General features: G+C 73.0%; 213 protein-coding genes, 2 tRNA genes, 1 pseudogene and 2 riboswitches (1 of these 218 cut by a window edge). Of the genes and pseudogenes, 106 read left to right on the top strand and 110 right to left on the bottom strand.

Annotation, left to right across the window (positions count from 1 at the left end; translation table 11 throughout):
* The 3 genes in view from uca to AC6CH6_RS09465 are tightly spaced (at most 55 nt apart) and all read right to left on the bottom strand, a layout consistent with a single transcriptional unit that may run on beyond the window.
* Positions 1–1,157 carry the 5' end (the start) of an urea carboxylase gene (uca, locus tag AC6CH6_RS09475; protein ID WP_498254940.1) on the bottom strand. 2,488 nt of this gene lie to the left of the window's left edge, so 1,157 of the gene's 3,645 nt are visible here — the first part of the coding sequence; the start codon lies at positions 1,155–1,157; its stop codon lies off the left edge, out of view.
* Entirely contained in the window at positions 1,154–1,855 is a 702-nt protein-coding gene (locus tag AC6CH6_RS09470) for an urea amidolyase associated protein UAAP2 (RefSeq protein ID WP_133409537.1), read from the bottom strand. The genes uca and AC6CH6_RS09470 overlap by 4 nt, the downstream gene beginning before the upstream one ends.
* 55 nt (positions 1,856–1,910) lie before the next feature.
* Complete coding sequence (locus AC6CH6_RS09465) at positions 1,911–2,762, bottom strand: urea amidolyase associated protein UAAP1 (RefSeq protein WP_498254939.1); 852 nt, start codon at positions 2,760–2,762, stop codon at positions 1,911–1,913.
* A gap of 144 nt (positions 2,763–2,906) precedes the next feature.
* On the opposite strand from AC6CH6_RS09465, the gene AC6CH6_RS09460 reads away from it, so the two are divergent.
* Both AC6CH6_RS09460 and AC6CH6_RS09455 read left to right on the top strand, forming a co-directional pair.
* On the top strand, positions 2,907–3,572 hold the full coding sequence (locus tag AC6CH6_RS09460) for a TetR/AcrR family transcriptional regulator (protein WP_498254938.1): 666 nt from the start codon (positions 2,907–2,909) through the stop codon (positions 3,570–3,572).
* Between the two features lie 135 nt (positions 3,573–3,707).
* The gene (locus tag AC6CH6_RS09455; RefSeq protein ID WP_498254937.1) at positions 3,708–5,492 is read left to right on the top strand and encodes an N-acetylglutaminylglutamine amidotransferase; all 1,785 of its coding nucleotides are present in this window, start codon (positions 3,708–3,710) and stop codon (positions 5,490–5,492) included.
* An 84-nt stretch (positions 5,493–5,576) separates the two neighbouring features.
* Here the strand turns inward: AC6CH6_RS09455 and AC6CH6_RS09450 are convergent, their stop codons facing one another.
* Complete coding sequence (locus tag AC6CH6_RS09450) at positions 5,577–8,135, bottom strand: MMPL family transporter (RefSeq protein WP_498254936.1); 2,559 nt, start codon at positions 8,133–8,135, stop codon at positions 5,577–5,579.
* Positions 8,136–8,198: 63 nt separating this feature from the next.
* Positions 8,199–8,873 (bottom strand): TetR/AcrR family transcriptional regulator, encoded by a 675-nt coding sequence (locus AC6CH6_RS09445; RefSeq protein ID WP_498254935.1) that lies wholly within the window; start codon positions 8,871–8,873, stop codon positions 8,199–8,201.
* A 244-nt stretch (positions 8,874–9,117) separates the two neighbouring features.
* Here AC6CH6_RS09445 and AC6CH6_RS09440 point away from each other — a divergent pair, with 244 nt between their 5' ends.
* From AC6CH6_RS09440 to AC6CH6_RS09430, 3 genes are all read left to right on the top strand, one after another.
* The gene (locus AC6CH6_RS09440) at positions 9,118–9,531 is read left to right on the top strand and encodes a hypothetical protein (RefSeq protein WP_176337131.1); all 414 of its coding nucleotides are present in this window, start codon (positions 9,118–9,120) and stop codon (positions 9,529–9,531) included.
* 115 nt (positions 9,532–9,646) lie between these two features.
* Positions 9,647–10,378, top strand: a complete 732-nt coding sequence (locus tag AC6CH6_RS09435) for a hypothetical protein (protein WP_498254934.1) — start codon at positions 9,647–9,649, stop codon at positions 10,376–10,378.
* A gap of 71 nt (positions 10,379–10,449) precedes the next feature.
* Entirely contained in the window at positions 10,450–11,625 is a 1,176-nt protein-coding gene (locus AC6CH6_RS09430; RefSeq protein ID WP_498254933.1) for a zinc-dependent alcohol dehydrogenase, read from the top strand.
* Positions 11,626–11,715: 90 nt separating this feature from the next.
* Here AC6CH6_RS09430 and AC6CH6_RS09425 read toward each other — a convergent pair whose 3' ends face one another.
* Positions 11,716–12,999 carry a saccharopine dehydrogenase NADP-binding domain-containing protein gene (locus AC6CH6_RS09425; RefSeq protein ID WP_498254932.1) on the bottom strand — a complete coding sequence of 428 codons (1,284 nt, stop codon included), beginning with the start codon at positions 12,997–12,999 and terminating at the stop codon, positions 11,716–11,718.
* Between the two features lie 204 nt (positions 13,000–13,203).
* Between AC6CH6_RS09425 and AC6CH6_RS09420 the strand changes: the two genes are divergently transcribed.
* Entirely contained in the window at positions 13,204–14,130 is a 927-nt protein-coding gene (locus AC6CH6_RS09420; protein WP_498254931.1) for a TspO-related membrane protein, read from the top strand.
* A gap of 43 nt (positions 14,131–14,173) precedes the next feature.
* Here the strand turns inward: AC6CH6_RS09420 and AC6CH6_RS09415 are convergent, their stop codons facing one another.
* Together AC6CH6_RS09415 and AC6CH6_RS09410 are read right to left on the bottom strand one after the other, a co-directional pair.
* Positions 14,174–15,067 carry a fructosamine kinase family protein gene (locus AC6CH6_RS09415; protein ID WP_133409546.1) on the bottom strand — a complete coding sequence of 298 codons (894 nt, stop codon included), beginning with the start codon at positions 15,065–15,067 and terminating at the stop codon, positions 14,174–14,176.
* A gap of 47 nt (positions 15,068–15,114) precedes the next feature.
* Entirely contained in the window at positions 15,115–17,058 is a 1,944-nt protein-coding gene (locus AC6CH6_RS09410; protein ID WP_498254930.1) for a glycoside hydrolase family 15 protein, read from the bottom strand.
* Positions 17,059–17,152: 94 nt separating this feature from the next.
* On the opposite strand from AC6CH6_RS09410, the gene AC6CH6_RS09405 reads away from it, so the two are divergent.
* On the top strand, positions 17,153–18,508 hold the full coding sequence (locus AC6CH6_RS09405; protein ID WP_498254929.1) for a glucose-6-phosphate dehydrogenase: 1,356 nt from the start codon (positions 17,153–17,155) through the stop codon (positions 18,506–18,508).
* Between the two features lie 85 nt (positions 18,509–18,593).
* On the opposite strand, the gene AC6CH6_RS09400 is transcribed toward AC6CH6_RS09405, so the two are convergent.
* Complete coding sequence (locus AC6CH6_RS09400; protein WP_017831778.1) at positions 18,594–19,502, bottom strand: PIG-L deacetylase family protein; 909 nt, start codon at positions 19,500–19,502, stop codon at positions 18,594–18,596.
* 362 nt (positions 19,503–19,864) lie between these two features.
* Between AC6CH6_RS09400 and AC6CH6_RS09395 the strand changes: the two genes are divergently transcribed.
* Positions 19,865–20,086: a hypothetical protein gene (locus AC6CH6_RS09395; RefSeq protein WP_017831777.1), complete on the top strand. Its 222-nt coding sequence runs from the start codon at positions 19,865–19,867 to the stop codon at positions 20,084–20,086.
* 83 nt (positions 20,087–20,169) lie between these two features.
* Here the strand turns inward: AC6CH6_RS09395 and AC6CH6_RS09390 are convergent, their stop codons facing one another.
* Positions 20,170–21,669, bottom strand: coding sequence for an FAD-dependent oxidoreductase (locus AC6CH6_RS09390; protein ID WP_498254928.1), 1,500 nt, complete (start codon positions 21,667–21,669; stop codon positions 20,170–20,172).
* A 170-nt stretch (positions 21,670–21,839) separates the two neighbouring features.
* On the opposite strand from AC6CH6_RS09390, the gene AC6CH6_RS09385 reads away from it, so the two are divergent.
* Positions 21,840–22,889, top strand: a complete 1,050-nt coding sequence (locus AC6CH6_RS09385; RefSeq protein ID WP_498254927.1) for a spore photoproduct lyase family protein — start codon at positions 21,840–21,842, stop codon at positions 22,887–22,889.
* Between the two features lie 15 nt (positions 22,890–22,904).
* On the opposite strand, the gene AC6CH6_RS09380 is transcribed toward AC6CH6_RS09385, so the two are convergent.
* The 6 genes from AC6CH6_RS09380 to AC6CH6_RS09355 all read right to left on the bottom strand — a co-directional run bounded on the left by AC6CH6_RS09380 (position 22,905) and on the right by AC6CH6_RS09355 (position 27,740).
* A complete protein-coding gene (locus AC6CH6_RS09380; RefSeq protein ID WP_017831774.1) occupies positions 22,905–23,255 on the bottom strand; it encodes a cupin domain-containing protein in 351 nt (116 codons plus the stop codon).
* 33 nt (positions 23,256–23,288) lie between these two features.
* Positions 23,289–23,804, bottom strand: coding sequence for a methylated-DNA--[protein]-cysteine S-methyltransferase (locus tag AC6CH6_RS09375; RefSeq protein ID WP_498254926.1), 516 nt, complete (start codon positions 23,802–23,804; stop codon positions 23,289–23,291).
* Between the two features lie 9 nt (positions 23,805–23,813).
* A complete protein-coding gene (locus AC6CH6_RS09370; RefSeq protein WP_498254925.1) occupies positions 23,814–24,542 on the bottom strand; it encodes a hypothetical protein in 729 nt (242 codons plus the stop codon).
* A gap of 33 nt (positions 24,543–24,575) precedes the next feature.
* Positions 24,576–24,827, bottom strand: a complete 252-nt coding sequence (locus AC6CH6_RS09365; RefSeq protein WP_498254924.1) for a DUF3253 domain-containing protein — start codon at positions 24,825–24,827, stop codon at positions 24,576–24,578.
* A 48-nt stretch (positions 24,828–24,875) separates the two neighbouring features.
* Entirely contained in the window at positions 24,876–26,534 is a 1,659-nt protein-coding gene (locus AC6CH6_RS09360; protein ID WP_498254923.1) for an HNH endonuclease signature motif containing protein, read from the bottom strand.
* A gap of 105 nt (positions 26,535–26,639) precedes the next feature.
* Positions 26,640–27,740: an alkene reductase gene (locus AC6CH6_RS09355; RefSeq protein ID WP_498254922.1), complete on the bottom strand. Its 1,101-nt coding sequence runs from the start codon at positions 27,738–27,740 to the stop codon at positions 26,640–26,642.
* A 170-nt stretch (positions 27,741–27,910) separates the two neighbouring features.
* On the opposite strand from AC6CH6_RS09355, the gene AC6CH6_RS09350 reads away from it, so the two are divergent.
* The gene (locus AC6CH6_RS09350) at positions 27,911–28,336 is read left to right on the top strand and encodes a rhodanese-like domain-containing protein (RefSeq protein WP_498254921.1); all 426 of its coding nucleotides are present in this window, start codon (positions 27,911–27,913) and stop codon (positions 28,334–28,336) included.
* Here the strand turns inward: AC6CH6_RS09350 and AC6CH6_RS09345 are convergent.
* Entirely contained in the window at positions 28,300–29,220 is a 921-nt protein-coding gene (locus tag AC6CH6_RS09345) for a helix-turn-helix domain-containing protein (RefSeq protein ID WP_498254920.1), read from the bottom strand. The two genes, AC6CH6_RS09350 and AC6CH6_RS09345, sit on opposite strands and share 37 nt — an antisense overlap.
* 73 nt (positions 29,221–29,293) lie before the next feature.
* Here AC6CH6_RS09345 and AC6CH6_RS09340 point away from each other — a divergent pair, with 73 nt between their 5' ends.
* Positions 29,294–29,818: a VOC family protein gene (locus AC6CH6_RS09340; RefSeq protein WP_498254919.1), complete on the top strand. Its 525-nt coding sequence runs from the start codon at positions 29,294–29,296 to the stop codon at positions 29,816–29,818.
* Between the two features lie 13 nt (positions 29,819–29,831).
* Here AC6CH6_RS09340 and AC6CH6_RS09335 read toward each other — a convergent pair whose 3' ends face one another.
* The 7 genes from AC6CH6_RS09335 to AC6CH6_RS09305 form a co-directional block, all read right to left on the bottom strand.
* Complete coding sequence (locus AC6CH6_RS09335) at positions 29,832–30,272, bottom strand: VOC family protein (RefSeq protein ID WP_498254918.1); 441 nt, start codon at positions 30,270–30,272, stop codon at positions 29,832–29,834.
* A 355-nt stretch (positions 30,273–30,627) separates the two neighbouring features.
* Positions 30,628–32,337 (bottom strand): aryl-sulfate sulfotransferase, encoded by a 1,710-nt coding sequence (locus tag AC6CH6_RS09330; protein WP_498254917.1) that lies wholly within the window; start codon positions 32,335–32,337, stop codon positions 30,628–30,630.
* Positions 32,338–32,539: 202 nt separating this feature from the next.
* The gene (locus AC6CH6_RS09325) at positions 32,540–32,872 is read right to left on the bottom strand and encodes a protealysin inhibitor emfourin (RefSeq protein ID WP_498254916.1); all 333 of its coding nucleotides are present in this window, start codon (positions 32,870–32,872) and stop codon (positions 32,540–32,542) included.
* 76 nt (positions 32,873–32,948) lie between these two features.
* On the bottom strand, positions 32,949–34,325 hold the full coding sequence (locus AC6CH6_RS09320; RefSeq protein WP_498254915.1) for a M4 family metallopeptidase: 1,377 nt from the start codon (positions 34,323–34,325) through the stop codon (positions 32,949–32,951).
* Between the two features lie 20 nt (positions 34,326–34,345).
* Entirely contained in the window at positions 34,346–34,765 is a 420-nt protein-coding gene (locus AC6CH6_RS09315) for a hypothetical protein (protein ID WP_498254914.1), read from the bottom strand.
* 129 nt (positions 34,766–34,894) lie between these two features.
* Positions 34,895–35,719 (bottom strand): PKD domain-containing protein, encoded by an 825-nt coding sequence (locus tag AC6CH6_RS09310; protein ID WP_498254913.1) that lies wholly within the window; start codon positions 35,717–35,719, stop codon positions 34,895–34,897.
* Between the two features lie 271 nt (positions 35,720–35,990).
* Positions 35,991–36,641, bottom strand: a complete 651-nt coding sequence (locus AC6CH6_RS09305; RefSeq protein WP_498254912.1) for a DUF6318 family protein — start codon at positions 36,639–36,641, stop codon at positions 35,991–35,993.
* A 224-nt stretch (positions 36,642–36,865) separates the two neighbouring features.
* Here AC6CH6_RS09305 and AC6CH6_RS09300 point away from each other — a divergent pair, with 224 nt between their 5' ends.
* From AC6CH6_RS09300 to AC6CH6_RS09280, 5 genes are read left to right on the top strand one after another with little or no spacing between them, the layout of a single operon-like run.
* A complete protein-coding gene (locus tag AC6CH6_RS09300; RefSeq protein ID WP_498254911.1) occupies positions 36,866–37,570 on the top strand; it encodes an NUDIX hydrolase in 705 nt (234 codons plus the stop codon).
* Positions 37,567–38,862 carry a quinolinate synthase NadA gene (gene nadA, locus AC6CH6_RS09295; RefSeq protein WP_498254910.1) on the top strand — a complete coding sequence of 432 codons (1,296 nt, stop codon included), beginning with the start codon at positions 37,567–37,569 and terminating at the stop codon, positions 38,860–38,862. The genes AC6CH6_RS09300 and nadA overlap by 4 nt, the downstream gene beginning before the upstream one ends.
* The gene (locus tag AC6CH6_RS09290) at positions 38,859–40,751 is read left to right on the top strand and encodes an L-aspartate oxidase (protein WP_498254909.1); all 1,893 of its coding nucleotides are present in this window, start codon (positions 38,859–38,861) and stop codon (positions 40,749–40,751) included. Before nadA ends, AC6CH6_RS09290 begins: the two co-directional genes overlap by 4 nt.
* Positions 40,745–41,668 carry a carboxylating nicotinate-nucleotide diphosphorylase gene (nadC, locus tag AC6CH6_RS09285; protein ID WP_035924268.1) on the top strand — a complete coding sequence of 308 codons (924 nt, stop codon included), beginning with the start codon at positions 40,745–40,747 and terminating at the stop codon, positions 41,666–41,668. The genes AC6CH6_RS09290 and nadC overlap by 7 nt, the downstream gene beginning before the upstream one ends.
* A 2-nt stretch (positions 41,669–41,670) precedes the next feature.
* The gene (locus AC6CH6_RS09280; RefSeq protein ID WP_498254967.1) at positions 41,671–42,840 is read left to right on the top strand and encodes a cysteine desulfurase family protein; all 1,170 of its coding nucleotides are present in this window, start codon (positions 41,671–41,673) and stop codon (positions 42,838–42,840) included.
* Between the two features lie 6 nt (positions 42,841–42,846).
* Here AC6CH6_RS09280 and AC6CH6_RS09275 read toward each other — a convergent pair whose 3' ends face one another.
* The 3 genes from AC6CH6_RS09275 to AC6CH6_RS09265 all read right to left on the bottom strand — a co-directional run bounded on the left by AC6CH6_RS09275 (position 42,847) and on the right by AC6CH6_RS09265 (position 45,773).
* Positions 42,847–43,404, bottom strand: coding sequence for a hypothetical protein (locus AC6CH6_RS09275; RefSeq protein WP_498254908.1), 558 nt, complete (start codon positions 43,402–43,404; stop codon positions 42,847–42,849).
* A gap of 147 nt (positions 43,405–43,551) precedes the next feature.
* Positions 43,552–44,118, bottom strand: coding sequence for a hypothetical protein (locus AC6CH6_RS09270; protein ID WP_498254907.1), 567 nt, complete (start codon positions 44,116–44,118; stop codon positions 43,552–43,554).
* 122 nt (positions 44,119–44,240) lie between these two features.
* Positions 44,241–45,773 carry an acyl-CoA synthetase gene (locus tag AC6CH6_RS09265; RefSeq protein WP_498254906.1) on the bottom strand — a complete coding sequence of 511 codons (1,533 nt, stop codon included), beginning with the start codon at positions 45,771–45,773 and terminating at the stop codon, positions 44,241–44,243.
* A 307-nt stretch (positions 45,774–46,080) separates the two neighbouring features.
* Here AC6CH6_RS09265 and AC6CH6_RS09260 point away from each other — a divergent pair, with 307 nt between their 5' ends.
* On the top strand, positions 46,081–47,418 hold the full coding sequence (locus AC6CH6_RS09260) for an MFS transporter (protein ID WP_498254905.1): 1,338 nt from the start codon (positions 46,081–46,083) through the stop codon (positions 47,416–47,418).
* 131 nt (positions 47,419–47,549) lie between these two features.
* Here AC6CH6_RS09260 and AC6CH6_RS09255 read toward each other — a convergent pair whose 3' ends face one another.
* Positions 47,550–48,008, bottom strand: a complete 459-nt coding sequence (locus tag AC6CH6_RS09255) for a MarR family winged helix-turn-helix transcriptional regulator (RefSeq protein ID WP_133409572.1) — start codon at positions 48,006–48,008, stop codon at positions 47,550–47,552.
* Positions 48,009–48,205: 197 nt separating this feature from the next.
* Here AC6CH6_RS09255 and AC6CH6_RS09250 point away from each other — a divergent pair, with 197 nt between their 5' ends.
* The 4 genes from AC6CH6_RS09250 (at position 48,206) to AC6CH6_RS09235 (ending at position 51,827) form a co-directional block, all read left to right on the top strand.
* Complete coding sequence (locus AC6CH6_RS09250; protein ID WP_498254904.1) at positions 48,206–49,177, top strand: SDR family NAD(P)-dependent oxidoreductase; 972 nt, start codon at positions 48,206–48,208, stop codon at positions 49,175–49,177.
* Positions 49,178–49,187: 10 nt separating this feature from the next.
* Positions 49,188–50,081: an amidohydrolase family protein gene (locus AC6CH6_RS09245; protein ID WP_498254903.1), complete on the top strand. Its 894-nt coding sequence runs from the start codon at positions 49,188–49,190 to the stop codon at positions 50,079–50,081.
* Positions 50,078–51,268, top strand: a complete 1,191-nt coding sequence (locus AC6CH6_RS09240) for an acyl-CoA dehydrogenase family protein (protein ID WP_498254902.1) — start codon at positions 50,078–50,080, stop codon at positions 51,266–51,268. The genes AC6CH6_RS09245 and AC6CH6_RS09240 overlap by 4 nt, the downstream gene beginning before the upstream one ends.
* 82 nt (positions 51,269–51,350) lie before the next feature.
* Positions 51,351–51,827: a MaoC family dehydratase gene (locus AC6CH6_RS09235; RefSeq protein WP_017831747.1), complete on the top strand. Its 477-nt coding sequence runs from the start codon at positions 51,351–51,353 to the stop codon at positions 51,825–51,827.
* An 89-nt stretch (positions 51,828–51,916) separates the two neighbouring features.
* Here the strand turns inward: AC6CH6_RS09235 and AC6CH6_RS09230 are convergent, their stop codons facing one another.
* The 11 genes from AC6CH6_RS09230 to AC6CH6_RS09180 form a co-directional block, all read right to left on the bottom strand.
* The gene (locus tag AC6CH6_RS09230) at positions 51,917–53,098 is read right to left on the bottom strand and encodes an NAD(P)-dependent malic enzyme (RefSeq protein WP_498254901.1); all 1,182 of its coding nucleotides are present in this window, start codon (positions 53,096–53,098) and stop codon (positions 51,917–51,919) included.
* A 206-nt stretch (positions 53,099–53,304) separates the two neighbouring features.
* Positions 53,305–53,925, bottom strand: a complete 621-nt coding sequence (locus tag AC6CH6_RS09225; RefSeq protein WP_272026394.1) for a superoxide dismutase — start codon at positions 53,923–53,925, stop codon at positions 53,305–53,307.
* Positions 53,926–54,042: 117 nt separating this feature from the next.
* Positions 54,043–54,573, bottom strand: a complete 531-nt coding sequence (locus AC6CH6_RS09220) for an SRPBCC family protein (protein ID WP_498254900.1) — start codon at positions 54,571–54,573, stop codon at positions 54,043–54,045.
* Between the two features lie 457 nt (positions 54,574–55,030).
* Positions 55,031–56,272 carry an MFS transporter gene (locus tag AC6CH6_RS09215; RefSeq protein WP_498254899.1) on the bottom strand — a complete coding sequence of 414 codons (1,242 nt, stop codon included), beginning with the start codon at positions 56,270–56,272 and terminating at the stop codon, positions 55,031–55,033.
* The gene (locus tag AC6CH6_RS09210; protein WP_133409581.1) at positions 56,269–56,655 is read right to left on the bottom strand and encodes a DMT family transporter; all 387 of its coding nucleotides are present in this window, start codon (positions 56,653–56,655) and stop codon (positions 56,269–56,271) included. Before AC6CH6_RS09210 ends, AC6CH6_RS09215 begins: the two co-directional genes overlap by 4 nt.
* Positions 56,645–56,962: a DMT family transporter gene (locus AC6CH6_RS09205; protein WP_133409582.1), complete on the bottom strand. Its 318-nt coding sequence runs from the start codon at positions 56,960–56,962 to the stop codon at positions 56,645–56,647. The genes AC6CH6_RS09210 and AC6CH6_RS09205 overlap by 11 nt, the downstream gene beginning before the upstream one ends.
* A gap of 3 nt (positions 56,963–56,965) precedes the next feature.
* Complete coding sequence (locus AC6CH6_RS09200) at positions 56,966–58,921, bottom strand: amylosucrase (protein ID WP_498254898.1); 1,956 nt, start codon at positions 58,919–58,921, stop codon at positions 56,966–56,968.
* Between the two features lie 386 nt (positions 58,922–59,307).
* Positions 59,308–60,243, bottom strand: a complete 936-nt coding sequence (locus AC6CH6_RS09195) for an ABC transporter substrate-binding protein (protein WP_133409583.1) — start codon at positions 60,241–60,243, stop codon at positions 59,308–59,310.
* Between the two features lie 75 nt (positions 60,244–60,318).
* Positions 60,319–60,990, bottom strand: coding sequence for an ABC transporter permease (locus AC6CH6_RS09190; protein ID WP_133409584.1), 672 nt, complete (start codon positions 60,988–60,990; stop codon positions 60,319–60,321).
* Positions 60,987–61,661 (bottom strand): ABC transporter permease, encoded by a 675-nt coding sequence (locus AC6CH6_RS09185; protein WP_498254897.1) that lies wholly within the window; start codon positions 61,659–61,661, stop codon positions 60,987–60,989. The genes AC6CH6_RS09190 and AC6CH6_RS09185 overlap by 4 nt, the downstream gene beginning before the upstream one ends.
* Positions 61,658–62,767 (bottom strand): ABC transporter ATP-binding protein, encoded by a 1,110-nt coding sequence (locus AC6CH6_RS09180; RefSeq protein WP_498254896.1) that lies wholly within the window; start codon positions 62,765–62,767, stop codon positions 61,658–61,660. Before AC6CH6_RS09180 ends, AC6CH6_RS09185 begins: the two co-directional genes overlap by 4 nt.
* 119 nt (positions 62,768–62,886) lie before the next feature.
* On the opposite strand from AC6CH6_RS09180, the gene AC6CH6_RS09175 reads away from it, so the two are divergent.
* The 7 genes from AC6CH6_RS09175 to AC6CH6_RS09145 all read left to right on the top strand — a co-directional run bounded on the left by AC6CH6_RS09175 (position 62,887) and on the right by AC6CH6_RS09145 (position 71,308).
* Positions 62,887–63,414: a 2'-5' RNA ligase family protein gene (locus AC6CH6_RS09175; protein WP_165979641.1), complete on the top strand. Its 528-nt coding sequence runs from the start codon at positions 62,887–62,889 to the stop codon at positions 63,412–63,414.
* 49 nt (positions 63,415–63,463) lie between these two features.
* On the top strand, positions 63,464–63,700 hold the full coding sequence (locus AC6CH6_RS09170; protein WP_498254895.1) for a DUF6953 family protein: 237 nt from the start codon (positions 63,464–63,466) through the stop codon (positions 63,698–63,700).
* Between the two features lie 95 nt (positions 63,701–63,795).
* A riboswitch (glycine riboswitch) is annotated at positions 63,796–63,898 on the top strand.
* A riboswitch (glycine riboswitch) is annotated at positions 63,899–63,999 on the top strand. It begins immediately after the preceding riboswitch.
* Positions 64,000–64,049: 50 nt separating this feature from the next.
* The gene (gene gcvP / locus AC6CH6_RS09165) at positions 64,050–66,920 is read left to right on the top strand and encodes an aminomethyl-transferring glycine dehydrogenase (protein ID WP_498254894.1); all 2,871 of its coding nucleotides are present in this window, start codon (positions 64,050–64,052) and stop codon (positions 66,918–66,920) included.
* Between the two features lie 31 nt (positions 66,921–66,951).
* Positions 66,952–68,073 carry a glycine cleavage system aminomethyltransferase GcvT gene (gene gcvT, locus AC6CH6_RS09160; protein WP_498254893.1) on the top strand — a complete coding sequence of 374 codons (1,122 nt, stop codon included), beginning with the start codon at positions 66,952–66,954 and terminating at the stop codon, positions 68,071–68,073.
* 67 nt (positions 68,074–68,140) lie between these two features.
* Positions 68,141–68,518, top strand: coding sequence for a glycine cleavage system protein GcvH (gene gcvH, locus AC6CH6_RS09155; protein ID WP_498254892.1), 378 nt, complete (start codon positions 68,141–68,143; stop codon positions 68,516–68,518).
* Positions 68,519–68,691: 173 nt separating this feature from the next.
* Entirely contained in the window at positions 68,692–70,122 is a 1,431-nt protein-coding gene (locus AC6CH6_RS09150; RefSeq protein WP_498254891.1) for an L-serine ammonia-lyase, read from the top strand.
* Positions 70,123–70,213: 91 nt separating this feature from the next.
* Entirely contained in the window at positions 70,214–71,308 is a 1,095-nt protein-coding gene (locus tag AC6CH6_RS09145) for an SDR family oxidoreductase (RefSeq protein ID WP_498254890.1), read from the top strand.
* A gap of 22 nt (positions 71,309–71,330) precedes the next feature.
* On the opposite strand, the gene AC6CH6_RS09140 is transcribed toward AC6CH6_RS09145, so the two are convergent.
* The 3 genes from AC6CH6_RS09140 to AC6CH6_RS09130 form a co-directional block, all read right to left on the bottom strand.
* The gene (locus AC6CH6_RS09140) at positions 71,331–72,557 is read right to left on the bottom strand and encodes an amidohydrolase (protein WP_498254889.1); all 1,227 of its coding nucleotides are present in this window, start codon (positions 72,555–72,557) and stop codon (positions 71,331–71,333) included.
* Positions 72,558–72,585: 28 nt separating this feature from the next.
* Positions 72,586–73,338, bottom strand: coding sequence for a hypothetical protein (locus AC6CH6_RS09135; protein ID WP_368811788.1), 753 nt, complete (start codon positions 73,336–73,338; stop codon positions 72,586–72,588).
* A gap of 74 nt (positions 73,339–73,412) precedes the next feature.
* The gene (locus tag AC6CH6_RS09130; protein WP_498254888.1) at positions 73,413–74,168 is read right to left on the bottom strand and encodes a DUF5058 family protein; all 756 of its coding nucleotides are present in this window, start codon (positions 74,166–74,168) and stop codon (positions 73,413–73,415) included.
* Positions 74,169–74,329: 161 nt separating this feature from the next.
* On the opposite strand from AC6CH6_RS09130, the gene AC6CH6_RS09125 reads away from it, so the two are divergent.
* The gene (locus tag AC6CH6_RS09125; protein ID WP_133409596.1) at positions 74,330–75,337 is read left to right on the top strand and encodes an Lrp/AsnC family transcriptional regulator; all 1,008 of its coding nucleotides are present in this window, start codon (positions 74,330–74,332) and stop codon (positions 75,335–75,337) included.
* A 59-nt stretch (positions 75,338–75,396) separates the two neighbouring features.
* Here AC6CH6_RS09125 and AC6CH6_RS09120 read toward each other — a convergent pair whose 3' ends face one another.
* From AC6CH6_RS09120 to AC6CH6_RS09105, 4 genes are all read right to left on the bottom strand, one after another.
* Positions 75,397–75,966 carry a DUF421 domain-containing protein gene (locus tag AC6CH6_RS09120; RefSeq protein ID WP_017831724.1) on the bottom strand — a complete coding sequence of 190 codons (570 nt, stop codon included), beginning with the start codon at positions 75,964–75,966 and terminating at the stop codon, positions 75,397–75,399.
* A 3-nt stretch (positions 75,967–75,969) separates the two neighbouring features.
* Positions 75,970–77,817 (bottom strand): ABC transporter ATP-binding protein, encoded by a 1,848-nt coding sequence (locus tag AC6CH6_RS09115; RefSeq protein WP_051063693.1) that lies wholly within the window; start codon positions 77,815–77,817, stop codon positions 75,970–75,972.
* Positions 77,818–77,973: 156 nt separating this feature from the next.
* Complete coding sequence (locus AC6CH6_RS09110) at positions 77,974–78,465, bottom strand: DoxX family protein (RefSeq protein WP_498254887.1); 492 nt, start codon at positions 78,463–78,465, stop codon at positions 77,974–77,976.
* 61 nt (positions 78,466–78,526) lie between these two features.
* Positions 78,527–79,015, bottom strand: a complete 489-nt coding sequence (locus AC6CH6_RS09105) for a MarR family winged helix-turn-helix transcriptional regulator (RefSeq protein WP_017831721.1) — start codon at positions 79,013–79,015, stop codon at positions 78,527–78,529.
* A gap of 73 nt (positions 79,016–79,088) precedes the next feature.
* Between AC6CH6_RS09105 and AC6CH6_RS09100 the strand changes: the two genes are divergently transcribed.
* A complete protein-coding gene (locus AC6CH6_RS09100) occupies positions 79,089–79,769 on the top strand; it encodes a hypothetical protein (protein ID WP_498254886.1) in 681 nt (226 codons plus the stop codon).
* Here the strand turns inward: AC6CH6_RS09100 and AC6CH6_RS09095 are convergent.
* The 9 genes from AC6CH6_RS09095 to AC6CH6_RS09055 all read right to left on the bottom strand — a co-directional run bounded on the left by AC6CH6_RS09095 (position 79,762) and on the right by AC6CH6_RS09055 (position 87,126).
* A complete protein-coding gene (locus AC6CH6_RS09095) occupies positions 79,762–80,460 on the bottom strand; it encodes an MOSC domain-containing protein (RefSeq protein WP_498254885.1) in 699 nt (232 codons plus the stop codon). The genes AC6CH6_RS09100 and AC6CH6_RS09095 overlap by 8 nt on opposite strands.
* Positions 80,457–80,858, bottom strand: a complete 402-nt coding sequence (locus AC6CH6_RS09090) for a cation:proton antiporter (RefSeq protein ID WP_498254884.1) — start codon at positions 80,856–80,858, stop codon at positions 80,457–80,459. The genes AC6CH6_RS09095 and AC6CH6_RS09090 overlap by 4 nt, the downstream gene beginning before the upstream one ends.
* Positions 80,855–81,112 (bottom strand): monovalent cation/H+ antiporter complex subunit F, encoded by a 258-nt coding sequence (locus AC6CH6_RS09085; RefSeq protein WP_133409601.1) that lies wholly within the window; start codon positions 81,110–81,112, stop codon positions 80,855–80,857. The genes AC6CH6_RS09090 and AC6CH6_RS09085 overlap by 4 nt, the downstream gene beginning before the upstream one ends.
* Positions 81,109–81,528 carry a Na+/H+ antiporter subunit E gene (locus AC6CH6_RS09080; protein WP_498254883.1) on the bottom strand — a complete coding sequence of 140 codons (420 nt, stop codon included), beginning with the start codon at positions 81,526–81,528 and terminating at the stop codon, positions 81,109–81,111. The genes AC6CH6_RS09085 and AC6CH6_RS09080 overlap by 4 nt, the downstream gene beginning before the upstream one ends.
* Positions 81,525–83,030 (bottom strand): monovalent cation/H+ antiporter subunit D family protein, encoded by a 1,506-nt coding sequence (locus AC6CH6_RS09075; protein WP_498254882.1) that lies wholly within the window; start codon positions 83,028–83,030, stop codon positions 81,525–81,527. The genes AC6CH6_RS09080 and AC6CH6_RS09075 overlap by 4 nt, the downstream gene beginning before the upstream one ends.
* On the bottom strand, positions 83,027–83,473 hold the full coding sequence (locus AC6CH6_RS09070) for a sodium:proton antiporter (protein ID WP_498254881.1): 447 nt from the start codon (positions 83,471–83,473) through the stop codon (positions 83,027–83,029). The genes AC6CH6_RS09075 and AC6CH6_RS09070 overlap by 4 nt, the downstream gene beginning before the upstream one ends.
* Positions 83,473–86,400, bottom strand: coding sequence for a DUF4040 family protein (locus tag AC6CH6_RS09065; RefSeq protein WP_498254880.1), 2,928 nt, complete (start codon positions 86,398–86,400; stop codon positions 83,473–83,475). Before AC6CH6_RS09065 ends, AC6CH6_RS09070 begins: the two co-directional genes overlap by 1 nt.
* A gap of 91 nt (positions 86,401–86,491) precedes the next feature.
* Positions 86,492–86,644: a hypothetical protein gene (locus tag AC6CH6_RS09060; RefSeq protein WP_160291625.1), complete on the bottom strand. Its 153-nt coding sequence runs from the start codon at positions 86,642–86,644 to the stop codon at positions 86,492–86,494.
* A gap of 104 nt (positions 86,645–86,748) precedes the next feature.
* Positions 86,749–87,126: a hypothetical protein gene (locus AC6CH6_RS09055; protein ID WP_498254879.1), complete on the bottom strand. Its 378-nt coding sequence runs from the start codon at positions 87,124–87,126 to the stop codon at positions 86,749–86,751.
* A 111-nt stretch (positions 87,127–87,237) separates the two neighbouring features.
* On the opposite strand from AC6CH6_RS09055, the gene AC6CH6_RS09050 reads away from it, so the two are divergent.
* The 3 genes from AC6CH6_RS09050 to AC6CH6_RS09040 all read left to right on the top strand — a co-directional run bounded on the left by AC6CH6_RS09050 (position 87,238) and on the right by AC6CH6_RS09040 (position 90,881).
* On the top strand, positions 87,238–88,077 hold the full coding sequence (locus tag AC6CH6_RS09050; RefSeq protein ID WP_498254878.1) for an SIR2 family NAD-dependent protein deacylase: 840 nt from the start codon (positions 87,238–87,240) through the stop codon (positions 88,075–88,077).
* Between the two features lie 265 nt (positions 88,078–88,342).
* Positions 88,343–89,182, top strand: coding sequence for an aldo/keto reductase (locus AC6CH6_RS09045; protein ID WP_017835099.1), 840 nt, complete (start codon positions 88,343–88,345; stop codon positions 89,180–89,182).
* A 172-nt stretch (positions 89,183–89,354) separates the two neighbouring features.
* Complete coding sequence (locus AC6CH6_RS09040; protein WP_498254877.1) at positions 89,355–90,881, top strand: peptide MFS transporter; 1,527 nt, start codon at positions 89,355–89,357, stop codon at positions 90,879–90,881.
* 22 nt (positions 90,882–90,903) lie between these two features.
* Here AC6CH6_RS09040 and AC6CH6_RS09035 read toward each other — a convergent pair whose 3' ends face one another.
* Positions 90,904–91,983 carry a nitronate monooxygenase gene (locus AC6CH6_RS09035; RefSeq protein ID WP_498254876.1) on the bottom strand — a complete coding sequence of 360 codons (1,080 nt, stop codon included), beginning with the start codon at positions 91,981–91,983 and terminating at the stop codon, positions 90,904–90,906.
* A gap of 129 nt (positions 91,984–92,112) precedes the next feature.
* On the opposite strand from AC6CH6_RS09035, the gene AC6CH6_RS09030 reads away from it, so the two are divergent.
* The 3 genes from AC6CH6_RS09030 to AC6CH6_RS09020 all read left to right on the top strand — a co-directional run bounded on the left by AC6CH6_RS09030 (position 92,113) and on the right by AC6CH6_RS09020 (position 96,373).
* Positions 92,113–93,576, top strand: coding sequence for an APC family permease (locus AC6CH6_RS09030; RefSeq protein WP_498254875.1), 1,464 nt, complete (start codon positions 92,113–92,115; stop codon positions 93,574–93,576).
* Positions 93,577–93,615: 39 nt separating this feature from the next.
* A complete protein-coding gene (locus AC6CH6_RS09025) occupies positions 93,616–94,005 on the top strand; it encodes a universal stress protein (protein ID WP_133409610.1) in 390 nt (129 codons plus the stop codon).
* A 127-nt stretch (positions 94,006–94,132) separates the two neighbouring features.
* A complete protein-coding gene (locus tag AC6CH6_RS09020; RefSeq protein WP_498254874.1) occupies positions 94,133–96,373 on the top strand; it encodes an MMPL family transporter in 2,241 nt (746 codons plus the stop codon).
* Between the two features lie 170 nt (positions 96,374–96,543).
* Here the strand turns inward: AC6CH6_RS09020 and AC6CH6_RS09015 are convergent, their stop codons facing one another.
* Positions 96,544–97,377: a phosphatase PAP2 family protein gene (locus AC6CH6_RS09015; protein WP_498254873.1), complete on the bottom strand. Its 834-nt coding sequence runs from the start codon at positions 97,375–97,377 to the stop codon at positions 96,544–96,546.
* 426 nt (positions 97,378–97,803) lie between these two features.
* Between AC6CH6_RS09015 and AC6CH6_RS09010 the strand changes: the two genes are divergently transcribed.
* The 4 genes from AC6CH6_RS09010 to AC6CH6_RS08995 all read left to right on the top strand — a co-directional run bounded on the left by AC6CH6_RS09010 (position 97,804) and on the right by AC6CH6_RS08995 (position 102,980).
* The gene (locus AC6CH6_RS09010; protein ID WP_206064005.1) at positions 97,804–98,136 is read left to right on the top strand and encodes a glutaredoxin domain-containing protein; all 333 of its coding nucleotides are present in this window, start codon (positions 97,804–97,806) and stop codon (positions 98,134–98,136) included.
* A gap of 104 nt (positions 98,137–98,240) precedes the next feature.
* Complete coding sequence (locus AC6CH6_RS09005) at positions 98,241–99,434, top strand: ROK family transcriptional regulator (protein WP_498254872.1); 1,194 nt, start codon at positions 98,241–98,243, stop codon at positions 99,432–99,434.
* Between the two features lie 188 nt (positions 99,435–99,622).
* The gene (locus tag AC6CH6_RS09000; RefSeq protein ID WP_133409613.1) at positions 99,623–101,038 is read left to right on the top strand and encodes a sugar porter family MFS transporter; all 1,416 of its coding nucleotides are present in this window, start codon (positions 99,623–99,625) and stop codon (positions 101,036–101,038) included.
* 265 nt (positions 101,039–101,303) lie between these two features.
* A complete protein-coding gene (locus AC6CH6_RS08995) occupies positions 101,304–102,980 on the top strand; it encodes a thiamine pyrophosphate-dependent enzyme (RefSeq protein WP_498254871.1) in 1,677 nt (558 codons plus the stop codon).
* Between the two features lie 210 nt (positions 102,981–103,190).
* On the opposite strand, the gene AC6CH6_RS08990 is transcribed toward AC6CH6_RS08995, so the two are convergent.
* Positions 103,191–104,528, bottom strand: a complete 1,338-nt coding sequence (locus AC6CH6_RS08990; protein WP_498254870.1) for an MFS transporter — start codon at positions 104,526–104,528, stop codon at positions 103,191–103,193.
* 82 nt (positions 104,529–104,610) lie between these two features.
* Here AC6CH6_RS08990 and AC6CH6_RS08985 point away from each other — a divergent pair, with 82 nt between their 5' ends.
* From AC6CH6_RS08985 to AC6CH6_RS08975, 3 genes are all read left to right on the top strand, one after another.
* The gene (locus tag AC6CH6_RS08985; protein WP_498254869.1) at positions 104,611–105,456 is read left to right on the top strand and encodes an MSMEG_6728 family protein; all 846 of its coding nucleotides are present in this window, start codon (positions 104,611–104,613) and stop codon (positions 105,454–105,456) included.
* 86 nt (positions 105,457–105,542) lie between these two features.
* Positions 105,543–106,544, top strand: a complete 1,002-nt coding sequence (locus AC6CH6_RS08980) for a zinc-binding dehydrogenase (protein WP_498254868.1) — start codon at positions 105,543–105,545, stop codon at positions 106,542–106,544.
* On the top strand, positions 106,541–107,341 hold the full coding sequence (locus AC6CH6_RS08975; RefSeq protein ID WP_498254867.1) for a GntR family transcriptional regulator: 801 nt from the start codon (positions 106,541–106,543) through the stop codon (positions 107,339–107,341). Before AC6CH6_RS08980 ends, AC6CH6_RS08975 begins: the two co-directional genes overlap by 4 nt.
* 229 nt (positions 107,342–107,570) lie before the next feature.
* Here the strand turns inward: AC6CH6_RS08975 and AC6CH6_RS08970 are convergent, their stop codons facing one another.
* From AC6CH6_RS08970 to AC6CH6_RS08955, 4 genes are all read right to left on the bottom strand, one after another.
* Positions 107,571–109,019 carry a sensor histidine kinase gene (locus AC6CH6_RS08970; protein ID WP_498254866.1) on the bottom strand — a complete coding sequence of 483 codons (1,449 nt, stop codon included), beginning with the start codon at positions 109,017–109,019 and terminating at the stop codon, positions 107,571–107,573.
* Positions 109,016–109,708 carry a response regulator transcription factor gene (locus AC6CH6_RS08965; protein WP_498254865.1) on the bottom strand — a complete coding sequence of 231 codons (693 nt, stop codon included), beginning with the start codon at positions 109,706–109,708 and terminating at the stop codon, positions 109,016–109,018. Before AC6CH6_RS08965 ends, AC6CH6_RS08970 begins: the two co-directional genes overlap by 4 nt.
* A 341-nt stretch (positions 109,709–110,049) precedes the next feature.
* Complete coding sequence (locus tag AC6CH6_RS08960; RefSeq protein ID WP_498254864.1) at positions 110,050–110,850, bottom strand: rhomboid family intramembrane serine protease; 801 nt, start codon at positions 110,848–110,850, stop codon at positions 110,050–110,052.
* A 162-nt stretch (positions 110,851–111,012) separates the two neighbouring features.
* Positions 111,013–111,558 (bottom strand): peptidylprolyl isomerase, encoded by a 546-nt coding sequence (locus tag AC6CH6_RS08955; RefSeq protein WP_498254863.1) that lies wholly within the window; start codon positions 111,556–111,558, stop codon positions 111,013–111,015.
* Between the two features lie 159 nt (positions 111,559–111,717).
* On the opposite strand from AC6CH6_RS08955, the gene AC6CH6_RS08950 reads away from it, so the two are divergent.
* Positions 111,718–112,590 (top strand): hypothetical protein, encoded by an 873-nt coding sequence (locus AC6CH6_RS08950; RefSeq protein ID WP_035924352.1) that lies wholly within the window; start codon positions 111,718–111,720, stop codon positions 112,588–112,590.
* A gap of 131 nt (positions 112,591–112,721) precedes the next feature.
* Here the strand turns inward: AC6CH6_RS08950 and AC6CH6_RS08945 are convergent.
* The 10 genes from AC6CH6_RS08945 to dnaA all read right to left on the bottom strand — a co-directional run bounded on the left by AC6CH6_RS08945 (position 112,722) and on the right by dnaA (position 124,239).
* Positions 112,722–112,797 (bottom strand) — tRNA-Ala (locus tag AC6CH6_RS08945).
* Between the two features lie 12 nt (positions 112,798–112,809).
* Positions 112,810–112,932 (bottom strand): hypothetical protein, encoded by a 123-nt coding sequence (locus tag AC6CH6_RS08940; protein ID WP_255219369.1) that lies wholly within the window; start codon positions 112,930–112,932, stop codon positions 112,810–112,812.
* Between the two features lie 33 nt (positions 112,933–112,965).
* A tRNA-Ile gene (locus AC6CH6_RS08935) sits at positions 112,966–113,039 on the bottom strand.
* Between the two features lie 97 nt (positions 113,040–113,136).
* Positions 113,137–113,751 carry a DUF3566 domain-containing protein gene (locus AC6CH6_RS08930; protein ID WP_498254862.1) on the bottom strand — a complete coding sequence of 205 codons (615 nt, stop codon included), beginning with the start codon at positions 113,749–113,751 and terminating at the stop codon, positions 113,137–113,139.
* The gene (gene gyrA / locus AC6CH6_RS08925) at positions 113,748–116,453 is read right to left on the bottom strand and encodes a DNA gyrase subunit A (protein WP_017835077.1); all 2,706 of its coding nucleotides are present in this window, start codon (positions 116,451–116,453) and stop codon (positions 113,748–113,750) included. Before gyrA ends, AC6CH6_RS08930 begins: the two co-directional genes overlap by 4 nt.
* Before the next feature lie 90 nt (positions 116,454–116,543).
* Positions 116,544–118,631: a DNA topoisomerase (ATP-hydrolyzing) subunit B gene (gene gyrB, locus AC6CH6_RS08920; protein WP_017835076.1), complete on the bottom strand. Its 2,088-nt coding sequence runs from the start codon at positions 118,629–118,631 to the stop codon at positions 116,544–116,546.
* Positions 118,632–118,982: 351 nt separating this feature from the next.
* Entirely contained in the window at positions 118,983–119,648 is a 666-nt protein-coding gene (locus tag AC6CH6_RS08915; protein ID WP_206064006.1) for a DciA family protein, read from the bottom strand.
* A complete protein-coding gene (gene recF, locus AC6CH6_RS08910) occupies positions 119,645–120,865 on the bottom strand; it encodes a DNA replication/repair protein RecF (protein ID WP_368811751.1) in 1,221 nt (406 codons plus the stop codon). The genes AC6CH6_RS08915 and recF overlap by 4 nt, the downstream gene beginning before the upstream one ends.
* 36 nt (positions 120,866–120,901) lie before the next feature.
* Positions 120,902–122,026: a DNA polymerase III subunit beta gene (gene dnaN, locus AC6CH6_RS08905; protein ID WP_498254861.1), complete on the bottom strand. Its 1,125-nt coding sequence runs from the start codon at positions 122,024–122,026 to the stop codon at positions 120,902–120,904.
* 629 nt (positions 122,027–122,655) lie between these two features.
* The gene (dnaA, locus tag AC6CH6_RS08900; protein WP_419967785.1) at positions 122,656–124,239 is read right to left on the bottom strand and encodes a chromosomal replication initiator protein DnaA; all 1,584 of its coding nucleotides are present in this window, start codon (positions 124,237–124,239) and stop codon (positions 122,656–122,658) included.
* Positions 124,240–124,908: 669 nt separating this feature from the next.
* Between dnaA and rpmH the strand changes: the two genes are divergently transcribed.
* The 8 genes from rpmH (at position 124,909) to AC6CH6_RS08860 (ending at position 131,608) form a co-directional block, all read left to right on the top strand.
* A complete protein-coding gene (gene rpmH / locus AC6CH6_RS08895; RefSeq protein WP_019181680.1) occupies positions 124,909–125,046 on the top strand; it encodes a 50S ribosomal protein L34 in 138 nt (45 codons plus the stop codon).
* Between the two features lie 102 nt (positions 125,047–125,148).
* Positions 125,149–125,562, top strand: a complete 414-nt coding sequence (gene rnpA / locus AC6CH6_RS08890; protein WP_133409626.1) for a ribonuclease P protein component — start codon at positions 125,149–125,151, stop codon at positions 125,560–125,562.
* Positions 125,559–125,999 carry a membrane protein insertion efficiency factor YidD gene (gene yidD / locus AC6CH6_RS08885; protein ID WP_133409627.1) on the top strand — a complete coding sequence of 147 codons (441 nt, stop codon included), beginning with the start codon at positions 125,559–125,561 and terminating at the stop codon, positions 125,997–125,999. Before rnpA ends, yidD begins: the two co-directional genes overlap by 4 nt.
* The gene (gene yidC / locus AC6CH6_RS08880) at positions 125,996–126,982 is read left to right on the top strand and encodes a membrane protein insertase YidC (RefSeq protein WP_498254860.1); all 987 of its coding nucleotides are present in this window, start codon (positions 125,996–125,998) and stop codon (positions 126,980–126,982) included. Before yidD ends, yidC begins: the two co-directional genes overlap by 4 nt.
* Positions 126,983–127,106: 124 nt before the next feature.
* The gene (locus tag AC6CH6_RS08875) at positions 127,107–127,820 is read left to right on the top strand and encodes a Jag family protein (RefSeq protein ID WP_498254966.1); all 714 of its coding nucleotides are present in this window, start codon (positions 127,107–127,109) and stop codon (positions 127,818–127,820) included.
* Entirely contained in the window at positions 127,820–128,491 is a 672-nt protein-coding gene (gene rsmG / locus AC6CH6_RS08870; protein WP_498254859.1) for a 16S rRNA (guanine(527)-N(7))-methyltransferase RsmG, read from the top strand. Before AC6CH6_RS08875 ends, rsmG begins: the two co-directional genes overlap by 1 nt.
* Before the next feature lie 323 nt (positions 128,492–128,814).
* The gene (locus AC6CH6_RS08865; RefSeq protein ID WP_109268899.1) at positions 128,815–129,711 is read left to right on the top strand and encodes a ParA family protein; all 897 of its coding nucleotides are present in this window, start codon (positions 128,815–128,817) and stop codon (positions 129,709–129,711) included.
* A 622-nt stretch (positions 129,712–130,333) separates the two neighbouring features.
* The gene (locus AC6CH6_RS08860; RefSeq protein ID WP_498254858.1) at positions 130,334–131,608 is read left to right on the top strand and encodes a ParB/RepB/Spo0J family partition protein; all 1,275 of its coding nucleotides are present in this window, start codon (positions 130,334–130,336) and stop codon (positions 131,606–131,608) included.
* 84 nt (positions 131,609–131,692) lie between these two features.
* Here AC6CH6_RS08860 and AC6CH6_RS08855 read toward each other — a convergent pair whose 3' ends face one another.
* The 6 genes from AC6CH6_RS08855 to AC6CH6_RS08830 form a co-directional block, all read right to left on the bottom strand.
* Positions 131,693–132,901, bottom strand: coding sequence for a peptidoglycan-binding protein (locus AC6CH6_RS08855; protein WP_498254857.1), 1,209 nt, complete (start codon positions 132,899–132,901; stop codon positions 131,693–131,695).
* 113 nt (positions 132,902–133,014) lie between these two features.
* Positions 133,015–133,350, bottom strand: coding sequence for a thioredoxin (gene trxA / locus AC6CH6_RS08850; RefSeq protein ID WP_058873284.1), 336 nt, complete (start codon positions 133,348–133,350; stop codon positions 133,015–133,017).
* 135 nt (positions 133,351–133,485) lie between these two features.
* Positions 133,486–134,517, bottom strand: coding sequence for a thioredoxin-disulfide reductase (gene trxB / locus AC6CH6_RS08845; RefSeq protein WP_017835062.1), 1,032 nt, complete (start codon positions 134,515–134,517; stop codon positions 133,486–133,488).
* 133 nt (positions 134,518–134,650) lie between these two features.
* Entirely contained in the window at positions 134,651–136,093 is a 1,443-nt protein-coding gene (locus AC6CH6_RS08840; RefSeq protein WP_498254856.1) for a hypothetical protein, read from the bottom strand.
* A gap of 202 nt (positions 136,094–136,295) precedes the next feature.
* Positions 136,296–137,918 (bottom strand): murein biosynthesis integral membrane protein MurJ, encoded by a 1,623-nt coding sequence (gene murJ, locus AC6CH6_RS08835; protein ID WP_498254965.1) that lies wholly within the window; start codon positions 137,916–137,918, stop codon positions 136,296–136,298.
* 82 nt (positions 137,919–138,000) lie between these two features.
* On the bottom strand, positions 138,001–138,501 hold the full coding sequence (locus AC6CH6_RS08830; RefSeq protein WP_017835060.1) for an NUDIX domain-containing protein: 501 nt from the start codon (positions 138,499–138,501) through the stop codon (positions 138,001–138,003).
* A gap of 124 nt (positions 138,502–138,625) precedes the next feature.
* Between AC6CH6_RS08830 and AC6CH6_RS08825 the strand changes: the two genes are divergently transcribed.
* From AC6CH6_RS08825 to AC6CH6_RS08805, 5 genes are all read left to right on the top strand, one after another.
* Positions 138,626–140,038 carry a CCA tRNA nucleotidyltransferase gene (locus tag AC6CH6_RS08825; protein WP_498254855.1) on the top strand — a complete coding sequence of 471 codons (1,413 nt, stop codon included), beginning with the start codon at positions 138,626–138,628 and terminating at the stop codon, positions 140,036–140,038.
* A 145-nt stretch (positions 140,039–140,183) separates the two neighbouring features.
* Positions 140,184–141,419 (top strand): glycosyltransferase 87 family protein, encoded by a 1,236-nt coding sequence (locus tag AC6CH6_RS08820; RefSeq protein WP_498254854.1) that lies wholly within the window; start codon positions 140,184–140,186, stop codon positions 141,417–141,419.
* Positions 141,420–141,559: 140 nt separating this feature from the next.
* Positions 141,560–142,525 carry an ABC transporter ATP-binding protein gene (locus tag AC6CH6_RS08815; protein WP_498254853.1) on the top strand — a complete coding sequence of 322 codons (966 nt, stop codon included), beginning with the start codon at positions 141,560–141,562 and terminating at the stop codon, positions 142,523–142,525.
* Positions 142,522–143,538, top strand: coding sequence for a hypothetical protein (locus AC6CH6_RS08810; RefSeq protein ID WP_498254852.1), 1,017 nt, complete (start codon positions 142,522–142,524; stop codon positions 143,536–143,538). Before AC6CH6_RS08815 ends, AC6CH6_RS08810 begins: the two co-directional genes overlap by 4 nt.
* Before the next feature lie 115 nt (positions 143,539–143,653).
* Positions 143,654–144,775 carry a hypothetical protein gene (locus AC6CH6_RS08805; RefSeq protein WP_498254851.1) on the top strand — a complete coding sequence of 374 codons (1,122 nt, stop codon included), beginning with the start codon at positions 143,654–143,656 and terminating at the stop codon, positions 144,773–144,775.
* Here the strand turns inward: AC6CH6_RS08805 and AC6CH6_RS08800 are convergent.
* From AC6CH6_RS08800 to AC6CH6_RS08785, 4 genes are all read right to left on the bottom strand, one after another.
* Positions 144,756–147,299, bottom strand: coding sequence for an AMP-binding protein (locus AC6CH6_RS08800; RefSeq protein WP_498254850.1), 2,544 nt, complete (start codon positions 147,297–147,299; stop codon positions 144,756–144,758). The genes AC6CH6_RS08805 and AC6CH6_RS08800 overlap by 20 nt on opposite strands.
* A 23-nt stretch (positions 147,300–147,322) precedes the next feature.
* Positions 147,323–148,507: an ABC transporter ATP-binding protein gene (locus AC6CH6_RS08795; RefSeq protein ID WP_498254849.1), complete on the bottom strand. Its 1,185-nt coding sequence runs from the start codon at positions 148,505–148,507 to the stop codon at positions 147,323–147,325.
* Positions 148,504–150,102 (bottom strand): ABC transporter permease, encoded by a 1,599-nt coding sequence (locus AC6CH6_RS08790; protein ID WP_498254848.1) that lies wholly within the window; start codon positions 150,100–150,102, stop codon positions 148,504–148,506. The genes AC6CH6_RS08795 and AC6CH6_RS08790 overlap by 4 nt, the downstream gene beginning before the upstream one ends.
* Positions 150,103–150,191: 89 nt before the next feature.
* A complete protein-coding gene (locus tag AC6CH6_RS08785; protein WP_498254847.1) occupies positions 150,192–151,220 on the bottom strand; it encodes an extracellular solute-binding protein in 1,029 nt (342 codons plus the stop codon).
* Between the two features lie 257 nt (positions 151,221–151,477).
* Here AC6CH6_RS08785 and AC6CH6_RS08780 point away from each other — a divergent pair, with 257 nt between their 5' ends.
* The 5 genes from AC6CH6_RS08780 to rplI all read left to right on the top strand — a co-directional run bounded on the left by AC6CH6_RS08780 (position 151,478) and on the right by rplI (position 153,937).
* Positions 151,478–151,900 carry a TM2 domain-containing protein gene (locus AC6CH6_RS08780; protein ID WP_035924387.1) on the top strand — a complete coding sequence of 141 codons (423 nt, stop codon included), beginning with the start codon at positions 151,478–151,480 and terminating at the stop codon, positions 151,898–151,900.
* A 185-nt stretch (positions 151,901–152,085) separates the two neighbouring features.
* Positions 152,086–152,391 (top strand): 30S ribosomal protein S6, encoded by a 306-nt coding sequence (gene rpsF / locus AC6CH6_RS08775; RefSeq protein ID WP_035924389.1) that lies wholly within the window; start codon positions 152,086–152,088, stop codon positions 152,389–152,391.
* Between the two features lie 111 nt (positions 152,392–152,502).
* Positions 152,503–153,153, top strand: coding sequence for a single-stranded DNA-binding protein (locus AC6CH6_RS08770; RefSeq protein WP_133409644.1), 651 nt, complete (start codon positions 152,503–152,505; stop codon positions 153,151–153,153).
* A 78-nt stretch (positions 153,154–153,231) separates the two neighbouring features.
* Complete coding sequence (rpsR, locus tag AC6CH6_RS08765) at positions 153,232–153,468, top strand: 30S ribosomal protein S18 (RefSeq protein ID WP_017835048.1); 237 nt, start codon at positions 153,232–153,234, stop codon at positions 153,466–153,468.
* Positions 153,469–153,487: 19 nt separating this feature from the next.
* Positions 153,488–153,937 (top strand): 50S ribosomal protein L9, encoded by a 450-nt coding sequence (rplI, locus tag AC6CH6_RS08760; protein WP_095650056.1) that lies wholly within the window; start codon positions 153,488–153,490, stop codon positions 153,935–153,937.
* A 105-nt stretch (positions 153,938–154,042) separates the two neighbouring features.
* On the opposite strand, the gene AC6CH6_RS08755 is transcribed toward rplI, so the two are convergent.
* Positions 154,043–154,660, bottom strand: a complete 618-nt coding sequence (locus AC6CH6_RS08755) for a class I SAM-dependent methyltransferase (RefSeq protein ID WP_498254846.1) — start codon at positions 154,658–154,660, stop codon at positions 154,043–154,045.
* A gap of 98 nt (positions 154,661–154,758) precedes the next feature.
* Between AC6CH6_RS08755 and AC6CH6_RS08750 the strand changes: the two genes are divergently transcribed.
* Both AC6CH6_RS08750 and AC6CH6_RS08745 read left to right on the top strand, forming a co-directional pair.
* Positions 154,759–155,067 (top strand): hypothetical protein, encoded by a 309-nt coding sequence (locus AC6CH6_RS08750; protein WP_017835045.1) that lies wholly within the window; start codon positions 154,759–154,761, stop codon positions 155,065–155,067.
* 468 nt (positions 155,068–155,535) lie between these two features.
* Positions 155,536–156,666, top strand: a complete 1,131-nt coding sequence (locus tag AC6CH6_RS08745) for a patatin-like phospholipase family protein (protein ID WP_498254845.1) — start codon at positions 155,536–155,538, stop codon at positions 156,664–156,666.
* On the opposite strand, the gene AC6CH6_RS08740 is transcribed toward AC6CH6_RS08745, so the two are convergent.
* On the bottom strand, positions 156,663–157,637 hold the full coding sequence (locus tag AC6CH6_RS08740) for an ABC transporter substrate-binding protein (RefSeq protein WP_498254844.1): 975 nt from the start codon (positions 157,635–157,637) through the stop codon (positions 156,663–156,665). The two genes, AC6CH6_RS08745 and AC6CH6_RS08740, sit on opposite strands and share 4 nt — an antisense overlap.
* Positions 157,638–157,803: 166 nt before the next feature.
* On the bottom strand, positions 157,804–159,234 hold the full coding sequence (locus AC6CH6_RS08735; RefSeq protein WP_498254843.1) for an amidase family protein: 1,431 nt from the start codon (positions 159,232–159,234) through the stop codon (positions 157,804–157,806).
* A gap of 150 nt (positions 159,235–159,384) precedes the next feature.
* Between AC6CH6_RS08735 and dnaB the strand changes: the two genes are divergently transcribed.
* The 4 genes from dnaB to AC6CH6_RS08715 all read left to right on the top strand — a co-directional run bounded on the left by dnaB (position 159,385) and on the right by AC6CH6_RS08715 (position 164,259).
* Positions 159,385–161,733, top strand: coding sequence for a replicative DNA helicase (gene dnaB / locus AC6CH6_RS08730; protein ID WP_498254964.1), 2,349 nt, complete (start codon positions 159,385–159,387; stop codon positions 161,731–161,733).
* Positions 161,734–161,899: 166 nt separating this feature from the next.
* Entirely contained in the window at positions 161,900–162,364 is a 465-nt protein-coding gene (locus tag AC6CH6_RS08725) for an ester cyclase (RefSeq protein ID WP_498254842.1), read from the top strand.
* Positions 162,365–162,387: 23 nt separating this feature from the next.
* The gene (locus AC6CH6_RS08720; RefSeq protein ID WP_498254841.1) at positions 162,388–163,128 is read left to right on the top strand and encodes an alpha/beta fold hydrolase; all 741 of its coding nucleotides are present in this window, start codon (positions 162,388–162,390) and stop codon (positions 163,126–163,128) included.
* 183 nt (positions 163,129–163,311) lie between these two features.
* Positions 163,312–164,259: a helix-turn-helix transcriptional regulator gene (locus tag AC6CH6_RS08715; RefSeq protein ID WP_498254840.1), complete on the top strand. Its 948-nt coding sequence runs from the start codon at positions 163,312–163,314 to the stop codon at positions 164,257–164,259.
* Positions 164,260–164,436: 177 nt separating this feature from the next.
* On the opposite strand, the gene AC6CH6_RS08710 is transcribed toward AC6CH6_RS08715, so the two are convergent.
* Both AC6CH6_RS08710 and AC6CH6_RS08705 read right to left on the bottom strand, forming a co-directional pair.
* Positions 164,437–164,643, bottom strand: a complete 207-nt coding sequence (locus AC6CH6_RS08710; RefSeq protein ID WP_498254839.1) for a tautomerase family protein — start codon at positions 164,641–164,643, stop codon at positions 164,437–164,439.
* Between the two features lie 66 nt (positions 164,644–164,709).
* Positions 164,710–165,744: a LacI family DNA-binding transcriptional regulator gene (locus AC6CH6_RS08705; protein ID WP_498254838.1), complete on the bottom strand. Its 1,035-nt coding sequence runs from the start codon at positions 165,742–165,744 to the stop codon at positions 164,710–164,712.
* Between the two features lie 188 nt (positions 165,745–165,932).
* Here AC6CH6_RS08705 and AC6CH6_RS08700 point away from each other — a divergent pair, with 188 nt between their 5' ends.
* The 3 genes from AC6CH6_RS08700 (at position 165,933) to AC6CH6_RS08690 (ending at position 169,188) form a co-directional block, all read left to right on the top strand.
* Positions 165,933–166,901, top strand: coding sequence for a dihydrodipicolinate synthase family protein (locus AC6CH6_RS08700; protein WP_133409655.1), 969 nt, complete (start codon positions 165,933–165,935; stop codon positions 166,899–166,901).
* A 38-nt stretch (positions 166,902–166,939) separates the two neighbouring features.
* Entirely contained in the window at positions 166,940–168,244 is a 1,305-nt protein-coding gene (locus tag AC6CH6_RS08695; RefSeq protein WP_240722444.1) for an Nramp family divalent metal transporter, read from the top strand.
* 230 nt (positions 168,245–168,474) lie between these two features.
* Complete coding sequence (locus AC6CH6_RS08690; protein WP_498254837.1) at positions 168,475–169,188, top strand: sulfite exporter TauE/SafE family protein; 714 nt, start codon at positions 168,475–168,477, stop codon at positions 169,186–169,188.
* 149 nt (positions 169,189–169,337) lie between these two features.
* Here AC6CH6_RS08690 and AC6CH6_RS08685 read toward each other — a convergent pair whose 3' ends face one another.
* Positions 169,338–169,796, bottom strand: coding sequence for a hypothetical protein (locus AC6CH6_RS08685; protein ID WP_498254836.1), 459 nt, complete (start codon positions 169,794–169,796; stop codon positions 169,338–169,340).
* A gap of 239 nt (positions 169,797–170,035) precedes the next feature.
* On the opposite strand from AC6CH6_RS08685, the gene AC6CH6_RS08680 reads away from it, so the two are divergent.
* A complete protein-coding gene (locus AC6CH6_RS08680; protein WP_498254835.1) occupies positions 170,036–171,073 on the top strand; it encodes a zinc-dependent alcohol dehydrogenase family protein in 1,038 nt (345 codons plus the stop codon).
* A 486-nt stretch (positions 171,074–171,559) separates the two neighbouring features.
* Positions 171,560–172,306, top strand: a complete 747-nt coding sequence (locus AC6CH6_RS08675; protein ID WP_498254834.1) for a gamma-glutamyl-gamma-aminobutyrate hydrolase family protein — start codon at positions 171,560–171,562, stop codon at positions 172,304–172,306.
* Between the two features lie 117 nt (positions 172,307–172,423).
* Here AC6CH6_RS08675 and AC6CH6_RS08670 read toward each other — a convergent pair whose 3' ends face one another.
* A complete protein-coding gene (locus AC6CH6_RS08670) occupies positions 172,424–173,143 on the bottom strand; it encodes an alpha/beta hydrolase (protein WP_498254833.1) in 720 nt (239 codons plus the stop codon).
* A gap of 269 nt (positions 173,144–173,412) precedes the next feature.
* On the opposite strand from AC6CH6_RS08670, the gene AC6CH6_RS08665 reads away from it, so the two are divergent.
* Positions 173,413–174,513 (top strand): DUF808 domain-containing protein, encoded by a 1,101-nt coding sequence (locus AC6CH6_RS08665; protein WP_498254832.1) that lies wholly within the window; start codon positions 173,413–173,415, stop codon positions 174,511–174,513.
* A 30-nt stretch (positions 174,514–174,543) separates the two neighbouring features.
* Here AC6CH6_RS08665 and AC6CH6_RS08660 read toward each other — a convergent pair whose 3' ends face one another.
* On the bottom strand, positions 174,544–176,532 hold the full coding sequence (locus AC6CH6_RS08660) for a vWA domain-containing protein (protein WP_498254831.1): 1,989 nt from the start codon (positions 176,530–176,532) through the stop codon (positions 174,544–174,546).
* A gap of 70 nt (positions 176,533–176,602) precedes the next feature.
* Complete coding sequence (locus AC6CH6_RS08655; RefSeq protein WP_498254830.1) at positions 176,603–178,018, bottom strand: magnesium chelatase ATPase subunit I; 1,416 nt, start codon at positions 178,016–178,018, stop codon at positions 176,603–176,605.
* A gap of 131 nt (positions 178,019–178,149) precedes the next feature.
* Here AC6CH6_RS08655 and AC6CH6_RS08650 point away from each other — a divergent pair, with 131 nt between their 5' ends.
* Positions 178,150–178,794, top strand: a complete 645-nt coding sequence (locus AC6CH6_RS08650; RefSeq protein ID WP_498254829.1) for an MSMEG_4193 family putative phosphomutase — start codon at positions 178,150–178,152, stop codon at positions 178,792–178,794.
* A gap of 10 nt (positions 178,795–178,804) precedes the next feature.
* A complete protein-coding gene (locus AC6CH6_RS08645; RefSeq protein ID WP_498254828.1) occupies positions 178,805–179,500 on the top strand; it encodes an SCO1664 family protein in 696 nt (231 codons plus the stop codon).
* On the opposite strand, the gene AC6CH6_RS08640 is transcribed toward AC6CH6_RS08645, so the two are convergent.
* Together AC6CH6_RS08640 and AC6CH6_RS08635 are read right to left on the bottom strand one after the other, a co-directional pair.
* Entirely contained in the window at positions 179,497–180,471 is a 975-nt protein-coding gene (locus tag AC6CH6_RS08640; RefSeq protein WP_498254827.1) for a helix-turn-helix transcriptional regulator, read from the bottom strand. The genes AC6CH6_RS08645 and AC6CH6_RS08640 overlap by 4 nt on opposite strands.
* A gap of 5 nt (positions 180,472–180,476) precedes the next feature.
* Positions 180,477–181,436, bottom strand: coding sequence for an AraC family transcriptional regulator (locus AC6CH6_RS08635; RefSeq protein ID WP_498254826.1), 960 nt, complete (start codon positions 181,434–181,436; stop codon positions 180,477–180,479).
* Between the two features lie 237 nt (positions 181,437–181,673).
* On the opposite strand from AC6CH6_RS08635, the gene AC6CH6_RS08630 reads away from it, so the two are divergent.
* Positions 181,674–183,359, top strand: a complete 1,686-nt coding sequence (locus AC6CH6_RS08630; RefSeq protein WP_498254825.1) for an ABC-F family ATP-binding cassette domain-containing protein — start codon at positions 181,674–181,676, stop codon at positions 183,357–183,359.
* A gap of 17 nt (positions 183,360–183,376) precedes the next feature.
* Here the strand turns inward: AC6CH6_RS08630 and AC6CH6_RS08625 are convergent, their stop codons facing one another.
* Complete coding sequence (locus AC6CH6_RS08625) at positions 183,377–184,261, bottom strand: serine hydrolase (RefSeq protein ID WP_498254824.1); 885 nt, start codon at positions 184,259–184,261, stop codon at positions 183,377–183,379.
* A 197-nt stretch (positions 184,262–184,458) separates the two neighbouring features.
* On the opposite strand from AC6CH6_RS08625, the gene AC6CH6_RS08620 reads away from it, so the two are divergent.
* The 7 genes from AC6CH6_RS08620 to AC6CH6_RS08590 all read left to right on the top strand — a co-directional run bounded on the left by AC6CH6_RS08620 (position 184,459) and on the right by AC6CH6_RS08590 (position 190,462).
* Complete coding sequence (locus AC6CH6_RS08620; RefSeq protein ID WP_498254823.1) at positions 184,459–184,722, top strand: hypothetical protein; 264 nt, start codon at positions 184,459–184,461, stop codon at positions 184,720–184,722.
* A gap of 49 nt (positions 184,723–184,771) precedes the next feature.
* Positions 184,772–185,452 (top strand): YqjF family protein, encoded by a 681-nt coding sequence (locus AC6CH6_RS08615; protein WP_498254963.1) that lies wholly within the window; start codon positions 184,772–184,774, stop codon positions 185,450–185,452.
* Positions 185,453–185,708: 256 nt separating this feature from the next.
* Positions 185,709–186,071, top strand: a complete 363-nt coding sequence (locus AC6CH6_RS08610; protein WP_017835018.1) for a hypothetical protein — start codon at positions 185,709–185,711, stop codon at positions 186,069–186,071.
* Between the two features lie 237 nt (positions 186,072–186,308).
* On the top strand, positions 186,309–186,722 hold the full coding sequence (locus AC6CH6_RS08605) for a hypothetical protein (RefSeq protein WP_126349613.1): 414 nt from the start codon (positions 186,309–186,311) through the stop codon (positions 186,720–186,722).
* Between the two features lie 88 nt (positions 186,723–186,810).
* Entirely contained in the window at positions 186,811–187,029 is a 219-nt protein-coding gene (locus tag AC6CH6_RS08600; protein ID WP_165979647.1) for a hypothetical protein, read from the top strand.
* Complete coding sequence (locus tag AC6CH6_RS08595) at positions 187,026–187,856, top strand: FAD:protein FMN transferase (RefSeq protein ID WP_498254822.1); 831 nt, start codon at positions 187,026–187,028, stop codon at positions 187,854–187,856. Before AC6CH6_RS08600 ends, AC6CH6_RS08595 begins: the two co-directional genes overlap by 4 nt.
* A 101-nt stretch (positions 187,857–187,957) precedes the next feature.
* Positions 187,958–190,462, top strand: a complete 2,505-nt coding sequence (locus tag AC6CH6_RS08590) for an ATP-binding cassette domain-containing protein (RefSeq protein ID WP_498254962.1) — start codon at positions 187,958–187,960, stop codon at positions 190,460–190,462.
* 56 nt (positions 190,463–190,518) lie between these two features.
* On the opposite strand, the gene AC6CH6_RS08585 is transcribed toward AC6CH6_RS08590, so the two are convergent.
* From AC6CH6_RS08585 to AC6CH6_RS08570, 4 genes are all read right to left on the bottom strand, one after another.
* A complete protein-coding gene (locus AC6CH6_RS08585) occupies positions 190,519–190,719 on the bottom strand; it encodes an antitoxin (protein WP_133409670.1) in 201 nt (66 codons plus the stop codon).
* Between the two features lie 137 nt (positions 190,720–190,856).
* Positions 190,857–191,366 (bottom strand): nucleoside deaminase, encoded by a 510-nt coding sequence (locus AC6CH6_RS08580; RefSeq protein ID WP_498254821.1) that lies wholly within the window; start codon positions 191,364–191,366, stop codon positions 190,857–190,859.
* A gap of 29 nt (positions 191,367–191,395) precedes the next feature.
* Complete coding sequence (locus AC6CH6_RS08575) at positions 191,396–192,157, bottom strand: YoaK family protein (RefSeq protein WP_133409672.1); 762 nt, start codon at positions 192,155–192,157, stop codon at positions 191,396–191,398.
* Between the two features lie 51 nt (positions 192,158–192,208).
* Positions 192,209–192,919, bottom strand: a complete 711-nt coding sequence (locus AC6CH6_RS08570; protein WP_498254820.1) for a FadR/GntR family transcriptional regulator — start codon at positions 192,917–192,919, stop codon at positions 192,209–192,211.
* Between the two features lie 142 nt (positions 192,920–193,061).
* Here AC6CH6_RS08570 and AC6CH6_RS08565 point away from each other — a divergent pair, with 142 nt between their 5' ends.
* The 6 genes from AC6CH6_RS08565 (at position 193,062) to AC6CH6_RS08540 (ending at position 199,921) form a co-directional block, all read left to right on the top strand.
* Positions 193,062–194,441, top strand: a complete 1,380-nt coding sequence (locus AC6CH6_RS08565) for a GntP family permease (protein WP_498254819.1) — start codon at positions 193,062–193,064, stop codon at positions 194,439–194,441.
* Between the two features lie 8 nt (positions 194,442–194,449).
* Complete coding sequence (locus AC6CH6_RS08560; protein ID WP_498254818.1) at positions 194,450–195,217, top strand: glucose 1-dehydrogenase; 768 nt, start codon at positions 194,450–194,452, stop codon at positions 195,215–195,217.
* Between the two features lie 82 nt (positions 195,218–195,299).
* Positions 195,300–196,322: a zinc-binding dehydrogenase gene (locus AC6CH6_RS08555; RefSeq protein WP_498254817.1), complete on the top strand. Its 1,023-nt coding sequence runs from the start codon at positions 195,300–195,302 to the stop codon at positions 196,320–196,322.
* The gene (locus AC6CH6_RS08550) at positions 196,322–197,869 is read left to right on the top strand and encodes a gluconokinase (protein ID WP_498254816.1); all 1,548 of its coding nucleotides are present in this window, start codon (positions 196,322–196,324) and stop codon (positions 197,867–197,869) included. The genes AC6CH6_RS08555 and AC6CH6_RS08550 overlap by 1 nt, the downstream gene beginning before the upstream one ends.
* 197 nt (positions 197,870–198,066) lie before the next feature.
* Positions 198,067–199,482 (top strand): FAD-binding oxidoreductase, encoded by a 1,416-nt coding sequence (locus AC6CH6_RS08545; protein WP_498254815.1) that lies wholly within the window; start codon positions 198,067–198,069, stop codon positions 199,480–199,482.
* Between the two features lie 61 nt (positions 199,483–199,543).
* Positions 199,544–199,921 (top strand): antitoxin, encoded by a 378-nt coding sequence (locus tag AC6CH6_RS08540; protein WP_498254814.1) that lies wholly within the window; start codon positions 199,544–199,546, stop codon positions 199,919–199,921.
* Between the two features lie 105 nt (positions 199,922–200,026).
* On the opposite strand, the gene AC6CH6_RS08535 is transcribed toward AC6CH6_RS08540, so the two are convergent.
* The 3 genes from AC6CH6_RS08535 to AC6CH6_RS08525 form a co-directional block, all read right to left on the bottom strand.
* A complete protein-coding gene (locus AC6CH6_RS08535) occupies positions 200,027–200,863 on the bottom strand; it encodes an alpha/beta fold hydrolase (RefSeq protein ID WP_498254813.1) in 837 nt (278 codons plus the stop codon).
* 170 nt (positions 200,864–201,033) lie between these two features.
* Entirely contained in the window at positions 201,034–201,738 is a 705-nt protein-coding gene (locus AC6CH6_RS08530) for a class F sortase (RefSeq protein WP_498254812.1), read from the bottom strand.
* A 21-nt stretch (positions 201,739–201,759) separates the two neighbouring features.
* Positions 201,760–202,530 (bottom strand): hypothetical protein, encoded by a 771-nt coding sequence (locus AC6CH6_RS08525; protein ID WP_498254811.1) that lies wholly within the window; start codon positions 202,528–202,530, stop codon positions 201,760–201,762.
* Between the two features lie 293 nt (positions 202,531–202,823).
* On the opposite strand from AC6CH6_RS08525, the gene sigK reads away from it, so the two are divergent.
* The 5 genes from sigK to AC6CH6_RS08500 all read left to right on the top strand — a co-directional run bounded on the left by sigK (position 202,824) and on the right by AC6CH6_RS08500 (position 206,954).
* Positions 202,824–203,432, top strand: a complete 609-nt coding sequence (gene sigK / locus AC6CH6_RS08520; RefSeq protein ID WP_498254810.1) for an ECF RNA polymerase sigma factor SigK — start codon at positions 202,824–202,826, stop codon at positions 203,430–203,432.
* The gene (locus AC6CH6_RS08515; protein ID WP_498254809.1) at positions 203,429–204,199 is read left to right on the top strand and encodes an anti-sigma factor; all 771 of its coding nucleotides are present in this window, start codon (positions 203,429–203,431) and stop codon (positions 204,197–204,199) included. Before sigK ends, AC6CH6_RS08515 begins: the two co-directional genes overlap by 4 nt.
* A gap of 25 nt (positions 204,200–204,224) precedes the next feature.
* A complete protein-coding gene (locus AC6CH6_RS08510; RefSeq protein ID WP_498254808.1) occupies positions 204,225–205,001 on the top strand; it encodes an aldolase/citrate lyase family protein in 777 nt (258 codons plus the stop codon).
* Positions 204,998–205,912 carry a hypothetical protein gene (locus tag AC6CH6_RS08505; protein ID WP_498254807.1) on the top strand — a complete coding sequence of 305 codons (915 nt, stop codon included), beginning with the start codon at positions 204,998–205,000 and terminating at the stop codon, positions 205,910–205,912. The genes AC6CH6_RS08510 and AC6CH6_RS08505 overlap by 4 nt, the downstream gene beginning before the upstream one ends.
* Positions 205,913–206,000: 88 nt before the next feature.
* Positions 206,001–206,954, top strand: coding sequence for a PI-PLC domain-containing protein (locus AC6CH6_RS08500; RefSeq protein WP_017834998.1), 954 nt, complete (start codon positions 206,001–206,003; stop codon positions 206,952–206,954).
* Between the two features lie 55 nt (positions 206,955–207,009).
* On the opposite strand, the gene AC6CH6_RS08495 is transcribed toward AC6CH6_RS08500, so the two are convergent.
* Both AC6CH6_RS08495 and AC6CH6_RS08490 read right to left on the bottom strand, forming a co-directional pair.
* Positions 207,010–207,168, bottom strand: a complete 159-nt coding sequence (locus tag AC6CH6_RS08495; RefSeq protein WP_368795534.1) for a hypothetical protein — start codon at positions 207,166–207,168, stop codon at positions 207,010–207,012.
* Positions 207,169–207,247: 79 nt separating this feature from the next.
* Positions 207,248–207,886 carry a hypothetical protein gene (locus tag AC6CH6_RS08490; RefSeq protein WP_017834996.1) on the bottom strand — a complete coding sequence of 213 codons (639 nt, stop codon included), beginning with the start codon at positions 207,884–207,886 and terminating at the stop codon, positions 207,248–207,250.
* A 162-nt stretch (positions 207,887–208,048) separates the two neighbouring features.
* On the opposite strand from AC6CH6_RS08490, the gene AC6CH6_RS08485 reads away from it, so the two are divergent.
* The 3 genes from AC6CH6_RS08485 (at position 208,049) to AC6CH6_RS08475 (ending at position 209,991) form a co-directional block, all read left to right on the top strand.
* On the top strand, positions 208,049–209,185 hold the full coding sequence (locus AC6CH6_RS08485) for a Gfo/Idh/MocA family protein (protein WP_498254806.1): 1,137 nt from the start codon (positions 208,049–208,051) through the stop codon (positions 209,183–209,185).
* Positions 209,186–209,248: 63 nt separating this feature from the next.
* Positions 209,249–209,593 carry a nuclear transport factor 2 family protein gene (locus AC6CH6_RS08480; protein ID WP_017834994.1) on the top strand — a complete coding sequence of 115 codons (345 nt, stop codon included), beginning with the start codon at positions 209,249–209,251 and terminating at the stop codon, positions 209,591–209,593.
* Between the two features lie 35 nt (positions 209,594–209,628).
* Positions 209,629–209,991 carry a YciI family protein gene (locus AC6CH6_RS08475; RefSeq protein ID WP_017834993.1) on the top strand — a complete coding sequence of 121 codons (363 nt, stop codon included), beginning with the start codon at positions 209,629–209,631 and terminating at the stop codon, positions 209,989–209,991.
* A gap of 22 nt (positions 209,992–210,013) precedes the next feature.
* On the opposite strand, the gene AC6CH6_RS08470 is transcribed toward AC6CH6_RS08475, so the two are convergent.
* Positions 210,014–210,898: a hypothetical protein gene (locus AC6CH6_RS08470; RefSeq protein WP_498254805.1), complete on the bottom strand. Its 885-nt coding sequence runs from the start codon at positions 210,896–210,898 to the stop codon at positions 210,014–210,016.
* A gap of 147 nt (positions 210,899–211,045) precedes the next feature.
* Between AC6CH6_RS08470 and AC6CH6_RS08465 the strand changes: the two genes are divergently transcribed.
* The 5 genes from AC6CH6_RS08465 (at position 211,046) to AC6CH6_RS08445 (ending at position 214,500) form a co-directional block, all read left to right on the top strand.
* Complete coding sequence (locus tag AC6CH6_RS08465; protein ID WP_035924472.1) at positions 211,046–211,594, top strand: CueP family metal-binding protein; 549 nt, start codon at positions 211,046–211,048, stop codon at positions 211,592–211,594.
* A gap of 26 nt (positions 211,595–211,620) precedes the next feature.
* Positions 211,621–212,532 carry an alpha/beta hydrolase gene (locus AC6CH6_RS08460; protein WP_498254804.1) on the top strand — a complete coding sequence of 304 codons (912 nt, stop codon included), beginning with the start codon at positions 211,621–211,623 and terminating at the stop codon, positions 212,530–212,532.
* 58 nt (positions 212,533–212,590) lie between these two features.
* Positions 212,591–213,688, top strand: coding sequence for an FAD-dependent oxidoreductase (locus AC6CH6_RS08455; RefSeq protein WP_498254803.1), 1,098 nt, complete (start codon positions 212,591–212,593; stop codon positions 213,686–213,688).
* Positions 213,689–213,713: 25 nt separating this feature from the next.
* Complete coding sequence (locus AC6CH6_RS08450) at positions 213,714–214,289, top strand: NADPH-dependent FMN reductase (RefSeq protein ID WP_035924477.1); 576 nt, start codon at positions 213,714–213,716, stop codon at positions 214,287–214,289.
* Between the two features lie 70 nt (positions 214,290–214,359).
* On the top strand, positions 214,360–214,500 hold the full coding sequence (locus AC6CH6_RS08445) for a hypothetical protein (protein ID WP_017834987.1): 141 nt from the start codon (positions 214,360–214,362) through the stop codon (positions 214,498–214,500).
* Between the two features lie 16 nt (positions 214,501–214,516).
* Here the strand turns inward: AC6CH6_RS08445 and AC6CH6_RS08440 are convergent, their stop codons facing one another.
* The 3 genes from AC6CH6_RS08440 to AC6CH6_RS08430 all read right to left on the bottom strand — a co-directional run bounded on the left by AC6CH6_RS08440 (position 214,517) and on the right by AC6CH6_RS08430 (position 217,105).
* Positions 214,517–214,822, bottom strand: a complete 306-nt coding sequence (locus tag AC6CH6_RS08440; RefSeq protein WP_498254802.1) for a hypothetical protein — start codon at positions 214,820–214,822, stop codon at positions 214,517–214,519.
* A gap of 125 nt (positions 214,823–214,947) precedes the next feature.
* Positions 214,948–216,459: an amidase gene (locus AC6CH6_RS08435; protein WP_498254801.1), complete on the bottom strand. Its 1,512-nt coding sequence runs from the start codon at positions 216,457–216,459 to the stop codon at positions 214,948–214,950.
* A gap of 148 nt (positions 216,460–216,607) precedes the next feature.
* Positions 216,608–217,105: a DedA family protein gene (locus AC6CH6_RS08430; RefSeq protein WP_498254800.1), complete on the bottom strand. Its 498-nt coding sequence runs from the start codon at positions 217,103–217,105 to the stop codon at positions 216,608–216,610.
* 190 nt (positions 217,106–217,295) lie between these two features.
* Between AC6CH6_RS08430 and AC6CH6_RS08425 the strand changes: the two genes are divergently transcribed.
* Positions 217,296–217,676 (top strand): hypothetical protein, encoded by a 381-nt coding sequence (locus AC6CH6_RS08425; RefSeq protein WP_498254799.1) that lies wholly within the window; start codon positions 217,296–217,298, stop codon positions 217,674–217,676.
* Between the two features lie 10 nt (positions 217,677–217,686).
* On the opposite strand, the gene AC6CH6_RS08420 is transcribed toward AC6CH6_RS08425, so the two are convergent.
* A complete protein-coding gene (locus AC6CH6_RS08420; RefSeq protein ID WP_498254798.1) occupies positions 217,687–218,283 on the bottom strand; it encodes a LysE/ArgO family amino acid transporter in 597 nt (198 codons plus the stop codon).
* Positions 218,284–218,353: 70 nt separating this feature from the next.
* Here AC6CH6_RS08420 and AC6CH6_RS08415 point away from each other — a divergent pair, with 70 nt between their 5' ends.
* Entirely contained in the window at positions 218,354–219,241 is an 888-nt protein-coding gene (locus tag AC6CH6_RS08415; RefSeq protein ID WP_498254797.1) for a LysR family transcriptional regulator ArgP, read from the top strand.
* Positions 219,242–219,260: 19 nt separating this feature from the next.
* Here the strand turns inward: AC6CH6_RS08415 and AC6CH6_RS08410 are convergent.
* Positions 219,261–219,770: pseudogene (locus AC6CH6_RS08410) on the bottom strand (fumarylacetoacetate hydrolase family protein); the annotation flags it as partial.
* Between the two features lie 2 nt (positions 219,771–219,772).
* On the opposite strand from AC6CH6_RS08410, the gene AC6CH6_RS08405 reads away from it, so the two are divergent.
* Positions 219,773–220,150: a hypothetical protein gene (locus AC6CH6_RS08405; RefSeq protein WP_498254796.1), complete on the top strand. Its 378-nt coding sequence runs from the start codon at positions 219,773–219,775 to the stop codon at positions 220,148–220,150.
* 154 nt (positions 220,151–220,304) lie between these two features.
* Here the strand turns inward: AC6CH6_RS08405 and AC6CH6_RS08400 are convergent, their stop codons facing one another.
* A complete protein-coding gene (locus AC6CH6_RS08400; RefSeq protein WP_498254795.1) occupies positions 220,305–223,064 on the bottom strand; it encodes a cation-translocating P-type ATPase in 2,760 nt (919 codons plus the stop codon).
* Positions 223,065–223,124 lie beyond the last annotated feature (60 nt).

Raw genomic sequence — 223,124 nt, 5'->3', positions numbered from 1 at the left:
CTCAGCAGGGGGTCGTAGAAGGCGCTGACCTCGGTGCCGACCTCGATCCAGGAGTCCACCCGGATGCCGTCCGGGACCACGAGGCCGGTGACGGTGCCCGCGCTGGGCAGGTTGTCCAGGTCGGTGTTCTCCGCGTACACCCGGGCCTCCACGGCGGCGCCGCGGGCCGTGGGCTCGGCATCCATCATGGTGCGGTCGCCGCCGGCCAGCCGGAGCATCCACTCGACGAGGTCCACGCCGTAGACGGCCTCGGTGACGGGGTGCTCGACCTGCAGGCGGGTGTTGACCTCGAGAAACGCCGCCTCCTGGCGGACCGGGTCGTAGACGAATTCGACGGTCCCGGCGGAGCGGTAGCCGACGGAGGCGCACAGCCGCCGGGCGGCGTCGTGGATCGCGGCGCGCACGGGACCGGGCAGGTCGGGGGCCGGAGCCTCCTCGACCACCTTCTGGTGGCGGCGCTGGAGGGTGCAGTCGCGGTCGCCGACCACGAGGACGTCGCCGCGGCCGTCGCCGAAGACCTGCACCTCCACGTGCCGGGCCCGCTCCACGAGCCGTTCCAGGAAGACCCCGGCGGAGGAGAAGTTCGCCCCGGCCACGCGCCGGACGCTCTCCCACGCCCCGCGCAGGTCCTCGGCGTCGCGGCACTCCTGCATGCCGATCCCGCCGCCGCCGGCGGTGGCCTTGAGCATCACGGGCCAGCCGATGCCCTCGGCCTGCGCGAGCGCGTCCTCGAGCGAGTCGAGCAGGCCGGTGCCGGCGAGCAGGGGGACCTCGGCGGACACGGCGGCGTCCCGGGCCGTGTGCTTGGACCCGAAGATCCGCAGCTGGTCCCCGGTGGGGCCGACGAAGGCGATCCCGGCCGCCTCGCAGGCCTCGGCGAACCCGGTGTTCTCGGAGAGGAAGCCGTAGCCGGGGTGGATCGCCCCGGCCCCGGTGCGCCGGGCCGCGGCGATGATCTTCCCGATGTCCAGGTAGCTCTCCGCGGCGGGCGAGGCCCCGAGGTGCACGGCCTCGTCGGCCGCACCGACGTGCAGGGCGCCGCGGTCGGCGTCCGAGTACACGGCCACGGCCCGCAGGCCGAGGGCCTGGACGGAGCGGATGATCCGGACGGCGATCTCGCCGCGGTTGGCCACGAGGACGGTGTCGAAGGCGCTCATGCCCGGGCCTCCTGCCCGGCCGTGGCGACGGAGGTGCCGGCGGAGACGATCATCTCGGCACGGGACGGGTCGAAGCCGTTGCACGGGTTGTTGATCTGCGGGCAGTTGGAGACGACGACGAGCACGTCGCGCTCCGCCCGCAGGCTCACCGACAGCCCCGGCGCGGAGATGCCGTCCACGATGCCGAGCGCGCCGTCGGGGTCCACCGGGACGTTCATGAACCAGTTGACGTTGGAGACCTGGTCCCGCTTGCCCAGGCCGTACTTCGAGAGCTCGGTGAGGAAGTTGTCGGCGCACCCGTGCTGGGACCAGGTGTGGTGGCCGTAGCGCAGGGTGTTGGACTCCTTGGAGCAGGCTCCGCCGAGGGTGTCGTGGCGCTCCACGTCCGTGCCGACGACGGTCAGCAGCGGGTCGTGCTCGTTGCTGCGCAGCACCGACCCGGCGGTCAGGTAGACGCTGTCCTGGCCCTGCAGGGTGGCCTGCGCGCTGTAGGCCCGGGCGGTGTCCACGGCGTCGTAGACCAGGAAGTCGACGGCCTGGTTGCCGTCCACGTCCACGATGGTCAGCACCTGGCCGGCGGTCAGGACGGCGGACCAGGGGGCGAGGGGCGCCACGGTCTCGCGGCGGAGCTCGGGGCCGAACCGGGACGCGAGGGCTCCGGCGGCCGGGGTAGTGGTGCGGGTGGTGGTGGCAGTCATGGCGGGGTTCCTCGTTCTCGTCGCTGGTCTCGTCGCGGTTCTCTGTGCGCGGGGCTCAGGCCAGGCCGCGGGCGCGGAGGTACTCGGCGGTGTTCTGGTAGGCGCGGCGGCGCTCGGGGGCCGAGTTCCAGGCGGGGGCCTCGGGCGAGGTGGCCCTGGCGCGCCAGGCGACGACGTCGAGCGGGGTGCTCACGTACTCCTCGCGCGGGTCCAGCGGGTGGGCGGAGTTGGCGATCAGCAGCACGCACGGCATCTCGGTGACGAGGGTCAGGGCCGCGCCCGCCCCGGCGGAGCCCGTGAACACCGGCTGCCCGGAGGGGGCGATCTCGACGCCCTGGAAGAAGGAGACGCAGGGCGGCACGTCCCGCCGGGCGAGCCCGTGCTTGGCGCCCGCCAGGACCAGCAGCTCGCGGCCGGCGGGGCTGGGGCCGTGCGGCTGGCCGTCCCCGTAGCGCTCCTCGTTGCGGGCCCGGGAGCTGGCGCCGTAGAGGGCGTCGTGGCGGCCCGAGCTGTCCTCGACCACCGTGGCCATCGCGCGGCCCTGGTCGGAGAGCAGGACCTGTCCCGCGCCGGAGTAGACCTGCCACTGGATCTTCACGGTGTCGGCCACGTTGAGCCGCTCGAAGGGCTCGAAGGCGTTGTAGAGCAGGACCGAGGCGCAGGCGTCGCCCCGCACGTCGGTGAGCCGCACGGCGGTGCCGCGGTCCAGGACCTTGTGCGTGTAGTTGCCGCCGGCCACGCGCTCGGCCCACACGAGGTCCTGCGGGGCCACCCGGGCCGGGGCCCCGGTGGAGGTGGTGGACGGGACGGTGGGGCGGCACTCGACCGCGGTGCCCTCCTGGGCGCGGGCGTGGGCCCGGGCCCCGGCGGTGGTCCCCGTGGAGGACGTGGTCTGGGTGTCGGTCATGGCCGGCTCCTTCTGCCGAGAGGCTTTTCTGTCGCTTGACAGATATAGAACCAGGGCCGGATTTCCCCCGGGTTCGGCGTCTGTTTCGGCCGTGTAACCGCCGTCCCGGCACCGGGCCCGGCGGGGATTGGTAGGTTCGGTGGCGTGACGAAGAGCCGAGGACGCCCGCGCAAGAGCACCACCTCCCCCACCGGGCGCGGCGCCGAGCAGGACATCCTCCACGCCGCCGGAGAGCTCTTCGTGCGCCACGGCTTCGGCCGCACGAGCACCCGGGCCGTCGCCGAGGCGGCCGGTCTCCAGCAGGCGAGCGTCTACCACTGGTTCCGCTCCAAGGAGGACGTCCTGCTGCGCCTTGTGCTCGGCACCGTGCTGCCCTCGCGCCGGCTGGCCGAGCGGCTGCTCGCGGCGGACGCCCCCGGGCACGTGACGCTCTGGGCCCTGTGCTTCGCGGACACCCGGCTGCTCCTGGAGGACCCCCAGAACCTCGGGGCCCTCTACTTCGCCCCCGAGCTGCGCACGGAGGGCTTCGAGGAGTTCCACGAGAACCGGGACGCGCTGGAGCGGATCTACGGGACGCTGCTGGAGCGGACCAGCGGGCACCCCGCCACGGCCTTCGACGCCGCCGTGGTCATGGGGCTCGTGGAGAACGTGATCCTCCAGCGGCAGCGGACGGACCCGCGGTTGCCCGGGGACGCGGCCGCCCGGATCGCGGACGCGGCGCTGCGGCTGGCGGAGGCGCCCGGCCGGGTCACGGAGGAGACCCGGAGCCGGGCCCGGGACCTGCTGGAGCGCCTCGACCGGGAGGGCTGACGCCCTGCCGGCGGCGGGCGGCCCGCTCTCACCGGGCCGCGGGGTCGGCCCGACCCCGTAGCATGGGGGGATGCTCTCGCGCCACGGATCTCCGGTCTCGACCAGCCCTGCGCCCCGGAGCGGAGGTGAGCGCTGATGTGCGGCATCGCCGGTGAGGTCCGGTTCGACGGCGCCGCCGCGGACCCGGGCACGATCCACCGCATGACGTGCGCCCAGGCCGGCCGCGGCCCGGACGGGCAGGGCGCCTGGGCCCAGGGGCCGGTGGCCATGGGCCACTGCCGGCTGAAGATCGTCGACCTGAGCCCCTCGGGCGGGCAGCCGATGGTCGACTCCCGGCTGGGGCTGTCGATCGTGTTCAACGGGATGATCTACAACTACCGGCAGCTGCGCGAGGAGCTGCGCGGGATGGGCTACGAGTTCTTCTCCACCTCGGACACCGAGGTGGCCCTGAAGGCCTACCACCGCTGGGGCCGGGAGTGCGTCTACCACTTCCACGGCATGTTCGCCTTCGCGATCACCGAGCACACGAGCGGGCGCACCGTCCTGGCCCGCGACCGGCTGGGCATCAAGCCGCTCTACGTCGACCACACGGGGGCGCGGCTGCGGTTCGCGTCCACGGTGCAGGCGCTGCTGGCGGCCGGGGACGTCGACACCTCGATCGACCGCACGGCCCTGTCCTACTACCTCACCTTCCACTCGGTGGTCCCGGCCCCGCGCACGATCCTCAAGGGCGTGCGGAAGATGCCGCCGGCGACCGTGCGCACGGTCGAGCCCGACGGCTCGGCCTCGGACCACGAGTACTGGAACCCCCAGTTCACCCGCGACGAGGACCGCTCGGGCTGGTCCGAGCAGGACTGGCAGGACGGGCTCGTCGAGAAGCTGCGCACCGCGGTGAAGCGGCGCATGGTGGCGGACGTCCCCGTGGGCGTGCTGCTCTCCGGCGGCATCGACTCGAGCCTCGTCGTCGCCCTGCTCGCGGAGAGCGGGCAGGAGGACCTGCAGACGTTCAGCATCGGCTTCGAGTCCCGGGGCGAGGAGTCCGGGGACGAGTTCGAGTTCTCGTCCCTCGTGGCCCGCCGCTTCGGCACCGACCACCACCAGATCGCGATCGACGACGCCCGCCTGGTCCCGGCGATCGACCGGACCGTCGCCGCGATGAGCGAGCCCATGATCAGCCACGACTGCGTGGCCTTCTACCTGCTCAGCGAGGAGGTCTCGAAGCACGTCAAGGTGGTGCAGTCGGGGCAGGGCGCCGACGAGGTGCTCGGCGGCTACCACTGGTACCCGCCGCTGGCCGACGTCGCGCGCGACGACGCCCGGAAGACCTACTCCCAGTCGTTCTTCGACCGGCCGTGGTCCCGGCTCGCCAAGGTCCTCTCCCCCGAGTGGATGGCGACCCACGACGCGCCGACCGCGTTCATCGAGCGCCACTTCGGCCGCCCCGGCGCGGAGACGGCCGTGGACGCCGCCCTGCGCACCGACTCCACGGTGATGCTCGTGGACGACCCCGTGAAGCGCGTGGACAACATGACCATGTCCTGGGGCCTCGAGGCGCGGGTGCCGTTCCTCGACCACGAGCTCGTGGAGTTCGCCGGGCGCATCCCGCCGGAGCTCAAGCTCGCCGACGGCGGCAAGGGCGTGCTCAAGCGCTCGGCGCGCGGCATCGTCCCGGACGAGGTGATCGACCGGAAGAAGGGCTACTTCCCGGTCCCGGCGATCCGCACCCTGGAGGGCGGGACCCTGGACCGGGTCGAGGCCGCCCTGACCGACCCGGCGGCGGTGCGGCGCGGGCTCTACAACTCGGAGGTCGTGGAGACCCTGCTGGCCGACCCGAACCAGCACCACACGCCGCTGCGCTCGAACGTGCTGTGGCAGCTGGGCCTGCTGGAGATGTGGCTGCAGGAGAACGGCATCTCCTGACCGCACGGGACCGGACCGACGACGGCGCGCCCCGTCACCCGCTGCGGGTGACGGGGCGCGCCGTCGTCGCCGGGGACCTCCGCGTCAGTCGCGCCGGCCGGCGCCGACCAGCTCGCGCTCGGCGTCCGGGTCCGGCGCCGCGTCGCCCCAGCCGCTCGGGCCGGCCGCGGCGGCCGGGTCCTCGGGGGCGGGGGTGTGGTCGCGGCGCAGGGAGTCGCCCTCCACGTCCACGTTCGGCAGGATCCGGTCGAGCCAGCGGGGCAGCCACCAGGCCCGGTCGCCGAGCAGGTGCATGACCGCGGGGATCAGCGTCATGCGCACCACGAAGGCGTCGACGAGCACGCCGAAGGCGAGCCCGAAGCCCAGGGGCCGGATCATCGCCATGTGGGAGAACATGAAGCCGGCGAACACCGAGATCATGATGATCGCCGCGGCGGTGACCACGGCCCGGCCGGCCTGGAGCCCCTCCTGCACGGCGGCCCGCGCCGAGCGGCCGTGCACGAACGCCTCCCGCATCCCGGAGACGAGGAACAGCTGGTAGTCCATGGCCAGGCCGAACAGCACGCCCACGAGGATGGTGGGCAGGAAGCTCAGGACCGGGCCCGGCGCGTGCACGCCGAGCAGACCGCCCAGCCAGCCCCACTGGTAGATCGCGACCACCGCGCCGAACGCGGCGAAGAGGGAGAGCATGAACCCGGCGGTCGCCACGACCGGCACGAGGATCGAGCGGAAGACGAGCACCAGCAGCACCAGGGACAGCCCGATCACCACGGTGAGGTACAGCGGCAGCGCGTCGGCCAGCAGCTGGGAGACGTCGATGTTGCCGCCGGTCTGGCCGGTGACGCCGATGGTCACCCCGAGCTCGTCCTCCAGGGCGGGGGACAGGGCGCGCAGGTCGTTGACGAGCTGCTCGGTGGACTCGGCGGCCGGGCCGTCCACGGGCACGACCTGGAACGCGGCGGTCCGGCGGTCCTCCGACAGCCCCGCCGGGACCACCGAGACGACGTCGTCCTCCGCCATGAGCTCCTCGCCCACGGCGAGCTGCAGATCGGCGGCCCCGGACTCGTCCGTGCCCTCCGGCAGGTCGGCGACCACGAGCAGCGGGCCGTTGGCGCCGGCGCCGAACTTCTCGTCGAGGACCTGGTAGGTGCGGTACTGGGTGGAGTCCTCGGGCTCGGAGGAGGCGTCCGGCAGGCCCAGGCGCATCGAGGCCGCGGGCAGCGCGACGACGACGAGCGCGAGCACGCCGGCCACGAGGGTCAGCACCGGGTGGCGGGTGGCCACCCCGGGGCGGGGCTCCCCGAGGTGGGCGGGCCGGCGGGCCGCGCGGGTCCGGGCGCGGGCGGAGAGCAGCCGCTGCCCCACCAGGGACAGCAGCACCGGGGTGAGGGTCACGGCGACCAGCACGGCCACGGCCACGCAGACCGCCGCCGCGGTGCCCATGACGCCCAGGAACGGGATGCCGGTGACGTTGAGCGCGGCCAGGGCGATGATCACGGTCAGCCCGGCGAAGACCACCGCGTTGCCGGAGGTCCCGGTGGCCAGGCCGATGGACTCGTGCAGCTCCGTGCCCGCCAGCAGCTGCTGGCGGTGCCGGTTGAGGATGAACAGCGAGTAGTCGATGCCCACGGCCAGTCCGAGCATGACGCCCAGCATCGGGGTCACCGACATCATGTCCAGCACCCCGGAGAAGGACAGCACGCCGAGGGCGCCGACGGACACGCCGGTGAGCGCCATCAGGATGGGCAGGCCGGCGGCCACGAGGGTGCCGAGCATGACGAGCAGCACGATCCCGGCGATGACCACGCCGATCACCTCGGCGGGGCCGACGAGCTGGGAGATGTCCTGGGCGATCTCCAGGGAGTAGTCGACCTGCACGCCCTCGATCTCCGTGCCGTCCACGGCGGCCTGAAGGGACTCCTTCTCCTCGGCGGTGACCGCCTGCTGCTCGGCGGTGAAGGTCACCACGGCCATCGCGGTGGTCCCGTCCGCGGAGACCGTGCGGGTCTCCTCGGCCAGGGCCATCATCCGCTCGCCGCGGTCGAGCTCGGGCAGACCGTCCGCGAGCTGCTCCCGGTTGCGCTCGAGCTCCGCGCGGCCGTCGTCGAGGGCCTCCTGGCGGTCGTCGAGCTCGTCGAGGACCTGGTCGGGGGCGTCGGCCCGCTCGGCCTGCTCCCGGGCGGCGTCGAGCTTCTCCTGGTTCTCGTCGAGCGTGTCCTCGGCGGCGTCGAGCTGCGCGCGGCCGTCGGCGGCCTGTTCGCGCCCGTCCGCGAGCTGCTGCTCCTGCGCCTCGCGCTCGTCCTGGGCGGCGAACGGGTCCAGGACGCCGTCGACGCCCGGGGACGTCTCCGCGGCGGCGAGCGCCGCGCCGACCTGCTCGCGCTGGTCCGCGGTGAACGGGTCGCCGTTCTCGGTCTGGAACACGATCCGGCCGGTGCCGTGGCCGGCGTCGGGCAGCTCGCTCTGCAGGCGGTCGGCGAGACGCTGGGTCTCGGTGCCGGGAACGGTGATCGCGTTGGTCAGCTGCCCGCCGAAGGCGGCGAAGGCGCCGCCTGCGAGGAGCAGGACCACCCCCCAGGCCGCGACCACGGCCCAGGCGCGGCGGGCGGCGAAGCGCCCGAGTCGGTACAGCAGATGTGCCATGTCTCTTCTCTGTCGGTCGTGTTCTGCGGGTCGTGCTTTGAGAGTCGTGCTCTGTCGGTCGGGTCAGTCCGCGAAGCCGTGGCGCAGGCGCTCCACGGCGGTGCGCAGCAGCCGGCGCCAGGTCTCGCGGCTGTCCGGGGTGTCCACCGCGCCGGTCTCCTCGGCCCACCGCTCGAAGGACACGGCCAGGGCGTGGAGCAGCAGGCTCGCGAGCAGGTCCACGGTGAAGGAGGGCGCGCCGGGGACCCGGTCGGTGATCTCCGCGGCCAGCCGGGCGGTGAGGGTCTGGAACACCTCGTGCGCCCACATCGCGGTGATGGGGCTGTCCCCGCTCGCGCCCATCAGGTGGGCGATGTGGCACATGGCGGGGACGAGCTCGGTCCGCTCGATGACGTCGGCCAGCTGCTCGAGGACGGCGCCGGGGCTGGGGTTCGCGGGCGGCGGGGTGGCCTCCACGACGCGCGCGAAGTTGTCGACGAACACGCCGAGCAGCTCGCTGAAGCGCGCGTAGACGGCGTCGTCCGCGGAGGCGAAGTGGTTGAAGATGGTGCGCCGCGAGACCCCGGCCCGCTCGGCGAGGTCGTTGACGGTGAAGCGTCCCAGTCCGCGCTCCGCGGCCAGGGCCGCGGCGGCGTCGATGATGGCGCGGCGGTTGTGGTACTTCACGGCCTCCCGCCGGTCCTCCGGGGGGTGGTGCCGGGCGGGCTCGGCGGGCAGGTTCGTCACGAGTGCTGACACTAGGTGCAACCATGCACTCCGTGCAACATTGCACTGTGTGCAACGTGCCACACCGGACCCGGCCCGCCCGGAACGCCGCCCGCAGCGAACGGAGGGGAGTGACGGATCACGGCCGGGTCACGATCCGCGGCGAGAACCCTGCGGGAGGGCCCTCAGGGGTGGCCGCACGGTGATCCCCCCGCGTACGGTCGTCCCCGTCCTGCCGGAACGGCACCGAGCACAGCACGACGACGAGGAGACCACCATGCACCGCTTCCCCCGGACCGCGGCCTCCGCGGCGGCCGCGCTCCTCCTGGCCGGCACCGCCGCCGGCTGCGCCGAGGAGACCGAGCTGACCCGCGCCGACCAGTCGGGCGTGCCCACCGAGGAGCTCGTGGGCGAGGCCATGACGCTCACCGGCGAGGTGCAGGAGGTCCTGGCCCACCAGGTGATCGCCATCGGCGCGGAGGACACGCTCGTGCTCGCAGACCAGCTGCCGGAGGGGCTGTCCGTGGGCGACGAGGTCGAGGCCACCGGCACGGTGGAGGAGCGGGACGTCTTCACGGTCGACGACTACGAGGCGCTGCAGGCGGTCGCCGACGAGGAGACGGCGCAGCTCTACGTCGACCGCGGCGAGGAGCTCATCCTCGTCGACGCGACCGTGACGCGAACCGACTGACCCTCCGCACCCTCCCCCGGACGGACGGGCGAGCGCCCGCGCCCCGGGCGGGGTCCGCGGCGCCCGTGCCCTACCGTGGGCCCAGGAGCAGACCGGCGCGACCGAGAGGACAGCAGTGGCGAGGAACGACGGCACCCGGCACGAGCACCGGCGGCCGGTCGACGAGGCCGAGCAGCTGGGCCTCGCGGAGGGGCTCGCGCGCCGGCTCGACCGGCCGATGGGCGTGCTGGGCGTGCTGTTCCTGTTCGTGGTGCTCGGGCAGCTGCTCGCCGAGGACCCCGGGCTCGTGGCCCTCCTCAACGTGGTCGGCTGGCTCTTCTGGGCCGTGTTCGTCGGCGAGTTCCTGCTCCGGGCCTACGTCGCCGGGTTCTCCGCCCGGTTCTGGAAGCGCAACTGGTGGCAGGTGCTGTTCCTGCTCCTGCCCTTCCTGCGCTTCGTCCGCGCGCTGCAGGCCGCCCGGCTGCTCCGGCTCACCCGGCTGACGCGGGCGGGGAGCGTGCTCTCGGCCGGGGTGCGCGGCTCCCGCTCGGCGGGGAAGCTGCTGTCCAGCAGGATCGGCTGGCTCGCGGCGGTCACCGGCGTCGTCGTGCTGGTCTCGAGCCAGCTGCTGTACGTCCTCGGCCACTACGCGGGATACGGCCCGGCGCTGTCCGACGCGGCGATGTCCACCGTCACGGGCCGGGAGCTCGGGGCGCAGGGAGGCTTCCCCCGCGTACTGGAGGTGGTGCTGGCGCTCTACTCGGTGGCCGTCTTCGCGACCCTGGCCGGCTCGGTGGGGGCGTACTTCCTCCGGGGCGAGACCGCGGCCCAGGCCCCGCACTATGCGGGTCCGGACACCGCCGAGTAGGCTGGGGCGGACCGAACAGATCAGCATGCTGTCCTTCCGCACCGGAGGGGCCGTTCTGAGAAGGAGGATCGATGAAGGCTCTGACATGGCAGGGAAAGCGCTCGGTGAGCGTCGAGGAGGTCCCGGATCCGCGGATCCAGGAGCCCACGGACGCGATCGTGCGGATCACGTCGAGCGGGATCTGCGGGTCCGACCTGCACCTGTACGAGGTGCTGGGCCCGTTCATGGACAAGGGCGACATCATCGGCCACGAGCCGATGGGCATCGTCGAGGAGGTCGGCCCGGCCGTCACCCACATCAAGGCCGGGGACCGGGTGGTCATCCCGTTCAACGTCTCCTGCGGGCACTGCTTCATGTGCAACCAGGGGCTGCAGTCGCAGTGCGAGACCACCCAGGTCCGGGAGTACAACAGCGGCGCGGCGTTCCTCGGCTACTCGCGGCTCTACGGCTCCGTGCCGGGCGGGCAGGCCGAGTACCTGCGGGTGCCGCACGCCGACTACGGGCCCATCAAGGTCCCCGAGACCGGTGAGGACGAGCGCTACCTCTACCTGTCCGACGTGGTGCCCACCGCGTGGCAGGCCGTGAAGTACGCCGCTCCCCCGGAGGGCGGCTCCCTGGCCGTGCTGGGGCTGGGCCCGATCGGCCAGATGTCCGCCCGGATCGGCCGGCACCTGGGCTACCGGGTGCTCGCGGTGGACCCGGTCGCCGAGCGCCGGGCCATGGCCGAGCGCCACGGCATCGAGACGCTGGACTCCGCGGGCGACGTGGCGGAGCGGCTGAAGGACCTCACGGACGGCCGCGGCCCGGACTCCGTGGTGGACGCGGTCGGGATGGAGGCGCACGGCTCCCACGTGGCCGGGGTGGCCCACGCGGCGGTGGGACTGTTGCCGTCCCCCCTGGGCCGCAAGGCGATGGAGACCGTCGGGGTGGACAAGCTCGACGCGCTGTACACCGCCATCGACGCCGTCCGGCGCGGCGGCACGATCTCGCTCAGCGGCGTGTACGGCGGCATGAAGGACCCCATACCGATGCTCACGCTGTTCGACAAGCAGGTCCAGATGCGCATGGGCCAGTGCAACGTGAAGTTCTGGATCGACGAGCTCCTGCCGCTCGTGGACGACCCCTCGGACCCGCTGGGCGTCCTCGACCTGGCGACCCACCAGGTGCCGCTGTCGCAGGCGCCGGAGATGTACGAGAAGTTCCAGAAAAAGGAGGACGGCTGCATCAAGGTGGTGCTCAAGCCGTAGTCCCGCCCGCAGCGGTCCTGCCGCCGGCCCCCGTCCCTCGCGAGGGACGGGGGCCGGCGCGCGCCGTCCACGGTGTCCGGTCCGCGGTGCTCAGCCGACCGTGATGCGCACCCGTGCCGGGAGCAGGGCGTCGAGGTCCCCGTCCAGCGCCAGGGCGGGCGTGCTCGAGCCGAGGGCTGCGGCCGGGACGCCGCGCACCGCCATGCGCAGGGCGAGCTCCGTGGTCAGCCACGGGGTGGTGCCGTAGCCGGGGTTGCCCTGCGCCTCCAGCACGGCGGAGAAGCTGCCGCCCTCGTGGGTGGTGAACTCCCCGCGGGTGGTCCAGGACCAGCCGGTGAGCACGTCGCCCGCCGGGCCCGTCCCGACCTGGGGCAGGACCCCCGCCAGGACGTCGGCGAGCCGCGCCCGCACCGGGTGCGGCAGACCGGCGGCGAGGCCGGCGAGCGCCTGGAAGACGGCCACCGCCACGGCCGCGGCGCAGCGCCCGGCCCCGCGGAGCCCGCCCGCCCGGCCGACGTCCATGGCCTCGCGGAAGGCCAGGGGGTGCGCGGCGGCCCCCGGGACGGGGCTCAGGGCCTGAGTGCGGTGCACCACCGGGGGATTGATCGCCGCGAGCGGGCTCATGGCCGCGAGCACCCGGCCGCGGGCGGTCCGGGCACGCAGACGGAGCGGGCTGAAGGCGCGGACGGCGTCGGGGTCCGCGGCGGTCCCGCTGCCCGGCGCGGGGTCCGGGAGACGGGCGGCGACGTCCCCGGTGCGGGCGGGGTCCGGGTCCCGCAGCACCTCGACGAGGCTCTGCACGGTCCCGCCCGAGACCGACTCCGAGAATCCGGTCCCCGGCGGCGTGCGCACGGAGGTGACGAGGTCCGCGGAGCGCAGCGTCTCGCCGCGCTCCGCGGCGTGCCGGCGGGCGGCGTCGACGAGGACGTCGGCGGGCAGGGCCTCGAAGCCCGCCGTGTGCACGATCGCGACCCCGGCGGCCCGCGCGGCCTCGTGCAGGTCCCGGTCGGTGCGGTGGGCGAGCTGCGACTCGCCCGTCAGGTCCAGGTAGTGGGTGCCCTCCGCGACGCACGCGGCGAGCACCGGGGGCGCCAGCCGCGTGTAGGGCCCGGCGAGGTTGACCAGCACGTCGACCCGCCGGACGAACGCGCGCAGCGAGCCGGGCTCCGCGACATCGGCGTGCAGGACCTCGGGGACGGGGAGCTCCCGTTCGGCGCACAGCGCTCGCACGCGCTCGGGGTCCCGGGCGCCGACGACGACGTCCACCCCCGCCTCGGGCGCCCGCGCCAGGAGATGGGCCAGTGCCACGCGCCCGGTGATGCCGGTGGCGCCGAGAAGGCCCACGACGGGCCGGGACGTCTGCTCGGGTTCCATCCGGCCACTCTAGGGGAACGGCCCGGGCGCCGGCCGGGAACGGGTGCCCCGGCCGGCGCCCCGTCCCTGGTGGCAGTCAGGTCCAGGGCCTACCGTGGCGGTCGAGGACCCGTGCACTCCGACCCGCACATTCCATCCCGTGCACCCCGACCCGGGAGCCCGACCCGCGGCTCCCGGTCCGTGCCACCCGAGAAAGGCCCCGCCGTGACCGCCTCCCCCGTCAGCACCGGCCGCACCGACCTCCGGCCGACCCGCGCGGACCGCGTCCGCCAGGTGCTGGTCACCGTCAGCGAGATCGCGTGCCTGTTGGGCACGCTCGTCGGCATCGGCGTCTTCGGCACCCGGGTCGAGGAGTCGTCCGGCGGCAGCCTCTCCGCGGACGCCACCCTGCTCGCCCCGGCCGGCACGGCGTTCTCGATCTGGTCGGTGATCTACCTGGGACTGTTCGCCTACACCGTCTGGCAGTGGCTGCCCTCGCGGACGACGGACCCCCGGGCCCGCGCCACCGGCCGGCTCGCGGCGGCGTCCATGCTCCTCAACGCCGGCTGGCTGCTGGTCACCCAGCAGGGCTGGATCTGGGCCAGCGTCGGGGTGATCGTCGCCCTGGTCCTGGTCCTGGGCCTGCTGGTGGTGCGCCTGACCGAGGTCCCCGGCCGGCGCGGCCCGCTCGACCTGATCGTGGTCGACGGCACCTTCGGGCTGTACCTGGGCTGGGTGTCCGTCGCGACGGCGGCCAACGTGGCGGCCGCCCTCGTGTCCTCGGGCGTGTCGCAGGAGGGCCGGGGCGCCGAGTGGATCGGCGTCGTCGTCGTGCTCGTGCTCGCTGCGGTGGTCGCCGCCATCCAGCGGCGGGTCGGCGGGCGCTGGGCCGTGGCCGCCGCCTCCGCGTGGGGGCTGTCCTGGATCGCGGTCGGCCGGGCCACGGACGAGCCGCGGTCCGTGCTCCTGGCCTGGGGCGCGGCCGCGGCGGCGGTCCTGGTGGTGCTGGCCACGGCGTACTTCCGCCGCCGTGCCGGTGCCGGTGCCGGTGCCGGTGCCGGTGCCGGTGCGGAGCATGCCGAGCAGCGCAGGGCAGAGCAGCGCAGGGCCGGTCGTGCCGTGGACGACCGGGCGGTGGACGAGCAGCGCTGAGGACCCTGCTCCCGCTCCCGCCGCCGCTTCCCCGCGCGGCCGGTCAGCCGCGCAGCTGCCGGAGCGCCCGCACGGCCGCGTCCCCGTATCCGCCGCCGAACCGGACGGCGTGCACCAGCAGCGGCGGCAGCTGGTACCACGGCACCCGCTCCTGCCAACCGGGCGCGAGCGGGTGCTCGGCGTCGTAGGCGGCCAGGCACTCCTCGCCGAAGCCGCCGAACAGCAGCATCATCGCGATGTCGACCTCGCGGTGGCCCCAGTACGCCGACGGGTCGATCAACCAGTTCCGGCCCCGGACGTCCACGAGCCGGTTCCCGGCCCACAGGTCGCCGTGCACCAGGGTGGGGGGCTCCGGCGGCCCCGCGAGCTCCTCGGCCCGCGGGGCGAGCTCCTCGAGCAGGTCCGCGGCGTGCGGGGCGATCCGGCCGGCCCCGAGCGCGTCCCGCAGGAGCGGGCGGATCCGCCGGTCGAGCAGGAACGCCGCCCAGTCCTGGGTCGGGGACAGGTCCACCGCGAAGGACCCGATCCGCCCGGGCAGCTCCGGGTCGAGCCCGCCGAAGGCCTTCCCCCGCACCCGGTGCAGCGCCGCGAGCCCGCGCCCGCACTCCGCCTCGGTCCCGGACGGGCGCCGGCCCGGGGCCTCGTCGATCCACTCGAGGACGATGCCGTCGTCCGTCCACCGCACGACCTCCGGCACCCCGAGGAACTCCGGCACGTGCTCCCGCAGGGCGTGCAGTCCCGCGACCTCCGCCGCCATCATCCCGGCGGGCGGGTCCGCCATGGTCTTCGCGAACAGCGGTCCCCGCGCCGTCTCCAGGCGGAAGGCCGCCGCGGTGTCGCCGCCGCCGAGCGGGGTGGCCCGTTCCACCCCGAGGCCGTCGAGGAGGTCGTCGGTGAGGTCGTGCGGCAGATCGGCCGCCCGGTCGAAGGTGCTCATGTCCGTCCGTCCTGGTCGATGCGTCCTGATTCGTGCCCGCGTCCCGCCTACGCCTGGAGCCGATCCGTGAGGTCCACGCCGGCCCGCGCCCGCACCACGGCGTCGACGGCGCGGATGAACCCGAGGTGGCTGAACGCCTGGGGGAAGTTCCCGGCGAGCCGCCCGCTGACGGGGTCGAACTCCTCCGCGTACAGGCCGAGGTCGTTGGCGTAGCCGGCGAGCTGCTCCAGGAGCTCACCGGCGTCCTCCACCCGGCCGCTGCGCGCGTACTGCTCCACGAGCCAGAACGAGCAGATGAGGAACGGGTACTCGTCCCCCTCCAGACCGTCCAGGCCGGAGGCGGTCCGGTAGCGGTGCACCAGCCCGTGCGCCCCCCGCAGGTCCCGCTCGATCCGGGCAACGGTGCCGAGCATCCGCGGGTCGTCGTAGGCCACGAAGCCCGTGTGGGGCAGCTGCAGCAGCGAGGCGTCCACCTCGGTGTTGTCGTAGGTCTGCGTGAACGTGTTCAGCTCCGTGTCGAAGCCGTGCTCCAGGATCTCGGCGCACAGCCGGTCCCGCAGCTCACGCCACCGATCCACCGGCCCGGAGAACCCGTGCTCCTCGACGGCGCGCACGCCCTGGTCGAAGGCCGCCCACATCATGGCGCGCCCGTGCACGAAGAACGCGGCGGGCCCGCGCATCTCCCAGATCCCGTGGCCGGCCCGGTCGAAGTTGCGCTCGCAGAAGCGCAGCAGGTTCTTCTGCAGTCCCCAGGACCACCGGTCCTCCTCCACGCCGGCGTCCCGGAGGGCGGCGAGCGCGAGCATGACCTCCCCGACGACGTCCGACTGGAACTGGCCCACGGCGCCGTTGCCGATCCGCACGGGAGCCGAGCCCTCGTACCCGCCGAGGTGGCCCAGCTCGCTCTCGGGCAGCCGGCGCTCCCCCGCCAGGCCGTACATGATCTGGACCTGGTCGGGATCCCCGGCCACGGCCCGCAGCAGCCAGTTGCGCCAGTGCAGCGCGCCGTCGGTGAAGTCGTGGGCGACGAGCACCTCGATGGTCAGTGCGGCGTCCCGGAGCCACGTGTAGCGGTAGTCCCAGTTGCGGCTGCCCCCGAACTCCTCGGGCAGCGAGGTGGTGGGGGCCGCGACGATCCCGCCGGTCCCGCGGTGGGTGAGGGCCCGCAGCACGAGCAGCGAGCGCAGGACCGCCTGCTCGTGGCGCTTGTGGGTGCCCACGTGGGAGGACCACTCGGTCCAGAAGGACACCGCGCGGTCGAGGGCGGCGGCGGGGTCCACGGGGGTGGGCAGCACGTGGTGGGACTCGTGCCACGTCAGCACCCAGTCGAGGGACTCCCCCGCCGAGAGCCCGAAGCGCCCGCCGAGCCGGTCGGCCACGGCACCCTCGTCCTCGTCGAGGCCAGCGGGCTCCTCCGCGGCGGCGTCCGGGACGGCGTCCTCGAGCGGCTCGACGCGGGGGAAGTCCTCGGGGTGCAGCATCGGCCCGGTCAGGAGCAGGGCGTCGGGGCCGGCGATCGAGAGCTGCCCGCAGGTGCCGTTGCCGTCGATGTCGACCCGCCGCGTCCAGGGCACGGCGCGCCCGTAGTCGAAGCGGATCCGCAGATCGTGCTCCACCTCGACCGTCCCCGAGACGCACTCGACCCGCCGCACGAGATCGGCGTGGTCCGGGTGGTCGTCGCCGGCGGCCACCGGGGGCAGGAAGTCGGTCACCACGACGGTCCCGGTGGGGGTGCGCCACGTCGTCTCCAGCACGAAGGTGCGGGGCAGGTAGCGGCGCGACGTGACCACGCCGTCGACGGCGGAGAGCTTCCAGCGCCCGTCCTCGGGCGTGCCCAGCAGGGCCGCGAAGACCGACGGGGAGTCGAAGCGGGGGAAGCACAGCCAGTCGACGCTGCCGTCCCGGGACACGAGCGGCCCGGTGTGCAGGTCGGACAGCAGCGCGTAGTCCTCCAGGGGGGTGGACCGGGGCCGGTTCGCGTCGTCGTTCATCCGCCCATTCAACCAGCCGCGGCCGGGCGTCCGGTCGGCGCGGGCCAGGGGGCGCGCGGGGCGTGCGCCCCGGGCCCCGGGGTACCGTGCTGGCATGACAAGCATCAGGACCCTGATCATCTTCGGCGCCACCGGCGACCTCACGTCCCGCCTGCTCCTGCCGGGCCTGGGCACGCTCCTGAGCTCGGCCCCGGAGCTGCGCATCGACGTGGTCGGCTCCTCGCGGGAACCCGCGGAGGGCTGGGAACAGGTCGTGGCCGAGGCCTTCGACTCCGTCGGCGCGAGCGGGCCCGCCGCCGCGCACACCCGGGAGACCGCCCGCTACGTGGCGGGCGACGTCACCGACGCCGGGGACCTCGAGCGGCTGCTCGACGACGTCGAGGGCCCCGTCTGCCTGTACTTCGCCCTGCCTCCCGCGGTCACCGCGCAGGCGTGCGAGGTCATGGCCGGGCTGGACCTGCCGGAGGACCTGGTGCTGGCCCTCGAGAAGCCGATCGGCTCCGACACGCAGACCGCGCGGGAGCTGAACCGGCTCGTGGGCCGGCTCGTCCCCGAGGAGCGGACCTTCCGGGTGGACCACTTCCTGGGCATGCCGGCGGTGCTCAACTTCGTGGGGCTGCGCTTCGCCAACCGGCTGCTGGAGCCGCTCATGAGCCGGGAGCACGTGGAGTCCGTGGAGATCGTCTTCGACGAGACCCTGGGCCTGGAGGGCCGCGCGGGCTTCTACGAGGCCACGGGAGCGCTGCGGGACATGATCCAGTCCCACCTGCTGCAGGTCATGGCCCTCGTCATGATGGAACCGCCCTCCTCCTTCGACCAGGTGGAGATCCCCACGCTGACCAGCCACGTGCTGCGGGCCACGAAGCTCTGGCAGGACGACGCGGCGGGCGCCGCGACCCGGGGCCGCTATACCGCCGGCAGCGTGGAGGGCCGTGAGCTGCCCGACTACACGGCCGAGGACGGCGTGGACCCGGAGCGCGGGACGGAGACGTTCGCGCAGGTGGTCCTCGAGGTCGACACGTGGCGCTGGAACGGCGTGCCCGTCACCCTGCGCTCGGGCAAGGCGATCGGCAACCCCCGCCAGGAGATCGCCATCACGTTCCGCCGCCCGCCGCACGACTACGAGCAGCTGCCCCGCTCGGGGGACGTCGCGCCGGACGTCCTGCGCATGGGCCTCGAGGAGGAGCAGCTGACCCTGGAGCTGAACGTGGGCGGGCCCTTCGACTCCCGGGGCATGACCCGGGTGACGCTCTCGTCCGGGATGGCCCGGCCGGGCCTGACGGCCTACGGCAGCGTGCTGCGGGGCGTCCTCGAGGGCGACCACACCTTCGGCGTCCGCGGGGACGCGGCGGAGCAGGGATGGCGCATCGTCGACGAGGTGCTGGCCGCCTTCGAGGACGGCCGGGTCCCGCTGCTCGAGTACCCGGCCGGCAGCTCCGGCCCCGTCTGAGCGGCGGCGCCGGCCGGACCGTGGCCGGGCGCCGGGGCGTCCGCGGGAACGCCCCGGCCGCCCGGCCCCCTGGCCACCCCGGGGACTAGAGGTCGCCGATCGCGGAGCCGAGCAGGCGGACCGGCTCGAAGGCCTCCGCGTTGGTGTTCTTGGCCTGCGCCCCGCGGAAGGCGGCCATCCCGCGCACCCGCCCGGGGGTCATGTAGGGCTTGCCGGCCTGGTCCCGGTGGGAGAGCACGGCCTCGACCTTGACGTCGACGTAGCCGTCGATGTCCACGAACACGGACGGGTCGAAGTCGCGGGTCACCGACGGGGACTCGAAGCACAGGATCGAGTGGTGGGCCCGGGCGGCGCGCAGGGTGGCCTGGTGCACCGCGTAGTGGTCCTGGTGCTGGTCGTGGGCCGAGTGGGTGAAGATCACGTCCGGCTCGAACTCCCGGATCGCGGCCTCGATGGCCCGGACCATGTCGTTGGTGACCGTCTCCAGCTTCGTGTCCGGGAACTCGTGCACCCGCAGACCCGTCAGCCCCAGGAACGAGGCGCCGCGCTGGGCCTCGGCCGGTCGCAGCCCGGCGTTGCCGCCCACCTCGCCGGAGCTCATCACCAGGCCGCGGACCTCGTGGCCAGTGTCGACCAGCTTGGCCAGGGTCGCCCCGCAGGCGAGCTCGAGGTCGTCCGGGTGCGCCCCCACGGCCAGCACCTTCCGGCGCTCGACCACGGTGGTGGCGGGGATCCGCCGCTCGGCGATGACGAAGCCGAAGACCCCGGTGGCGACCAGGGTGGCCACCGCGATCGCGTCGCAGACCAGGGTGACGGGCATGATCGTGGCGCACCACAGGTTGAGCACCAGCAGCACCGCGTACACGGCGACGATGGCCTGGCGCAGCGACCTGGCCCCGGCGATGAACCGCTTGTGCCGCGTGTAGGCGGCGTTCGACAGGACGTAGACGAGGACGACGGTGCTCAGCAGAGCACCCACGACGGATGGCAGCATTTTTCCCCCCAGGAATGATCGGCCCGGCCCGGAAGCTCCTTCGCTCCGGGTCGATGACGCCACCGGCCCCCCGACCGGTTCGACGTCCACCCCGCCGCGGTGGTCACCACCGGGTCGGGTATGGATCAGTTTGCATGAGGAAACAGTTTTTTGCATCTGTTAATGGCCGTTCGGACGACCCCACATCCGCCCACATCGGCGGCGGACGACCGGACACCGGAGCACGGCGGCCGGCCGGCGACGCATCTGGCGAACTTTATAGTCAGCCTGCTTTCGTATTGCTCCGTTTCGTGTGAGACTGGGCGGACACCGCTCGAGGAGTTCGCCGTTCACGGTGACCACCACAGGAAAGAGGTACGTCCATGATCAGCACGATCCAGAACCTTGGTGTCCGCAGCGAGCACGCCTACGCGGCGGGCTTCGCCTCCATCGGCCTGTCCGTCCTCTCCTGGGCGGCCAGCCTCGGCAAGAGCAAGTCCAAGCCCCAGGCCGACCGCTGGGGTCTGTTCGTGGGCGAGTGGACCCCGACCTTCTTCGCGATCGGCGTCGCGCTGAAGCTCGAGGAGACCTCCTCCAAGAAGTAGGTCCCGGGACAGCGCGTCCCTGGACGCCACGGCGGCCCCCACCCCTCTGCGGGTGGGGGCCGCCGCCGTGTCCGGGACCGGGCTCAGCGCCCGGCCCGAGGCAGGTCCTTCACGGCAGGGCCCTCGAGCAGGGAGCCGTCGGCGGCGAACCGGGAGCCGTGCAGGGGGCAGTCCCACGAGCGCTCGGCGTCGTTCCAGCGCAGCACGCCGCCGAGGTGCGTGCAGACGCCGGAGACCTTGCAGGTGGTGCCGTCGACGGTGGACACGCCCACGGGGCGGCCGTGCTCGCGTCCGACGACGCCCTGCCCCTCCGCGGGCGCCCCCGCCGGCAGCTCCTTGAGCTCGGCCTTGAGCCAGTCCTTGGGCGCGTTGAGGCCCACCCCCGCGTTGACGCGCAGGGCGGTGAGGATGTCCGACGGCGAGGTCATGCGCCGGCCCAGCGTCTCGGCCCACGGCACGCTGCCGCCGAGGATCTCGGCGTTCAGCGCGATCGCGGCGGCCACGGCGTTGCTCATCCCCCACTTGTTGTAGCCGGTGGCGAGGTAGATGCTGCCGCCGCCGCGGGGCAGGGTGCCGATGAAGGGGATGAGGTTGACCGACTCGTAGTCCTGGGCCGCCCACACGTGCGTGCGCTCGGCCCCCGGGAACCAGCGCTGCGTCCAGGACTCGAGGTCGTCCACGGCCGCCTGCGGGGAGGCGGACCGTCCCACCACGTGGTCGTTGCCGCCCACCAGGAGCAGCTCCTCCCCGTCGACCGGCACGGTGCGCAGCGTGCGGGTGGGGCTGTCCGCGGTGATGTACATGCCCTCCGGGATGGACCCCGGCGCCCCGGGGACCCGGTAGGTCAGGGCGTAGGAGCGGTTCGGGGAGAGCTTCGCGAAGTACCCGCCGCGGTCCAGGACCGGGGTGCCCGTGGCCAGCACGAGCCGGTCGGCCCGCACCGGGCCGTGCGAGGTCTGCACCGAGAGGGGTGAGCGGACACCGGCCCCGGTGATCCGGACCCCCTCCACGAGCGTGCCGCCGTGCTCCTTCAGCTCGGCGACGAGGGCGCCGAGCACCTCCATCGGGTGGAACTGGACCTGGTCCGGCATCGTGATGGCCCCGGAGACCTTGTAGGGGAGGCCGGTGTCCCGGGTCCAGTTCATGTGCAGCCCGGCGATGCGGGCGGCCTCGAGCTCCTTGCGCAGCGCGGAGGCGCCCTTCGACGTCGTGGCGTAGGTGTAGGCGTCGCGGCGCTGGAACGGGACCCCACGCTCCTCGAGGAACCGGACCAGCCAGTCCATCCCCTCGCGGTTCCCGTCCGCGTAGGCACGCAGCACCTCGTCCGACTGGTGCCGGTGGATCTGGGAGAGCGTGGTGCCCTGCAGCAGGGACAGCTTCGCCGTCGTGTTGCCCGTGGTGACGGCCCCGACGGAACGCGCCTCGAGCACGGCGACCCGCTGACCCGCACGCGCCAGCAGCACCGCGGTGGTCAGCCCGGTCAGCCCGGCACCCGCGACCACCGTGTCGTAGTGCGCACCGGGGACGAACCGGTCCGTCGCGGTGGACGGCACCTCGTACGTGTCGAGCCAAACGGATCTCATGGAGGAACTCCCTCGTGGTCGCTGCTGCCGGAGTGGTCGTTGCGGTCGCACCCTGGTGCCATCCTGTCGGCCACCAGGTGTGAAGTCCACTGTCCATTCCCGGGGAGGACTCCGCGAGCCCGCTGTCGGTGGCGGTTCCTAGACTCGTCCGCATGCCCCCGGAACCGTCCATGATCGACATCACCCGCATCTACTACGAGCCGGCCGCCGCCGAGCTGCCCCGGGGGCGGCAGGTCCTCGAACGCTGGCCGGACGCCACCCTGGTGGAGGTCCCGAGCCACTGGCAGATCCCGGAGCTGCACGGGGACGAGACCAACGCGCGGCGGTGGGTCCGGATCAAGCGCGAGGCCCTGGTGCTGGGGGTCAAGAAGTCCCTGGCGGCGCGGCCCAACGGCCGGTCGGCGGACTTCATCGCGCCGTCCACGGCCAACGGGTGCGCCATGGCGTGCGCCTACTGCTACGTCCCGCGCCGGAAGGGCTACAGCAACCCGGTGACGGTCTTCGCCAACATCGAGCAGATCACCGGCTACCTGGACCGGCACATCGGCCGGCAGGGCCCCAAGCCGGAGCCCAACCAGTGCGACCCGGACGCGTGGGTCTACGACCTCGGGGAGAACAGCGACTGCTCGGTGGACGCCCTGCTCAGCGACAACGTGCAGGACCTCGTGGACCTGTTCCGCCGCCACCCCACCGCCAAGGCGTCCTTCGCCACGAAGTACGTCAACCGGGAGCTGCTGGACTGGGACCCGCAGGGGCGGACCCGGGTACGGTTCTCCCTGATGCCGGCGCACCTGGCCAAGCTCACGGACATCCGGACCACGCCGGTGCCGGAGCGGATCGCCGCCATCGACGACTTCGTGGCGGCTGGCTACGAGGTGCACGTGAACTTCTCGCCGGTGATCGTCACGGACACGTGGCTGGAGGACTGGGCCGAGCTCTTCGAGCAGCTCGACGACGGCCTGAGCGCGGCGGCCAAGGACCAGCTGGCCTCGGAGGTCATCTTCCTGACCCACAACGCCCAGCTCCACGAGGTCAACACGCAGTGGCACCCCAAGGCCGAGGAGGTGCTGTGGCGCCCGGACCTCCAAGAGACCAAGCGCTCCCAGAACGGGGCCCTCAACGTGCGGTACCGCTTCCGGGACAAGCAGCGGTACCTGGAGCAGTTCCTGGACCTGCTCCACGAGAAGCTGCCGTACTGCGACGTCCGCTACGCGTTCTGAGCCGGAGCCCTCGGGTCACGCCACTCGGGGGTCGTAGCCGTCCGACGGCCGGGAGACGGTGGTCAGCAGGAAGACCGAGTCCTCCAGCGCCTCCACCGAGTGGCGGGAGTCGGTGAGGGACAGCAGCTCCCCGGCCGTGAGCTCCTCGGCGAGCTGGCCGCGCTTGAGCACCCGGACCCGGCCGCGCAGCAGCTGGAGGGTGGCGGCGGGCGGGGAGACGTGCTCGGCGAGCTCCTTGCCGGCGCACAGCGCCATCATCGTCTGCCGCAACACGCCGTCGTGGACCACGAGCTCCGCGCTGCGCCCGGCGCCGGAGGCACGTGCCTTCGTGAGATTGGCGGTGGCGAGGTCGTCGAGGCGGGTCATGGGTCCTCCTGGTGGCGCGTCAGGGGTGCGGGTTCAGAGCAGCGCGCCCTCGAGGCGCAGCAGGTACTCCTTGCGTTCCATGCCGCCGGCGTAGCCGGTCAGCCGCCCGCCGGCGCCGATGATCCGATGGCACGGGACCAGCAGGCTGACGGGGTTGCGGCCGTTGGCCGACCCGACCGCCTGGGCGGCCCGGGGCGCCCCGACGGCGCGGGCCACCTGCCCGTAGGTGCCGGTCGTGCCGTACGGGATCTGCGCGAGGGCGTTCCACACACGAACCTGGAACGGTGTCCCGTGGAGGACGACGTCGGCGTCGAACTCCTGCAGCCGTCCCGCGAAGTACTCGCCGAGCTGCTCGCGGACGTGTGGGAGGAGGCTGTCGTCGCGCGCCCCGAAGGAGGTGGGGACCGGCCCCTGGCGTGCGCCCTCGACGGAGAGCGCCACGAGCGCCCCCGCCTCCTCGACGAGAGCCAGCGGGCCGATGGGCGACTCCACCAGGGCGTGACGCCGGACAGTCGCGGTGGTGGGCGCCGGGCTCAGTCTCAGTGCCATGGGCCGATTCTACGCCCGGCCCAGCGGCCCTCGCGGGGTGCGGGCCAGGGTGTAGGACGGCTCTCGCAGCCGGTAGGTCCACCCGTAGTTCTCGGCGCCCGTGGGGACGTTGAGCAGGGGGTCGAACCGTTCGTCGTCCCCGAACGGCGCGCCTGGACCGAGCTCGACCGTCCCGAAGCGCTGCCACGGCCCGAGCGGTGTGGCCCAGTACAGACCGAGGACCCAGGGCTCGGCGGCGACCGACGCCCGGAAGAGGTCGGGGCGGGCCGGCAGGCGCTCCGTGCGCGGCTCGGGGTGGGCGGCGACCAGCACCGGGCCGCCGAGACCCCGGTAGGGCATGAAGGAGGCGAACGCGCTGTCCGGCACGTGCCGGTGGAAGGTCGGGACGAAGCGGGAGAACCGCCCCCCGCCGGCGGTCGCGAGGAGGATGTCGGCCCGGCCGTCGCTGCGGCCCTCCATCTGCCCGGAGGGCGGGACGGGGCAGCGCAGGGCGAGGCCCAGGATGTCCGGCCACCCCTGCGGGAAGCCGATCGAGCGGGAGAAACGGGCCCGCACGGGATCCTCTCCGGCTTCGTCGATCCAGTGGATGCCACTGGTGCCGCCCCCCGTGCGGACCAGGACGCCTTCGAGCCCGACGCCCTCCGAGTGGATGGGCCGCTGGGGCCGGAACTGCTTGAGCAGGACGAACGGCGCCCGGGCGGCGGACCCGAGGAGGGCGCTGATGGGTGGGGACGTCATGACCCCCACGCTACCCGGGGGCGCGTGCCCTGCTCAGCGGAGTCGGACGCGGATCGGCCCGCGGGCTGTCCGGCCGTCGACCACGCGGCCCTGCTGGGTGATGTCGACGAGCCCGGCGTCGGCCATCCGGTACGCCTCCTGACGCACATCCTCCATCAGGTCCCGCCAGCCCTCGGCGTCCAGAGCGCGGGCGGCCTCGGAGGGACACACCGTCTTCGCGGACCCGCGGCGGCGGACCAGGTCGAGCAACACCGAGCGCACCTCGGTGGGCGACGGGGTGGTCACGGGCAGCTCCTCCGTCTCACCGGGGTCTAGGGTCCGGGGTCCAGGATGTCAGAACGGCGGCGGGTCGTCGGCCGGACCAGGCCGAGAAGCGGAGCGCGGGACACCGTGCGGCGCGTGAACTGCATCCGGGCGCGGAGCGGGGACTGCGAGGAAGTACGGTGCGCGCTCCGGGACCGGATGGTGGTGCTCCTGCGGATAGGTCCGGTGGATCTGTCCGGCAGGCGAGGTCCACTCCAGCACCCCGTGGTCGTGCAGCTCGGGGACGAGGCGCTCGGGTGCCACGTGCTCCACCCGCCACCGGCCCAGCGGACCGTCCCGGTGCTTGAGCAGGTGGTGGTGCCGGCACAGGTGTGCGAGGTTGTCCGCCGAGGTCCGGCCGCCGTCCGCCCAGGCGACGGTGTGGTCGAGGTCGCACCGCGATGCCCGGCGTCGACAGCCCGGGAAGCGGCACGTGCCGTCCCTGGCTCGCAGCCGGTGCTTGAGATCGGCGGGCACGGCATAGGTGCTGCGGTCCCGGTCCAGGACGGTCCCCGTGACGGGATGGGTGAGGATCCGTGACCAGGAGGGCGCGCGCGCCGCGATCCGCTCCGCGAGACCGACCGGGATGGGCCCGTAGCCCTCCAGCTCCGCACAACGGGAAGTGCGCGGCAGGCCCTCGATGGAGCCGGGGGGCAGCGTCCCTGCGTTCTCGAGGAGCGCGAGAGCGGGCACGGTGACCGTGACGTGCCCGCGGATGCCGCGAAGACGGTCGGGCATGTCGGCGGGCTCGCCGTCGAGCAGGAGGTCCGCCAGCACGTCGGCGCGCAGCTGGGGCACCGTGCGGCGCTCCGGAGCCCCGGCGGTGGGATCCGACGGACCGCTGTCCGGGGAGTCCGCGGCGGACGACGCGGGCGATGCCGTGGTCAGGACCTGCGCGGGGAGGACCTCGGGCGGGACCGCGGGGACCGCCCGGTCGACCAGCGTGTCGAGGCGGTCCTGGATGGCGTGCGCGGTGGCCGCGTCCAGGAGGGCGCACAGCTGCGCCATGCCGTCCTCCCGGGGTTCGACCCACACGCGCCGGTCCTGCAGCGCCAGCCGGTGCCGCTGCTCCTGGGTCTCCCGCAGCAGACCTGCGCGGCGTCGGCGGGCGAGGGCGCGCAGCTGGGCCACGGTGCTGCCGGGGGCCCGGAGGAGCAGCTCGTCGACGATCCGCTGGACGGCCTGGACCGGCGCCCGCTGCTCCGGCGGGAGACCGGCGGCGTCCCACACCAGCTCGCGCCACAGCTCGACGAGCACTCCCGCCTGCCGGAAGCCCACCTGGCCCTGCTCGAGCGCCTCGAGGACCCCGGGCAGGGACTCCGCGAGCAGCACGGCGTCCTCGACACGGCGCAGCGCGGTGCCCGCGGGGAGCCGGAGGGCCGGACCGATCTCATCGGCCACGTCCCGCACCGTCTGCTCAGCGGGCTCGAGGGAGTGCGGGCCCAGCCGGTCCGCCTCGGGGCGCATCCAGAGCGCCTCCACCATCCAGCGCTGCTCCCGGGCCTCCTCCTGCAGCTGCCAGAGCCGGTGGAGCAGCCGGTACTGGCGCCCCGCGGCCCGGGCCTCCGCGCGGGACTCCTCGACCAGCGCCCGCACGCCGGCGGAGAACTCCTCGCCGATCTCGGCCAGGTCCGTCTCCTCCCGGAGGGCGTCCTCCAGGCTTCGCGGCGGAACGGCGGTGGCGGCCATGGTTCATGGTCCCAGCCGGATCCGACACGCTAAGACGTGACCCGGACCACCTGCGAGGGTCCCCGCGTCCCTCCCGGCAGGACCGGGCGGGACGCGGGGAGTGGCTCAGGCCTGCGCGAACGGGTAGTCCGTGTAGCCCTCGGCGCTCTGCGTGTAGAAGGTCCGCGGGTCCGGCACGTTCTCCCGCAGACCCTCCGCCCAGCGCCGTGCCAGGTCCGGGTTCGCGATCGCCGGGCGCCCGACGACGACGCCGTCCGCCACGCCCTCCTCGATCAGCTGCACGCTCTCCTCACGGGTGGTCGGCACGTCACTGAAGCCGCTGTTGGCCAGGAAGGCGCCGCCGAAGCGGGTGCGCAGCCCCTGGACGAACTCCCCCGCCGGCTCCTTGTGCAGCACGGAGAGGTAGGCGAGGCCGAGGTCCCCGATGCCGTCGACGAGAGCGGCGTACGTGGCCCGGACGTCCTCGTGGTCCGTCTCCCAGGCGTCCTGGATGTTGTGCTCGGGCGAGATCCGCAGACCGACACGCTCCGCACCGACGGCCTCGGCCACGGCCCGGACCAGCTCGACCACGAAGCGGGCGCGGTTCTCGGGGGAACCGCCGTACTCGTCGGTGCGCTGGTTGGCGCCCGGCGCGAGGAACTCGTGCAGCAGGTAGCCGTTCGCGCCGTGGATCTCCACACCGTCCAGGCCCGCCTCGATCGCGTTGCGCGAGGCCCGGACGAAGGACTCCACCACGCCCGGCAGCTCCTCGGCGGTCAGCGCGTGCGGCACGGGGTAGTCGGCCTTGCCCTGGTAGGTGTGCGTCTTCCCCTCGATCGCGAGAGCACTCGGGGCCACCGGCTGGGAGCCGCCGTTGATGTCCGGGTGCGTGACGCGCCCGGCGTGCATGACCTGCATGAACAGGCGGCCGTCGGCGGCGTGCACGCTCTCGGCCACCCGGCGCCAGCCCTCGACCTGCTCGGGCGTCTCGATGCCGGGCTGGTAGGCGAAGCCCTGCCCCACCACGTCGGGGTACGTTCCCTCGGTGACGATGAGGCCCATCGAGGCGCGCTGGGTGTAGTGCTCCACGTTGAGCTCGCCGGGAACACCGTCCCGGCCGGAGCGCATCCGGGTGAGCGGCGCCATGACCAGGCGGTTCGGCAGCTCGAGGGAGCCGAGGGTGACGGGGGTGGACAGGGTGGAGTGCGGCACGGGGAGGCCTTTCATCAGGGAACTGGTTCTTTCCGTGTCAACGGGAGATCCCCCGGAGTTATTTGCGCTCCGGCTGTCTCGTTCCTCACAGCTGGAGGATGCTATACCCCCTGGGGTATAGTAGGCCCACGTGTCCCGCCCGGTGCGGCACGAACCTCTCGATCATCGCGAAGGAGAACTGAGCCATGGGCCTTCTCGGCCGACTCTTCGGCAGCACCTACGAGACCGTGGACGTGGCACGCGCCCGGGAGCTCCTGGACGGCGGGGCCGTGCTCGTCGACGTCCGCACCGCCCAGGAGTACCGCGCGGGTCACGCCCCGGCCGCCCGGCACATCCCCCTGGACGCCATCGGCACCCGGCAGCGCGAGCTGTCCAAGGACCGGCCGGTCGTGACGGTCTGCCGATCCGGCGCCCGCTCGGCGAACGCCGCCCGCCGGCTGGCCACGGCCGGCTACGAGGTGGCCAGCCTCCGCGGCGGCATGACGGGCCTGGCAGCGCGCCGGCGAGCGCGTGGTGGCGAAGAACGGCCGGCCCGGCACGGTCGCCTGACCCACGCCCCGGGTCCCGGGATTCCTCATCCGCCCTCCCGGCCGGACCGGGCGCGCCCGTAGCCGCGCGGAGTGGCGCCCAGCACCGACCGGAACTCCCGGGTGAGGTGGGACTGGTCCGCGAAGCCCAGCTCCGCGGCGAGCGCCCCGAGGTCCGCGGCCGGGTCCGCGCGCATCCGCTCGGCCGCCTCCTGGAGCCGACGACGACGGAGCAGCAGCTGGGGCGGCATCCCCACGAACCGGGCCGCGAGCCGTTGCAGCGAGCGCTCGGAGACGTGCAGCTGCCGGGCCAGGCCCGCCGGGCTCCGCGCGACGGTCCCCGCCTCGAGGAGGTCGACCATGCGATTGGCCAGGGCACCGTCCCGCGCCGCGGACGGGGGCACCGCCGCCGCCAGCGCCCGGACGTGGTCCGCGAGCAGGGCCGCCGCCCGCAGATGCCGGCCGGCCGGATCGGCACCCGCCACAGCCCCCGCGGCGGCAGAGCGCAGCCCGGGCGCGCTGACGGACTCCGTTCCGCCGGGCGGATCCGCCGGACGTGCCCACCGCCCGGCCGCATCGGCCACCGCCATGGCCTCCGCGACGGCGGAGCGCAGCCCGGGCGCACTGACGGGCGCGGACCCGTCGAGCAGGTCCGCCGGGTGCTCCGTGAACAGCAGGACCCCCGCCGGGCGCAGCAGCGCGCCGACCGCCCAGCCCCGGCCCGTGAGCACCCGGGTGGACGCACGGCTCGTGGGCCCGTGCAGCGCCACCCCGTCCGGTTCGACCACCACGTTGCTCGCCGGATAGCCCAGCACCAGCTGCTCGGCCCGCTCCCCCGCCGGCAGGTCCCACTCGGGGATCCACAGCTGCCGGACGAGGTGGGCGACGTCGTCGGGCGCGGGCAGGCGCACGACCGTGGCGTGCGGTCCCGGGGTGAGGTGGCCCCGCGTGGTGGGCGGCTCGCTCATGGCACGAGCGTAACCACCCGGAGGTGGCGGGAATCTTCAAGACCGCCCGGCACCGGATGCCTAGGCTCGGAGCATGAGCACAGAGCAGAACCTCCGTGGGGTCACCGGAGCGCACACCACCGACGGGACGCCCCGGGGGTTCACGTCCCTGACCCCGTTCATCGCGGTGGTCGACGCGGCCGCGGCGCTCGACTTCTACACCCGCGCCTTCGGGGCCGCCCTCGTCGACCGCACCGACATGCCCGGGCCGGACGGGGCTCCCGTCGTCGTGCACGCGACCGTCGATCTCGGCGACGGACGGCTCCAGCTGGGCGAGGTGAACCCCGACTTCCACCTCGTGGCCCCGCCCGCGGGCGACGACGACTGCTATTCGCTCGGCCTCTACGTCCCGGACGTCGACGACGTGGTGGCGCGTGCCGTCGCCGCCGGCGCCACCGTGCGCGAACCCGTCAGCACGTTCGTCTCGGGCGACCGCTACGGCAGCCTCCGCGACCCGTTCGGCGTCCGCTGGTCGATCATGACCCGGGTCGAGGACCTCTCCGAGGAGCAGAGCAGCGCACGGGTCGCCGAGTGGGCGGAGTCCATGGGGCAGGGGTGAGGCGCCGCGCGGCTCAGGCGTCCTCGGGGCCGCCGGCCGGGGCGAGGAGCTCCAGGGCGATGTCGTCCGGGTCGCGGAACTCCAGGATGTGGCCCACCCCGATGTCCTTGATCCCCTCGTGGGCGATCCCCAGGTCGTCCAGGACGACGACGGCGTCCCGGAGGTCGGCCTGCGACGCCACGGTGAAGCACAGGTGGTCCAGGCCCACCCGGTCCTCGTCGTGCCGGTCCCCGTCCGGCGCCACCGGCCGGAGGCCCAGGAGTCCACCGCCGAACCGGTAGATCACGCCTCCGAAGAGGAAGGACAGCTGGTCCTTCGTCTCCTGGTCGGCGTCCGCCGGGGGAGCCTCGAAGGCGACCGGGAAGCCGAAGACGGCGTCGTAGAAGGCGCGGGAGCGGTCGATGTCGGTGACCGTGAGCCGGACGTGGGCGTAGTCGGTGGCGCTGATGGGCACGGTGTTCTCCGGTGTCGTCGGGTGGGGCTTCGAGCGGGACGTCCTGCACTGCGCACCGGGACGTAGGGCCTGCTTCCGGTACCAGGATTCGCACTCTACGGGGCCCCGACCCTGCGGGCGAGGGTCCGGGCCCCGCGCGCGAACTCCTCGGACGCGCACGGGGTCCGGCCTCCGGGACGGGTCCCGGTCGCGGCTCTCCAACCCTCGACCGGGACCGTCAGCTTCTCCCTGTGTCCCGGGGATTCCCCCTCGCACCACTTAGCCAACCACCTCCTGCTGAACACGAGCTGAAGCAGGTTTCCTGGGCGGTGGCCCCGGTGGTGCCGCCCGTGTCCGCCGGCGCGAGTGCGCCGGCTCAGGGCGCGGCGAACCAGAAGTCGTCGAACCCGTACTTCAGCACCCGGTAGGCGAAGTCGTCCTCGGTCGGCCCCTCGAGGGCGTAGTCGAAGCGGGCGATGACCTGGCGCTGGGCGTCGTGCTCGGCGAACGTCAGGGCCTGGCCGCTGTTGACCACGAGCGGACCGCCGAGGTCCTGCACGTTGCTGACGATCGCGGAGTAGGGCACGGGGACGGTCTCGACCTCGGTGTAGGTCCCCGCGTTCTCGTCGACGAGGTACTTCCGGTACTCCGAGCGGAGGGAGGGGTCCGCCGTGGCCACCGGGGAGGTCCCCGCGGGCACGGGACCGGTGTAGTCCGGACGGCTGCCCATGCTCCAGAACGAGTTGTCGAACATCGTGAGGTAGTACTGGCCGTCCGCCAGCGCCGCGTCGTCGTGGCGCACCACCGAGTGCTGTCCGCCGGTGTCGGGGAAGTCCCCCACCTTCTCGAGGAGCAGGTCCTCGGCCCCGGTGCCGGCCCAGACCTCCCGCTGACCGATGATGTAGTCGACCGCGGGGTTCCCGTGGACATCGTCGACCTTCAGGATCGCGGAGTTCTCGCGCGCGCTGACGATCACGGAGTCGCCGTCCGGGGACCAGTCGACCGAGTTCAGGTGCAGCCAGTCGTCCACCGTGTTCGGGCCGTAGGGCTGGGTGCGGGACTTGTAGCCGGCGAGCAGTTCCGTGAAGTCGACCGTCTTCTCGTAGGTGCCGGTCTCGAGGTCCAGGGACACCAGGACGTCCTCCACGCTGCCCTTGGCGGTCTCCGTCGCGAGGGTCACGACCTTGCCGTCGTCGGTGACGTCGAAGTCGTGGTGCATCTCGAAGCCCGCCAGGACGTGGGTGGCCACGACCCGGCCGAGGCCGTCGATCCGGGCGACCTCGTTCCTGCCGACGGTGGTCACCATGGTGTCGCCGTAGAACTCCAGCCGGTCCGTGCGGTAGCCGTCGAGGTCGAACTCGGCGCGCAGCACCCCCGCGTTGTCGTAGAGCAGGGTGTAGTCGAGGTGGCGCTTCAGGCCCATGACGGCGAACAGGCCCTCGGTGAGCTCCTCGGCGTTGCCCTCCACGGTGCGGTCGAGGGTCGTGCGGTCGCCCGAGGCGCTCGGTGGAGCGGTCATGGTGAACGAGAACTCCGTGGGTCCGCCGTCGTCGGGCTGCCAGGTGGTGGTCACGGTGTTCTCGGCGCCCGGGGCCACCCCGATGAGCTGCCCCTCGAACGACGCGGCGCTCGGGTCGTGGTCCTTGGCGACGCGCGTGAAGTCCTCGGTGCCGGGAGAGCTGACGGTGTACGTCAGGGTGCCGCTGCCCTCGGTCTCGAACTGGGCGTGCACGCCGGTGGTGTTGGTGCCGAAGGGGTTGAGGACGAGCAGCGGGGCCTCGGGAGAGGAGCCCAGGGACTTCAGGTCGTCCAGCGCGGCGTCGACCACCTCCTGCACGTCCGGGGCGAAGCTGTCGCGCTCCTCGGGAGCTCCGTTGCGGGTGACCGAGACGGTGTAGACGTTCGTGTCCGCCTCCGGGTAGGTCTCGGCCGTGGCCGCCACCTGCTCGGCGGCAGGCACCACGGGAGGAGCACCGGGCTGCTGCAGCACCCGCGGAGGCCCGACCGCGAGGGCCGGGCTCCCCGACACGACCAGGGCGGCCGCCGCGAGCAGGGTGACGGAACGAGCGCGCGATCGGTGGGACATCTGGGGCTCCTGGCGGTGGGCGCGGCGGTGAAGTCCGGCCGAGTGTAGCCACGCAAGAGCCCTCTGATAAGGGGCGATGTCTTTGCGGGGGCTAACGCCGCACCCCAGGAGCATCTTCAGTGGCGGGAATGACCCCGGATGACCTCCGGATGGTCCGGCGATCCGGGCCGTGCCGTCCTGCGGGTGGCGCTGCGGGTCCGCCTCACTGATCCCCGCCGGGCTCGCACCGGTCGGCGCAGTCGCGCAGCCGCGCCACGAGCTCCTGCGCCGCCGGGTCCTGGTCGAACTCGCTCACCACGAGGCGCCGGACGCCGGAGCTCTCCTGGACCTCGATCACGTAGGACTGCTGGTCGGCCGCTCCCCGGCGGGTCGTCGGGGCAGTCGATCCCAGCCGGTGCGCCAGGACGGTCTCGAAGAGGTCGAGGAGCGCGTCCCGCTGCGCCCGGGGCAGGGACTCGGTCTCGAAGCTCCGCTCCACGGCCAGGCCGGGGAAGTACGCGAGGCCTCCCTCGAGGCGGTAGCTGACTCTCGCCATGGACGGCACCGTCCCTCCGTCGGACGCGGATGGCCCGGACCGGGCCCGCGCGGGGACCGGCGGGGCCGGTGAGGAATCAGTTCCCGACTATACCCGTGGCGCCCTTCCGGGTCAGGCGCCAGCACCCGTCCGCTCCGTCGAACGTGGTCATGGCGCCCGTGGCGACGTCGCCCACCAGCGTGCCGGCGTACCGGGCCGCACCGGCGTCGAAGGACAGGAGCAGGGTGCCGTCCTGCTGGTGCCACTGGCCGGACAGCTCTCCGGTGAACGAGCCGTTGTCGTGGAAGCTCAGATGCACCCGCGCGGAGGAGTCCGTGCAGCCCCAGCTGTACTGGAGCACCCACTCGTCCGCGAGGGCGCCCACGGATCGGGCCGCCTCGGGCGCGACCCCCACCTGCTGCCAGGCGTCCGCCACCACGGCCTGTTCCGCGGGTCCGAACAGGGCGGCGGCGTGCTCGATCGTGAGGCCCGCGAAGTCCTTGAACTGCGCGACCCACCGCAGGCGCCGCAGCTGGGGATCACGCATCGCGGCGTACCAGATCCGGCCGGCCCTGTCCCAGCTGTGGCCGCCCAGTCCGGTCGCCGCGAGGCAGAACGCCCGGTTCGGGATGCCGGAGTTGATGTGCACCCCGCCGTTGTCGTCCAGGGTGTGCACGAAGCGGGACATGTGGTCCGGCTGCGGGTCCTTGCCGAGCACGTCGTCGTCGAAAGCGGTGCCGGGTGCCTTCATCGAGCGGAGGCCCACCCCGTTGACGGCGCTCGTGAACAGGCCTGCACCGATGATCCAGTCGGCGTCCGCCGCCGTCTGGCGGGGAACGGCCACGTACTGCTTGACCATGGCCCCGATGACGTCGGAGAAGTGCTCGTTGAGCGCCCCGGACTGGTACATGTACAGCAGGTCGGACTCGTGCGTGGTGATGCCGTGCGCGAGCTCGTGCCCGATGACGTCCACGGCGGCGGTGAAGCGGTTGAAGTACTGACCGTCGCCGTCCCCGAAGATCATCTGCCGGCCGTCCCACGCCGCGTTGTTGTACTTCTCCTGGTAGTGCACCGTGCCGAGCAGGGGCATGCCGGCGTCGTCGAGGGAGTTGCGCCCGAAGACCTCCTGCAGGAGGTCGAACGTGGAGCCCAGGCCGTCGTACGCCTCGTCCACGGCGGGGTCCCCGCTGGCGGGTGCTCCCTCTGAGCGCACGAGCGTCCCCGGGAGCTCCGCGGTGTTGCCGGCCGAGTGGACCTTCCGCTCCCTGTGGGCGGTCGCCTGCGCCGCGACGGCCCGTGCAGTGAGGTCCGCGATCAGCCGTTCCGCCCGGACCGTGGTGTCCACGGCCAGCGCGGCCAGGGCGTTCCTGCGGGTCTGCTCGTCCCCGTGCACCGCCATCTGCTCGTGCACGTACGGCGGGATCACCCCGCAGAGCGCTCCGTGCCGGTGCCCGTGTCCGTGGTCCGTGGTCATCGCTTCCCCACCCCTCCGCATCAGATCCGGTTGCCCGCGGCGTCCAGCTCACCGGGCGCCGTCCCCGGGCCGTCCGGCGCACCGGGCGCCGTCCCCGCGGAGTCCAGCCTCCGCCCGGCGACGTCCGCCGGCTGCCCGGCGCTGCTGTCCGCGGATCCCGGCCCACCGGCGGGTCCCTGCCTGGCCAGGTACCAGCAGCCGCCCGGCGAGCCGTCGAAGGAGGACATCGCCCCTGCTCCCGCCGTGCCGGTGACCGTGCCGCCGTACTGCGCGGGGCCGTCGGCGAAGCGGAGCAGCAGGGTGCCGTCCTGCTGCCGCCAGGCGCCGGAGAACCCGCCGCCCGAGAAGGTGCCGTCCGGGTCGAACACGAGGCCCACCCTGCCGTAGTCGTCGGTGCAGCCCCAGCTGAAGTGGAGCACCCACGGACCGGAGATCGTCACTGTTCCGCCCCTTTCCTCGCCCGGCGCACGAGCACCGGCGGGACCGCTGACCGGGTGCTCCGGGAACCGGAGAACCATGTGCAACGATCATCCCACCAGGATCCGACGGCGTACCGGCCGGCGCGGAAATCAGCAGCCGGTGCCCTGCGGGTTCTCGAGGCAGTCGTCCGCGTAGTTGCGCACCGTGGAGCGCCAGACGCTGATCGGCACGGGCGCGCTCGCGACGTCGTTGAGCCCCGCCACGGGCAGCCACGGGCCGCCCGCCACGGAGTACTCGCCGGAGAACCAGGTGGTGAGCGAGACGGCGTAGTCACCCGTCTCCGTGTAGACGTGACTGGTGTCGGTCTCCACGTCCCACGCCCCCTCCGCGAGCGGGACGCCGCTGAGCTCGGTCGGCCCGAGCGCGGTCCCGTCGCCGTAGTCCCATGCGTACTGGACCGGCACGGCGCGCACCTGCACCGGGAAGCCGCCCAGCTCGGTGCTGAACTGCTGGGGGCGGGCCTCCGCCCAGACGTTGGTGTGCATGCCCCGCAGCGTGTCGGGCGCGGGCTGGACAGCACTGGCCGCGGGCGCGACGGCGAGCGTCCTGAAGTCCTGCAGGGTGAAGGTCGGCAGCTCCATGACCTCCTCGCCGCCCTCCGCCTCGGCGACCGCCACGCACATCGGCTCGCCCCACGGCGTGCTGGGCCCCTCCCCCTGCCGGACGACGACGTTCATGTAGACGCCCTCCCCACCGTCGGCCGTGGTGCAGTCCCGCTCCGCCAGGCATTCGTCGAGGATGTCGCCCGTCCGGTTGGTGCACGGGTTCTGCAGACCGAACGTCTGCTGCTTCGACTGCGCGATCGTGTCCGGGTTGAACGGCCGGTCGACGCCCTGGTCGCTCAGGTACTGGCGGAGGGCCTTCTGAAAAGCGGGGTCCTCGTCCGGGTCGTAGTCGACCGGGGCTGCACCCACGGCAACTGAACCTTGTTGGTGGTCATTGCCGACCACAATCGGCGGCCCCTCATCGAGCCGGACCTCCAGTTTCATCTTGTCCCCGTCTGCGACAGCAGTCGTCGACTTCGAGATATCGGCATTGCGCTGGCCGTGCATGGAATACCCACTCTTGAGCCGAGTTGCCTTATCTGCCCAGCCATCTTCTTCACCGAGGGCTCCGCCAGTTGCCGATTGAAAAAAGAGGAAAGTTAGAACAAAGACTCCGACGATCTTGTTTTTGTCCATTGAATTATCCTGTGCCCGGCATGTTTGCGGCGGTTATATATATCCATAGCCCCTGCGAATAATTCAAGTAAACAGGGAACGGGTCCCCTTGACCGCTGCGCGGGAATGCTTCATATGTGACCTCTCCGCCCTCAACCAGCTTCAGCCCCTCAGCGCTGGTTAATACAATCGGCTTATAGATCCCGTCAGAGGAACGTTCAATATTTTCATCCTGTATCACAGGCGTCTCTCGACCACCAATGAACCAAGCGCCATCGGCGTACACATCTTCCACAAATTCTAATTGCTCCATGCAGACATCACAGGCGTCACTGACAATTTCTCGCGCGTATTTTGCATCACCGGTTTGATGGGCGTACCACATGGCGTCGGACCAGTAGTCGAGGAAGGCCTGCGCCCCGTCCCGGGACTCCTCCTTCGCCAGGTCCGGCATGACGGGCTTCGGCACGTTCTGCGCGGGCCCGTCGAGCGAGGCCGGCACGTAGTCGGCGGGAGTGGCGTCCGGACTCGGCTCCGATGAGCTCGCCGCAGCCGATGAGGCGGCGCTGGAAGGGGACGCCGCGGCGCCGTCGTCGTCGGGACCGCATCCCGTGAGGAGCAGTGCCGTCAGGACGACGCCCCCGACCACCGTGCCGACTGGGCTGGACCGCACCATGAAGTTCCCCGCTTCGCTCTGCCACGGCCGGACGGGCCGGCTGGATGGGTCAGATGGTAAGCGCCCCCCACTGTGCGGGAGCAACCCCTGTGGACATGCTGAAACCCGCGTTTTCATGGGGCCTGGTCAGCGGCCCCATGGTCACGACTTCGTTAATGTCACTCCGACTCGAACAGTGTTATAGTCGCTGGAACCAGAAGGCACTGGACGTGAAGGAGGTGACGATGACCGCGCAGAACGTGGAACTGGCGGTCTCGACCGTCATCTTCGCCGCCCGCGACACCGGTCCCGACGGCGGCAAGGAACTCTGGCTGCCCCTCGTCCGCCGCATCCGCGACCCTTTCCGGGGGATGTGGGCCCTGCCCGGCGGACCGCTCCAGCCGCACGAGGACCTCGAGGCCTCCGCGGCGCGGTCCCTGCAGCTCACCACCGGTCTGCAGCCCGGCTACCTCGAGCAGCTCTACGCCTTCGGCGGCCTGACCCGCTCGGCGAACGCCGAGGAGCGCGTCGTCTCGATCGTCTACTGGGCCTCGATCCGCACCGACCAGACCTCCGACCTCCACGCCGATCTCAACGTCACGTGGATGCGCACCACCGAGCTGCCGCCGCTGGCGTTCGATCACAGCGGCATCGTGGACTACGCCCTCTACCGGCTGCGCAACAAGATCACCTACAGCCGCGTGGCCCACTCCTTCCTCGGCGAGACCTTCACCCTCGCCGCCCTGCGGGAGGTGCACGAGGCGATCCTCGGCACCCCCCTGGACCCGGCCAACTTCCGGCGCCAGGTGCTCGCGTCCGGCGCCGTCCTCGACACCGGCACCCGCCTGGAGGGCACACGTCATCGCCCACCCCGGCTCTACCGCTACAACCACGACCTCGACCTCGCCGACCGCACCCCGGCCGGCCGCAGCACCCAGGAGCAGACATGACCTCCGTCGCCACCCGCATCGACCTGCTGACCGAGAAGCCGGCCGGCCTGCCGGGAACCGCCCCGGCCCCGAGCACGTGCAGCACCGACCTCTCCGCGAACCCCTGGGACTTCGCGCCCGCCGTCTCCGCCGGCTACGGCCCCGGGGCGTCCGAGGACGACGTGGTGCCCGCCGGCGCCCCCGCCCAGCCCGTGATCCCCGAGGAGTACCAGCACGCCTCCGCCGAGGAGCTCGACCGGCGGATCACCGCCGCCAAGGCGACCCTCGGCGAGCGCGTGGTGGTGCTCGGGCACTTCTACCAGCGGGACGAGATCGTCAAGCACGCCGACTTCCTCGGCGACTCGTTCCAGCTGGCCCGCGCCGCCAGGAGCAAGCCGGAGGCCGAGGCGATCGTGTTCTGCGGCGTGCACTTCATGGCCGAGACCGCCGACATCCTCTCCGGCGAGCACCAGTCCGTGATCCTGCCCAACCTCGCCGCCGGCTGCTCCATGGCGGACATGGCCGACGAGGACTCCGTCGAGGAGGCCTGGGAGCAGCTCATGGACGTCCTCGGGGAGACCGACGACGACGGCCGGCAGACCGTGGTCCCCGTGACGTACATGAACTCCTCCGCGGCGCTCAAGGCGTTCTGCGGCCGGCGCGGCGGCATCGTGTGCACCTCATCCAACGCCGCGACCGTCCTGGAGTGGGCCTTCGAGCGCGGCCGGCGGGTGCTGTTCTTCCCGGACCAGCACCTGGGCCGCAACACCGCCAAGGCCATGGGGATCCCGCTCGAGCGGATGCCGATGTGGAACCCTCACAAGGACCTCGGCGGGAACACCGCGCAGGACCTGCAGGACGCCGAGGTGATCCTCTGGCACGGCTTCTGCTCCGTGCACCGCCGCTTCACCGTGGCCCAGATCGAGAAGGCCCGCGCCGAGCACCCCGGCGTGCGGGTGATCGTGCACCCCGAGTGCCCCATGCCCGTGGTCGACGCCGCCGACGAGAGCGGCTCCACCGACCACATCCGCAAGGCCGTCGAGGCCGCCGAGGCCGGCAGCACCTTCGCGATCGGCACCGAGATCAACATGGTCAACCGGCTCGCCGACCAGCACCCCGAGCACACGATCTTCTGCCTGGACCCGGTGATCTGCCCGTGCTCCACGATGTACCGGATCCACCCCGGCTACCTCGCGTGGGTGCTCGAGGAGCTCGTGGCCGGGCGCGTGATCAACCGGATCTCCGTGGACGCCGCGACCGCCCGGGACGCCGAGGTGGCGCTCGAGCGGATGCTGGCGGCGCTGCCGCGGTGAGCACGCACTCGGCACCGCGCGTGCTCGTGGTGGGCAGCGGCATCGCCGGCCTCACCGCGGCCCTGGGCGCCGCGGGCCACGGTCTCGACGTGACGCTGCTGAGCAAGGACGCCCTGGACGAGACCGGCACGGTCCGCGCGCAGGGAGGGATCGCGGCCATGACGGCCGCGCTCCCGGCCGGCCAGCCCCGCGACTCCGAGGAGCTGCACGTCCAGGACACCCTCGCCGCGGGGGCGGGGACGTGCGACGACGACGCCGTGCGCGTCCTCGTGCGCGACTCGGCGGCCGCGATCGACGAGCTCGTGGCGCGCGGAGTGGCCCTCGACCGTGCGGCCGGACCGGACTCCCCCTGGCTCGAGGGTCTCGAGGGCGCCCACTCCGTGCCCCGGATCCTGCACGCCGGCGGCGACGCGACGGGCCGCGAGATTCAGCGCGCCCTCCTCGCCGCCGCGCTGGCGGCCGAGGCCGCGGGGCGTCTGACGGTCCTGCGGCACACCATGCTGGTCGACCTCGTGCTCGGCCCCGGCGGCCGCGCGGCCGGGGCCCTCGTCCTGGCGGATCCCGGGGACCGGCTCCACGAGCTGGCCGCGGACGCCGTGGTGCTCGCGACCGGCGGGGCCGGACAGCTCTACCCCCACACCACCAATCCGGCCGTGGCCACCGGTGACGGCATCGCCGCGGCCCTGCGGGCGGGCGCCGCCGTGGCGGACCTGGAGTTCGTGCAGTTCCACCCGACCGCCCTCGCCGCCCCGGGCTGCTTCCTGGTCTCCGAGGCCGTCCGCGGCGAGGGCGCGGTGCTGCGGGACAGCACAGGCCGGCGCTACCTCGAGGACGTGCACTCGCGCGCGGAGCTCGCCCCCCGCGACGTGGTGGCCCGCGAGAACGTCCGCCGGTCCCTGGCCCAGGGCGGCCGGCCGGTCCTGCTCGACTGCACCGCGCTGAGCCCGTCCGGTCCCGGCCCGCACGGGGGCGGCACGACCGCCGAGTTCCTCGCCCGGCGCTTCCCCACGATCGACGCCGCCCTGCGGGCCCACGGCCTCGACTGGTCCCGCGAGCCGGTCCCGGTCACGCCGGCGGCCCACTACCTGATGGGCGGCGTGGCCACCGACGGCCTCGGCCGCACCACCGTCCCGGGGCTCTACGCCGTGGGCGAGTGCGCGGCCACGGGCGTGCACGGCGCCAACCGGCTGGCCTCCAACTCGCTGCTGGAGGGCGCCGTCTTCGGGGCCCGCGTGGCCGACGCACTGCAGGCGGACGCGCTGCGCACGGACGCGCCGGGGACCGGCCGAGCGGCCGACGACGCCCCGGCGCGCCTCGTCCTGCCCGGCCGCGCCGAGATCCTGCCGGCGGCCGGTCGTTCCGGGATCGCGGCCGCCCGGTCCCGGAGCACTGCGTCCTTCGACAGGGACGCCGTGCCGTTCGACAAGGACACCGAGCCGGTCGACGGAGAGGCTGCGCCGGTCGACGGGGACACCGAGCGGCTCGACGGGAGTGCCGTGCCGGCCGAGGGGAACACCGTGCCGTTCGACCGCGAGCAGTTCCAGGAGGCCATGTGGGCGGGTGCCGGCGTCCTGCGCGACCGTTCGCGGCTCGAGGCGCTGGCCCGGCGGCTGGCCGGCTTCCGCCCACCCGCCGGTCTCTCCCGCCGTGCGGTCGAGGACCGGAACCTGCTGACCGTGGGACGCGCCGTGACCGCCGCGGCCCTGCACCGCACCGAGTCCCGGGGCGCCCACTTCCGGGAGGACTTCCCGGCGCCCGATCCCGCCCGGGCGCGGCGCACGTTCTGGCGCCTGGACTCCGCCCCGGATGAGGCCACTGTCCCGGCGCTGATCAGTGCACATACTTCCATCGACATGTTCGACCTACCGGAGAGGATCCCCGCATGCTGACCCGAGCCGCCATCACCGAGGTCGTGGAGCGGGGGCTCGCCGAGGACGCGCCCTGGGGCGACATCACCTCCGAGCACCTCATCCCCGCCGGCACCACCGCCCGGGCCGAGCTCGTGGCGCGCGAGGCCGGCGTCTTCTCCGGCGGACAGGTCTTCGCCGCGACGTTCGCCGCCGCGGACCCCGCGGTGGCCGTCGAGCTGGTCTCCGCCGAGGGCGACCGCTTCGAGGCCGGGGACACCCTGGCCGTGGTGACCGGTCCCGCCCGGGCCGTGCTGACGGGCGAGCGCGTGGCCCTGAACCTGACCCAGCGGATGTGCGGGATCGCCACCCTGACCGCCCGCTACGTCGCCGCCGTCGAGGAGACGGTCGCCCGCGTGGAGCAGGCCGCGAACCTCCCGTCCGGCACGATCACCCGCACCCGGGTGGCCGACACCCGCAAGACCACCCCGGGGCTGCGGGCGCTCGAGAAGCACGCCGTGCTCAGCGGGGGCGGGCACAACCACCGGCACTCCCTCTCGGACGCCGTGATGGCCAAGGACAACCACCTGGCCCTGCTCACGGCCGACGGCACCGACCTGACCGGCGCCCTGCGGCAGCTGCGCCGTCGTCTCCCCCACACGGTGCACCTCGAGGTGGAGGTGGACCGGCTCGACCAGATCGAGGCGGTCCTGGCCGGCGGCGCGGACACGATCCTGCTCGACAACTTCTCGCTGGACGACCTCGTGAGCGGCGTGGCGATCATCGACGGCCGGGCGACCGTCGAGGCCTCCGGCGGCGTGAGCCTGGAGACCGTCGGGGACATCGCGGCCACCGGGGTGGACGTCATCTCGGTGGGCGCGCTCACCCACTCCGCCCGCAACCTGGACCTGGGCCTCGACATCGGGCTCGGCAGCGGCCACGGCACCGGGACGGGATGACGGTGCTGTACCTCGACTCGGCCGCCACCACCCCCGTCCGGCGGGAGGTCCTGGAGGCCATGTGGCCCTATCTCACGCAGGAGTTCGGCAACGCCTCGAGCCACCACGACGCGGGCCGGCGGGCGCTGGCCGGGCTGGACCGGGCCCGCGGGACGGTCGCGCAGGTGCTGAACTGCCGGCCCGCCGAGGTCGTGTTCACGTCAGGCGGGACCGAGGCCGACAACCTGGCCGTCAAGGGCATCGCCCTGGGCCGACGGGACCGGGACCCCGCGTGCACGCACGTGGTGACGAGCGCGGTCGAGCACCACGCCGTGCTCGACTCCGCCCGGGACCTGGCCCGCTGGGACGGCTTCGACGCCACCGAGCTGGGCGTGTCCGCCGAGGGGTTCGTGGACCCCGCCGCCCTGGAGAGGACTGTTCGTCCGGGCACCGCAGTGGTATCCGTGATGCATGCGAACAACGAGACGGGTACGGTCCAGGCGGTCGCCGACCTGGCTGCGGTGGCTCGGGCGCGGGACGTCCCGTTCCATACGGATGCGGTCCAGACGGCCGGGTCGCTGGAACTGGACGTACAAGCGCTCGACGTGGCGGCGCTGAGCCTCGCCGGGCACAAAATCGGGGGGCCCAAGGGCGTGGGCGTGCTGTTCCTGCGCCGCGGGACGCCCCTGCGCCCGCTGCTGAGCGGCGGCGGGCACGAGCGCGGCCGGCGCTCCGGGACCTCGAACGTGGCCGGCGCCGTCGGCCTCGCCACCGCCCTGCGGCTCGCCGCGGAGGAGCGCCCGGACCGGGCGACCCGGCTCGCCGCCCTCCGGGACCGGCTGATCACCGGGATCCTGTCCGCGGTCCCGTCGGCCGTGCTGACCGGTCCGGACCCCCGGGAGCGGCCGGCGGCGCGGCTGCCCGGCAACGCCTCGTTCTGCTTCCCCGGCGTCAACGGCGAGACGGTCCTGGTGGACCTGGAGGCCCGCGGGCTGCTCGTCTCCTCGGGCTCGGCCTGCGCGGCCGGGGACATCGAGCCCTCCCACGTGCTGACCGCCATGGGCTTCCCCGCCGAGGTCGCCACCACCGCGGTCCGGTTCACGCTGTCCGCCGAGGTCACCCCGGAACAGGTGGACGGGATCGTGGCGGCGGCCCGGGACGTCGTCGAGCGGCTGGTCGCGGCGCGCGGCTGAACGCGCTCAGCCGACCGGGACGGGGAGCGCGACCGGCACCGGGTGCTGCACCCCGGCGTGCACGACCGCCAGGACCGGTTCGCCCTTCTGCTCCGTGCTCCGCGAGCTCTCCGGCACCAGGACCCAGGAGGGGTCCGGGCAGGAGTGGGGCGCGGGGCCCTCGGGGACCGCGCTCGAGGCGCCCCGGCCGTCGAAGCCCTCCAGCCGGAAGCCGACGACCGTCCGCCACCACAGCGTGCTCGGCGTGCTCGCGATTCCCCGGGTCTCGGTGATCACCAGGTCCGTCCGCCGCGTCAGGACCTCGGCGGTCCCGGGCTGCACGCACTCCCACGAGATCTCGGTCACCGACTCGGTCTCCGCCACGAACTCGAGCGAGGCCGCGTTGGCCTGCAGCGTCTCGTCGTCCCAGCCGAGCGCGGCCCGGGCGTCAGTGGCGGTCACGAAGCCGGTGCCGTCCTCGTGGAGCTGCGTGGCCGCCCAGGCCGGCGCCGCCAGCCCGATCGACACCCCCGCCGCCGCGAGAGCCGCCAGTACCACGATGACCTTGTGCATGTGCTTCCCCATTCCCCTGTCCCCCGACACCGGGGACGCGCTCCCGGATCGTTTTTCCGAACGCTAATGCAGGCACGGGGGGCCGATCCAGCGGCGTGACCCATCTGTGACCCCCCGTCCGACCTGCGACGACACATGCGGCGCCGCGGAGCGCGCCCCTCAGGCCGCTTCCTCCCGCTCGGTGGGCACCGGGTGCGCCACCCCGTCGTGGACGACCTCGAGGGCAGGCCCCTCGTGCGCCTGCGCCCGTTCGGTGGACCGGGGCACCCGGGACCAGGCCCCGTCCTGGTCCCCGCCCCCGTTCACCGGGCAGGCGTCGAGGTCGGGGCCCTCGACCACGGAGACGGACACGGCGTCCTCGGCGAAGCCCTGCAGCTCGAAGCCCGTGACGGCACCCGTCACGGAGCTCCGCTGCACGGTGGCGACCAGGTCCGCCCGGGCGGTCGTCGTCGTCCGCCGCTCCTGCACGGCCACGGCGCCGGTGAGCTCCTGGACGCACTCCCACGACGCGGTGGCCACGGTGACCGTCTCCGCCACGAGGTCCAGCTCCGCGGCGGAGGTCTGCAGCCGGTCGTTGGTCCAGCCCACGGCCCGCAGGACGTCCTCCTTGCCGACGGAACCCGTGCCGTCCGGGCGCAGCGTCACAGCCGCCGCGGCCGGCACGGCCAGCGCGACGGACGCCGCCGTCACGGCCGTCACCACGCAGGTCAGCAGTCTCTTTCCCACTCGATCCCCCTCCAGTCCCCCCCTGTCCCCCGACAGGAGTCCGGCCATCGGGCCGTGCTGGGGAGGCTAATGAAAAGTCGTGGACGCGTCCAGCCCGGACGGCGCGCGACCTGTCCTGCGCCTCAGCCTGCGGCCTGCTCGCGCAGGACGTTCTTGCGGATCTTGCCGGACGCGGTGCGGGGCATCTCCTCCACGAGGCTCAGCGTCTTGGGCACCTTGTAGCGGGCCAGCCGGCCGGCCAGGTGCTCCTGGATCGTCCCCGCCGTGAGCTCCCGCCCCTCCCGGGGGACGACGACGGCGTGCGGCACCTCGCCCCACTTCTCGTCGGGCACGCCGATGACCGCCACGGCGGCCACCTCCGGCAGCTCGAGGATGGCCGACTCGACCTCCGCCGGGTAGATGTTCTCCCCGCCGGAGATGATCATGTCCTTGATCCGGTCCGCGACGAACAGGTAGCCGTCCTCGTCCAGGTAGCCCAGGTCCCCGGAGTGGAACCACTCCCCCTCGAAGGACCCCGCCGCGTCGGGTCGGTTCCAGTACTCCCGGATGACGTTGGGCCCCGAGAGCAGGATCTCCCCCGCCTCGCCGGGAGCCGCGGGCTCCCCCGCGGCGTCCACGATCCGCACGTCGGAGAAGAAGTGCGGCAGCCCGGAGGAGCCCGCCTTCTCGCGGGACTTCGCGGCGGGGAGGTTGGTGGCGCCCGGGGAGGTCTCCGTCATGCCGTAGCTGGCGGTGAAGGCCAGTCCCCGGTTCTCGTAGGCGTCCAGGACCCGCATGGGCACCGCGGAGCCGCCGCAGGTGAGCTTGCGCAGGGAGGAGAGGTCCGTGGCGTCCCAGTCCGGGTGCTCGCACAGCATCTGGTAGGTGGTCGGCACCCCGGAGAGCCAGGTGACGCGGTGTCGCTCGATGAGCTCCAGCACCCGGCCGGGCACGAACTTGGACTCGAGCACCAGCGTGGCGCCCTTCAGCAGCGTCGGCAGCACCCCCATCCCGAGCGAGGCCACGTGGAACATCGGGGAGATCATGAGCGCGACGTCGTCGGCCGCCACGTCGTAGTCGACCAGGACGTTGAAGCAGTTCCAGGTGAAGTTGCCGTGGGTCAGGCAGGCGCCCTTGGGCCGGCCGGTGGTCCCGGAGGTGTAGAGGATCACGGCGAGGTCGTCCAGGCCCACCGGGACGTCCTCCGTCCAGGGCTCGGCCGTCGCGATCACCGTCCCGAGAGCGGGGACCCCGTCCGCATCTTCCTCGGCCGCGTCCTCCTCGGCCACGACCCAGCGGACCACGTCCGGCAGGTCCCGGGCGGCCGGTGCGGCCAGGCCCGTCAGGGCGGCGTCGTGGATCAGCACCGAGACGTCCGCGTCCTCGAGCTGGTAGCGGATCTCGGGGACGGCCAGGCGCGTGTTGAGGGGGACGAGCACCGCGCCGAGCGCTCCCGCGGCGAACATCGCCTCCAGGAAGGCCGGGCTGTTCTCCCCGAGGAACGCCACCCGGTCCCCGGGGCCCACGCCCCGGCCGGACAGGGCCGTCGCGAGGCGCCGGGACCGGTCGTGCAGCTCCCGGTACGTCAGCGTGCGCTCGCCGTGGATCACGGCCGTCCTGGGCCCGGACTTCTCGAGCCTCCGGACGAGCCAGGATCCCAGTCCTTGATTGCGCATGCGATCGTCTCCTCAAACAGTCGTCAAAACCAATAGTTGAAAAAGTCCACTATTAGTCCCCAGCGTAGAGAGAGCTGGATCACATTGTCCAGACCCCCGGACGAACCCGACCCGGCGAGGCCTCGCCACTTAGGTCATCTTCTCAATGGTTGACATCTTCAATTGATTGCTGTTCCAATGGTCGCACTGTGAGTCGGCCCACACCACCGCCCGGACGCACCCGAGGACCGGGGCCGGCCCGTCCGCCGCACCGGAGCCCCGTCCCGGCGGCACACCCACTCTCTCCGCCCCAGAGCAAGGAACCGCCATGTCAGCAGCACCCGGCACCCTGGCGTCCCTGGACGCCCGCGCCAGGAACAAAGAGGCGCGCAAGGTCATCTTCTCCAGCTACCTCGGCTCCACCATCGAGTTCTACGACTTCCTGCTCTACGCCTCGGCCTCCGCCCTGGTCTTCCCCTACGTGTTCTTCACCGACCTCGACCCACTGGCCGGCACGATCGCCGCGTACGGCACCTTCGCCGCCGGCTACCTGGCCCGCCCGCTGGGCGGAGCGGTCTTCGGCCACTTCGGCGACCGCCTGGGCCGCAAGAAGATGCTCATCATCTCGATGCTGATCATGGGCATCGCCTCCACGCTCATCGGCCTCATCCCCAGCGCCGCCGTCATCGGCTCCTGGGGTGCGGTCATCCTGATCCTCCTGCGGGTGTGCCAGGGCATCGCCGTGGGCGGCGAGTGGGGCGGAGCCGCACTGATGGCCCTGGAGCACTCCGCGAAGGGCAGGCGGGGGTTCGCCGCGTCCTTCACCAACGCCGGCGCCCCGACCGGCGCCGCGCTGGGCACCTTCGTCCTGGGTCTGTTCGCCGCCATGCCGGAGGATCAGTTCCTCTCGTGGGGCTGGCGCGTCCCGTTCCTGCTGTCCGTCCTGCTGCTGGCCGTGGGCGTCTTCGTGCGCTCCCAGGTGTCCGAGAGCCCGATCTTCCAGGCCGCGCTGGCCAAGGAGGCCGCGGAGGGCACCACCGCCAAGCGCAAGGTGCCCATCGTCGAGGTGCTGCGCCGCCCCCGCGCCCTGGTCTACACGATGCTGGCGGGGGCCTCCGGGTTCGCGCTCCAGGTCTTCCTGGCCACCTTCGCGGTCGCCTACGCGGTCGAGCGCGGCGCCGACCGGCAGCCGGTCCTCTACGCCTTCGCCCTCGCGTCCGTGCTCAGCGTGTTCTTCGTGGTCGGCATGGGCCGCCTCTCCGACCAGCTGGGCCGGCGCCCCGTCATGGTCGTGGGGCTGGTGCTGTTCATCGCCCTCATCCTCCCCATGTTCTCCTGGCTGGCCACCGGCAACGTGCTGCTGATCTTCGCGACCTTCACCATCGGGCTGGCCTGCCACGCCGCGATCTACGGACCGCTGGCGGCCTTCATCTCGGAGCAGTTCGGCACGTCGTCGCGCTACACCGGGGCGTCACTGGGCTACCAGTTCGCCACCCTGATCGGGGCGGGCTTCACCCCCACGATCCTCGCCTCGATCTACGCGTCCTCCGGGCAGGCCATCACCCCCGTGGTCTGGTACCTGGCCGGGATGGCGGTGGTCAGCGCGGTGTTCATCCTGCTCACCCGTGAGTCCAAGGACTTCGACCTGGAGACCCACGAGCACTGACGCCGCCCGCACCGCCCGCTGCCGAGCATCTGCGGCACCGAGCCCCCGCCTCGTCACCGCCCTCCCCGATCGACCGGGGAGAGGTGGCGGGGCGGGGGCTCGGCGTCGTCGAGGGCCGGGGGACCCGTCCGTCAGAAGGCCACCTTCTTCAGCAGCCGGGACAGCTCCTCCCGCTCCGCCGAGGAGAGCGGGGAGAGCGACTCCGCGGTGGAGTTCTCCACCAGGACCCTGGCCCGGGCGTACAGCTCCCGGCCGGCGGCGGTGGGGGCGATGATCTTCGAGCGGCGGTCCCTCGGGTCGGTCCGGCGCTCCACCGCGCCGCGCCGCTCGAGGTCGTCGAGGATGGCCACGATCTGACTGGGGTCCAGCACCAGGAACTGGCTGAGCTCGCGCTGCGTCAGCTGCTCCTCGCCGCAGGCCAGCGCCAGGACCGAATAGTGGCGCACCTTCAGCTCCAGCTCCGCCAGCTTCCGGTTGGCCGCCGAGGAGCCCGTCGAGGCGGCGCGGGCCATCAGGAAGACCGGCTCCGCCGTCAGCTCCGCCTCGAGGAGGCGCTCGAGACCGGCGGACGGGTCGGTGGGCGTGGTCATAGCGTCTCTCCTGGGGCCGGGGACCCCAGTCTACGGAATCCGTGCCCCCAGCATAGATGGAGGTTCTTAACCATTGACATTTTCAACGAATAGCGGTGGAATGGGGACGAACCCGCAGCAGTGACGGGCGTCACCCCGTCCGCCGATCCACGAGCGCCGATCCGTCAGCGCCGATCCGTCAGCGAAGGAGCCACCCCATGGCACAGGACAGCACCGCATCCCCGAGCACCACCCCCCTCGCCGGCAAGGTCGCCGTCGTCACCGGCTCCGGCCAGGGCCTGGGCCTCGCCTACGCCCAAGAGCTCGCCCGCCAGGGCGCGGCCGTGGTGATCAACGACGTCGACCAGGCCACCGCCGAGAACGCCGTCGCCTCCATCACCGAGACCGGCGGGCGGGCCGTCGCCGTCGTCGCACCCGTGGGCTCCACCGAGACCGCCACCGCCCTCGTGAACGGCGCCGTGGAGGCCTTCGGCCGCCTCGACGTCCTCGTCACCAACGCCGGGGTGCTGCGCGACAAGTCCCTGCTGAAGATGACCGACGAGGACTTCGACCTCGTCATCCAGGTGCACCTGCGCGGCACCTTCACCTGCGCCCGCGAGGCCTACCGGTACTTCAAGGAGAACGGGGTCCCCGGGCGGATCATCACCATCGGCTCCCCCACCGGCCAGTACGGCAACTTCGGCCAGACCAACTACGCGGCGGCGAAGGCCGGGATCGTGGGCATGGTCCGCACCTGGGCCCTGGAGATGCGCAAGGCCGGCGTCACCGCCAACGCCGTCATCCCCGTGGCCGCCACCGCCATGACCGAGACCATCCCCTTCTTCCGCTCCGCCGTCGAGGCCGACCGCCGCGGCGAGCCGATGCCGGACTTCTTCCGCAAGGACCTCGGCTTCGGCAACGCCGCCGACGTCGCCGGGCTGATCGCCTGGCTCGCCTCCGACGACGCCGCGCAGGTCACCGGCCAGGCCATCGGCGCCGGCGGGGACCGCCTGCAGGTCTTCAGCCACCCCCGCCCCGTGGCCACCGAGTACCGCGACGGCGGCTGGACCTTCGAGGCGCTGCGCGAGCAGCTCCCCGCGATCCTCGAGGACAGCCTGCAGCCGGTCGGCGAGACCCTGCCCCCGCTGCCGGAGGATCTGAAGCCCGAGTCCGCGACCCAGCAGTCCTAGGGGGACCACCATGCGCTACGAGTACGGTCTCGACCTCGCGTCCCTCGACGCGATCGACATGCACGTGCACATCGAGTGCTCCGACCACGGGCACCCGTCCCTGCCCGCGGCCCTGACCGAGGCCTCGGCCAAGTACTTCAAGGCCGAGGACCGGTCCCCCTCCCTGGACACCATCGCCGAGCGCTACCGCGAGTGGCGGATGGCCGCCGTCGTCTTCACCGTCGACGCGACCACGGCCCTGGGCCACGAGCCGAACTCCATCGAGGAGATCGCCGAGGGCGCGGCCCGCAACAACGACGTGCTGATCCCCTTCGGCTCCGTGGACCCGCTCCAGGGCTCCGCCGCGGTGGAGCGGGCGAAGATGCTCGTCGAGGAGCACGGCGTCAAGGGCTTCAAGTTCCACCCCTCCCTGCAGGGCTTCGACCCCTCCCACGAGCGGTTCTACCCGCTGTATGCGGCGATCCAAGACCTGGGCGTGCCCGCCCTGTTCCACACCGGGCAGAACGGCATGGGCGCCGGGCTGCCCGGCGGGGGCGGGATCAAGCTGGGCTACTCCAACCCGCTGCTGCTGGACGCGGTGGCCGCGGACTTCCCCGAGCTCCAGGTCATCATGGCCCACCCCTCGGTGCCCTGGCAGGAGGAGGCCAACTCCATCGCCACCCACAAGGCCAACGTGTGGATCGACCTCTCCGGCTGGTCGCCCAAGTACTTCCCCGAGTCGCTGGTGAAGGCCTCCAACCGGATGCTCCAGGACAAGGTCCTCTTCGGCACCGACTACCCGCTGATCACCCCGCAGAAGTGGCTCGGGGCCTTCGAGCAGCAGTCCTTCACGGACGAGGTCCGCCCCAAGATCCTCAAGGACAACGCCGTGCGCCTGCTCGGCCTCGACGGGGCACGGGCATGAGCACGGACGCCGGGCGCCTCTACCCCGACTGCGACCCGTACGGGATCGCGGAGAGACTGACCGAGGCCGAGAAGGCGCCCCTGCGCCGGCTGCGCCGGGTGCTCGAGGACGAGGTCCGGCCGCTGCTGGCCGAGTACTGGGAGGCCGGGGAGTTCCCCTACCAGGTCGCCCCCTCCCTGCACTCCCTCGACCTCATGACCCCGCCCGAGCTCACGGCCGGCGGCGCGCAGCCCCGGTCCCTGTACCACGGGTTCCGGATCTTCGAGCTGGCCCGCACCGACGCCTCGATCGCGACGTTCTACACCGCCCAGGCCGGGCTGTTCCGCACGGCCTGCCGCGTGGGCGGCACCCCCGAGCAGTTCGCCGCGTGGGACCCGAGGATCACGTCCTTCGAGATGACCGGGGTGTTCTGCCTGACCGAGCCCGAGCACGGCTCCGACATCGCCGGCGGACTGGCCACCACGGCCCGGCGCGAGGGCGACGAATGGGTGCTGACCGGCACCAAGCGCTGGATCGGCGGCGCCTTCACCGCCGACTACCTGGCCGTCTTCGCCCGCGACGAGGCCGACGGGCAGGTCAAGGGCTTCCTCGTGGACCGGCAGGCCCCGGGCGTGCGGCTGGAGAAGATCCACGGCAAGACGTCCCTGCGGATGATGCAGAACGCCGACATCCACCTCGACGGAGTCCGGGTGCCGGAGGCACAACGGCTGGGGAACGTGAACTCGTTCAAGGACGTCGCCGCGATGCTGCGCGCCATGCGCTCCGACGTCGCCTGGATCGCCACCGGCATCCAGGCCGGCGCCTACGAGGCCGCGCTGCGCTACGTGCGGGAGCGCGAGCAGTTCGGCCGCCCGATCGGCGGCTTCCAGCTCGTCCAGGAGAAGCTGGCCCGGATGCTCGGCAACGTCACCGCGTCCCTGACCATGGTCGCCGGCCTCGCCGAGCGGCAGGAGGGCGGCGTCTACCGGGACGAGGACTCCGCCCTGGCGAAGATGTGGATCAGCCTGCACATGCGCGAGACCGTGGCGCTGGCCCGCGAACTGGTCGGCGGCAACGGCATCACCCTGGCCCACGACGTCGCCCGCTTCCACGCCGACGCCGAGGCCGTCTACTCCTACGAGGGCACCCACGAGATCAACGCGCTCGTGGTCGGCCGGTCGATCACCGGCCGGAGCGCGTTCGTCTGAGCCGCCCGCCCGACACCACCCGACCCACCACCGACACCACAGACACCACAGACACCACAGACACCACCACGGAGGACACGCCATGACCGAAGCACAGACCCAGCCCCAGACCGTCGTCGCCTTCGACGAGGTGAAGAACCTCGTCGGCAAGAGCCTCGGCCACTCCGCCTGGCGGGAGATCACCCAGGAGCAGGTGAACACGTTCGCCGACGCCACCGACGACCACCAGTGGATCCACGTGGACCCCGAGCGCGCCGCCGAGGGCCCGTTCGGCGCCCCGATCGCCCACGGCTTCCTGACCCTGTCCCTGCTCATCCCGATGTGGTCCGAGCTCTTCGACGTCACCGGCGTGAAGACCAAGGTCAACTACGGCCTCGACAAGGTCCGCTTCACCTCTCCCGTCAAGGTGGGCTCGCGGATCCGCATGACCGTGACCATCACCGACGTCCAGGAGGTCAAGGGCAACGGCCTGCACCTGGTGGCCGACGGCACGATCGAGATCGAGGGCGAGGAGCGGCCCGCCGTGGTCGCCACCTTCCTCAACCGCTTCTACGCCTGAGCGCGCCACCTCCTGACCCGCGACGGCCCGGGTGACCACGGAATGTCGTGGTCACCCGGGCCGTCGCGGGTCAGCGGGTGCGGAGCGGGTCAGACGGTCGCCTCGGCCCGCGCGCAGGCCGCCACGGCCTCGGCCACGGCCGGGGCGACCCGGGGATCCAGGGCGGAGGGCACGATGTGGTCCGCGGTCAGACCGTCCGCGGCGGCGATCGCGGCGATCGCCCGGGCGGCCTCGAGCTTCATGACCGGGGTGATCCGCCGCGCCCCGGCGTCCAGGGCGCCGCGGAAGATGCCCGGGAAGGCCAGCACGTTGTTGATCTGGTTCGGGAAGTCGGACCGGCCCGTGGCCACCACGGAGGCGTACTTCGCGGCCACATCCGGCATGATCTCCGGGTCCGGGTTGGCCAGGGCGAACACGATCGCGTCCTCGGCGAGTTCGGTGAGGTACTCCTCGGGGACCGTCCCGCCCGAGACGCCCACGAACACGTCCGCGCCCTCGAGGGCGTCCTTGGGGCCGCCGATCAGCCCGCGCGGGTTGGTGCGCGCCGCGTAGCCGGCCTTGATCGCGTTGAGGTCGTCCCGCTCCCTCGAGACGATGCCCCGGGAGTCCATCAGCACCACATCATTGATGCCCTGGGCCAGCAGGATCTCGGTGATCGCGATCCCGGCTGCTCCGGCGCCGGCGATCACGACCTTGAGACCGGCCAGGTCCTTGCCCACCAGGGTCGCGGCGTTGAGCAGGGCGGCCAGGACGACGACGGCGGTGCCGTGCTGGTCGTCGTGCATCACCGGGATGTCGAGCTCCTCGATGAGGCGTGCCTCGATCTCGAAGCAGCGCGGGGCCGAGATGTCCTCGAGGTTCACCGCGCCGAAGGAGTGGCGCAGCAGCTTGACCGTGGCCACGATCTCCTCGACGTCCTGGGTGTCGAGCACGATCGGGATCGAGTCGAGGTCCGCGAAGGTCTTGAACAGGGCCGCCTTGCCCTCCATCACCGGCAGGGACGCGGCCGGGCCGATGTCGCCCAGGCCCAGCACGGCGGAGCCGTCGGAGACGACCGCCACGAGCCGGCCGGCCCAGGTGTGCGTGGCCGCCATGGCGGGATCCGCGGCCACCGCGCGGGAGACCTCGGCGACGCCGGGGGTGTAGGCGATGGACAGGTCCCGGCGGGTGGCCAGGGGGGACTTCGACACCACGGAGAGCTTGCCGCCCTCGTGGGAGCGGAAGATCTCCTCGTGCGTGATGGGACCGGACTGCTGGTTCTCGTCGCTCATGCGGGGTCCTCGTGCTCTCGTCATTGAGTGCGAACAGGGTCCCCGCCATTGTGCCCCACCGCCGGGCCCCCTCCCCCGCCCGTGTGACGCTCCGGGACCTTCGCGGTGCTTCCGGTCCGGGCGGCACAGAACCCCCGGACCGCGTGGTCCGGGGGCTCTGCTCGCGGGGTCGGGCGCGCGCGGCGCCCGACGGTGCGGACCAGGGATCAGATGATGGACCGGCCCCCGGTGCGCGCCTTCTCGAAGCGCTCCTGGACGTCCGCCCAGTTCACGATGTTCCAGAAGGCCTTGACGTAGTCCGCCTTGACGTTCTGGTAGTCGAGGTAGAACGCGTGCTCCCACATGTCCAGCTGGAGCAGCGGGATCGTGGCGACGGGCACGCCGTTCTGCTGGTCGTACATCTGCTCGATGACCAGGTTGCCGCCGACGGGCTCGAGAGCGAGGATCGCCCAGCCGGAGCCCTGGATCGTGGTGGCCGCGGCGGTGAAGTGGTCGCGGAAGGCGTCGAAGGACCCGAAGTGGTCGTCGATCGCCGCGGCGAGCTCACCGGTCGGCTTGTCGCCGCCCTCGGGGGAGAGATTCTGCCAGAACACCGAGTGGTTCACGTGGCCACCGAGGTTGAACTGCAGGTCCTTGGACAGCTTGGCCGCGGCGGCGCCGTCACCGTTCGCGCGGGCCTCCGCCATCTTCTCCAGGGCGGTGTTGGCACCGGCCACGTAGGTGGCGTGGTGCTTGTCGTGGTGCAGCTCCATGATCTTCGCGGAGATGTGGGGCTCGAGCGCCGCGTAGTCGTAGGGGAGATCGGGAAGGGTGTACTTCTCGGCCATAGGAGAATCCTTTCGAGTGCTGTCGTGTGGTTCCACCCTCGTCCCGCGCGCGAGCAGGGGTCAAGGAGGTTCCGCCACCAGCGTACGGCGCGCCCCCGGGCAGGCCCCGCCGGGGGCTCAGAAGAAGTCGGGCGGACTCTCGAGCGGGCAGCGGGGCGGGTGAGGGGTCAGCTGGGACGGGACCGTGAACTCGTAGTCCCCCGTCTCGATCATCCGCCCGAGCGTCTCGAGGGCGTTCCGGGCGCTCCGGCGGGCGGCCGGTTCGAGCAGGCGCCACAGCCAGGCCTTGGACTCCGTGAACCGCCCGTCCACGACCTTCTCGATCCGGGTTCCCCCCTCCACCTGTTCCCAGGTGATGGTCACCAGCAGATCCACCACCCCCTTGGTGGTGCGCATCCCCAGGCGCCGGCCCGGGACGTGGTCGGAGACGATGTTCACGAAGGAGAAGCGGAGGGGGCCCACGCGGACCGTGGACTCGATCGACGTGCCGAGCTGCAGCACGGCCGTGCTGACCAGGTAGTTCCGCTCAGGGATGGGGTTCCAGCGGCGCAGGCAGCCGGGGTCGAGCAGGAAGCGCTCCACCAGGGCCGGATCGGCCGCGACCACGGCCGTGTCCACCAGCCGGAACGTCGTGGCGCCCTTCAGCATCGTGTCCTCCGCTCCCCGGTCGGATCCGCGCCCCGGGCAGGCACGCGCAGCGCACGGACGGGAGCAATTCGCATGTGCACACAACTACTCTAGTGATCGGCCGCCGCGGCGCCCGCCCGTCCGGGTGCACAGGGGGTGGAGAAAGTTGTCCACAGGTGTGGAGGAACGCGTGCACAGAGCGAGCACCGGCGCACCCGATCCCCGGCCGGCGGCGCCGTTGCAGGTCAGCGCGGGGTCGGCGGGGCGGGGAGTCCCGTAATTCCACCGGTGGAAGTTATCCACGCTGTGGACAACGCCTGTGGAGAAGCTGTTGAGAAGAGCGTGCCAGGACGTCACGGAGCGTCGCACAGAGGCCGGCCGGTCCCCCTGAACGGGGGACAGCACCGGTCGGCGGACGGCCGGGGGCCCCGCCGAACGGGGGGCAGCAGCGGCCGGGAGCACTCCGGACGGCGGCGTCCTAGCGGTGTGCACGGGAGCGCACGAGGACGGCGAGCGCCGCGCAGGCCAGGTAGCAGACGAGCACCACGCCCCAGCCCACCGCGAAGGACCCCGTGAGCTGGAGCAGTCCGCCGAGGACGAGCGGACCGGCGCAGAACCCCGCGTACAGGCCCATGGTCACCACCCCGGTGGACGCCCCCACCCGGTCGGCGGGCACGGCGCGCATCGCCGCGGACATCACCACCACGCTCACCGCGAGTGCCGCGCCCCCGTGCAGGACGGCCGCCGGCCACACCGCCCACGCGAGGCCGGGGTGCAGGGGCGCCAGGACCAGCAGCACGGCGCTCGCGGCCGCCCCCAGGGCCATGCCGGCCAGCAGCACGAAGCCGTCCGCGCCCGGCCGGTCCATCACGCGCGCCCACAGCACCCGGGAGGCGATGCCCACGAGCGCGGAGACGGACACGGTGGCCCCGGCTGCGACGACGTCGAGGCCCAGCTCCCGGTGGGCGTAGAGCGGCAGGTAGACGTTGGCGGCCTGCGCCCCCAGCCCGGTCAGTGCCGCGGCCGCGGCGTACGCCCTGACGGCACCGGGCATCGGCGGCCGTGCGGCGGCGCCCGCCGTCCGGGACCGGAACGGCGTCGTCGTCCCGGACGGGGACGTCGTCCGGGACGGGCGTGCCGCCTGGGTGCCGGGGTGGTTGTCCGGGACCGTCCACCAGCCGTGCACGAGCAGGAGCAGCACCGCGCCCACGGCCACCAGGACCGCGGTGCGCCAGCCGAGCAGCAGGCCGAGCGCGGGGAAGGTCAGGCCCGCCACGAGCTGCGAGGCCTGCACGCCGGCCTGCTTGATCCCGAGCCAGCTCGCGCGCCGCCCGGCGGGCACGTGCAGGCGGATGAGCCGGTTGGTCGCGGGGTTCGCCATGACCTGCCCGAGCCCCGAGAGCACCATGGCTGCGAGCAGGACCGCGTAGCCCGGCGCGGCGGCGGTCAGGAGCATCGCGAGCGCGGCCCCGCCGAACATCACGACCAGCAGGGTGCGGGCGGCCAGCCGGTCCGCCCAGCGGCCCGTGCGCACCGCGGTGACGGCCGCGACGAAGAAGGTGGTGGTGGCGAGCAGCCCGAACTGCGCCTCCGTGAGCTCCAGGTCCGCGATCACCAGGGGGCTCATCGCCGAGAGGCTGTGGGTCAGCAGCGGGCCCACGGCCATCGTGGCGGTGAGCACGAGCATGAGGTGCGCGCCCGGCCTGCGGTCCCGGGTCACCGGTCCTTCCCCGGGGTCGGCCGGTCGGCGGCGTGCAGGCCCACGACGCACGCCACGATCCCCGCCAGGAAGAGGGCCTTCGCCCACGAGATCTGCTCCTGCCCCGTGCCGGCCGCCCACGCGACCGTGAGCACGGCGCCGATGCCCGTCCACACGGCGTAGGCGGTGCCCATCGGCACCACCCGGGCGGCGCGTGCCAGGGTGAGCATGCTCAGCACCAGGGTCACGGCGAAGAGCAGACCGGGGCCCGGCCGCGAGAAGCCCTCGGACGCGCCCAGGGCGGTGGCCCAGACCGCCTCCAGGATCCCGCTGAGCACCAGCAGCGCCCAGGCACGGGCGCGCCGGTCCCGCACGGCCCGCGCCGCTCCGGCCTCAGCCGACAACCTTGAGCCCGATCACGCAGCCGACGAGGCCGAGCACCAGCAGGATCCTGAGGGGCGTGGCGGACTCGCGGCCCGTCAGCATGGACCAGGCCACGGTCAGGGCCGCGCCGATGCCCACCCAGACGGCGTACGCCGTGCCCGTGGGGAGAGTGGCCATGGCGTAGGCCAAGCCGGCCAGGCTCACGGCGGCCGTCACCGCGAACACCACGGCCGGCACGGGACGGCGGAGCCCGTCCGAGGCCGCGAGCGCGGACGCCCACACCGCCTCGAGGACGCCCGAGAGCACCAGCACCGTCCACGCACCCACGGGTCAGCGCTTCGGGAGCACGCGGATCCAGAGGAACCCGTGGGCGTCGAGCAGCAGACCGTGGCGCAGGTCGAGCTCGGTGTTGCCGTGCAGCTCGACGGCCTGGGGCAGGAACCCCGAGAGGGTCTCCCCCGTGACGAACTGGGACCAGTCGGAGAAGTTCGCCAGGCACAGCACCACCGTGTTGCCGCCGGGGCGCTGGTAGCCCAGCACGTGGGGGTTGCGCGCGTCGAACGGGAGGAGCGTGTTGCCGTCGAACTCCGGGGAGTTCCGGCGCAGCTCGACCATCCGGCGGATGCCCCCGAAGATCCGGCCCTGCACGGAGAACAGCTCGTGGCGGCGCTCGTAGTCCTGGACGGGCCGCGGCGGCCGGTGCACCCACCGGGCGTCGCCGGCATGGGCCGGGTCCTCGTTCCAGGCGGGGTCGTTGAGCTGGCCGACCTCGTCGCCCAGGTACAGCAGGGGGATGCCGCCGGTGCTCATCGCCACGGAGTGCGCGAGCAGGACCCGGTCCACCGCGGACGCCGGGTCCTCGGCGAGGCCCAGCAGTGACGCCGTGGTCCCGCACACGCGGCAGTCCCCCGTGCGGGGGTTCTCCTGGAACGGGACGCCGTCCGCGAAGCTGCCGGGGTGGCGCCCGGTGTAGAAGGCGTTGAGGAAGCGGCGGTGGTCGTGGCCCTGCACGCCCAGCCGGGCGGCGTCCTCGTCCGAGAACGTCCAGCCGATGTCGTCGTGGCCGCGCACGTAGTCCACCCACGCCGTGCCGGGCGGGAGGGCGTGGCGCTCCTCGAGGGCCTGGGCGAGCAGCTTCGGCTCGCGGGTGGCCATCGCCTCCCAGGTCAGGGCCATCTGGAGCGGGTTGTAGGACAGCTGGCACTGTCCGGGCTCGATGTACCGGGCGACCTCGTCCGGGTGGACGATCGCCTCGGACTTGAACAGCACGGCCGGCGCGGCGATCCGGCACAGCGCGTTGTACGCGCGCAGCAGCACGTGGGCCTGGGGCAGCGACTCGCACGCGGTGCCCAGCTGCTTCCAGATGAACGCGACGGCGTCCATGCGCAGCACCTCGACGCCCTGGGCGGCCAGGAACAGCAGCTCCGCGGCCATCGCCCGGAAGACGGCGGGATTGGTGTAGTTGAGGTCCCACTGGAAGGAGTAGAAGGTGCTCCACACCCACCGGGGGTCCTCCTCGCCGGCGCCGATCCGCGTGAAGGAGCCGGGGTGGTCGTCCGGGAAGATCTCCCGCGTGGTGCGCTCGAACTGCTCCGGGACCGTGCGGTCCGGGAAGATCCAGTAGTAGTCCTCGTACTCCCGCTCCCCCGCGGCGGCCCGGCGCGCCCACTCGTGCTCGTCGGAGGTGTGGTTGAAGACGAAGTCGAGGACCAGGCTGATCCCGTTCCGGCGCAGCTCGCGGCTCAGCTCGGCGAGCTCCTCCATGGTCCCCAGACTCGGCTCCACGCGGCGGTACGAGGACACCGCGTAGCCGCCGTCCGAGTTGCCCTCCGGCGCCTCGAACAGGGGCATGAGGTGGAGGTAGGTCAGGCCCAGTTCCCGGAAGTAGGGGATCTGCTCCCGGATGCCCTGCAGGTTCCCCGCGTACCGGTCCACGTAGCAGACCCCGCCGAGCATCTGCCGCGCGCCGAACCACGCGGGGTCCTGCTCGCGCCGGGCGTCCAGGTCCTTGAGGTCGTCGGGGCGCTCGGCCCAGGAGCGCGCCAGCTGCAGCCCGAGCTCGCTGAGCTGTTCGAGGAAGTCCTCGCGGTGGCCGTAGATCTCGGCGAAGAGCAGCGTCAGCCGGGGGAAGTGCTCGTCGAACCGGCGGTCGAAGTCCGTCCACCCCGTGCCCGGCAGGTCCGCCGGGCGGCCCTCCTGCACCCGCTGGCGGACGCACGCGGTGATCACGCGCGCCTGGTTCTCCGGCGACAGGCCCGGGATACCGGGCGTACTGGTGTTCGGCACACTGCTCCTTCGGTCGTCCGCCCCGGGGCGGGCAGTCTCCGAACTCGAGATCCTCCTTGACGACGAGCCCTCGGATGGTCGAGGACCAGCTGCCACCGGCCGGCGGGAGCGGTCCGCCCCTCAGCATACTGATGCGCTCCCAGCTTTTCAGCGGATGACCCGGGGCTTCCTCCACATGCCTGTGCACAGAGTTGTCCACAGGTGTGGACGAGTCCTGGGGACACCGTGGGGCAAGGCCCGCCGGCGCCCTCCAGGAGCGCCTCGGCGGGCCCGGAGGACCCCGGGAGACGACGCCGCGCGTGTGGAGAACCCTGTGCAGGGCGGGCGCCGCGTCCCGGGATCTCGGACCCCGGGACGCGGCGCCCGTGCCGGTGCCGTGCGCGGGCTCAGTACCCGTTGGCGGACAGCCACTCCTGCGCGGCGTCGGCCGGGCTGACCTGGTCCTCGCCGCTGACCTGGCGGTTCAGGTCGATGAGGGCCTCCGTGGTGAGCTTGCCGGAGAGCTCGTTCAGCGCGTCCACCGCCTCCTGGGGCAGCCGGTCCGCCGCGGCCAGCGGCAGGACCTGCTGGGCGATGAAGTTGTTCTCCGGGTCCTCCAGCACCACGAGGTCGTTGTCGGCGATCGCCGGGGTGGTCGTGAAGATGTCGGCGACGTCCACGTCCCCGTCGAGGAGGGCCTGGACGGTGAGCGGGCCGCCGCCGTCGTTGATCGGCTCGAAGGACTCCGGCACGCAGCCGTACTTCTGCTCCAGGCCGTCGAGGCCGTAGGCGCGCTCGGCGAACTCGGGCGGACCCGCGATCACCAGCTCCCCGCACACCTCCGCCAGGTCCGCGATGCTCGTGAGCCCGTACTGCTCCGCGGTCCCGGAGGTAACCACCATGGCGTCCTTGTTCTCCGCCTCGGAGGCCTCGAGCACGGTCAGGCCCTCGGGCAGCGCGTCGGGCAGGGCCGCCATGATCTCGTCGGCCGAGCTCGCCGTGGCCTCGGGGTCCGCGAAGAGCAGCAGGTTGCCGGAGTAGTCGGGGACCACGTCCACGGACCCGTCCTGCACGGCCCCCACGTAGGCCTCGCGGGCGCCGATGCCCAGGGACGTCTCCGTCTCGACCCCGGCGGACTCGAGCGCCCCGGCGTAGAGCTCGGCCACGATCTGGCTCTCCGGGAAGTCGGCGGAGCCCACGGTCACGGTCTCCGAGGACGTGGTCGCGGACCCGTCCTCCTCGGCGAGGGGGTCGCCGCCGCCGCAGGCGGTCAGCCCCAGCAGCAGGGCGGCGCCCAGGGCGGGTGCGGCGGCGCGGCGGCGGAGCGCGGGAGCGGTGGTCATGGTGGTTCTCCTGTCGGTCGGTGGCACGGAGGACGATGGGGGCTCGGGAGGACGGGGGTCAGGGGCAGCGGTGGGTCAGGGAGCGGCGAGGCGCAGCCCCGGGGAGGTGGACAGCCGCTGGGCCAGGGCCAGGACGGCGTCCACGACGAGCGCGAGGACCGCCACGAGCACCACGGAACCGAGCATCCGGTCGTAGTCGCGCACCGCGAGGCCGTCGATGAGGTAGCGGCCGAGGCCGCCGAGGTTGATGTAGGCGACCACGGTCACGGTCGCCACGACCTGCAGGGCGGCGTTGCGGATCCCGCCCAGGATCACGGGCAGGGCGTTGGGGACCTCCACGCGGGTCAGCACCTGGCTCCCGGTCATCCCCATCGCCGCCCCGGCGTCCTTGAGGGCCGGGGACACGTTCGCGACCCCGGCGTAGGCCCCCGACAGGATCGGGGGGATCGCGAGCAGGACGAGCGCGATGATCGGCGGCACCAGTCCGAGCCCGAGCAGCAGGGTGAAGAGGGTGAGCAGGCCCAGCGTGGGCAGGGCGCGCAGCGCCCCGGCCAGGCCGACGACGACGCCGGAGCCGCGCCCCGTGTGCCCCACCCACAGGCCCAGGGGGACCGCCACGGCCAGGGCCACGGCCATCGTCACGCCGCTGTACGTCAGGTGCTCCAGCAGCCGGGCGGGGATGCCGCCGGCCCCGGACCAGTTCTCGGGCTCGGTCAGCCACTCCAGGGCACCGCCGGCGAGGCTCACGCGACCGCTCCTCTGCGCACGCGCGGGACTGGGGCCGCGCCCGCCCGCTGCCAGCGCGTCAGGGCGCGGCCGGCCCCCCGGAGCACGAGGTCCATGAGCACCGCCAGGACCACGGTCAGGACGATGCCCACCGCGATCTCCTCGAGGATGGACCGGCGCAGCCCGTCGGTGAACAGGGTGCCGAGGGACTGCACGCCGATCACGGCGCCCACGCTGACCATGGAGATGTTGCTGACGGAGGCGACCCGCAGCCCGGCGACCAGCACGGGCACCGCGAGCGGCAGCTCGACCGCGAAGAAGCGCCGCAGCGGGCGGTAGCCCATCGCGGTGGAGGCCTGCAGGATGTCGCGGTCCACGGACTCGAAGGCGTCCACGGAGGAGCGCACCAGGATGGCCACGACGTAGACGGTCAGCGCCACGACCACGTTCACCACCGAGGTGATCTGCGTGCCGAGGAGCAGGGGCAGCACCACGAACAGGGTCAGGGAGGGGATGGTGTAGAGCAGGGAGGAGCCCGTGACGAGCACCGGGCGCAGTGTGCGGTTGCGGGCGGCGAGCCGGGCCACCGGGACGGCGACGAGGGCGCCGAGCAGCAGGGGCAGCACCGACTGGACGAGGTGCGTGCCCGTGAGCTCCAGGACGTAGGGCCAGTTCCGGCTCGTCCAGTTCATCGGGGCGTCCGCCCGCCGAGCCGCGCGTCCTCGATGGCCGCGATGATCTCCCCCGGCTGCATGATCCCGACCGCCCGGCCGTGGTCGTCGACGACCACGGCGAGGCCCGACGGCGAGGACAGGGCCGCGTCCAGGGCGCTGCGCAGGGAGCTGCCGGGCCGGTGCAGGGTGCCGCCGACCACGGGGTCGTCCTCCGCGCCGGGCCGCACCCAGCCGCGGGGGGCGCCGTCGTCGTCGACCCGCAGCGTCCACCCGTCGGGGACGGGCCCGTCCCCGGTGCCGGCCACGCCCTGGGTGCCGTCCGGGCGCACGGTGGCCACCGGGTGCACGGGGATGTCGTGGGCCGAGTCGAAGGTCAGGGAGCGGAAGCCGCGGTCCCGGCCCACGAAGTCCGCCACGAAGTCGTCGGCGGGCGCGCGCAGCAGCTCCTCCGGGGTGGCGTACTGCGCCAGCCGCCCGCCGGTGGCGAAGACGGCCACCCGGTTGCCGAGCAGGATCGCCTCGTCGATGTCGTGGGTGACGAACACGATGGTGCGGTGCAGCCGGCGCTGGAGGTCCAGCAGCTCGCGCTGCAGGTCCTGGCGCACCACGGGGTCCACGGCGGAGAACGGCTCGTCCATGAGCAGGACCGGCGGGTCGGCGGCGAGCGCCCGGGCCACGCCCACGCGCTGCTGCTGGCCGCCCGAGAGCTGGGAGGGGTAGCGGGAGCCCAGGGCCTCGGCGAGCCCCACGGTGCTCAGCAGCTCGCGGGCCCGCTCCCGCGCCTGCTTCCTCGGCACGCCGTTGAGCCGCGGGACGGTCGCGATGTTGTCCACCACGGTCCGGTGCGGCAGGAGGCCCGACTGCTGCATGACGTAGCCCATGGAGCGGCGCAGCTCGTGGGCGGGCACGGACGTGACGTCGCGGCCCTCGACCGTGACGGTGCCGGAGGTGGGCTCCACCATGCGGTTGATCATCCGCAGGGAGGTGGTCTTGCCGCAGCCGGAGGGTCCCACGAACACGGTGAGGGATCCGCGGGGGATCTCGAGGTCGAGGGCCTCGACGGCCGTGGTCCCGTCCGGGTACGTCTTGCCGGCGCCCTCGAAACGGATCGCGATGTCGGTCATGGAGATCCTCCCGTTGCCGTCCGGCCAGTATAGGCAAGCACGGCGGACACCCCGCTAGACTCGCGTCCACCGGAGGCGGATCCCGCGGGACCGCCGGCCGACGCGCGAGGAGGTGGACGGTGCACAGCCTGGAGCTGCTGCTCGGCGAGGACGCCGAGGCGGCCGTGCGCGCGGACTGGGACCGGCTGGCCGAGGCGGGACTGCCCAGCTCCGGCCGGCACCGCTCCGAGTCCAACCGTCCCCACATCACCCTGGTGGCCGCCCCGTCCCTGGCCCCGGAGACCGTGCCGGGGGTCGACGAGCGGGTCGCCGCGGCCGCCGGGTTCGTGGACCTGCCGCTGACCAGCGCGGGCGTGCTGCTGTTCGGTCCGGGCCGGGGCGGCTACGTGGTGGTCCGCCAGGTCGTGACCACCCCCGAGCTGCTCGAGCTGCACCGGCGGGTCTGCGACGCCGTGGGCTCGGTCCCCGGGCAGGCGCGCACCTCCTTCCCCGGGGCCTGGACGCCGCACATCACCCTGGCGCGCCGGATGCGCCCGGAGCAGGTGGCCGCCGCGCTCGACGTCCTGGCCCCGCACCCCGAGCCGCTGCGCGCCGTGGCGCTGCGCCGCTGGGACGCGGACGCCCGCACCGTGGTGCGGCTGGCCTGAGGTCCGGCCCCGTGCCGGCGACGGGCGCGGAGCCGCGTAGGCTCGGATCATGACGAGCGCACAGGACATCGCCACCTGGATGATCGACCGCATCAGGACCGAGGGACGGCTGTCCCAGGACGAGGCCGTCCAGGACATCCCCGGGACCTTCGGCCCCGAGTGGGTCCGGACCCTGGAGAACGGGCACACCGGGATCAGCAAGGAGGTCCTCGCGGAGTTCCGCAAGGCCCACGGCGGCACGGTGCAGTGGGACCGCGACCGCCGCTTCTGGTCCCTCAAGAGCTGAGCCGCCGGGCGGCTCCCCCGGCACGGCCGGGGTGCCCCGCGTGACGGTGGACACCTCTTTCCGGCTCCGGCTATCCTGGGAGCAGAAGACGCCCATGAGCTGTGGTGGGAGAGTCCCGCCGGTGCACTCGGACCGGCGGGCGCCGTAGGAGCAATTCCTCCCCAGGAAACTCTCAGGCCCCCGTACCACCACGGATCGGCAACTCTGGAAAGCAGCCCGGCGCGCGTCGCCGGACTCACCGACGGTGCAAGCGGCCCCACGGCCGCGGAATCTCTCAGGTCCCAGACAGAGCGGGGAGGAACTCGAACCGATCCACGCCGCCCTGGCGTGCAGCACCCGGGAGTTCCTCATGACGATCCAGCTCGCCACCACGTCCCCGACCACCGTCTTCGCCGACCGGCACATCGGCGCCGGCTCCGACGCCGTCCGGACCATGCTCGCCCGCGTGGGCCGCACCAGCCTCGACGACCTGGCGGACGCCGCCGTGCCCGCCGACATCCGGCAGAGCACCCCTCTGGACCTGCCCGCGGCGCTCAGCGAGCAGGAGGTGCTCGAGCAGCTGCGCGCCTTCGCGGACCGCAACACCACGGCCGTGCAGATGATCGGGCAGGGCTACTACGACACCCACACGCCCCCGGTGATCCTGCGCAACGTGCTGGAGTCCCCGGGCTGGTACACCGCCTACACCCCCTACCAGCCCGAGATCTCCCAGGGCCGCCTCGAGGCGCTGCTGAACTTCCAGACCATGGTCTCCGACCTCACGGGGCTGCCGGTGGCGAACGCCTCGCTTCTGGACGAGGCCACGGCGGTGGTCGAGGCCGTGCTTCTGATGCGCCGGGCCAACAAGGCCCGCGGCAACGGCGCGATCGTGGTCGACGCCGACACCCTGCCGCAGACCCTGGCCGTGGTGCTGGCCCGCGCCGAGGCGCTGGGCTTCGCCGTGCAGGTCGCCGATCTGACGGCGGGCCTGCCCGAGGGCGAGATCACCGGCGTGGTCCTGCAGCAGCCCGGGGTCTCCGGGCGGGTCGTCGACCAGGCCGCGGTGATCGCCGAGGCCAAGGAGCGCGGGGCGATGGTCACGGTCGCGGCCGACCTGCTGGCCCTGACGCTGATCACCCCGCCCGGCGAGCAGGGCGCGGACATCGCGGTGGGCTCCTCCCAGCGCTTCGGGGTCCCCCTGTTCTTCGGCGGCCCGCACGCCGCCTACATGGCGGTGCGCTCCGGCCTGGAGCGGAACCTGCCCGGCCGCCTGGTGGGCGTCTCCAAGGACGCCACGGGACGGGCCGCCTACCGCCTGGCGCTGCAGACGCGCGAGCAGCACATCCGCCGGGAGAAGGCCACCTCCAACATCTGCACCGCCCAGGCGCTGCTGGCCGTCGTGGCCGGCATGTACGCCGTCTACCACGGCCCGGAGGGGCTGAAGGCCATCGCCCGGCGCGTGCACGACCGCGCCCGCACCCTGGCCACCGTGCTGCAGGGCGCCGGCCACGAGCTCGTCGCGGAGCAGTTCTTCGACACCCTCACCGTGCGGGTCCCCGGCCGGGCGGAGCAGGTGGTCCGCGCGGCCGAGGGCCGCGGCGTGAACCTGCGGCTCGTCGACGCCGACCACGTGGGGATCTCCTGCGACGAGGCGACCACGGAGCAGCACCTCGTGCTCGTCGCCGAGGCCTTCGGCGTGGCCGACGCCGCCGCGGCGGTCGCCGCCGGGCCGCGCGGCCCGGAGCTGGACGCCGGGCTGCGGCGCACCTCGGAGTTCCTCACCCACCCGGTGTTCTCCACCCACCGCTCCGAGACGCAGATGCTGCGCTACCTGCGGCGCCTGGAGAACCGGGACCTGGCCCTGGACCGGACGATGATCCCGCTGGGCTCCTGCACCATGAAGCTCAACGCCACCGCCGAGATGGCGGCCATGAGCTGGCCCGAGTTCGCCTCGATCCACCCGCTGGCCCCGGCCCACCAGACCACCGGCTGGCGCGAGCTGATCGCCGACCTGGAGGGCCGCCTGGAGGAGATCACCGGCTACGCGGCCGTGTCCCTCCAGCCCAACGCCGGTTCCCAGGGCGAGCTGGCGGGCCTGCTGGCCATCCGCGGCTACCACCGGTCCCGCGGCGAGGAGCAGCGCACCGTGTGCCTCATCCCCGCCTCGGCCCACGGCACCAACGCCGCCTCCGCGGTCCTGGCCGGCATGAAGGTCGTCGTGGTGAAGACGGCCACCGACGGCACGATCGACCACGCCGACCTCGACGCGAAGATCGAGGCCCACCGCGACCAGCTGGCCGCCATCATGATCACGTACCCCTCCACCCACGGCGTCTACGACGCCGACGTGCGCCTGGTCTGCGACGCCGTCCACGCCGCCGGCGGGCAGGTGTACCTCGACGGGGCCAACCTCAACGCCCTGGTCGGACTGGCCCAGCCGGGGAAGTTCGGCGGGGACGTCTCCCACCTGAACCTGCACAAGACCTTCTGCATCCCGCACGGCGGCGGCGGGCCCGGCGTGGGCCCCGTGGCGGTGGCCGCGCACCTGGCCCCGTTCCTGCCCGGCGACGCCACCCGCGCCGAGGCGGACGGGGAGTCCGGCGCGCCGATCTCCGCCACGATGTTCGGCTCGGCCGGCGTGCTGCCGATCTCCTGGGCCTACATCGCGATGATGGGAGGCGACGGCCTCACCCGGGCCACGCAGACCGCGCTCCTGACGGCGAACTACGTCGCCACCGCGCTCGACGAGCACTACCCGGTGCTCTACACCGGCAACAACGGGCTGGTCGCCCACGAGTGCATCCTGGACCTGCGACCGCTCACGGCCCGCACCAAGGTGACCGCCGAGGACGTGGCCAAGCGGCTGATCGACTTCGGGTTCCACGCCCCGACCCTCTCCTTCCCGGTGGCCGGGACGCTGATGGTCGAGCCGACCGAGTCCGAGGACCTCGCCGAGATCGACCGGTTCATCACCGCGATGACCACCATCCGCGAGGAGATCGAGCAGGTCGCCCGCGGTGAGCTCAGCGCCGAGGACAGCCCCCTGCGCCACGCCCCGCACACCGCCGAGGTCGTGGCCGCGAGCGACTGGGACCGCCGCTACCCCCGCGAGCAGGGCGCCTTCCCCGTCCCGGAGCTGCGTCAGGACAAGTACTTCCCGCCGGTGGGCCGCATCGACGGCGCCGCCGGGGACCGCAACCTGATCTGCTCCTGCCCGGCTCCCGAGGCCTTCGAGAACTGATCCGGCACCGCACCGCCACGAAAGGCACGACATGAGCGTCAGCACCACCTCCCGCCACACCGCCCTGCACGACGAGCACGCCGCGCTGGGGGCGTCCTTCACCGACTTCGGCGGCTGGGACATGCCCCTGAAGTACGGCTCCGAGCTGGCCGAGCACCGCGCCGTGCGCACCGCCGCCGGTCTGTTCGACCTCTCCCACATGGGGGAGATCCGGGTGACCGGCCCGGACGCGGCGGCCTTCCTGAACACGGCCCTGGTGGGCAACCTCGCCGCCATCGCCGTGGGCCGGGCCAAGTACTCCCTCATCTGCACCCCCGAGGGCGGGATCATCGACGACCTGATCAGCTACCGGCTGGCCGAGCAGGAGTACCTGGTGGTGCCCAACGCCGGCAACGCGCCGACCGTGCTCGCCGCCCTCCAGGAGCGGGCCGCCGGCTTCGACGTCACCGTGGCCGACGAGTCCGCCGACACCTCCCTGGTCGCCGTCCAGGGCCCCGCCGCGCAGGCGATCCTGCAGGAGCTCGTCCCCGCCGAGCAGCAGGAGCTGGTCGCCGAGCTGAAGTACTACTCGGCCGCGCCGGTCACCGTCGCCGGGACCGACGTGCTGCTCGCCCGCACCGGCTACACCGGGGAGGACGGGTTCGAGCTCTACGTGCCCGACGCCCAGGCGGTGTCCCTGTGGCGGAAGCTCCTGGAGGCCGGGCAGGGCCACGGGCTCGTTCCCTGCGGCCTCGCCTGCCGCGACTCCCTGCGCCTGGAGGCCGGGATGCCGCTCTACGGCCAGGAGCTCACCCTGGACCTCACGCCCTACGAGGCCGGTCTCGGGCCGGTCGTCTCCTTCAAGAAGGAGGAGGACTTCGTGGGCCGCACGGCCCTGGAGGCCCGCAAGGGCGCCGGAACGGACCGCAAGCTGGTCGGCCTGCGGGGCGAGGGCCGGCGCGCGGCCCGCGGCCACTACCCGATCAGCGTGGACGGCGAGGTCGTCGGCGAGGTCACCTCGGGGGCGCTCAGCCCGACCCTGGGCTACCCCATCGCCATGGCCTACGTCGACAACGCGCACGCCGAGCCCGGCACCGAGGTGCAGGTCGACCTGCGCGGCAAGCCGGTGCCCTTCGAGGTCGTGTCCCTGCCGTTCTACCAGCGCGGGCAGTGACCCGGCCGGCTCCGGCAGCCCGTTCCACCACCCGTCGTCGTCCCCTCCTGCTGAAAGGTTCTCGATCATGACCAACATCCCGTCCCACCTGCGCTACTCCGCCGAGCACGAGTGGGTGGACGAGTCCTCCCCCGTGAAGGTCGGCCTGTCCGCGGTCGCCGTCGACGCCCTCGGCGACGTCGTCTATCTCGACCTGCCCGAGGCCGGCTCCACCGTCACCGCCGGCGAGGTCTGCGGCGAGGTGGAGTCCACCAAGTCCGTCTCCGAGCTCTTCGCCCCGGTCTCCGGCACGGTGATGGAGGTCAACGCGGCCGTCGTCGACGAGCCCGGGCTGGTGAACTCCGACCCGTACGGGGACGGCTGGCTGTTCACCGTCGAGGTCACCGACGAGGGCGGGCTGCTCACCGCCGAGCAGTACGCGCAGGCCCAGGAGGACCAGGCCTGAGCACGCCCCCACGAGCGCAGCAGGACGTCGGGACCCTGGGCGAGGGCTGAGCACCGGCCGCGCCCGGGTACCGTCGAGGACCGTGGTGCGGGCCGGGTCCCGGCCCGCACCACGACCGTTCCACCCACCACCGCCCCGCACCGGGGCACCACCTCCTTTGGAGCATCACCGTCATGGCCATCAGCGTCTTCGAACTGTTCACCGTGGGCATCGGCCCCTCGAGCTCCCACACCGTCGGCCCCATGCGCGCCGCACGGTGCTTCGCCGAGACCCTGACCGGGGGCGGGCTGCTGGAGCGCACCGCGGACCTGCGCGTGGACGTCTACGGGTCGCTGGCCGCGACCGGCCGGGGCCACGGCACCTTCACCGCGATCCTGCTCGGTCTGGAGGGCTACGACCCCGAGACCGTGCTGCCCGCCGAGGTGGACGAGCGGCTCGCCGACCTCGCCGAGACCGGGACGCTGCGGCTGTGCGCGGCCCTCGGGCAGCGCAAGGACCTCCCGTACCGGGTCGAGGACATGGTGCAGCACCCGCTGACCGTCCTGGAGCGGCACACCAACGGCATGCGCTTCCAGGCCCTGGACGCCTCCGGGGCCGTGCTGGCCGACGAGACCTGGTTCTCCGTGGGCGGCGGGTTCATCGTCCGCGAGGGCCAGGAGGACGCCGCCGCGGCCGAGCTGGACGCCGCCAGCGCCCAGGTGCCCCACCCCTTCCGCACCGCCGCACAGCTGCTGGCCCACTGCGAGCGCACCGGCCTGCCGATCAGCGGGGTGATGCTGGCCAACGAGCGGACCTGGCGCGACGAGGACGAGATCCGGGAGCAGCTGCTGCACATCTGGACCGTGATGGAGGAGTGCAAGGACTCCAGCCTCCGGCGCACCGGCCCGCTGCCGGGCGGGCTGAACGTGGCCCGCCGCGCCCCCGAGTGGCACCGGCGCCTGCGCACCGAGGACCCGGACCGGGACCCGGGCTTCTGGCCGGAGTGGGTGAACCTCGTGGCCCTGGCGGTCAACGAGGAGAACGCCTCCGGCGGACGCGTGGTCACCGCCCCCACCAACGGGGCGGCCGGCATCATCCCGGCGGTGCTGTTCTACGCCACCCACTACTCCCCCGCCGCCCGCGCCGCCGCCGCGGAGGGCCCCGAGGCGCTCGCGGCCGCCCGGCGGGACATCGTGGTCCGCTTCCTGCTCACGGCCGGGGCGGTCGGGGTGCTCTACAAGGAGCAGGCCTCGATCTCCGGGGCCGAGGTGGGGTGCCAGGGCGAGGTCGGCTCCGCGTCCTCGATGGCCGCCGCCGGCCTCGCCGAGGTCCTGGACGGGACCCCGGCCCAGGTGGAGAACGCCGCGGAGATCGCCATGGAGCACAACCTCGGGCTGACCTGCGACCCCATCGGCGGACTGGTGCAGATCCCCTGCATCGAGCGCAACGCGATTGCCGCGGCCAAGGCGATCAACGCCGCCAAGATGGCGATGTGGGGCGACGGCACCCACCGGGTCAGCCTCGACGAGGTCATCGTGACCATGCGCGAGACCGGCAAGGACATGAGCCACAAGTACAAGGAGACCGCCCTGGGCGGACTCGCCGTGAACGTCGTGGAGTGCTGACCGTGAGACGCTGAGCCCGTCGGCCCGGACGGTCCTGTCCGTGCGGACCGGCGAACAGCGTTGGCACCCACCGAGGAGACGAGACCGCACCGTGACAGCCCCCGCCCAGGACACCCGTTCCCCGCAGCGCCCCACCGCCCTGGTGGTGGGGGCCAGCGGCATCGCCGGTTCGGCGATCGTCGAGCAGCTGACCCGCACCGAGGACTGGGACGTGCTCGCCCTCTCCCGCAACCCCGTCCCCGGCAGCTCGGCCCGGCACCTCGGCGCCGACCTCCGCTCCCCCGAGAGCCTGGCCGCGGCCCTGGCCGGGGAGCGGCCCACGCACGTGTTCTTCACCGCCTGGTCCCGCCAGGACACCGAGAAGGAGAACATCGAGGTCAACGCCGGGATGGTCCGCAACCTCCTGGCCGCCCTGGCCCACGCCCCGGTGGAGCACGTGGCGTTGATGACCGGGCTCAAGCACTACCTGGGCCCCTTCGAGGCCTACGGCAAGGGGGACATGCCCGACACCCCCTTCCTCGAGGAAGAACCCCGTCTGCCGGTGGAGAACTTCTACTACGCCCAGGAGGACGAGCTGTGGGCAGCCGCCGGCCGCCAGGGCTTCCGCTGGTCCGTGCACCGGGCGCACACGGTCATCGGCCACGCGGTGGGCAACGCCATGAACATGGGGCTGACCCTGGCCGCGCAGGCGGCGATCTGCCGGGAGACGGGCCGCCCGTTCGTGTTCCCCGGCTCCGAGGTCCAGTGGAACAGCCTCACCGACATGACCGACGGGTCCCTGCTGGCCGAGCACATGGTCTGGGCCGCCACCGAGGAGGCCGCCGGCAACGAGGCCTACAACGTGGTCAACGGCGACGTCTTCCGCTGGCGCCGGATGTGGCCGGCGCTGGCCGCCTGGTTCGGACTCGAGTGGGAGGGCTACCAGGACGCACCGCGGCCGCTTCAGGAGCAGATGCGCGGCGCCGAGGACGTCTGGGCCCGGATCGTCGCCGAGCACGGGCTCGTGGAACCCGACCTCGCCCGCGTGGCCTCCTGGTGGCACACCGACGCCGACCTCGGCCGGCCCATCGAAGTGGTCGCCGACATGAGCAAGAGCCGGCTGGCCGGGTTCACCGGCTACCGCCGCACCCAGGACTGCTTCACCAGTCTCTTCGACCGCTACCGGGCCGAGCACATCATCCCCTGATCCCGGCATGACCCGGGAGGGGTCAGCCGCCCACGCGGGAGAGGATCGCGGTGAGGGCGGTCCGCACCCCGGTGGAGAGCGTCGGCTCGATCGCCGGGGCGAAGAACGGCGAGTGGTTCACCGGCACGGGCCCCTCCCCCTCGAGGACGGCGCCGTCGTGACCGCCGAACATCCAGAACACCGAGGGCACCCCGATCGCCGCGCCGAGGGCCCCGAAGTCCTCCGAGCCCATCATCGGTTCGACCTCCACCACGCTGTCCTCACCGAGCACCTCGCGGAAGCGCTCGACGAGAGCAGCGGTGGCCTCGGGGTCGTTGTAGTTGCGGGGGAAGGTGGAGAGCTCCTCGATGGTGGGCTCCGGGGCCCCTGAGGCCGCCGCCTCCGCGGCGATGATGCGCCGCAGCGCGCCCAGGACGTGGTCGCGGACGACGGGGTCGAAGGTGCGCACGTTGAGCGTGAACTCGGCCGACGCCGGGATGATGTTCTCCTTGAGCCCGCCGTGGAAGGTCGCCACGGTGACCACCGCGGCCCGGCGTGCGTCGATCTCACGGGAGACGATGGTCTGGATCCGGGTGATCATGTGCGCCCCGAGCACGATCGGGTCGGTGGCGTCCTGGGGCTGGGAGGCGTGGGCCCCCTTGCCGTGGACGGTGACCCGCCAGGAGTCGGCCATCGCCATGACGTCGCCCGCGGCCCAGCTGACCGTGCCGGCCCGGGAGGGCATCACGTGCTGGCCGAGGACGACCTCCGGCAGCGGCGCCCGCTCCCACAGCCCGTCCTCGAGCATCGCCCGGGCGCCGGCGGCGGTCTCCTCCCCGGGCTGGAACACGAGCACCACGGTCCCGGCCCAGGCCTCCCGCGCGCCGGCCAGCAGCTCGGCGGCCGTCAGCAGGGCGGCCATGTGCGTGTCGTGGCCGCACCCGTGCATCACGGGGACCTCGGTGCCGTCCTCCAGCCGCCCGGTGGCGGTGCTGGCGTAGTCCAGACCGGTGTCCTCGGCCAGGGGCAGGCCGTCGGTGTCGGCGCGGAAGGCCACCGTGGGCCCGTCCCCGTTGCGTAGCACCCCGACCACCCCGGTGCCGCCGCAGCGGAAGTTCTCGATGCCCAGGGCGGTGAGCCGCTGCTCGAGCAGGGCCGCGGTGGCGTGCTCCTGCATGGACAGCTCCGGGTGGGCGTGCAGCTCGCGGTACAGCCGGTGCATCCGCCGGCGCAGGTCGTCGGTCAGCTGGAGGTCCGTGGTGGTGCTCATGGTGCGGGGTCCTTTCGGGAGAAGGGTGCTAGCCGATGCGGAGGTCGTCGGTGGAGGCCTCCGGCTGGGGCGCGACGGGATCGGCCTCGGCCGACCTGTCGCGCAGGAACCATGCCAGCACAGCGGTGGCGATCACCGCGATGGCGGTGCCGAAGAACGCCAGGGTGGGCACGGTCGGCACCAGCAGGAACACGACGGCCGCGGCGACGACGCCGGCGATCACCGTCATCCGCAGGTTGCGGGTCGAGACGACGGCCTGCACGAGCACCGCGCCCAGCACCGAGGGCAGGATGTAGGTCTGGACCACGGCGACGACGTCGGCGGGCACGACGCTCACCAGCCAGGAGCCCAGGAGACCGACCAGGACGAGCAGCGAGACCAGGTGCACCATGGCCGCTCCGCTGATCGCCATCACCGCCGCCAGCTCCCCGCGGCGGGTGCCGGGCTTCGCGCCGATGGCGGACTGGGCGATCAGCGCCGAGGGCAGCAGCTTGTTGGAGATGTTGCCGATCATGAAGGCCTGGTACATCGAGGCCTGGCCCAGGATCGGGTAGTAGGTCAGCGGCTCCACGATCCAGAGCACCCCGAAGGTGCCGGCGATGGCCAGCAGGGCGGTCCAGATCCGGGCCTGGTCCACGTCCAGGCCGGAGAAGAGCACGAGGTAGGCGGGGCCGGCCAGGGCGAAGAGCAGCCCGGCGATCATCGTCAGCCGGCCCCAGCGGGCGGTGGTCGCGTCGAACTGCTCCAGGGCGGGGACGGCAGCGGGGTTCACGGTGGTCATGGCAGAAGTCCTTCGGTGGGTCTGACGCACGGTCTCGGGCACGGGCTCAGGCGGTCGGTCTCGGACGGTCGGTCTCAGGCGGCCGGGAAGACACCGGCGCCGACGGTGGCGTAGGTGACGACCAGCGCGGTCAGGATGGCGATGCCCAGCGCCCACTCGCGCATCCACTGCGCCCGGAGCGCCTTGGCGATGCCCAGGCACACCGCCATCACGGCCGCGGAGGCGAGGAAGGCCACCACGTGGTTGCCCGACTTCGGCAGCTCCCCGAGCCCGAGGGCGAAGAACGCCCCCAGCAGGGCCGCCCCGGGGACCACGGTCATCACGGCGGGGTTGACCTTGCGCAGGCTGACATCGCCCTTTTTCAGCAAGGGCGTGAGGATCAGCGTGGCGAGCATCCACATCGCCCCGCCCAGGCTCATCGCCATGAACGCCACGGCGAACACGCCCTGCGTGTAGGTCGGGCCGCCCAGGTCGGCCCCCATGGTGCCCGCGGCGATGCTGGCCGCACCGGTCTCGAAGGACACCGACCCGATCAGCCCGATCCGCACCAGCACGGCGGGAGCGCCGAAGACGGTCAGCAGCGCGACGGCCACCAGGGCCACGGCCAGGGACGGCCCGATCGCCGAGACCGCCCCGGCGCGGAACGAGGTCCTCAGCTCCGCCGGGCTCACCCCGGCGGCGGGAGCCGCCACCCGGGCGGCCCGGACGTAGATGACGGTCTGCACGACGATGACGGCAAAGACGCCGAGGGCGCAGATCCACAGCACGGGCAGGTTGGCCACGGACAGGATGTCGGTGGAGGCGCCGTCGACAGCGGTGCGCAGGTTCATGGGAACTCCCGGAGGTGGTCGGATCGGCGGGGAAGGAGAGGCGGGGCCACGAGGAGTCCGTCGCCGGCGGTCTCTGCTCCGAGCGTGACGTGACGCCGATCACTGTTGCCGGACATCTTCGATAAACTGCACCGAATGCACTCTTGACCGAAGGAACGAGCATGGAACTGCCCCCGGAGGACCTCGAGCTCGTGCACGCCCTGCAGATCGCGCCGCGGGCGTCCTGGACCCAGCTGGGGGCCGCGCTCGGCCGCCACCCCACCACGCTGGCCGCCCGCTGGGACCGGCTCCGGGCCGACGGCCGCAGCTGGGTCACCGCCCACCTGGGCACCTCCGGCACGCAGGGCTGCGCCACCTTCATCGGCCTCGAGTGCCGCCCGGGCCGCCGGGCGGAGGTGCTGGAGCGGCTGTGCGCCGTCCCGGAGATCGGCACCGTGGAGGAGTCCGCGCGCGCCTGGGACGTCCGGCTCACCGTCCTCACCCGCAGCTGGGAGCAGATGACCCGGGACGTGCTGCCGCTGGTGCGCGCCGATCCGGCGATCCTGCGGGCCCAGCTCACGGTGGCCACCCGGCTCCACGCCATCGGCAGCAACTGGCGCCTGGACGTGCTGTCCCCGGAGCAGCAGCGCCGCGTGAGCGCCCTGCGGTCGGAGGCGCACCGCCCGCACGGCGCCACCCCCGCCCACCTCGAGGAGATGACGGCCGTGCTCCAGGCCGACGGGCGGGCCACCGCCGCGCAGATCGCCGCCGCGACCGGGACCCACCCGACGACGGCGGCCCGGCACCTGCGCCAGGCGCTCGAGACCGGCCTGGTGGCCCTCCGCTGCGAACTGGCCCAGCAGCACTCCGGCTATCCGGTGTCCTGCCAGTGGTACGTCCGGGTGCCGCCGGCGCAGCTCGAGGCGGCCGTGCGCTGCCTGCGCTCCCACCGGACGCTGCGCCTGTGCGCCTCGACCACGGGCGACACCAACCTCACCTTCCTGCTCTGGCTGCGCACCCCCGGGGACATCTTCGACGTGGAGGCGGAGCTGCAGGCCGCCGCGCCGGGGGTCCAGGTTGTCGAGTCCGACGTGGGGGTGCGGACCCACAAGCGCATGGGCTGGATGCTGCGCGACGACTCGACCGCAACCGGCGAGGTGGTGACCGAGCTCGGTCCGGCCGCCCCGTGACGCCGTGCGCCGCCCCGGCCCGCGGCGAGGAGGCACACCGGACGGGACGCGGGCGGTCCTCAGCCCCGGCCCGGCTCCCGCAGGAGGTCCGCCGGGACCAGGTGGGCGTCCCGGACGCCCTCGAGCAGCCGGGGGTCGACCGGCGTGCCGCGCCGGAGGACGCTGATCGTGCCGGCGGCCTCGAAGACCACGCACGCGACCTCGTCGGGGCTGCGCACCCCGGCGCCCCGCAGCGCGCCGAAGAGCTCGGACTCCACCACGTGGACCCGGCGGAGGTTGGCCTCCAGCACCCGTTCGCCGGCCATCAGCAGCACCGCCCGGTTGTTCATCAGCGCCGACACGCGGATCCCCGCGCGGAGCCGGCCGAAGCCCGCCTCGAGCGCGAACAACGTGCCGAGCCCCAGCACGCCGGCGGCGAGCGTGGGCGTGTCCCCCAGGACCGCGCGCCCGGCCACGGCACCGAGCATGACCACCACGACCGCGTCGAAGGTCGACAGCCGGGACAGCACGCGCTGCCCGAGGACCCGCACCATGAGCAGGAACGCCAGGTAGATCCCCACGGCCGAGGCCACCACCGCCAGCGCCCCCGGGGCGTCCACGCCGAGGCGCGCCACGGCGTCGTCGAGCACCGGTCAGACCTCCTGGTCCGCGAACTGCGTCTCGTAGAGCTCCGCGTAGCGCCCGCTCACGGCGAGGAGCTCGGCGTGCCGGCCCCGCTCCACGATCCGGCCGTCCTCGACCACCAGGATCTGGTCGGCGGAGCGGATGGTCGAGAGCCGGTGGGCGATGACCAGGGCGGTGCGCCCCTCCATCGCCTCGCCCAGTGCCGCTTGGACGTAGGCCTCGTTGGTGGAGTCCAGCGCCGACGTGGCCTCGTCGAGGATCACCACGCGCGGGGCCGCGAGCAGCAGGCGGGCGATGGTCAGCCGCTGCCGCTCGCCGCCGGAGAGCCGGTAGCCGCGCTCGCCCACCACGGTGTCCAGCCCGTCCGGGAGGGAGCGGATCACGTGCTCCATGCGGGCCCGGGCCAGGGCGTCCCACAGCTGCTCGTCCGTGGCCTCCGGCTTCACCAGGGCGAGGTTGTCCCGGATCGACTCGTGGAACAGGTGCCCGTCCTGGGTCACCATCCCGATGGTCTCCCGCAGCGAGGCGAAGGTGGCGTCCCGCACGTCCGTGCCCCCGATCCGGACCGCCCCCGAGGTGACGTCGTAGAGCCGGGCCACGAGCTGGGCGATCGTCGACTTGCCCGCGCCGGAGGACCCCACGAGGGCCACCGTCTGCCCCGGCAGGACGGTGAAGCCCACGCCGTGCAGCACCTCCTCACCGCCCCGGGTGTCGAGCACCGCGACGTCCTCGAGCGAGGCGAGCGAGACCTCCTCGGCGGAGGGGTAGGCGAACCGGACGTCGTCGAACTCCACCGACGCGGGCCCGGCGGGCAGCGACCGGGCCCCGGGCCGCTCCTGGATCAGGGGGACGAGGTCGAGGATCTCGAAGACCCGCTCGAAGCTCACCACGGCGCTCATGACGTCCATCCGGGCGTTCGCGAGCATGGTCAGCGGGGTGTACAGCCGGGTGAGGAGCAGGGCGAGGGTCACGACCGCGCCGGCGTCCAGGTTGCCGAGGATCGCCTGCGCGCCGCCGAGCCCGTAGACGAGCGCCAGGGCGAGCGCCGAGACCAGCGTCAGGGCCGTGACGAACACGGTCTGCAGCATCGCCACCCGCACGCCGATGTCCCGGACGCGGCCGGCACGACGGGCGAACTCGGCGGCCTCGGCGTCGGGCCGGCCGAAGAGCTTGACCAGGGTGGCGCCGCCGGCGGAGAACCGTTCGGTCATCTGCGTGGACATGGACGCGTTGTGCTGGGCCGCCTCCCGCTGGAGGTTCGCCAGGCGCCCGCCCATGGCCCGGGCCGGGACCAGGAAGATCGGCAGCAGCAGCACGGACAGCGCGGTGACCTGCCACGAGATCGAGACCATGACGACGACGGTCAGGATCAGGGAGACGATGTTGCTCACCACGCCGGAGAGCGTGTTGGAGAACGCCCGCTGGGCGCCGATGACGTCGTTGTTGAGCCGGGAGACCAGGGCCCCGGTGCGCGTGCGGGTGAAGAAGGCGATCGGCATCCGCTGCACGTGGTCGTAGACGGCGGTGCGCAGGTCCAGGATGAGCCCCTCGCCGATCAGGGAGGAGAGCCACCGGTTGAGGATGCTCAGCCCCGCGTCCACGACCGCCACGGCGGCGATGGCCACCGCGAGCCAGACCACCACGGAGACCGCGTCCCCGGCGTTGATCGCACGGACCACGTCGCCGGCCAGGATCGGGGTGACCACGCCGAGCAGCGCCGTGAGCACCGAGATCACCAGGAACACCGTGAGCCTGGTCTTGTGCGGGCGCGCGAAGACGACGATGCGCCGGAGCGTGCCCCGGTCGATCTTCCGGTCCTTGACGTCCTGACCCTGGACGGTGCGCCACAGCACCATGTACGGCGAGTTCTGCATGCTCATGCGGCCAACCCCGATCTGCGGGGATCGCCCGCGCTGGACCAGGCGCGGCACCGTGGTGGTCGTGCGCGCCGCGCCGCAACCGATTTTACGCGGCCGCGCCGACACGTCCGCGCCCGCCCGGCGCGGGAGGGGTCAGGCCCGGGCGGACCCGCGGCGCCTCGCCGCGACCAGGTGGTCGAGCGACCAGCGGCCGGCACCGGCCAGGACGAAGAGGACGGACGCGGCGGCGAGGAGCAGGACGAGCTCGATCCCGCCGTCGGCGGCGAAGAAGCCCGCGGGAAGGTGCACGAGCACGAGGGCGCCCAGCATGGTCAGGGCGAGCAGGGCGGCGACCACACGGGTGCCGAGACCCAGGAGGAGCATCAGCCCGCCCACGAGCTCGAGGACGGCGGCGACGGGCGCGGCGAGCTCGGCCGCCGGGACGCCCATCTGGGCGAAGGAGGCCTGGGTGCCGGCGACGGTCCACTCGGTGACCTTCTGCCAGCCGTGCAGGAGGAACGTGGTGCCGAGGACGACGCGCAGGACGGTCAGTCCGAGGGTCGCGGCGGAGGAGTCGGCGGCGGGGACGGCGGGGGCGGAGGAACGAGCGGAGGACGTGCGCTGCGGCACCTGTGTTGTGGACATGTCACCACAGTAGGGGGCAGATACTTTCCCTGTCAATCTTTTGGACGGAGGGGGCCCGGTGTCACGGCTGGTCCGAGGCCAGTCCACGGGCCGTGGGGCCGGCCGCGGCGTCGTCGACCATGCGCCCGATCAGCGCGAGCTGCTGGACCTGGACGGGCGTCAGCCGGTCGATCACCGTCCGCCGGACGTGCTCCACGTGCCCCGGGGCCACCTGCTGGACCCGCTCCAGGCCGCGGTCGGTGATCTCCGCGAGCACCACCCGCTTGTCCTGCTCCCCACCGGCGCGCACCACCAGGCCGTCCCGCTCGAGACGCGCGACGATCCGGGACAACCGGGACTGGGAGGTGTTGGTGGCCGCCGCGAGGTCCGACATGCGCCGGCGCCGGTCGGGGGCCTCCGAGAGCATCGCGAGCACCAGGTACTCGGCCAGGCTGAGGTCCGCCTCCGCCTGCAGCTGGGACTCGATGCTGCCGGGCAGCGTGAACATGATGGAGACGAGCGCCAGCCAGGCCTCGCGCTCCTCGGGGGACAGCCATCGGGTCTCGGTCATGGCCCGATTCTACGAGCCGGTCCTTGACGCCTCATGGGAACGCGTCCGCCGAGCGCGCCCCATAATGGAACCCATGGACTCCCTCGGCACCTGGCCCCGGCCCGTACCCGCGGACGACCGCGACTTCGACGTCCAGGTCATGCGGCGGCTGCGCACCGCTCCCGGCGACGAGGGGGCGCCCGACCGCCCCTCCCTGGGCGAGCGCCTGGGCACGTCGCTGCTGCTGGTGGTCCCCGTGCTGACCGCGCTCGCCGTGGTCCTGCTGTGGCAGCAGTGGTCCCGGTCCGGCTCGGTGCTCTACCTCGCCCTCGTCGCCGTGGTGCTGGTGGCCACGGCCCTGTGGTGGACGGCCCGGCTCAAGCGCGCCTTCAGCACCGCGCAGGGCCGGCTGGGCGCCCGCCTGGCGAACGTCGTGGAGCACGGCGTGGGCGTCGTCCGGGAGATCGCCCTCGAGCCGGTCGCCCAGGACGCGTCCGCCGCCGGGCGCACGGACGGGAGCGCAGCGGCGGACGCGGGGACGGGCGGCGGCCGCGTCCTCGCCCGGCTCGAGCTGTCCGTGACCCCGGTGCGGGGGGACCGCTTCAGCACCTCCGTGGAGGCCCTCTACGACGCCGACGCCGCGCTCCTCCTGGAGACCGGCTCGCACGGGCCCGTCCGTTTCCTGCGCGAGGACCCGGAGGGCACCACCGTGATCGACACCCGGCTCTCCGAGGAGCAGGTCGCGCAGGTCTACCGGGGCGCAGCCCTCAACTGAGGGCGGTGGCGGCTCGGCCGTCGCGCCGGTCGGCCGCCCGCTGCTCCTTCTCGACCCGCAGCCGGAGCTGCTGGCACAGGTCCTCGCCCGCCCGGAGCAGCTCCGGCATCCGGTGCCGCTCCGTGGTCTGGGCGCGGAAGGCGTCCGCCACGCCCACCCCGTGCCCGGCGCGGCGGGTGAGCTCGACCGGCAGACCGGCCCGCAGGGTGCCCGGCTCCAGGACCTTGAGATAGGCCCCGGAGCGGCCCCGCTCCGTGAAGCGCCGCAGCCAGCCGCGCACCTCCATACTCGCGCGGAACGTGCCGCAGGGGATGCGGGCGTCCGTGACCTGCAGCAGCACCCCGCCGATGCGCCAGACGTCGCCCAGCCGCGCGTCGTCGACGTCGACGCCCGAGAGCGTGAGGTTCTCCCCGAAGGAGCCGTCGGGGATCTCCCGCCCCAGCTCCTGCGCCCAGAAGTCCAGCTCCTCGCGCGCGAACGCGTACACGGCCTGGTCCGTGCCGCCGTGGTACTTGCCGTCCCCGATGAAGTCCCCGGCCAGGCCCGAGCCGAGACCGCCCCTGCGGGGGCCCGGGTCGCGGACCTCCACCGGTCCGTCCACGGGGTGCTTGCGGATGCCGGTGGCGCGGTTCGGCCGGGCGGGACTGACCTCGGACCGTCCCACGTTGACGCTGTGCACGCGTCCGGTCACGGCCGGACGTCCTCGCCGGGGCGTCCGGCCTCGTCCCCGGTGTGCTCCTCCAGCTCGTTGTGGTGGGTCGGTGAGTACACCGCCGAGCCGATGAGGTACCCGGACCGGGCCAGCGCCATGCTGCCCACGGCCGAGGTCACGAGCTGCAGGACCACCGCGGCGAGCAGCTTCACCGCGTTCTCCACGCCGGGCAGGAAGAAGAACGCCCCGGTGAGGACGAACGAGACGCCGAGGCCCGCGGCCGTGGCGATCGCCGAGGACCGGGTGTAGAGGTCGGGGAACCGGATGATCCCCACCGTGGCGGTGAGGAAGATCAGCGAGCCCAGGACGATGAACGCCTGCCCCACCACGCTCATCCACAGGGTGTCGTGCATGATCGGGTCGAAGTCCACACTCATCGCCTCCCCTTGGTCAGTGCGCGGGCCAGGGACAGGGTCGCCAGGAAGCCCACGAGGGTGGCGATGAGGACCAGGTCGAAGACCGGGGGGCTCATCGCCAGCACGCCGAACAGGGCGATGAGCCCCACCACGGCGAAGAACAGCAGGTCCGCGGCGATGGCCCGGTTGGCGTCGTTGGGGCCGCGGAACATCCGCACCCCGGCGACGAGGACGGAGGCGGCGAGCACGAGCACGCCGAAGAGGATGCCGATCATCGGGGTCCCCCTCCCGGTCGGATGCCGTTCAGCATGTGGGTCTCCATCTCCTGCAGGCTCGACCGGGCGTCCTGCGGTCCGTCCGAGTACATGGCGTGCACGAAGATGTCGTACTCCTCCGTGCCGGCGGCCCCGTCGTCCCCCGCGCCCGCGTCGGACGCGGCGCTGTGCGCGCCCTCCGGGGGCCGGGCCACGGTGGCAAGGGTCAGCGTCCCCGGGGTCAGGGAGATGAGCACGCTGAGCAGGACCGTCTCGAACTCGCTGCGGCACCGGGTCCGGTAGCGGATCACGATGGGCGAGGACCCCTGGCCCGGGGTGAGCACGTCGCGGGTCACCGCGACGTTGGAGAGGACCAGCTCCCAGGCGTACCAGAACAGGAAGCCGATCAGGCGCAGCGGCCAGGTCAACCACTTCACGAGTTCACCACCGCCTCCACGTACGCGCTGGTGTCCACGAGCCCGTCCGCTGCCGTGGCGGCGACGCCCAGCAGCAGCTCACCGCCCACGCCGAGGACGAGGGTGACGACCGCCAGGACGAGGGCCGGTGCGATGAGGCCCACCGAGATGCGGCGCTCCTTCGTGCCGACCGCGGCGACGACTTCGCTCGACGAGTCCTCCGGTTTTCCCAGGAACATCTTCCCCCAGATCTTGAGCAGGTACAGCAGCGTGAACAGGCTGACGCCGACCGCCACGAGGGCCACCACGACCTGCTGCTCCTCGAACGCGGCCAGGATCAGCGCCAGTTTGGCCACGAACCCCGAGAACGGCGGGATGCCGGTCAGGGACATGGCGGCGGCGAAGAACACCACGGCGGTGAGCGGCTCCCGCCGCAGCAGTCCCGTGACCTCGCCCAGCGGCTGCCGCCCGTAGGCGATCTCCACCGCGCCGGTGGACAGGAACAGGGACACCTTCACCACCGTGTGGTGCAGGAGGAAGAAGATGCCCGCGGTGAGTCCGGCGGCCCCGAACAGGGCGACGCCCAGCAGGATGTAGCCGATCTGGCTCACGGTGGAGTAGGCGAGGATCGCCCGCGCGTCCCGCTCCCCCACGGCACCGAGGACACCGACCACCATCGAGACGGTGAAGACCACCAGCCCGATCCACAGGTACTGCTCCATGCCGTCGAAGATCACGGCGTAGATCCGGTAGATCGCGTAGACCGCGATCTTCGTGTGCAGCCCCGAGAACAGCGCGGTGACGGTGGGCGACATGAACGGGTACGTGCGCGCCAGCCACCCGTGCACGGGAACCACTGCCGCCTTCACGGCCAGGGCGACGAGAGTCACGGCGACCGACACGGCCACGGCGGTGGACTCCGCGGCCCGGCCCGCCAGCTCGGCGAGGTTCACGGTGCCGGCCGTGCCGTAGACGAGCCCCACCCCCGCCAGGAAGATCGTGGAGGCCAGCAGGTTGACGCTCACGTAGATCCGCGAGGACGTGACCTGCATCAGCCGTCCCCGGCCGCGGTGGGCCAGGATGATCAACGCGTAGGACGGCACGAGCATGACCTCGATGAACACGAACAGGTTGAACAGGTCCGCCGTGAGCAGCGCCCCGTTGAAGCCCGCCGTGAGCACGAGCACCAGGGGGCCGAAGTAGCGCTTCTCCGCCTGCCCCGAGACCACCCCGAACCAGGAGCTGATCAGCGTCACGAAGCCGGTCGCGGTGAGCATCAGCGCGGTGAACAGATCGGCCGCGAAGGGGATGGCGATGCCGGCGGGCCAGCCGCTGACCCGGTGGGCCAGCACGGTGCCGCCGTCCAGGAGGGTGGCCACGAGCCACACGGCCCACACCACGTCCGCCCCGAGGACGGCGAGCAGCCCCGCCTTGCCGATCCGCCCGGAGCCGCCGGCGAGCACCAGCAGACCGGCGGCCAGCAGCGGGACGATGACGAAGAACGGGATCAGGTCCGCGCTCATGCGCGACCACCCCGCCCCGGGCGCTGCTCGGGGCGGGTGCCCACCGGGTCCGGGTCCGCGGGGGCGTCGCCGTGCGTCCCGGCGCTGTCTGCGGGGTCGTCCATCAGGTCAGGGGTCTCCATCTCCCGGCCGGTGAGCTCGAGATCGGTGTCGTCGTCCTCGTCGCCGGTCACGGCGAGCACGAGCATGTACATGGTGATGGCGAACGCGATGACGATCGCCGTCAGCACGAAGGCCTGCGGCAGGGCGTCCGCCGTGGTTGCCGGGTCCGGGGAGGAACCGAGGGGCTCACCCCGGCGGTCGATGCCGCCGGCGGACATGATCAGCAGGTTCACCCCGTGGCTGAGGAGGGCGAAGCCGATGATCAGGCGGACCATGCCGCGCCGCAGCATCATGAAGACGCCGCCTCCGATGAGCACGCCCACGGTCAGTGCGAGTGCCATCAGGAATCGTCTCCTCGGGGTCGGTCGGTGCGCTCGGCGGACGCCCCGGGGGGCCGTCCGGAACTCCGGTCGAGGACCCGGATGCTGCTGAGATCCATGGGCGCCGTGCTGGGGTGGTGCGGCTCGTCCGTGGTGGGGGTCGAGCGGGGGGCGGGACCGTCCACCGCGGTGGAGCCCACCCGCCGCAGGGGCGGTGGTTCCTTCTCCTCCACGCCGAGACGGCTGACCGCGGCCAGGATCACGCCGACCACCGCCAGGTACACGCCGACGTCGAAGAACAGCGCCGTGGTGATCGCGACCCCGAACACGTCGAAGTGGAGCGCGCGCAGGAACGAACCCTCGGCCAGGCCCAGGAGGCCCACGACCACCGCCACGGCGACCCCGGCGCCGATGAGCTTCACGTAGGGCACGCCGAGCCGGCTGACCCGGTCGTCCTGCGCCGAGAGATAGACCAGGGAGATGCCCGCGGCACCGATGAGGGCGGCGATGAACCCGCCGCCGGGGTGGTAGTGCCCGCGGAGCAGGAAGAAGAGGGACAGGACCACGATGACCGGCCCGAGCAGGCGCTCGGTGACCCGCAGGACCATGGTGTTGTCCCGGGCGTCGCTGATCGGCGACCCGGGCGGCTCCGTGATGGGGCTGTGCAGCTTGGGCAGCAGCCCCCGCGACTCCAGGGCCACGACGATCGCGATGCCGGCCACGCCCAGGACGGTGAGCTCGCCGAGGGTGTCCAGGGCGCGGAAGTCCACGAGGATCGTGTTCACCACGTTAGACCCGCCGGTCTCCGTCTTGGCCTCCGCGAGGAAGTACTGGCCCGCGTCGGAGAGCCCGCGCCGGCCGGTGAGCGCCCACGTGGCCACGGCGGCGGAGGTGCCCGCGAGGACCGCGACGACGGCCGCCGTGGTCGACCGCCGCTTCCCGGTCCGGTGGAAGGTGGAGGGCAGGCGGTTGAGCAGCAGGACGATCACCACCACGGTGAGGATCTCGACCAGCAGCTGGGTCAGCGCCACGTCCGCGGCGCCGAGCTCGTAGAACCACAGCGCGACCGCGAAGCCCACCACGCCGATGATCGTCACGAGGGCGATTCGGCTGCGCACCCCCAGCGCCAGGAGCACGCCGATCAGGACCACGCCGAGCAGGACCCAGTCCAGGGGGCGCGTCACATCCCCGTGCAGCGGCGGGACGTCGACCGTGAACACGCCGACGACCGTCAGCGCCACCAGCACGACCACGGGCGGGACCAGGTGCCGGTAGGGGGCGTCGGCGCGGGTGAGGCCGCCGATCCACGCGCCCAGGGCGACGGAGCCGCTGCGCAGCGCCTCGACCGTGCCCACCCCGGTGATGGGCGACAGCTCCCGGTCCAGGAGCCGGTCCACGCTCCTCCGGGCGAGCACCAGGATCGTGCCCAGGGTGAAGACCGCCACGGACATGTACAGCTCGGGGGCGAGGCCGTGCCACAGCCCCAGGTGGGGCTCGGCGTCGGGCCCGGCCACGGCGGCGGAGGCGGCACCGAGCAGCGGCTCGGCCAGCACGCCTCCCAGTCCCAGCACCAGACCGGCCACGGAGACCAGGGCCACGGGCGCCAGGAAGGCCGCGGAGGCCTCCTTCGGCGGGTCCTGGGCGGGGCGGCCGGGGAAGATCGTGATGATCATCCGGGCCGAGTAGGCGAAGGTGAAGGACGCGGCCAGGACCGCCACGGCGCCCACGAGCCACATCGCCGCGGTGGGCGCCGGGCTCTCCGCCATGGCCTTGAACATGGCCTCCTTGGAGACGAACCCGAACAGCGGGACGACGCCGGCCATGGAGACCGCCGCGAGCGTCATCACGACGGCCGTGACGGGCATCGTCCGCGCCAGCCCGGAGAGCTTGCGGATGTCACGGCTGCCGGCCTGGTGGTCGACGACCCCCAGGGACATGAACAGCGCCGACTTGAACAGCGCGTGGGCCGCCACGTGCACCACGGCCCCCACCACCGCGTAGGAGGTGCCGATGCCGATGGTCGCCGTCAGGAAGCCCAGCTGGCTCACGGTGGAGTAGGCGAGCAGCTCCTTGAGGTCGTTGCGCTGCAGCGCGAAAACCGCCCCCATCAGGGCGGTGAACAGGCCCACGGAGATCAGCAGGACGTTCCACACCGGCACCTCGCTGAGGGCCGTGGAGAAGCGCAGCATGAGGTAGATGCCGGCCTTCACCATGGCCGCCGCGTGCAGGTAGGCGCTCACGGGGGTGATCGCGACCATGGCGTCGGGCAGCCAGGCGTGGAAGGGGAACTGCGCGGACTTGGTGAAGGCCGCGAGGGCGATCAGCACCGCGACGAACGCGGCGAACCCGGGGGACGTGGACCACACGTCGTCGACGAGGATGTCGCTGAGGCGCGTGGTGCCGGTGGCCACCCACATCGCGACCACCGCGGCGAGCAGGCACAGCCCACCGGCCATGGTCACCAGGAAGGTCCGGATCGCCGGGTCCTTGGCGTGCGGGCCGGAGCGGGCGATGAGCAGGAAGGAGCACAGCGTGGTGAACTCCCACATCACGAACAGCAGGACCACGTCGTCGGCCAGGACCAGCCCGAGCATCGCCGCGGCGAAGAACGTCATGAGGGTGTAGAAGGCGCTGTGCGAGCCCTTGGCGAGATAGCGGGCCGAGTAGCCGATGACCACCGCGCCGATGACCAGCACGATGAGGCCGAAGAACAGCCCGAGCCCGTCGAGCCGCAGGTGGAAGGTCACGCCCAGGGTCGGCATCCACGGGATCTGCTGGGAGACCGCGTCGGCGTCCCCCCGGCCGTTCCACACCGCGACCAGCGCACCTGCGAGCACGAGGAGGCCCGCGGCGAGCGGCCAGCCGGCGTCGCGGCCCGCCCGGCGGCCCAGGACGGCCGCCGCAGGGCACAGCAGGGTGGTGAGAGCAAGAATGATCAGGAGGGACACGCCTGGCAACCGTCCGGTCGGTGGGATGGGAACGAGGTGGACTCGGCCGTCGAGTGACCGGCCGCGCCGGCCGGTGTCCCGGCCGGAGTGCTCAGGCGTCCCGGGGGCATCCGGAGAGCAGCGGCCCCCAGGAGTTCAGGTAGCCGTTCGTCCCGTTGGACACGCACCGGACCGCCGAGGACAGCACGCGGCCCGGCGGCACGGCGGGGCCGCGGCCGTGGACGTGGTTCCTGGGGCTGGTCATCGCCCCGAATTTACCATGACGTCCACCACGGTCCCCGGCGAGGTGCTGCGGTGCCCGTGACGGCTCTGCGCGCGGTCCGGCCGCCCTTCCGGCCGGTGACGGGATCAGCGCCGCTCCCGCAGGGGGCTCGAACCGGAGTGCGGGACGGTCGGGGTGGCGGCGGTCTCGGCGTCCGGCTCGACGGGCGCGCGGCGTGCCGCCGGCTCCGGCGGGAGCGCGTCCCCGAGGTCCTCGTCCCGGTCCTCGACGAGCTCCCCGTCGCCACCGCGGTCGCCGTCGTGGGGGGCGAGGGCCGGACGACGGCGCGGGGCGTCGTTGATCTCGGTGACGGACACGGCCATCGCGTTGAGCGCGAGACCGGCGAGCACGAACAGCCACGCCGCGACGGGGTACCACGCCAGACCGAGGACCACTCCGACCACGACGAGGGCGACGGAGGTCAGGTAGGCGGGGGTCAGCACGCGCTGGACGTTGAACTTCATGGTTTCCATTCCACCACGCGCGCGTGCGGATCGACCAACGGGCCCGGGCGTTTCCCCGCACCGGCACGGGCACCCTGGTCCGGGAGCCCCCGTGCGTATACCGTCGGCGGCATGGACGACCTCGACCCCGAGCTGCTCGAGCTGGCGCACTCCGCGCGCACCGTGACCGTGCTCTCCGGCGCCGGGATGTCGGCCGAGAGCGGGGTGCCCACCTTCCGGGACGCCGGCACCGGACTGTGGGCCCGCTGGTCCCCCGAGGAGCTGGCCACCCCCGAGGCGTGGGACGCCGACCCCGGGCTCGTCTGGTCCTGGTACCTCTGGCGGGCCCGCCAGGTGCGCCGGCTCCGCCCCAACGCCGGACACCGCGCGATCGCCCGGTGGGCGGACCGCGCCCGCGTCCACGTGGTCACCCAGAACGTCGACGACCTCCACGAGCGGGCGGGCTCCGCGGTCCTCGCCCACCTGCACGGCAGCCTGTTCGCGTTCCGCTGCTCGGGCTGCGGCGCCCCGTTCCCGGAGCGTCTCCTCCCGGGCCTGGCAGCGGAGGCCCGTCCGGAGGCACCGCCCGCTCCCCAGGAGCCCGACCGCGAAGGGCCGGGCCGCGAGCGCCCCCCGGTGTGCCCCTCCTGCGGCGGAGCGGTGCGGCCCGCGGTCGTGTGGTTCGGGGAGCAGCTGCCCGAGGGCGCCGTGGAGCGCGCCGCCGCGGCCGTGGCCGAGTCGGAGCTCGTGCTCGTGGTGGGCACGTCCGGGCTCGTGCAGCCCGCCGCCTCCCTGCCGCTGATCGCGGCCGGCCGCGGGACGCCCGTGGTCGAGATCAACCCCGAGGACACCGCGCTCACCCCGCACGCCGACCGGACCGTCCGGGCCGGCGCCGCCGAGGCGCTGCCCCGCCTCCTGCCCCCGCGGGACGACCGGCGCCCGGCCGCCCGGCGACCACGCGCCGACGGCTGAGCGCCCGCTGCCGGCCACGACCGCGGCTGCGGCTGCGGCTGCGGCTGCGGCTGCGGCTGCGGCTGCGGCCACCGTTCCCCGCCCTCCGGGGGCCTCCCGCTGCGGCCGGGCACCGGAGGCCGATTGCTGAGAGCAGAAAGCACGCTGTCCTTCTTGTCAGCGCGCGGCGACAGCAGGAGACTGTTCGACGGACACCGGGCCCGGACGAGCTCCTCCCGGCCCTCCCTGTCAGCCCCTGGCTGTCTCCCCACGAAAGGCACGGTCCATGACGCAGTCCACGACGCAGTCCCCGACCCTCACCCTGCACGACGGCAGGACCATCCCCCAGCTCGGCTACGGCGTGTGGCAGGTCGACGCCGACATCGCGGAGGACGTGGTGGGCCAGGCCCTCGAGGCCGGCTACCGCCACATCGACACCGCCATGATCTACGGCAACGAGGAGGGCGTCGGCCGGGCGATCGCGAACAGCGGCATCCCGCGCGACGAGATCTTCGTGACCACCAAGCTGTGGAACGACGACCACGGCCACGACTCCGCACTGAAGGCCATCGACGCCTCCCTGGAGCGTCTCGGCCTGGAGTACGTCGACCTGTACCTCATCCACTGGCCCACCCCGAAGCGCGGGAAGTACCTGGAGACCTGGAAGGCGTTCCAGGAGATCCGCGAGAGCGGCAAGGCCCGGTCCATCGGCGTCTCCAACTTCCCGCAGGAGGAGCTCCAGGAGATCATCGACGCGACGGGCGTGGTCCCCGTGGTGAACCAGGTGGAGCTGCACCCCTACTTCAACCAGTCCGCGCTGCGGGACTTCAACGCCTCGCACGGCATCCTGACCGAGGCCTGGTCCCCCCTGGGCCAGGGCGGCGACCTGCTGAAGGACCCGGTGATCGACTCGATCGCCCGCAAGCACGGCGCCACCCCGGGACAGGTCATCATCGCGTGGCACCTGGCGATCGGCAACGTGGTCTTCCCCAAGACCGTCACGCCGGAGCGGATCCGCGAGAACTACGCGGCCCTCGACGTCCGGCTCGACGACGAGGACGTCCGGGCGATAAGCGGCCTCGACAACGGCGGGCGGATCGGCTCCGACCCGAAGGACTTCAACTGAGTCCTGACTCCTTCCCGGCGACGCCCGGGACCGCGGTGGGTGCACCGCGGTCCCGGGCGTCGCCCGTCCCGCCGCCGGCACCGCCCACCGGGGGGTGAGCGCGACGGGGCCTCCCGGCCGCGGGCGCGCACCGATTGGTGCTCGACCGCCCGGCAGGCCGATCATGGTGCGCATGACCTTCCGGACCCCCCGCGCGGCGGAGGGCGCCACCAGCGCCCCCGACCCGCGCGACCACCACGACGACCACACCGGCACGGAGCTCCCCCGCCCCGACGCCCGGTCCTTCTTCGGCCAGCCGCGCATGCTGGCGAACCTGTTCAGCGTCGAGCTGTGGGAGCGCTTCTCCTTCTACGGCATGCAGGGCATCGTCCTGCTGTACATGTACTTCGCCACCACCGAGGGCGGGCTCGGCATCGACCGCGCCACGGCCGCGGGCATCGTGGGCGCCTACGGCGGCGCCGTCTACCTGTTCGCCATCCTGGGCGGGTGGGTCGCCGACCGGCTCCTCGGCTCCGAGCGGACGATGTTCCTCAGCGGCGTCCTCATCATGGCCGGCCACGTCTCGCTGGCGCTGATCCCCGCGGTCGCGGGCCTCACGATCGGCCTCGTCCTCATCGCGATCGGCTCGGGCGGGCTCAAGGCCACGATCACCAATCTCGTGGGCTCCCTCTACGACCGCCAGGACCCGCGCCGCGACGCCGGCTTCTCGATCTTCTACATGGGCGTGAACATCGGCGGACTCCTCGGGCCGCTCCTGACCGGCTTCGCGCAGAAGACCTGGGGCTTCCACCTCGGCTTCGGCCTGGCCGCGGTGGGCATGGCCTTCGGCCTGACCCAGTACGCGCTCGGGCGCAGGAGGCTTCCCGCCGAGGTCCACCACGTGCCCAACCCCCTGCCGCGCGAGCAGTACGGGAAGTGGGCGGGGATCGCCGCGGCGGCGATCGCCGTCGTCGTGGCCGCCACCCTCACGGGGGTGCTGAACGCGGCCAACCTCGCCGACGTCGTGGTGGGGGTGATCGTCGTGGCGGCCGTGGCGCTGTTCGTCCTCCTGCTCACCAGCAAGAAGGTCGACGACGACGAGCGCTCCCGCGTGCGGGCGTTCATCCCGCTGTTCATCGGCTCGGCCGCGTTCTGGGCGCTCTTCCAGCAGCAGTTCACGGTCATCACGATCTACTCGGACACCCGCCTGGACCGGACGCTGGGCGACTGGACCATGCCGATCTCCTGGGTCCAGTCCTTCAACCCGCTCTTCATCATCCTGCTCGCCCCGGTGTTCGCGGTGCTGTGGACGAAGCTCGGCGACCGCCAGCCCGCCACGCCCACCAAGTTCGGCCTGGGCATCGTGCTGATGGGGTCGGCGTTCCTGGTCTTCCTGCCGATGGTCGGGGTGGGCTCGGTGCCCGTCCTGTGGGCCGCGCTGATCCTGCTGGTCGCCACTCTGGGCGAGCTGATGGTCTCCCCGGTGGGCCTGTCCCTGTCCACCCGGCTGGCTCCGCGCGCCTATCCCGTGCTGATGGTCGCCCTCTTCTACCTGTCGGTGGCCCTGGGCACGGCCCTGTCCGGCGCGCTGGCCGGCTACTACAGCGAGCAGACCGAGGCCGCCTACTTCGGGACCCTGGGCGCCGTGACCATCGTCGTCGGCGCCGCCCTGCTCGTGCTGTCCCCCTGGATCCGGCGGATGATGCGCGGGGTGCGCTGACGGCCGTGCCGAGCACCCGCCGTCAGGGACCGGTCGGTGCGCGGAGGATGCCGCGCACCACCTCGGCGGCGGGGACCTCCTGCGCGGCCGCGAACTGCGGACCGGCCCACAGGGCGATGGCCTCGGGGTCCCCGGCCTGCGCCGCGGCCGCCCGGATGGGCTTCGTCATCTGGTTGACCTGGGGATATGCCGCTGGGGCCATATTCGTGAAGCGGTCGAGGAAACCGTTGCGCACCCCGCGCGCCAGCCGTCCCGAGAACGCGCGGGTCACGGCGGTCTCCGTGTAGCGGCCCGAGCCGAGGGCCTCCCGGTACGCGGCGGACGTCCCCGCCTCGTGCGTGCGCAGCAGCAGCGTGCCGACCTGCACGGCGTCCGCCCCGGCGGCCAGGGCCGCGTCCGCGTCCGCCGTGGAGGCGATGCCGCCCGCGGCCACGAGCGGGACGTCCACGGCGGCACGGACCGCGGCGACGAGCTCCACCAGGGGCTCCTCGCCCGGGACGTCCTCCGCGCGGTGGGTGCCCCGGTGGCCGCCGGCCGCCGGGCCCTGGACCGTCAGCAGGTGGGCGCCGGCCCGCACCGCGGCCTGGGCCTCCGGGACCGAGGTCACCGTGACGGACGTCGTGGTGCCCACCGCCGCGAGCCGCTCCAGCACGGTGGCCGCGGGGAGCCCGAAGGTGAACGAGACGACCGGGACCCGCAGCGCCTCGACGAGCTCGAGCTTGGCGGCCCACCCGTCGTCGTCGGCGGGGTCCGTGTCCGGCAGCTCCACCCCGTACCGGCGGGCCGTGTCTCCCAGCGCCTCCCGGTAGGCCGCGACCGACCGGTGCACGGCGGGGTCGACCGCCGTCCCGGGGGCCGCGGTGTTCGCCGCCTGCGGGACGAACAGGTTCACCCCGAACGGGCCGTCCGTGCGCGCCCGGACCTCCTCGACGTCCGCGCGGACACCCGCCGCGGGACGGTTGCCGGCGGCCAGGAAGCCCAGGCCGCCGGCGGCCGTGACGGCCGCGGCCAGTGCCGGGGTCGAGGGCCCGCCGGCCATCGGGGCGCCCAGGAAGGGGAGGCGGAGATCGGTCAGCCGGAAGCGGGGTGCTGTGCTCGTCATGGTCCCAGGCTAGGAACACGGCGGCTCGCCGTCACCACCTGGGCCGGGCGCGGGGCGTGGCATAGGCTGTGGCCACGGTCACCGCCTGCCGGGGCCCGCCAGCCCGTCACCACCGATTCGAGGCATCCGATGGCCCAGTCAGCCGAATCCGGGACCCGGTCCCGCCCCCAGCCGGAGCTCAAGCGCGTCATGGGCCCCGGCCTGCTCCTGCTGTTCATCGTGGGCGACATCCTCGGCACCGGGGTGTACGCCCTCACCGGGAACATCGCCGGGGAGATCGGCGGCGCCGCGTGGGCCCCGATCCTCGTGGCCTTCGTGGTGGCCACCATCACGGCGTTCTCCTACCTCGAGCTCGTGACCAAGTACCCCGGCGCCTCGGGCGCCGCGCTGTACACGCACAAGGCCTTCGGCATCCACTTCATCACCTTCCTCGTGACGTTCGCGGTGCTCAGCTCGGGCCTGACCTCCGCCTCGACGGCGGCCTCGGCCGTGGCCTCGAACTTCGCCCGCGGCTTCGGGCTGGAGGTGGGCACCACCGGGATCACCGTGATCGCGGTCAGCTTCATCGCGATCCTCGCCGCCATCAACATCCGCGGGGTCACCGAGGGCCTGGTCTTCAACGTGGTGCTGACGTCGATCGAGCTCACCGGCCTGCTCATCGTCATCCTCGTGGGGTTCTGGGCGTCCTTCCAGGGCCGGGCCGACTTCAGCCAGACCATGATCTTCGAGACCTCCGAGGACAAGGGCATCTTCCTGGCCCTCACCGCGGTGACCTCGCTCGCGTTCTTCTCCTTCGTGGGCTTCGAGGACTCCGTCAACATGGTCGAGGAGACCAAGAACCCCAGCCGCGACTTCCCGCGCGTGATGCTCTTCGGCCTCGGTCTGACGGGCGTGGTCTACATCCTGGTCTCGATCTTCACCGTGGCGGTCGTCCCCATCGGCGTGCTCGGGGAGTCGACCACGCCGCTGCTGGACATGGTCCGGATCGGCGCCCCCAACATCCCCATCGACACGATCTACCCGTTCCTGACGATCTTCGCCGTGGCCAACACCGCCCTGATCAACATGCTCATGGCCTCCCGGCTGCTCTACGGCATGGCCCGCCAGGGCGTGCTGCCGGACTTCCTGGGCCACGTCCTGCAGGGCCGGCGCACCCCGTGGTCGGCCATCGTGTTCACGAGCCTCCTCGCCATGGCGCTGATCGTCGTCATCAACAACATCCTCGGCAGCGGCACGGCGAGCGCCCTCGGCGGCACCACGGCCCTCCTCCTCCTGGGCGTGTTCACCATCGTCAACGTCGCGGCGATCATCCTGCGCAAGGACAACAGCCCCACCCACGACTACTTCCACGCCCCCCGGGTCCTGCCCTACCTGGGCGCGATCACCTGCGCCTACCTCGTGGGGCCCTGGGCACAGGACCTCATCGAGTACCAGATCGCCGTGGTCCTGCTGCTGATCGGGCTGGGCCTGTGGATCGTCAACTTCGTCTACGACCGCCTGTTCCTCGGCCGCAAGGTGCGGTTCGAGCACCCGGAGGCCCTCGCCCGCATGGAGGACGAGCCCGCGGACCAGGACCCGCACCGCGGCCCCTGACCCGCCCCGACCCACCGTGCCGCTACCCCAGGAGAACCCGTGACCGTCGTCGTCGGATACATGCCCACCGCCCCCGGACACGCGGCGCTGGACGCCGCCATCCTGGAGGCCGAGCGCCGCGGCACCGACCTGGTGGTGGTGCAGCCGCGGCCGAGGCGCCACCAGCCGCCGGAGGTCGAGGCCGACATCGACGTGGAGCGGGAGAAGCTCGCCCGTGCCGGAGTGCGCTACGAGCTGCGGGAGCCCGACCACGACAGCGACCCCGCCGACGTCATCCTCGACACCGCCCGCGACCACGGGGCCGAGCTCATCGTGCTGGGCATCCGGCGCCGCTCCCCCGTGGGCAAGATCATCATGGCGAGCACCGCCCAGCGCGTCCTGCTCGAGAGCCCCTGCCCGGTGCTGTGCGTCAAGGCCGTCTACGACTGAGCCCGGGATTTTATTTCTGTTTTCGAAATATTAGTCTGGTCCCAGACCCCGGCGCCTCCGGTCCCGCGGTGGGGTCCGTCGGTCGCCGCGGCTCCGACCTGCTCCTGCCGCTCGTGAAAGGCACGCCATGACCACCCCGGCCCCCACCGCGTCCCGTCCTGCCCCGTGGGCCGAGGCCCCCGGGTCCCCCGCACCCCCGCGGCGCTCCCGCTGGACCACGCTGCTGCGGATCCTGCTCCCGGCGCTGCTGATCGTCGGGTGGCTCGCGGTGGCCGGCGTGGGCGGGCCGTACTTCGGGAAGATCTCCGAGGTCTCCACCAACGACCAGTCCAGCTTCCTGCCCGAGTCCACCGAGTCCACCCAGGTCACCCGACTGCTGGGCGAGTTCCGGGACTCGGAGGCGATCCCCGCGATCGTCCTCCTCGCCCGAGAGGGCGGGCTGACCGCCGCCGACCGGGCGTGGGCCGAGGACGCCGCCGCGGCGGTGCAGGAGAGCGGTTTGGCCGTGGGAGAGACCTCGCCGCTGATCCCGTCCGAGGACGGAGAGGCCTTCCAGCTCGTCGTCCCCCTGCCCGACGGCGAGGTCGTCGACGACGTCGAGGCGCTCGCGGACCGGTTCGAGGAGGACCGGCCGGAGGGCCTGCAGAGCTACGTGACGGGCCCCGCCGGGTTCACGGCCGATCTCGTGGCCGGCTTCGAGGGCATCGACGGGATCCTGCTGGGCGTGGCGCTGGCGGTGGTGTTCGTGATCCTCCTCGTGGTCTACCGCTCCCCCGTGCTGCCCGTCCTGGTGCTGCTGACCTCGGTCTTCGCCCTCAGCGCCGCCATCCTGGTCGTGTACTGGCTGGCGGCCAACGAGCTCGTGACCATCAGCGGCCAGGTGCAGGGCATCCTGTTCATCCTCGTGGTCGGCGCCGCCACCGACTACTCGCTGCTGTACACGGCGCGGTACCGGGACGCCCTCCTGCACCACCGGGGACGGGCCGAGGCCACGCGGGCGGCCCTCAAGGGCTCGGTCGAGCCGATCGTCGCCTCCGGCGCCACCGTCATCGCGGGCCTGCTGTGCCTGCTGCTCTCGGACCTCGCCTCGAACAAGGCTCTGGGCCCGGTGGCCTCCGTCGGCATCGTCATGTCCGTCCTGGCGGCCCTGACCTTCCTGCCCGCGGTCCTCTACGCCACGGGACGGGGGGCATTCTGGCCGTTCCGGCCCCGCTACGACGCCTCGGGCGCGGAGCGCGTGCGCGTGGTCGAGCACGGGGCGGGCACCCGTCCGACCGTCGAGGGGCGGGGCGTGTGGGCCTCGGTGGCCCGGTTCGTGGCCCGCGCCCCGCGGGCGATCTGGGTGGTGACCACTGTGGTGCTCCTCGCCCTCGCCGGGTTCAGCACCCAGTTCGAGGCCTCGGGCGTGGAGCAGAGCGAGCTCGTGCTCGGCGAGTCCCAGGCGCGGGACGGCCAGGAGGCCCTGGCCCAGCACTTCCCCGGCGGCTCCGGCAGCCCCGCGGTCCTGCTGGTCCCGACCGGCTCCCTGGACGCCGCGGTCGAGGCGGTCGAGGGCACGGAGGGGGTGGCCGGCGTCGTCGCCGTCGCCGACGACTCCCCGTCCGGCACCCTGCCCCTCGGGGAGGACGCCCCGCCCCCGGCCGGGCCCTTCGCCGGGGCCGAGCCGACGGAGGCCCAGGGCCTCTATCAGCTCCAGGCCACGCTGTCCGACGCCGCCGACTCCCCCGAGGCCGAGCAGACCGTCCGGGAGCTGCGCGAGAACCTGCGCGCGGCGGACGCGGAGATCCTCGTGGGCGGCACCACGGCGACGAACATCGACACCAACGAGACCTCGATCGCCGACCGCACGCTGATCATCCCGGTGATCCTCGTGGTCATCACCCTGATCCTCATGCTGCTGCTGCGCTCCGTCCTGGCCCCGGTGCTGCTGATCCTCACCACCGTGGTCTCGTTCTTCACGGCCCTGGGCGTCTCCGCCCTCGTGTTCAACAACGTCCTGGACCTGCCCGGTGCGGACCCCTCGGTCCCGCTCTTCGGCTTCGTCTTCCTCGTGGCGCTGGGCATCGACTACAACATCTTCCTGATGTCCCGGGTGCGGGAGGAGTCGCTGGTGCACGGCACCCGGGCGGGCATCCTCCGGGGGCTCACCCTCACCGGCGGGGTGATCACCTCGGCCGGCATCGTGCTCGCGGCCACGTTCGCGGCGCTGGCCGTCATCCCGATCATGTTCCTGGTGCAGCTGGCGTTCATCGTGGCGTTCGGCGTGCTCCTGGACGCGCTGATCGTCCGGTCGCTGCTGGTGCCGGCCCTGACCTACGACATCGGCCGGGCCATCTGGTGGCCCTTCCACCGGCGGATCGAGCCCTGAGACCCGGCGGGGCGCCCGGAGCCACGACCGCGGGCGCCCCGCGTCCGGCGGTGTCCCGGTGACCCCCCGCACCCGGGCTCTCGACGGCCGCGCGGGATCCGGGTCTCCCGGGGGACCGCGGGCGCGCCGGCGCCGGGCCCGCGGTGGCCCGGAACGGTGCGGGCGGCGCGTCAGGCGGCGTGGTGGTCAGTCCGCCGGGCCACGACCGGCACCCGTGCCGTGTCCGGACGAGCGTCCTCCGCGGGGCTCTCCTCGGCGGCGGGCCCCTGCTCGACGTCGTGCCACACCGCGTCCTCCTGCTGCCAGCCGAAGCCGTAGGCGAGCGCGGGTACCAGGTGGTTGGCGAGACCGCACCCCACGGCCAGGCCCGCCCACGCGACGGGGAACGAGGCGAGGACGTCGAGGGGGTAGTGCACGCCCAGGTAGAGCCGGGACAGCCCGACGAGCACGGCCGTGCCCAGTCCCGCGACGAGGACGGCGGAGGCGGACCTCGACCGGCGCATCGCGAGGCAGAACGCCGCCGCGATGGCCAGTGCGGCACCCGCGTGCCCGGAGGGGAAGGACGTGAGGCCGTCCACGAGGACGAGGGGTTCCGGGAACGCCGTGCTGTCCGGCCGGGGGCGGCCGACGGCGACCTTCACCATCCCGACCGCGGCCCATCCGGAGAGCGCCGTGACGGCGAAGCCGGCGGCGTCCCAGGGCCGCCGGCGCGCCAGGGCGAGCCAGGCGGTGAGAGCGGCGATGATCGCGAACGCCCCCGGGGTGGAGAACGCGTGGTGCAGGACGAGCGCCAGCGCGTCCAGGACGCCGAGGCGCGCCGCGTCGAGCCGGTGCAGGACCTCGATCTCCTGTGCCGCGACTCCCGGGGAGTACACCAGCAGCCGCCCCACGGTCGCCGTGACGAGCACGACGATGAAGGGGACGACCACCCACTGGTGCAGCTGGGGGAGGGACCAGGTGGAGCGGGCCGGCCGGGGGGAAGAGTGCTGCGCCGGAATTGCCATGCCCACCACCATGACACACGCCACGTTCCGGGAGTCCCCGAACGCCCGCCCCGCAGAAGAGTTCGGGAAGAATTCCCCGAATCGGTACAGAGAATGACAAATCATGAAGCTTGGCGGCGGGAACGGTGCCGGAGGAGCCGCTGTGTGACGCTCGGCGTCCCCCGCGCGACATCGGGACCACCATCAGCCGGAAAAGGCTGATGCTCGGGCAAAGCCACGGAGTTTCACGTGGAACGCCGAACATTCGCGCGGAGATCAATCTCCATCGGGTCTTGCCGATGACGGGCACCGCCACGACGGGCCTCCGCCTCCCTCTTACCACTTTCAGTTCCTGTCCCCTCATCGGGGGACAGCTCTTGACGTGGAACGGTCCGGATAGACTGGGCCGCCACTCCCACCCTGCCGCCCTACCCGCGAGGAGCCCCCGTGTTCAAGAAGGACAAGTCCCGCAGCCGCCGCCCGGCCGCCTCCCACGCCGAGGCCGTGCAGCACGTGGCGGAGGGCGGGGTCGCCATCTACTGGCGGCCCGGGTGCCCGTTCTGCGGCATGCTCGAGCGTGGACTCGGAGCGGACGCCGAGCGCGCCGCGTGGACCAACATCTGGGAGGACCGGGACGCCCTGGCCTTCGTGGAGTCCCTCAACGACGGCAACGCCACGGTGCCCACGGTGGTGACCCGCGACGAGCACTTCGTCGCGGCCTCCCCCGCCCAGGTCGCCGCCGCCAGAGGGCTGATCGCCGAGGCCGGCAAGGTCCTCTGAGAGCAGGCGGGCGGAACCGCCGGCCCAACTCCCCCTGTCTTCGACCTGTGAACGCTGATTAGGATGACAGTCCTGTTCACGTTCACCGGTGAAAGAGGACGATGATGTCCGAGTCCGCAGGGTCCCCCGTTCCACCCGGTTCGCAGACGTCCCTGCGCAACGCCAACCAGCGCCGGGTGCTCGACACGGTGCGCCGTGACGGGCACCTCACCCAGGCGCAGATCTCCCGCCGCACCGCGCTGGCGCCCTCCACGGTGTCCAGCATCGTCCACCAGCTGATCGGCGCCGGCCTGCTCGTCATGGAGACGGACGGCGCCGGCCGCCGCGGTCAGCGCATCGGCTTCCGGGGCTCGGCCGGCCACGTGGTCGGCATCGACGTGGGACACCGCCACGTCACGGTGGCCGTCGCGGACCTGAACCAGAGGATCCTCGCCCAGCGGCGTCACGAGCTGCCCGCCGAGCACCGCTTCGCCGAGGACCTCGAGCTGGTCGGCCGGACCCTCGACGCCCTCCTCCGGGAGCACGGCACGGCACGGTCCGGGCTGCTCGCCGCGGGCCTCACCCTCCCGGCCCCCGTGGACCTCGAGGGGCGGCTGGTCAGTGCGAGCGCGATCCTCCCGGCGTGGAGCGGGATCGACGTGCGCGAGGAGGCCGGCCGCCGGCTCGGGCTGCCCGTCGTCGTCGAGAACGACGCCAACGCGGGCGCCCTGGGCGAGCACGCCTGGGGCGCCGGGCGCGGAGCGCAGCACATGGCCTACCTCAAGATCGGCCACGGCGTGGGCGCCGGTCTGATCCTCAACGGGTCCCTCTTCCGCGGCGCCACCGGGTCCGCCGGGGAGCTCGGCCACACGACCGTGGACGAGCACGGCCGGGTGTGCCGGTGCGGCAACCGCGGGTGCCTCGAGACCTACGTGTCCTCCGGGGACGTCACCGGCCTGCTGAGCGCCACGCACGGGCCCGACCTGACCGTGCCGGACCTCGTGGCCGCGGCGCTCGCCGGCGACGTCGGCTGCGGGCGGGTCATCGGCGACACCGGCCGCCTGCTCGGCACGGCGGTGGCCAACCTGTGCAACACCATCAACCCGGAGCTCGTGGTCGTCGGCGGCGAGATCGCCCGGGCCGGCGAGCTGCTGCTCGGCCCGCTGCGGGAGGTCGTCTCCCGCCAGGGGGTCCGCGGCAGCGTCCGGGACCTGCGGATCGAGACCGCCCGGCTGGGGATCGAGGCGCACGTGGCGGGCGCGGTGATCCTCGCCCTGCAGCACGCGGAGCTGCCCGTCGGGGCCCTTCCGGCAGGATGACGCGCCGGACGACACCTGTCTTCGACTAATGGACATTCAGCGCACTGAGTTTTAGTGTGGACCGCGTCACACGAACCCTGCGGCGTCGGCGGGTGCGTCCGCCCCGGGGTGCGGCGGACGGCACGTCCCGGGCCCACGCCGTTTCCTCCACCAGCAGCCGATCTCTCCACCAGCAAGGGAGCTGTCCGATGAGCCAAGACGCCACGACCCCAACGGTCGCGGAGCACCCGAACACCTCGGCGGTCCTCCGGATCAGCATCATCGCCGCCTTCGGCGGCTTCCTCTTCGGCTACGACTCCGCCGTCATCAACGGCGCGGTCTCCGCCATCCAGGAGGAGTTCGGCGTCAGCCCGGGCCCCCTGGGCTTCGCCGTGGCCTCCGCGCTGCTCGGTGCCGCCGCCGGCGCCTTCTTCGGCGGACGGATCGCCGACCGGCTGGGCCGCGTCCCCGTCATGAAGATCGCCGCGGTGCTGTTCCTCGTCAGCGCGATCGGCTGCGGCGTGGTCGACAGCTTCGGCTGGCTGATCTTCTGGCGCGTCGTCGGAGGCGTCGGGGTGGGCGTGGCGTCCATCATCGCGCCGGCCTACATCGCCGAGATCGCCCCCGCCGCCGTGCGCGGGCGGCTCGGCTCGCTGCAGCAGATGGGCATCGTGCTCGGCATCTTCATCTCCCTGGCCGTGGACGCCTGGCTGGCCGCGATGGCCGGCGGCTCCACCCAGGAGCTGTGGTGGGGCCTCGAGGCCTGGCGCTGGATGTTCATGGCCGAGGCCATCCCGGCCCTCGCCTACCTGATCGGCGCCTTCACGATCCCCGAGTCCCCCCGGTACCTCGTGGTGGAGGGCCGCTCGGACGAGGCCCACGCGGTGCTGGCGAATCTGCAGGGGGACGCCTCCGCACGGGAGCGCGTGCGCCTGATCAAGGAATCCCTCATCACCGAGCACAAGCCGCGGATGTCGGACCTCAGGGGCCGGACCGCCGGGCTCAAGCCCATCGTCTGGGTCGGCATCGGCCTGGCCGCGCTGCAGCAGTTCGTCGGCATCAACGTGATCTTCTACTACTCGAACGTGCTCTGGCAGTCCGTGGGCTTCACCGAGGCGGACTCGTTCACCATCACGGTGATCACCTCCATCACCAACGTGGTGGTCACCATCGTGGCGATCGCCCTCGTCGAGAAGGTCGGCCGCCGCCGGCTGCTGCTCATCGGCTCGGCGGGCATGACCCTGTCCCTGGGCACGCTGGCCGTCCTGTTCGCCACGGCCAACGTGGTCGACGGCGCCCCGGTGCTCGGGCCCACCGCGGGCCCCGTGGCCCTCGTGGCCGCCAACCTGTTCGTGGTCTTCTTCGGCGTCTCGTGGGGCCCCATGATGTGGGTCCTGCTCGGCGAGATGTTCCCGAACCAGATCCGCGGCGCCGCGCTGGCCGTGGCCGGGTTCGTGCAGTGGATCGCCAACTGGCTCGTCACCGTGACCTTCCCGGCCCTGGCGGCCTTCTCCCTGGGCGTCGCGTACGGGCTCTACGCGTTCTTCGGGCTCGTCTCCCTGATCTTCACGATCAAGATGGTCCGCGAGACCACCGGCATCGAGCTCGAGGACATGCAGGACTGAGCACCGCGCAGGAGCCACGACGGCGGCGGTGGTCGTCCCCTCCGGGGGAGACCACCGCCGCCGTCGTCGTCGTCGTGCCCGGCCCGGGAGCGCACAGGGCACCGCGGGCGCTGTGCGTCCTTCTTTACTCCTCCGTGACCGCCAGGACACGGATCGCCGCCCGCATCGGGTATTTTCGGATGAACTGCGCCAGGCCCGGACCCCCGAGCCGGTTCCGGCCTGCCCAGCCCCACCACTCCATTTTCAACGGCGAAAAGGACCCACGTTGACCCAGACCACTGCGGACCCCGCATCCCCCGCACAGACCACTGCCCGCAAGTCGGCGGGCCACGTCATCGTGGACACGCTCGTGGCGCACGGCGTCGAGCGCACCTACGTGGTGCCCGGCGAGTCCTACCTGGACGTGCTCGACGGTCTGCACCACTCGTCGATCGAGACGGTCGTCTGCCGCCACGAGGGCGGTGCGGCCTACATGGCCGAGGCCGACGGCAAGATGGGACCCGTGCCCGGGGTGGCCATGGTGACCCGCGGCCCCGGCGCGGCCAACGCCCACGTGGGCCTGCACACCTCCTGGCAGGACTCCACCCCGATGGTGCTGTTCGTGGGCCTGATCCCGTTCGAGCACCGCGACAAGGAGGCGTTCCAGGAGTTCGACCCGCACGCGTGGTTCGACTCCGGGGCCAAGCGCGTGATGGTCCTCGACCACGCCGAGCGGGCCTCCGAGATCGTGGCCGAGGCGATGTTCGCCGCCAACTCCGGCCGCCCCGGCCCCGTGGTGGTGGGTCTGCCCGAGGACATCATCAGGGCCGAGATCGACGCGACCCTGCACCCGCCGATCCCCGTGGCCCACGGCGGCATGACGGTCAACGACTGGAAGGCGCTGCGCGACGCGCTCTCGACCGCCGAGAAGCCCCTGTTCGTGACCGGCGGCAACGACTGGACCGTCGAGGGTGCGGCCGGCCTCACGGACTGGCTCGAGGAGCACCACCTCCCGGCCGCGGCCGAGTGGCGCACCGAGGGCACCGTCCCGTTCGACTCGGACTCCTACGTGGGCCCGATCGGCTACGGCCGCCCGAAGGCGACCTTCGAGATGCTCGAGGAGACCGACCTGCTGGTCTTCGTGGGCACCGTCCCCGGCGACGTCATCACCAACGGGTTCCTGGTCCGCCAGGACTGGGACAAGAAGAACTTCCTGGTCACCATCGACCCGTCCCTGCGCGGGCGCTCCGGGCCGGTGTCCTACCAGATCGTGGCCAAGCCCGACGTGTTCGTGCGCGACCTCGTGCGCATCGACCTGCCGGCCAAGCCGGCGTGGAAGGAGTGGACCGCCCGGCTGCGCGCCCAGCAGGTCGAGTTCTCCACCCCCGTGTCCACGGAGCCGTCCGGGGGCCGGGCCCGGATGGACACCATGATGGCCCACCTCGTGGCGGGTCTGCCCGACGACGCCATGTGCACCTTCGGCGCCGGCGAGCACACCAACTGGGCCCACCGCTACTTCCCCGCCAAGGGATACGCGGCGATGATCTCCGCCCGCAACGGCTCCATGGGCTACTCGGTGCCCTCCGCCGTCGCGGCCTCGTTGCGCTACCCCGGCCGGCGGGTGGTGACCATCGCCGGTGACGGCGAGTTCCTGATGAACGGCCAGGAGCTGGCCACCGCCGCCCAGTACGGGGCCACGCCGCTGGTCATCGTGATGGACAACCAGGAGTACGGCACGATCCGCACCCACCAGGAGCGGGACTACCCGGACCGCGTCTCGGGCACCCAGCTCAAGAACCCCGACTTCGCCCTCATGGCCCAGGCCTTCGGCGGGTTCGGGGTGCGCGTGGAGACCGACGCCGAGATCCCCGGCGCGCTCGAGGCCGCCCTGAGGGCGATCGACGATGAAGGGCAGTTCGCCCTGATCCACCTGATCGTGGAGCAGCGCGTCAAGGCCTACTGACCCGCGGGCCGTCCACCGCCCGTGCGGTGAGCGGGGCGGGGCCGCGTCCGGTCGGGACGCGGCCCCGCACCCCGTCCTGCACGTCCCGGTCCACTGCGCCGGGGTCCTCGGCGTCCCGGTCCACTGCGCCCGGGTCCTCGGCGCCCCGGTCCTCGGCAGCCCCGTCCTCCGCGCCCCGTCCCTGCGCCCTGAGGGGTGCCGCGGCGGCGCTCAGCCGGCCAGCGGGTGCGCCAGCTCGTCCTCGCGCATCCGCCCGGCCCACAGGGCCACCAGCCCCAGCGCCGGGGTCAGCAGGGCCACGGTCCAGAAGATCACCGGCAGGGGCACCACCTGGGCCACGGGTCCCGCGACCGCCATCGACACCGGCATGAGGGCGATCGAGACGAAGAAGTCGAGGCTCGAGACCCGCCCCAGCATGTGGCGCGGGACCCGGCGCTGCAGGAGCGTGCCCCACAGCACCATGCCCGCGCCGTCCCCGGCGCCCACGAAGGCCAGGCACAGCGCCATGACCCAGAACGAGTCGGTGGTCGCGACGAGACCGAAGGGCAGCGTCCCGAACCCCCACAGCACGATCATCCAGCTGAGGTAGCGCCGCGGCAGGGGCAGCGACGCGACCACCAGGGAGGCCACCGCGCTGGCCCCGCCGTAGCACGCCAGCAGGTAGCCGAACGTGGAGGCGTCCCCGCCCAGCCGGTCCCGGACCAGGAACGGGACGAGGACCTCCAGGGGACCCAGCAGCAGGAAGACCGCGAGCACCGCCCACAGCAGGGTCCACAGCAGCCACGGGGTCCGCACCGTGTAGCTCACGCCCTCCATGAGGTCCTGCCGCACGGACCGGAGGGCGCCCACCGCCTCCCGCGGCGGGGACGGCTCCCCCGCGCCCGGCACCGCGGTGGGGTCCCCGGCCGGCCCCGCGACCGGTTCCGCGTCCGGCTCCGTGTCCGCGCCGGCGTCGTGGCCGGGCACGTGCAGGCGCAGCAGCAGCACGAGCGCGGCGGCGTGGCAGAGCGCGATCAGGGCGAGCGCGCCGCCGGGGGCGACCAGCCCGATGAGCAGACCCGCCACGGCCGGTCCCGCCGCCTGCTGCAGCAGCGGGCGCGCCGTGCCCTCCACCCCGTTGGCCGCGAGCAGCTGCCGGGCGGGCAGGATCCGGGGCAGCGAGGCCGAGTAGGCCGGATAGAAGAAGCCGAGACCCGCGCCGAACACGAACGCCGCCGCGGCGAGGTGCCCCATGCGCAGCCCGTCCGCCAGGGCCAGGACGGCGACCGTCCCCGCCGTCAGGAGGTTGGCGGTCTCGACGAGGCGCAGCACCCGGGCCAGGGGGAAGCGATCGGCCGCGATCCCGCCCACGAGCACGAAGACGAGCATGCCGAGCGCGCCCACCGCCGTCACGGCCGAGAGGTCCACAGCCGTGCCCTCCAGCTGCAGGACCTGGTGCACGAGGGCCACCGCCCACATCCCGGCGCCGAAGACGCTGCTGAACATCGCGAAGGCGAGCACACGGTACCGGCCGAGCCGGAACGGCTCCAGCGCGCGGGGCAGGGGCATGCACCCAGTGTCCCCCCGCGCGGGCCCCGGCGCACGGGCCGGTGCGGTGGTGGAGGCCGCGGATCCGTAGGACACTGGGGCGGTGCAGACCTTCCTCCCGTACCCGGACTTCGCCCGCTCGGCCCGCGTCCTCGACCGCAAGCGGCTCGGCAAGCAGCGGGTGGAGACCCTGCAGGTGCTGCGCGCGGCCACCGTGCCGGGCTACGGGTGGTACCGCCACCCGGCCACGGCGATGTGGTCCGGGCACGTGCCCGCCCTGGTGGCCTACGGCCGCGCGATGGTCGACGAGTGGACGGCCCGCGGCGGGGCCGACAGCACGGGGTGGCAGATCCGCGAGTTCGCCCCCGAGGCCTGGGACCGTGCCCCCGACGACGACGTGGCGCCGCCGCCGCCCTGGCTGGGCGACGAGGCGTTCCACCGCTCGCACCGGTCGAACCTGCTGCGCAAGGACGAGGAGATCTACCGCGCGGTCTTCCCCGGCGACCCCGCCGGCCTGGACTACGTGTGGCCCGTGCCCGCGGAGGGCCGCACGCCACCCGCCGAGCCGCCGCACGGCCGGCGGGCGTGGGTCCTGGCGCCGGGCGCGCACGAGGCGGCGGGCGACGCCGTCGTCGTGCCCTTCCGCGTCCCGGACGGCGTGCGGGAGAGCCACTGGGTGCAGGCGGTGGCCCGCGTCGAGGAGGAGCTGCGGGAGGGTGAGCCGGTGCTGCTGCTGCACGGGCCGCCCGGCCCGGAGCAGGTCGTGGAGCGGACGGTGCTCGGCGAGAACGTGCACCACGCCGTCGGCGGGTTCTCCCTCGAGCTCGAGCGCGGGGACCGGGTGCTGCGCCGCGACCTGCCCGCACCCGCCCGGCTGCAGTCTCCCCGCCCCGTCTTCGCGGTCCCCGCCGAGGCCGTCGGCGCGGATCCGGGCGCCCCGCGGGTTTAATCCGGCGTCACGCCCGTCCGGGGCACCAAACCGTGGGTAGCATGTCACCCACCGGCGCCCGGCGCGCCCGACCCCAGGAGGCGCGCATGCGAGCATCCCACGTCCCCACCACGGGCACCGTCACGGTCACCGACTGGCCCGATCCGCACGCCCGGGAACCCGGTCAGCTGGTGGTGCGCATGCTGCACGCCTCCATCTGCGGATCCGACCTGCACGCGGCCTTCCACGGGCTGCTCCACGCGGAGGGCCCGCGCCGTCCCGGCTACCCCGGCCACGAAGGGGTCGGCGTGGTGGTCGAGTCCCGCTCGGAGCGCGTCCCGGAGGGCACCCTGGTGCTGACGGTCCCCCAGGGCGAGATGGGCGGGTGCTTCGCGGAGCTCCAGCTGCTGGACGACCTGCACGTCGTGGAGCTGCCCGCCGGCACGGACCCGGACGACTCCCTGCAGCTGCGGCGGCTCATGATGGCCCAGCAGTACGGCACGTGCCTCTACGCCATGCGCCAGTTCTGGCCCGTGGAGACGCCTGCCCGCCGGGCGCACACGTGCGTGGTGATGGGCGCGGGGTCCGCCGGGCTGTTCTTCGTGGAGGAGGCCCGCCGACTGGGCTTCGCGCACGTCGTCGCCTCCGACCTGGACACGGGCAGGCTCGAGGTCGCCCGCCGGCTGGGCGCCGTCCCCGTGCGGGTGCCGGAGGAGGACCTCGCCGCGGTCGTGGCCGAGGTCACCGGGGGCCGCGGCGCCGACCTCGTCATCGAGGCCGTGGGGCACGACGTGCTGCGCGACCAGGCCGTCGAGCTCGCCGCCGACCGGGGCATCGTCGGCTTCTTCGGCCTGCCGGAGCGGCACGGGCACACCGAGGTCCCGCTGTGGACGGCGTTCCGCAAGAACCTGCGGCTGCAGTGCTCCGTGGCGGCGCAGGCCGAGCCGGGACTGACGTCCTTCCGCGAGGCCGTGCGGCGGATCTCCGAGGGCGAGATCGACGTGGAGCACTGTCTCGGGCCCGAGTTCCCCCTCGAGCGGATCGCGGAGGCCATGCAGCGGGCCGAGGAGCACCGGCCCGGGGACATCAAGCTGACGATCACCCCGTGACCACCCCACCCCGCTCCGTCGCCGGGTCCCCGGCCGGCGACCGTCCCGGGGCGGCGGCCCCCGCGCTGCCGTCCGTCACCGCCACGACCGGGAGCTCGCTCGCCGTGCAGGTGATGGCCGCGGTGCGCCGGGCGATCACCGCGGGCGAGATGGAGCCCGGGCGCCTCTACTCGGTGCAGCAGCTGGCCTCCGCCATGGACGTCTCCCGCAGCCCGGTGCGGGAGGGCCTGCTGCGGCTGGGCGAGGCCGGGCTGATCCGGTTCCACCGCAACCGCGGCTTCGAGATCGTCGAGGTCAGTCCCGACGACGTCGCCGAGATCTTCGCGGTGCGCACCGCCCTGGAGGTCCCGGCCGCCCGCCGGGCCGCCCGTCTCGCGGCGCCCGAGGAGCTGGACCGGATCCGGGCCCAGTGGGAGGCGCTGCACGAGGCGGCCCGGACCGGGGACGTCGAGGCCACCGCCGAGGCGGACGAGGGACTGCACCGGGCGCTGCTGCTCGTCGCCGGCAACGCCCAGGCCGTCCAGCTCGTGGAGCGGCTGCGCACCACCACGTCCTTCTTGGGCGTCGTCGCCGCCACGTCGCGGCGGCCCGTCGGGGAGCTCGCGCGCGAGCACGACGCGCTGGTCCGGGCCGTGCTCGCCCGGGACGAGGCGGAGGCGGCACGCGCCATGCGCGAGCACCTCGCCTCCACCGCGCAGCGGCTCGTCGCCCAGGCGCTGCGCGCCCAGCGCACGCCCGAGGAGCGCCTCGAGGAGCTCACCGCGCAGGTCTGGGCCGCCGCCGCCGCCGGGTACTGAGAGCCCGGCGGGTGAGCCGCCGGGGGCCGGGGACCCCGGCCGGCGGCCCGGGACCCCCGGGCGCGGAGCAGTCGAATGCCCCGGTCCGCCGACGGACCGGGGCATTCCGCACGGCTGCCCGGGGGTGCATCCGTGCTGGTCGGAGCGGGATCGGGGGGCTCCCGCCGACCAGGGAGACGCTAGGCGGCCCGCGTGACGGTGCCGCCAACGGGAGGTGAACGCGAGGTGCTCAGCCCTCGTCGTCCCCGCCCTCCCGCGGGAGACGCACCTGGAAGCGGCACCGGCCCTCCGGGTCCTCGCCCGCGTCGATCGTCCCCCCGTGGGCCGCGACGATCTCCCGGCTGATGGCCAGGCCCAGTCCGGATCCGCCCGTATCCCGGGTCCGGGAGTCGTCGAGCCGCACGAACCGCTCGAAGACCCGTTCCCGGTCCTCCGGCGCGATGCGGTCGCCGTCGTTGACCACGGTCACGACCGCCTCGTCCCCCTCGGCCACCAGGGAGACGGCGATCCAGGCGTCCGCGTGCCGCTCCGCGTTGGAGAGCAGGTTGCGGACCACCTGCTGGAGCCGGCTGGCGTCCCCCCGGACCCGCACGGGCTCCACGTGCACGCGCACCTCGTGCCGCGAGGCCGGCCGCATCCGGGCGACCTCCTCCCGGACCACCTCGTCGAGGTCGGTGTCCGCGGTGCGCAGCCGCAGCCCGGCGTCGTCGACCTTGGCGAGGGTCAGGAGGTCCTCCACGAGCTGACCCATGCGGCGGGACTGGGACCTGAGGACGGGGGCGAGCTCGGACCACGTCGCCCCGGACGGGTCGGAGGCGGCCACCTCGATCGTGGTGGTGAGGGTGGCGAGCGGGCTGCGGAGCTCGTGGGAGGCGTCCGCCACGAACCGTCGCTGTGCCCGGTCGGAGGCCTGCAGCCGGTCCAGCATCCCGTTCATGGTCTCGGCGAGCGCCGCGATCTCGTCCCGGGTGGGGGGCACGTCGACCCGCTCCCCCAGGCGGGCCGTGCCGATGCGCCGGACCTGTCCGGTGATGCGGCGCACCGGGGCCAGGGAGCGGCCGACCAGGAACCACATGAGCGCGGCCCCGAGCAACGCCAGCACCGGCCCGCCGACCAGCAGGAACAGGGACACGGTCTGGAGGGTGCCCTGCTGCAGCGCCATGGGCACGGCCACGGTGAGAGTCAGGGGCACGCCGTTGATGTACATGCCGTGAGCGACATACACGTGGTCGTCGGTCCTGAGCGTGGGCCCGTCCCCGTTCGCCGCGGAGTCGAAGGACCGCCCCGGCTCCAGGACCGGCACGGACAGGTCCGTGCCCAGCGCGCTGGCGGGGGACGCGGCCACCACCTGTCCGTCGGCGTCCTGGAGTTGCACGATGACCCCCGGGCGGCCGAGCCGCAGCATCAGCTCGCCGAGCCCGGCCTGCGTGAACACGGCCGTCTCCCCCGCCGAGCCCTCGGCGCTGCGCGGGCCCCACGGGAGCCCCAGGTCCTGGAGGATCTCCGTCTGCCGGGCCTCGGCCTGGTCGTGGGCGGCCCCCACGGCCGCGCGGCTGAGGACCTCGAGCAGCACGGCGCCGGCCACGGCCATCACCAGGAGGATGAGCAGCGCCGCGGCGGCCGTGCTGCGCTCCCGCACCCCCCACCGGTCGAGGAGCCCCCTCCCGGCGGAGGTCACGACGCCGGCGCCCCGGGCTCGTCCGGGACCAGCCGGTAGCCCATGCCGCGGACCGTCTGCAGGGTGGAGAGGCCGAAGGGCGCGTCGATCTTCTTCCGGAGATAGCCCACGTAGACCTCGACGATGTTCTCGGAGCCCTCGAAGCCGGCGTCCCAGGCGTTGTCCATGATCTCCAGCTTCGAGACGACCTTCTCCGCGTTCTGCATCAGGTACTGGAGGATGACGTACTCCTTCGCGGTGAGCTCGAGCGCCTTCCCCCGGCGGGCCACGGTCCGGCGGACGGGGTCGAGCTGCAGGGACCCGACCGTGAGCACCACGGGCCGCTCGGGTGCCCCCCGGCGGATGAGGGCGCGCAGCCGCGCCACCAGCACGAGGAAGCTGAAGGGCTTGGTGAGGTAGTCGTCGGCGCCGAGGTCGAAGGCGTCGGTCTGGTCGTACTCGCCGTCCTTGGCGGTGAGCATCAGGACGGGGACCCAGTTCTCGGCGGCGCGCAGCTCCTCGAGCACCGCGTAGCCGTTCCTGCCGGGCAGCATCAGGTCCAGGACCACGACGTCGTAGGGGTTCTCGCCGGCCAGCCACCCCCCGGTGATGCCGTCGTGGGCGACGTCGACGACGAAGCCCTCGTTCGTGAGCCCGCGGCGCAGCGACTCCGCGAGGTCCACCTCGTCCTCCACCAGCAGCACGCGCACGCGTCCTCCCGTTCTCCTCCGTGGGCGCGGCGGGATCCGCACCCCTCCAGTCTTCCGCACGCCGCCTGAGGATCCGATGAGGACGGCGTCCCGGCCGGCACGGTTCCACCCCTTCTCCCCAACCGGTGCACAACGTTGTCCACAGGTGTGGAGAACTGTGTGCACAGCTCGCTCTCCACAGCGTTATTAACAGCTGTGGAAGCCGCCCTGGCCCTGTCCACACCGTTGCTCACAGGTGTGGAATTCCACCGGTGTAACTTGTCGACAGGTGGGGACAACCCCTGTGGAGAACACGGTCGTCCGCCGGCGCGCGAGTGCTCGGGGGCGGGTGCCGGCCGGCGTCACCGGCGGCCGCCGGCACCCCGGCGCCGACGGGTGGCTGCCGTGTAGCCGAAGGCGACGATGGCTCCCGTGACGAGTCCGCCGAGGTGCGCCTGCCAGGCGATGCCGGGGAAGAGGAAGCCGAAGACGACGTTCACGCCGATCAGCACCGCGATGGGCGTGATGGACTGCCCCAGGTGGCGTTGCAGCACGAACAGGGCGCCGAACAGGCCGAAGACGCCCCCGGACGCGCCGACCACGAGACTGAGCGGGTGCGACAGGAGCAGGACGCCCACGGATCCGCCCAGGACGGAGAGCAGGAACAGCAGCAGGAACCGGCCGCGGCCCAGCGCCGGCTCGAGCATCCGCCCGAACAGGTAGAGCATGTACATGTTCAGGATCAGGTGCAGCGGACTGGACATCGAGTGCAGGAAGCCGCTCGTGAGCATCCGCCACGGCTCGGAGGTCGTGGTCACGGGGGCGTAGGCGAACATCTGCAGCAGGCTCACGCCGGCCGCCTGCACGAGCCACTGCAGCGCGTAGACCACCGCGTTGACGCCGACGAGCCACCAGGTGACGAGCATCGGGGAGCCCTGGGCCGCGCGGCCGCCGAGGCTCGTGCGGACGGCGGGGCGCGAGCGCGTCGCCTCCTGCACGCAGTCGACGCAGTGGACGCCCACCGCGGCCGTCCGCTGGCACTCCGGGCACGTCGGCCGGCCGCACCGCTGGCACCGCACGTACGCCGGCCGGTCGGGGTGGCGCGGGCACACCGGGATGTCTCCCCCGGTGGACGCGCCGTACTGCGGTCGCTCGCCGCTCACTGGGACTCCTCCTGGGCCGGTTCGCTGCGGGCCCGGTTCGCTGGACGGGATGGACGGGGGTGGACGGGACGGCAACGGCGCAGGCCCGTCCGGATCGCTCCGGACGGGCCTGCGCCGCTGGTCCCCGTCCCGGCGGTGCCGGGACGGGGAGACTGCTCGGATCTAGAGCTGCTCGATGTCGATCGAGGTGACCACGCAGTCCTCGACCGGGCGGTCCATGCCGCCGGTGCGGACGCCGTTCAGCTCGTCCACGACCTTCCGCGACGCGTCGTCGGCCACCTCGCCGAAGATGGTGTGCTTGCCCTGCAGCCAGGTGGTGGGGGCGGTGGTGATGAAGAACTGGGACCCGTTGGTGCCCTTGCCGTTGCGCTTGCCGGCGTTGGCCATCGCCAGGATGTAGGGCTCGTTGAAGTCGAGCTCGGGGTGGATCTCGTCGTCGAACTCGTAGCCCGGTCCGCCGATGCCCTGGCCCAGGGGGTCCCCGCCCTGGATCATGAAGTCCTTGATGATGCGGTGGAAGACCACGTCCTTGTAGAGGGGACCGGTCTGCTTCTCACCGGTGCGCGGGTCGCTCCACTCCCGGGTGCCGTCCGAGAGGCCGATGAAGTTCTTGACGGTCTTCGGGGCGTGGTTGCCGAACAGGTTCACGACGATGTCGCCGTGGTTCGTGTGGATGGTCGCCTTGGCGGTGGGGATGGCAGAAGTCATGCGCCCATTCTTGCACGGCCCCCGGAGGCCCTTCCCGGTGGGGTCGCGGGGTTCAGCGCACAGTGAAAAGGCCCGGGATTGCGCGGCGCACCCTCCTGCCCCGACGGCTCTGCCCGTATGCTGACAGTGGATTGTCACGACCCGAGGAGGGATGGATTCATGAGCTTCAAGAAGTCCAAGAGCGAGAAGAAGGCCGTCGCGGCGCAGAAGGCCGCGGAGAGCAGGGTCCTGGACGCCGGCAAGTGGGCGTCCAAGGAGATCGGTGACCTCGCGCCCCGGCTCCAGCACAGCGTCGAGGCGGGCGCCGCGGCCCTCGCCGGGGGCGTCGCGACCGCCGGCCCCAAGGTCCAGGAGGGTCTGGGCCGCGCCCACGATCTCTCCGGCTCCGCCAAGCTGAAGGCAGCCGCGGTGACCGCCCCGGTGGCTGCGAAGGCCGCGAAGACCGCCGGCCCCGTGGCCGCGAAGGCCGCGGACCGGGCCTCCGAGAGCCGCGCCGCGATGCAGGCGAAGTACGCCGGCGCCGCCGCCCTGCTCGCGGGCAAGTTCGCCGACGCGGACACCCCCGAGCAGCTCGAGGCGATCGTCGCGAAGCTGACCGGCGACAAGAAGGCCGTGGCCAACGCGAAGAAGGCCGCCTCGAAGGTCGCCAAGGACTACGCCAAGCAGCAGAAGAAGGCCGAGAAGTCCCACAAGGGCCTCCTGCTGCTGGGCCTGCTCGTGGCCGGCGGTGCGGCCGGCGTGGCCGCCTGGAAGGCGTCGCGCCCGGTCGAGGACCCCTGGAAGACCCCGGCGGCCACGTCCCCGCGCGTGACCGCCTCCCCGGTGGCCCAGCAGTCCACCGTGGCCGCCGGCACCGGTGTGCAGGTCGACGACGTCAAGGACGCGACCACCCCGGCCGGTCAGTCCGGTGGTGTCTCGGAGGCCGCCGCCGAGGTCAAGGACAGCGCCAAGACCGTCGGTGAGGACGCCAAGACCACGATCCACGAGGTCAAGGAGCAGATCCAGGGCAAGAAGGACGAGAACGAGGCCTGATCCCCGCCCGTTCGGGCAGAGGCCCCCGCTCCCTGCAGGGAGCGGGGGCCTCCGCCGTTGCGGCGGCGCGCGGTGGTGCGCCCGCGAACGAGAAGATCCCGACCGAGCGTCTGCTCGATCGGGATCCGGTGTGGTGGAGGCGAGGGGACTCGAACCCCTAACCCTCTGCTTGCAAAGCAGATGCGCTACCAGTTGCGCCACGCCCCCGTGGTGTCCGGGCTACTCCACCTCGTCGGTGGCGTCCGCCCAGGCGTTCCTGTCGGCGTCGGCCTCCCGCAGCTTGGTGAGCACGGCGACCGACGCGCCGACCAGGGCGAGAGCCGCAGCCATCTTCCTGTTCACGCCTGCCTCCTGACCTGCGGAAAAGGGAAACCGTGGGCGTACCAGGAATTGAACCTGGGACCTCTTCGTTATCAGCGAAGCGCTCTAACCGTCTGAGCTATACGCCCTCTCACAGCCCTTGCGGACCGAGAAGAAACGATACCGGAGTTGCCGACCCGTGCCAAATCGCCCCGGCCGGGCCGGACTCCCCTGAACCGCGCCGGATCAGTCGTCCGTGAGGGTGAGCCCGATCCCGCCCACGAGGGCCGCCGCGATGTTGTACAGCAGCGCGGCGAGCACCGACAGGGCGGTCAACAGGATGACATTGACCACGGAGACGATGGTCGCGAAGATCGCGATCTGCCCCAGGGACAGGAAGTCCTTGATGTTCAGGGCCCCGCCCGCGCCGCCCAGCATCCCGAGCAGCTCGTTGATCCCGTCGAACAGGCCCGTGAGGTCCAGGACGATCCACAGCACGACCGCGGCGACCACGGTGATGATCCCCAGCGCGACCGACAGCAGGAACGCGAGCTTGAGCACCGACCAGGTGTCCACCTTCGAGACCACGAGCCGCGCCCGGCGCACCCGAGGCCGCGGGGCCGGGCGGACCAGGCCCTTCGTCGAGCTCGCGGGCCGGGCGCTCTTCGCCGGGCCGGAGCCGGACCGGGTAGCGCTCGACTTCGCGGGACCCGAGCCTGACTTCGCCGGCTTCGGCGCGGTCCGGGCGCTCGTCGAGGGTCTCGCCGTCCCGGACGGCGACCCGTTCCCGGGGCGGGGTGCGGACGCCAGGGGGGAGCGTCCGGACCTGCCGGCGGTGTTGGAGCCGGAACTCGAGCTCATGCGTTACCTCCGTTGTTGTTCGGGTCCAACGCTACTTCATCGTCCGTCGTGTCCCCGGAACCGGGGACCGGACCGAGCTCGTCGGCCTCTCCGTCGGCCTCGCCCGTGTCCAGGACGTCGGCCGTCTCCATCGTCTCGTCGAGCTGGACGTCGACCTCGGCCACGGCCTCGGCGTCGACCTCCTCGGCGATCTCCCGGTCGGCGTTGCGGGCCACCCCGGTGATCGTGTCGCCCTGGGCGGGCTTCGCGAAGATCACGCCCATCGTGTCGCGGCCCTTGGCCGGGACCTCGGAGGCGCCGGTGCGCACGACCTTGCCGGACTCCATGACCACGAGGACCTCGTCCTCCTCGCCCACGATGATCCCGCCGACCAGCCGGCCGCGCTGCTCCGCGAGCTTCGCCACCTTGATGCCGATTCCGCCGCGGCCCTGCACCCGGTACTCCTCCACCTTGGTGCGCTTGGCGTAGCCGCCCTCGGTGACCACGAAGACGTAGGCGTCGTCGGTGACCACGTTGGCGGAGAGCAGCTCGTCGCCGTCGCGGAACTTCATGCCGGTGACCCCGGAGGTCGCCCGCCCCATGGGACGCAGCACCTCGTCGCTCGCGGTGAAGCGCAGGGACATCCCGTTGCGGGAGACCAGGAGCAGGTCGTCCTGCGCGGACGCCAGCTGGGCCGAGACGAGCTCGTCGTCGTCGCGCAGGTTGATCGCGATCACCCCGGCCGTGCGGTTGGTGTCGTAGTCCATCAGCCGGGACTTCTTGATCAGGCCCCTGCGGGTGGCAAGGACCAGGTACGGGGCGTCGCTGTACGAGCGCAGCTCCATGACCTGGGCGATCCGCTCCCCCGGCTGGAAGGCCATCAGGTTCGCCACGTGCTGGCCCTTGGAGTCCCGGCCCGCCTCCAGCAGCTCGTACGCCTTGGTGCGGTAGACCCGGCCCAGGTTCGTGAAGAACAGGATCCAGTTGTGGGTGGTGGTGACGAAGAAGTGCTCCACGACGTCGTCCCCGCGCAGCTGCGCGCCCTTCACGCCCTTGCCGCCGCGGCGCTGGGAGCGGTACTGGTCGGAGCGCGTGCGCTTGACGTATCCGCCGCGGGTGATGGTCACGACCATCTCCTCCTCGGGGATCAGGTCCTCCATCGACATGTCGCCGTCGTAGCCGTACATGATCTCGGAGCGGCGGTCGTCGCCGTAGCGGCCCACGATCTCGTCGAGCTCCGAGGAGATGATGCCGCGCTGGCGCTCCTCCGAGGCGATGATCTCGGTGTACTCGGCGATGAGCCGCTCGAGCTCCGCGTGCCGGTCCTGGATTTTCTGCCGCTCGAGGGCCGCGAGCCGGCGCAGCTGCATGTTGAGGATGGCCTGCGCCTGGTCCTCGTCGATCTGCAGCAGCTCCATGAGCCCGCTGCGGGCGTCGTCGGCCGTCGGGGAGCGGCGGATGAGCGCGATGACCTCGTCGAGGGCGTCGAGCGCCTTGAGCAGGCCCCGCAGGATGTGGGCCTCCGCCTCGGCCTGCCGCAGGCGGTACTCGGTGCGGCGGACGATGACGTCCATCTGGTGGGTGACCCAGTGCCGGATGAACGCGTCGAGGCTCAGCGTGCGGGGCACCCCGTCCACGAGCGCGAGCATGTTGGCGGAGAAGTTGTCCTGCAGCTGCGTGTGCTTGTAGAGGTTGTTGAGCACCACCTTGGCCACGGCGTCGCGCTTGAGCACGATCACCAGCCGCTGGCCGGTGCGCCCGGAGGTCTCGTCCCGGATGTCGGCGATGCCGGTGATGCGGCCGTCCTTGACGAGGTCCGCGATCTTCATCGCGAGGTTGTCCGGGTTCGCCTGGTAGGGCAGCTCGGTGACCACCAGGCAGGTGCGGTTGTGGATCTCCTCGACGCTGACCACGGCGCGCATGGAGATGGAGCCGCGGCCGGTGCGGTAGGCGTCCTCGATGCCCTTGTGGCCGAGGATCTGCGCGCCGGTCGGGAAGTCCGGGCCCTTGATCCGCTGCAGCAGCTCCTCGAGCAGCGTCTCGTTGGAGACGTCCGGGTGCTGGAGGTACCACTGCACGCCGTCCGCGACCTCGCGCAGGTTGTGCGGCGGGATGTTGGTGGCCATGCCCACGGCGATGCCGGACGAGCCGTTGACCAGCAGGTTGGGGAACCGGGACGGCAGCACCGACGGCTCCTGGTTCTTGCCGTCGTAGTTGTCCTGGAAGTCGACGGTCTCCTCGTGGATGTCCCGGACCATCTCCATGGCGATGGGCGCCATCTTGGTCTCGGTGTACCGCGGGGCGGCCGCGCCGTCGTTGCCCGGGGAGCCGAAGTTGCCCTGCCCCAGGGCGAGCGGATAGCGCATCACCCAGCCCTGGATCAGCCGCACCAGGGCGTCGTAGATCGCGGAGTCGCCGTGCGGGTGGTACTGGCCCATGACCTCGCCCACCACGCGGGCGCACTTGTTGAAGGATCGGTCGGGGCGGTAGCCGCCGTCGTACATCGCGTACAGCACGCGCCGGTGCACCGGCTTGAGCCCGTCCCGGACGTCCGGCAGGGCGCGGCCCACGATGACGGCCATCGCGTAGTCGAGGTAGGACCGCTGCATCTCGGTCTGCAGGTCCACCTGCTCCACGCGGTCGGTCAGCACGGGGGTGTGCTCGAGGTCGCCGGCGAGGCCGGCGTCCTCCGGGGTCGGTCCGTCCTGGGTCTCGTCACTCATGCGGTCTTTCCGTTCTGTCTGCTCGTCCTCGTGGTCCTGCGCAGGTCCCGCCCCCGGTAATTGCATGCCGAGTGGGACATATGTCGCGGATCAGATGTCGAGGAACCGGATGTCCTTGGCGTTCTGCTGGATGAACTCGCGGCGGGACTCGACGTCCTCGCCCATGAGCACGGAGAAGATCTGGTCGGCGGCGGCCGCGTCCTCCATGGTCACCTGCAGCAGGGTGCGGTGGTCGGGGTCCATCGTGGTGTCCCACAGCTCGGTGTAGTCCATCTCGCCGAGGCCCTTGTAGCGCTGGATGCCGTTGTCCTTGGGGATGCGCTGGTTGTTGGCGAGCCCGCGCGCCAGGGCCTCGTCCCGCTCGGCGTCCGTGTAGACGTAGTCGTGCGGGGCGTTGGACCACTTGATCCGGTACAGCGGCGGCTGGGCCAAGTAGACGAAGCCGTGCTCGATCAGCGGGCGCATGAACCGGAACAGCAGCGTCAGCAGCAGCGTGGTGATGTGCTGGCCGTCCACGTCGGCGTCGGCCATCAGCACGATCTTGTGGTAGCGCGCCTTCTCGATGTCGAAGTCGTCGCCGATGCCGGCGCCGAACGCGGTGATCATCGACTGGACCTCGGTGTTGGACAGCGCCCGGTCCAGCCGGGCGCGCTCCACGTTGAGGATCTTGCCGCGCAGCGGCAGGATCGCCTGGTGCGCGGGGTCCCGGCCCTGCACCGCCGAGCCGCCCGCGGAGTCGCCCTCCACGATGTAGATCTCGGACAGGGAGGGGTCCTTGGAGGAGCAGTCCTTGAGCTTGCCGGGCATCCCGCCCGACTCGAGCAGGCCCTTGCGCCGGGTGGTCTCGCGCGCCTTGCGGGCCGCGAGCCGCGCCTGCGAGGCGTTGATCGCCTTGCGGATGATCTCCCGCGCGGCGGCCGGGTTGCGCTCGAGCCAGTCGCCGAACCGGTTGTTCACCTCGCGCTGGACGAAGGTCTTCGCCTCGGAGTTGCCGAGCTTCGTCTTGGTCTGGCCCTCGAACTGGGGCTCGGCGAGCTTGATCGAGATGACGGCCGTGAGGCCCTCGCGGACGTCGTCTCCGGTGAGGTTCTCGTCCTTGTCCCGGAGCAGCTTGTTCTCCCGGGCGTAGCGGTTCACGAGGGACGTCATCGCCGAGCGGAAGCCCTCCTCGTGGGTGCCGCCCTCGTGGGTGTTGATCGTGTTCGCGTACGTGTGCACGGACTCGGTGTAGGCCGTGGTCCACTGCATGGCGAGCTCGAGGGACATCTTGCGCTCCGTGTCCTCGGACTCGAGCGCGATGACGTCGTCGTGGACGAGGTCGGCCTTCTTGGACGTGTTCAGGAACGTCACGTAGTCCAGCAGGCCGTGGTCGTACTTGTAGACGACCCGGCGGTGGCCGGCGCCGTCCTCGTCCTCGTGGTTGAGCCGGGCGACGTCGGTGCCGCCGTCGCGGCCCTCGACCGGCTCGGCGTCCGCGTGGACGGCGGTGCGGTCCGAGGCGGAGCCGGCGATCTCCTCGCCGGACTCCTCCGGCGCCCGCTCGTCCGTGAGGGTGATCCGCAGGCCCTTGTTGAGGAACGCCATCTGCTGGAAGCGGGCCCGCAGCGTCTCGAAGTCGAAGTCGACGGTCTCGAAGATGTCGGGGTCCGGGTAGAAGACCTGGGTGGTGCCGGTCTCCGAGGTCTCCTCCCCCCGGACCAGCTCGCCCTGGGGCATGCCGCCGTCGGCGAAGACCATGCGCCAGACGTGGCCCTGGCGCCGCACCTCGGTCTCGACGCGCCGGGACAGCGCGTTGACCACGGAGATGCCCACGCCGTGCAGCCCGCCCGAGACGGCGTAGCCGCCGCCGCCGAACTTGCCGCCCGCGTGCAGGATCGTCATGACGACCTCGACGGTGGGCCGGCCCTCGGTCGGGTGGATGTCCACGGGGATGCCGCGGCCGTTGTCCACGACCTTCACGCCGCCGTCGGCCTGGAGGGTGATCTCGATGTGGTCGCAGTAGCCCGCCAGGGCCTCGTCGACCGAGTTGTCGACCACCTCGTACACGAGGTGGTGCAGCCCCCGCGGGCCGGTCGAGCCGATGTACATGCCGGGTCGCTTCCGGACGGCCTCGAGACCTTCCAGGACGGTGATGTCACCGGCACCGTACTCGCGCTTCTGCGGATCCTCTGTTGCCACGGGTTCCTGGCTCCTCCTGTTGGGCACACCGGTCCCGCTCCGGACGGCACAAGAGAACGCCGATGAGTCGTTCGGGCGGCTCATCGGCTCGTGCGGGGTCGGAACGGGTCGACGACTCCGGGTGCCCGCGCCGCGGGCGGGATGGTCGCGATCGGCCGTGGGGGCCCGGTCCGTCGATTGCTGTCTGGAACCGATTCTATCGGAAAACCGTGGGCTCGGGGTGCCCACAGGCCCCTCTGAGCGGCCGGGAAAGGGCCTCAGGACCACTTTTCCTCCGCTCCGCCACCCCCGGGACGCCACCGGGGGGCCGCAGCGCGCCACGAGGCCGCTCAGCGGTCCCGACCGCCGGCCTCAGCCGTAGGTGTCGCGGGGCCCCCGGCCCTGCACGGAGCGGCGGCCCCGCTTCCAGCTCGGGGCCGTGGGACCGAGGATCTCGATCCGGGTGACGATGCCCTCCCCCAGGTGCTCGTCGAACATGCGCAGCAGCTGCGGGACCATGAGGCGCAGGTTCGCGGCGTAGGCGGTGGAGTCGCACCGGACCCGCACCACGGTCTCGTCGAAGCTCTCCGGCCGGCAGTGCCCGGCGATGCCCGGGCCCACGAGGTCGTCCCAGCGGGCCAGCACCGAGCCCACGGCGACCGGCGCCTTCCAGCCGCGGCCGGAGACGAGCCCGTCCAGCACCGTGCCGACCCCCCGGGGGTCGCGGGCGGAGCGACCCGCCCCGGAGTACCCGCCGAGCGCCCGCGGGTCCACGTCGTTGCCCCGGCGGCCCAGGCGCTCGGCGGCCGACGCGGTGGCCGCCTCCATGGCGGCGCCGAAGCCCTTGAGGTTGCGCCGGGCGGCCGCGCCGTAGAGCCGCCCGTCCCCGCGCGCCTCCGCCGCGTGGCGCATCCGGGTGAGCAGCGCCGCCGGCGCGTCGATCTCGTCCTCGATCCGCACGACGTTCGCCTCGGGGACAGGGGGATCCTGGGGCTCCCCGGCGGGGAGCGGGTCGTCCTCGCGCCGCGGCCCGCTCACGACGACGACGCCTCCTCCGGCTCCGGACCGGTCCCGGCGGGCACCTGCTCGTCGTCCCGGACGGCGGTGCCGGGACCCACCCGCACCACGTCGTGCGGACCGGCCACGAGCTCGGCCGGGAGGTCCTCCTCGACCGCGGCGGTCACGAGCACCTGCTCCGCGGAGGCCACGATCGCGGCGAGACGGCTGCGGCGGCGGGCGTCGAGCTCCGCGAACACGTCGTCCAGGACGAGGATCGGCGCGGCGCCCTCCGTGGGGTCGTCCGCCAGGTGGACGTACCAGGAGCCGAGGCGGAGCGCGAGGGCGTAGGACCAGGTCTCGCCGTGGGAGGCGTAGCCCCGGGCCGGCGCCGTCCCGAGCAGCAGCTCGAGCTCGTCGCGGTGCGGGCCCACGAGGGTCAGTCCCCGCTCGAGCTCCCGCTGCTCCGAGGCCTCGCACGCGTCGAGGATCAGCTGGTGCAGGTCCGCGGGCGTGAACCCGCGCAGCCGCTCGGCGTCCCCGGCCGCGCTCTCGGGCAGCACCGAGGACACGTAGCGCAGGGTCGTCTCCTTGGTCCCGTCCGTGAGCTGGCCGTAGGCGGTCGCCACCTGGGGCGCCAGGGCGTCGATGAGCTGCAGGCGCGCGTGCAGGATGCCGGCCCCGGCGCGGGCGAACTGGTCGTTCCACGCCGCCAGGGTCGACCGGTGAGTGTCCGTGAACCGGCCGCTCCGGCGGGCCGACTTCAGCAGCGCGTTGCGCTGCCGGAGCACCTTCTCGTAGTCGGCCAGGGTGCCCGCGAGGACGGGGCGCATGGACTTCGCGAGGTCGTCGAGGAAGCGCCGGCGGTGGGAGGGGTCCCCCTTCACCAGCGCCAGGTCCTCCGGCGAGAACAGGACGGTCCGCACGATGCCGAGCGCGTCCCGGGCCCGCACCGGGGAGGCCCGGTTGATGCGCACCCGGTTGGCGCGGCCGTCGTTGAGCTCGAGCTCCAGGACGGTCTGCTGCCCGCCCCGCCGCACCCGGACCCGGACGATCGCGCGGTCGGCGCCGAAGCGGATCAGCGGACCGTCGGAGGACACCCGGTGCGAGGACAGGCCCGCCGTGTAGTCCAGGGCCTCGACGATGTTCGTCTTGCCCACGCCGTTCGGCCCGAGGAACACGGTGGTCCCGGGAGCAAGACGTATGTCCAGATGGGCATACGTCCGGTAGTCGAGCAGGGAGAGGTGGTCGACGAACACGCCGGGATCAGCAGCTTCCGGTTCCGGGCAGGCCGGTCACTGGCTGGGGAGCCGCACCGGCATCAGCAGGTACTTGTAGTCGTCCTTGTCCTCGCCCTCGGGCTCGGCCTGGGCGGAGAGCACAGCCGGCTTGGGCGGGGCGGTGAAGGAGAACCGGACGTAGTCGGAGGCGAAGGCGTGCAGGCCCTCGGAGAGGTACGTCGGGTTGAAGGCCACCGTGATGTCGTCGCCGCTGAGGTGCGCGTCGAGGACCTCGGAGGCCTGGGCGTCCTCGCCGGTCCCGGCGTCCAGGGCCACCTGCCCCTGGGTGAAGGCCAGGCGCACGGGAGTGTTGCGCTCGGCCACGAGCGAGACGCGCCGGACGGCCTCGACGAGCTCGGTGGTCCGCACCGCCGCGGTGATCGGCGTGTGCTCCGGGAACAGCGACCGGATCTTGGGGTACTCGCCGTCGATGAGCAGGCTCGTGGTGCGGCGCCCGCCGGACTCGAAGCCGACGAGCTCCGCGGAGTCGGACAGCGCGATGTTGATGTCACCGGCGGGGCCGAGCGTCTTGGCGATGTCGTTGAGGGTGCGCGCCTTGATCAGCGCGGCCGTGGAGATGTCCTGGGTGCTGGGCCGCCAGGTGAGCTCGCGCATCGCGAGCCGGTAGCGGTCCGTGGCGAGCAGCGTCATCTTCTCGCCCTCGATCTCCACGCGGACGCCGGTGAGGATGGGCAGGGTGTCGTCCTTGCTCGCGGCGATGTTCACCTGCGCCACGGCGTGGGCGAACTCGTCGCCGGCCACCACGCCGGAGACGTCCGGCAGCGCCGGGAGCTCCGGGTAGTCGCCGACCGGCATGGCCGCGAGGTTGAAGCGCGAGGAGCGGCAGGTCAGGGTGACCTTCCCCTCGTCGGCGTGCACCTCGACCGGGGCGGAGGGCAGGGAGCGGCAGATGTCCGCGAGCAGACGGCCGGAGACGAGGGTGGTGCCCTCCTCCTGGACGTCGGCGCTGATCGAAAGCCGCGCGGAGATCTCGTAGTCGAAGCTCGCGATGGACAGCTGACCGCCCTCCGCACGGATGAGCAGACCGGACAGCACGGGGACCGGGGGCCGAGGAGAGAGGGACCGAGCGGTCCAGGTGACGGCCTCGGCGAGAACATCGCGTTCGACGGAGAACTTCACGAGAGGTTGCTGCCTTTCAGTCTGAGCAAGGACGGCGGAGCCACGGACCCGGACAGGGTCCGGCGCGGGCCGCGCCGCGGGGTGCAGCGGTGCGAACAGGGTCTTCGCCCTCTGCATCGTATCGGTCCGTTTCACGGGACGGCCATTCGGCCGCTCCGTGGCGGCGTCCGGGTGATCCGGGGCCGTGAGGGCCCGGACGGGGTCGGCGCTCCAGGATTCTTGTTGTTTGGCCAGATGTCTCTTTAAGGATGGGAGTGTTAATAACCGCTGTGGAATCTGTGGATAACTGCCCCTCGGCCAGCACCCGGGCGGTGGCGGCCTGTTGAGTTCCTGTGGTTCGGGGTCCACCGGAACGCGTGCTGCCGGTGGACGAGATCCGCGCGGTTCCGCGGGTTCCACAGCCCTCCCCCGAGTTGTACCGAGGTTCTCCACCGGTCGGACGGAGAATTCCACAATCTTATCCACAGGTGTGGGTTCTGTCCTGTGCACAGGCGCTCCACAAGCGCCGACATCCTGTGCAGGAGGGTCCCTCCGGGCCCGGGATCCCGCGGGCGGAGCCTGTGGACGAACTACACGAAAAGGCCCCGGCGGTGCTCCGCCGGGGCCTTCGAGGAGGGGTGGGGCCGGGCTCAGCCCTCGCGCTGCTGCTGCTTGATCCGGTTGGTGAGCTCCGTGACCTGGTTGAAGATCTGCCGGCGCTCGGCCATCAGCGTGCGGATCTTGCGGTCCGCGTGCATCACCGTGGTGTGGTCGCGGCCGCCGAGCTCCTGGCCGATCTTCGGCAGGGACATGTCGGTGAGCTCGCGCAGCAGGTACATCGCGATCTGCCGGGCGGTGACCAGGGTGCGCGTGCGGGACTTGCTCTTGAGCTCCTCGAGGCTGATGTCGAAGTAGACCGCGGTCTGGGCCAGGATCGAGGCCGCGGTGATCTCCTGCGCGCCGTCGTCGGTGATGAGGTCCTTGAGCACCAGCTCGGCCAGGGGCAGGTCCACCGACTGCTTGTTCAGGGAGGCGAACGCGGTGACCCGGATCAGGGCGCCCTCGAGCTCGCGGATGTTGGTGGAGATGTGGGAGGCGATGTACTCCAGCACGTCGTCGGGGGCGTCCATGCCCTCGCTCGTGGCCTTCTTGCGCAGGATCGCGATGCGGGTCTCCAGCTCCGGCGGCTGCACGTCGGTGATCAGGCCCCACTCGAAGCGGGACCGCATCCGCTCGGCGAAGCCGGTGAGCTGCTTGGGCGGCATGTCGGAGGTGATCACGATCTGCTTCTCGTGGTTGTGCAGCGCGTTGAAGGTGTGGAAGAACTCCTCCTGCGTGTGCTCCTTGCCCGCCAGGAACTGGATGTCGTCGATCAGCAGCATGTCCACGTTGCGGTAGATCTCCTTGAAGGAGGAGCCCTCGTCGTCGCGGATCGAGTTGATGAAGTCGTTGGTGAACTCCTCCGAGTTCACGTAGCGCACCCGCACCTGGGGGTAGAGACGCTTGGCGTAGTGGCCGATCGCGTGCAGCAGGTGCGTCTTGCCCAGCCCGGACTCCCCGTAGATGAACAGGGGGTTGTAGGCCTTGGCCGGGGTCTCGGCCACCGCGAAGGCCGCGGCGTGGGCGAACCGGTTGGACTGGCCGATCACGAAGGAGTCGAAGACGTACTTGGGGTTCAGCCGCGCGGAGCTGTCCCACTCCCCCACCACGGCGGGAGCGGTGCCGGTGTCCTGGACGGGGCGGCGGGGCGGCGCGGCCTGCGGGTCCCGCGGCGGCGGCAGGGTCCGGTCGGCCCCGCCCATCTCGGAGCGGTGCGCCGGCTCCGGGGGCGGCGCCATGAGCCCGGCGGACTGCCGGTCGAGACCGGTCGTCCGCCGGTCGACCTCCACCGCGTCGGCGGTGTCGGCGTGGTCGACCCGCGCGGGCAGGTCGGTGCGGTTGCGCTCCGCCTCGAGCTCGCTGATCGGGGGCAGGGCCGCGGTGGGCGTCGAGGCCCCGGCCTCCGGTGCGGGAGCGGTCTCGAGGTCGGCGTCCACCACGAACGCCACGAGCGTCTCGGGGCTGAAGGCCCGGCCCACGGAGGACCGGAGCACGGACGCCATCTGGTTCTGGAAGAACTCGCGGGTGAGCTCGTTCGGGACCGCGACGAGCAGCGTGGTGCCGATGAGGCCCTGGGGCTGGGCCAGGGAGATGAACCCCCGGTAGCGCCCCGTGGTCATGGGGTCCTCGTACATGTACTGCACGCATTCGGCCCACTGCGCGCTGAGCGCCTGATTGTCCTGCGTGCCCACGCGTACTCCTGCTGTCGTCGAGATGTCATCGAGCTGTCGTCGGGATGACGAGGCGGTGGACGGGTCGTCCCGGCCCCTCGCCGGGGATCTTGTCCACAGCGTTGTTCACAACGGTGGAAAAGCTGTCGGGGGCCAGCCGCGAGTGCCAGCCTAGAACATGCGCCGAACCTGTTCATAGCCGTTTTCCGGGGGCTCCGGGAACTACAGACGTGTAGTTCGACCCCCGATCCGCGTGGTTCCGCGGCTCCGGCCGGGCCGGTTTTCCACAGGATGTGATGAAGATCCGTGCACAGCTGTGGGTAGGATGTGAACTGCACAGCGGCGCCGGGTCTCCCGGTGCCCGGTCCAGCACTCGACCACCGTTCGATCCGGTTCCGCCCCGGCCGCCCCGCTCCTGCGCCGGCGGCACCGGGGCCTGCGGCCACCCGTCGCTGATTTGACCGCCCCCTGCCCGTTGTCTAGGGTGAAGTAGTCTTTTGTGTCCACTGTCATGCCCATCCGCATGCTCGGACGCATCCACCAGCACCGCTGTGACCGTCCCTCTCCTCCGCACCGAACCCGGTGCGGTGAGCCCGAGGACGGGCGCACACCCTGACGCCTTTGGAGTAACCAGTGAGCAAGCGGACTTTTCAGCCGAATAACCGCCGTCGCGCCAAGAAGCACGGCTTCCGTGCCCGGATGCGCACCCGCGCCGGCCGCGCCATCCTCGCCGCCCGCCGCAGCAAGGGCCGCACCGAGCTCTCCGCCTGAGCCGGTCCGTGTCGGCGCCGGCGCTTCCGACGACCGCCCCGCGACGGGCGCTCGTCGTCGTGCCGGAGCCGCCCGAGCCGCCGACCGTGCAGGAGCGGGACCGTGCTGTCTGAACAGCACCGGATCCGGACCTCGGCCCAGTTCTCGGCCACCACGCGTTCCGGCGCCCGCAACGGGCGCCGGAACGTCGTCGTCTATGTGCGTCCCACCGGCGAGGAGCACCCGGCCCGGTTCGGCTTCGTCGTCTCGAAGGCCGTGGGCAACGCCGTGCGCCGCAACAAGGTGAAGCGACGCCTCCGGGAGCTCGCCCAGACCACGGTCAGGCAGGCCCCGTACGGTTACGACGTCGTGGTGCGCGCGCTGCCGCCCGCCTCCCGCGCGGACTGGGCGGAGCTGGCCGCCGACTACGCGAAGGCGTGGCGGACGGCGTCCGCGCGGGCCGGGGCTCCCGGGACCGCCGGGACGACGACCACCGCAGCAGACCGACGACCCGCACGGGAGGAGCCGGAGTCATGAGCGAGCACGCTCACGCGCCCGAGGACCTCCTCGCGGCGGCTCCCCACGAGTTCGTCCGCCCGGCGTCCGCGTGGCAGGTCCTGTGGTTCCTGCCCCAGAACGCGCTCATCGCGGGTCTCAAGCTCTACCGGACCATCGTCTCCCCCCTGTACGGGGACGTCTGCCGGTACTTCCCCTCCTGCTCGGCCTACGCCCTCGAGTCCGTCACGGTGCACGGCGCCGTGCGCGGCCTGGGCCTCAGCGTCCGCAGGCTCCTCCGCTGCCACCCCTGGGCGGCGGGTGGGATCGACAGGGTCCCGGACGGGGGCCGGGTCTTCCCCGACTTCGCGTCCCTTCCCCGGATCGTCCTGCTGAACCATCCCACCCTTGCTGAGCGCCACCAGCACCACCCCGCCGGGGGCACCGGTCCCGCGGCCCAAGGAGAGCCTTCCCCATGAACCTGTTCGAAATGATCCTCTTCCCCTTCAGGTGGGTCGTCTCCGCCGTGCTGTGGGTGTTCCACGAGATGCTGACGGCCATCGGGATGGACCCCGCCGCGGGCATCACCTGGGTGCTGTGCATCGTGGGCCTGACCCTGGTCATGCGCACGCTGACCATCCCGCTGTTCCTCAAGCAGATCAAGTCCATGCGCGGCATGCAGGAGCTGCAGCCGGAGATGGCCAAGCTCCAGGCCAAGTACAAGGGCAAGAAGGACCAGCTGTCCCGGCAGGCCATGGCCCAGGAGCAGATGGAGCTGTACAAGAGCCACGGCTCCAACCCGTTCTCCGCCTGCCTGCCCATCCTGGTGCAGATGCCCATCTTCTTCGGGCTGTTCCAGGTCCTCAACGGCGTGCCCGGGTCCGCGGCCGCCGGCGAGGGCGTGCACGTCCTGAACGCGGCCACCGTGCAGTCCTTCAACGAGGCCACGTTCTTCGGCGCCCCGCTGTTCTCCACGCTGCTCAACCCCGGCGACGGCAACCACGTGGCCACGATCCTCCTGGCGATCGTGATGATCGTCGCGATGTCCGCCTCGCAGTTCTTCACCCAGAAGCAGCTGACGGCCAAGAACATGAGCGAGGCCGCGAAGGCCTCCCCCATGTACCGCCAGCAGCAGATGATGCTGTACCTGTTCCCCCTGGTCTTCGCGATCGGCGGCATCAACTTCCCCATCGGCGTCCTCATCTACTGGACCGTCTCCAACGTCTGGTCCATGGGCCAGCAGTGGTGGGTCATCCGCAACAACCCGACCCCGGGCTCGCAGGCCGAGCAGGAGCTCAACGAGCGCCGCGCCGCCAAGGGGCTCCCCCCGGTCGGCAAGACCGTGGAGGAGCACGAGGCCGACATCGAGGAGCAGCGTGCCCGCGCCGCCGCCGGGCAGCGTCAGCAGCCGGTCGGCAAGAAGCGCCAGAGGCAGCAGGCGAAGCGGAAACAGGCGCGATGACCGCGGCCGGCCGACCCGGCTCGACCCCCTCCCCGCACGGGGCCGGCGCGCCCGGCCCCGTGCTTCCACGGCCCCAGGAGACGACATGACCGACATCGGGCAGACCACCCAGGACGCCGACGACGTGCAGCCCCCCGCGCCGCGCGACGACGCCGACCGCGGCGCCGGGGCGGGAGTCCCCGCCGCGGAGACCTCGGCCGCGGAGAGCACCGCCGCGGAGAGCACCGCCGCGGAGAGCACCGCGTCGGAGACCGCTGCCCCGGCCACCGCCGCGCCGCCGGCGGACGGGACCCCGGACGCTCACGGGTCGGGGACGGGGCAGGCACCTGCCGGGGACCGCGCCGGCAAGGACGGCGCCGCCGCCGATCCGCTCGAGGAGGAGGGCGAGATCGCGGCCGACTACCTCGAGGAGCTGCTGGACACGGCAGACCTCGACGGCGACATCGACATCGAGGTCCGCGACGGTCGCACCTACCTGTCGGTCGTCGCCGACGGGGACGACGTCGAAGGCCTGTCGGCGCTGGTCGGCGAGGACGGCGAGGTCCTGGAGGCCCTCCAGGAGCTCCTGCGCCTCTCCGTGCTGGCCGCCACCGACCGGCGCTCCCGCCTGGTGCTCGACATCGGCGGCTACCGGCTCCGCCGGGCCGGTCAGCTCCAGGACCTGGCCCTGGCGGCCGTGCGCGAGGCCCAGGAGACCGGGGAGCGCGTGCACCTCGACCCCCTGTCCGCCTACGAGCGCAAGATCGTGCACGACGTGGTCGCCGAGCAGGGTCTCGTCAGCGAGTCCGAGGGCGAAGGGGCGGCACGGCACATCGTCGTGTCCGTTCCCCAGGGCTGATGGCCGAGGAGCCGCGCCCCTCCCCCGCTCCGCAGGACCCGCCGGTCCCGGACGAGCAGGAGCGGCGCGCCGCCGAGCGGCTGTTCGGCGAGCGGCTGCCGCTGGCGGAGCGCTACGTGGCGCACCTGGCGTCATCCGGCATCGTCCGGGGGCTCATCGGCCCGCGGGAGGTGCCCCGGCTGTGGAGCCGGCACGTGCTCAACTGCGCCGTGGTCGAGGAGCTCATCGCGACCGGCGCGCGCGTGGCCGACGTCGGATCGGGCGCGGGTCTGCCCGGGCTGTGCCTCGCCCTGGCCCGGCCCGACCTGCGGATCACGCTCATCGAGCCGCTGGAGCGGCGCGTGCAGTGGTTGGACGAGGTCGTGGCCGACCTCGGGCTCACGAACGTGCGCGTGCTGCGGGCCCGGGCGGAGCAGGCCCGGGACGAGGTCGGAGAGGTGGACGTGGTCACCGCCCGCGCGGTCTCGGCCCTGGTGGGCCTCGTGGACATCACCCTGCCGCTGCTGCGCGGCACCGGAGAGCTGCTCGCCCTCAAGGGCCGTTCCGCGGCGGACGAGGTGCGCAAGGCGCAGAAGAAGCTGGACCGGCTCGGCGCCCGGTCCACCGAGATCGTCCCGGCCGGGGCGGACCTGCTCGAGGAGCCCACCACGGTGGTGCGGGTCCGGCTCTGAGCACCGCCGCCTGCTCCGCGCGGTGTCGGCGGTAGGCTGGGAGGAGTGTGCCACGGTCGGTGCGCCGCGTTCGGCCACGGGTCGACGGCGACCTGACCTGCGGCGCGGTCCCAGGCACTCCTCCCCCGCGGGAGGCGTGCTCCGACGGAGCGAGTTCGAGACGAACCGGGAAGGTGCGCAGTCAGATGCCGATCGACGACGGCGCGGGAAGTCCGCGAGGCTTCGACGCCGAGTTCCCCCCCGATCCGCTTGATCAATCGATCAAGGTTGTTCCTGATCGGGGTACTCGTGTTTCACGTGAAACGGACGGACAGCTGCCCAAAATGACCACAACGATGGCGGAGGACACGCCGCTGGGGAGGAAGCTCGTGGAGGAGACCAGGCGACGCGCCAGGCTGAAGAAGGTCCAGCTGGAGAAGCCCGCCGCAACGCGGATCTTCACGATCAGCAACCAGAAGGGCGGCGTGGGCAAGACGAGCACGTCGGTGAACATCGCGGTGGCCCTCGCCCGACAGGGGCAGAACGTCCTCGTGATCGACAACGATCCCCAGGGCAACGCGTCGACGGCCCTCGGTGTGGAGCACCACTCGGAGGTCGACAGCACCTACGACGTGCTCATCGACGAGATGCCCATCGCCGACGCGGTGAAGCCGTCCGCCGAGGCGGACAACCTTTGGGTCGTCCCGGCCACCATCGACCTGGCCGGCGCGGAGATCGAGCTCGTGTCCATGGTGGCACGGGAGCACCGGCTCCGCCGGGCACTCGAGGCGTACGCGAAGCAGCGCGAGGCCGACGGGCTGGAGCGGCTCGACTACGTCTTCATCGACTGCCCGCCGAGTCTCGGGTTGCTGACCCTCAACGCGTTCGTCGCGGCCACCGAAGTGCTGATCCCCATCCAGTGCGAGTACTACGCGCTCGAGGGGCTCAGTCAGCTGCTGAAGAACATCGAGATGATCCAGAAGCACCTGAACCCCGAGCTGTCGGTGTCGACGATCCTGCTCACCATGTACGACGGTCGCACCAACCTCGCGTCGCAGGTGGCCGAAGAGGTGCGCAACCACTTCCCCGCCGAGGTCCTGGAGACCATGATCCCCCGCTCGGTGCGCATCTCGGAGGCGCCGAGCTACCAGCAGAGCGTCATCAGCTACGACCCCAGCTCCACGGGGGCGCTGTCCTACCTGGAGGCGGCGGCCGAGATCGCCCAGCGCGCCCAGCGCTGACGGAGCGGCCCCGGCCACTCCCCCGCCCGACGCCCGTCTCCTCTTGGAGGCGGGCGTCCTGCTGTTCCCGACCCGCGCCGCGCGCACGGGACCCACCGTTCCACGTGAAACGGCACGTCGGAACGCGCGGCTCGGCTAGAATTGTCCGGATTGCCGGGCGAGGGAGAGGAACACCGTGAGCGAACGACGACGTGGACTGGGCCGAGGACTGGGAGCACTCATTCCGAGTGCACCCGCCGCCGACGCTCCGGTGGAGGGGGAACAGGGCGCGGACGTCGACCCGGCTCCGGTGCCGTCGACGAGCGCAGCGGACACGTCCCGGAAAAACGCGACCCGCACGGATGTTTCACGTGAAACGAGGTCCGCCGACGCCGCACCCGCACGTGCTGAGAGCTCGACCGACCAGCAGGACGCGGCAACCGGGACCTCGACGCAGCGTTCCTCAACCAGCAGACAGGGCGCCACGCCGCCCCGGGCCACGTCGACGGCCGCGGCTCGTCCCGCCGGCGAGCCCGCTGACGGAGATCACATCCCCGAACCGCCCAGGTCCACCGAGCCGGCGAAGCGGGCTGCTGCCGGGGGTCGTGGCAGAACCGTCAGTCCTGCGGCACGGCAGAAGGCCATGAAGGCCCGGATGGACATGGGCGAGGCCCTGCGCAACACCACACTCGTCAGCCGGCCCTCCGACATGTTCTTCCTGCCCTCGGCCGGTGCCCCTGACACCGAGCCGGCGGCTGACTCCGGCGAGGCGTCGTCGAAGACGACGGAACCCGGACCGGGGAACCGGGCCGGCGTTTCACGTGAAACATCCCGCTCGGAGGAGACCGACGCGTCGGCGGAGAACGTCGACGCCCCGTCCGAGGGTCGCAGTCATGTGGCAGTCGAACCGGAGCAGCAGCGTCTCGAGGTGGCCGATACCGGTGCCGCCGCTGTGGAAGATGCGCCGGAGGCGACAGATGATTCCGGCGTGGTGGAGGCTACCGAGGCGTCCGCCGTGACGGACCGCCCCACGCCCGATGCTTCGGCCGACGATGTTTCACGTGGAACGGACGCCGATGTCGAGGAGCTGGCGGCGGTGCCCGGTGCCACGTTCGCCGAGATCCCGGTCGCGGCCATCCACCCCAACCGCAAGCAGCCCCGTCAGGTGTTCGACGAGGAGGAGCTCGCGGAGCTCGCGTACTCGATCGGCGAGCTCGGTGTGCTGCAGCCGATCGTGGTGCGACCCACCCGCGAGGACGGCGAGCAGGCGTACGAACTGGTCATGGGCGAGCGGCGGTGGCGCGCGACCCAGCGCGCCGGGCTGCCGACCATCCCGGCGATCGTCCGCGAGACCGCGGACGACGACCTGCTCCGGGACGCCCTGCTCGAGAACCTGCACCGCAGCCAGCTGAACCCGCTCGAGGAGGCCGCGGCGTACCAGCAGCTGCTGGAGGAGTTCGGCGCCACCCAGGAGGAGCTGTCCCGGCGCATCGGTCGCTCCCGCCCCCAGATCAGCAACACGATCCGCCTGCTCCGCCTGCCGCCGCTCGTCCAGCGACGCGTGGCCGCCGGCGTGCTGTCCTCGGGACACGCCCGTGCCCTGCTGTCCCTGGCCGACCCCGCGCAGATGGAACGACTCGCGCAGCGGATCGTGGCGGAGGGGCTCTCGGTCCGGGCCACGGAGGAAGCCGTGCAGCTGACGGAGACGGGGGAGCGCAAGCCGCAGCGGGCGGCCGCCCCGGCCGGGCGCAACAAGGAGCGGCTCGACTACATCGCGGAGGCGTTCTCCGACCGCCTGGACACGAGCGTGCGGATCGCCCTGGGAGCCCGCAAGGGCAAGATGACCATCGAGTTCGCCTCGGTGGAGGACCTGAACCGCATCATCGAGGTTCTCGACCCCGGGATGGACCGCAGCTAGACCGGCGGCCGCACGGAAGAGCCCCGGTGTTTCACGTGAAACACCGGGGCTCTTCCGTGCACCGGGTCCGCCCGGCGGGGCGGTTCAGCGTCCGTTGTACTCGGCGACGTCGTCGACGCTCATGGTGCCCGTGGGCACGTCGTCCTCCGCGAGCAGGAACATGCGCTGCAGACCGAAGACGACGGCCTCAGCAAGGTGGTTCCGGTGCTCGGGATCGGCGAGGGCGGCCCGGTCGGCCGGGCCGGACAGGTAGCCGAGGTCGAGCCAGATGGTCGGGGCGTCCTGGGAGCGCAGCAGGTCCCACTGCCGGGCGTGGGTGCCTAGATCGAGCGCCCCGGTCCGGGCCACCATCTCCTTGAGCACGAGCACCGCGGCCCGTTCGCCGATGGGGGAGTAGATCTCCGAGCGGTCCTGCTCGCCCCAGTAGTAGGAGGCGACCCCGCCGGCGGCGGGGGAGGCGTTCCAGTCGCAGTGCAGGGTGACCACCACGGAGTCCGTCCGGCTCCCGGTGACGGCCTCCCGGGTGGAGTCGGCGGTCCGCACGGGCGCGCCGCGGCGGTCGTGGAGCTCCCGTCCGGGCGAGACCACCGAGGGGTCGGCGCCGATCTCGTGCAGCAGCTCGAAGGCGCGGACGGCGACGTCCCGGGTCACCTCGTCGGCGCGGTCGCGGAAGTCCGGCGCCGCCGAGGCCGGCGGCTGCTGACCTGCTGCCCCGGACGGGACCAGCACCACGGAGCGGCCGCGCAGGGCGGAGGTGGCCCGCTCCAGGCGGTGGTACTCGCGCAGCGAGAAGGCCTTGGAGGACGTGATGTTCTTGTTGATCCGGGCGAGAGCGGCGATGGTCTCGCGGTCCACCACTCCGGTGGCCCCGAGACCCAGACTCTGCTGGAGCTCCGTGACCGCGTGGTGCGTGCTGCTGCCGAACACCCCGTTCAGGTGTCCGTAGTAGAAACCCAACCGGGAGAGGTTGTGCTGCAGCATGCTGACGTCGTCGCCCCGGAGCGGGCGGTCGTCGTCGGCGTAGAGCGGGCGGTCACCGAGAGCGTACTGCGCCTCGTTGAGGCACCGGTCCGTCTCCGGGCCCACCAGGCCGTCCACGATGAGCCCGCGCTCCTGCTGGAAGGCGCGCACGGCGGCGTCGACGTGGTCGTCGAAGTAGGAGGGGTTGTTGACGTCCTGCGGCGCGAGGTAGGCCACGGTGACGCCGGCCCGGAGCAGCCGCTCCCGCAGGCTGACCACCCGCCGGCTCGTCATGGTCCGGCGCAGCATCGGTTCGGTGTCGTCGTTGTTCACGGGTGTCCCACGGGTCGGAAGGGTCGGCGTGGTGCCAGGACAGCGGCTCGTCCGCCCCTCCCCGGCCGGGGAGGGGCGGACGAGCCCGGGGTGTCGCGGATGTCGGGGACCGCTCAGTTACCGGCAACGAGGTAGTCGGCGAACTCCTTCTCGAGGGCGCTCTTCGGCTTCGCACCGATGGCCTTCTTGACCACCTCGCCGCCGGAGAAGAGGTAGATGGCCGGGATGGACGTGATGCCGTACTGGGACGCCACGGCGGGGTTTTCGTCCACGTTCAGCTTCACGACCTCGACGGCGTCGGCGTGCTCGGCGGCGATCGCGTCGAGGACCGGGCCGACCATGCGGCAGGGGCCGCACCACTCGGCCCAGAAGTCGACGATGACGGGCTTGTCCGATTCGAGGACCTCGGTGCGGAAGTCGGCGTCGGTGACGTTCTTGGCGGCGCTCATGTTTCTCCTTGTCCGGGCGCCGGACACGCGGTCGGCGTGCCCGGACCGCTCTGGGTGACGTGGTGCGGAAGGCGGATCTGGTTCGATTATGGCCCATCCCGGTCCGGGCGCCGGCGGCGCCCGGACCAGGACGGCTCAGCTGTGCAGGACCGAGCGGTCGTGCAGGGCGGCGAGGTAGTGCTCGGTGTCGACGGCGGCGACGCATCCGGAGCCCGCCGCCGTGATGGCCTGGCGGTAGGTGGCGTCCACGACGTCGCCCGCCGCGAAGACCCCGGCGAGGCTCGTGGTGGAGCTGCGGCCGTCCACGGCGATGGTGCCGTCCACGGTGAGCTCGAGCTGGTCCTTCACCAGGGCGGTGCGGGGATCGGAGCCGATGGCGACGAACAGCCCCGTCACGGGCAGCTCCGAGGTCTGGTGGGACTCCGTGTCACGGACGGTGACGGAGCGGACCTTGTCCTCGCCGTTGATGCCCACGACCTCGGCGTTCCACAGGACCTCGATCTTGGGGTCGTCGAAGGCGCGCTGCTGCATGATCTCGGAGGCGCGGAAGCTGTCCCGCCGGTGGATGATCGTGACCTTGGAGGCGAAGCGGGAGAGGAACGTGGCCTCCTCGAGGGCGGAGTCGCCGCCGCCGACCACCGCGATGTGCTGCTCCTTGAAGAAGAAGCCGTCGCAGGTGGCGCACCAGCTCACCCCGTGGCCGGAGAGCCGCTTCTCGTCCGGCAGGCCGAGCTCCCTGTACGCGGAGCCGGTCGCGAGGATCACGGCGTGGGCGCGGTGCACGGAGCCGTCCTCGAGGGTCACGGTCTTCACCTCGCCCTCGAGCTCGAGGGCGACGACGTCCTCGTAACGGATGTCGGCACCGAAGCGCTCGGCCTGCTGCTGCATGTTGGACATCAGCTCCGGGCCCTGGATCCCGTCGATGAACCCGGGGTAGTTCTCCACCTCGGTCGTGTTCATCAGCTCACCGCCCGCGGTCACGGATCCGGCGAAGACGATGGGGTGGAGGTTGGCGCGCGCCGCGTAGACGGCCGCGGTGTACCCGGCGGGGCCGGATCCCACGATGATCACCTCGTGGACGGTCTCGTCGTCCGCGCCGGCCTTCGGCTCGCCGGTCGAGGGGACGAGGTTGAGGGCGTTGATCACGGGACCGAAGTCGGGGCTCACTGTTCTGCAGACCTTCCGTACAGGGAGCGGCCGGGCACGCCGACCGCAGGGACCACTGGCACAACGGGGCGCGCGCGGCGGATATTCCGGTGCCGGACCCGCCCCGGCGGGCCCGGCGGGGGGAGCGGGGGCCTCAGTCGAGCTGGATCTCGCCGATCCGCAGGCCGTGGTTGAACCCGGCGATGGGGTTCGTCAGCTGCGGCAGCTGCGTCCAGTTCACGATCACGTACTGCTGGTCCTCGTCCTGGGCGGCCGCGGCGAGCGGAACGGTGATCTCCGGGCCCGTGAAGGAGCCGGAGGCCACCTGGTCGGCGCCGTCCAGGCTCGGGGCGTCGTTGACGTACACGTCGAACATCCCGCCCGAGCCGGCCGACTGGCTGAGCCTGAGCGTCTCCACGGGCGCGGGCTCCTCGAGCTGCACGGCGAGGCCGATGCTCGGCGTCCGGTTGCCGAAGTTCGGGTCGGAGAACCCGTAGCTGATCCAGTAGGTGGACGGGTTGCCGTCGACGACCTGGCCCAGCTGCGCGTCCTGGTCGGCCATGAAGCCCGGGTCGGTGGGCACCACCCGGGTGACGGCGCGGGGCTCCGGCTCGGCGGCCGGGGCCTCCGGCTCGGGGCTGGGCTGCACCTGCTCCGTCCCGGCCTGCTCCTCGGCCGGCGCGCTCACGGCGGGCTCCGGGCCCTCCGACCCGGCGAAGAGTCCGCCCAGCCGGTCGAAGCTGAACACCACGGCACCGATCAGCAGGGCCAGCAGCAGGAGCAGGAGCAGCAGCAGGCCCCGGCCGCCCTTCTGCGGCCGGTCCTCGGTCGCCTCCCGGTGCGGCGGCGCGGCCGCGGCCGCCTCCTCCGGCCCGTGGGGCGTGTCCGGGTGCCCGTCGTCGTAGTCGTCGTAGCTGTCGTAGCGGTTGTCGCCGTCGTAGCCCGGGTCGATGTCCGTCCCGGCCGTCCGGACGGCCGAGGCCGCCGTGCCGCTCGCCGCCGCGCGGTCGAAGAGGGTCGAGCGGGTCGAGGTGGCGCTGACCCGCACCGGCCGGCCGAGACGGGTGCGCACCGAGGGGGCGGGCGCGGCGTCGTCGTACGAGTCGTCGTCCCGCCACCGGGTGACCTTGGGCTGGGGGGCCGCGCCGCCGAGGTCGTCGGAGGCCTCGGTCGCGACCACGGGGGTCGGGCTGGTGGGGTCCGGCTCGTCGTACACGTAGGACCCGGGGCCGCTGCCGCGCGGGGCGCCGAAGATGTCGTCGCTGAGGGACTCGTCCTCGACGTCGTCCGGCTCCACGAGCAGGGAGTCCAGCATGTCCGCGGCCGGGGTGTGCGAGGTCACGAGGTAGGTGTGCGCCTCCGCCTGGCCCAGGTCCAGGATCTGGAAGGGGGCGCCGATGCTGCCGTTGGCCATCGAGCGGGCGTTCTCCACGAGCAGGGACGTGTGCCGCTCCGCGGGCAGCAGGATCGACACGCGGCGGCCGAGGATCTGGTCCTGTCCCTCGAGCACGTGGTCGCCCTCGGCGGTGGCCAGCACGTCGGTGACGACCTTGTAGCGGCCGCCGAGGACGGAACCGAGCTTCATCGGTGCGGGCACGTTGGCTCCCTGGGGGTCGGGAATCCGCGGCGGGGGCCGGAATTCGCGGGCGGGGGTGGCCGGCGGGGCAGAAGGGGTGTTCCTGACCCACGTCACCGACCACTCAGCACTTTACCGGTCCCGGCCTCCGGCGGCCGAGAGCCTCGTCACACGGCCGGTCCGCGAGCTCGGTCAGGGCGCCCGGTCCGCCCGGTCGGGGCGCTCAGCGGCCGAGGCGGGCGAGGAGCGGGCGCACGAGGCTGTCGAGCTCCCGGACGCGGCAGAGCTTGAGGGCGCCCAGGTAGGCGATCCCCATGACGGTCCCGCCCGCGGCGACGGTCGCGATCGCCGTCAGCTGGTTGGTCCAGGGGAAGCCGGCGGGGTCGTATCCGCCGAGCAGGAACAGGGCCACGGCGCCCACCGCGCCGGCGAGCAGGGACGCCACGAGGATCCGGGCGTGGGAGTCCACGATCCGGGCCACGTCGTAGTCCCCGATCCGGCGGACCAGGACCACGTGGTAGATCAGCGCGCTCAGGACGTTCTGGGCCGCGTAGCACGCGGCAACCGCGAAGACGATGAGGTCCGGCGGGACGAACGACCAGATCAGCAGCGCCGAGACCACGGTGAAGAGGGCGACGCCGACCTGCACGAGGAACGGGGTGCGGGCGTCCTCCTGCGCGTAGAACGCCCGGCCGAGCATGAAGGACACCGACATGAAGGGCGCGCCGATCGCGATCACCGTGATCACCTGGCCGACCACGGCTCCCGCGGAGGGGACGCCGCCGCTGAAGAGCATGCCGAGGGGGCCGGCGAAGACCACGAGGGCGACGGTGGCGAAGACCGTCGCCACACCGGTGATGCGCAGGCTCGAGGACAGGGACGCGACCATCCCGGCCCGGTCCCCGTCCGTCGAGGCGGCGGCCATCCGGTTGAACAGCACCGTGGCGATGGACAGCCCGATCACCCCGTGCGGGAGGGAGTACAGCATCGAGGCCTGGTTGAGGGCGGCCACGCCCGCGATCTGCTGCGGCGGGTCCATCGCGAGGTACTCCGGCCGGTAGCCGGTGGGGATCGCCGCGACCTTGGTCAGGGTCAGGAACGCCAGGTTGGCGAGGACCCCCGTGGCGAGGGTCCAGCCCGCGAGCCGCGCCGCGGTGGAGAGGCCGATGCCGCGCCAGCCGAACTTCGGGCGCAGCCCCAGCCCGAGCCGGCGCAGCGGCCAGAACAGCACGAGGGCCTGGGTCGCGACGCCCACCGTGGCCATGGCCGCCAGCCAGAAGGTCTTGGCGGGGGACCAGTTCTCGAGGGTGTGCACCGTCTCGGCGTAGGCCCCGAACTGCTGGACGAACACGAGCAGCGCGGCGATGGCCACCACGTTGTTGACCACCGGCGCCCACATGTACCAGCCGAAGGCGCCGCGGGCGTTCAGGACCTGCCCCACCACGGTGTAGAGGCCGTAGAAGAAGATCTGCGGGAACGTGAACAGCGCGAACGTCAGACCGAGCGAGAGCTGCTCCTCGGTCCAGTCGGTGCCCATGGTCCGGATGATGGGTCCCGCCAGCAGCACCACGACCGCCGTCACCCCCAGCAGGGCGAGCACGGCGAGGGTGAGCAGGCGGGCGATGTAGTCGGCCCCGCCGTCGTCCGCGGTCCTGGAGGCCTTGATGATCTGCGGCACCAGGACGGCGTTGAAGATGCCGCCCGCCACGAGGACGTAGATCAGGTTCGGCAGCGTGTTCGCGAGCTCGAAGACGTCGGAGACGGTCGTGATGGAGCCGATCGCCACCGTGATGAGGACCGTCTTGACGAACCCCAGCGCGCGGGAGACGAGCGTGCCCGAGGCCATGATGGCGCTGGAGGCCGCGCCCGAGCGGCGGGCCGGGGCCGCCGGGGTGCCCTTCCCGGCCGGTCCGGAGGGCTCCGCGGTCTCAGAGCTGGTGGATGATGTATTCACGGGCGATGTCGGCGATGCGCCGTTCGTTGGGGAAGGACAGCTTCCGGCCGAGGTCGTCGATGTTCACCCAGGCGACGTCCACGGCCTCGTGGTCGGGGTCGTTGTCCGTGGTGAGGTGACCGCCCGTGGCGCGCAGCAGGAAGTGGTGCACCGTCTTGTGCACGCGGTGCCCGGAGACCGTGAACCAGTAGTCGATGCTGCCCAGCGGGCTCAGCACCTCACCGGCGATGCCGGTCTCCTCCTCGATCTCGCGGATCGCGGCTTCCTCGTTGGACTCCTCGCCCTCGGGGTGGCCCTTGGGCAGGCACCACTCGAGGCGCCCGCCGCGGTTGATCCGGGCGATGATGGCCACCGGGTGGGAGGGCGCGCCGAGGTCGACGACGATCCCGCCGGCGGAGACTTCCTCGACCGTGGGCAGCGCAGCGGCCGGCGCGGTCGGCCGCTTCTTCGGTGCGCTGGGTACGGGGAAAGCCATGTCTCCTACCTTGCCACAATCGCCCGGGCTCCCGCCGGAGCGGGGGAGGGGCTCCGGCGGCCGGTTCCGGCGGGGCCGCGGCGGCCGGGTCCGCGCCCCGGGGTCTGGAACAATGGGCGGCACCATGACGCAGCTCCCCGACGCCCACGCGATCCACCCCGCCGCCCTCGACCTGGGGCGGCGGTTCTCCGCCGCCGGCCACGAGCTCTCCCTCGTGGGCGGTCCCGTGCGGGACCTCTTCCTCGGCCGGCCCGCCCTGGACCTGGACTTCACCACCGACGCGACGCCCGAGGAGACGCTCGCCGTGGTCACGGGGTGGGCGGACGCGGTGTGGGAGATCGGCCGCGCCTTCGGGACCATCGGGATGCGCCGGGGCGACGTCCAGCTGGAGGTGACCACCTACCGGGCCGAGGCCTACGACGCGGACTCCCGCAAGCCGCAGGTGGCCTTCGGCGACTCCCTCGAGGACGACCTGTTCCGCCGCGACTTCACCATCAACGCCATGGCGCTGCGGCTGCCCGGTCTGGAGCTGGTGGACCCGCACGGCGGGATCAAGGACCTGCACGCCCGGGCGCTGCGCACCCCGGGCACCCCGGAGGACTCCTTCTCGGACGACCCCCTGCGCATGATGCGCGCCGCCCGCTTCGCGTCCCAGCTCGACGTCGAGGTGGCGCCCGAGGTGCGCGCGGCCATGACCGGCATGGCGGAGCGCATCGCGATCGTCTCGGCCGAGCGCGTGCGGGAGGAGCTCGTCAAGCTGGTCTGCGGGCGCCGGCCCCGCCGCGGCATCGACCTCCTGGTGGGCACGGGGCTCGCCGAGGTCGTGCTGCCCGAGGTGCCCGCGCTCCAGCTCGAGACGGACGAGCACCACCGGCACAAGGACGTCTACCAGCACTCCCTGACCGTCATGGAGCAGGCCGCGGCCCTGGAGTCCGGTCCGGACGGCCCCGTGCCCGGGCCCGACTTCGCGCTGCGCTTCGCCGCGCTCATGCACGACGTCGGCAAGCCCGCGACCCGGCGCTTCGAGGAGTCCGGTGCCGTGAGCTTCCGCCACCACGAGGTGGTGGGCGCGAAGCTCACGGCCAAGCGGATGCGGGCCCTGCGCTTCGACAACGACACGATCAGGACTGTGGGCCGGCTGGTCGAGCTGCACATGCGCTTCTACGGCTACGGGGACGCCGAGTGGACCGACTCCGCCGTGCGCCGCTACGTCCGGGACGCCGGGGAGTGCCTGGAGCGGCTGCACCGGCTCACGCGGGCGGACGTGACCTCCCGGAACCGGCGGAAGGTGGCACGGCTCGCCGCCGCCTACGACGACCTCGAGGCGCGGATCGAGGAGCTCTCCGCGCGCGAGGAGCTCGACGCCGTGCGGCCGGAGCTGGACGGCGAGCGGATCATGGCGGTGCTCGGCATCCCGCCGGGGCCGGCGGTGGGCCGGGCCTACAAGTTCCTGCTGGACCTGCGCCTGGACGAGGGGGAGCTGGGGCCGGAGGAGGCCGAGCGGCGGCTGCGGGCCTGGGCCGCGGACACCCTGTGAGCCCCCGGTCCGGCGCCGGCGCCCCCGGGAACACCCCGTGTTGCCCTAACAGCGCATATATCGGTCAAGGCATATCTTCCGACCTCACCGCGGTCCTCCTGGTCGGGGTCGGGGCGGGCGTGCTGCGCGGACGGCGGGAGGGGCCGTGAGCCCCCTGGGCGGGTCCCGGGGCGGCCACCGGGCGCTGCTCGTCGGCCTGAGCCTCTACGCGGTCATGACGGCATGGCTGCTGCGCCTGCCCTGCCGGGTGCCCGGCTGGGGCGCCGCGGAGAGCCTGCCCGCGCTGTGCGCCACCGAGATCGCGCCCGGCGAGGCGTCCGGGGCGGGCGGGTTCTTCACGGGCGGGCCCGCGGGGGACCAGCCCGCCCTGATCGGGATGATCACCACGGTGGTCGGCTGGTTCGCGGCCCGCCTCTCCGCGCTGTTCGGGACGGACGTGGACCGGGGCGTGTTCGCCGACCTCTCCGTGCTGCTGCTGGCCCTGGTGTGGATCGGCACGGTGGCCGCGGTCTCCGCGCTCTCCGGCAGGCGCGGCGCGGACGCGTTCGTGCTGGCGCTCGCACCGGTGACGGTCCTGGTGGGCTTCGGCACGTGGGACCTGTGGGCCGTGCTGCTCATGATGCTGGCGCTGCTCTTCCACGTCCGGGGCAGTCCCGTGCCGGCGGGGATCCTGCTGGGTCTCGCGGCGTCCGTGGCGCTGTTCCCCCTGGTGGTCCTCCTGGCCGTGCTGCTCCTGGCCGTGCGGTACCGGCAGTTCCGGGACTTCGCGGTGGTCCTGGCCGGGACGCTGCTCACCTGGGCGCTGGTCAACGGACCGTTCCTGCTCTCCGCCCCGGACCGGTGGGTCCGGCAGCTCCGCCTGCCCTGGGACGGGCCCGTGGAGGGCTCCTCCTCCTGGGGCGTCTGGGCCCGGGTGGAGCAGGCGCGCACGGCTGCGGTCCCGGACCCGGCGGGGGCGGGGCAGTGGGTCCTCCTGGCCCTCGTGCTGGGCCTCGTGGCGGTGCTCGTGCTGACCCTGCTCACCCGGCAGGAGCCCAGCGTCGTCCAGATTGCGTTCCTCCTGCTGGCCGTGCTCGTGCTCTCCGGCCCCGCCTATTCCCTCGTCCACGTGCTCTGGCTGGCGCCCCTCGTGGTGCTCAGCCGGCGCCACTGGCTTGAGTTCGCCGCCTGGCAGCTCGTCGAGGTCCTCTGGTGGACCACCCTGGTCCTGCCCGAGTCGACCTGGCCGGTGCTGCCCGGGCTCGGCCTGATCGGCTGGGACGCGCAGGACCTGCTCGCGGCGGTGCGCGTGCTGCTCCTCGTCCTCCTGGTGGTCGCGGTCGCGGTCGACGTCCTGCGGGGCGGTCAGGCGCGGCGGATCGGGCTCTCCGAGACCGGCTGAGCGTCCCGGCTCCGCCGGGAGGGGGAGGCCGGCGGCCGCCACGCCCGCACGGGTTCATCCTGACGGCGGTGCCGTCCCGCGCCGGCTCTCCCGTAGGTTGGTGGCGGAGAAGAACCGACGAGTGCTCGGGAGGAGCGCCGGTGATCGAGATCGAGAACCTGACGAAGACCTACGGCGGGAAGACGGCGGTGGACGACGTCAGCTTCACCGTCCGCCCCGGCCGGGTGACCGGGTTCCTGGGGCCCAACGGGGCCGGCAAGTCGACCACGATGCGCCTCGTCGTCGGGCTGGAGTCCGCGACCCGGGGCCACACCCGCGTCAACGGCAGACCGTACGCCCAGCACCGGGCGCCGCTCGCGGAGGTCGGGGTGCTGCTGGACGCGAAGGCGGTCCACCCCCGGCGCACCGCGCGCGCGCACCTCTCGGCGCTCGCCGCGACCCACGGCATCGCGAAGTCCCGCGTCCAGGAGGTCGTGGACCTCACGGGGCTCGGGGCCGCGGCCGACAAGCGGGTGGGAGGCTTCTCCCTCGGCATGGGCCAGCGCCTCGGGATCGCCGCTGCGCTGATCGGCGACCCGCACACCGTGATCCTCGACGAGCCCGTCAACGGGCTGGACCCCGAGGGCGTGGTGTGGGTGCGCCACCTCGCCAAGTACCTCGCCTCGGAGGGTCGCACGGTCTTCCTGTCCTCCCACCTCATGTCCGAGATGGCGCAGACCGCCGACCACCTCGTGGTGATCGGCCGGGGCCGGATCCTCGCGGACGCGCCGATCCAGCAGATCCTCGCCGGAGGCCGCACGCGCACCCGGCTGCGCGCCACCGACCGGGAGGCGATGCGCCGCGCCCTGCAGGGCACGGACGCCGGCATCACGGAGTTCGACGACGACGGGCTCCTGGTCACGGGGCCGGAGCCGCGGCGCATCGCCGAGGCCGCCCTCTCCCACGGGGTGCTGGTCCACGAGCTCACCCCCCTCACGGAGACCCTCGAGGACGTGTACATGGCCATGACCCAGAACGAGGTCGAGTACCGCTCCGGCGGCGCTCCCGCACCGACCGACCCGGCGCCCTGGGCGGGCGCCGACGCACGAACCGGAGACCGAGCATGAGCACCAGCACCTCGACCGCCCCCAGCCAGCAGACCGGCGCACCGGAGCGCACCGGCCCGTCCGACCCCGCGTCCCGGGTGCGGCTGGGCTTCGGCCGGGTCCTGCGCTCGGAGTGGATCAAGTTCCGCTCCCTGCGCTCGCACTGGATCCTGCTCGGCGTCGCCCTGCTGCTCTCCCTCGGCTTCGCAGCCCTCTCGTCCTCGAGCGCGCTGACCTTCATCGACTTCAACGAGCAGGCCGCCCAGGAGCAGGTGGACACGATGCTGGACGGCCGGAGCCCCGAGGAACTCGGGCTCACCGAGGAGGACGTCCAGCAGCAGAAGGACGAGATCGTCGCCCAGTCCGAGCAGCAGATGACGGAGGGCTCCGGGCTGTCCCTGCCCGAGGGGATGGGCTTCGGCGAGTACATGGCCATGTCCAGCGCCAACGGCGGCCTGCAGCTGGTCATGCTGCTCCTGGGCGCCCTCGCCGTGCTGGCCATCGGCTCGGAGTACTCCACCCGCTCCATCCAGACCACGATGACCGCGGTGCCCCGGCGCACCCCGGTGATGCTCGCCAAGGTGGTGGTGCTCTCGGCGGTCACGTTCGGGTTCGGGGTGCTGAGCGCCCTGCTGTCCCACCTGCTCGTCCAGCCGATCCTGGCCGGCGGGGACCTGGGCTACGACCTGCTGCAGGAGGCCGTGCTGCTCAACATCCTGGCGGTGGGCGTCTTCTACATGATCACCTCGTGGCTGGGCTTCGGTCTGGGCTCCCTGCTGAAATCCACGACCTGGGGGATCGTGGTGCTCGTGGTGCTGCTGATGGTCCTGGAGATCGTGCTCTTCGCCCTGTCCTTCGAGTGGCTCGACGACGTCAAGCCGTACTCCCCGGCGGCGGCGGGCGCGCAGCTGACGTCGATGTACCAGCCCTCGGACGCCGCGCTGAACCACATGGAGTCCGGTCTCGTCTACGGCGCCTGGGGCCTGGTGCTCGTGGCGGCCGGGATCCTGGTCACCAAGAGACGCGCGCTCTAGCGGTCCTCCCGCCCCGGCGGCGGCGCCGGCCCTACGATGTGAGCTGGTGGGCCGGGACGCGGCCCGCGCTACCCGGCGCCAGCGCCGGGCGGACCCCTGGGGAACGGGAGCTGCGGTGTCGGTGTCACGGGAGCGGGAGGCCGGCGAGGCCCTCTCCGCGGTCGACGCCCGGGGCCTGCGGCGGACCCTGCTGCACTGGCTGACGGTCGTGGTGGTCCTCGTGACCGTGTTCAGCTCCGTGGTCAACTGGGTCTTCGTGGACCGGGAGCCGCAGGACCCGGTGGCCACGTGGCTCGGCGGGCTCGAGAACGGGCGCTCGCGGCAGCTGCTGTCCCGCACCGAGGCCGTCGTGGCGGACCCCACCCTGAACATCTTCTCGAACCGGGTGTACCGCAACGCCGCGGGGCGGATCGGCGGCTACGAGATCCTGGGCGTGGACCGCCGCGGGGGCCGCGCCGAGATCCGGGCGCGCGTGTGGTGGGACGGGCCCGACGGCGCCCGGGACCGGGAGGAGGTCCACGTCTACGGGGTGCACCAGGTGCGGCGCAGCGGTCCCTTCAACGACCAGTGGCAGCTCGACTCCCCGGACGCGGCCCCCTTCTCGATCCACCTGCCCGCTCCCCTCGACGAGCTCTCCGTCAACGGGGAGACCGTCCGCCCGGACCCGGACGACCGGGTGCCCGACCCCGAGGGCCCCGGCGGCACCTGGCGCTTCGAGGCCCTGCCCGGGGACTACGCGATCGGGCTGCCCGGGAACTCCTACTACACGGCGGACCCGCCCCTGGAGCCGCACACCGTGGCGTTCCGGGATCCGGCACCGGCCTCGGTGGCGCTGCGGATCGAGCCCTCGCCGAGGATGTGGCAGGAGGTCGACGACCGGATCGAGGAGTGGCTGGAGAGCTGCACCGCCTCGGACGAGCTGTCCCCCGAGGACTGCCCCTCGTCCCGGCGCTGGGCGGCCCCGCAGGAGCCGCTCGAGCCGTCCGCGGCGGCGACCGGGGCGCCGGACCCGGAGATCACCGGCGTCCGGTGGCGGCTGGTCTCCCGGCCGGCCCTGGTCCTGGTCCCGGACCCGGCGGACCCGCTGCGCTGGACGGCGGACGCGCACCGGCCCGCGGAGGCGCGGCTGAGCTACGAGGAGGACGGGGAGACCGTCACGGAGCGGATCGAGTTCCCCGTCCGCGCCGCCGTGCGCTCCACGGGCCAGAGCGCCGAGATCAGCGTGGGCCTGGAGTAGTCGCGGGCGGCGCCGCCTCGGCGGGCGCCGCCGTGCGCGCGGGCGCGCGCCGGAGACCGCCCAGCACCCGGTCGGCCAGCACCCAGTAGGCCACCCCTGCGACGAGGGAGACGACCACGGCCAGGACGGGCGAGACCGGCAGCAGGGCGGGATAGACCAGCCAGTGGGTGAGGTAGATGTACAGGGAGGCCGCGGCCAGCCATCCCGTGACGCGCCGCAGGCCGGCCGGAACGGGCAGCGCGGTCACCCACAGCAGCAGGAGGACACCGGTGATCACCGTGACCTCCCGGACGGTGCTGTCGAAGTACCCCGGCACCGTCAGGAGGGTCAGGAGAGTGACGAGGGACCGTTCCAGGACCGTCCGTGTCCGGGCGGCGGCCCAGCCGAGGGCAAAGAGCCAGAAGACCGGGGCGGGCTTCGGCAGTCCCGGGTCCACGATGTCGTACCGGCTGATCAGCCCGATCGCGAGCAGCGCGAGCGGGAACGCCAGCGGGAAGCGCCGTTCGGCGCGGTCCGCCCACGGCAGCGCCATGAGCGCTGTGACGGCCACGAGCACGTAGACGAGCATCTCCACGAACCAGAAGTGCCACTGCGTCGTCAGGTGCTGCGGCCCCACGATGCCGTTGAGCAGGAAGACGTTCGCCCAGGTGTAGTCGTCGGTGAGCAGGTGCGCCAGGGCGATGAACGCCGCGGAGGGCAGCACGATCCGTCCGAGGCTGCGCAGCTGGCGCCGCAGGCGCGGGAGCCGTTCGCCGTGGAGCTGGAACCGGGCGAAGTTGTAGCCGGCCACGGCGAAGAGCACATGGGCGGTCTGGAATGTGAAGAGCTCCACGTGCGTCATCACGATCAGCACGATGGCCACGGCCCGCAGCACGATGCCGGTCTCCAGGAACGACACGAGCCGCCGCCGCCGGGGGGCGGCCCGGGCCGCCAGGTCGCGGACGGAGGTGAGGTGCCAGTCCGTGGGGAGGTGCCCCAGGGCCTGCTCGAGACGGACGGAGGCCGCCACGTAGGACAGCGAGTCCCCGTCGAGGGAGACGAACGTGTCGTCGTCGCCGACGTCGGGGCGGTCGAGCACGTCGGCGAAGATCCGCCGGACGTCCTCGGGTCCCTCCGCCCGGCGCGGCACCGCCTCGGCGACGGGGGGCGGTGTGCCGAGCGCCAGGACCGCCGGGTAGTCCACCTTTCCCGTGCCCAGCCGGGGCAGCTCCTCCACGGGGTGCACCTCGACGGCAGGGCGCGGCAGGCCGATGCTCTCGGCCACGACCTTGGCGAGCAGGGCCGTGTCCTGCTCGCCCTCGGCGGCCACGACCACGCGCTCGTCGGAGCCCGCGGCGGCCGCCCTCACGCCGAGCTCGGCGAGGATCCGTTCGACCTGCCCGAGGTCCACGCGCAGGCCCACGATCTTGACGAACCGGCTGCGCCGCCCCACCACCTCGTAGAGCCCGTCGGGGTGGCGGCGGGCGAGGTCCCCGGTGCGCAGGTCCTCGACCGTGCGCCCGGCGGCGAGATCCTCCGGGCGCTCCGCGTAGCCGAGCATGACATTGGGCCCGCTGTACACGAGCTCACCGTCCGGCAGTCCGTCCACGGGCTCGATGCGGAACTCCCCGCCCGGGATCGGCACCCCGATCGTCCCGGCCCGCTCGGCCGCCAGCCCGGGGGGCAGGTAGGCCATCCGGGCGGTGGCCTCCGTGGCCCCGTACATCACGACCAGGTCCCAGCCGGCCCGCTCGCCGGCTCCGGCCCAGTGACGGACCCTCTCCGGGGCGAGCCGTCCACCCGCCTGCGTGACGTAGCGCAGGTGCGGCAGGTCCATCTCCGCGAAGCCGACGCGCTCCAGCAGCTCGAAGGTGTAGGGCACGGCCGCGAAGGACGTGGCCCGGTGGGCGCGGACGAGATCCCAGAAGCAGGGATCGACCACGGAGAGGTTCGTCAGCACCACCGCGGCGCCACGGCAGAGGTGGCTGTTGAGCACCGACAGCCCGTAGCAGTAGGACATCGGCAGTGTGGTCGCGGCGCGGTCGTCGGGCCCGATGCCGAGGTACTCGGCGATCGCCTCGGCGTTGGCCGCCAGGTTCTCGTGCGAGAGCCGCACGAGCTTCGGGGAACCGGTCGAACCGGAGGTGCTCAGCAGCAGGGCGAGGTCCGGGTGCAGCTCGTGCCGGGTGCCCGGGCGCCGTTCCTCGACGACCGGGGCCCCGTTCCCGGCGCTCCGCAGCAGGACGTCGGGGTCGTAGGCCGCCACCAGCGACTCGACGGCGGCCGGCTTGTCCGCCGGGACCAGCAGGAGCGGGTGACCGGCCGTGAGGGCCGCGAGGTAGGCCACGAGGGAGTCGACGTCATTGGATGCGGCCAGCACGGCCAGCCGGCGCTCCGTGCCGAGACGCGCGACCAGGTCCTCGACCCGGGCAGCCAGTTCCCGGTAGCTCAGGACGTGCTCGCCCGTGAGGACGGCGGGGCGGTCCCCGTGGCGGGCGAGATCGGCGACGAAGGCGACCCGGGCAAGGTCAGGTTGAAGACTCACCCGCACTACGTTAGAGAAGATCTTTAGCGAAGGAAAGTATTGCCTAATTCGTCCGACATGCGGGATCGCCGGTTCGACGTCCCGTCGGCGGACCGCGGGGGCGGGGCGGTGACGGCCCGGTCGTCGACGAGCAGCGTGGGGGTGGTCCCGGGCGTGACCGTCACGGCGACGGGGGTCCCCACGGGATGGCGGACGTTGTGCGGCTGCCAGGAGCGCAGCGAGCGGCCGGAGGCCAGCCGGACGTGGTGCAGCACGAACGCGCCGTGGTACTCGATCGCGCTGACCCGGGCGCTGGAGCCGGGGTCCGGCTCCAGCGCCACCTCGTGGGGCCGCAGCACGACGTCGACGTCGACGTCACTGTTGGCCCATCCCGGCACGGTGGAGACGATGCCGATCTCGCACGTGAGCAGCGCGCGGTGGACGCGGGCGGGCAGGAAGTCGGCGTCCCCCATGAAGGACGCCACGAACCGGGTGGCGGGCTGCTCGAAGACCTGCTCCGGGGTGTCGGACTGCTCGATCACCCCGTCGTGCATGACCACCACGCGATGGCCGATCGAGAGGGCCTCCGTCTGGTCGTGGGTGACCAGCACGGCGGTGGTCCCGGTCTCGCGCAGCGTGGCCACGGTGTCCCGGCGCACCTGCGCACGCAGCGACTCGTCCAGGCTGGAGAACGGCTCGTCGAGGAGCACGACGGCGGGACGGGGGGCCAGCGCCCGTGCCAGGGCCACGCGCTGCTGCTCGCCTCCGGAGAGCTCGTGGGGATAGCGGTGGGCGAGGTGTCCCAGCCGTACGAGCTCGAGGACCTCACCCACACGGGCCTGCCGTCCGGCGCGCGGGAGCCGGTCCAGGCCGAAGGCCACGTTCTTGGCGACGGTCAGGTGCGGGAACAGGGCGTGGTCCTGGAAGACGAGACCCACCCTCCGCCGCTCGGGCTCCTGGAAACGGTGCCGGCCCGCCACCACGTCCCCGGCGATCCGGATCGTGCCCTCGTCCGGCCGTTCCAGGCCCGCCACGAGGCGCAACGTGGTGGACTTGCCGCAGCCGGAGGGGCCGATGAGCGTCACCAGCTCACCGGGCGGGACCGTCAGCTCCAGTCCGCTGACGCCCACGGAGGACCCGTAGTGCTTGCTCAGCGCCTCCAGGACCAGGGCGGGCACGGCGCCGTCGCTGCCGGACGCGGTCCGAGGGCTCGTGGTCTGCACGGTCATGAGGACACCTTTCCGTGGCGGTCCGCCCGGTGGGCCTGCCGGACGAGGAAGAACACGGGCACCACCGCCGCCGCCACGATCACGAGCGCCGGCAGGGCGGCCTTCTCCCAGAAGTTCTCGCGCGCCAGCTCGTAGACCCACACGGAGGCCGTCGTGAAACCGAACGGGCGCAGCAGCAGCACGATGGGCAGCTCCTTGACGGCGTCGATCATCACGAGGACGAGGGCCGTGGCGACCCCCGGGCGGGCGATGGGCAGGTGCACGCGGGTGAGGACGCGGAGCGGGGACGCGCCGAGGCTCTGCGCGGAGAAGGTGACGGTGGGGGAGATCTTGGCGAGGCTCGCGTCCACCGCCTGGTAGGCCGGGGCGAGGAAGCGGATCACGTAGGCGTAGAGGATGCCGAGCACCGAACCCGTCACCAGCAGACCCGTGCCCCCGGGCACGCCCGCCCGTTCCAGCACGGTGTCGAGCCCGGCGAAGGCGATGAGGACGCCGATGCCCACCACGGCCCCGGGAACGGCGTAGCCGAAGGTCGTGAGCTGCGCCGCGAAGGCCACCGCCCGGCCGCCGCCCATCCGCACCCCGTGGGCGACGGCGAGCGAGAGCGCCACGCAGGCCACGGCGGCGATCCCGGCGACCACGAGGCTGTTGCCGAGGTACTGCGCGAAGCGCGGGTCCGAGAGGGAGGCGGGGTTGCCGACGGCCTCCCCGACGGCCCACACCAGCAGCTGCAGCACGGGTACGAGGAATCCGGCGGAGAGGGCGGAGAGGGCGAGCAGGGTGGCGCCCCACGCGCGCCACCCGGTGAGCCGCTGCGGCTGCAGGCCCTGGCCGCGGCCGCCCCGCTGGTGGAACCGGGCCCTTCCCCGGAGCAGCCGCTCGCCGGTCAGCACGGCCACGGCGAACAGCAGCACGAGCACGGCGAGCTGGGTGGCGGAGTGGAAGTCGAAGGTGCCCTTCCAGACCAGGTAGACCCCCACGGAGACCGTCTGCACGTTGAAGTACTGCACCGTGGCGAAGTCGGTGAGCGTCTCCATCATCACGAGCGCCAGTCCGGCCGCGAGCGAGGGCCGGGCCAGGGGGATCAGGACCCGCCGGAGCGCGCGCCCCCGGCCCGCCCCCAGGGTCCGTGCGGCGTCGTAGGTCCCGGTCGTCTGCTCGACCAGTGCGGAGCGCGCCAAGAGGTAGACGTACGGGTAGAGCGTCAGGGACATCACGAGCACGGCTGCGGGCAGCGAGCGGACCTCGGGCACCCACACGTCCGGCCCCAGGACAGAGCGCAGGGCCCCCTGCACCGGTCCGGCCACGTCGAAGACGGAGAGGAACACGAAGCCGAGGATGTAGGCCGGCATGGCCAGGGGCAGGACCAGCAGCCAGACCAGGACGTCCCGCAGGGGGAAGCGGAAGGCCGTCACGAGCCAGGCGAGCCCGCCGCCCACCACGAGGGTGCCCGCGCCCACGCCCAGCATCAGCAGGAGCGTGGTGAGCACCATCCGGCCCAGGTCGCGGGGCGGGGCGGCGGAGCCCAGGCTTCCCAGGCCGTCCACGACCACCGCCAGGACCGGGGTGGCCACCACCACGGCGACGAGGACCACGAGCGCCGACCACGCCGGGCGCCCCGAACCGGGCGCCCGGCGTGGTCGGCGGGCCGATGTCCTCGTCGGTGCGAGGACGGCGGGTTCGGTCACTGATACCCGGCTTCGGCCAGCAGGTCGACGGCCTCGGCGTTGAGGTCCCCGTAGGCCTCGGCGTTCAGGGGCATCCGCTCGAACTCGCCGAAGGCCGCGATGCTGGGCGCGGGCTCCACGGAGGGGTTGACCGGGAACTCGTGGTTCGCGTCCACGAACGCGTTCTGGCCGTCGGTCGCGAGCCACTCGATCAGCCGCTGGGCGTCCTCGGCGTTGTCGGAGCCCTCGACCACGCCGGCCCCGGAGATGTTCACGTGCGTCCCGGCACCCTCCTGGCTGGCCCAGAAGAGGTCGACCTTCAGGTCCGGGTTCTCCTCGAGGGTGCGCGCCAGGTAGTAGTGGTTGTTGATGCCCACGTCGCAGGTCCCGGCGTCGATCGCCTCGAGCAGGAGGATGTCGTTGCTCATGATCTGCACGTCGTTGTCGACCCAGCCCTCGACGATCTCGAGCGCCCGCTCCCGGCCGTGCAGGTCGATCAGACTCGCCACGAGGGACTGGGTGTAGGCCGAGGTGGCGTCCCGCATGCACAGCCGGTCCTGCCACTTCGGGTCGGCCAGTCCCGCGTAGGTCTCCTCGGGGTCGAACTCCGCGGTATCGACGTTGTCCGGGTTGTAGGTCACGGTGCGCGCGCGCATCGCCAGGCCGTACCACCTGCCCTGGGGATCGCGCAGGTCCTCCGGGACCGCCTCGTCGAGGGTCGCGGAGTCCAGTGCGGCCAGCTCGTCCTGCCGGGCGGCGTTCCAGAGGTTGCCCGCGTCCACGGTCATGAACACGTCCGCGGGACTGTCGTCCCCCTCGGCCTTGAGGCGTTCGAGGAGCTCGGCGTCGTCACCGGTGATGAACTCGACGCTGATGCCGGTCTCGTCCGTGAACTCGCCGAAGGCACCCTCGAGGTCGTAGTGGCGTGCCGAGTAGATCTGCAGGTCGGCCGGCTGCTCACCCAGACCGAGCGTGCCGCACCCCGTGACCAGGGTCGTCAGCGCGGTCAGGATGCCGGTGGTGACGTACAGGGAACGACGACGCATCGGGGCCTCTTCCGGAGGGCGCGGCGCTCGGGGACCGCGCGACGATCATTTGGCAACGAAAGCGTATCCTAATCGAACCCCTCGGGTCGCTCCCGGTGGACGGGGCACCGCCACCACGGCACACTAGTGCAGCTCCCCGCCGTGGCGGCCCGCACCGGAATAGCCGTCCCGGACGGGCCGTTGCACTGGTCAGGCCGTTGACCGTGGACGGCACCCGTCGAGACCCCTCCGCCCCGAACCGCCCCGAAAGGATCCGCGTGGCTCCCGAGCCCGAGTACTACCGCCCCGTCCCGCTGAACAACGACCCCGGCCGCGCCGGGTACTCCCGGGCGCCCCACGGGCAGCCGTTCGGCGGGCAGCCCTTCGGCGGGGGCGGGCGCGGCGCCCCGTACCCCGGGCCGCCCGTGGTCAACGTGGTGGGCGGGAAGTCCGTGGTCCTCGCCTACGTCCTGTGGCTCTTCCTGGGCTGGCTGGGCATCCACAAGTTCTATCTGCGCCAGCCGATCTGGGGCCTGATCTACCTGTTCCTCGGTGGCCTGGGCTGGACCCTCGCGGGCGTCGGCGTCGGGATCCTGTTCCTGATCCCGTGGATGCTGCTGATGTTCGTGGACGTCTTCACCATGCCGTTCCGCACGGCCCTCGTGAACGCCTCAATCGCCCGCAGCGCCTACCGGTACTGAGCCCCGATCCCTGACCACCGCGGTGACCGCGCCCGCCCCGTTGGGTGCGGGGCCGCGGGTGTAGTAGTGTTGTGAGGTCTGTGTGCCCGCCGCCCGACGTGCGGTGCCGGCGCGCGGACGACGCTACAGAACCTCCTGCTGCGGAAGGACCGCAGCCGCTCAGCCCGAAGGAGGTGGGTTCGAACATGCGTGAGTACGAACTGATGGTGATCATCAACCCCGAGGTCGAGGATCGTGCCGTGGAGCCGACTCTCAAGAAGTTCCTCGAGGTCGTCACCAAGGACAACGGGACCGTCGACAACGTCGACATCTGGGGCCGTCGTCGCCTCGCCTACGAGATCCAGAAGAAGACCGAGGGCATCTACGCGGTCGTCCGCTTCACCGCGACCCCGCAGACCACCCAGGAGCTCGACCGCGTCCTGAACCTCAACGAGGCCATCATGCGCACCAAGATCATCCGCCCGGAAGAGCAGAAGATCTCCGCCGAGTAAGGACTTCACAACTGATCACCGAGGGCGCCCCGACCGGGCCCCCGGTGAGATGCTTGAGAGATCCCAGCACGTCCCGCACGACCGCGAACATCCTCGACCCGGGAGGTCCACATGGCTGGTGACACCGTCATCACCGTAATCGGCAACCTGACCGCTGACCCCGAGCTGCGCTTCACCCCGTCGGGTGCGGCGGTGGCCAACTTCACCGTTGCGTCCACGCCCCGCACCTTCGACCGCCAGTCCAACGAGTGGAAGGACGGGGAGACCCTGTTCCTCCGCTGCTCCGTGTGGCGCGAGGCGGCCGAGAACGTGGCGGAGTCGCTGCAGAAGGGCATGCGCGTCATCGTCCAGGGTCGGCTCAAGTCGCGGTCCTACGACACCAAGGAAGGCGAGCGGCGCACCGTCACCGAGCTCGACGTCGACGAGGTCGGTCCTTCCCTGCGCTACGCGTCCGCGAAGGTCAACCGCAACGCCCGCTCCGGCGGGCAGGGCGGCGGCTTCGGCGGCCAGCAGGGCGGCGGTCAGCAGGGCGGCGGCTTCGGCGCCGGCGCCCCGGCCGGCGGCGGATTCGGGGGCGACTCCGGGTTCGGCGGCGGTGGCGGCGGCCAGCAGGGCGGCGGCTCCGGCTTCGGCCAGGGCGGCCGCTCCGGCGGCGGACGTCAGCCCGCTCCGCAGGCCGCACCCCAGGGCGACCCCTGGAGCCAGTCCTCCGGCGGGAACTACGACTGGGGCAGCGGCCAGGACGACGAACCGCCGTTCTAGACCTTCCGCACTTTTCCCATCCACCCCATCCCGCGGTGACAAGCCGCGGGCTCCACTCGAAGAACAAGGAGCACCACGATGGCCAAGGCTGAACTCCGTAAGCCCAAACCAAAGCAGAACCCGCTCAAGGCTGCCAAAGTCACTGAGATCGACTACAAGGACGTTGCGCTGCTGCGCAAGTTCATCTCCGATCGCGGCAAGATCCGCGCCCGCCGCGTCACCGGTGTGACCGTGCAGGAGCAGCGCAAGATCGCCCTGGCGATCAAGAACGCCCGCGAGGTCGCGCTGCTGCCCTACTCCGGCGCCGGCCGCTGATCAGAGAGGACAGACACTCATGGCAAAGATCATCCTGACGACCGAGGTCACGGGTCTCGGCGCTGCCGGTGACGTGGTCGAGGTCAAGAACGGGTACGCCCGCAACTACCTCTTCCCGCGCGGTTTCGCGACCCCGTGGTCGCGCGGCGGACAGAAGCAGATCGAGAGCATCAAGGCCGCCCGCGCCGCGCGCGAGGTCGCCTCGCTCGAGGACGCCCAGGTCCTGGCGCAGAAGCTGACCTCGGCCACCGTGACCATCCCGGTCAAGGCCGGCTCCGAGGGTCGCCTCTTCGGCACCGTCAAGGCCGAGGACGTGGCCAAGGCCGTCGAGGCCGCCGGCCTCGGCTCCGTGGACAAGCGCAAGGTCGAGCTCAACCAGCACATCAAGACCACCGGTGTGTACCAGGCCTCCGTGCGTCTGCACGAGGACGTCAACGCGAACGTCGAGTTCGAGGTCGTCCCCGCCTGATCGGTTCCTCCGGTCCGTGCAAGCACGGAAAGGGCCCCCGCGGTGCGCCGCGGGGGCCCTTTCCGCATGTCCGGCGTCCACAGCGGGATCGGCCGGCGGGATCGCTCAGCGGGGCCGGAGGGCCTCGACGACGACGTCGAGCGCGGTGTCGGTGGTGCGCACCTGATCGGCGCGCAGCAGGTCCAGTCCCTTGCCCTCGAGCACGGCGACGGTCTCCTGGAGGGTCGGCCGGGGCACGGTCGGGGGCGGGCCCTCGACGCTGCCGGGGGCGTGGGTGATCCACAGCAGCCGGCCGCCGGGGACGAGCCACTCGGCGGCGCGGCGCAGCAGCGCCAGGTCGTGCTGGAAGTACGCGGCGACGATCAGGTCGAACTGCGGGGGCACGGCGTCGGGCCCGGAGCGCTGCTCCTGCTCGGGTGTCCAGGTCCGCAGGTCGGCGACCAGGGCGCGGCCCGGCAGGCCGCGCTCCGCCAGTGCCCCGGTGATGGTCCGCACGGCGCTGGGGGAGAAGTCCACGGCGGTGGGGTCGTAGCCGGCCGCCGCCAGGGCCAGGGTGTGGCGGCCGGTGCCCGCGCCGAGGTCGAGGGCGGTCGGCGGGCCGCCCGTGCGTTCCCGGGCCGTCCGGTCCAGGAGGGCGGCCACCTCGGGGTGTGGCTGGGCGCCGTCGGGGGAGGACCCCCCGGAGGCGTACCGGTCCTCCCACATGCGCTGGTTGTCGTCCACGGGGATCTCCTGGAGGGGTCGGGTGCGTCGGTCGGGCGTTCGGGCACCCGCGGGCCGGTGCGGCGGTGCCGTCGGGTTCCCCGGGGGACAATGGGTGCATGCCGTCCCTGATCTCCCGTGTCTCGCCGTCCGCCCTGTACTGGTTCGGCGTGGGGTGCCTGCTCTTCACCGTACTGGCTTTTGTCGTGGCGTTCCTGGGCGGGAACTCCGCAGGGCCCGAGACCTCCATGGCGTTCTTCGTGATCGGCTTCGTCGCGGCGGCGGTGGGGGCCACCGTGACGGCGGTGGTGGCCCTCGCGGGGGCCATCGGGTTCGCGTCCGACCGGGTCCGGTTCCTGGTGCTGCTGGGGCTGTCGGTGCTCTGCCACCCGCTGCTGTGGCTGGCACTGCTCGCCTCGGTGTCCTGAGGGCGGGCGGAGGCCTCCTCCAGCTCCCCCAACAGGGCGTGCCGGTCCGTCGCGCCCACGTGGGGCTCGGGGCGGTCCGGGTGCGCGGTGCTCCTGACGGACCGGCCTCCGACGTGGGCCGGAACACGAGTCGGAGAACACGCGCTGTGGACGGCACCGGAGCTGTCCGGGTCCGTCCTGCACAGGGTGTGCATCACCATCACTCCTGGTCAGAAGAGGATTTGTGGAACCCTGTGCATAACTTTCCACAGGGTTCTCCCCAACCTGTGCACAGCCGTCCACGGCGTTTTCCACCGGTTGTCCACAGGGTGGAAAACCCCGCCGGCTGATAAGGTCTTCCGTCCTTCCCGAGCTGGTCCGGCCATTGGTCCGGCACCCGGTCCGGGAGCCGCCCTCCGCGGCCGGCGGGCTAGGCTCGGGGCACCCGGCCGGTCCAGTGGCCGGTTCCCTGCGGGAGAGGAGCGGCGGATGTCCCCACGCACGCGCGTGGCCCTGGCGCTGGGCAGCGGCGGCGCCCGCGGCTACGCCCACATCGGCGTGATCGAGGTGCTCGAGGAGCGCGGCTACGACATCGTGACCGTGGCGGGGAACTCGATGGGGGCGCTCGTGGGCGGCCTCCACGCCGCCGGGCAGATGGAGGCGTACGCGCAGTGGGTGCGGGGTCTGAGCCAGCGGGACGTGCTGCGGCTTCTGGACCCGTCCCCCTCGGCGCCCGGGGTGATCCGCGCGGAGAAGATCATGGCGAAGGTGCGCGAGCTGCTCGCCGGCCGGCTCATCGAGGACCTGCCCATCCCCTTCACGGCGGTGGCCACGGACCTGCTCGCCCGCAAGGAGGTCTGGTTCCAGGAGGGCCCGGTGGACGTGGCCGTCCGCGCCTCGATCGCCCTGCCGAGCATCATCACGCCCGTCATGCTCAACGGCCGGCTGCTCGCCGACGGGGGGATCATGAACCCCGTGCCCATCGCCGCGACCGTCGCCACCCGCGCGGACGTGACGGTGGCCGTCTCCCTGTCCGGGGGGCAGCAGTCCGGGGAGGGCAGGGTCCCGGCCCACGAGACGTCCGCCGTGCGGCCGTCCGAGGAGTGGGCGGAGCGGTTCCGGCGCAGCGCCTCCCACGTCCTGGACCGCGAGCTGACGCGCAGCGTCCTGGACCGCGAGCTGACGCGCAGCGTCCTGGAGCGCTTCGCGGAGACGCGCGGCCGCAGCACCCCGTCCCGGTTCCTGCGCCCCGCCGGGTCGGCCCCGGTGGACGCCGCCGAGGCTCTCGTCGAGGGCGCCGTCCAGGACGTCGGCCAGGACGCGCTGGTGGACGCCGCCGAGGAGGCCGCGGAGGAGCTCGCCCAGGTCGGCTTCGGCGCCCTGCCGGCGGGGCTGCGCACGCTCGACGTCATGCAGCTCTCCCTCGAAGTGCTGCAGTCGATGGTGCTGCGCTACCGGCTGGCCGGCTACCCGCCCGACCTGCTCATCACCGTGCCGAAGAGCGCCGGGCGGCTGCTGGACTTCCACCGCGCCGGGGAGCTCATCGAGCTCGGCCGGCGGATGACCGAGGAGGCCATCGCCCGCGCCGACGAGTTCCCGCCGGCGCGGCCGCGGTCCTAGTCCGCCTGGACGATCTCGTCCAGGTTCGCCTCGGTGTCGATCACGTCGTACTTGAGCATCAGCTCGGCGAGCGTCTCGAGCTCGTCGCGGTCCACCTCCGCGTCGAACTCCTCCAGCCGCAGGTCGGTGGCGACCTCCTCCGGCATGTTGAGGAAGCTCACGATGGTCTCGCGCACCCGGTCGGGGTTCTCCTGGGCGAACTGGAGCGCCTCGTCGATCGCGGCGTTGTAGTCCTCGAGGACCTCCGGGTTCTCCTCGGTGAACGCCGTGCTGCTGAAGGTGACCATGGTGTCCAGGCCCGGGACGGTGTCCTGGTAGTTGTAGCCGACCAGGGCGGTCTGCTCGCCGTTGATCAGCTGGGTCAGGAACGGCTCCGGGACCCAGGCGGCGTCGATCTCCCCGCGCTCCAGCTGGGCCGGCATGTCCTGGAAGGGCATCTCCACGAAGTTCACGGCGTCGGGATCGCCGCCGGCCTTGCTCACGGCCTCCTTGATGGTGAGGTCGCCCTGGCCGTTGATCGTGTTCACCGCGACCCGCTTGCCGGCCAGGTCGGCCCAGGACGCGATGCCGGCGTCCTGGTTGGCGGCCACGCCGGTGATGTCCTCGCCCTCGGCCATGGAGCTGCTGTAGCCGCTGAGGATCTTCATGTCGAGGCCCTGGTCCTTGGCGAGGATGACCGAGAGCGGGTTGCCCACGCCGATGTCCATGGAGCCGCCCGAGACTGCCGGGAGCATGGCGGCGCCGCCCTGGGCGGTCTCGATCGTGACGTCCAGGCCGTGCTTCTCGAAGATGCCCTCGTCGAGGGCGAGCTGCACGGGCGCGGAGGGTGCGATCGGGATGACGCCGATGGTGAGCGGCTGCAGCTCCTCGCCGCCCCCGCCGCCGCCGGTGCTCCCCCCGCCGCCGCAGGCGGTCAGGGCGAACGTCAGGACGGTTCCGACGGCGGCTGCTCTGGCGAACGGGTGCTTCATGGGGGTCCTCTTCCTCGGGTCGGTCCTGCCGGCGCCCGGCACCGGCGAATCCGCTGTGAGATGCATCACGCACATCGGTGACCTCACCGTAGAGGGCGACCGTTGGATTCGTCAACGGTTGTAGCTCTGAATCGTTGCGCTGTCCCCCGAAAAGCACCACGGCGGCTCACTGGTCGCGCAGCAGCGCCTCCACGGTGCGGGCGAGGTCCAGCAGCACGGCGTCCGCACCCGGCCCCGCCGCGAGCTCCAGGCCCACCGGCAGGCCCTCCGCGGTGCGCCCGGCGGGGAGGCTGATCCCGGGCGTGCCGATGATGCCGGCGAGGTCGGAGTGGCGGGTGAAGGTGTCGAAGGTGGGCACGCGCCGGCCGTTGAGCTCGACGGTCTCGTCGTCGCCGATCGGCCGGGCCGTCAGCGGGCACGTCGGCTGCACCAGGGCCGTCACCCCCTGGGCCTGCATCGCCCCGGTGTACAGCCGCAGGGCGAGCCGGCGCTCCTCCTGGGCCGCGCGGTAGTCGTCGTCGGCGGCGCGGAACACCTGCGCCAGCTCCCAGATCCGCCGCACGTCCGGGCTGCCGATCCCGTCCCGCACCTCGTCGAGGGAGCGCCCCGTGCCGCGCGCCTCCAGATAGGCCTGGAGATCGGGCAGGAACTCGTGGAGGGCGATCGTCATGCCGGCCGCGGCGGCCAGCTCCCGGGCGGGGCGGACGTCGACCGGCACGAGCTCCGCGCCGGCCGCCTCCAGCGCTCGCAGGCCCGCGCCGAAGACCGTGTCCACGCCCGGTTCCAGGTCCTCGAGGAACAGCTCGGGCACGCCGAGCCGGACGCCGTGGAGCGGGCCGGGGCCCTCATTGTCGAACTCCAGGTGCCGCGCGCCGGGCGCGCCGAGCGGGTGCTCACCCGCGAGCAGGGCGTCCAGCAGCACGATGTCGTCCACGGTCCGGGCCATGGGGCCGATCGTGTCCCGAGAGTGGGCGATCGGCAGGACGCCCGACGACGGGTAGCGGCCCAGTGTGGGCCGGAAGCCCACGATCCCGCACAGGGCGGCGGGGATGCGGGCCGAGCCCCCGGTGTCCGCGGCGACCGCGGCCGGGACCAGGCCCACCGCCACGGCCACCGCCGAGCCCCCGCTGCTGCCGCCGGGGCTCAGCGCCGGGTCGGCAGGGTGGCGCACCGGCCCGTACGCGCCGTTGTTGGAGGTGATGCCGAAGGACAGCTCGTGCAGGTTGGTCTTGAGGGCGAACAGGGCCCCGGCCTCGCGCAGGCGGGCCACCGCGGGGGCGTCCCGCGCCACCACGTCGTGCTCCAGCGACCGGGTCCCGCCGGTGGTGGGGAATCCCGCGACGTCCACGATGTCCTTGACCGCCAGCGGGATCCCCGTCAGCGGGCCCCGCGTCTCCCGGCGGTCCAGCGCGTGGGCGAAGGCCCGGGCCAGCTCCGGGTCCGCGCTGATCACCGCGCCCAGCCGCTGCGCCGTGGGCAGGCGCTCCAGCAGGGCGTCGAGGTGCTCCACGTGGCTGATCCGGCCCGCGGCCAGCTCCGCCCGGGTGGTCCTGATGTCCCACGAACAGGGGCCGCTGAGGTCTGTGGTGAGCGTCATGATCCATGGTGTCCACGGACGGGCCCGGGCGGCAAGCGGTGTCCGCGGTCGGTGCGAGAATGGAGGGGCTGCCCGGAAGATCGGGGCGGCGTCGTCGTGTGCGCGCTCCGCTGTCCGCGGGGTGCGCGGGGAGAGGTGGACCAGGTGTCGATGGTGTCGGAGCGCTCGTCCGGGAGCGACCGGGAGTACGGCCGGACCCCGCCGCAGGACAACGTCGCGGAGCAGTCCGTGCTCGGCGGGATGATGCTGTCCAAGGACGCGATCGCGGACGTGGTGGAGGTCCTGCGCGGCGTCGACTTCTACAAGCCCGCCCACGAGTCCATCTACGAGGCCGTGATCTCCCTGTACGGGCGCGGCGAGCCGGCGGACGCCATCACCGTGGCGGACGAGCTGACCAAGCGCGGCGAGATCGAGCGCGTCGGCGGTCCCGCGTACCTGCACACCCTCATCTCCTCCGTGCCCACCGCGGCCAACGCGGGCTTCTACGCCGAGATCGTGCGCGAGCGCGGCGTGCTGCGCCGGCTCGTGGAGGCCGGCACCAAGATCGTGCAGCTCGGCTACAGCTCCGACGGCGAGGTCGACGACATCGTCAACGCCGCCCAGGCCGAGATCTACCAGGTGGCCGAGCGCCGCTCCTCCGAGGACTACACGGTGCTCAAGGAGGTCATCGAGTCCACGGTCGACGAGATCGAGGCCGCCGGCTCCCGCGGCGAGGGCATGCGCGGCGTGCCCACCGGCTTCATCGAGCTCGACGAGCTGACCCAGGGCTTCCAGGGCGGTCAGATGATCGTCATCGCGGCCAGACCGGCCATGGGCAAATCCACCCTGGCCCTCGACGTCGCGCGGTCCGCGGCGATCAAGCACAACCAGACCACAGTGATCTTCTCCCTCGAGATGAGCCGCAACGAGATCGCCATGCGCCTGCTCTCCGCCGAGGCCACGCTGAACATGCAGGACCTGCGCAAGGGCCGGCTGCAGGACGAGCAGTGGGCCAAGATCGCTACCACGATGGGCAAGATGGACTCCGCTCCGCTGTTCATCGACGACTCCCCGAACATGTCCCTCATGGAGATCCGGGCGAAGTGTCGCCGGCTCAAGCAGAAGCACGATCTCAAGCTCGTGGTGCTCGACTACCTCCAGCTCATGAGCTCCGGCAAGAAGGTCGAGTCCCGCCAGCAGGAGGTCTCGGAGTTCTCCCGTGCCCTGAAGCTGCTGGCCAAGGAGCTCGAGGTCCCGGTCATCGCGCTGTCGCAGCTGAACCGTGGCTCCGAGCAGCGTCAGGACAAGAAGCCGATGGTGTCTGACCTCCGCGAGTCGGGCTGTCTCACTGCGGACACTCGGATTCTCCGTTCCGACACCGGAGCCGAGGTCACCATGGGCGAGCTGTTCGAGTCCGGGGCCAAGGATGTCCCTGTGTGGTCGCTGGGCGATGACATGCGCTACGTCGAACGCACGCTCACCCACGTTTTCTCGACAGGGGTCAAGCCGGTCCGCCGGCTCACGCTGGCGTCGGGGAAGACGGTCCGGGCGACCGCGAACCACCCGTTCTTCACGTACCAGGGGTGGAAACCCTTGGGCGAGCTGTCCGTGGGGGATCGGCTGGGCGTGCCTCGGCACACTGACGGACCGACGCAGCGCACGGAGTGGGACGACGCGCAGGTCGACGTCGCCGCCCGGGTGCTCGCGGCCGGCCGTGCTCCGCTGCCCGACGCCGTATTCGCGCTGCCCAAGGCGCACATCCGGCGCTTCGTCCAGACCTACTGGGCGGAGCGCGGGCACATCGGCCACGATGGACCGGAGGCGAAGGTCGCCGCGTCGTTCGACGACGCTGCCTCGGCGGACCGGTTCAGCCGGCTCCTGCTGCGGTTCGGCATCTCCACCACATGGTCGCCGGACCGGTCCGAGCTGGTCGTGTCCGCCGCGGACGACCAGGTGCGTTTCCTCCGGGAGATCGGCCGGACCAGCGCGTTCGTCGACGCCGCGGGAGACCTTCTGGGGTTCCTCGACGAGCCGTCGGGTGCCGGCTCCGACGCCGAGCTCTGGCAGAGCGTGGGCGACGTCCTAGCCGATCCCGTTCCCGTGGGAACGCTGGTGCGCGAGGGGGTCGACGAACTCCGCCTACCCGGGCCCGCCCCGAAGTTGGCCCGGGTGTCAGCCCTGCTCGACGACGCCGACATGGACCTCACCGCCGTGAACGACCTGATGTGGGATTCCGTGGTGTCCATCGAGCACGAGGGCGAGGAAGAGGTCTTCGACGCAACTGTGCTCGGCAACCACAACTTCGTTGCCAACGGCATCGCGGTGCACAACTCCATCGAGCAGGACGCGGACATGGTGATCCTGCTGCACCGCGACGACGTCTACGACAAGGAGTCGCCGCGTGCCGGTGAGGCCGACGTGATCGTGGCCAAGCACCGCAACGGTCCCACCAAGACGATCGTGGTGGCGTTCCAGGGCCACTATTCCCGGTTCGCGAACATGGCGCACGAGGGGCTCTGACCCGCACACAGGCCGAGGAGTGCTCCCGGCTGCTCGCCTCGGGTGTCCCGCGGAGCGGCACGGCCGTGCCGCCGGATCGGTCCCAACGATTGCCTAACGAACGTTGTCGGGGTTGCCGGCCGGGGGGACCATGGTGGTGTCAAATCTCGGAGACGAGGAGCCTGCCATGACCGCACCGACCGCAGACGCGACGGACCCGGGGAAGGATCCCGGGGGGCTCAGCAGGCGGGTGCTCGACGAACAGATCGCCGCGATCAACGCTCACAACGTTGCCCGCTTCGTCTCCTTCTACGCCGAGGACGCCGTGGTCGTCGACCCGCAGTACCCCGAGCCCCTGCGGGGTCGGGCCGCGATCGAGCGGGACATCGCTGACTTCCTCCGGGCCTTCCCGGACCTGGGCATGGAGGTCACGAGCACGGTCGTCGACGGCCCGGTGACCGCGGTCGAGGCGACCATGACCGGCACGCACGACGGAACGCTGGCGCTGCCCACCGGGGACGTCCCCGCGACCGGGCGCCGGCTGCGATTCCCCATGGCCTTCTTCGATCGGCTGGACGAGGAGGGCCTGATCGTGGAGGAGCGGCGCTACTACGATCTCGCGACCCAGCAGGAACAGCTCGGCCTGAGCTGACCACGCGGACACGGGAGGTGCCCATGCCGAGCATCCACGTCGAGCACTGGGGTGCCGGTCCGCCCGTGCTGCTGGTCCACGGCAGCGTCACCGGCGGGGCGATGACCTGGGACGCCCAGCGCCCCCTGGCCCAGCACTGGCACCTGGTCGTGGTGGACCGGCGCGGCTACTTCCCCAACCCGCCGGTCGAGGTCGAGGACTTCGAGGTCGACGCCGGGGACGTCGCCGAACTGCTCACCGAGCCCATGCACCTGGTCGGGCACTCCTACGGCGGCGTCGTTGCCCTGCTGGCGGCCGCCCAGCGCCCCGGGATGGTCCGGTCCCTGACCGTCAACGAACCGCCGGCCTTCGGCCTGCTGCCCGACGACCCGATCGTGCGCGACTACGCCCGGGGGCTGCGGGAGCTGTGGGACCAGGGCCCGGCCGATCCCACCGCGTTCCTGCACGCGTTCATCGGCTATGTCGGCAGCGCCGTCACCCCGCCGGACCCGCTGCCGCCCGCGCTGCTGCAGAACGCGCAGCTCCTCCGGCACGAACGCCTCACCGACGAGGCCCGGATCCCGCTGGGCGCCCTGCGGGAGGCGCCCTTTCCGAAGCTGGTCGTCTCCGGCAGTCACAGCCCGGTCTTCGACGCCGTCTGCGATGTCCTCGAGCGCGAGCTCGAGGCCCAGCGGGCCGTCGTGCCCGGTGCCGGCCACAGCGTCCAGCGCACCGGGGCGCCCTACAACGAGGTGCTCCACCGCTTCCTGGCCGCAACGCGCTGACGCGAGAAGCAGACATCCCGGAGGCCGGCTCCTCGTCGCCGTCCCGGGCGAACTGGGCGGTGTGGGGGCGGGTCGTCGAAGTGTCGGGTCACAATGGTGCGAGCCCTCCGGCAGATCTGGAGAATGGTTCTTTGGAGCAGAGCCCCCGTGGGGTGGGCCCTGGGCGGGAGGCGGTGCTGACTCATGGGTGAGGTGTTCCGCCACGAGCTCACGATCCTGGATCCCGAGGTGCTGCCCGCGCTCGGCGAGCGGACCGGCATGCGCTTCGGCTACAGCTCCACCGATCCGGCGTTTTCCTACCGGTTGTCGAGGGCCGGGGACGGCCAGGTCGCCATGTCGGCGGTGCACGTGGGCGGAACGATGTCCCTGTGGGGGGACACCGAGGTCTTCACGGTGGCCCACGTGCGAGGGGTCCGGTACGACTGGCAGATCCGCGCGGAGATCGGCGACGCGGCTGCGGGCTCATCGGTGTTGTTCCGCCCTGAGCACCCGTCCCTGGTGGTGGCGCAGGACGTCGACGTGACCATGGCGCACCTGCCGGTGGGCCTGGTGCAGGCCACGGCCGACACCGTCTACGGCCAGGGGACCCCGGTGGATTTCAGCTCGTCCGCCCCGGTCAGCGCCCGGCTCGGTGAGTACTGGTCGGACCTGGTGCGCCGTGGTGCCGACATGCTGGGGTCGACGGTCTTCGAGGAGCCCATGGTGCGCGCCGACCTGACCCGTCACCTGGCCGTGGGTCTGCTGGAGTGCTTCCCGTTGCTCGGGGACCGGGAGGAGCGGTACTTGTCCATGGAGGCCCAGTCCCGCCGCTACCGGATCGCGGCGCAGTTCTTCGACGACCACGCCTCGGACCCGATCACCGTGGAGGACGCCGCCCGCGCCGCCCGGACGACCACGAAGGCCCTGGTACGGGCGTTCCGGGCCAATCATCCCCTGGGCCTGACCCCGGCCCAGTACCTGCGCCGGACGCGGATGGACGCCGCCCACCGGGACCTGCAGGACGGCGACCCGGCTCGCGGGGACACCGTGAAGGGGATCGCCGCCCGGTGGGGCTTCACCCATGCGGGACGCTTCGCGCAGTACTACCGGCAGGTCTACGGGACGACGCCGAGCCGCACCCTGGACCGCTGAGGGCCGCCGTCGGAACGGTGGGCCCGCGCCCGGCCACCATCGGCGAGGTGATTCGCCAGTGCGAGCACTGCACGAGAGACGTCGGCTGCGGCTCGTTCGCCCTCAGCGACCGTCGAGGCACTCGTGGAGCACCTCCACCTGCCGGGAGCCGACCACGCCGGCGACCTCATGGGCTGCTCAGGACGCAGGGGCGGAGGGGCGGTCGTCGCTCTTGAGGGTGGTCCCGACCGTCCACAGCTCCGGGTCGACCTCGTTGACCAGCACCCGGACGGAGGACAGCGGGGCGTCGAGGGTGCGTGAGACCGTCCTGGCGACCTCGCGCAGGCAGTCCTGGACCACGGCGCGGTCTCGACCCGCAACCATGTTGATGGTGACGATGGGCATGCTGTCTCCGTTCTGCAGACTCCCGAGAGCCGGCGGTGGTGGGTCGTGCTGGCGGCCGGAGCGGCCTCAGGCAGTGCGTGCGGCAGGGGGCCGGGCGGTGGACTGGCGCGGAATGAGAGTCGGGGTGACCACTCGGCGCGGCTCGCCGAGGCCGCCGGTGCGCTGCTGGGTGAGCAGCTCCACGGCGTTGGCGGCGATCTGGTCGAAGGGCACCCGCACGGTGGTCAGGGCCACGGGCAGGCGGGCCGAGACGGGGATGTCGTTGTAGCCGACCACCGACAGATCGCCGGGCACGGACAGTCCGGCGGCCTGGGCGGCGGCCAGCACGCCGATGGCGGTGTTGTCGTTGACGGCGAAGATCGCCGTGGGCCGGTGCGCGCCGGCCAGGACGGTCCGGGCGACGGTCTCCCCGGAGTCCATGCCGAAGGTCGACTCGTGGACGAGGTGGTCGACCTCGGTCAGGCCGGCCTCGGACATGGCGCGGCGGTAGCCGGCCTGCCGGGCTACGGCGGTGGAGGCGTAGGAGGGCCCGGCGACCAGGGCGATGTCCCGGTGGCCCAGATCCAGCAGATGGCGGGTGGCCAGGTACCCGCCGAGCTCGTCGTCGCCGGTGGCCGACGGGCTGATGTGATCGGTGCGCAGCGCCAGGACGTGCGGCACCCCCTGCGCCCGCAGCTGGGCGGCGACGGGGTCCTCCAGGCGGGCGGTGGTCAGGATCAGCCCGTCCACGCGCTGGCGCAGCAGGGTCTCCACGGTGGCCTTCTCGGCCTCGGGCCGGTCCTCGGTGGTGGCCACCATGGCGAAACCGGCCTGACGCGCACACGCCCGGGCGACCTCCTCGAAGAACACCGCCATCACCGTGTCCGACAGCCGCGGCACCAGGACCCCGACGGTGCCGGTGTGCTGGCGGCGCAACCCGGAGGCGTAGGCATCGGGGCGATAGCCCAGCTCGGCCGCGGCAGCCCGGACGCGTTCGGCCGAAGGGGACTTCGAGGGCGGGTGGCGGTCGTCGAGCACTCTCGAGACCGTGGAGATGCTCACCCCGGCGACCCGGGCGACGTCACGGATCGTCACGGTGCGCGAGCCCGCCTGCTCAGCCATGCCCGTCCTGGTCCATGGCTCGGACGATACCAAAGCCCGTGACGGGACAAGCCCTGAGACGGGTCCGATCGGTGGGGTCCCATGAGATGGGTCACAGAAAGTTCCGGCGGAGGTGTTGACAGGTGTCATGAGTCACATCATAGTTGAAAACGTTCCCGCAAACGTTCTCAACCCAGGAGGAACCTCCAATGTCTCTCGATCTCCGCGGTCTCGTTCCCGCCCCCGTCACCCCGTTCACCGCCGACATGGAGGTCGACCACGACGCCGTGGCGAACCTGACCCGCTGGCTCGCCTCCGTGCCGGGCGTGAAGGGCCTGGTCTGCCTCGGTCACGCCGGTGAGGGCACCTACCTCACCGCCGAGGAGCAGGTCGACGTCATCCGCACCATGGTCGACGCCGCCGGCGAGGTGCCGATCATCGCCGGCATCACCGGGGAGGGCGACAAGGTCGCCGGTCTCGAGGCGGCCCGGGCCGCCGAGGCCGGGGCCAAGGCCGGGCTGGTCTACCCCTCCCACGGCTGGTTGCGCTTCGGCTACCAGGACGGCGCCCCGCAGCAGCGCTACCGGATCATCCACGAGGAGTCCGACCTGCCGCTGATCCTCTTCCAGTACCCCGACGCCACCAAGGCCACCTACAACCTCAGGACCCAGCTCGAGATCGCCGCCCAGCCCGGGGTGTTCGCCACCAAGAACGGGGTGCGCAACATGCGCCGCTGGGACACCGAGATCCCCGTGCTGCGCAAGGAGAACCCGGAGCTGCAGATCCTCACCTGCCACGACGAGTACCTGCTGCACACCATGTTCGACGTCGACGGCGCCCTGGTCGGCTACGGCGGACTCGCCCCCGAGCCGCTGATCGAGCTGATCGCCGCGGGCAAGGCCAAGGACTACGCCGCCGCCCGGGCGCTGCACGACAAGCTGCTGCCGGTCACCAAGGCCGTCTACCACCGCGGTTCCCACATGGAGGGCACCGTGGCGCTGAAGATGGGCCTGGTCGAGCGCGGGGTGCTGCCCAACGCCGTGGTCCGCCCGCCGCTGCTGCCCCTGGCCGAAGGCGCGCGCGAGGAGATCTCCGCCGCCCTGACCTCCGCCGGGCTCATCGGTGACAACGCCCAGTACACGACGACCCGCGGCTTCCAGGCCACCAGCGTGGTGTGACTTCCCAACCAGGACGGTGGAGAACGACGATGACCAGCATGACTGCTCGATCCAAGAAGTCCGCGCACCCGGCCACTCACGAGGTGACCGACTCCGAGACCCCCGCACTCGGCACTGAACCCCCCGCCCGACCCACCCGCCGATCCCGGCTGCTGGGCGCGCTGGCCCTGATGGGCCCGGGGTTCATCGTCGGGGCCTGGCAGTTCGGCCCGGGCAACCTGACCTCGGCAGTCCAGGCCGGCAGCCTCCACGGCTACGACCTGATCTGGGTCATCGCCGTCTCCACCCTCCTGATGCTCGGCTTCACCGACATGAGCGTGCGGATCGCCCTGGCCTCCGACCGCTCCCTGATCCAGATGATCAAGATGCACCTCGGCAAGATCACCGGGGTGGCCGCCGGCATCGGGGTCTTCTTGATCACCCTGATGTTCTCCGTGGGCAACGCGGTGGGCTCCGGGCTGGGGATGTCCATGGTCTTCGGCGGCTCCCCGACCCTGTGGACCCTGGCCTGCACCGTGCTCGTGGGCGTGGTGGCCTGGGCACCGAACTACTACAAGCTCTTCGAACGGGGACTGCTGGCGATCATCGCCCTGATGGCCGCCGGGTTCCTCGCCTCGGCGCTGCTCACCCAGCCCGACTGGGTCGAGGTGTCCGACGGATTCATCCCGTCCCTGCCCCCCGGAGCCGGGATGCTGCTGGTGGCCCTGGTCGGCACCAACTTCTCGATCAACGCCGCCTTCTACACCGGCTACGCCTCGAGGGAACGGGGCCTGCGCCCCGAGCAGTACAAGGCCACCACCCTGGCCGACACCATCCCCGGCATCGTCGCCCCCGGCATCATGACCATCCTGGTCATCGTGGTCGCGGCCACCGCCCTGCAGGCCACCGGCGGCACCGCCGCCACCCTGGGGGACCTGTCCAAGGTCCTGGAGCCGTTGGCCGGGCCGATCGGCACGACCGTCTTCGGCCTCGGGTTCACCGGGGCGGCGTTCTCCTCGATGATCGCCAACGCCACCGCCGGAGGCACCCTCATCTCGGACACGCTGGGCTGGGGCAACAAACTGGACCGCCACCGGGTGAAGGCCATGATCTGCGTGGTCCTGGCCTTCGGCCTGGCCGTGACCCTGCTCGCCCAGGGCTCCCCGATCCAGCTGATCATCACCGCCCAGGCGCTGACCGTGATCGTCGCCCCGCTGCTGGGCGTCCTGCTGCTGATCATGGCCACCCGCCGCGACGTGATGGGCCGCTACGCGAACCGCTGGTGGCAGACCGCCCTGGGCCTGCTCGGCCTGGCCGCGATCCTGGCCACCTGCTACCGGCTCCTCACCACGCTGATCGGCTGAGCCACACCTCCAGCCCACACGGAACGCACAGGGCGGGAACCACACCTCCAGCCCACACGGAACGCACAGGGCGGGAACCACACCAGTGGTTCCCGCCCTCTGCCATCGGCCCTACCCGGCTGGGGATGATCGCCGTGCAAGGCCCCGGTGGATGCACGGTTGGCCGTGATGGCCTCGTTCCACCCGGGAAGATCCGACCAACCAGCCCCGAAGCGTAGGAAGGTGCAGACATGAGTGGTGTGGAGCTCGTCATCATCGCCGTGGTGATCGTCCTGGCGGCCTGCCTGCAGGGGGCGATCGGATTCGGACTGGGGATGCTGGCGGCCCCGGCGATCGCTCTGGTCGATCCCTCGCTGCTGCCGGGGTCCATCGTGCTGCTCGTAGCCGGCGTCACCGTGCTCGGGGTGCTCCGGGACCGCACGGCCATCGACCTGTCCGGGACAGGGTGGGCCCTGCTCGGACGGGTCCCCGGCACGGTGATCGGTGCTGCCCTGGTGGCCTTCCTGCCCGCCCGCGGGCTGGCGTTGACGCTGGCCGGTACGGTGCTGCTGGGTGTCCTGCTGAGCATCTGGGGTTGGCGCCCCGCGCCCCGTCCCGTCACCGTCGCCGTCGCCGGGGCGGCCTCCGGGGCGCTCGGGACCGCCACGGCCATCGGGGGCCCGCCCATGGCGCTGGTGTGGCAGGGCTCCTCCACCGCACAGCTGCGCGGCACCATGAGCGCCTTCTTCCTCGTGGGAGCCCTCATGTCCCTGGTCGGCCTCGCCGCGGTCGGAGCCCTGGATCAGCACATCCTGCAGTTCGCCGCGATCCTCACCCCGGCGATGATCCTGGGGTTCGCCCTGTCCGGGCTGGTCAACAGGCGCCTGGGCCGGCAACGAGTGCGCCGCGTGGCGCTGTCGGTCTCCACGCTGGGCGCGGCTCTCGTGCTGTGGAACTCCCTGTAGCGCCTGGAGCGCCCACTGCTCCGCCCCGGGGGCCTCGGTGACCGACATCGTGCCCGTGCTGCGCGCAACGGGCCGCCGGGCCGCGGACGGGCACCGACGCCGTCCGGCGCGAGGCGACGATCAGAGGACGGGGCGGGAGAAGACCTTCGTCAGCGGTCGCTCCCGAGAGCCGGGGCCTCGACGTCGAGCAGGACCAGGTCCCACCCGCCACCGCGGTGACCGAGCCGGGCGACCATGCTCCGGTCGTCGTTCCTCCACCGCAGGGCTCCACCGGCGGTGTCCACGCGGTACCCGCACTGATCGGCGATCCACACCGACTCCTCGACGGCGCGCGCGCGACTGGCCGACCAGCGTCCACGGTCGATCTCGGCCAGGGACGCCAGGGCCACGCCGGAGATCGCGACCAGGAGTCCCGACAGCGCCGGCAGGGCGGGAGTGGTGAAGGAGAGGGCCGCGCCGATCACCGCGACGAACATGATCGTCACCGGATGGTTCCACCACGCCGGGGCCGGGGTGCGCGGGGTGACCGCCACGTCGGCGAAGACCCGTACCGAGGGGGAGACGGTCCGGCACCGGCCGTACTCGTCCAAGAACTGCTTCACACTCAACGGGGCTCCTCCGGGCACGGGCTGATGGGGAAGGCGAACAGCGGGGAGAGCGGCGGCGAGCTCCCCGGGCGGAGCCGGGCCCGGCAGGGGACAGGATGCCCCAGCGCCGCGCCGCACCGACAGCATGCGGTGTCTCCAACGACCGGTCTACCACCACGGCGCCGAGTGACGCATCGACGAGCGCTGTCTCCTTGCTCACACCCCTGCCGGTGCCGCACGGGCGTGGGAGAGTGGGGGGCATGCGCGCAGTGGTGATCGATGCTGTCCGGGGCCGGCCGGAGGTCCGTGACGTCGCCGAGCCCACGGCACCGCCCGACGGGGTGGTCGTCCGGGTGGAGGCCACGGGCCTGTGCCGCAGCGACTGGCACGCCTGGGCGGGGCACGACGAGATCGCGCTGCCCCACGTCCCCGGGCACGAACTGGCCGGGGTGATCGTCGCGGTGGGGGCGGGCGTGCGCCGGTGGAGCACCGGGGACCGGGTGACCGTCCCCTTCGTCTGCGGCTGCGGCCGGTGCGAGTGGTGCCGTTCCGGCAACGCGCAGGTCTGCCCCGATCAGCAGCAGCCGGGATTCACCCACTGGGGGTCCTTCGCCGAGTACGTCGCCCTGCACGGGGCCGACACGAACCTCGTGGCCGTCCCCGAGCACGTCGACCTCGCCACCGCGGCCGCGCTGGGGTGCCGGTTCGCCACGGCGTACCGGGCCCTGGCCGACCGGGCGCGCCTCGCCGAGGGGGAGTGGGTCACCGTGGTCGGAGCCGGCGGGGTGGGGCTCAGCGCGGTGATGATCGCCCGGGCACTGGGCGGACGCGTGATCGCGGTCGACCGCAACCCGGAGGCGCTCGCCCTCGCCCGCGAGCTCGGCGCGGAGCACACGCTGCGCGCGGACGGGCGCGACGTCCCCGCGGCGGTCGCCGCCCTCACCGGCGGGGGTGGCCACGTCGCCGTCGACGCCGTGGGCAGCGAACAGACCTGCGCCGATGCGGTCCTCAGCCTGCGCCGGCGGGGCCGGCACGTCCAGATCGGCCTGCTGCCGCCGGTCGAGGGCCACCCGCGCGTGCCGATGGCGCGGGTCATCGGCTGGGAGCTGGACCTGCTCGGCAGCCACGGCATGGCCGCGGCCGACTATCCGGCCATGATGGCGCTCATCGAGCAGGGCGCACTGCAGCCCCAGAAGCTCATCGAGCGCACCATCGGACTCGACGAGGCGGCGGCGCTGCTGCCGGTGTTCGACACCGCGACGGTCGCCGGCATGACGATGATCGATCCCGCGCTGTAGATCCCCTCGGAGGCGGCGAGCGGACCGACCCCGGCGCCGGGGACCACCCGCCGCTGCCCGTCCCCGCATCCTGACAGCCGATTTTCGTCGATCGTGAAGAATCGGCAATGTTCTTCCGGAAAAGAGGGGTGCACCCCCTTCCGCCTCGGGCAGAGTGATCTGCACCACTCGGGGGACGCGAACTTCCCCGGTGCATCGTGTGAAGGGCGACCGCCGTTCACCCCGGTGTCCGCCGCTCCCATCCCGGTCGGCTCCACCGCCACCGTCCAGCTCCGCAACAACTCACCAGGTGCCCCCGAAAACGCTTCGGGCCTGAACTCCTCCCTCCGGCCGGCCCGCCGGCGCCGCGTGCGCCCGCCACCCGGCTCGGAGCGAGGACCTCATGATCGAACAGGAGATGACAGCATGAACCGACAGGCCGTTCATCTGAATGCGCACGAGGTGACTCCCGTAGGACTGTGGAGCCTCCGTGCCAAAGCGCCCACCGTGGCGACCGTGGTGTCGCTGAACTTCCCGGGCCTCACCCCGCAGACCCGGGACCTGATGCGCCGCCGCACCCGCACCGCGCTGCAGTGCCTGGTCAACACCGGCGCCCGGCCGATCCTGGTCGACTCCAGTGCCCGGGAGCTGCCCGACCCCGCCGTCGCCGCCTCCGCGGACGCGGTGCTGGTGCTCGGAGGAGGGGACGTCGACCCTGCCCTCTACGGGGCGGGCGGACCCGTGCCCAACGGGTACGGGGTCGACCGGCGCGCCGACCTCTACACCGTGGACCTCCTCGAGCAGAGCCTCGACCGCGACGCCCCGCTGCTGGCGATCGGACGGGGGGCCCAGCTGCTCAACCTGGCCTGCGGAGGAACTCTCGTCCCCGATCTCGGCACCGGCCACGGACACCGCGGTGCGCCGGGGGACCCTGTGTGCCCCGAGGAGGAGGTCGCCCTGGAGCCCGGGAGCAGGTTGGCCGCCGTCTTCGGCGCCCGGCGGCTCACCGTCCGGTCGGACCACCACCAGGCCCTGGGGGTCGTGGCCCCCGAGCTGCGCGTCACCGCCGTGGCCGAGGACGGCGTGGCCGAGGCGACGGAGCACCTGGACCGCACCTGGGCCGTCGGGGTGCAGTGGCACCCGGAGGACTCCCACGGCTCGGCCGCGGACCGGGGGCGGCTGTTCTCCGCGTTCGTGGAGCAGGCCGGGTCCGGGCGGCGCCGCGTCCCCAGGTCGCGCGTGCTGGCCGCGTGAGCCGGTCCGTCTCCGGTCCGCGCCGCGGAGCGCCACGCCGCGGCGCGGACCGGAGGGGCGGCGGCCGGACCCCGGGCGGGTGGGCCTGCTCGAGGGTGCGTCGGCGGCCGGCGGTCCTCACCGGGCGGCGGGCGGCGTGACGTCCTCCGCCAGGCCGGCCAGCCACGCGGCGCACAGCGCCGGCCAGGCCGCGGGCGCACCGGTGCCGCCGGCCAGCCCGAGTCCGTGCGGTCCGCGGGGAAAGACGTGGAGGGCGTGGGGCACTCCCCGGCGCGCCAGCGCCTGGGCCAGCAGGTAGGAGTGCTGCACCGGCACGGACGGGTCGTCGGCGGTGTGCCACACGAAGAAGGGCGGCGCGGCCCGGGTCACCAGCCGGTCGAGGGACGTGGCCGCCCGCGCCTCGGCGGAGGGCCCCGGGCCCAGGAGCTCCTCCTGCGACCCCCGGTGCGTGTCGAGCTGCATGGACACCACCGGGTAGCCGAGGACCACGGCGTCGACCCGCTCGGACCCCGAGGCCGGTGCGGTGAGCGCGGCGTGCCCGGCCAGGTGCCCGCCGGCGGAGAACCCCAGCAGGACGATCCGCCCGGCCCCGGCCGCCCTGACCCGGCGGACCTCGGCGCGCACCGCGTCCACGGGGGCGGGGTGCCTGGCGTGCACGGGATAGCGGAGGACGCCGGCGGAGAGGCCGAGGCCGCGGAGCCACTCGGCCACGGGCTCGCCCTCGTGGTCCGCGTGCCGGGCGTACCCGCCGCCGGGGAGGACGACGACGTGCGGAGCGGGCGACGGCGCGGGCGGTCGCGCCCCCGCCGGTCCGGCGGCAGGGTGAACGGGGTCCATGCGGGGTGCCTCCTGGTCGGTGCTTCCGGGTCAGTGTTTCCTGGCCGGGTGCTTCCTGAGCGGTGGTGGACGGGCCGGTGGTGGACGGTCCGGTGCCGGAGCGTCCCCGGCACCGGGCGCAACACCACCGGCTCCGCGGAACGGCAGGACATCGGTGCCCGTTCGTCCCCCGCGGGAGCATCCGGGCGTCCGAGGCCCTACTCTGTCATCATGCTGATCACCACCGCGGCTCCGCCCGCCCCTGTTGAGACCGCGCCGGAGGTCCTCCGATGAGCGGCGGTCTGATGGCCCTGCTGGACGACGTCGCCGCCATCGCCCGCGTCACCGCCGCCTCCGTGGACGACATCGGCGCGGCGGCGGGCCGGGCGAGCATGAAGGCCGCCGGCGTCGTCGTCGACGACACCGCCGTGACCCCGCAGTACGTCCAGGACGTCTCCCCGGCCCGTGAGCTGCCCATCATCTGGCGCATCACCAAGGGCTCGCTGCGCAACAAGCTCATCTTCATCCTCCCGGTCATCCTGCTGCTGAGCCAGTTCGCGCCGTGGCTGCTCACCCCGATCCTCATGCTCGGCGGCAGCTACCTGTGCTTCGAGGGGGCCGAGAAGATCTGGTCGAAGGTCTCGGGCCACGGGGCCAAGACCAAGACCCCCGTGGTCGAGAAGGGCAAGGACGCGGAGGACACGATGGTCGGGGGCGCGGTGCGCACCGACCTGATCCTCTCGGCCGAGATCATGGTCATCTCCCTCAACGAGGTGGCCGGCGAGCCCCTGCTCTCGCGGGCCGCCATCCTGGTGGTCGTGGCCATCGGCATCACCGTCCTGGTCTACGGGGTGGTGGCGCTGATCATCCGGATGGACGACTTCGGCCTGCACCTGGCCGGACGGTCCTCCCCGACCACGCAGAAGATCGGCCACGGCCTGGTGAAGGGCATGCCCGGGCTGCTCACGGTCATCTCGGTCGTGGGCACCGCCGCCATGATCTGGGTGGGCGGGCACATCGTCCTCGTCGGCCTCGACGACCTGGGCTGGCACGCCCCGTACGCGGCCGTCCACCACGTGGAGGTGCTCGTGCACGACGCCGTCCCCGGCGGTCTCGGCGCGGCGCTCGCCTGGCTCACGAACACCTTCTTCTCCGCCGTCCTGGGCCTGGCCTGGGGCGCCGTCCTGGTGCTGGTCTGGGAGCTGCTGCCCTTCGGCAAGGGCGAGCACGAGGCCGAGCACGCCGCCCACGAGGCGCAGGACGAGCACCACGGGAAGCACTCCTCGGCGGCGTCCTCCTCGGCGGCGTCCTCGGCGGAGGAGGGCGCGGGACCGTCCGGCCCGTCCGACCCCACCCCGCCGGCCGACGGGGGCTCCACCGCGGCCCGCTGACCCCAGTGGCCGGGCGCGCCGGGAGTCCGCTCAGAGGTCGTCGGGGTCCCCGGCGCGGGCGTTGAGGTACTCGTCCAGGACGGCGGAGCCCAGGTCCCCCGGGTCCGGCGCCACCACGCGCCCGTCGATCCGCTCGGCCATCCGCCGCAGGAACCGCTCCAGCCCCGGGTCGTCGCCGAGCCGGAAGAACGTCGCCTGGGCCCCCATGCGTCCCAGCCGGTCGAGCTCCTCGACCGTGGCGCGCAGGGTCTCCGGCTCCGTGGGCCAGGAGAACCAGCTCTCGCCGTCGGGCAGCAGGTGCGCCGTGGGCTCCCCGTCGGTGACCACGAGCAGGACAGGCTGCATCGAGGGGTGCTTGCGGAAGAACCGCGTGGCGAGCAGCAGCGCGTGGTGCAGGTTGGTGCCCTGCTCCCGCACCGGCGGCAGCCCCGTGAGCTCGTCGACCGGCAGGGCGCGGGCGTAGCGGCCGAACGCGACGATCTGCAGCTGGTCCCCCCGGAACCGGGTGGAGACGAGGTGGTGGAGCGCGAGCGCCGTGCGCTTCATGGGCACCCAGCGCCCCTCGGCGGCCATGGAGAACGAGGTGTCCACGAGGAGGACGACGGCGGCCTGTGTGCGCGCCTCGGTCTCGGCGACCTCGATGTCGCGGACGTCGAGGCGCAGCCCGCGCCGGACGTCGCCGCCCTCGGCGGCGGTGCGCCGGATCGCGTTGGTGATGGTGCGGGTGGTGTCCCACGACTCGGCGTCCCCGAACTGCCACTCCCGGGTGGCGCCGGAGGGCTCGCCGGCCGCACCGGCGAGGCGGGTGTCGCGCTGACCGGTCCGGGAGGACAGGTTCTGCGCGGCGTCCCGCATCAGCGCCTTCCCGATCCGGCGCACGGCGCGGGGCGAGAGCCGCAGGTCCCCGTCGGCGCCGCGCTGCAGGTAGCCGCTGTCCCGCATCGCCCGCTCCAGCTCGGTGAGGGTCCGGGCCGAGACCGCGGCGTCCTCGCCCAGCTGCCGTGCGAGCGCGTCGAGGTCCATGTCGTCCAGGTTGGCGCCCCGGTGGTGCTGCGCCAGCTGCTCGGCGAGGGAGTCGAGCTCGGCAATGTCCTGGAGCACGCCCGTCCCGTCGCCGAGGCCCAGGCCGTCCTGGCCCTCGAAGCCCTCCGACCCGCCCCAGTCCTCGCCGGGGCGCAGCCCCTGCAGGTTCGCGTCGAGCCGGCCGAGCTGGTCCATCAGCTCGGGGGAGCCGAACGCCTGGGCGGAGAGCTGCATCAGCTCCTGGCGCTGCTCGGGGGACATGGAGTTCAGCATCCGCTGGGCCGCCGCCGCGCGCTGGGCCAGGGCGTCGATCAGCTCGTCGACCGACTGCGGGTTCTCGGGGAAGTGCTCCCCATGCTTCGCCATGAAGTCCTGGAAGTCCTCCTCGGTGTCCTCGCCCCGCCCGTGCTTCTCGAGCAGCTCGTTGAGGTCCCGGAGCATCTCGGCCACGGCCTCCCGGTCGGCGTCCGTGGCGTTCTCCAGGGCCTGCTTCATCCCGGCGAAGCGCTGGTCGAGCAGCTCGCGGCCGAGGAGGTCCTTGATCTGCTCGTAGGCCTCCCGGGCGGACTGGGACTGCCAGTCGTAGGACGCGAGCTCGCTGACGGCGGCGGCCGTGGAGCTCGGCAGGCCGTCGAGCTGCATCTCCCGGAAGGAGCGGTCCATCGGGTCCATCCGGGCGTCCCGCAGGAACTGCTCGCGCTCCAGGCGCAGCGCCTTGTCCAGGAGCTTCTTCGCCTCCTCGAGCGTGCCGCCCAGTCCGTGGCGCTGCAGCAGCTCGCGCCGGCGCTGCTGCAGGCGCCGGGACAGGTCGTCCAGGCCGTCGCGGCCGCGGCCGCCCCGCCGGAGGAACTCGCGCAGCGCGTGCTCCGGCGAGTACCCGGCCATGACGTCCTCGGAGACGGCCTCGAGCGCCTCGGAGAGGTCCACCGGCGGAGCCAGCGGATCGGGTCCTCCGGTGTACCGGCCGTACCTCGAGGACCGGTGGTGTGCGGGCATGACGCCCCCTCTGTGTCTTCTCTGTGTCCCGGTGCGGAACCCGGTGCGGGTCCTGGTGCCGGCCGTGCGGTCAGCCGTAGACGGTGCCGGCCTCGTCGGCGTCCTTGGAGATCTTCTGGGCGAGGTAGAGCCCCTCCAGCGCCAGCTCGATCGCGCTGGCGCGCTGGCCCGGCGTGCTCGCGCCGAGGCGTGCGGCGATCTCGTCGTAGGCGGTCGCGGCCCCGTCGTCGCCGGAGGCCGTCAGCTCGGGGAGCCCGGCGAGGAAGTCCTGGGCGGAGACGTCGTCGCCGGTGGACACGGTCGTGCGGCCGTCGAAGGCCTCCACGACCGGCCCGAGGTCGAGACCGCGGAAGCGGCCGCGGACGGTCTCGGCGGTGGCCCGGCGGAGCAGGTGGTCGAGGATCGCGCGCTCGCGGCCCTCCTCGCCGGACTCGAACTCGATCTTCCCGGCCAGGACGTCGGTGGCCGTCTCCATGTCCACCATCCGGGCGACCGCCTCCGCCTCGCCGCGGATCGTGGCGCGGCGCAGCGCCGCGGCCGCGACCGTCTCCGCGCCCGCGATGGCGAAGCGCGCCGACACCCCCGAGCGCTGGTCCACCGCGGAGGACTCCCGCAGCAGGCGGGTGAACCGGGCCAGGGTCTCCAGGATCGTGTCCGGGACCTCGGCGATCAGCTCGGCCTCCTGGCGGATCACGGCGATCTCGTCCTCCAGCTCGAGCGGGTAGTGGGTGCGGATCTCGGCGCCGAACCGGTCCTTGAGCGGCGTGATGATCCGGCCGCGGTTCGTGTAGTCCTCGGGGTTGGCCGTGGCCACCACGAGCACGTCCAGCGGCAGCCGCAGGACGTAGCCGCGGATCTGGATGTCCCGCTCCTCCATCACGTTGAGCATGGCCACCTGGATGCGCTCGGCCAGGTCGGGCAGCTCGTTGATCGCCACGATCCCGCGGTGCGAGCGGGGCACGAGCCCGTAGTGGATGGTCTCCGGGTCCCCGAGCCGCCGGCCCTCGGCCACGCGCATCGGGTCCACGTCCCCGATGAGGTCCGCCACGGACGTGTCCGGGGTGGCGAGCTTCTCGACGTAGCGCTCCGACCGGTGCCGCCAGACCACGGGCAGCTCGTCGCCCTCGAGCAGGATCCGGCGCCGCGACGCCTCGGTCAGCGGCTCCAGGGGGTGCTCGTTGAGCTCCGACCCCTCGATGGCGGGGGACCACTCGTCGAGCAGGCCGGCGAGGGTGCGCAGCAGGCGGGTCTTGCCCTGGCCGCGCTCGCCCAGCAGCACCACGTCGTGGCCGGCGAGCAGGGCCCGCTCGAGCTGCGGCAGGACCGTGCGCCCGAGCCCGTGCAGGCCCGGCCAGGGGTCACCGCCCTCGGTCAGCGTGCGCAGGAGGTTCTCGCGGATCTCCTCGCGCAGCGTCCGGTGGGTCACGCCGGCGGCGCGGAGCTCGCCGAGCGTGCGGATGTCAGGGTGATCGGTGCGATCAGTCACAGCGCCAACCTAACCCCGGCGTCAAGAGGGCGCCCCCGGGCCGGGTCCGGCGTCCTCGCAGGCGGCGCCCGACGACGACGAGCGCGGGGGCCCCTGTGGCCCCGGGGCCCCCGCCAGTACGCTGGGGCATCATGGTCACTCGCAAGGCACCACGGAGCACCCTCGTCCTGCTCGTGCGGCACGGGGAGACCCCCACCACGGGCAAGGTCCTGCCGGGGCGAGCCCCCGGCCTGCACCTGTCCGAGCGCGGCCGGGCCCAGGCGGACCGGGTGGCGGAGCGGCTCGCGGGCGTGCGCGTCGACGCCGTGTACACCTCACCGCTCGAGCGCACGCGCGAGACCGCGGCGCCGACCGCGGCCCGGACCGGCCGGGAGGCCGTCGTGGAGCCGGGACTGCTCGAGTGCGACTTCGGGGAGTGGACGGGCGAGGAGCTCTCCCGCCTCACCCGGCTCAAGGCGTGGTCGACCGTCCAGCGGGCGCCCTCGACCTTCCGCTTCCCCGGCGGCGAGAGCTTCCCCGAGATGCAGGCGCGCACCGTGGGCGCCGTGGACCGGGTGCGCGCCACCCACGAGGGCGGGGTGGTGGTCTGCTTCTCGCACGCCGACCCCATCAAGGCGGCCCTCGCCCACGCCCTGGGCACGCACCTGGACCTCTTCCAGCGCATCGTGGTCAGCCCGTGCTCCGTCTCGGCGATCTCGTACCCGCCGGGGCAGGCGCCGGCCGTGCTCACCGTGAACTCCACGGACGAGCCGCTGGCCGGCCTGAGGGTGTCGTGAGCGGACGCTGATGGGCGAGCTCGTGCTCCTGGCGGAGGGCCGGATGGAGCTCCTCGGACTGATCCGGGAGAGCAGCAACTCGGCGCTGCTCGTCGAGGTCACGCTCGAGGAGGAGACGGCCTGGGGGATCTACAAGCCCCTCGAGGGCGAGCGGCCGCTGCTCGACTTCCGTCCCGGCCTGCACCGGCGGGAGCGCGCCGCGTACGTGCTGAGCGAGTTCCTGGGCTGGGGCATCGTCCCGCCCACCGTCCTGCGCCAGGACGGCCCGTTCGGCACGGGGTCCCTGCAGCGGTTCGTGGAGCACGACCCGCGGCAGCACTACTTCACCCTCTACGACGCCGCCCCCGACTCCCACGACGCCCTGCGCCGGATCGCGCTGTTCGACCTCGTGGCCAACAACGCCGACCGCAAGGGCGGCCACGTGCTGCGGGGCGCCGACGGCCGGATCTGGGGGATCGACCACGGTCTGTGCTTCGCGGCGGCGTTCAAGCTGCGGACCGTCGTCTGGGACTTCTCCGGCGAGCCCGTGCCCGAGGACCTGCTCCAGGACATCGCCCCGCTGGCCGACGACGTCCCCGCCGAACTCGCCGAACTCCTCGACGCCGCGGAGGTGGCCGCGCTGCGGCGGCGGGTGCGCCGGCTCCTCGACGAGGCGGTCCTGCCGGTCGACGTCACCGGCCGCCGGATCCCCTGGCCGCTGCTCTAACGGCGCAGGGTGGCGGCCGGGTTCTCGCCGTAGGCCTGCCGGTGGCGGCGCGCGAAGTCGCCGGGGTGGTTCATGCCCCAGCGCCGGGCGATGCCGCGCACGGTGTCGCCGCGGGCCGGGTCGCCCTGCACCAGGTCGTCGTGGGCGGCCACCAGCCGCAGCTCGCGCAGATAGGCCCCCGGCGTGGTCCCGGCGTGGGAGTGGAAGGCCCGGACGAGCTCCACGGTGCTCACCCCCGCGTGGCGGGCGACGTCCTCGACCGTGATCGGCGAGGACGCGGCGGCGTGCAGGAACTCGACCGCGTCCCGGTAGGCCGTCTGCTGCCCGGCGGCCGACGCGCGCCGGGCCACGGGCTCCCCGGCGAAGGCGAACGCCTCCAGGGTCGCCACCGACACCCGCCGCCGCAGATCCGCGCGCAGCAGGGGGAGGGAGGCGACCTCGGGGTCGGCCAGGATCTGCTGCACGAACGCGAAGGTGCTCCTCCAGTGCCTCTCCCGGGCGGGGGAGTGCGGGCGCGGGCTGTTGAAGGCGACCTCGAGGGTCTCGTCCCCGTGGACCGTCCGGGCGGTCTCCCGCAGCGTGGACCGGTCGATGGTGACCGAGTCGACCAGCAGCTGGTCCACCTCGCCGTAGTACTCCTGGCCCGGCTGCAGCAGGAACACCCCGAGCCCGCTGCCCGTCCGGCCGTCGATGCTCCAGTCGACGCCCCCGGCGCGGGGCACGACGACCGAGAACATGTCGTCGAGCACCATCCGGCCGGCGATGCTGCCGCGGAAGGTGAGCCGGCCCAGTTGGAGGTCGGCGTCGCCCAGCACGTCCTGGCGGTACAGGAAGGACGACTCGTCGGTGATCGTGCCCATGCGCGCACTGGTGTAGATCTGCTGCAGCGCCTCGTTAGCCACCTCCGGGTCGGTGGTCGCCGTGTGCAGGCGGATCGGCGTCCCCGGCGCCCGCTCCGTCTCCTGGGGCATCCCGGTCAGCTCCGCAGGGTGGTGGCGGGGGCCTGGCCGTGCCGGTCGCGGTAGGCGGCGGCGAAGCGGCCGCGGTGGCCGAAGCCCCAGCGCGCGGCCACCGCCTCCACGGTCGAGCCGGTCGTGGGGTCGGCGACCAGCAGCTCCCGGTGGACGGCGTCGAGCCGGGCGTCGCGCAGGTAGGCCATCGGGGTGGTGTCCAGCTCCCGGCGGAAGGCCGCCTGGAGACCGCGCACGCTCATCCTGGCGGCGGCGGCGATGTCGGCCGGTCCGACGTCCGCGGCCACGTGCTCCTCGATGAAGGCCACCGCCCGCCGGACTCCGGCCGGAGCCGGGCGGGTCTGCCCGGTGGCCGTCCCGCTGCGGTCCAGGAAGCTCCCGGGAAAGGTGTGCAGCAGGACGGTGGCGAGGGAGCGGGCGGCCTCGGAGCGGATCAGGGGGCTGCTCATCGCCCGGGAGTCGGGCAGGAGGTCGCGGGCGAAGTGGGAGACCGTCCCGCGCCAGTACTGGGTCATGGCCGGCGACACCGGGCGGGTCCCCGTGAACTCCAGCCGGAAGCCCTCGTTCCCCAGCAGCCGCCGGGCGTGGTCCTCCACCGCGGCGGGGTCCAGGGACACGGTGGTCGCCTCGAGGTCGTCCCACCAGCTGGTGAAGGTGCGCTGCGGGAACAGGAAGGGCCCGGTGCGGGGGAAGCGGTCGCCGGCGCTGGTGGCGCTCAGCACGCCCGCCGTCACGTGGCACACCCGCAGCACGCCGGCGCCGTCCGTGCGGCCGGTGCACGAGGAGCCCTTCAGCCGGACGCGCTCGTAGGCGACGAAGTCGATCCCGGTCGAGGCCAGGGTCATGTCGAAGCCGCCGTCCGGGGACCGGCGCACGCCCCGGATGGCGAAGACCTCGTCGAGCACCGCGATGCCCTCGGCCGGGTCGCGGGTGCTGAACACGGCCCGCTGCACCTGGGAGTCCATGGTCCGCAGGCTACGCCCGACCGCCGAGGGAGTCGACCGCGGACCGCCGGTCGGGCGGGTCCGCCGGGGCCCTTGCCCGCCACGCCCGCGCGGGCGTACCTTGGTGGCCATGTTCCTGTCCTGATGCCCCGGCCCGCGTCCGCGGCCGGCACCGTCGATCCGAGCCCAGGGGGCTCCGCGCATCCGGTGCCGCACTCGCCCGGCGGGCCCGACCCCCAGCATCGACAGGACCGCACCGTGACCTCCACCGCCCCCTCGGCGGCCGCCGCCCCGCACCGCCCCGCCCACCTGCGCCTGGACGGCATCGGTGTCAGCCACCCCGGCCGCCGGGTCCTCACCGACGTGTCCCTGACCGTCGCCGCCGGTGAGCGCACCGGCCTGATCGGGGAGAACGGCGCCGGCAAGACCACCCTGCTGCACGTGGCCGCCGGGCTCCTGGTGCCGGGCACGGGCACCGTGCACCGGCCGGAGCGCACCGGACTGCTGCACCAGGAGCTCGACCTCCCCGCCGCCACCACCCTGGAGCAGGTCGTCGAGCAGGCCGTCGGAGAGGTCCGCGCCCTGGAGCACCGGCTGGCCGCGCTCGCCGCCGGCATCGCCGCGGCGCCCGACGACCCCGCGACGGCGGACGCCTACGACACCGTGCTCCGGGACGCCGAGCGCCACGGGCTGTGGGCCCTCGACGCCCGCATCGAGACGGTCCTGAGCGGGCTCGGGCTGGCCCGGCTGCCGAGGAGCCGGGCGGTCGGGGAGCTGTCCGGCGGGCAGCGGCGCCGTCTCGCGCTCGCGGCGCTGCTGCTGGCCCGGCCCACGGCGCTGCTGCTCGACGAGCCGACGAACCACCTCGACGACGACGCCGTCGACTTCCTCGCGGCCGAGCTGGCCGGCTGGCGTGGCCCGGTGCTCCTGGCCAGCCACGACCGGCGGTTCCTGGACGAGGTGGCCACCGGGGTGGTCGACCTCGACCCCGCCCTGGGCCCCGACGAGTCCGCCGGCGGCCCGCCCCGGCAGGGCACGGCGTCCACGGGCGGCTACAGCTCCTACCTCCGGCAGCGGGAGCTCGCCCGCCGCCGCTGGGCCGAGCGCTTCGCCGCCCAGGGGCAGGAGCGGGAGCGGCTGCGGGAGATCGCCGAGGTCTCCGGCCGGGAGATCTTCCACACCACGGCCCCGAAGTCCGAGGGCCGGATCACCCGGAAGTTCTACAGCGACCGCGCCGCCAAGACCATCGGCGGCCGGGTGCGCTCGGCCCGCCACCGGCTGGCCGAGCTCGAGCGCACCGCGGTCGGCGCCCCGCCGGCACCCCTGCGCTTCGCGGGCTTCCACCGGGGCGCGGACACCGGGGCCGACGCCGACGTCCCGCTGGTCCGGCTCACCGGGGCACATGTGGACGGACGACTGGCGCCCACCGACCTCGAGCTGCGCGCCGGGGACCGGCTGCTGGTCGAGGGCCCGAACGGCACCGGGAAGTCGACGCTGCTCGCCGTGCTGGCGGGGGAGCTGCGCGCCGACGGCGGGACCGTGGAGCGGCAGGGCCCCGTCGTCGTCGGCCGCCTGGCCCAGGACGACTCCTGGCCGGACCTGGCGTGCCCGGCCGAGGCGGCCTTCCGCTCCCGGCTGCGGGACGGCAGCGGCGCCCCGACGCTGGAGGAGCTCGGCCTCCTGCGCGCCGACGACGCCTGCCGCCCCCTCGGGGAGCTCTCCCCCGGGCAGCGCCGGAGGGTGGCGCTCGCGGCCCTGGTCGCGGAGCCCGCCCCGCTGCTGCTCCTGGACGAGCCCACCAACCACCTGTCGCTGGCCCTGGCCGAGGAGCTCGAGCGGGCCCTGGAGGACTTCCCGGGCACGGTGGTGCTGGCCACGCACGACCGGTGGGTCCGGCGGCGCTGGCGGGGCCGGGTGCTCCGGGTGCGGTCCGGGACGGACTGACCGCCCGGAGCCCCCGCCTACGGTGCCGCGGCCGGTCGGGGGGAGGTGCCGGTGTCCTCCCGCACGTACGCCTCGATCTCCCGCCCGGCGTCCCCGAACCAGGGCGCCGACTCCTCGTAGTCGGACCACCCGTCGGTCAGGACGGCGACGACGTAGTCGTGCCCGCCGAGCTCGACGATCCCGGCGTCGTGCGAGACGTCCACCAGCAGACCGGTCTTGTGCGCGAAGCCGACGTCCGGGGAGAAGCCCGAGGAGAGGGCGTAGTCGAGGTGCTGCTCCTCCAGGAACCCGAGGAGCAGGGCGGTGGAGGAGCCGGAGAGCAGCTCACCGCGGCGCAGGCGCTCCAGGAGGGCGGCGACGTCCGCGGGAGTGGTGGTCATCGCGACGACGTCCTGCGAGCCGGTGTCGGGGTCGAAGGTCGTGGCCGTGAAGCCCTGCCCGTGGGCGAAGGCCTCGACCTGCTCCCATCCGAGCCACTGGCCCAGTGCCGCACCGGAGGCGTTGTCCGACCAGCTGATCATCACGTCGAGGGCCTGCTCGACGGTGAGGCCCAGTCCCGGCACGACGTCCGAGAGGGCGAGGGCGCCTCGGTCGGCCCGGTCGAGGACCGCATGGGCCAGGAAGAGCTTGTAGAGGCTCGCGCTCGTGAACGGACGGTCCGCGTTGCGGGCCACGACCTCCCCGCCCTCCGGGTCGAGCAGCACGACCCCGAGCTCCCCGGGCACCTCGGCGGCGAGCTCCTCCAGGTCCGCCGCCAGGCCCGCGGCGGCGGCCTCGGCCGTCGGGGCGGCGGCCGGCACGGCGCCGTCCCCGTCCCCGCCGCAGGCGCCGAGGAGGAGGGCGAGGGCGAGGCCCAGCGCCGCGGCGCGGCCGGATCGGGCCCCTCGACAGCTCGTGCGCACGGTGCGCCTTTCGTTCCCGGACGGACGGGGGACGCGGGCGGTTCGCCCCGGCGGCAGGCGCCGGTCCCGTTCCCGACCGTACCGGCGCCGTCCTGGATTTCCGCTGAACATCTTCCGTCAATCCTGTCCCCACTGTTGCACCGGTTTGTGAAGCGTGCTTACCTTTGATGCTCATGCAGAACCACGGAGGAGGGGTCATGACAGCAGCTGCGGGCGAGAGCTGGTGGCGCAGGACGCTGGCGATCGGGTTCCTGTCCTTCGCCGCCCTGGGACTCGCGGGGTGCGACGACCCCGGGTCCGGCGGCGAGGAGGGCACGGAGCAGGAGGCCCCCGCCGGAGGCGAGGAGACCGCCGAGGACGAGGCCACGGACGCCACCGAGGAGGAGAACACGACCGGGCCCATCAGCCCCACGGAGGGCGAGGGGCCCATGGAACAGGATGACGAGCAGGACGACGGCTGATCCGGCGGCTCCCTGGCCCGCGGCGCCGGGGCTGCCGCGCCCCCACCTGATGGACCAGCGCTGGGAGGACGCCGTCTTCCTGCACTGGCGGATCCCCGTGTCCGCCGCGGCGGCGCGGATGCCGCCGGGCGTCCGGGCGGACGTGGTCGACGGCTCCGCCTGGGCGGGCCTCGTCGGCTTCCGGATGCAGCGGATCCGGCTCGGCGCCGCGGTGCCCCTGCCCTACTGGGGAAGCTTCCCCGAGATCAACGTCCGCCTCTACTCCCGCGAGCCGGACGGCACGCGCGCAGTGGTGTTCCTGTCCCTCGACGCCCCACGGCTTGCGGTCGTCCTCGGCGCCCGCGCCGCCGGCCTGCCCTACGTGTGGTCGCAGTGCCGGGCCGTCGCCCCCGACGGGGCGGATCCCGCTTACGGGTACGACGTCGTCCGGCGCCGCGGACGGACGACGTCCTCCTTCGCCGTGCACCCGAACCGCGCTGCCCGCGCCGACGACGAGCTGTCGCTGGAGCTCACCGCGCGGTTCGGCCTGCACAGCCGGTTCGCCGGCCGCACGGTGCACGTCCCCGTCTCGCACGAGCCGTGGCCGCTGCACCCCGCGGCGGTCGCGCACCTCGAGGACGGCCTGCTGGCCGCGGCCGGTCTCGACGTCGACGGCCCGCCCGAGTCCGTGCTGTTCTCGCCGGGCGTCCGGACCCGGATCGGGCGGCCCCGGACGGTGCCCGGCCCCTGATCCGCGGATCCCGCACCGTCCGCCGGACCGCGCCTGCCCGCGCACCGTCCGCGGCCGTCCGGGTGCTCCGTCCCCCGGATGGCGCCGCCCGGTACCCGACAGCCCCACAAGAGTGGGCAGGCCCGAAGCGGGCGGGGGGTCCAGGATGGAACCAACTCCCGCAGGAGCGACCGGGGGGACTCCGGTCGAGGTCGCTCCCGGAGCCGCTCACCGCCGGGACCGTTCCACCGGGGGAGCCGCACGCGAAAGGCCCGCCGTGACCACTCCGCTCGTTCCCGAGCTGCCCCAGCTGCCCGACTTCTCCGGCCGGTCCTCGGCCGAGCCCGGGGCCGCCCGCCCCGGCCGCGCGTTCGAGTCCGCGGCCACGGGCGCCCTGCTCCTGCTCCTCGCGCTGACCGTGGTCCTGGCCGTCCTCGTCCGCGCCGTGCCCCTGGGGCCGCTGCTCACGGTGGTGCTCCTGCTGCTCGTGTCCGTCGGTGCGCTCGCGCTCGGCGCCCGGGGCGGCGGCGCCCTCCCGGCGGAGCCGCCGGAGGACCCCGCCGACGGGACACCGGAGACGCAGGGGGTCTACTACTACGACCGGCACGGCCGGCCGGTGGCCATCGACGACGCGTTCTGAGCGGCGCCCCGTCCGGCGCCTCCCGGTCCGAGCCGGTGCCCGGCGGCCGCGGTGGCACCGGCACCGTGTCCGAATCGTGTCCGTCATCTTCACGCACGGTGGCCGATGCACCCTGACCTGCGCCTACGTTGGTGACGTCGTACCAGACACGGGGCCCGGGGGCGTTCGGGGGAATGCGCCGCGGGCCGGCACCAGTCGCGAAGCGCTTCTCGCTTCTCCACCGGATGGGACAGAACCATGAGAAGAACCACCAGGGCAGTCACGGCCGCCGCCTTCGCGGCAGGAATCGGTCTCGTCGCCGCCGCACCGGCGCAGGCGATGGAGATCTACGAGATCAGCGACGCCACGCGGATCGCCGAGGGGGCGGCCGTCGAGGGCACCTACAAGGTCTCGTGCACGGCGGGGAGCAACATCTTCGTCTCCCTCAGCGTGACCCAGCGGGTCTCCGAGGGGCGGATCGCCAACGGCAGCTACTTCCAGCAGTGGGTCTGCGAGGGCGGCGAGGTCGAGCTGGACTACCAGGCCGTGGCCTTCAACATGGCCTTCGACGAGGGACCGGCCGTGCTCTCCGGGTTCATCCAGGAGTGCCAGGCGGAGTTCTGCGGGACCGGCACGAACCTGCCGCTGCAGGTCATCGAGATCGCCGACTAGCGGGACCGGTGGACGGGCCCGTTCCTGCGCCGGCGCAGGAGCGGGCCCGTCCCGCGTCCCCGGCTGTGGAACTCTGCCCGAAAGTCCAGTGACCGGCACCACCCCTGGTCCTATAGTCGAAGTCATCGACCGCACATCCCTCCCCCCACGCCCCCCGCAGCGGCTCGACGACCCCGCCGTACCCGTCCTCCAGGAGGAGGTCCTCACGAGGCGGCCGGCGCGCGTCGACGTCGTGAGCGGCGCCGCCCCCGCCGTGAAGGGCTACCGCACGGTCTGCCGGGAGCTCCTCGAGCGGGCCGGGCTGTGAGCGCCCCCGCCGTCGAACTGCGCCGCCCCGAGGGCCGGTGGCACCGCCACCGCGAGCCCGTCTGGGGCACCACCGTGACCGTCGACGTCCGCGCCGGCGAGGAGGGGCTGCCCCCCGAGCCCGCCGTGCAGCACGCCCTGGACACGGCCGTGGCCAACATGCGGTGGGTCGACGCGGTCTTCTCCACCTACCGCCCCGACTCGCTCGTGACGGCGCTCCGCTCCGGCCTGCTCGACGAGCGCCGGCTCAGCCGGTGGGACGCCGCCCAGGGCGCCCTCCTGGACGTGCTCCGGCGCTGCCGGGAGGCCCGGGAGCTGACCGACGGCTGCTTCGACCCGTGGGCCGTGCGCGGCGGCTTCGACCCCTCCGGCTACGTCACGGCGTGGGCCGCGGAGCGGATCGCCGACGACCTCGTCCGCGCCGGGTGCGCGAACGTCTGCGTGGAGGCCGGCGGGGACGTCGTGACCCGCGGGTCCGCCGGGCCCGGGAGGCCCTGGACCGTGGGCATCCGCCACCCCGACGACGCCGGCGCGGTGACCTGGACCGTGCTGCCCGGCAACGGCGCGGTGTCGACCTCGAGCACCGCCGAGCGCCCGGCGCACGTCGTGGACCCGCGCACGGGACGGCCCGCCTCGGGCGCCCGGTCCGCGACGGTCGTCGGCCCGGACGCACGGCTCGCCGGGGTGCTGGCCACGGCCCTCGTGGTCGCCGGCCGGGACGGGGCCCGCTGGTTCGCCGGCCTGGACGAGTGGTCCGCCTGGGGCGTGGACCCCGCCCCCGCGGACACGGCCTGGTCGGTCGGCCGGGAGCACCACCTCACCCGCTGAGTCCCCGTGGGGCCCCGCCGGTGGCTAGGGTGGAGGCGGTGAGCACCCACCCCGACACCGACCCGGCCCCCGACACCGTCCCCGGCACCACCCGCACCGGCATGGTCCGGGTCCGGGGAGCCTCCGAGAACAACCTGCGCCACGTGGACGTGGACGTCCCCCGCGACGCGATCGTCGCCTTCACCGGCGTCTCCGGGTCCGGGAAGTCCTCCCTGGCCTTCGGCACCATCTACGCCGAGGCGCAGCGGCGCTACCTCGAGTCCGTGGCCCCCTACGCGCGGCGCCTGATCCAGCAGGGGCACAACCCCGCGGTCGAGGGGATCACCGGGCTGCCGCCCGCCGTCGCCCTGCAGCAGCGGCGCGGCGCTCCCAGCTCGCGCTCCACCGTGGGCACCCTCACCACACTGTCCAACTCGATGCGCATGCTCTTCTCCCGGGCGGGCACCTACCCGGACTCCGCCGCGGGCAGCCTGGACTCGGACGCCTTCTCGCCCAACACCGCCGCCGGCGCGTGCCCCCGGTGCTCGGGCCTGGGCACCGTGCACGACGTCACCGAGCCCTCCCTGGTCCCGGACCCGGGGCTCAGCATCCGGGACGGGGCCGTCGCGGCGTGGCCCGGCGCGTGGCAGGGCAAGAACCTGCGCGACATCCTGAGCCACCTGGGCCACGACGTCGACGTCCCCTGGCGCGAGCTGCCGCGGGAGGAGCGCGACTGGATCCTGTTCACCGAGGAGCAGCCGGTCGTGGAGATCACCCCGCAACGGGACCGGGTGGCGAAGCCGTACAAGGGCCGGTTCTGGAGCGCGAAGAGCTACGTCCTGCACACCCTGGCGGACTCCGCGAGCCAGCAGATGCGCGAGCGCGTCCTGCAGTACGTGGTCACGGGACCCTGCCCCGCGTGCGCCGGCAGCGGCCTGCGCCCCGAGGCGCTCGCCGTGACCTTCGCGGGCCGGAGCATCGCCGAGCTCAACGGGGCGTCCCTCGGCGAGCTGGCCGAGGTGGTCCGGCCCACCGCCACCCTGGAGGACGCTGGGACCGCCTCCCGGGCGGTGTCCTCGGGGGAGCGCAGCGAGGCCGCGGTGACCATCGCCAAGGACCTGCTCGCCCGGCTGCAGGTGCTCCTGGACCTGGGCCTGGGCTACCTGAGCCTGGACCGGTCCACGCCCACGCTCTCCCCGGGGGAGATGCAGCGGCTGCGGATCGCCACCCAGCTGCGCTCCGGGCTCTTCGGCGTGGTCTACGTGCTCGACGAGCCCTCGGCGGGCCTGCACCCGGCCGACGCCGAGCCGCTGCTGGCCGTGCTGGAGGAGCTGAAGGCCTCCGGGAACTCGGTGTTCGTGGTGGAGCACGACATGGCCGTGGTGCGGCGCTCCGACTGGGTCGTGGACGTGGGGCCCCAGGCCGGGGACCGCGGCGGCTCAGTGCTGTACAGCGGCCCCGTGCCCGGCCTGGCCGACGTGGCGGAGTCCGCCACGCGCCCCTTCCTGTTCCCGGACGGCTCCCCGCACGGTTCCCCGAACGGCTCGCCTGACGATCCTCCGGGCGGCACGGCGGCGGAGCGCACGCCGCGCCCGGTCGAGCGGCGGCTGCGGCTGCGCGGGGTCACGCGCCACAACCTGGTGGACCTCGACGCGGAGATCCCCCTGGGCGTGCTGACCGCCGTCACCGGGGTCTCCGGCTCGGGCAAGTCCACGCTGGTCAGCCAGGTCCTGGCCGAGACGGTCGGCCGGCACGTGCACGGCGGGGCGGCGCCCGCCGAGGCCGAGGACGACGCCGCGCCCGCCGCCGGGGCACGGGTGGGTGCCGTCGAGGGCCTGGAGCACCTGGACCGGCTGATCCGGGTGGACCAGCGGCCCATCGGCCGCACCCCGCGCTCCAACCTGGCGACCTACACGGGACTGTTCGACGCGGTCCGCAAGCTCTACGCCGCCACCGACGAGGCGCGGGCCCGCGGCTACGGGGCCGGGCGGTTCTCCTTCAACGTGACCGGCGGCCGGTGCGAGACGTGTCAGGGCGAGGGCTTCCTGGCCGTCGAGCTGCTGTTCCTGCCCGGCACCTACGGGCCCTGCCCCGACTGCCAGGGCGCCCGCTACAACCCCGAGACCCTGGAGGTGACCCACCGGGGGCGGAGCATCGCCGACGTCCTGGGCATGCGCGTGGAGACCGCCGCGGAGTTCCTCGCGGACGTCCCGGCCGCCGCGCGCAGCCTGCGCACCTTGCTCGACGTGGGGCTCGGCTACCTGCGGCTCGGCCAGCCGGCCACCGAGCTCTCCGGGGGCGAGGCGCAGCGGATCAAGCTGGCCACCGAGCTGCAGCGGGCCCGCCGCGGCCACACCCTGTACCTCCTGGACGAGCCCACCACCGGCCTGCACCCGCAGGACGTGCAGCTGCTGCTGCACCAGCTCAACCGCCTGGTGGACGCCGGCAACACCGTGGTGGTGGTGGAGCACGCCATGGACGTGGTGGCGTCGTCGGACTGGGTGATCGACATGGGCCCGTCCGGCGGCGAGGCCGGCGGGCGGATCGTGTGCGCCGGCACCCCGGCCGAGGTCGCCGCGTGCCCGGCCAGCCGCACGGCGCCCTACCTGGCCGCAGCGCTGGCCTGAGAGACCGCGGCCCCGCGCGCCGGGAGGCGGGCGGGGCCGAGGTCAGCGGCCGCGGATCAGTTCTGCTGCTGATCCTTCTCGTCGGCGCCGAGGAAGCCGCCGGCCTTCTCCTGGGCCTGGTCCACCTGGCCCTCGTACTTGTTGCCGGTGCGCTCGTCGACGGCGTCGCCGCCCCGGTCGATGCCCTGCTGCACCTTGTCCGGGTGCTGGTCCGCAAGGTTCTTCGCCTTGTCCGCGAATCCTCCCATGTCCACCATGATCGTTCCTCTCGTCGAACGGTTCCGGCGGGCGCCGCCCACCGGAGGTACCCCTCCATCCTGGTCCCCGGACGGGGCCCCTGGCCACCCCGCGCCGAGGTTGCGGCCGACGGCGACGCCGCCGGGCGCGGTGGCCGTCAGCTGCGGCCTCGCGGGTCGGTTCCGGTCCGGGTCAGGTGCAGCCGGCGGTGCAGGTCACGCACCGCCGGCGCCAGTTCGGGGCAGGGGCCGTCCACGGGCACCCCCGGGGCCACCTGGGTGATCGGCAGCGCCGCGACGGGGGCGGGCGGGGCGCCGAGCTCGTCCAGCCACCGGCCGAGCTGCGCCGAGGAGGAGGCGTGGACGATGCGGCCCAGCCCCACCCAGGCGTGGGCCGCCGAGCACATGGGGCAGTGCTCGCCCGAGGTGTAGACCGTGGCCGCGGAGCGCTGCTCCGGGGTCAGGTGGGCGGCCGCCCACCGGGCGATCTCGAACTCGGGGTGGCGGGTCGCGTCACCGCCGGCCACCCGGTTGCGGTCCTCGAACAGGACCTCCCCCCGCGCCGAGACCAGCACCGAGCCGAACGGCTCGTCCCCGGCGTCGAGGGCCTCGCGGGCCAGCTCCACGCAGCGTCGCAGGTGTCCGCGGTCGGTCTCCGAGATGCCCATGGCCCCAGCCTACGGGCGGGGGCGCCGGCTCACAGGAACGCGCGGGCGGGCGGGCGCCTGCGGGAGAGGTCCCGGGCCACCGGACGGTAGGCCAGGACCAGCAGCAGCAGGGCGACCGGCACCAGGAAGGAGAACCCCGCGGCCAGGTAGCCGACCGTCCCGGCCACGCCGCCCAGGAAGAACAGGCCCACGAGGGTGGTCAGGACCCGCAGCTTCCTGCGGTCCGCCCGGACCGGTTCCGGGCCCGGTGTGCGGTGGGGGTAGAGCATCCTGCCGAGCTCGATCGCGATGTCGGTGACCATCCCGGTGACGTGGGTGGTGCGCACGGGGATGTCGGCGACCTTGCTGAGGAGCGCGTTCTGCATCCCCATGGTGAAGCACAGGACGGCGACGGGCACGAGGCCGCGGTGGTCGTCCTCGACGGCCTCGGCGGTCAGGCTGAACACCAGGATCAGCGCGCCCTCGAAGGCGAGCACGTTCGCGAACCGGCACCCGAGCCCGCGCCGCCGGCCCCAGGTGAAGAGCAGCGAGCACCAGATGCCGCCGAGCACGAACGCGCCCAGTCCCACCGCGCCGAGGGACAGCAGCTCCACGTCCCCGTCCACGAGGTGGTCGGCCATGGTCGCGGTCAGGCCGGTCATGTGGGAGGTGTAGAGCGCCACGGCCACGAAGCCCGCCGAGTTGAGCATGCCGGCCACGAGGATCAGCAGGCAGGCCAGGTGGAGGTCGTAGCGGGGGCTCCGGCGGGGCCCCGAGACCCGGGACAGGTAGCCGGTGACGGGTGTGGCCATGCGCTCAGCCTAGGAACGGCGCGGCCCGGGCCCATCAGACCATCGGCCAGATCAGGCGGTGTTCTCCGTCACGTCGACGACCCCCTCGAGCACCTCCACCACCACGGCGCGCGCCCGCGCCTCGGCCTCGGCCGCGTTCCCGGAGGCGACGGCGGCGGCCGTGGCCTCGTGGTCCTCGAGCGCGCCGGGATCCGGGGAGCGGGGCATGAGCCCGAGCGCCGTGCGGCCGGAGAGCACCTCGGCCACCACGTCCTGCAGGGCGGCGAGCATCGGGTTGCCGCTCGCCTCCAGCAACAGCGCGTGGTAGGCGGTGTCCACCTCCAGGTACTCGGGGTCGGTGCCGCGGCGTGCCTCGCCGAGCTCCCGCAGCCGGGCGGCGAGCTCCACCAGGCGCCGCCGGGTGGGCCCGTCGGCCCGGAGCGCGGCCAGCCGGGCGGCCACGGGTTCGATGGCGGTCCGCAGCTCGGTCAGGCTCCGCAGCTGCTCGTCGCGTCCCGGACCGCCGAGCCGCCACCGGATCAGCCGGGGGTCGAACGGGTTCCAGTCCCGCGGCGGGCGGACGGTGACGCCCACCCGCCGCCGGGACTCCACCATCCCCATGGACTCGAGCACGCGCACCACCTCCCGCACGAGCGTGCGGGAGACCCCGAACTCCTCCTCGAGGGCCGCGAGCGTCAGGACCGTTCCCGGCGCCCGCGCCCCGGAGGCGATGCTCTCGCCGAGCCGGTCCAGCACCCCGCTGTGCTGCTCCACCCCGTGCATGGACGCTCCGTCCGTCATGTGCGGCGCGGTCGCGCCCACCCTGTTGCCAAAAGTATGATCTTTCTGTCAGCCTAGCGTGTGTCGTGGCTCACGACGAGACCCCAGGGCCTGTCCGCAGGCACGAGATCAACGGAGAAACTCAGTGGAAGACTGGACACAGACCCTCGGCACCGCGCCGCTGCTGACGATCGCGGCAGCCGCCATCGCACTGATCCTGGTCCTGGTGATCAAGTTCAAGCTGCACGCCTTCCTCACCCTGATCCTGGTGGCGCTGCTGACGGCGTTCGCCACCGGCATCCCCACGGGGATGATCGTGGACACCGCGGTCACCGCCTTCGGCGGCACGCTCGGCTCGGTGGCCCTGCTCATCGGCCTCGGCGCCATGCTCGGCAAGCTCGTGGAGCACAGCGGCGGCGCCCGGGTGCTCGCGGACAAGCTCGTGGACATCTTCGGCGAGAAGCGCGCGCCCTTCGGGCTCGGCATCGCCTCCCTGATCATGGGCTTCCCGATCTTCTTCGACGCCGGCCTCGTGGTCATGCTGCCGATCATCTTCGCCGTCGCCCGCCGGGTGAGCGGCAACAACGTGCTCCTGTACGGCATCCCCGCCGCCGGCGCGTTCTCGGTCATGCACGTCTTCGTGCCGCCGCACCCCGGTCCCGTGGCCGCCACGGAGCTCTACGGCGCCGACCTCGGCATGGTCCTGCTCATCGGCCTGCTGCTGGCGTTCCCGCTCTGGTACGTCTCCGCGTACCTCTGGGGCAAGCGCGTGGGCACCAAGTACGTCCTCCCCGTCCCGGGCTTCTTCGGCGACGTCGACGACGACCAGCCCGCCAACCCGCCGCGGGTCGGCACCATCATCGCCCTGCTGCTTCTGCCCCTGCTGCTCATCTTCATGAACACCGGCCTGGACTTCCTGCGCGCCGCCGGCGCCGTCTCCGAGGACGCCGAGTGGTTCCAGGTGCTCTCCGCCCTCGGCGAGTCCCCCGTCGCCCTGCTGATCTCGGTCCTCGTGGCGCTGTTCGTCCTCGGCACCCGCCGCGGCGAGCACGGCACCGCTCTGGAGAAGGTCATTGACTCCTCCCTGGGCCCGGTCGCCTCCGTCATCCTCATCACCGGCGCCGGCGGCATGTTCGGCGGCATCCTGCGCGCCTCCGGCATCGGCGACGCGCTGGCGTCCTCGCTGGACGGCATCGGGCTGCCCGTCATCTTCGCGGCCTACATCATCGCCGTGGTCCTGCGCCTGGCCCAGGGCTCGGCCACCGTGGCCCTCGTCACCGCCGCCGGGCTCATGGCACCGGCCGTGGCCGCGGGCAGCTTCAACTCCGTGGAGGTCGCGGCCGTGGTCCTGGCCACCGCCGCTGGCTCGGTCTTCGCCGGGCACGTCAACGACTCCGGCTTCTGGCTCGTGGGCCGGCTCATGGGCATGGACGTCAAGACCACGCTGAAGACCTGGACGGTCCAGCAGGCCCTCGAGTCCGTCCTCGGCTTCGCCATCGTCCTCGTCATCTTCTACATCGCCTGAGGCCCCGGATGCGCAACGTCTTCGACATCACCGGCCGGCTCGCCCTCGTCACCGGCTCCTCCCGGGGGCTGGGGCGGGCCCTGGCCACGGGCCTCGCCGAGGCGGGCGCCCGCGTGGTCCTGCACGGGCGGGACGCCGACGCCCTCGCCCGGGTGCGCGACGAGATCGCCGCCGGCACGGGCACCGCCCCGGTCACGGCGGCCTTCGACCTCACCGACGCCGAGGCCGTCCGGACGGGGATCGACGCGGTCGTCGCCGAGCACGGCGTCCCGGACATCCTGGTGAACAACGCCGGGATCCAGCGCCGCGCCCCCTTCGCCGAGTTCGCGGCCCAGGACTGGGAGGACATCGTCGCGGCGAACCTCTCGAGCGTGTTCCACGTGTCCCGGGCCGTGGTCCCCGGCATGCAGGAGCGCGGCTCGGGCAAGATCGTCAACATCGGCTCCGTGCAGTCGGTGCTCGCCCGGCAGACCATCGCCCCGTACTCGGCCACCAAGGGCGGGGTGGTCATGCTCACCAAGGGCATGGCCGCGGACCTCGCCCGGCACAACATCCAGGTCAACGCGATCTCGCCCGGGTACTTCGCCACCGAGATGAACCAGGCGCTGATCGAGGACGAGGCGTTCAACCACTGGGTGGTCGAGCGCACCCCGGCCCGGCGCTGGGGGCAGGTCGAGGAGCTCGTGGGCACGCTGCTCTACCTGTGCTCGGACGCCTCCAGCTTCGTCTCGGGGCACAACGTCCTGGTCGACGGCGGCATGACCTCCGTCCTCTGACCCGGGTCCGCCGCACCACCCGCCGTCCCACCCGGCACGCGCCGTACCGCGGCGCCCCGGGGACGCACCAGGAGGAGAGCTCATGAAGGCCATCGTGATCCACGGCAAGGACGACCTGCGCGTCGAGGAGGTGCCCACCCCGGAGCCCGCCGAGGGGCAGGTCCGGCTCCGGATCGCCTACGGCGGGGTGTGCGGGTCGGACCTGCACTACTGGGCCGAGGGCGCCAACGGCGAGTACGTGGTCCGGGAGCCCCTCGTGCCCGGGCACGAGGTCTCCGGGACGGTGGACCTGGACCCCGCCGGCGAGCTCGCCCCCGGCACCCCGGTGACGGTCCACCCGGCCACGTTCGGCACGCCCCAGCCCGGGATCGAGGACCGGCGCCACCTGTGGCCCGGCGGGGCCTACCTGGGCAGCGCCTCCACCCGGCCGCACACCCAGGGCGGGATGAGCGAGTACCTGCTGGTCCGCCGGGACATGGTCCGGGTGCTCCCGGCCGGCCTGCCGCTGCGCCGGGCCGCGCTCGCCGAGCCGCTGGCCGTGGCCCTGCACGGGCTCACCGTGGCCGGGGACGTGACCGGCCGGCGCGTGCTCGTCTCGGGCTCCGGGCCGATCGGCCTGCTCACCGCCGCGGCGGCCCTGGCCCGGGGCGCGGCCGAGGTCGTGGCCACCGACGTCCTCGCGGGCCCGCTCGAGCGGGCCCGCGCGCTCGGTGTGCACGGCACCGTCCGGGTGGGGGCCGAGCAGATCCCGTCCGGGGCGTTCGACGTGGTGCTCGAGTGCTCCGGCGTGCCCGCGGCCGTGAGCCCGGCGCTGGTGGGCGCCCGCCGCGGCGGCGTCGTCGTCCAGGTGGGGATGGTGCCGGACGAGGCGCGGCCCGTGAACCTGGCCCCGCTGGTCTCCAAGGAGCTCCAGCTGCGAGGGTCCTTCCGGTTCGACGACGAGATCGACGAGGCGATCGGGCTGCTTGCCGACCGTCCCGGGATCGAGGACGTGGTCACGCACGAGTTCCCCGCCGACCGCGCCGTGGAGGCCTTCGCCACGGCCCGCGACTCCGCGGTCTCCGGCAAGGTCCTCGTGTCCCTGGCCGCCGGGGAGCCGCGCTGATGCCGGGGCCGGCCGGCACCGGGCACCCGGATCCCGTGGTGGTGGGCGTCGACATCGGCACCACGAGCACCAAGGCCGTGGCCTTCGCCGTGGGCGGTGAGCAGCTCGCCGCCGCCTCGGCCGGCTACCCCCTGGAGGAGCCGCACCCCGGCCACGCCGTGCAGGACCCCGAGCTGATCCTGCAGGCGGTGCTGGACACCGTCCGCGCGGTGGTCGGGGAGGTGGGGGCGGAGCGCGTGGCCGGGCTGTCCTTCAGCGCCGCGATGCACAGCCTGCTCGGCCTCTCGCCCGAGGGCGAGCCCCTCACCCCGCTCGTCACCTGGGCGGACACCCGGGCCAGCGTTCAGGCGGAACGGCTGCGCGCGAGCGCGGGCGGCCTCGCCCTGCACCGGCGCACGGGCACCCCGGTGCACCCCATGTCGCCGCTGCCCAAGCTCGTCTGGTTCCACGACCAGGAGCCCAAGCTGTGCGAGCGCGTCGCCTTCTGGGCCGGCATCAAGGAGTTCGTGCTGCTGCGGCTGTGCGACGCGCTCGTGGTGGACCACTCGGTGGCCTCGGCCACCGGTCTCATGAACATCCACGAGCTGGCCTGGGACGGCGAGGCCCTCGCCCTCGCCGGGATCCTGCCCGAGCAGCTGCCCGAGCTCGTGCCCACCACCCACGTCCTGCCCGGGCTCACGGACGAGGGCGCCCGGGCCACGGGGCTGCCCGCCACCGTGCCCGTGGTGGTGGGGGCCAGCGACGGCCCGCTGGCCAACCTCGGCCTGGGCGCGGTCCGGCCCGGGGTGGCGGCCTGCTCGATCGGCACGAGCGGCGCGCTGCGCGTCGTCGTCGACCGTCCCGTGGTGGACCCGCTGGGACGGGTCTTCTGCTACGCCCTGACCCCGGGGCGCTGGGTGGTCGGCGGGGCGATCAACAACGGCGGCGTGGTCCTGGGCTGGGCCGGGGACGCCCTCGCCCCCGACCTGGGGGAGGAGCCGGAGGAGGAGCTGCTCGCGCTCGCGGGGAGCGTCCCGGCCGGGTCCGGGGGGCTGCTCATGCTGCCCTACCTGCTGAGCGAGCGCGCCCCGCACTGGAGCTCCCTGCCCAAGGGCGCCTACGTGGGGCTGACCCGCGCCCACCGCCGCGCGCACCTGGTGCGCGCGGCCCTGGAGGGGGTGTGCCAGCAGCTCGGCCTGGTCCTGCAGTCGATGCGCTCGGCCGGTCTGGCCGTGGAGCAGATCCGCGCCACCGGCGGTTTCGCCCGCAGCCCGCTGTGGCGGCAGCTGCTCGCCGACGTCCTCGGCACGGACATCTCCTTCGCCTCGGGCCACGAGGGCTCCGGGTTCGGCGCCGCGCTGCTCGGGATGCAGGCGCTCGGGCTGATCGAGTCCGTCGACGTGGCCGCGGACCTGGTGGAGGTCGAGTCCGTGGTGCGCCCGGACCCCGCCGACGCCGCGGTCCACGCGTCCCTGCAGCCGGTGTTCGAGCAGCTCTACGAGGCCCTCGTGCCCACGTTCACGTCCCTGCGCCGGCTGGCGCCCGCCCTGCCGCTCGAGCGCGACTGACCCTCCCGGCGGCCGCGCTCCGGCCGTGCCGACCGGGCCGTGCCGACCGGGCCGTGCCCGCCGGCGCCCCGTGACGATTCCGTGCACGGCCCGGAGGGCGCATCGGCGGGCCCGCGTGGGAGAATGGACCTGTTCTGCGGCGCCTGCGGGCCCGAGCGACCCCGCACCGCGGATCACCGGTGCCGAGGGGGCCCGCGATGATCTCGAGAACGGACGTGGAAGAACTCCACCGGCAGGTCCGCGGCCCGGTGCTGCTGCCGGACGAGGTCGGCTTCGCGCAGGAGGTCGCCGGCTTCAACCTGGCCGCCGTCCACCACCCGGACGCGGTGGCGGGCGTGACCGACGCCGCCGACGTGGTGGCCGTGATGCGGTGGGCCGCCGCCCACCACGAGCCCGTGGGGGTCCAGTCCACGGGCCACGGCGCGGACCAGCCCATGGAGGGCGGAGTGCTCGTCACGACCCACCGGATGCAGGAGATCGAGGTCGACCCCCGCCGCCGGACCGCGCGGATCGGCGCCGGCGTGCGGTGGCGCCGCGTGATCGACGCGGTCGCGCCCCACGGCCTCGCGGTGCTCAACGGTTCGGCCAGCGACGCCGGGGCGGTCGGCTACACCCTGGGCGGCGGACTGCCGGTGCTCGGGCGGATCTTCGGCTTCGCCGCCGACCACCTGCTGGGCCTCGAGGTGGTGACCCCCGACGGACGGCTGCGCCACGTGGACGCCCGGCACGAGCCGGAGCTGTTCGCCCTGCTGCGCGGGGGCAAGGGCAACCTGGGCCTCGTCACCGCGATGACCATGGGCCTCGTCCCCCTGGAGGAGCTCTACGGCGGCGGGATCTTCTACCCCGGCACCGACGCCCTGGAGGTGCTGAGCGCGTTCAGCCGGTGGGCGCCCACCCTGCCGGAGCGCGCCTCGACGTCCGTGGCCCTGCGCTGGATGCCGCACGACCCGACCGTCCCCGAGCAGCTGCACAAGCGGATGCTCGTGCACCTGCGCTTCTGCTGGGTCGGCCCGGAGGAGGAGGGCGCCCGGGTCCTCGCGCCGATGCGGGCGGTCTCCCGGCCGGTCCTGGACCTGGTGGGGCCCATGGACTACCGGGACATCGACCAGGTGCACATGGACGCCACCGAGCCGGGTCTCTACGTGCTCACCGGGGAGTTCTTGCGGGAGTTCGACGCCGCCGCGGTCATGACGCTGCTGCAGAGCGCCGGGCCCGGCAGCCGGTGCCCGCTGCCGGAGGTGGGGATCCGGCTGATGGGCGGAGCCTTCGCCCGGACCGACGGCGTCGAGGACGCGGTCTCGGGGCGGGACGCGGCGTTCTTCCTGGAGCTCATCGGCTGGCTCGCGCCCCACGTGGCCGCGGCGACGCCCCGGGCACTGGCCGAGATCCTGCAGGCCATGGCCCCGTGGTCCACGGGGCGGGCCTTCGTGAACATGCACGGGGTCCCGGGCGGGGAGAGCGAGCACGCCCGGGCGTGGTCCGAGGAGGTCTACGCCCGTCTGGTCCGGGCCAAGGCGCTCTACGACCCGGACAACCTGCTGCGCTTCCAGCACGTGGTCGGCCAGGAGCGCCGGCCTCCCGGCCTCGGCCAGCCGGCGGACAGCTCCGCGTGATGGACTGGCGGCAGCACCGCGGCGCTCCCGCGCGCGGTGACCACTCTCGGAAGGAGACGTGATGGTGAACTTCAAGGGGCTCACGGCCAAGGCCAAGCAGCTCGCCCAGCGCAACCCGGACAAGGTCGACAAGGTCCTCGACCAGGCCGGCAGCTTCGTGGACAAGCGCACCGGGCGCAAGTACGAGCGCCACGTGGACACGGTCCAGCAGAAGGCCCGCCAGTTCCTCGGCGGGGGCCGCGCCCCCGCCGACCGGACCTCCGGCGGCCCGGCGACCGGCGGCCCCAGCACCGGCGGCCCCAGCACGGGCGGCCCGGCGACCGGCGGCCCGACCACGGGTGGCCCCGCCGCCGGCGAGCGCCCGGACGGGCACCCGGGGGGACCGGCCGGGACCGACCGCCCCGGTGACGTGCCCGGCCACGAGGGCCCCCGCCACTGACGGGCCCTGAGAACGGAGCGGACCCCGCCCGCCGCGCCTCGAGCGCACGGCAGGCGGGGTCCGTCGTCGTCCGGCGGAGGGCCGTCCCGCCGGGGACGGGTGCGGCTACCGGGCGAGGAAGTCCAGCAGCGCCTCGTTGACCTCCGCGCCGTGGGTCCAGAGCAGCCCGTGCGGGGCGCCCTCGATCTCGACGTACTCCGCCTGCGGGAGGGCCTGGTGGAACTGCCGGCCGGTGGCGTCGATGGGCAGGATGTTGTCCGCGGTGCCGTGCACGATCAGGGCCGGCACGTCGATCTTGGGGATGTCGGCCCGGAAGTCGGTCAGCCAGGTGGGCTGGGCGGCCACCGAGGCCACGGCCCCGGAGCGGGCGGCGATGTTCCGGCAGGCGTCCACGACCTCCTGGCTCAGCCGGTCCGTGCCCAGGAACGTGTCCGTGTTGAAGAAGTTGCCGAAGAACTCGGCGAAGAACGCGTAGCGGTCGGCGGTCACGGCCGCGGCCAGGCCGTCGAAGACGTCCTGGGGCACGCCCGTGGGGTTGTCCTCGGTCTGCAGCAGGTACGGCTCGAGCGAGCCCAGGAAGGCCGCCTTGGCCACCCGCGAGGATCCGTAGGTCCCGAGGTAGCGCCCCACCTCCCCGGTCCCCATGGAGAAGCCCACCAGGACCACGTCGTTCAGGTCGAGGGTGCTCAGGACGGTGTCGAGGTCGGCGGCGAAGGTGTCGTAGTCGTAACCCGTCGTCGGCCGGCTCGAGCGGCCGAAGCCGCGGCGGTCGTAGGTGATCACGCGATAGCCGGCCCCAAGCAGGGCGGCGGTCTGCTTCTCCCAGGACGAGCCGTCCAGGGGGTACCCGTGGATGAGGACGACGGGCTGACCGCTGCCGTGGTCCTCGTAGTACAGCTCGATGTCGGTGCTGTTCTCGGTGCCGACGGTGATGTGACCCATGGAGGCTCTTCCTCTCGCTGGTGCGACAGATGCAGAGAACGGTCGTTCTCTGCCCAGAAGCCTAGGGAACGGCCGTTCTCCGCGCGAGGCCGGGGCGGTGCGCCCAGCGCTCGTGCCCAGGGCTGCGCCGCCGCCCTCGTCGAGGCCGCGATGCCGACCGGCGGCGCCGCTCAGGGCACCAGGGACGCGTAGACCACGTAGTTGTCGTCGAACTCCCCGGTGGCCGGGTCGAAGCCGTCGCAGGTGATCAGCCGCAGCTCGGACCCCTCCGTGTTGCCGTAGACCTCGAGGGTGGGGAAGTCGTCCTTGCCGTACTGCTCCCCGCGGTCGACGGCGAAGACCGCCGTGGACCCGTCCTCCCGGGCCACCTCGATCGTGTCGCCGGGTTCCAGGGCCCGCAGCCCGGCGAAGACCCCGGGGCCGCCGCCGGTGGCGTTGACGTGGCCCAGCAGCACGGCCGGGCCGCGCTCGCCGGGGGTGGGGGACCCGGTGTACCAGCTCGCCGGGGAGCCGGGCCCCTCGGGCGGGACCTCGAGCGAGCCGTCCTCGCGCAGGCCCAGGTGCAGCAGCTCGGACTCCGTGCCGGTGGCCGGGACGGACAGGGCGACCGGCTCCGACGCGCCCAGGACCGCCGGGCTGTCCGCTGGACTGTCCGTTGCGGCGACGGTCGGCCTCCCTGGCGCGGACGGGGCCGACCCTGCGCCCGAGGGCGCGGAGGTGCTCGACGGCGAGGCGGTGCTCGAGGCCGCCGGCGGAGTGCTGCCGGCCGCCGGCGCGGCGCCGTCGTCGGACGCGGCGCAGCCGGTGGCGAGCAGGACGGCGGTCGCCGCGGAGGCCAGCAGGCCTCCGCGACGACCGGTGGTCGATCCCGTCACAGCAGGAACCGTCCCGTCGGATCAGCCGCGCGCGGCGCGACGGCGCAGGGCCCACGCGGCGCCGGCGGCGGCCGCCAGGATACCGCCGCCGAGCGCCGCGGCCTGGGCGGTGGACCCCGTCTCCTGGGCCACGCCGGTGTCGGCGCCGCCCTCCGGCATCGCGCCCATCTGCGAGGCGGTCAGGGTGCCGCACGCGGCCGGGAGGGTCGCGGCCGCGGGCAGCGCCGGGTCGAGGTCGCTCATCTTCTCGGCGGCCGCGGCGGGCATCTTCGCCGGGTCCACGCCGTGGACCACGACGACCGCGGTGCCGTTCTGCAGGGACTCGGCGGTGGCCTCGTCCAGCTGCAGGGTCCGCTCGTAGGTGTACGCGGAGCCGCCCGGGAAGCGCTCCACGGCCAGGCCGGAGTCGGGGCTGGTGTCGCCCTCGGTGGTCAGCGAGGTGCCGATCATGCCGTAGAAGGGGTGGCCCTCGGTGGTGTTGACCACGCCGTCGCCGTCCGCGTCCGCCTCCGGGCCCGGGCAGGTGCCCTGGCCGTGGATGTGGATGTGCTGGGCGTGCGGGAACGGGCCGTCCATGAACGTCTCGGCCGCGCCGCTCACGTTCATCGTGACGGTGGCCTCGGTGCCGTGGACGTCGACCATGACCTCGCCGGTGGTGCCGGAGTTGTTCAGGGTGCTCAGCGCGGCCTGGGCGGACCACATGTCGGAGTCGTGGGCGGCGGCGGGCGCGGCGGCCATGGTGAGCGCGCCGAGGGCCAGGGTGGGGACTGTGAGGAGCATGGACTTGCGCATCGGATTCTCTCCTGTGTCGTACCGGGGGGTCGTGCCGTGTGCGCACTTTCGGTGTGCGCACGGTGAGTTCGGCGCCGGGCGGGGCCCGGACGGGTGCGGGGGCGGAAAAGTTTCCGGCGCGCCGGAACGGACCGCCGACCCGTCCGGTGCCGGCCCCGCGACGAACAACGGTCATGGAGACGACAAGTGTGTCGATGGCATCACATCGACCCGGTGTGGCAAGGTGCAATGCGACACTGCTCCCGCCCGGACCCCGGGCGGGGTGCCGCTCTCCGAGTGAACAGCGAGATCGCGTGAGCCCAGGACCGACCGGCCGGAGCGGGAGAGCCGGGGCCCCGGTCCCCGCGCCCGGGCGGACCGAACAACAGGTCGAGCTGCTGCGCCGCGTGGCGGGCGGTGACGAGGACGCCTTCGCCCAGCTGTACGACGCGACGTCGTCCACGGTCCACGGACTCGTGCTGCGGCTGCTCCGCTCCCCGGAGCTCGCCGCCGAGGTGGTCCAGGAGGTCTACCTGATGGCCTGGCAGCAGGCGAAGCGCTTCGACGCCGGCCGCGGCACGGTCCTGGCGTGGTTGTGCACCATGGCCCACCGCCGCGCGGTGGACCGGATCCGGCAGAGCCAGCGGGAACGGGACCGGGACCAGCAGTACGAGGTCCGGCGGGCCGAGACCCCCTCCGACTCCACCTGGAGCGAGGTGGAGCAGTCCCTGGACTCCGAGGAGGTGCGGGCCGAGCTCAGCGGGCTCAGCCCGCTCCAGCGGGAGGCCGTCTGCCTGGTCTACTACCGGGGGTACAGTCACCGGCAGGTCGCGGAGCACCTGGACGTCCCGCTGGGCACAGCAAAGGCCAGGATCCGCGACGGACTCACCAATCTGAGATCGGCACTGGGGGTGCGGCAGTGAAGGACATCCAGGGGGACGACCGGGCCGGCGACGTCCACGCCGACGCGGCGCTCTACGCCGTGGACGCCCTCGAGCCCGGCGAGCGCGCCGCGTTCGAGCTCCATCTGCGCGGCTGCGCCGCCTGCCGGGAGGAGGTGGCCGCGTTCGCGGAGGTCGGGGCGCACCTGGCCGCCGCCGTGGCCGAGCCGCCGCCGGCGGCGCTGCGCGGGGACGTCCTCGCGGCCGTGCGCGGGACGCCCCAGGAGCGGCGGCCGGAGGAGCGGGCCGAGGACCGGGCCGGGGCCGCGCCCGTGTCCCTGGCGCATCGGCGCCGGCCCCGGCGCCGCTGGCTGGCCGCCGCGGCGGCCGCCGTACTCCTGCCGGGTGCGGCCCTGGGCGGCTGGGCCGTCGGCACGCAGACCGAGCAGCGGGAGCAGCAGCTCGTGGCCCAGGAGCAGGACCGGCAGAACCGGCTGCTGAGCGCCCCGGACGTCACCACCCGCCAGCTCGACGTGGACGGCCGGCCGGCCACCCTGGTGGTCTCGGCGCAGGCGGACACGGCGCTGTTCGTGGCCTCCGACCTCGCCGGACCGGGGGAGGGCCGGGAGTACCAGCTGTGGCTCGTGCAGGACGAGACCCCGGTGCCGGACGTGCGCTTCGGCGGCGGACAGGTGCAGGTCTGGCTGGACGGCGACATCGACCGGGCCGGGGCGGTGGCCATGACCGTGGAGCCCGCCGGCGGCTCCGAGACGCCCACCCTGCCGGTGCTGGCCGCCGCGGAGATCTGAGCGCGGCTCCTGCCAGAATGAGGCCATGACCGAAGCAGAACCTTCCGGCAACGGCAACGGCAACGGCAACGGCGGCGACGACGGGGTGCGTGCGGGGGTGTGGGCCACGCTCGGCGACGCCCGGACCGTGCTCGCCCTCGAGCGCGCGGGCTTCGCCTGGGTGGGCGTCGACGCCCAGCACGGCCACTTCGACGACGCCGCCGTCCGTGGTCTCTTCGCCCTGCGGCGCGAGCCGGCCGCCCCGGTGCTGGTCCGGGTCGCCGCGAACGACCCCGCGCTCATCGGCCGGGCGCTGGACGCCGGCGCCGACGGCGTCGTCGTGCCGCTCGTCCAGGACGCGGCACAGGCCGAGGCCGCGGTCGCCGCGGCCCACTACCCGCCGCGGGGCGCCCGGAGCTGGGGGCCGCTGCCCGGCACGCGGGACCCCGCCGCCGGGGTGGCGTCCGTGCCCCGGCCGCTGTGCGCCGTGATGGTGGAGACCGAGCCCGCGGTCGCCGCGGTCCGGGCGATCGCGGCGGTCCCGGACCTGGACATGGTCTTCGTGGGGCCCTTCGATCTCGCGATCGCCCTGGGCCGGGACGTCGACGAGCTGCTCGCGGACACCTCGCAGGACGCGCCCCTGCCCACGATCGTGCGCGCGTGCCGCGAGGCCGGTGTCCTGGCGGGCGCCTACGCCGGCACGCCCGAGCGAGCCGCCGCGCTGCGGGCGCAGAGATTCTCCTGGATCGCCGTCACGACCGACACCGGCGTCCTCCAGCTCGGCGGGGAGGCGGCCCGGGCAGCCCTGGCCCGCCCCTCATGAGATCCCGGCCGGGCGGGAGGCGCCGGCACCCCCTGCGGTGGGTGCTGTCCCGGGAGCTGGTCCTCGACTGGCTGCGCTCGTTCCGCACCAGCCGCAGCGCCCTGTACTTCCGGGTCCGGAACCGCTTCTCGGACGCGCCCGTGCGGGGGGACGCGCCCGTGGTCGTGAGCCTCACGTCCTACGGGAGCCGGATCCGGGCGGTGCACCTGGCCGTCGAGTCGATGGCGCACGGCACCGTGCGCCCGCAGCGGCTGATCCTGTGGCTGCGCGAGGCCGATGTCGTGGCGGACCCGCCCGCGCCGCTGGCGCGGCTGGTGCGCCGGGGCCTCGAGCTGAGGTGCACCGATGACTGGGGGCCCCACCAGAAGTACTACCCCTACGTCCGGTCCCGGGCGCGGCACGAGCTGCCGCTGGTCATCGCGGACGACGACGTGCTTTACGGCCCCACCTGGCTCGAGGAACTGCTCGCGGTCCACGCGCGGCACCCGCACGACGTGGTCGCCCACCGCACCCACCGGATCCGCCTCGGCGGAGGACGGATCCTGCCCTACGCGACGTGGAGCCCCGGCGCCCCGGCGGGAGCGTCCGTCCGCACCTTCGCCACGGGCACCTCCGGCGTGCTCTACCCGCCGCACCTGCTCGACGCCCTGCGCGAGCTCGGCACCGCGTTCACCGCGTGCGCGCCGATGGCCGACGACGTGTGGCTGCACGCCGTCGCCCTGCGCCACGGGACCGGCGTCCGGCCCGTCGGAGACGGCCGCACCGCCTACCGGCCCATCCCCAGGACGCTCTTCAGGGGCCTCAGCACCCGCAATGTCCTGCGCGGGGGCAACGACATGCAGATCGCAGCCACGTATTCGGCCTCGGACGTGGAAGAGTTGGAGCGTGCACGGGTGGCCGAGGGCCCCTGAGCACGTGGACGGGCAGTTCCCCCGCTTCCCGTCCGCCGGCCGTCCCCCCGCGGCCGCTGTCCGCGCTCCCATCCCCCCAGGAGTTCCCATGCCGAAGAACTACCGCCGCCCGGACTCGCCGGACCACGTCGCAGCCGACGTGCCGGCGCGCGCAGCAGGGCACTCGATCGTCTTCGACTCGCCGGCCGAACTGGCCGCCTACACCCGCCACGACCGCCTGTCCGCCGACGGGCCCCTCCTGCTCGCCCGCCGCGCCGGGTTCCACCCCGACGGGTCCTGGCCCTGCTCGGCGCTCGAGTCCGCCCAGAACGTCCTGGCCACCCGGGCGCGCACCATGATCGAGATCGAGCTGCGCACCACGGTCGACGGCCGGTGCGTGGTCCTGCACGAGGCCGTCATGGGGCACGGGAGCACCGGCGCCGGCCCGGTGAGCGAGCAGTCGGCCGACTACGTGCTCAGCCAGCACCTGGTGGACAACTACGGCGAGGTCACCCGGTTCCCCATCCGGGAGGCCGGCGAGTTCCTCACCTGGGCGGTGCTGGCCGGGGCGGTGCTGTGGCTCGACGTCAAGAACGTGACCCCGGAGGCAGTCGTCGAGCTCGTCCGCACGCACCGGGCCGAGGGCCAGGTGGTGGTGAGCGTGCACGGGCTGACGGAGCTGGCCGTCTACCGCAGGATCGCCCCCGACCTCGTCTACTTCGTCCCGACCCACCCGGACGGCCTGCCCACGGTCGACGACGTCCGGCGGGAGGTGCCCGACCTCCGCCGGGTGATCGGCTTCGCCGGCCACTACGTCCCGGACATGGAGGAGAGCCTGCGGATGCGGAGCTGGAACGTGCCCATGCGCCTCGAGCTGCACCGCTACGACGAGAACCTGTCCGCCGACGCCCTGGACGTGCACTACTACCGCCGCGCGGTCGAGGCCGGCTTCGGGATCCTCTCCACCAGCCACTACCGCGAGGTGGCCGACCTCCTCGGCCTGTCCGCGTGGGCGCCGAAGAACGCCTCCGCCCGGGACGACCGGGGGCTGACCCGCCACTGATCCCGGGCGCGTGCCGCCCTCGGCGGGGCGCGCCCGGGACCGTTCGTGCCGGGGCTCAGTCGTCGCCCGGCGCGTCCTCGGGGGCGTCCCCCTCGGCCTGGGAGGGCTTGTTGTCGTCCGGGTCGACGGCCGACTGCACGCTCTGGTCCTCCGGCACGTCCCCCTCGGCCTGGGAGGGCTTGTTCTGGGCCGGGTCCGGGGTCGTCTCGCTCATGCCGCTCCTCGTGCGCTCAGCAGGGTGATGGTCCCGGCTCACGCTACGCCGGGCCCGGAGCCCCGACAAGAGGATCCCGCTACGCGGCCCGGCCGGCGCGGATCGCGGCGTAGAGCTGGGCGGGGATCAGCCCGGTCCGGTGGGCGCGCTCGACCGCAGCGAAGCCCTCCTCGGTCTCCTCGTACGGGAAGTGGATGAGGTCCGCCGCGAGCTCCCAGTGGTCGATCATCCCGCCGGCCCAGAGCTGGCAGATCGCCCACGGGGTGTCCGCGGAGAACGCGGGGACGTCCGGCAGGACGTACTCGTCGGCCGGCACGCGCCAGGCCTCGAGGCTGTCCAGGTCCGCCGCGAGGTCCTCGAGGGTGTCGTAGTGGCCGGCGCGGTCCGGGTCCACGGAGCCGTTCGGGTTGGCCAGCTCGACGTCGTAGCCGCCCTCGGCCGCGGCGAACACGGTGGTGGGCCCGGGCTCCCCGCCCACGCCGGCGTCGAGGGGCAGCTGGGACGGCAGCCACTCCCAGCCGTCGCCGAGCTGGTCCATCTCCAGGTCCCGGTAGGCCACCCAGCCGCGGGCGACGAGCAGCTCGTGGGCGTCGTCGTCCCAGGTGCCCTGAGCGGCGCCCTCGATGTCGACGGTGCGGGCGCCGGCCGCGGCGTGGAACTCCCGCCGCTGCTGCTTCTTCTTGGCGGCGGCCTTCTTGCGGGGCTTGCTCTTGGGCACGGATCCTCCTGACGGGCGGGGACGGACGCGTGCGCGGTCCCTCGGACCTCCCATGATCGCGCATCCGGCAGGATCCGGGGACGCCGGGCCCGCTCCGCCCTCCCGGGACCCCGCGGGGCTAGTCTGGCCGGGACCGTCCGTCCCGACCGCGAAGGATGCCCCATGACCTCTCCCCGGACTGCCCCCTCGACGAACGGCCCCGTGCGCTACGCGGTGGTCGGGCTCGGCCAGATCTCCCAGCAGGCGTTCCTGCCCGCCATGGCCCGGGCCGGCAGCTCCGTGCTGGCGGCGCTGGTCACCGGCACCCCGGACAAGGCCCGGGAGCTCGCGGCCGAGTACGGCGTGCCCGCGTACTCCTACGAGGACTACCCCGCGCTGCTGGCCTCCGGGGACGTGGACGCGGTCTACGTGGCCACGCCCGTGTTCCGGCACCGCGAGTTCGCCGAGCCGGCGCTCGAGGCGGGCGTCCACGTGCTGGTGGAGAAGCCGATGGAGACGTCCGTGGCGGACTGCCGGGCGATGATCGACGCCGCCGCGCGCGGCGGGGCCCGGCTGATGGTCGCGTACCGGCTGCACCACGAGCCCGGCACGCTCGAGCTGATCACCCGGGTCCGGGACGAGGGGCTGGTGGGCGACCCCCGGCTGTTCACCGCCGTCTTCACCCAGGACATCGACGAGGCCAACCACCGCGGGCACTCCGGGTACTGGGGCGGGCCCATCCCGGACATGGGCAGCTACCCCCTCAACGCGGTGCGCCACCTGTTCGCGGCCGAGCCCCTCGAGGTCCACGCGATGGGGGTGCGGACCCCGGGGCGCGGCTTCGACTTCGACGACACCGTGGCCGTGACGCTGCGCTTCCCCGGGCAGCGGGTGGCGCAGTTCACCATCAGCTACGCGGGCGAGGCCACCGAGCAGTTCACGGTGGTGGGCACCGGGGGCGTGGTCGCGGCGCAGCCGTGCTTCGGCTTCGGCCCCGAGGTGGGCATCAGCTGGACCGTGACCCGCGACGGGCGCAGCGAGACCCGCGCCCACGACCCGGTGGAGCAGTTCGCGGGCCAGACCGAGTACTTCTCGGACTGCATCCTCACCGGCACCGATCCCGAGGCCGGCGGGGAGGAGGGGCTGATGGACATCCGGGTGCACGAGGCGGTGCTCGCCTCCCTCGAGGCGGGCCGGACCGTGCGCCTGGAGCCCGCGGACCGCGCGGTGCGCCCCGTCGCGGAGCAGGCCCGGGCCCTGCCGCCCGTGGCGGAGCCCGGCGACGACGAGCTGGTGGCCCAGGTCCCGCAGAACGGCTGAGCCCCGGCGGGCGGACCGGCTCCGGTGCTTGTCCCGCACCCCGCCCGGGAGTAGCTTGCGGGCATGACCAGCAGCAGCACGGACGTCGTCCGGCGGCTCTTCGCCGCCTATCTCGCGCAGGACGAGGCGGCGGCCCGGGGGCTCGTTGGGGACGGATTCCGGTTCACGTCCCCGCAGGACGATCACATCGACCGGGCCGCGTACTTCGAGCGGTGCTTCCCCACGGCGCAGCGGGTCTCCCGGCAGGACCTGCTCCAGGTGGTCGAGGCGGAGCCCGGCCTGGTGCTCGTCCGGTACGAGTACGAGCTCCGGACCGGGGGGACCTTCCGGAACATGGAGGCGATCACCGTGCGCGACGGGCAGGTGGTGGACGCCCAGGTCTATTTCGGCGGGCCGCCGCGACCGTAGACTCCGAGGACCATCCGACGCCCAGGAGGCTCGCCATGAAGCACTACCTGCTCAGCATCGAACAGCCCGACGGCGGACCGGCGGCCCCGGAGATCCTCGAGCCCGTGATGCGGGACGTCGCCGCGTTCAACGAGGAGCTCAGGGCGGCCGGGGCGTGGGTCTTCGCCGGGGGCCTGGACCGGGCGGAGGCCTCCGTCGTCGTGCGCTTCCACGGCGAGGACGTGGTGACCACCGACGGTCCGTACGAGCGCGAGGACGAGCACGCCGGGGGCATCTGCATCGTGGCCGCCCCGGACTACGACGCCGCCATCGAGTGGGGCCGCAAGCTGGCGCAGGCGACCACGCTCCCGGTGGAGGTGCGCGAGTTCCAGGGCGAGCCGGAGGAGCATCTGGCGTAGGGCCCGCCCCGGTCCCGGCGGTTCACCGACCGATCTGCTCGGCCTGCGCCTCCCACGCGGCGTGGGCGTCCCGGGGCCGGGCCGGCCGCCGGGTCTCCCGCAGGGCCCGGAGCGCGGCGTTGCGCTCGCGCGCCAGGGAGTCCGCGGCGGCCCGGGCGGCGGCGTCCTCGCGGACCTGGGCGCGGACGGCGGTGATGGTGCCCATGATGGCCTCGACGCCCTGCGAGCCGCCCGCCAGGTAGGCGGCCCGGACCTCCCGGTCCGGGTGGTACAGGTAGCGGTCGTCGATCTGGCCGCGGTGGGTGTCGAACTCCTCGTCGGTCAGCTCCGAGAGCATGGCGGCCACCCGGTCCAGGCGGGCCTCGACCTCCCCGTGCAGGGGCGTCCTGGCGGCGGCGTCCCGGACGGACCACAGGGCCTGGCCGTTCCGCCGGAGCCGGGTCGCGTCCCAGTCCGCGTGCGGGACCTCGGCCAGCCGGACGGCGATGAAGCTCGCGTCCCCGTACCGTTGCTGCGGCGGCAGGACGCCGAGCTGCCAGCGGATCCACGCGGTGCGCATGTCCTCCGCGGCGGCCAGTCGGGCCTGCTCCGCGGTCTTCGCGATCGACTTCCCGCTGTTCTTCCGGGGGCTCTTCCCCGGATTCCTAGTGGTGGCCCTTCCGTCCGTCCGCGCACCGGACCCGGCGCGGCTCCGCGGCCTGCCGTGCAGCCGCTCCCGCGCGCGCTCCATCAGGGAGCGGACGAGAGTCCGCAGGAGCACACCGAGGAGCCACAGGGCGGCTCCGGCCAGCAGGAGGAGAAGGATCGTGCCCAGGTTGACGAGGACGAACGAGACCACCGACAGGACCACCGCCCCGGCGATCAGGAGCACGATCCCGGAGACGTCGTTGTTCTCGGTGTTCTGCACGGCGGATCCTCCCGAACCCCTCACACCACTGGACATCCACTCTAGCCGCCGGGGCGGGATCTGTGACCGGTCCCACAGGAAACTCCCGGCATCCCGGGGTGGCCGCGGAGGGGCCGGTGACCGGGGCCGCCCCGATATCCTGGACCCATGCGATCCGCCGTGCTGTCCGTGTCCGCCGCCGTCCTCCTCCTCGTCTCCGGCTGCGCCGGCGGGGGCTCCGAGCAGGACGACCTGCTCCGGGCGCACGGGCTCGAGGGCGCGAGCACGCAGGAGGTCGTCGAGCAGCTGGACCGCACGCACGAGGACCGCGACGCCGGGCTTGCCGGCTCCGTGACCTACGACGAGGTGGTCCTCGACGACGGCACCGCCGAGACGACCCTGCCCATGCCGGAGGACCGCTTCTACCTGGCGGTCGCCCCGTATGCCACCACGACCCACGAGTGCTTCTTCCACAGCCTCTCCGGGTGCCAGGGCGAGCTCGTGGGCGAGGACTTCGACGTGCGGATCACCGACGGCTCCGGGGCCGTGCTCGTGGACGAGAGCGTGACCAGCTACGAGAACGGGTTCGTGGGCTTCTGGCTGCCCAAGGACATCACCGGCACGCTCGAGATCAGCTCGGAGCGGGGCCGGGCGGTCCAGGAGTTCGAGACCTCCCCGGACAGCCCGACCTGCCTCACCACCCTCCAGCTGGCCTGAGCCCGGCGCGAAGGAAGGGTGACCGGATGAGCATCAGCATGGCCCTGACCTCCCAGGCGGTCCGGCTGCGGGCGCGCCTGCAGCCGTGGACCCCGGTGGAGCAGCTGCACGGGCGCCGGTACCCGGAGCCGGCCAGGATCCCCGCCGACCTGCGGCGCTCGCACGCCGTGGAGCGCACCGAGGTGGCCGGGCGCCCGCTGCTGCGCCTGACCCCGCGCGCCGGGGCGGACGGATCCCACCTGATCTACCTGCACGGCGGGGCGTTCGTGAACCCGCTGCTGCCGGCGCACTGGTGGATCGTCCGCGAGCTCGTGAAGGACACCGGGACCACGGTCACGGTCCCGCTGTACCGGCTGGCCCCGGAGGGCCACGTGGACGAGGGCTACGACTTCCTCGCCGCGGCCTGGGCGGACCTCGTGGCCCGGCCCGCCGCGGACCGGATCGTGGTCGCAGGGGACTCGGCCGGCGGGTGCCTGGCAATCGGGCTGGCCATGCGCCTGCGGGACGCCGGGCAGCGGATGCCCGACCACGTGGTGGGCTTCTCCCCGGCGGTGGACGTCTCCGCCACGCACCCGGCCGTGCGGGAGATCGATCCGCACGATCCCATGCTGAGCACCGACCGGGTGGTGCCCATGGCCGCGGCCTGGGCGCGGGACCGCGAGCTCACCGACCCGCTGGTCAGCCCGCTCTACGGGGACGTGGCCGGGCTGCCGCCGGTGCACGTGGTCCAGGGCGGCAAGGACATCCTGGCCGCCGACGTCCTGGCCTTCGCGCGGGACCTGGCACGGGCGGGCAACCGGGGGAAGCTGATCTACGAGCCCGGCGCCTTCCACGTCTACGTGGGCGCCTGGTGGACGCCGGAGGCCCGGCGGGCGGTCCGGCACGTGCGCTCCCTGCTCGGGGAGCACGCCCCGGCGGCGGGGCGGGCCCAGGAATAGCCCGGCACCCCCGGCCGTTCCCTGATTGGTGATACATCAACCAAAAAGGGGAGCGGGCATGAAGGTCGTGGTCATCGGGGCGGGACAGGCCGGGCTGTCGGCGGCCCACCACCTGCGGCGCCGGGGACTGGTCCCCGAGGAGGACTTCGTGGTCCTCGACGCCAATCCCGGCCCCGGGGGAGCGTGGCGGCACCGCTGGCCCTCGCTCACCTTCGGCGGCGCCCACGGGATCCACGACCTGCCCGGGCTGCCCCTCGGGGTGCCGGACCCGGCCGAGCCGGCCTCCGCCGTCGTCGCCCGCTACTACGGCGAGTACGAGCGCCGCTTCGCGCTGCCGGTCCACCGTCCCGTCGCGGTGCGGCGGGTCGAGGCGGCGTCCGACGACGGGCCGCTCGAGGTGGTCACGGACACCGGCACCTGGCGGACGGAGCTGGTGATCAACGGCACCGGCACCTGGGACCGCCCCCACTGGCCGTACTACCCCGGGCGGGAGTCCTTCCGCGGGCGGCAGCTGCACACCCACGACTTCCGTTCGGCGGAGGAGTTCCGCGGCCGGCACGTGGTGGTCGTGGGCGGCGGCACCTCGGCCGTGCAGTTCCTGCTCCAGCTCGCCGGGGCGGGCGCCACCACCACGTGGGTCACCCGCCGGCCCCCGCGCTTCACGGACCGGGAGTTCGACCCGGACTGGGGGCGGGACGTCGAGCGCCGGGTCGACGAACGGACCCGCGCGGGGTTGCCGACGGCCAGCGTGGTCTCGGCCACCGGGCTGCCCCTGACCGCGCAGTACCGGGCCGGGATCGAGGCCGGGATCCTCGTCTCGGCCGGGCCGCTGGAGGCGGTGACGCCCGAGGGCGTCCGGCTCGCCGACGGCCGGGAGGTGCGCGCGGACGCGATCCTGTGGGCCACCGGCTTCCGGCCCGCCCTGGACCACCTGGCACCCCTGGGGCTGCGCGAACCTGGCGGCGGCATCCGGATGGACGGGGTGCGCGTGCTCCGGGATCCGCGGGTGCTGCTGGTCGGCTACGGCGCCTCCGCCTCGACCCTCGGCGCCACCCGCGCGGGGCGGGCGGCCGCCCGAGAGGCCGTGCGGCTGCTGTCCGCGGCTCCGGCAGGGAAGCAGCGGCCCGCAGCACGTGTTGGCACTGTCAGTACCTGATCCGAGACCCTCGGGAGGGACCGCCATGGTCCGCATCGGCATCATCCTCGGCAGCACCCGGCCGAACCGCAACGGCGGGGACGTGGCCCGCTGGGTCCTCGCCCACGCCTCCGGGCGCGGCGACGCCCAGTTCGAGCTCCTCGACCTGCGCGAGCACCCCCTGCCGCACTTCGACGAGCCGGTGCCGCCCTCGGCCGGGAAGTACCAGAACGAGCACACCAGGCGGTGGGCGGCCACGATCGATCGCTTCGACGGCTTCGTGGTGGTCACCCCCGAGTACAACCACGGCGCGCCCGGGGTGCTGAAGAACGCCTTCGACTACCTCTACGCCGAGTGGAACAACAAGGCCGTGGGCTTCGTCTCCTACGGCACCGCCGGTGGTGTGCGCGCCGTGGAGCAGCTGCGGCAGGTGGCCGGGGAGCTGCAGCTGGCCGACGTGCGCCAGCAGGTGTCGCTGTCCCTGCGCACCGACTTCGAGCACTACCGCACCTTCGCCCCGGCCGAGCACCACCGGCGCTCGCTGGCCACGATGCTGGACCAGGTCGTGGCCTGGTCCACCGCCCTCGCGCCGCTGCGCGCCCCGGCGGAGGACGCCGGCTGAGCAGGGCGCCGTCGTAGTCTGGGGACACCGCGCCGATGCGGCGCACGCCATCCCGACGAAGGAGCACCCCGTGAGCGAGCAGCCCACCTCCAGCCCGGACCCCATCGAGGACGCCGCCTCCAACGACGACGCCGACATGACCACCGAGATGACCCCGATCCCGCACGAGCACGGGGACGCCAAGAACGAGGAGTCCGAGCAGCGGGACTGAGCCCGTTCCGCTGGGCTCAGGCGGCCGTTCCGAAGAGCGAGGCGCGAAGAGCGGACAGGGGCGGGGCGTGCTCGGCCAGCTCCTGGAGGTAGCCCAGGTCGTCCAGGTCGCCCAGGGCGGCCGTGAGCTCCGCGCAGGTGAGCTGGGCGTCCTCGGCGACAACCTCGAGGGCGGGGGCCTCAGTGGCCGTGACGTGCTCGGCCAGGGCGTCGAGGACGACGACGGCGTCGACGCTGACGTGCTCGTCGTGGATGGCCTCGACGAGCAGCCGCTCGGCGGCGTAGACGGGCGCGGCGAACATGTGGGGAACGGGAGACTGCATCGGTGACATCACTGCCGGAACACTACCCCCGGTTCATAAGAATTCTCTGAGACCGGTCGGGGTCCGGTCGCACCGCACGGCGTGACGAGGTGGCTCGGTACCGGCCCCTGCACGCACCCGCGGGATCAGCTGGTCAGCGGATCGACCACGGCCTCCAGCCGCGGTGCCCTGCGGGCGTCGAGCGTGGCCTCCACACCCCGGGCCACCGCGAGCAGGTCGGTCTCCTCGAAGCTGGACGTCATGATCTCCAGGCCCACGGGCAGACGGTCCTCGGTGAAGCCGGCCGGCACGGTGGCGGCCGGGAAGTGAAGCTGCGAGGCGATCACCGTGTTGGTCGGGTAGGTGAGGCACGTCCACCGGCCCCCGAGCACGTCCTCGTGGGTGGGAGCCGCGAGCTGGACGTCGGGAAAGACCATGGCGTCCAGGCCCAGCTCCAAAAACTGCGTTTGCACGGCGCGCACGAAGTCCTCGCGGGTCAGCACCCGGTCCAGGTACTGGGGGTCGGTGCGCGGGTCCTCGGGGCCGTCGGTGATGCCCTCGAAGAGATCCAGGTGCGGGTCGTAGGTGCCGTTCGCGCGGACCTCGTCCACGCCGCCGATGCCCGTCTCCGGGTGGGCGGCGAAGAAGGCGTTCATGTCCTGCCGGGAACGGGTGAAGTACAGCGAGGTGAAGCCCACGTAGTCCATCAGACCGGGGATCTCGACGTCGACCAGTTCCGCCCCGGCCCCGGCGAGCCGTGCCAGCGCGTCCTCGACCACGCGGACGACGGCCGCAGCCTCCGGGTCGGCCGGATCGCCGAACGCCCCGCGCAGGACGCCGAGGCGCCGGCCCTGCACCGATCCACCGGCGGCCGCCTCGGTGAAGGACGCGCTCCGGCGGCGCTGCCGGACCGCGACCGTGTAGGCGTCCGCCGGGTCGAAGCTCACCAGGACGTCGAGGACCTTCGCGGCGTCCTCCACCGTCCGGGTCATCGGCCCGGCCGTGTCCTGGGGGACCACCAGCGGGGACATGCCGTCCCGGCTGATCAGGCCCGGTGTGACGCGCACGCCCACCAGGTTGCAGAAGGACGCCGGGAGGCGGATGGAACCTCCCGTGTCCTCGCCGATGCCGACCAGCGCCAGGTTCGCGGCGATCGCCGCGGCCGTTCCGCTGCTGGATCCCCCCGGGTCCCGGGAGAGGTCGTAGGGATTCTTCGTCACCCCGGACACGGACGAGGTCGAGAACCAGGAGGTCGCGAAGTCGGGCATCGTGGTCTTGCCCAGGATGACCGCTCCCGCCTCCCTCAGCCTGGCGACCGCCGTTGCATCCCGCTCCGGGACGTGCCCGGCCGTGGCCCGGTTGCCGTAGGTGGTCCGCAGCCCGGCGGTCGCGACCTGGTCCTTGACCAGGACCGGCACACCGTGCAGCGGTCCCGACAGCTCACCGCGGGCCGCGTACTCCAGGTCGAGGGCGTCGGCCTCGTCGAGGGCCGTCGCCGAGACGGTGACCACGGAGTTCAGTGCCGGTCCGTCGACGTCGAGGGCGGCGATCCGGTCGAGGTAGGCCTGCACCACCTCCCGGACCGTGGACTTCCCCTCCCGGTAGGCCGACTGGACGGTGTCGATGGTGGCTTCTTCGATGTTCCAGCTCAGGCTCACGGGAGATCCTCACGATCAGGGGTCGCCGGGCGCACGGCCGCTGGACACGGTCCGGAACGCCGGATGCTGGGGCCACCGTACTGTGACCTGCCTCGCACGACAACGACCGGACGGCGTCCGCCGGACCGGGATCGTCACCGCGAGGCCGTCAGCCGGAGAGCGGCGCCTTCTCGTCGCGGCGCTCGCGGCGGGCCCGGCGTCGCGCGCGGATCCTGTGGCCGAGCAGCAGGAGGAGCACAGCGACAACGACCGGCGCGACCACCCACGGCTGCTCCAGCCACGCCCAGACGACCGCCATGCCCACGGTGCCGTAGATGACGCCCCAGATGAGGGTGCCCACGAGCATCGCGGGGATCCAGCGGCGCAGGGGCATGCCCGTGACGGCGGTGGTGAGAATGACGGCGGTCTGCAGACCCACGGTGAGGAAGCAGGCCGGGACGGCCAGGACGCCCCAGCGGTGCACGAGGCGCTGGGCCCGCCGGTAGACGGCGGTGTCCATGAGCTCGCGGACGCGGTCGGAGCGCCGGCTCCCGCCGGTGGTGGCGGCACGGCCCAGGGCGAAGATGGTGGTGGTCCGCACGACGGCCCCGGCCCAGAAGAACAGAATCGCGGCCCCGAGGGGGAGGGACTCCAGCCAGGCCTGCACCCGTCCAGTCTAGGGAGCGGGCCTGACAACCGCTGACGACAGGGTGTCATTCCGGGACGGGGTGTGCCCGCCCGGGTGGCGCGGATCCGGCCGGCAGAGGGTCTCCTCCGGTCCCGTCGTGCCGCCCGGGGGTACTCTCGCCGTACGGCCGGCCCGCTCCGGAGGCCGGAGCCCCGACCGAGGAGGACGCATGAGCGTGGAGATCGACGAGCGCGGGACCGTGACCGCCGGCGGGCGCCCCGTGGACTACGCGACGGCCTACGCCTGGTGCGTCGACTCGCCCGAGACGATCACCGAGCTCGTCCAGGACACGAAGGCGTTCGCCACGGTGATCGCCGCCGCCGAGCACGCCGGTCCCGAGGAGCAGGCCGAGGCCGTCCGGCAGGCCTTCGCCGCCGGGGCGCCCCGGGAGCCCGGTGCCTTCTGGACCGAGGCGACGTCGGCGGAGCCGGTGGCTGAGGAGCCGGCCGCCGGGGAGCCCACGACCGAGGAGCCGTTGACCCAGGAGCCGCCGCTTACCGGGGAGCCTGCCGCCGAGGAGTCGGTCACCGAGGAGCCGGCCGCGGGCTGAGACCGCGGTATCAGCCCCGCACCAGGTTGACGGCCAGGGCGAGCATCACCACGCCGATCACCAGGTCCACCACCCGCCAGGTGCGCGGGCTGCTGAGCACCCCGGACAGTGCCCGGGCGCCGTAGCCCAGGGCGGAGAACCACACCACGCTGCCCACCACGGCGCCGCCGGCGAAGGTCCACCGGGCGTCGGGTCCGTGCTGGTTGGCGAGGCTGCCCAGCAGCACCACGGTGTCGAGGTAGACGTGGGGGTTAAGGTAGGTCAGGGCCAGGGTGGTGGCGATGACCGATCCGCGGGAGCGCGGGGCCTCGGCGGTCAAGGAGGACGGCTTCAGGGCCGAGGCGAAGGACCGCACGGCCCACCACGTCAGGTAGGCGGCCCCGCCCCACCGCAGCACGTCCAGGGCATCGGGGAACCGGGAGACCAGCGCCCCGATCCCGGCCGTGCCGCCGAGGATCAGTACCGCGTCGCTGACCGCGCACAGCGCCACCACCACCCCCACGTGCTCGCGGCGGATGCCCTGCCGCAGCACGAACGCGTTCTGCGCGCCGAGGGCGACGATCAGCGCCAGCCCGCTCATCAGCCCGGTACCCCAGATGCTCCACATGGCCTCGACGGTAGCCAGCTCCCGCGATGCAGACAAACGAAGGAATTGACGGGTGCGTTAGCTTTGCTTCATGAACTTCGAGCATCTGCGCGCCCTGACCGCGATCGTCGACGAGGGCACCTTCGAGGCCGCCGCGGACGCCCTGGGGATCACCCCGTCGGCCGTCAGCCAGCGGATCAAGGCCCTGGAGGCCTCCGTGGGCCAGGTCGTGGTGCGCCGCGGCGCGCCCTGCACTCCCACCGATGCCGGGGCCGTGCTGCTGCGCACCGCCCGCCAGGTGCAGGTGCTCGAGGCGGAGGCCCTGCACTCCCTCGGCCACGGGGTCTCCTCCCGGACGGTGACCCCGGTGGCCGCCAACGCCGACTCCCTGGCCACCTGGTTCGTGCCCGTCCTGCAGGAGGCCGCCGGCTGGTCGGACACCACCCTTGACCTGCACGTGGAGGACCAGGACCACAGCAGCCGGCTCCTGCGCCAGGGGGACGTCATCGGCGCCGTCACCGGCGACCCCGCCCCCGTGAGCGGGTGCCGGCTCGAGCGGCTGGGCTTCATGCGCTACGTCCCGGTCGCCACCCCCGCGCTGCGCAGGCGGTTCACCACCGAGGCCGGCGTCGACTGGGCGGACATGCCGGTGCTCCGGTTCAACGCCAAGGACGACCTGCAGCTGCGCGCACTGCGCGCCCGCGGCGTCGACCGGTCCCCGCCCACCCACACCGTCCCGTCCGCCGAGGGCTTCCTCGCCGCCGTCCGGGCTGGTCTGGGCTGGGGCATGCTCCCGGAGCTGCTGCTGGGCACGGACCTCTCCGACGGGTCCCTGGACCTGCTCGAGGACCACGCGCACCACGACGTCGCGCTCTACTGGCAGAGCTGGGCCCTGGACTCCGAACGGCTGCACCGCATCACCGAGTGCGTCCGCCGGGTCGCCCGGGAGCACCTGCGTGCCACGGCGCAGGACGGGTGAGCGATCACCACCGCCGCGGTCACGCCGCCCCGGCGACGCAGCGCACCGTCTGGGTGTCCAGCCCTGTGACGGTGGCCTCCATGACGTCGCCGGCGCGCAGCAGGCGCCCCCAGTGCATGCCGTTGCCGGCCGGGCTGCCGGTGAGCAGAAGATCGCCGGGCAGCAGCGGCATGGTCCGCGAGGCCGCGCTGATCAGCCGGGCGACGTCGAAGATCATGTCCGCCGTCGACTCGTCCTGCATGACCTGCCCGTTGAGCCGCAGGGTGACCTGCAGATCCTGCGGGTCCCCGACGAACTCCGCCGGCACGACGACCGGACCGGCGGGCAGGAAGCCGGGAGCGTTCTTGGAGCGGTACCAGTCCGTCCCGATCTCCGGCATGTCCTTGCGGAAGACGAGGTCCCTCGTAGTGATGTCGTTGACCACCGTGTAGCCGAAGACGTGCTCCAGCGCCTCTTCGGGGGACACCGCCTGCGCGCGCCGGCCGATGACGACCGCCAGCTCCAGCTCCCAGTCGTCTGATCGCGATCCCCATGGCCCTCGTGCTCTGGGAGCCGGTCCGGAGCACGCGACAGGCGGAGTCCACGCCCGTGCCCTGGCGCCAGGTCGCGGTGCCCTCGCTGGTCACCCTCTTCGGCGGCGTCGTCTTCTACGCCCTGATCGTGCAGCTGCCCTACGTCCTGACCGATCTCGGGGTCACGGACGTGGCCGTCATCGGCGCCGGCACCGGCCTGCTCCTGCCCACCCTGCTGGCCTGGGCGGTGTCGGGCCTGCAGATCGAGCAGCGGGGGCGCGGCACCGGAATCTGGACCGGTTCGCTCTACATCGGCCAGTTCGCCTCGCCGATCGTCCTGGGCGTCGCTGCGGCCTCCGCCGTGGGGCGTCCGCAGCGGGCGGTGGCGGCGGACTGACCCGTCCGGCGCAGGGCTGACGCGGGCGGGGCCGGTGCCGGGGAGCACGGGCCCCGCCCGTTCCACGGGCCGGAGGTCCCACCGTCGAGGTGCGGGCACCACTGATCGACCGTCCGTCCTGGTCACACTCTCCCGGGCCGGCAGCTCGGCGGGGTCACACTGCGGCGGATCGCCCTGCTGCGCGGCGCGCGCCGGAGGACGGTGGGCTGCGGAACCGACGGTGTGCCCGTCCGGTGAGCTTGCGCACCTCCTCGACCCACAGCACGAGCGAGCCGACGGCCACGGCGGTGAGCCACTGGGCGGAGTCCAGGCCGGTGGTGTCGAACAGGCCCTGCAGCACCGGGGCGTGCACCACCGCGACGGCGGTCAGTGCCACCCAGATGGTGCGGTTGGTGAAGGTCTGCGCGGAGAACACCGAGCGGATCTCGGAGCGGACGTTGAACAGGTTGAAGACCTGGAAGAACACGAACGTCGTGAACCCCAGACTCGTGATCCCGGTCGTCGAGATGCCGGGGAACCACTCGCCGGCCAGCAGCAGCACGGTCAGGGTGCCGGTGGTCATCACCGCGGCGGCGAGCAGGATGCGCACCACGCGGGGCCGGGTCAGCAGCGGCTCCTGGGCGGGGCGGGGGGCGCGGTGCATGACGTCGGGCTCGGTGCGTTCGACCCCCAGGGCCAGGGCTGGGGGTCCGTCCATGATGATGTTCACCCACAGGATCTGCAGGGCGGTGAACGGGGCGCCGCCGGCGATGCCCAGGACTCCGCAGATCAGGAACAGCAGCACGAAGCCCCAGGAGGTGGAGAGCTGGAAGCACACGAACTTGAGGACGTTGTCGTAGATCCCGCGCCCTTCCCGGACGGCGGCCACGATGGTGGCGAAGTTGTCGTCGGAGAGGACCATCCGGGCCGCGCCCTTGGACACGTCGGTGCCGGTGATGCCCATGGCCACCCCGATGTCGGCCTGCTTCAGGGCTGGGGCGTCGTTGACCCCGTCACCGGTCATCGCGACCACCTGACCGCGCGACTGCAGCGCACGGACGAAGCGGATCTTGTGCTCGGGGGCCACCCGGGCCAGCACCCCGTAGCCGGGGGCACGATCCGCCAGCTCGGTCTCGTCCATCCCGTCGAGGGCCGCACCCGAGGCGGCCTCTCCGGGGATCCGGAGGGAGGCCGCGATGGCTGTGGCGGTGCGCAGGTGGTCGCCGGTGATCATGTGCACGGCGATGCCGGCGGCGTGGGCCACGGCGATGGCCTCGGCGGCTTCCTTGCGAGGAGGGTCCACGATGCCCACGAGGCAGTAGAGGGTCAGGTCCGTGACGAGGTCCTGCATCCGGACACCGTCGGCGGGGAGGGAACTGGTGCCGGGTGCGTCGTCGTCGAGGCGGCGCCCGGCGATCATCAGGGGGCGCAGTCCTTCTCCGGCCAGGTCCTCGACCTGAGCCAGAATGCGGGCCCGGTCCCGGGCGCTCAGGGGGCGGGGGCCTGCAGCGGTGAGAAGGGAGCCCGCCCGCTCCAGCAGCACCCCCGGGGCGCCCTTGGCGAAGATGCGGTAGTCGGCGTCCTGGACGTCGCCGATCCGGAAGCTCTGCTCGTGGAAGGTGGCCTGGAACTTGTACTCGGAGTCGAAGGGCACCTCGGCCAGACGATGATGATTCTGGCGTGCCCCGTCGACGTCGAGGCCGCCCTTCTCGGCCAGCACCACCAGCGCGCCGTCGGTGGGGTCCCCGACCAGGGTCCCGTCGCGGACGGTGGCGTCGTTGCACAGGGCCATCGCCAGGTAGGCGTCCGGATAGCTCCCGGCCGTGGTGTCGTCGGGGCTGAGGATCCGCCCCTCGGTGGAGTAGCCCTCACCCGTGATCCGGAAGGCGCGATCGTCGACGAGCAGCCGCCGCGCGGTCATCTCGTTGAGGGTCAGGGTGCCGGTCTTGTCCGTGGCGATGTGCGTGGTCGAGCCGAGGGTCTCCACCGCGGAGAGCTGCTTGATGATGGCGCCCCGCTTCGCCAGGCGGTTGGCGCCCATCGCCAGGGTGAACGCCACGACGGCGGTGAGGCCTTCGGGGATCGTGGCCACGGCCAGGGACACCGCGATGAGCAGCAGCTCGGTCCAGGACTGTCCGCGCACCAGCCCGAGCACGAAGACGATGCCGACGACCACGAACGCGATGATCGTCAGCAACCCGGCCAGGCGGTCGATCCGGCGCTGCAGCGGAGTGAGGCCTTCCTGGGCGGTCCCGAGGAGGCCGGCGATCGCGCCCATCTGCGTGTCCATGCCGGTGGCGGTGACCACCATGACGCCGCGACCGCGGGTGATCGCCGTGTTCATGAAGACCATGTTGGACCGGTCGCCCAGGGGCGCGTCCGGGTCGGTGAGCGGGGCCGGGTCCTTGTCCACCGGCTGGGCCTCCCCGGTCAGGGACGCCTCGGCGGCCTGCAGCCGGGCGGACTCCAGGAGTCGGCCGTCGGCCGGCACCGAGTCCCCGGCCTCCAGCAGCACGATGTCCCCCGGCACCAGCTCCGCCCGGTCCACCTGGGCCTCGCGCCCGTCGCGGCGCACCCTGGAAGTGCTCACCGACATCTTCCGCAGCGCCGCCAGCGAGCTCTCGGCCCGGGCCTCCTGCACATAGTTGAGCACCGTGTTGAACACCACGACGACCAGGATCACCACCGGGGTCTCCCACTGCCGGGAGACCACCGCGGAGACGACCGCCGCGATGACCAGCACGATCGTCATCCGATCCGAGAGCAGAGCGAGAACCTTGCGCCAGGCCGGCGCCCGGCTCGCCCCGGCCAGGACGTTGGGGCCCTCCCGCTCCGCCCGCACCGCGACCTGCTCGCCCGAGAGCCCCACGGCCGGGTCCACCTCGAGCGCTTCCGCCACGGCGGCAGGACTGCGGGTGCACCAGGAGGAAGTCATGGAAACCTCATTCGCTCGACGAGGCACCCAGGCTATCGCCGAGACCGGCGGCCCTTCTCC

Source organism: Kocuria sp. GQ42 (assembly GCF_059758435.1).
This window is presented reverse-complemented; position numbering and strand designations above follow the sequence as displayed.

Coding starts and splice junctions, on each gene's coding strand:
- AC6CH6_RS09470 (WP_133409537.1), bottom strand. CDS start 1,855: ATGACTGCCACCACCACCCGCACCACTACCCCGGCCGCCGGAGCCCTC.
- AC6CH6_RS09465 (WP_498254939.1), bottom strand. CDS start 2,762: ATGACCGACACCCAGACCACGTCCTCCACGGGGACCACCGCCGGGGCC.
- AC6CH6_RS09455 (WP_498254937.1), top strand. CDS start 3,708: ATGTGCGGCATCGCCGGTGAGGTCCGGTTCGACGGCGCCGCCGCGGAC.
- AC6CH6_RS09450 (WP_498254936.1), bottom strand. CDS start 8,135: ATGGCACATCTGCTGTACCGACTCGGGCGCTTCGCCGCCCGCCGCGCC.
- AC6CH6_RS09440 (WP_176337131.1), top strand. CDS start 9,118: ATGCACCGCTTCCCCCGGACCGCGGCCTCCGCGGCGGCCGCGCTCCTC.
- AC6CH6_RS09430 (WP_498254933.1), top strand. CDS start 10,450: ATGAAGGCTCTGACATGGCAGGGAAAGCGCTCGGTGAGCGTCGAGGAG.
- AC6CH6_RS09425 (WP_498254932.1), bottom strand. CDS start 12,999: ATGGAACCCGAGCAGACGTCCCGGCCCGTCGTGGGCCTTCTCGGCGCC.
- AC6CH6_RS09415 (WP_133409546.1), bottom strand. CDS start 15,067: ATGAGCACCTTCGACCGGGCGGCCGATCTGCCGCACGACCTCACCGAC.
- AC6CH6_RS09410 (WP_498254930.1), bottom strand. CDS start 17,058: ATGAACGACGACGCGAACCGGCCCCGGTCCACCCCCCTGGAGGACTAC.
- AC6CH6_RS09405 (WP_498254929.1), top strand. CDS start 17,153: ATGACAAGCATCAGGACCCTGATCATCTTCGGCGCCACCGGCGACCTC.
- AC6CH6_RS09400 (WP_017831778.1), bottom strand. CDS start 19,502: ATGCTGCCATCCGTCGTGGGTGCTCTGCTGAGCACCGTCGTCCTCGTC.
- AC6CH6_RS09395 (WP_017831777.1), top strand. CDS start 19,865: ATGATCAGCACGATCCAGAACCTTGGTGTCCGCAGCGAGCACGCCTAC.
- AC6CH6_RS09390 (WP_498254928.1), bottom strand. CDS start 21,669: ATGAGATCCGTTTGGCTCGACACGTACGAGGTGCCGTCCACCGCGACG.
- AC6CH6_RS09385 (WP_498254927.1), top strand. CDS start 21,840: ATGATCGACATCACCCGCATCTACTACGAGCCGGCCGCCGCCGAGCTG.
- AC6CH6_RS09380 (WP_017831774.1), bottom strand. CDS start 23,255: ATGACCCGCCTCGACGACCTCGCCACCGCCAATCTCACGAAGGCACGT.
- AC6CH6_RS09375 (WP_498254926.1), bottom strand. CDS start 23,804: ATGGCACTGAGACTGAGCCCGGCGCCCACCACCGCGACTGTCCGGCGT.
- AC6CH6_RS09370 (WP_498254925.1), bottom strand. CDS start 24,542: ATGACGTCCCCACCCATCAGCGCCCTCCTCGGGTCCGCCGCCCGGGCG.
- AC6CH6_RS09360 (WP_498254923.1), bottom strand. CDS start 26,534: ATGGCCGCCACCGCCGTTCCGCCGCGAAGCCTGGAGGACGCCCTCCGG.
- AC6CH6_RS09355 (WP_498254922.1), bottom strand. CDS start 27,740: ATGAAAGGCCTCCCCGTGCCGCACTCCACCCTGTCCACCCCCGTCACC.
- AC6CH6_RS09350 (WP_498254921.1), top strand. CDS start 27,911: ATGGGCCTTCTCGGCCGACTCTTCGGCAGCACCTACGAGACCGTGGAC.
- AC6CH6_RS09345 (WP_498254920.1), bottom strand. CDS start 29,220: ATGAGCGAGCCGCCCACCACGCGGGGCCACCTCACCCCGGGACCGCAC.
- AC6CH6_RS09340 (WP_498254919.1), top strand. CDS start 29,294: ATGAGCACAGAGCAGAACCTCCGTGGGGTCACCGGAGCGCACACCACC.
- AC6CH6_RS09330 (WP_498254917.1), bottom strand. CDS start 32,337: ATGTCCCACCGATCGCGCGCTCGTTCCGTCACCCTGCTCGCGGCGGCC.
- AC6CH6_RS09325 (WP_498254916.1), bottom strand. CDS start 32,872: ATGGCGAGAGTCAGCTACCGCCTCGAGGGAGGCCTCGCGTACTTCCCC.
- AC6CH6_RS09320 (WP_498254915.1), bottom strand. CDS start 34,325: ATGACCACGGACCACGGACACGGGCACCGGCACGGAGCGCTCTGCGGG.
- AC6CH6_RS09305 (WP_498254912.1), bottom strand. CDS start 36,641: ATGGTGCGGTCCAGCCCAGTCGGCACGGTGGTCGGGGGCGTCGTCCTG.
- AC6CH6_RS09300 (WP_498254911.1), top strand. CDS start 36,866: ATGACCGCGCAGAACGTGGAACTGGCGGTCTCGACCGTCATCTTCGCC.
- nadA (WP_498254910.1), top strand. CDS start 37,567: ATGACCTCCGTCGCCACCCGCATCGACCTGCTGACCGAGAAGCCGGCC.
- nadC (WP_035924268.1), top strand. CDS start 40,745: ATGCTGACCCGAGCCGCCATCACCGAGGTCGTGGAGCGGGGGCTCGCC.
- AC6CH6_RS09275 (WP_498254908.1), bottom strand. CDS start 43,404: ATGGGGAAGCACATGCACAAGGTCATCGTGGTACTGGCGGCTCTCGCG.
- AC6CH6_RS09265 (WP_498254906.1), bottom strand. CDS start 45,773: ATGCGCAATCAAGGACTGGGATCCTGGCTCGTCCGGAGGCTCGAGAAG.
- AC6CH6_RS09260 (WP_498254905.1), top strand. CDS start 46,081: ATGTCAGCAGCACCCGGCACCCTGGCGTCCCTGGACGCCCGCGCCAGG.
- AC6CH6_RS09255 (WP_133409572.1), bottom strand. CDS start 48,008: ATGACCACGCCCACCGACCCGTCCGCCGGTCTCGAGCGCCTCCTCGAG.
- AC6CH6_RS09250 (WP_498254904.1), top strand. CDS start 48,206: ATGGCACAGGACAGCACCGCATCCCCGAGCACCACCCCCCTCGCCGGC.
- AC6CH6_RS09245 (WP_498254903.1), top strand. CDS start 49,188: ATGCGCTACGAGTACGGTCTCGACCTCGCGTCCCTCGACGCGATCGAC.
- AC6CH6_RS09240 (WP_498254902.1), top strand. CDS start 50,078: ATGAGCACGGACGCCGGGCGCCTCTACCCCGACTGCGACCCGTACGGG.
- AC6CH6_RS09235 (WP_017831747.1), top strand. CDS start 51,351: ATGACCGAAGCACAGACCCAGCCCCAGACCGTCGTCGCCTTCGACGAG.
- AC6CH6_RS09230 (WP_498254901.1), bottom strand. CDS start 53,098: ATGAGCGACGAGAACCAGCAGTCCGGTCCCATCACGCACGAGGAGATC.
- AC6CH6_RS09225 (WP_272026394.1), bottom strand. CDS start 53,925: ATGGCCGAGAAGTACACCCTTCCCGATCTCCCCTACGACTACGCGGCG.
- AC6CH6_RS09220 (WP_498254900.1), bottom strand. CDS start 54,573: ATGCTGAAGGGCGCCACGACGTTCCGGCTGGTGGACACGGCCGTGGTC.
- AC6CH6_RS09195 (WP_133409583.1), bottom strand. CDS start 60,243: ATGACCACCGCTCCCGCGCTCCGCCGCCGCGCCGCCGCACCCGCCCTG.
- AC6CH6_RS09185 (WP_498254897.1), bottom strand. CDS start 61,661: ATGAACTGGACGAGCCGGAACTGGCCCTACGTCCTGGAGCTCACGGGC.
- AC6CH6_RS09180 (WP_498254896.1), bottom strand. CDS start 62,767: ATGACCGACATCGCGATCCGTTTCGAGGGCGCCGGCAAGACGTACCCG.
- AC6CH6_RS09170 (WP_498254895.1), top strand. CDS start 63,464: ATGACGAGCGCACAGGACATCGCCACCTGGATGATCGACCGCATCAGG.
- gcvP (WP_498254894.1), top strand. CDS start 64,050: ATGACGATCCAGCTCGCCACCACGTCCCCGACCACCGTCTTCGCCGAC.
- gcvT (WP_498254893.1), top strand. CDS start 66,952: ATGAGCGTCAGCACCACCTCCCGCCACACCGCCCTGCACGACGAGCAC.
- gcvH (WP_498254892.1), top strand. CDS start 68,141: ATGACCAACATCCCGTCCCACCTGCGCTACTCCGCCGAGCACGAGTGG.
- AC6CH6_RS09150 (WP_498254891.1), top strand. CDS start 68,692: ATGGCCATCAGCGTCTTCGAACTGTTCACCGTGGGCATCGGCCCCTCG.
- AC6CH6_RS09140 (WP_498254889.1), bottom strand. CDS start 72,557: ATGAGCACCACCACGGACCTCCAGCTGACCGACGACCTGCGCCGGCGG.
- AC6CH6_RS09135 (WP_368811788.1), bottom strand. CDS start 73,338: ATGACCACCGTGAACCCCGCTGCCGTCCCCGCCCTGGAGCAGTTCGAC.
- AC6CH6_RS09130 (WP_498254888.1), bottom strand. CDS start 74,168: ATGAACCTGCGCACCGCTGTCGACGGCGCCTCCACCGACATCCTGTCC.
- AC6CH6_RS09125 (WP_133409596.1), top strand. CDS start 74,330: ATGGAACTGCCCCCGGAGGACCTCGAGCTCGTGCACGCCCTGCAGATC.
- AC6CH6_RS09115 (WP_051063693.1), bottom strand. CDS start 77,817: ATGGTGCTGTGGCGCACCGTCCAGGGTCAGGACGTCAAGGACCGGAAG.
- AC6CH6_RS09110 (WP_498254887.1), bottom strand. CDS start 78,465: ATGTCCACAACACAGGTGCCGCAGCGCACGTCCTCCGCTCGTTCCTCC.
- AC6CH6_RS09105 (WP_017831721.1), bottom strand. CDS start 79,015: ATGACCGAGACCCGATGGCTGTCCCCCGAGGAGCGCGAGGCCTGGCTG.
- AC6CH6_RS09100 (WP_498254886.1), top strand. CDS start 79,089: ATGGACTCCCTCGGCACCTGGCCCCGGCCCGTACCCGCGGACGACCGC.
- AC6CH6_RS09090 (WP_498254884.1), bottom strand. CDS start 80,858: ATGAGTGTGGACTTCGACCCGATCATGCACGACACCCTGTGGATGAGC.
- AC6CH6_RS09085 (WP_133409601.1), bottom strand. CDS start 81,112: ATGATCGGCATCCTCTTCGGCGTGCTCGTGCTCGCCGCCTCCGTCCTC.
- AC6CH6_RS09075 (WP_498254882.1), bottom strand. CDS start 83,030: ATGAGCGCGGACCTGATCCCGTTCTTCGTCATCGTCCCGCTGCTGGCC.
- AC6CH6_RS09070 (WP_498254881.1), bottom strand. CDS start 83,473: ATGGCACTCGCACTGACCGTGGGCGTGCTCATCGGAGGCGGCGTCTTC.
- AC6CH6_RS09060 (WP_160291625.1), bottom strand. CDS start 86,644: ATGACCAGCCCCAGGAACCACGTCCACGGCCGCGGCCCCGCCGTGCCG.
- AC6CH6_RS09055 (WP_498254879.1), bottom strand. CDS start 87,126: ATGAAGTTCAACGTCCAGCGCGTGCTGACCCCCGCCTACCTGACCTCC.
- AC6CH6_RS09050 (WP_498254878.1), top strand. CDS start 87,238: ATGGACGACCTCGACCCCGAGCTGCTCGAGCTGGCGCACTCCGCGCGC.
- AC6CH6_RS09045 (WP_017835099.1), top strand. CDS start 88,343: ATGACGCAGTCCACGACGCAGTCCCCGACCCTCACCCTGCACGACGGC.
- AC6CH6_RS09040 (WP_498254877.1), top strand. CDS start 89,355: ATGACCTTCCGGACCCCCCGCGCGGCGGAGGGCGCCACCAGCGCCCCC.
- AC6CH6_RS09035 (WP_498254876.1), bottom strand. CDS start 91,983: ATGACGAGCACAGCACCCCGCTTCCGGCTGACCGATCTCCGCCTCCCC.
- AC6CH6_RS09030 (WP_498254875.1), top strand. CDS start 92,113: ATGGCCCAGTCAGCCGAATCCGGGACCCGGTCCCGCCCCCAGCCGGAG.
- AC6CH6_RS09020 (WP_498254874.1), top strand. CDS start 94,133: ATGACCACCCCGGCCCCCACCGCGTCCCGTCCTGCCCCGTGGGCCGAG.
- AC6CH6_RS09015 (WP_498254873.1), bottom strand. CDS start 97,377: ATGGCAATTCCGGCGCAGCACTCTTCCCCCCGGCCGGCCCGCTCCACC.
- AC6CH6_RS09005 (WP_498254872.1), top strand. CDS start 98,241: ATGTCCGAGTCCGCAGGGTCCCCCGTTCCACCCGGTTCGCAGACGTCC.
- AC6CH6_RS09000 (WP_133409613.1), top strand. CDS start 99,623: ATGAGCCAAGACGCCACGACCCCAACGGTCGCGGAGCACCCGAACACC.
- AC6CH6_RS08990 (WP_498254870.1), bottom strand. CDS start 104,528: ATGCCCCTGCCCCGCGCGCTGGAGCCGTTCCGGCTCGGCCGGTACCGT.
- AC6CH6_RS08980 (WP_498254868.1), top strand. CDS start 105,543: ATGCGAGCATCCCACGTCCCCACCACGGGCACCGTCACGGTCACCGAC.
- AC6CH6_RS08955 (WP_498254863.1), bottom strand. CDS start 111,558: ATGACTTCTGCCATCCCCACCGCCAAGGCGACCATCCACACGAACCAC.
- AC6CH6_RS08950 (WP_035924352.1), top strand. CDS start 111,718: ATGAGCTTCAAGAAGTCCAAGAGCGAGAAGAAGGCCGTCGCGGCGCAG.
- AC6CH6_RS08930 (WP_498254862.1), bottom strand. CDS start 113,751: ATGAGCTCGAGTTCCGGCTCCAACACCGCCGGCAGGTCCGGACGCTCC.
- gyrA (WP_017835077.1), bottom strand. CDS start 116,453: ATGAGTGACGAGACCCAGGACGGACCGACCCCGGAGGACGCCGGCCTC.
- dnaA (WP_419967785.1), bottom strand. CDS start 124,239: ATGTACGAGGACCCCATGACCACGGGGCGCTACCGGGGGTTCATCTCC.
- yidD (WP_133409627.1), top strand. CDS start 125,559: ATGAGCGAGCACGCTCACGCGCCCGAGGACCTCCTCGCGGCGGCTCCC.
- yidC (WP_498254860.1), top strand. CDS start 125,996: ATGAACCTGTTCGAAATGATCCTCTTCCCCTTCAGGTGGGTCGTCTCC.
- rsmG (WP_498254859.1), top strand. CDS start 127,820: ATGGCCGAGGAGCCGCGCCCCTCCCCCGCTCCGCAGGACCCGCCGGTC.
- AC6CH6_RS08865 (WP_109268899.1), top strand. CDS start 128,815: ATGACCACAACGATGGCGGAGGACACGCCGCTGGGGAGGAAGCTCGTG.
- AC6CH6_RS08860 (WP_498254858.1), top strand. CDS start 130,334: ATGAAGGCCCGGATGGACATGGGCGAGGCCCTGCGCAACACCACACTC.
- trxA (WP_058873284.1), bottom strand. CDS start 133,350: ATGAGCGCCGCCAAGAACGTCACCGACGCCGACTTCCGCACCGAGGTC.
- murJ (WP_498254965.1), bottom strand. CDS start 137,918: ATGGCCTCGGGCACGCTCGTCTCCCGCGCGCTGGGGTTCGTCAAGACG.
- AC6CH6_RS08830 (WP_017835060.1), bottom strand. CDS start 138,501: ATGGCTTTCCCCGTACCCAGCGCACCGAAGAAGCGGCCGACCGCGCCG.
- AC6CH6_RS08825 (WP_498254855.1), top strand. CDS start 138,626: ATGACGCAGCTCCCCGACGCCCACGCGATCCACCCCGCCGCCCTCGAC.
- AC6CH6_RS08810 (WP_498254852.1), top strand. CDS start 142,522: ATGAGCACCAGCACCTCGACCGCCCCCAGCCAGCAGACCGGCGCACCG.
- AC6CH6_RS08795 (WP_498254849.1), bottom strand. CDS start 148,507: ATGACCGTGCAGACCACGAGCCCTCGGACCGCGTCCGGCAGCGACGGC.
- AC6CH6_RS08785 (WP_498254847.1), bottom strand. CDS start 151,220: ATGCGTCGTCGTTCCCTGTACGTCACCACCGGCATCCTGACCGCGCTG.
- rpsF (WP_035924389.1), top strand. CDS start 152,086: ATGCGTGAGTACGAACTGATGGTGATCATCAACCCCGAGGTCGAGGAT.
- AC6CH6_RS08770 (WP_133409644.1), top strand. CDS start 152,503: ATGGCTGGTGACACCGTCATCACCGTAATCGGCAACCTGACCGCTGAC.
- rpsR (WP_017835048.1), top strand. CDS start 153,232: ATGGCCAAGGCTGAACTCCGTAAGCCCAAACCAAAGCAGAACCCGCTC.
- rplI (WP_095650056.1), top strand. CDS start 153,488: ATGGCAAAGATCATCCTGACGACCGAGGTCACGGGTCTCGGCGCTGCC.
- AC6CH6_RS08750 (WP_017835045.1), top strand. CDS start 154,759: ATGCCGTCCCTGATCTCCCGTGTCTCGCCGTCCGCCCTGTACTGGTTC.
- AC6CH6_RS08745 (WP_498254845.1), top strand. CDS start 155,536: ATGTCCCCACGCACGCGCGTGGCCCTGGCGCTGGGCAGCGGCGGCGCC.
- AC6CH6_RS08740 (WP_498254844.1), bottom strand. CDS start 157,637: ATGAAGCACCCGTTCGCCAGAGCAGCCGCCGTCGGAACCGTCCTGACG.
- AC6CH6_RS08735 (WP_498254843.1), bottom strand. CDS start 159,234: ATGACGCTCACCACAGACCTCAGCGGCCCCTGTTCGTGGGACATCAGG.
- dnaB (WP_498254964.1), top strand. CDS start 159,385: ATGGTGTCGGAGCGCTCGTCCGGGAGCGACCGGGAGTACGGCCGGACC.
- AC6CH6_RS08725 (WP_498254842.1), top strand. CDS start 161,900: ATGACCGCACCGACCGCAGACGCGACGGACCCGGGGAAGGATCCCGGG.
- AC6CH6_RS08720 (WP_498254841.1), top strand. CDS start 162,388: ATGCCGAGCATCCACGTCGAGCACTGGGGTGCCGGTCCGCCCGTGCTG.
- AC6CH6_RS08715 (WP_498254840.1), top strand. CDS start 163,312: ATGGGTGAGGTGTTCCGCCACGAGCTCACGATCCTGGATCCCGAGGTG.
- AC6CH6_RS08710 (WP_498254839.1), bottom strand. CDS start 164,643: ATGCCCATCGTCACCATCAACATGGTTGCGGGTCGAGACCGCGCCGTG.
- AC6CH6_RS08705 (WP_498254838.1), bottom strand. CDS start 165,744: ATGGCTGAGCAGGCGGGCTCGCGCACCGTGACGATCCGTGACGTCGCC.
- AC6CH6_RS08700 (WP_133409655.1), top strand. CDS start 165,933: ATGTCTCTCGATCTCCGCGGTCTCGTTCCCGCCCCCGTCACCCCGTTC.
- AC6CH6_RS08695 (WP_240722444.1), top strand. CDS start 166,940: ATGACTGCTCGATCCAAGAAGTCCGCGCACCCGGCCACTCACGAGGTG.
- AC6CH6_RS08690 (WP_498254837.1), top strand. CDS start 168,475: ATGAGTGGTGTGGAGCTCGTCATCATCGCCGTGGTGATCGTCCTGGCG.
- AC6CH6_RS08680 (WP_498254835.1), top strand. CDS start 170,036: ATGCGCGCAGTGGTGATCGATGCTGTCCGGGGCCGGCCGGAGGTCCGT.
- AC6CH6_RS08670 (WP_498254833.1), bottom strand. CDS start 173,143: ATGGACCCCGTTCACCCTGCCGCCGGACCGGCGGGGGCGCGACCGCCC.
- AC6CH6_RS08665 (WP_498254832.1), top strand. CDS start 173,413: ATGAGCGGCGGTCTGATGGCCCTGCTGGACGACGTCGCCGCCATCGCC.
- AC6CH6_RS08660 (WP_498254831.1), bottom strand. CDS start 176,532: ATGCCCGCACACCACCGGTCCTCGAGGTACGGCCGGTACACCGGAGGA.
- AC6CH6_RS08650 (WP_498254829.1), top strand. CDS start 178,150: ATGGTCACTCGCAAGGCACCACGGAGCACCCTCGTCCTGCTCGTGCGG.
- AC6CH6_RS08645 (WP_498254828.1), top strand. CDS start 178,805: ATGGGCGAGCTCGTGCTCCTGGCGGAGGGCCGGATGGAGCTCCTCGGA.
- AC6CH6_RS08640 (WP_498254827.1), bottom strand. CDS start 180,471: ATGCCCCAGGAGACGGAGCGGGCGCCGGGGACGCCGATCCGCCTGCAC.
- AC6CH6_RS08635 (WP_498254826.1), bottom strand. CDS start 181,436: ATGGACTCCCAGGTGCAGCGGGCCGTGTTCAGCACCCGCGACCCGGCC.
- AC6CH6_RS08620 (WP_498254823.1), top strand. CDS start 184,459: ATGACAGCAGCTGCGGGCGAGAGCTGGTGGCGCAGGACGCTGGCGATC.
- AC6CH6_RS08615 (WP_498254963.1), top strand. CDS start 184,772: ATGGACCAGCGCTGGGAGGACGCCGTCTTCCTGCACTGGCGGATCCCC.
- AC6CH6_RS08605 (WP_126349613.1), top strand. CDS start 186,309: ATGAGAAGAACCACCAGGGCAGTCACGGCCGCCGCCTTCGCGGCAGGA.
- AC6CH6_RS08590 (WP_498254962.1), top strand. CDS start 187,958: ATGGTCCGGGTCCGGGGAGCCTCCGAGAACAACCTGCGCCACGTGGAC.
- AC6CH6_RS08585 (WP_133409670.1), bottom strand. CDS start 190,719: ATGGTGGACATGGGAGGATTCGCGGACAAGGCGAAGAACCTTGCGGAC.
- AC6CH6_RS08580 (WP_498254821.1), bottom strand. CDS start 191,366: ATGGGCATCTCGGAGACCGACCGCGGACACCTGCGACGCTGCGTGGAG.
- AC6CH6_RS08575 (WP_133409672.1), bottom strand. CDS start 192,157: ATGGCCACACCCGTCACCGGCTACCTGTCCCGGGTCTCGGGGCCCCGC.
- AC6CH6_RS08570 (WP_498254820.1), bottom strand. CDS start 192,919: ATGCACGGGGTGGAGCAGCACAGCGGGGTGCTGGACCGGCTCGGCGAG.
- AC6CH6_RS08560 (WP_498254818.1), top strand. CDS start 194,450: ATGCGCAACGTCTTCGACATCACCGGCCGGCTCGCCCTCGTCACCGGC.
- AC6CH6_RS08555 (WP_498254817.1), top strand. CDS start 195,300: ATGAAGGCCATCGTGATCCACGGCAAGGACGACCTGCGCGTCGAGGAG.
- AC6CH6_RS08550 (WP_498254816.1), top strand. CDS start 196,322: ATGCCGGGGCCGGCCGGCACCGGGCACCCGGATCCCGTGGTGGTGGGC.
- AC6CH6_RS08545 (WP_498254815.1), top strand. CDS start 198,067: ATGATCTCGAGAACGGACGTGGAAGAACTCCACCGGCAGGTCCGCGGC.
- AC6CH6_RS08540 (WP_498254814.1), top strand. CDS start 199,544: ATGGTGAACTTCAAGGGGCTCACGGCCAAGGCCAAGCAGCTCGCCCAG.
- AC6CH6_RS08535 (WP_498254813.1), bottom strand. CDS start 200,863: ATGGGTCACATCACCGTCGGCACCGAGAACAGCACCGACATCGAGCTG.
- AC6CH6_RS08525 (WP_498254811.1), bottom strand. CDS start 202,530: ATGCGCAAGTCCATGCTCCTCACAGTCCCCACCCTGGCCCTCGGCGCG.
- AC6CH6_RS08510 (WP_498254808.1), top strand. CDS start 204,225: ATGACCGAAGCAGAACCTTCCGGCAACGGCAACGGCAACGGCAACGGC.
- AC6CH6_RS08505 (WP_498254807.1), top strand. CDS start 204,998: ATGAGATCCCGGCCGGGCGGGAGGCGCCGGCACCCCCTGCGGTGGGTG.
- AC6CH6_RS08500 (WP_017834998.1), top strand. CDS start 206,001: ATGCCGAAGAACTACCGCCGCCCGGACTCGCCGGACCACGTCGCAGCC.
- AC6CH6_RS08495 (WP_368795534.1), bottom strand. CDS start 207,168: ATGAGCGAGACGACCCCGGACCCGGCCCAGAACAAGCCCTCCCAGGCC.
- AC6CH6_RS08485 (WP_498254806.1), top strand. CDS start 208,049: ATGACCTCTCCCCGGACTGCCCCCTCGACGAACGGCCCCGTGCGCTAC.
- AC6CH6_RS08480 (WP_017834994.1), top strand. CDS start 209,249: ATGACCAGCAGCAGCACGGACGTCGTCCGGCGGCTCTTCGCCGCCTAT.
- AC6CH6_RS08475 (WP_017834993.1), top strand. CDS start 209,629: ATGAAGCACTACCTGCTCAGCATCGAACAGCCCGACGGCGGACCGGCG.
- AC6CH6_RS08465 (WP_035924472.1), top strand. CDS start 211,046: ATGCGATCCGCCGTGCTGTCCGTGTCCGCCGCCGTCCTCCTCCTCGTC.
- AC6CH6_RS08460 (WP_498254804.1), top strand. CDS start 211,621: ATGAGCATCAGCATGGCCCTGACCTCCCAGGCGGTCCGGCTGCGGGCG.
- AC6CH6_RS08455 (WP_498254803.1), top strand. CDS start 212,591: ATGAAGGTCGTGGTCATCGGGGCGGGACAGGCCGGGCTGTCGGCGGCC.
- AC6CH6_RS08450 (WP_035924477.1), top strand. CDS start 213,714: ATGGTCCGCATCGGCATCATCCTCGGCAGCACCCGGCCGAACCGCAAC.
- AC6CH6_RS08440 (WP_498254802.1), bottom strand. CDS start 214,822: ATGCAGTCTCCCGTTCCCCACATGTTCGCCGCGCCCGTCTACGCCGCC.
- AC6CH6_RS08425 (WP_498254799.1), top strand. CDS start 217,296: ATGAGCGTGGAGATCGACGAGCGCGGGACCGTGACCGCCGGCGGGCGC.
- AC6CH6_RS08420 (WP_498254798.1), bottom strand. CDS start 218,283: ATGTGGAGCATCTGGGGTACCGGGCTGATGAGCGGGCTGGCGCTGATC.
- AC6CH6_RS08415 (WP_498254797.1), top strand. CDS start 218,354: ATGAACTTCGAGCATCTGCGCGCCCTGACCGCGATCGTCGACGAGGGC.
- AC6CH6_RS08405 (WP_498254796.1), top strand. CDS start 219,773: ATGGCCCTCGTGCTCTGGGAGCCGGTCCGGAGCACGCGACAGGCGGAG.
- AC6CH6_RS08400 (WP_498254795.1), bottom strand. CDS start 223,064: ATGACTTCCTCCTGGTGCACCCGCAGTCCTGCCGCCGTGGCGGAAGCG.